This is a genomic window from Motilibacter rhizosphaerae (assembly GCF_004216915.1).
Lineage (GTDB): Bacteria > Actinomycetota > Actinomycetes > Motilibacterales > Motilibacteraceae > Motilibacter > Motilibacter rhizosphaerae.
This window is the reverse complement of the sequence record NZ_SGXD01000002.1, coordinates 965,158-1,148,054: the sequence shown is the minus strand read 5'-3', so window position 1 is coordinate 1,148,054 and position 182,897 is coordinate 965,158. Positions and strand designations below refer to the sequence as shown.

179 protein-coding genes (1 of these 179 running past the window's edge) are annotated in these 182,897 nt (G+C 74.5%); 128 read left to right on the top strand and 51 right to left on the bottom strand.

From position 1 onward, the window contains the following. Window positions 1-180: 180 nt before the first annotated feature. From EV189_RS10860 to mycP, 39 genes are all read left to right on the top strand, one after another. Window positions 181-4,044: a DNA-directed RNA polymerase subunit beta' gene (locus tag EV189_RS10860; RefSeq protein WP_130492876.1), complete on the top strand. Its 3,864-nt coding sequence runs from the start codon at window positions 181-183 to the stop codon at window positions 4,042-4,044. 92 nt (window positions 4,045-4,136) lie between these two features. Then, on the top strand, window positions 4,137-4,577 hold the full coding sequence (locus EV189_RS10855) for a hypothetical protein (protein WP_130492875.1): 441 nt from the start codon (window positions 4,137-4,139) through the stop codon (window positions 4,575-4,577). 295 nt (window positions 4,578-4,872) lie between these two features. Then, window positions 4,873-5,247: a 30S ribosomal protein S12 gene (rpsL, locus tag EV189_RS10850; protein ID WP_121194689.1), complete on the top strand. Its 375-nt coding sequence runs from the start codon at window positions 4,873-4,875 to the stop codon at window positions 5,245-5,247. After that, window positions 5,247-5,717: a 30S ribosomal protein S7 gene (gene rpsG, locus EV189_RS10845; protein WP_130492874.1), complete on the top strand. Its 471-nt coding sequence runs from the start codon at window positions 5,247-5,249 to the stop codon at window positions 5,715-5,717. The genes rpsL and rpsG overlap by 1 nt, the downstream gene beginning before the upstream one ends. Window positions 5,718-5,832: 115 nt before the next feature. Continuing rightward, window positions 5,833-7,935, top strand: coding sequence for an elongation factor G (gene fusA / locus EV189_RS10840; protein WP_130492873.1), 2,103 nt, complete (start codon window positions 5,833-5,835; stop codon window positions 7,933-7,935). A gap of 98 nt (window positions 7,936-8,033) precedes the next feature. Beyond that, window positions 8,034-9,227, top strand: coding sequence for an elongation factor Tu (gene tuf, locus EV189_RS10835; protein ID WP_130492872.1), 1,194 nt, complete (start codon window positions 8,034-8,036; stop codon window positions 9,225-9,227). Between the two features lie 408 nt (window positions 9,228-9,635). Continuing rightward, a complete protein-coding gene (rpsJ, locus tag EV189_RS10830; protein ID WP_066889903.1) occupies window positions 9,636-9,944 on the top strand; it encodes a 30S ribosomal protein S10 in 309 nt (102 codons plus the stop codon). Between the two features lie 16 nt (window positions 9,945-9,960). Beyond that, the gene (gene rplC, locus EV189_RS10825; protein WP_130492871.1) at window positions 9,961-10,632 is read left to right on the top strand and encodes a 50S ribosomal protein L3; all 672 of its coding nucleotides are present in this window, start codon (window positions 9,961-9,963) and stop codon (window positions 10,630-10,632) included. Further along, on the top strand, window positions 10,629-11,321 hold the full coding sequence (gene rplD / locus EV189_RS10820) for a 50S ribosomal protein L4 (RefSeq protein ID WP_130492870.1): 693 nt from the start codon (window positions 10,629-10,631) through the stop codon (window positions 11,319-11,321). Before rplC ends, rplD begins: the two co-directional genes overlap by 4 nt. Further along, the gene (rplW, locus tag EV189_RS10815) at window positions 11,318-11,653 is read left to right on the top strand and encodes a 50S ribosomal protein L23 (RefSeq protein WP_165400247.1); all 336 of its coding nucleotides are present in this window, start codon (window positions 11,318-11,320) and stop codon (window positions 11,651-11,653) included. The genes rplD and rplW overlap by 4 nt, the downstream gene beginning before the upstream one ends. A gap of 75 nt (window positions 11,654-11,728) precedes the next feature. After that, window positions 11,729-12,565 (top strand): 50S ribosomal protein L2, encoded by an 837-nt coding sequence (gene rplB / locus EV189_RS10810; protein ID WP_130492869.1) that lies wholly within the window; start codon window positions 11,729-11,731, stop codon window positions 12,563-12,565. A gap of 18 nt (window positions 12,566-12,583) precedes the next feature. Beyond that, complete coding sequence (gene rpsS, locus EV189_RS10805; RefSeq protein WP_130492868.1) at window positions 12,584-12,865, top strand: 30S ribosomal protein S19; 282 nt, start codon at window positions 12,584-12,586, stop codon at window positions 12,863-12,865. Beyond that, complete coding sequence (gene rplV, locus EV189_RS10800; RefSeq protein ID WP_130492867.1) at window positions 12,858-13,262, top strand: 50S ribosomal protein L22; 405 nt, start codon at window positions 12,858-12,860, stop codon at window positions 13,260-13,262. The genes rpsS and rplV overlap by 8 nt, the downstream gene beginning before the upstream one ends. Further along, a complete protein-coding gene (rpsC, locus tag EV189_RS10795; RefSeq protein ID WP_269204184.1) occupies window positions 13,262-14,185 on the top strand; it encodes a 30S ribosomal protein S3 in 924 nt (307 codons plus the stop codon). Before rplV ends, rpsC begins: the two co-directional genes overlap by 1 nt. A gap of 3 nt (window positions 14,186-14,188) precedes the next feature. Continuing rightward, window positions 14,189-14,608 (top strand): 50S ribosomal protein L16, encoded by a 420-nt coding sequence (rplP, locus tag EV189_RS10790; RefSeq protein ID WP_130492866.1) that lies wholly within the window; start codon window positions 14,189-14,191, stop codon window positions 14,606-14,608. Continuing rightward, a complete protein-coding gene (gene rpmC, locus EV189_RS10785) occupies window positions 14,608-14,844 on the top strand; it encodes a 50S ribosomal protein L29 (protein WP_130492865.1) in 237 nt (78 codons plus the stop codon). Before rplP ends, rpmC begins: the two co-directional genes overlap by 1 nt. Continuing rightward, window positions 14,841-15,128, top strand: a complete 288-nt coding sequence (rpsQ, locus tag EV189_RS10780; protein ID WP_130492864.1) for a 30S ribosomal protein S17 — start codon at window positions 14,841-14,843, stop codon at window positions 15,126-15,128. Before rpmC ends, rpsQ begins: the two co-directional genes overlap by 4 nt. Window positions 15,129-15,131: 3 nt before the next feature. After that, window positions 15,132-15,500 (top strand): 50S ribosomal protein L14, encoded by a 369-nt coding sequence (rplN, locus tag EV189_RS10775; RefSeq protein WP_130492863.1) that lies wholly within the window; start codon window positions 15,132-15,134, stop codon window positions 15,498-15,500. 3 nt (window positions 15,501-15,503) lie between these two features. Continuing rightward, the gene (rplX, locus tag EV189_RS10770) at window positions 15,504-15,857 is read left to right on the top strand and encodes a 50S ribosomal protein L24 (protein ID WP_130492862.1); all 354 of its coding nucleotides are present in this window, start codon (window positions 15,504-15,506) and stop codon (window positions 15,855-15,857) included. Beyond that, window positions 15,857-16,426: a 50S ribosomal protein L5 gene (gene rplE, locus EV189_RS10765; RefSeq protein WP_130492861.1), complete on the top strand. Its 570-nt coding sequence runs from the start codon at window positions 15,857-15,859 to the stop codon at window positions 16,424-16,426. Before rplX ends, rplE begins: the two co-directional genes overlap by 1 nt. 3 nt (window positions 16,427-16,429) lie before the next feature. Continuing rightward, window positions 16,430-16,615 (top strand): type Z 30S ribosomal protein S14, encoded by a 186-nt coding sequence (locus EV189_RS10760; protein ID WP_130492860.1) that lies wholly within the window; start codon window positions 16,430-16,432, stop codon window positions 16,613-16,615. Between the two features lie 133 nt (window positions 16,616-16,748). After that, complete coding sequence (gene rpsH / locus EV189_RS10755) at window positions 16,749-17,147, top strand: 30S ribosomal protein S8 (protein ID WP_130492859.1); 399 nt, start codon at window positions 16,749-16,751, stop codon at window positions 17,145-17,147. A gap of 12 nt (window positions 17,148-17,159) precedes the next feature. Further along, entirely contained in the window at window positions 17,160-17,699 is a 540-nt protein-coding gene (rplF, locus tag EV189_RS10750) for a 50S ribosomal protein L6 (RefSeq protein WP_130492858.1), read from the top strand. A gap of 3 nt (window positions 17,700-17,702) precedes the next feature. Then, window positions 17,703-18,083: a 50S ribosomal protein L18 gene (gene rplR, locus EV189_RS10745; protein ID WP_130492857.1), complete on the top strand. Its 381-nt coding sequence runs from the start codon at window positions 17,703-17,705 to the stop codon at window positions 18,081-18,083. A 44-nt stretch (window positions 18,084-18,127) separates the two neighbouring features. Then, window positions 18,128-18,754, top strand: coding sequence for a 30S ribosomal protein S5 (rpsE, locus tag EV189_RS10740; protein WP_130492856.1), 627 nt, complete (start codon window positions 18,128-18,130; stop codon window positions 18,752-18,754). Window positions 18,755-18,756: 2 nt separating this feature from the next. Further along, complete coding sequence (rpmD, locus tag EV189_RS10735) at window positions 18,757-18,939, top strand: 50S ribosomal protein L30 (protein ID WP_130492855.1); 183 nt, start codon at window positions 18,757-18,759, stop codon at window positions 18,937-18,939. 2 nt (window positions 18,940-18,941) lie between these two features. Further along, window positions 18,942-19,406, top strand: coding sequence for a 50S ribosomal protein L15 (rplO, locus tag EV189_RS10730; RefSeq protein WP_130492854.1), 465 nt, complete (start codon window positions 18,942-18,944; stop codon window positions 19,404-19,406). 255 nt (window positions 19,407-19,661) lie between these two features. Further along, window positions 19,662-20,969 (top strand): preprotein translocase subunit SecY, encoded by a 1,308-nt coding sequence (gene secY / locus EV189_RS10725; RefSeq protein ID WP_130492853.1) that lies wholly within the window; start codon window positions 19,662-19,664, stop codon window positions 20,967-20,969. Further along, window positions 20,969-21,619, top strand: a complete 651-nt coding sequence (locus tag EV189_RS10720; protein ID WP_130492852.1) for an adenylate kinase — start codon at window positions 20,969-20,971, stop codon at window positions 21,617-21,619. The genes secY and EV189_RS10720 overlap by 1 nt, the downstream gene beginning before the upstream one ends. 2 nt (window positions 21,620-21,621) lie before the next feature. Further along, window positions 21,622-22,422, top strand: a complete 801-nt coding sequence (gene map, locus EV189_RS10715) for a type I methionyl aminopeptidase (protein ID WP_130492851.1) — start codon at window positions 21,622-21,624, stop codon at window positions 22,420-22,422. Window positions 22,423-22,579: 157 nt separating this feature from the next. Beyond that, a complete protein-coding gene (gene infA, locus EV189_RS10710; RefSeq protein ID WP_121194827.1) occupies window positions 22,580-22,801 on the top strand; it encodes a translation initiation factor IF-1 in 222 nt (73 codons plus the stop codon). Between the two features lie 95 nt (window positions 22,802-22,896). Then, window positions 22,897-23,013, top strand: a complete 117-nt coding sequence (gene rpmJ / locus EV189_RS10705; protein ID WP_130492850.1) for a 50S ribosomal protein L36 — start codon at window positions 22,897-22,899, stop codon at window positions 23,011-23,013. A gap of 227 nt (window positions 23,014-23,240) precedes the next feature. Then, entirely contained in the window at window positions 23,241-23,621 is a 381-nt protein-coding gene (rpsM, locus tag EV189_RS10700; protein WP_130492849.1) for a 30S ribosomal protein S13, read from the top strand. A gap of 75 nt (window positions 23,622-23,696) precedes the next feature. After that, window positions 23,697-24,107, top strand: coding sequence for a 30S ribosomal protein S11 (gene rpsK, locus EV189_RS10695; RefSeq protein WP_130492848.1), 411 nt, complete (start codon window positions 23,697-23,699; stop codon window positions 24,105-24,107). A 34-nt stretch (window positions 24,108-24,141) separates the two neighbouring features. Then, window positions 24,142-24,768 carry a 30S ribosomal protein S4 gene (gene rpsD, locus EV189_RS10690; protein ID WP_130492847.1) on the top strand — a complete coding sequence of 209 codons (627 nt, stop codon included), beginning with the start codon at window positions 24,142-24,144 and terminating at the stop codon, window positions 24,766-24,768. Window positions 24,769-24,863: 95 nt separating this feature from the next. Next, a complete protein-coding gene (locus tag EV189_RS10685; RefSeq protein ID WP_130492846.1) occupies window positions 24,864-25,877 on the top strand; it encodes a DNA-directed RNA polymerase subunit alpha in 1,014 nt (337 codons plus the stop codon). Between the two features lie 92 nt (window positions 25,878-25,969). After that, window positions 25,970-26,632: a 50S ribosomal protein L17 gene (rplQ, locus tag EV189_RS21135; protein WP_130492845.1), complete on the top strand. Its 663-nt coding sequence runs from the start codon at window positions 25,970-25,972 to the stop codon at window positions 26,630-26,632. Between the two features lie 79 nt (window positions 26,633-26,711). After that, window positions 26,712-27,539 carry a tRNA pseudouridine(38-40) synthase TruA gene (truA, locus tag EV189_RS10675; RefSeq protein WP_231116260.1) on the top strand — a complete coding sequence of 276 codons (828 nt, stop codon included), beginning with the start codon at window positions 26,712-26,714 and terminating at the stop codon, window positions 27,537-27,539. Between the two features lie 29 nt (window positions 27,540-27,568). Next, complete coding sequence (gene mycP / locus EV189_RS10670) at window positions 27,569-28,933, top strand: type VII secretion-associated serine protease mycosin (RefSeq protein ID WP_165400246.1); 1,365 nt, start codon at window positions 27,569-27,571, stop codon at window positions 28,931-28,933. Here the strand turns inward: mycP and eccB are convergent. Continuing rightward, the gene (eccB, locus tag EV189_RS10665; RefSeq protein WP_130492843.1) at window positions 28,833-30,308 is read right to left on the bottom strand and encodes a type VII secretion protein EccB; all 1,476 of its coding nucleotides are present in this window, start codon (window positions 30,306-30,308) and stop codon (window positions 28,833-28,835) included. The two genes, mycP and eccB, sit on opposite strands and share 101 nt — an antisense overlap. A gap of 109 nt (window positions 30,309-30,417) precedes the next feature. Here eccB and eccE point away from each other — a divergent pair, with 109 nt between their 5' ends. Then, window positions 30,418-31,722: a type VII secretion protein EccE gene (eccE, locus tag EV189_RS10660; RefSeq protein WP_165400245.1), complete on the top strand. Its 1,305-nt coding sequence runs from the start codon at window positions 30,418-30,420 to the stop codon at window positions 31,720-31,722. Then, window positions 31,719-32,516, top strand: a complete 798-nt coding sequence (locus EV189_RS10655; RefSeq protein ID WP_130492841.1) for a hypothetical protein — start codon at window positions 31,719-31,721, stop codon at window positions 32,514-32,516. The genes eccE and EV189_RS10655 overlap by 4 nt, the downstream gene beginning before the upstream one ends. On the opposite strand, the gene eccD is transcribed toward EV189_RS10655, so the two are convergent. Beyond that, window positions 32,513-33,925, bottom strand: a complete 1,413-nt coding sequence (eccD, locus tag EV189_RS10650) for a type VII secretion integral membrane protein EccD (protein WP_165400244.1) — start codon at window positions 33,923-33,925, stop codon at window positions 32,513-32,515. The genes EV189_RS10655 and eccD overlap by 4 nt on opposite strands. Window positions 33,926-34,167: 242 nt before the next feature. Between eccD and eccCa the strand changes: the two genes are divergently transcribed. From eccCa to EV189_RS10580, 14 genes are all read left to right on the top strand, one after another. Further along, entirely contained in the window at window positions 34,168-38,238 is a 4,071-nt protein-coding gene (gene eccCa, locus EV189_RS10645; RefSeq protein ID WP_130492839.1) for a type VII secretion protein EccCa, read from the top strand. Window positions 38,239-38,476: 238 nt separating this feature from the next. Then, window positions 38,477-38,788, top strand: coding sequence for a WXG100 family type VII secretion target (locus tag EV189_RS10640; protein WP_130492838.1), 312 nt, complete (start codon window positions 38,477-38,479; stop codon window positions 38,786-38,788). An 11-nt stretch (window positions 38,789-38,799) separates the two neighbouring features. Continuing rightward, window positions 38,800-39,087 carry a WXG100 family type VII secretion target gene (locus tag EV189_RS10635; RefSeq protein ID WP_130492837.1) on the top strand — a complete coding sequence of 96 codons (288 nt, stop codon included), beginning with the start codon at window positions 38,800-38,802 and terminating at the stop codon, window positions 39,085-39,087. Window positions 39,088-39,220: 133 nt separating this feature from the next. Then, window positions 39,221-39,661, top strand: coding sequence for a hypothetical protein (locus EV189_RS10630; RefSeq protein ID WP_130492836.1), 441 nt, complete (start codon window positions 39,221-39,223; stop codon window positions 39,659-39,661). Further along, window positions 39,661-41,865, top strand: coding sequence for a hypothetical protein (locus EV189_RS10625; protein WP_130492835.1), 2,205 nt, complete (start codon window positions 39,661-39,663; stop codon window positions 41,863-41,865). The genes EV189_RS10630 and EV189_RS10625 overlap by 1 nt, the downstream gene beginning before the upstream one ends. A gap of 2 nt (window positions 41,866-41,867) precedes the next feature. Further along, window positions 41,868-43,112, top strand: coding sequence for a S8 family serine peptidase (locus tag EV189_RS10620; RefSeq protein ID WP_165400243.1), 1,245 nt, complete (start codon window positions 41,868-41,870; stop codon window positions 43,110-43,112). A 117-nt stretch (window positions 43,113-43,229) separates the two neighbouring features. Further along, a complete protein-coding gene (gene pulA, locus EV189_RS10615; protein WP_130492833.1) occupies window positions 43,230-48,983 on the top strand; it encodes a pullulanase-type alpha-1,6-glucosidase in 5,754 nt (1,917 codons plus the stop codon). Between the two features lie 212 nt (window positions 48,984-49,195). Further along, a complete protein-coding gene (gene rplM, locus EV189_RS10610; protein WP_130492832.1) occupies window positions 49,196-49,639 on the top strand; it encodes a 50S ribosomal protein L13 in 444 nt (147 codons plus the stop codon). A gap of 83 nt (window positions 49,640-49,722) precedes the next feature. After that, window positions 49,723-50,190, top strand: a complete 468-nt coding sequence (gene rpsI, locus EV189_RS10605) for a 30S ribosomal protein S9 (RefSeq protein ID WP_407938129.1) — start codon at window positions 49,723-49,725, stop codon at window positions 50,188-50,190. Between the two features lie 2 nt (window positions 50,191-50,192). Next, window positions 50,193-51,569 carry a phosphoglucosamine mutase gene (gene glmM, locus EV189_RS10600; protein WP_130492830.1) on the top strand — a complete coding sequence of 459 codons (1,377 nt, stop codon included), beginning with the start codon at window positions 50,193-50,195 and terminating at the stop codon, window positions 51,567-51,569. Between the two features lie 58 nt (window positions 51,570-51,627). Beyond that, on the top strand, window positions 51,628-53,940 hold the full coding sequence (locus EV189_RS10595) for a putative bifunctional diguanylate cyclase/phosphodiesterase (protein ID WP_165400242.1): 2,313 nt from the start codon (window positions 51,628-51,630) through the stop codon (window positions 53,938-53,940). A 56-nt stretch (window positions 53,941-53,996) separates the two neighbouring features. Continuing rightward, window positions 53,997-55,856, top strand: a complete 1,860-nt coding sequence (gene glmS, locus EV189_RS10590; protein ID WP_130492828.1) for a glutamine--fructose-6-phosphate transaminase (isomerizing) — start codon at window positions 53,997-53,999, stop codon at window positions 55,854-55,856. A 5-nt stretch (window positions 55,857-55,861) separates the two neighbouring features. Continuing rightward, complete coding sequence (locus EV189_RS10585) at window positions 55,862-56,212, top strand: holo-ACP synthase (protein WP_130492827.1); 351 nt, start codon at window positions 55,862-55,864, stop codon at window positions 56,210-56,212. A gap of 47 nt (window positions 56,213-56,259) precedes the next feature. Continuing rightward, window positions 56,260-57,687, top strand: a complete 1,428-nt coding sequence (locus tag EV189_RS10580) for an NAD(P)H-hydrate dehydratase (protein ID WP_130492826.1) — start codon at window positions 56,260-56,262, stop codon at window positions 57,685-57,687. Window positions 57,688-57,912: 225 nt separating this feature from the next. Here the strand turns inward: EV189_RS10580 and EV189_RS20180 are convergent, their stop codons facing one another. From EV189_RS20180 to EV189_RS10565, 3 genes are read right to left on the bottom strand one after another with little or no spacing between them, the layout of a single operon-like run. Then, a complete protein-coding gene (locus EV189_RS20180) occupies window positions 57,913-58,191 on the bottom strand; it encodes a hypothetical protein (RefSeq protein ID WP_165400241.1) in 279 nt (92 codons plus the stop codon). A gap of 17 nt (window positions 58,192-58,208) precedes the next feature. Beyond that, the gene (locus EV189_RS10570) at window positions 58,209-58,883 is read right to left on the bottom strand and encodes a response regulator (protein ID WP_231116259.1); all 675 of its coding nucleotides are present in this window, start codon (window positions 58,881-58,883) and stop codon (window positions 58,209-58,211) included. Further along, window positions 58,880-59,968 (bottom strand): sensor histidine kinase, encoded by a 1,089-nt coding sequence (locus EV189_RS10565; protein ID WP_130492825.1) that lies wholly within the window; start codon window positions 59,966-59,968, stop codon window positions 58,880-58,882. The genes EV189_RS10570 and EV189_RS10565 overlap by 4 nt, the downstream gene beginning before the upstream one ends. Before the next feature lie 130 nt (window positions 59,969-60,098). On the opposite strand from EV189_RS10565, the gene EV189_RS10560 reads away from it, so the two are divergent. The 6 genes from EV189_RS10560 (at window position 60,099) to tsaE (ending at window position 65,712) form a co-directional block, all read left to right on the top strand. Continuing rightward, window positions 60,099-61,232: a glycosyltransferase 87 family protein gene (locus EV189_RS10560; protein WP_130492824.1), complete on the top strand. Its 1,134-nt coding sequence runs from the start codon at window positions 60,099-60,101 to the stop codon at window positions 61,230-61,232. A 141-nt stretch (window positions 61,233-61,373) separates the two neighbouring features. Further along, window positions 61,374-62,993 carry an MFS transporter gene (locus tag EV189_RS10555; protein ID WP_130493008.1) on the top strand — a complete coding sequence of 540 codons (1,620 nt, stop codon included), beginning with the start codon at window positions 61,374-61,376 and terminating at the stop codon, window positions 62,991-62,993. Beyond that, complete coding sequence (locus EV189_RS10550) at window positions 62,990-63,421, top strand: MarR family winged helix-turn-helix transcriptional regulator (protein WP_130492823.1); 432 nt, start codon at window positions 62,990-62,992, stop codon at window positions 63,419-63,421. Before EV189_RS10555 ends, EV189_RS10550 begins: the two co-directional genes overlap by 4 nt. A gap of 97 nt (window positions 63,422-63,518) precedes the next feature. Beyond that, complete coding sequence (alr, locus tag EV189_RS10545; protein WP_231116257.1) at window positions 63,519-64,655, top strand: alanine racemase; 1,137 nt, start codon at window positions 63,519-63,521, stop codon at window positions 64,653-64,655. Continuing rightward, a complete protein-coding gene (locus EV189_RS10540; RefSeq protein WP_130492821.1) occupies window positions 64,652-65,251 on the top strand; it encodes a uracil-DNA glycosylase in 600 nt (199 codons plus the stop codon). The genes alr and EV189_RS10540 overlap by 4 nt, the downstream gene beginning before the upstream one ends. After that, complete coding sequence (gene tsaE, locus EV189_RS10535; protein WP_231116256.1) at window positions 65,248-65,712, top strand: tRNA (adenosine(37)-N6)-threonylcarbamoyltransferase complex ATPase subunit type 1 TsaE; 465 nt, start codon at window positions 65,248-65,250, stop codon at window positions 65,710-65,712. The genes EV189_RS10540 and tsaE overlap by 4 nt, the downstream gene beginning before the upstream one ends. A 24-nt stretch (window positions 65,713-65,736) precedes the next feature. Here tsaE and EV189_RS10530 read toward each other — a convergent pair whose 3' ends face one another. Next, on the bottom strand, window positions 65,737-66,840 hold the full coding sequence (locus EV189_RS10530) for a hypothetical protein (protein WP_130492820.1): 1,104 nt from the start codon (window positions 66,838-66,840) through the stop codon (window positions 65,737-65,739). A 93-nt stretch (window positions 66,841-66,933) separates the two neighbouring features. Between EV189_RS10530 and tsaB the strand changes: the two genes are divergently transcribed. From tsaB to EV189_RS10505, 5 genes are read left to right on the top strand one after another with little or no spacing between them, the layout of a single operon-like run. Beyond that, a complete protein-coding gene (tsaB, locus tag EV189_RS10525) occupies window positions 66,934-67,572 on the top strand; it encodes a tRNA (adenosine(37)-N6)-threonylcarbamoyltransferase complex dimerization subunit type 1 TsaB (protein WP_130492819.1) in 639 nt (212 codons plus the stop codon). 11 nt (window positions 67,573-67,583) lie between these two features. After that, window positions 67,584-68,015 (top strand): ribosomal protein S18-alanine N-acetyltransferase, encoded by a 432-nt coding sequence (gene rimI, locus EV189_RS10520; protein WP_130492818.1) that lies wholly within the window; start codon window positions 67,584-67,586, stop codon window positions 68,013-68,015. Beyond that, window positions 68,012-69,073 carry a tRNA (adenosine(37)-N6)-threonylcarbamoyltransferase complex transferase subunit TsaD gene (gene tsaD / locus EV189_RS10515; protein ID WP_130492817.1) on the top strand — a complete coding sequence of 354 codons (1,062 nt, stop codon included), beginning with the start codon at window positions 68,012-68,014 and terminating at the stop codon, window positions 69,071-69,073. Before rimI ends, tsaD begins: the two co-directional genes overlap by 4 nt. Next, a complete protein-coding gene (locus EV189_RS10510; protein ID WP_165400240.1) occupies window positions 69,070-70,317 on the top strand; it encodes an MFS transporter in 1,248 nt (415 codons plus the stop codon). Before tsaD ends, EV189_RS10510 begins: the two co-directional genes overlap by 4 nt. Next, complete coding sequence (locus EV189_RS10505; RefSeq protein WP_165400239.1) at window positions 70,314-70,772, top strand: protein-tyrosine phosphatase family protein; 459 nt, start codon at window positions 70,314-70,316, stop codon at window positions 70,770-70,772. Before EV189_RS10510 ends, EV189_RS10505 begins: the two co-directional genes overlap by 4 nt. A gap of 3 nt (window positions 70,773-70,775) precedes the next feature. Here EV189_RS10505 and EV189_RS10500 read toward each other — a convergent pair whose 3' ends face one another. The 5 genes from EV189_RS10500 to EV189_RS10480 form a co-directional block, all read right to left on the bottom strand. Then, window positions 70,776-72,017: an RNA polymerase sigma factor gene (locus EV189_RS10500; RefSeq protein WP_130492815.1), complete on the bottom strand. Its 1,242-nt coding sequence runs from the start codon at window positions 72,015-72,017 to the stop codon at window positions 70,776-70,778. Then, window positions 72,014-72,364, bottom strand: a complete 351-nt coding sequence (locus EV189_RS10495; RefSeq protein WP_130492814.1) for a YciI family protein — start codon at window positions 72,362-72,364, stop codon at window positions 72,014-72,016. Before EV189_RS10495 ends, EV189_RS10500 begins: the two co-directional genes overlap by 4 nt. A gap of 118 nt (window positions 72,365-72,482) precedes the next feature. Continuing rightward, the gene (locus tag EV189_RS10490; RefSeq protein WP_130492813.1) at window positions 72,483-72,923 is read right to left on the bottom strand and encodes a group II truncated hemoglobin; all 441 of its coding nucleotides are present in this window, start codon (window positions 72,921-72,923) and stop codon (window positions 72,483-72,485) included. A 62-nt stretch (window positions 72,924-72,985) separates the two neighbouring features. After that, window positions 72,986-73,924, bottom strand: a complete 939-nt coding sequence (locus EV189_RS10485; protein WP_130492812.1) for a phosphotransferase enzyme family protein — start codon at window positions 73,922-73,924, stop codon at window positions 72,986-72,988. Window positions 73,925-74,143: 219 nt separating this feature from the next. Then, window positions 74,144-75,337: a class I SAM-dependent methyltransferase gene (locus EV189_RS10480; protein WP_130492811.1), complete on the bottom strand. Its 1,194-nt coding sequence runs from the start codon at window positions 75,335-75,337 to the stop codon at window positions 74,144-74,146. Between the two features lie 106 nt (window positions 75,338-75,443). Between EV189_RS10480 and EV189_RS10475 the strand changes: the two genes are divergently transcribed. The 4 genes from EV189_RS10475 (at window position 75,444) to EV189_RS20460 (ending at window position 80,265) form a co-directional block, all read left to right on the top strand. Continuing rightward, complete coding sequence (locus EV189_RS10475; RefSeq protein ID WP_130492810.1) at window positions 75,444-76,211, top strand: SIMPL domain-containing protein; 768 nt, start codon at window positions 75,444-75,446, stop codon at window positions 76,209-76,211. A gap of 176 nt (window positions 76,212-76,387) precedes the next feature. Continuing rightward, entirely contained in the window at window positions 76,388-76,702 is a 315-nt protein-coding gene (gene groES / locus EV189_RS10470) for a co-chaperone GroES (protein WP_130492809.1), read from the top strand. Between the two features lie 156 nt (window positions 76,703-76,858). Then, window positions 76,859-78,481 carry a chaperonin GroEL gene (gene groL / locus EV189_RS10465; protein ID WP_130492808.1) on the top strand — a complete coding sequence of 541 codons (1,623 nt, stop codon included), beginning with the start codon at window positions 76,859-76,861 and terminating at the stop codon, window positions 78,479-78,481. Window positions 78,482-78,828: 347 nt separating this feature from the next. Beyond that, the gene (locus tag EV189_RS20460; protein ID WP_231116255.1) at window positions 78,829-80,265 is read left to right on the top strand and encodes a M15 family metallopeptidase; all 1,437 of its coding nucleotides are present in this window, start codon (window positions 78,829-78,831) and stop codon (window positions 80,263-80,265) included. Between the two features lie 86 nt (window positions 80,266-80,351). On the opposite strand, the gene EV189_RS10455 is transcribed toward EV189_RS20460, so the two are convergent. Further along, the gene (locus EV189_RS10455; protein WP_130492807.1) at window positions 80,352-80,726 is read right to left on the bottom strand and encodes a WhiB family transcriptional regulator; all 375 of its coding nucleotides are present in this window, start codon (window positions 80,724-80,726) and stop codon (window positions 80,352-80,354) included. A gap of 221 nt (window positions 80,727-80,947) precedes the next feature. Here EV189_RS10455 and EV189_RS10450 point away from each other — a divergent pair, with 221 nt between their 5' ends. Both EV189_RS10450 and EV189_RS10445 read left to right on the top strand, forming a co-directional pair. Beyond that, window positions 80,948-81,964, top strand: a complete 1,017-nt coding sequence (locus EV189_RS10450; RefSeq protein WP_407938128.1) for a MerR family transcriptional regulator — start codon at window positions 80,948-80,950, stop codon at window positions 81,962-81,964. 165 nt (window positions 81,965-82,129) lie between these two features. After that, window positions 82,130-82,735 carry a response regulator transcription factor gene (locus EV189_RS10445; RefSeq protein ID WP_130492805.1) on the top strand — a complete coding sequence of 202 codons (606 nt, stop codon included), beginning with the start codon at window positions 82,130-82,132 and terminating at the stop codon, window positions 82,733-82,735. Between the two features lie 238 nt (window positions 82,736-82,973). On the opposite strand, the gene EV189_RS10440 is transcribed toward EV189_RS10445, so the two are convergent. Beyond that, entirely contained in the window at window positions 82,974-84,665 is a 1,692-nt protein-coding gene (locus tag EV189_RS10440) for a glycoside hydrolase family 13 protein (RefSeq protein WP_130492804.1), read from the bottom strand. Window positions 84,666-84,911: 246 nt separating this feature from the next. On the opposite strand from EV189_RS10440, the gene guaB reads away from it, so the two are divergent. Together guaB and EV189_RS10430 are read left to right on the top strand one after the other, a co-directional pair. After that, window positions 84,912-86,423 carry an IMP dehydrogenase gene (guaB, locus tag EV189_RS10435; RefSeq protein ID WP_196788551.1) on the top strand — a complete coding sequence of 504 codons (1,512 nt, stop codon included), beginning with the start codon at window positions 84,912-84,914 and terminating at the stop codon, window positions 86,421-86,423. 32 nt (window positions 86,424-86,455) lie between these two features. Beyond that, window positions 86,456-87,577, top strand: coding sequence for a GuaB3 family IMP dehydrogenase-related protein (locus EV189_RS10430; protein ID WP_130492803.1), 1,122 nt, complete (start codon window positions 86,456-86,458; stop codon window positions 87,575-87,577). Window positions 87,578-87,757: 180 nt separating this feature from the next. Here the strand turns inward: EV189_RS10430 and EV189_RS10425 are convergent, their stop codons facing one another. Further along, window positions 87,758-89,377 carry a purple acid phosphatase family protein gene (locus EV189_RS10425; RefSeq protein WP_130492802.1) on the bottom strand — a complete coding sequence of 540 codons (1,620 nt, stop codon included), beginning with the start codon at window positions 89,375-89,377 and terminating at the stop codon, window positions 87,758-87,760. A 95-nt stretch (window positions 89,378-89,472) separates the two neighbouring features. On the opposite strand from EV189_RS10425, the gene guaA reads away from it, so the two are divergent. From guaA to EV189_RS10410, 3 genes are all read left to right on the top strand, one after another. Further along, entirely contained in the window at window positions 89,473-91,047 is a 1,575-nt protein-coding gene (gene guaA, locus EV189_RS10420; protein ID WP_130492801.1) for a glutamine-hydrolyzing GMP synthase, read from the top strand. Further along, window positions 91,044-91,571 (top strand): DUF1697 domain-containing protein, encoded by a 528-nt coding sequence (locus tag EV189_RS10415; RefSeq protein ID WP_165400238.1) that lies wholly within the window; start codon window positions 91,044-91,046, stop codon window positions 91,569-91,571. Before guaA ends, EV189_RS10415 begins: the two co-directional genes overlap by 4 nt. Window positions 91,572-91,638: 67 nt before the next feature. Then, complete coding sequence (locus EV189_RS10410; protein WP_130492799.1) at window positions 91,639-93,129, top strand: molybdopterin-dependent oxidoreductase; 1,491 nt, start codon at window positions 91,639-91,641, stop codon at window positions 93,127-93,129. Between the two features lie 105 nt (window positions 93,130-93,234). On the opposite strand, the gene EV189_RS20670 is transcribed toward EV189_RS10410, so the two are convergent. Beyond that, the gene (locus tag EV189_RS20670; protein WP_231116254.1) at window positions 93,235-93,480 is read right to left on the bottom strand and encodes a hypothetical protein; all 246 of its coding nucleotides are present in this window, start codon (window positions 93,478-93,480) and stop codon (window positions 93,235-93,237) included. Between EV189_RS20670 and EV189_RS10405 the strand changes: the two genes are divergently transcribed. Beyond that, window positions 93,377-94,000 carry a fasciclin domain-containing protein gene (locus EV189_RS10405; RefSeq protein ID WP_407938127.1) on the top strand — a complete coding sequence of 208 codons (624 nt, stop codon included), beginning with the start codon at window positions 93,377-93,379 and terminating at the stop codon, window positions 93,998-94,000. The genes EV189_RS20670 and EV189_RS10405 overlap by 104 nt on opposite strands. Window positions 94,001-94,117: 117 nt before the next feature. On the opposite strand, the gene EV189_RS10400 is transcribed toward EV189_RS10405, so the two are convergent. Then, a complete protein-coding gene (locus tag EV189_RS10400; RefSeq protein WP_130492797.1) occupies window positions 94,118-95,491 on the bottom strand; it encodes a hypothetical protein in 1,374 nt (457 codons plus the stop codon). 120 nt (window positions 95,492-95,611) lie between these two features. Next, window positions 95,612-95,977 carry a response regulator transcription factor gene (locus EV189_RS10395; RefSeq protein ID WP_130492796.1) on the bottom strand — a complete coding sequence of 122 codons (366 nt, stop codon included), beginning with the start codon at window positions 95,975-95,977 and terminating at the stop codon, window positions 95,612-95,614. A 130-nt stretch (window positions 95,978-96,107) separates the two neighbouring features. Here EV189_RS10395 and EV189_RS10390 point away from each other — a divergent pair, with 130 nt between their 5' ends. The 3 genes from EV189_RS10390 to EV189_RS10380 are packed head-to-tail and all read left to right on the top strand — an operon-like array spanning window position 96,108 to window position 98,794. After that, on the top strand, window positions 96,108-97,016 hold the full coding sequence (locus EV189_RS10390) for a sucrase ferredoxin (protein ID WP_130492795.1): 909 nt from the start codon (window positions 96,108-96,110) through the stop codon (window positions 97,014-97,016). A 39-nt stretch (window positions 97,017-97,055) separates the two neighbouring features. After that, complete coding sequence (locus EV189_RS10385; RefSeq protein ID WP_130492794.1) at window positions 97,056-98,306, top strand: AGE family epimerase/isomerase; 1,251 nt, start codon at window positions 97,056-97,058, stop codon at window positions 98,304-98,306. 17 nt (window positions 98,307-98,323) lie between these two features. After that, entirely contained in the window at window positions 98,324-98,794 is a 471-nt protein-coding gene (locus EV189_RS10380) for a hypothetical protein (protein ID WP_130492793.1), read from the top strand. Here the strand turns inward: EV189_RS10380 and EV189_RS10375 are convergent. Next, entirely contained in the window at window positions 98,766-99,488 is a 723-nt protein-coding gene (locus EV189_RS10375) for a TetR/AcrR family transcriptional regulator (RefSeq protein ID WP_130492792.1), read from the bottom strand. The genes EV189_RS10380 and EV189_RS10375 overlap by 29 nt on opposite strands. Window positions 99,489-99,690: 202 nt before the next feature. Between EV189_RS10375 and EV189_RS10370 the strand changes: the two genes are divergently transcribed. Continuing rightward, window positions 99,691-101,955: an MMPL family transporter gene (locus EV189_RS10370; protein ID WP_165400237.1), complete on the top strand. Its 2,265-nt coding sequence runs from the start codon at window positions 99,691-99,693 to the stop codon at window positions 101,953-101,955. Window positions 101,956-102,062: 107 nt separating this feature from the next. On the opposite strand, the gene EV189_RS10365 is transcribed toward EV189_RS10370, so the two are convergent. From EV189_RS10365 to EV189_RS10355, 3 genes are all read right to left on the bottom strand, one after another. After that, the gene (locus EV189_RS10365; RefSeq protein ID WP_130492790.1) at window positions 102,063-102,482 is read right to left on the bottom strand and encodes a COX15/CtaA family protein; all 420 of its coding nucleotides are present in this window, start codon (window positions 102,480-102,482) and stop codon (window positions 102,063-102,065) included. Between the two features lie 192 nt (window positions 102,483-102,674). Continuing rightward, window positions 102,675-102,935 (bottom strand): hypothetical protein, encoded by a 261-nt coding sequence (locus tag EV189_RS10360; RefSeq protein WP_130492789.1) that lies wholly within the window; start codon window positions 102,933-102,935, stop codon window positions 102,675-102,677. Further along, on the bottom strand, window positions 102,932-104,137 hold the full coding sequence (locus tag EV189_RS10355; RefSeq protein ID WP_165400236.1) for a PspC domain-containing protein: 1,206 nt from the start codon (window positions 104,135-104,137) through the stop codon (window positions 102,932-102,934). The genes EV189_RS10360 and EV189_RS10355 overlap by 4 nt, the downstream gene beginning before the upstream one ends. A gap of 133 nt (window positions 104,138-104,270) precedes the next feature. Between EV189_RS10355 and EV189_RS10350 the strand changes: the two genes are divergently transcribed. Beyond that, window positions 104,271-105,500, top strand: a complete 1,230-nt coding sequence (locus EV189_RS10350; RefSeq protein WP_231116253.1) for an ATP-binding protein — start codon at window positions 104,271-104,273, stop codon at window positions 105,498-105,500. Continuing rightward, window positions 105,497-106,150 (top strand): response regulator, encoded by a 654-nt coding sequence (locus EV189_RS10345; protein WP_130492786.1) that lies wholly within the window; start codon window positions 105,497-105,499, stop codon window positions 106,148-106,150. Before EV189_RS10350 ends, EV189_RS10345 begins: the two co-directional genes overlap by 4 nt. Here the strand turns inward: EV189_RS10345 and EV189_RS10340 are convergent. Then, on the bottom strand, window positions 106,147-106,974 hold the full coding sequence (locus EV189_RS10340; protein ID WP_130492785.1) for a helix-turn-helix domain-containing protein: 828 nt from the start codon (window positions 106,972-106,974) through the stop codon (window positions 106,147-106,149). The genes EV189_RS10345 and EV189_RS10340 overlap by 4 nt on opposite strands. A gap of 115 nt (window positions 106,975-107,089) precedes the next feature. Here EV189_RS10340 and EV189_RS10335 point away from each other — a divergent pair, with 115 nt between their 5' ends. Further along, complete coding sequence (locus tag EV189_RS10335; RefSeq protein WP_130493003.1) at window positions 107,090-107,440, top strand: VOC family protein; 351 nt, start codon at window positions 107,090-107,092, stop codon at window positions 107,438-107,440. A 49-nt stretch (window positions 107,441-107,489) separates the two neighbouring features. Beyond that, a complete protein-coding gene (locus tag EV189_RS10330; RefSeq protein WP_130492784.1) occupies window positions 107,490-108,374 on the top strand; it encodes an aldo/keto reductase in 885 nt (294 codons plus the stop codon). Between the two features lie 235 nt (window positions 108,375-108,609). Here the strand turns inward: EV189_RS10330 and EV189_RS10325 are convergent, their stop codons facing one another. The 7 genes from EV189_RS10325 to EV189_RS10300 form a co-directional block, all read right to left on the bottom strand. Next, window positions 108,610-109,206: a LysE family translocator gene (locus tag EV189_RS10325; protein WP_130493002.1), complete on the bottom strand. Its 597-nt coding sequence runs from the start codon at window positions 109,204-109,206 to the stop codon at window positions 108,610-108,612. 50 nt (window positions 109,207-109,256) lie between these two features. Continuing rightward, window positions 109,257-112,205, bottom strand: coding sequence for an ATP-binding protein (locus tag EV189_RS20975; RefSeq protein ID WP_165400234.1), 2,949 nt, complete (start codon window positions 112,203-112,205; stop codon window positions 109,257-109,259). Window positions 112,206-112,264: 59 nt separating this feature from the next. Beyond that, the gene (locus tag EV189_RS20175; RefSeq protein ID WP_165400233.1) at window positions 112,265-112,459 is read right to left on the bottom strand and encodes a hypothetical protein; all 195 of its coding nucleotides are present in this window, start codon (window positions 112,457-112,459) and stop codon (window positions 112,265-112,267) included. Window positions 112,460-112,642: 183 nt separating this feature from the next. Further along, window positions 112,643-113,422, bottom strand: a complete 780-nt coding sequence (locus tag EV189_RS10315; RefSeq protein WP_130492782.1) for an SDR family NAD(P)-dependent oxidoreductase — start codon at window positions 113,420-113,422, stop codon at window positions 112,643-112,645. 11 nt (window positions 113,423-113,433) lie between these two features. Further along, window positions 113,434-114,165 carry a PIG-L deacetylase family protein gene (locus EV189_RS10310; protein WP_130492781.1) on the bottom strand — a complete coding sequence of 244 codons (732 nt, stop codon included), beginning with the start codon at window positions 114,163-114,165 and terminating at the stop codon, window positions 113,434-113,436. 34 nt (window positions 114,166-114,199) lie between these two features. Then, a complete protein-coding gene (locus tag EV189_RS10305; protein WP_130492780.1) occupies window positions 114,200-115,054 on the bottom strand; it encodes an ABC transporter permease in 855 nt (284 codons plus the stop codon). Beyond that, the gene (locus EV189_RS10300) at window positions 115,051-116,028 is read right to left on the bottom strand and encodes an ATP-binding cassette domain-containing protein (RefSeq protein ID WP_130492779.1); all 978 of its coding nucleotides are present in this window, start codon (window positions 116,026-116,028) and stop codon (window positions 115,051-115,053) included. Before EV189_RS10300 ends, EV189_RS10305 begins: the two co-directional genes overlap by 4 nt. A 36-nt stretch (window positions 116,029-116,064) precedes the next feature. Between EV189_RS10300 and EV189_RS10295 the strand changes: the two genes are divergently transcribed. The 3 genes from EV189_RS10295 to EV189_RS10285 are packed head-to-tail and all read left to right on the top strand — an operon-like array spanning window position 116,065 to window position 119,549. Further along, window positions 116,065-116,712, top strand: a complete 648-nt coding sequence (locus EV189_RS10295) for a TetR/AcrR family transcriptional regulator C-terminal domain-containing protein (RefSeq protein ID WP_130492778.1) — start codon at window positions 116,065-116,067, stop codon at window positions 116,710-116,712. 12 nt (window positions 116,713-116,724) lie between these two features. Then, window positions 116,725-119,007, top strand: a complete 2,283-nt coding sequence (gene pcrA, locus EV189_RS10290; protein WP_130492777.1) for a DNA helicase PcrA — start codon at window positions 116,725-116,727, stop codon at window positions 119,005-119,007. Continuing rightward, window positions 119,004-119,549 (top strand): DinB family protein, encoded by a 546-nt coding sequence (locus tag EV189_RS10285; RefSeq protein WP_130492776.1) that lies wholly within the window; start codon window positions 119,004-119,006, stop codon window positions 119,547-119,549. Before pcrA ends, EV189_RS10285 begins: the two co-directional genes overlap by 4 nt. Before the next feature lie 9 nt (window positions 119,550-119,558). On the opposite strand, the gene EV189_RS10280 is transcribed toward EV189_RS10285, so the two are convergent. After that, window positions 119,559-120,326 carry a M23 family metallopeptidase gene (locus EV189_RS10280; RefSeq protein ID WP_231116250.1) on the bottom strand — a complete coding sequence of 256 codons (768 nt, stop codon included), beginning with the start codon at window positions 120,324-120,326 and terminating at the stop codon, window positions 119,559-119,561. Between the two features lie 271 nt (window positions 120,327-120,597). Between EV189_RS10280 and sucC the strand changes: the two genes are divergently transcribed. The 3 genes from sucC (at window position 120,598) to EV189_RS10265 (ending at window position 124,062) form a co-directional block, all read left to right on the top strand. After that, the gene (gene sucC, locus EV189_RS10275; protein WP_130492774.1) at window positions 120,598-121,797 is read left to right on the top strand and encodes an ADP-forming succinate--CoA ligase subunit beta; all 1,200 of its coding nucleotides are present in this window, start codon (window positions 120,598-120,600) and stop codon (window positions 121,795-121,797) included. 7 nt (window positions 121,798-121,804) lie between these two features. Then, window positions 121,805-122,686 carry a succinate--CoA ligase subunit alpha gene (gene sucD / locus EV189_RS10270; protein WP_130492773.1) on the top strand — a complete coding sequence of 294 codons (882 nt, stop codon included), beginning with the start codon at window positions 121,805-121,807 and terminating at the stop codon, window positions 122,684-122,686. Window positions 122,687-122,862: 176 nt separating this feature from the next. After that, on the top strand, window positions 122,863-124,062 hold the full coding sequence (locus tag EV189_RS10265) for a cell division protein PerM (RefSeq protein WP_130492772.1): 1,200 nt from the start codon (window positions 122,863-122,865) through the stop codon (window positions 124,060-124,062). On the opposite strand, the gene EV189_RS10260 is transcribed toward EV189_RS10265, so the two are convergent. Further along, complete coding sequence (locus tag EV189_RS10260) at window positions 124,063-124,650, bottom strand: hypothetical protein (protein WP_130492771.1); 588 nt, start codon at window positions 124,648-124,650, stop codon at window positions 124,063-124,065. 19 nt (window positions 124,651-124,669) lie between these two features. Here EV189_RS10260 and purN point away from each other — a divergent pair, with 19 nt between their 5' ends. The 11 genes from purN (at window position 124,670) to EV189_RS10205 (ending at window position 136,703) form a co-directional block, all read left to right on the top strand. Continuing rightward, complete coding sequence (gene purN / locus EV189_RS10255; RefSeq protein ID WP_130492770.1) at window positions 124,670-125,287, top strand: phosphoribosylglycinamide formyltransferase; 618 nt, start codon at window positions 124,670-124,672, stop codon at window positions 125,285-125,287. Beyond that, entirely contained in the window at window positions 125,284-126,843 is a 1,560-nt protein-coding gene (gene purH / locus EV189_RS10250; RefSeq protein ID WP_130492769.1) for a bifunctional phosphoribosylaminoimidazolecarboxamide formyltransferase/IMP cyclohydrolase, read from the top strand. Before purN ends, purH begins: the two co-directional genes overlap by 4 nt. Next, entirely contained in the window at window positions 126,840-127,832 is a 993-nt protein-coding gene (locus EV189_RS10245; protein ID WP_130493001.1) for a DMT family transporter, read from the top strand. Before purH ends, EV189_RS10245 begins: the two co-directional genes overlap by 4 nt. Beyond that, window positions 127,780-128,652, top strand: coding sequence for a bifunctional methylenetetrahydrofolate dehydrogenase/methenyltetrahydrofolate cyclohydrolase (locus EV189_RS10240; protein ID WP_130492768.1), 873 nt, complete (start codon window positions 127,780-127,782; stop codon window positions 128,650-128,652). Before EV189_RS10245 ends, EV189_RS10240 begins: the two co-directional genes overlap by 53 nt. After that, window positions 128,652-128,945: a DUF3017 domain-containing protein gene (locus EV189_RS10235; protein ID WP_165400232.1), complete on the top strand. Its 294-nt coding sequence runs from the start codon at window positions 128,652-128,654 to the stop codon at window positions 128,943-128,945. The genes EV189_RS10240 and EV189_RS10235 overlap by 1 nt, the downstream gene beginning before the upstream one ends. A 75-nt stretch (window positions 128,946-129,020) precedes the next feature. Then, window positions 129,021-129,977 (top strand): malate dehydrogenase, encoded by a 957-nt coding sequence (gene mdh, locus EV189_RS10230; protein ID WP_130492766.1) that lies wholly within the window; start codon window positions 129,021-129,023, stop codon window positions 129,975-129,977. 47 nt (window positions 129,978-130,024) lie between these two features. After that, window positions 130,025-131,245, top strand: coding sequence for an NADP-dependent isocitrate dehydrogenase (locus EV189_RS10225; protein ID WP_130492765.1), 1,221 nt, complete (start codon window positions 130,025-130,027; stop codon window positions 131,243-131,245). Between the two features lie 156 nt (window positions 131,246-131,401). After that, window positions 131,402-133,690 (top strand): putative bifunctional diguanylate cyclase/phosphodiesterase, encoded by a 2,289-nt coding sequence (locus EV189_RS10220; RefSeq protein WP_130492764.1) that lies wholly within the window; start codon window positions 131,402-131,404, stop codon window positions 133,688-133,690. A gap of 253 nt (window positions 133,691-133,943) precedes the next feature. Continuing rightward, window positions 133,944-134,960, top strand: a complete 1,017-nt coding sequence (gene trpS / locus EV189_RS10215; protein WP_130492763.1) for a tryptophan--tRNA ligase — start codon at window positions 133,944-133,946, stop codon at window positions 134,958-134,960. An 11-nt stretch (window positions 134,961-134,971) separates the two neighbouring features. After that, entirely contained in the window at window positions 134,972-135,511 is a 540-nt protein-coding gene (locus EV189_RS10210; RefSeq protein WP_130493000.1) for a 2'-5' RNA ligase family protein, read from the top strand. A 52-nt stretch (window positions 135,512-135,563) separates the two neighbouring features. Then, window positions 135,564-136,703 carry a YihY/virulence factor BrkB family protein gene (locus EV189_RS10205; protein ID WP_130492762.1) on the top strand — a complete coding sequence of 380 codons (1,140 nt, stop codon included), beginning with the start codon at window positions 135,564-135,566 and terminating at the stop codon, window positions 136,701-136,703. On the opposite strand, the gene EV189_RS10200 is transcribed toward EV189_RS10205, so the two are convergent. Then, window positions 136,628-137,827, bottom strand: a complete 1,200-nt coding sequence (locus tag EV189_RS10200) for a D-alanyl-D-alanine carboxypeptidase family protein (protein ID WP_130492761.1) — start codon at window positions 137,825-137,827, stop codon at window positions 136,628-136,630. The genes EV189_RS10205 and EV189_RS10200 overlap by 76 nt on opposite strands. Before the next feature lie 84 nt (window positions 137,828-137,911). On the opposite strand from EV189_RS10200, the gene EV189_RS10195 reads away from it, so the two are divergent. Beyond that, a complete protein-coding gene (locus EV189_RS10195; protein ID WP_231116247.1) occupies window positions 137,912-138,214 on the top strand; it encodes an SCO4848 family membrane protein in 303 nt (100 codons plus the stop codon). On the opposite strand, the gene EV189_RS10190 is transcribed toward EV189_RS10195, so the two are convergent. Continuing rightward, the gene (locus EV189_RS10190) at window positions 138,142-138,747 is read right to left on the bottom strand and encodes a GNAT family N-acetyltransferase (RefSeq protein ID WP_130492760.1); all 606 of its coding nucleotides are present in this window, start codon (window positions 138,745-138,747) and stop codon (window positions 138,142-138,144) included. The genes EV189_RS10195 and EV189_RS10190 overlap by 73 nt on opposite strands. 36 nt (window positions 138,748-138,783) lie before the next feature. Here EV189_RS10190 and EV189_RS10185 point away from each other — a divergent pair, with 36 nt between their 5' ends. Further along, complete coding sequence (locus EV189_RS10185; protein ID WP_130492759.1) at window positions 138,784-139,566, top strand: SDR family NAD(P)-dependent oxidoreductase; 783 nt, start codon at window positions 138,784-138,786, stop codon at window positions 139,564-139,566. A 316-nt stretch (window positions 139,567-139,882) separates the two neighbouring features. Here EV189_RS10185 and EV189_RS10180 read toward each other — a convergent pair whose 3' ends face one another. From EV189_RS10180 to sdhC, 4 genes are all read right to left on the bottom strand, one after another. Then, window positions 139,883-140,587, bottom strand: a complete 705-nt coding sequence (locus tag EV189_RS10180; protein WP_130492758.1) for a succinate dehydrogenase iron-sulfur subunit — start codon at window positions 140,585-140,587, stop codon at window positions 139,883-139,885. Further along, a complete protein-coding gene (sdhA, locus tag EV189_RS10175) occupies window positions 140,587-142,278 on the bottom strand; it encodes a succinate dehydrogenase flavoprotein subunit (protein WP_231116276.1) in 1,692 nt (563 codons plus the stop codon). The genes EV189_RS10180 and sdhA overlap by 1 nt, the downstream gene beginning before the upstream one ends. A 129-nt stretch (window positions 142,279-142,407) precedes the next feature. Continuing rightward, window positions 142,408-142,869 (bottom strand): succinate dehydrogenase hydrophobic membrane anchor subunit, encoded by a 462-nt coding sequence (locus EV189_RS10170; RefSeq protein WP_130492756.1) that lies wholly within the window; start codon window positions 142,867-142,869, stop codon window positions 142,408-142,410. Then, window positions 142,869-143,261, bottom strand: coding sequence for a succinate dehydrogenase, cytochrome b556 subunit (gene sdhC, locus EV189_RS10165; RefSeq protein ID WP_130492755.1), 393 nt, complete (start codon window positions 143,259-143,261; stop codon window positions 142,869-142,871). The genes EV189_RS10170 and sdhC overlap by 1 nt, the downstream gene beginning before the upstream one ends. 229 nt (window positions 143,262-143,490) lie before the next feature. Here sdhC and EV189_RS10160 point away from each other — a divergent pair, with 229 nt between their 5' ends. Continuing rightward, window positions 143,491-144,243 carry an SGNH/GDSL hydrolase family protein gene (locus EV189_RS10160; protein WP_165400231.1) on the top strand — a complete coding sequence of 251 codons (753 nt, stop codon included), beginning with the start codon at window positions 143,491-143,493 and terminating at the stop codon, window positions 144,241-144,243. On the opposite strand, the gene EV189_RS10155 is transcribed toward EV189_RS10160, so the two are convergent. Together EV189_RS10155 and EV189_RS10150 are read right to left on the bottom strand one after the other, a co-directional pair. After that, a complete protein-coding gene (locus EV189_RS10155; protein WP_130492753.1) occupies window positions 144,209-145,420 on the bottom strand; it encodes an alpha/beta hydrolase in 1,212 nt (403 codons plus the stop codon). The two genes, EV189_RS10160 and EV189_RS10155, sit on opposite strands and share 35 nt — an antisense overlap. Further along, window positions 145,420-147,105 carry a phosphatidylglycerol lysyltransferase domain-containing protein gene (locus EV189_RS10150; RefSeq protein ID WP_130492752.1) on the bottom strand — a complete coding sequence of 562 codons (1,686 nt, stop codon included), beginning with the start codon at window positions 147,103-147,105 and terminating at the stop codon, window positions 145,420-145,422. Before EV189_RS10150 ends, EV189_RS10155 begins: the two co-directional genes overlap by 1 nt. Window positions 147,106-147,326: 221 nt before the next feature. Between EV189_RS10150 and EV189_RS10145 the strand changes: the two genes are divergently transcribed. From EV189_RS10145 to EV189_RS10095, 11 genes are all read left to right on the top strand, one after another. Then, on the top strand, window positions 147,327-148,517 hold the full coding sequence (locus tag EV189_RS10145; protein ID WP_130492998.1) for an amidohydrolase: 1,191 nt from the start codon (window positions 147,327-147,329) through the stop codon (window positions 148,515-148,517). A 76-nt stretch (window positions 148,518-148,593) separates the two neighbouring features. Further along, window positions 148,594-149,760, top strand: a complete 1,167-nt coding sequence (locus tag EV189_RS10140; protein ID WP_231116245.1) for a BMP family lipoprotein — start codon at window positions 148,594-148,596, stop codon at window positions 149,758-149,760. Window positions 149,761-149,915: 155 nt separating this feature from the next. Continuing rightward, the gene (locus tag EV189_RS10135; RefSeq protein ID WP_231116244.1) at window positions 149,916-151,445 is read left to right on the top strand and encodes an ABC transporter ATP-binding protein; all 1,530 of its coding nucleotides are present in this window, start codon (window positions 149,916-149,918) and stop codon (window positions 151,443-151,445) included. Beyond that, window positions 151,442-152,557 carry an ABC transporter permease gene (locus EV189_RS10130; protein WP_130492750.1) on the top strand — a complete coding sequence of 372 codons (1,116 nt, stop codon included), beginning with the start codon at window positions 151,442-151,444 and terminating at the stop codon, window positions 152,555-152,557. Before EV189_RS10135 ends, EV189_RS10130 begins: the two co-directional genes overlap by 4 nt. Beyond that, window positions 152,554-153,864, top strand: a complete 1,311-nt coding sequence (locus EV189_RS10125) for an ABC transporter permease (RefSeq protein WP_130492749.1) — start codon at window positions 152,554-152,556, stop codon at window positions 153,862-153,864. The genes EV189_RS10130 and EV189_RS10125 overlap by 4 nt, the downstream gene beginning before the upstream one ends. Then, window positions 153,861-154,277 carry a cytidine deaminase gene (locus EV189_RS10120; RefSeq protein ID WP_130492748.1) on the top strand — a complete coding sequence of 139 codons (417 nt, stop codon included), beginning with the start codon at window positions 153,861-153,863 and terminating at the stop codon, window positions 154,275-154,277. The genes EV189_RS10125 and EV189_RS10120 overlap by 4 nt, the downstream gene beginning before the upstream one ends. 22 nt (window positions 154,278-154,299) lie before the next feature. Next, the gene (locus EV189_RS10115; protein WP_130492996.1) at window positions 154,300-155,583 is read left to right on the top strand and encodes a thymidine phosphorylase; all 1,284 of its coding nucleotides are present in this window, start codon (window positions 154,300-154,302) and stop codon (window positions 155,581-155,583) included. Window positions 155,584-155,608: 25 nt separating this feature from the next. After that, complete coding sequence (locus EV189_RS10110; RefSeq protein WP_130492747.1) at window positions 155,609-155,971, top strand: cupin domain-containing protein; 363 nt, start codon at window positions 155,609-155,611, stop codon at window positions 155,969-155,971. Beyond that, on the top strand, window positions 155,968-157,053 hold the full coding sequence (locus EV189_RS10105) for an adenosine deaminase (protein WP_130492746.1): 1,086 nt from the start codon (window positions 155,968-155,970) through the stop codon (window positions 157,051-157,053). The genes EV189_RS10110 and EV189_RS10105 overlap by 4 nt, the downstream gene beginning before the upstream one ends. Before the next feature lie 136 nt (window positions 157,054-157,189). After that, window positions 157,190-157,747 carry a DUF4142 domain-containing protein gene (locus EV189_RS10100; protein ID WP_165400230.1) on the top strand — a complete coding sequence of 186 codons (558 nt, stop codon included), beginning with the start codon at window positions 157,190-157,192 and terminating at the stop codon, window positions 157,745-157,747. A 5-nt stretch (window positions 157,748-157,752) separates the two neighbouring features. Further along, window positions 157,753-158,124, top strand: a complete 372-nt coding sequence (locus tag EV189_RS10095; protein WP_130492744.1) for a VOC family protein — start codon at window positions 157,753-157,755, stop codon at window positions 158,122-158,124. A 482-nt stretch (window positions 158,125-158,606) separates the two neighbouring features. Here the strand turns inward: EV189_RS10095 and EV189_RS10090 are convergent, their stop codons facing one another. Continuing rightward, the gene (locus tag EV189_RS10090) at window positions 158,607-159,164 is read right to left on the bottom strand and encodes a hypothetical protein (RefSeq protein ID WP_130492743.1); all 558 of its coding nucleotides are present in this window, start codon (window positions 159,162-159,164) and stop codon (window positions 158,607-158,609) included. A gap of 152 nt (window positions 159,165-159,316) precedes the next feature. Between EV189_RS10090 and EV189_RS10085 the strand changes: the two genes are divergently transcribed. Next, entirely contained in the window at window positions 159,317-160,789 is a 1,473-nt protein-coding gene (locus tag EV189_RS10085) for a cryptochrome/photolyase family protein (protein WP_130492742.1), read from the top strand. A 9-nt stretch (window positions 160,790-160,798) separates the two neighbouring features. Here EV189_RS10085 and EV189_RS10080 read toward each other — a convergent pair whose 3' ends face one another. The 4 genes from EV189_RS10080 to deoC form a co-directional block, all read right to left on the bottom strand. Beyond that, window positions 160,799-161,125 carry a winged helix-turn-helix domain-containing protein gene (locus EV189_RS10080; RefSeq protein WP_130492741.1) on the bottom strand — a complete coding sequence of 109 codons (327 nt, stop codon included), beginning with the start codon at window positions 161,123-161,125 and terminating at the stop codon, window positions 160,799-160,801. A 122-nt stretch (window positions 161,126-161,247) separates the two neighbouring features. Then, window positions 161,248-162,138 (bottom strand): aldehyde dehydrogenase family protein, encoded by an 891-nt coding sequence (locus EV189_RS10075; protein WP_130492740.1) that lies wholly within the window; start codon window positions 162,136-162,138, stop codon window positions 161,248-161,250. Then, window positions 162,135-163,565, bottom strand: coding sequence for an aldehyde dehydrogenase family protein (locus tag EV189_RS10070; RefSeq protein ID WP_130492995.1), 1,431 nt, complete (start codon window positions 163,563-163,565; stop codon window positions 162,135-162,137). The genes EV189_RS10075 and EV189_RS10070 overlap by 4 nt, the downstream gene beginning before the upstream one ends. A gap of 4 nt (window positions 163,566-163,569) precedes the next feature. Further along, window positions 163,570-164,523 carry a deoxyribose-phosphate aldolase gene (deoC, locus tag EV189_RS10065; RefSeq protein WP_231116241.1) on the bottom strand — a complete coding sequence of 318 codons (954 nt, stop codon included), beginning with the start codon at window positions 164,521-164,523 and terminating at the stop codon, window positions 163,570-163,572. Window positions 164,524-164,592: 69 nt separating this feature from the next. Between deoC and EV189_RS10060 the strand changes: the two genes are divergently transcribed. The 3 genes from EV189_RS10060 to EV189_RS10050 all read left to right on the top strand — a co-directional run bounded on the left by EV189_RS10060 (window position 164,593) and on the right by EV189_RS10050 (window position 167,256). Next, the gene (locus EV189_RS10060) at window positions 164,593-165,132 is read left to right on the top strand and encodes a PH domain-containing protein (RefSeq protein WP_165400229.1); all 540 of its coding nucleotides are present in this window, start codon (window positions 164,593-164,595) and stop codon (window positions 165,130-165,132) included. Next, window positions 165,129-165,635: a GNAT family N-acetyltransferase gene (locus tag EV189_RS10055; RefSeq protein ID WP_130492739.1), complete on the top strand. Its 507-nt coding sequence runs from the start codon at window positions 165,129-165,131 to the stop codon at window positions 165,633-165,635. Before EV189_RS10060 ends, EV189_RS10055 begins: the two co-directional genes overlap by 4 nt. A 307-nt stretch (window positions 165,636-165,942) precedes the next feature. After that, window positions 165,943-167,256, top strand: a complete 1,314-nt coding sequence (locus tag EV189_RS10050) for an HNH endonuclease signature motif containing protein (RefSeq protein WP_165400228.1) — start codon at window positions 165,943-165,945, stop codon at window positions 167,254-167,256. A gap of 35 nt (window positions 167,257-167,291) precedes the next feature. Here EV189_RS10050 and EV189_RS10045 read toward each other — a convergent pair whose 3' ends face one another. Both EV189_RS10045 and EV189_RS10040 read right to left on the bottom strand, forming a co-directional pair. Further along, window positions 167,292-169,082, bottom strand: a complete 1,791-nt coding sequence (locus EV189_RS10045; protein ID WP_231116240.1) for a phospho-sugar mutase — start codon at window positions 169,080-169,082, stop codon at window positions 167,292-167,294. After that, window positions 169,079-169,894, bottom strand: coding sequence for a purine-nucleoside phosphorylase (locus EV189_RS10040; protein ID WP_130492737.1), 816 nt, complete (start codon window positions 169,892-169,894; stop codon window positions 169,079-169,081). Before EV189_RS10040 ends, EV189_RS10045 begins: the two co-directional genes overlap by 4 nt. 24 nt (window positions 169,895-169,918) lie before the next feature. Between EV189_RS10040 and EV189_RS10035 the strand changes: the two genes are divergently transcribed. The 4 genes from EV189_RS10035 to EV189_RS10020 all read left to right on the top strand — a co-directional run bounded on the left by EV189_RS10035 (window position 169,919) and on the right by EV189_RS10020 (window position 173,078). After that, window positions 169,919-170,521 (top strand): pentapeptide repeat-containing protein, encoded by a 603-nt coding sequence (locus tag EV189_RS10035; RefSeq protein WP_130492736.1) that lies wholly within the window; start codon window positions 169,919-169,921, stop codon window positions 170,519-170,521. 31 nt (window positions 170,522-170,552) lie between these two features. Beyond that, entirely contained in the window at window positions 170,553-170,750 is a 198-nt protein-coding gene (locus EV189_RS10030) for a hypothetical protein (protein ID WP_130492735.1), read from the top strand. Window positions 170,751-170,801: 51 nt separating this feature from the next. Beyond that, window positions 170,802-171,386: an isochorismatase family protein gene (locus EV189_RS10025; protein WP_130492734.1), complete on the top strand. Its 585-nt coding sequence runs from the start codon at window positions 170,802-170,804 to the stop codon at window positions 171,384-171,386. An 81-nt stretch (window positions 171,387-171,467) separates the two neighbouring features. Next, complete coding sequence (locus EV189_RS10020) at window positions 171,468-173,078, top strand: methyl-accepting chemotaxis protein (protein WP_130492733.1); 1,611 nt, start codon at window positions 171,468-171,470, stop codon at window positions 173,076-173,078. Here the strand turns inward: EV189_RS10020 and EV189_RS10015 are convergent. Together EV189_RS10015 and EV189_RS10010 are read right to left on the bottom strand one after the other, a co-directional pair. After that, on the bottom strand, window positions 173,075-173,578 hold the full coding sequence (locus tag EV189_RS10015; RefSeq protein ID WP_130492732.1) for a GNAT family N-acetyltransferase: 504 nt from the start codon (window positions 173,576-173,578) through the stop codon (window positions 173,075-173,077). The genes EV189_RS10020 and EV189_RS10015 overlap by 4 nt on opposite strands. Further along, a complete protein-coding gene (locus EV189_RS10010; protein WP_130492731.1) occupies window positions 173,571-174,047 on the bottom strand; it encodes a gamma-glutamylcyclotransferase family protein in 477 nt (158 codons plus the stop codon). The genes EV189_RS10015 and EV189_RS10010 overlap by 8 nt, the downstream gene beginning before the upstream one ends. A gap of 60 nt (window positions 174,048-174,107) precedes the next feature. Here EV189_RS10010 and EV189_RS10005 point away from each other — a divergent pair, with 60 nt between their 5' ends. Beyond that, window positions 174,108-175,481 carry an NAD(P)H-quinone dehydrogenase gene (locus EV189_RS10005; protein WP_130492730.1) on the top strand — a complete coding sequence of 458 codons (1,374 nt, stop codon included), beginning with the start codon at window positions 174,108-174,110 and terminating at the stop codon, window positions 175,479-175,481. Window positions 175,482-175,502: 21 nt separating this feature from the next. Here EV189_RS10005 and EV189_RS20970 read toward each other — a convergent pair whose 3' ends face one another. The 3 genes from EV189_RS20970 to EV189_RS09990 all read right to left on the bottom strand — a co-directional run bounded on the left by EV189_RS20970 (window position 175,503) and on the right by EV189_RS09990 (window position 181,540). Continuing rightward, window positions 175,503-179,042, bottom strand: a complete 3,540-nt coding sequence (locus EV189_RS20970; protein ID WP_130492729.1) for an EAL domain-containing protein — start codon at window positions 179,040-179,042, stop codon at window positions 175,503-175,505. A 93-nt stretch (window positions 179,043-179,135) separates the two neighbouring features. Continuing rightward, window positions 179,136-180,902: an acetyl/propionyl/methylcrotonyl-CoA carboxylase subunit alpha gene (locus EV189_RS09995; protein ID WP_130492728.1), complete on the bottom strand. Its 1,767-nt coding sequence runs from the start codon at window positions 180,900-180,902 to the stop codon at window positions 179,136-179,138. Between the two features lie 41 nt (window positions 180,903-180,943). Next, window positions 180,944-181,540, bottom strand: a complete 597-nt coding sequence (locus EV189_RS09990) for a Maf family protein (RefSeq protein ID WP_130492727.1) — start codon at window positions 181,538-181,540, stop codon at window positions 180,944-180,946. Window positions 181,541-181,708: 168 nt separating this feature from the next. On the opposite strand from EV189_RS09990, the gene EV189_RS09985 reads away from it, so the two are divergent. Together EV189_RS09985 and EV189_RS09980 are read left to right on the top strand one after the other, a co-directional pair. Further along, complete coding sequence (locus EV189_RS09985) at window positions 181,709-182,650, top strand: ABC transporter ATP-binding protein (RefSeq protein WP_130492726.1); 942 nt, start codon at window positions 181,709-181,711, stop codon at window positions 182,648-182,650. Further along, a protein-coding gene (locus EV189_RS09980; protein ID WP_130492725.1) for an ABC transporter permease crosses the window boundary here: on the top strand, window positions 182,647-182,897 show its 5' end (the start). Its footprint extends 631 nt past the window's final position; only the first 251 of its 882 coding nucleotides appear in the window; its start codon is at window positions 182,647-182,649; its stop codon lies off the right edge, out of view. The genes EV189_RS09985 and EV189_RS09980 overlap by 4 nt, the downstream gene beginning before the upstream one ends.

The window sequence follows — 182,897 nt, the reverse complement described above, 5'->3', positions numbered from 1 at the left end:
CGCGTCCCGGTGGTGTTTTTGTCGGGGGGGGGGTGGGGGGGGCCCCCCCCCCCCCCCCCGCCCCCCCCCGGCCGGTTGGGGGGGGGGGGGGGGGGGGGGGCCCCGGGCCGCGCGGGCCCCGCCGCCCTGACCCCCGCCTCCCATCGACTTCGCACGACCTAGAGCGAGAGAAGGAACCAGGTGCTCGACGTCAACTTCTTCGACGAGCTGCGCATCGGCCTCGCCACCGCTGACGACATCCGTCAGTGGTCGCACGGTGAGGTGAAGAAGCCCGAGACCATCAACTACCGCACCCTCAAGCCGGAGAAGGACGGGCTCTTCTGCGAGAAGATCTTCGGTCCGACCCGGGACTGGGAGTGCTACTGCGGCAAGTACAAGCGGGTCCGCTTCAAGGGCATCATCTGCGAGCGCTGCGGCGTCGAGGTCACCCGCGCCAAGGTGCGGCGTGAGCGCATGGGCCACATCGAGCTCGCGGCCCCCGTCACGCACATCTGGTACTTCAAGGGCGTCCCCAGCCGGCTCGGCTACCTGCTCGACCTGGCCCCCAAGGACCTCGAGAAGATCATCTACTTCGCGGCGTACATGATCACGTACGTCGACGACGAGCGCCGCCACGAGGACCTCCCGTCCCTCGAGGCGCAGATCTCCGTCGAGCGCCAGCAGCTCGAGCAGCGCCGCGACTCCGACGTCGAGGCCCGCCAGCGCAAGCTGGAGGAGGACCTCGCCGCCCTGGAGGCCGAGGGTGCGAAGGCCGACGCGCGCCGCAAGGTGCGCGAGGGCGCGGAGCGCGAGATGAAGCAGCTGCGCGACCGCTCGCAGCGCGAGATCGACCGCCTCACCGAGGTCTGGGAGCGCTTCAAGAACCTCAAGGTCCAGGACCTCGAGGGCGACGAGATGCTCTACCGCGAGATGCGCGACCGCTTCGGCGAGTACTTCGACGGGGGCATGGGCGCGGCGGCCATCCAGAAGCGCCTGCAGTCGTTCGACCTCGACGCCGAGGCCGAGAAGCTGCGCGAGATCATCCGCACGGGCAAGGGCCAGAAGAAGACCCGCGCCCTCAAGCGGCTCAAGGTCGTGAGCGCGTTCCTCAACACGACGAACTCGCCCAACGGCATGGTGCTCGACTGCATCCCGGTCATCCCGCCGGACCTGCGCCCGATGGTGCAGCTCGACGGCGGCCGCTTCGCGACGAGCGACCTCAACGACCTGTACCGCCGCGTGATCAACCGCAACAACCGCCTCAAGCGGCTGCTCGACCTCGGGGCGCCCGAGATCATCGTCAACAACGAGAAGCGCATGCTCCAGGAGGCCGTCGACGCGCTGTTCGACAACGGCCGCCGCGGCCGGCCCGTCACGGGCCCGGGCAACCGCCCCCTGAAGTCGCTCTCCGACATGCTCAAGGGCAAGCAGGGCCGGTTCCGCCAGAACCTGCTCGGCAAGCGCGTCGACTACTCCGGCCGCTCGGTCATCGTCGTCGGCCCGCAGCTCAAGCTGCACCAGTGCGGCCTGCCCAAGCAGATGGCGCTGGAGCTCTTCAAGCCGTTCGTGATGAAGCGCCTGGTCGACCTCAACCACGCGCAGAACATCAAGTCGGCCAAGCGCATGGTCGAGCGCTCGCGCCCGGTCGTGTGGGACGTGCTGGAGGAGGTCATCACCGAGCACCCGGTGATGCTCAACCGCGCGCCCACGCTGCACCGCCTCGGCATCCAGGCCTTCGAGCCCCAGCTGGTCGAGGGCAAGGCGATCCAGATCCACCCGCTGGTCTGCACCGCCTTCAACGCGGACTTCGACGGCGACCAGATGGCGGTCCACCTGCCGCTGTCCGCCGAGGCGCAGGCCGAGGCCCGCATCCTCATGCTGTCGAGCAACAACATCCTGAGCCCGGCTCACGGTCGTCCGATCACCGCGCCGACCCAGGACATGGTGCTCGGCATCTACTTCCTCACCTCCCAGCGCGAGGGCGCCGAGGGCGAGGGCCGCGTGTTCTCCTCGATGAGCGAGGCGATCATGGCCCACGACCAGCGCTCGCTCTCGCTGCAGGCGCGGGTCCGCATCCGCTTCGACTCCCTGGTGCCCCCGGTGGGCACCGAGGCGCCGGCGGAGGGCCCGGTCCTGCTCGAGACGACGCTCGGGCGCGCGCTGTTCAACGAGGCCCTGCCGGCGGACTACCCGTTCGTCGACAGCATCGTGGACAAGAAGGTGCTCTCGGGGATCGTCAACGACCTCGCCGAGCGCTACCCGAAGGTCCAGGTCGCGGCGACCCTCGACGCGCTCAAGGCGGCGGGCTTCCACTGGTCGACCCGGTCCGGCGTCACGATCTCGATCGAGGACGTCGTCACCCCGGCCGAGAAGCAGAGCATCCTCGACACCCACGAGGCGCGCGCGGAGAAGGTGCAGGGCCAGTACGAGCGCGGCCTCATCACCGACGACGAGCGCCGCCAGGAGCTCATCAACATCTGGACCGAGGCGACCAACAAGGTCGCCGAGGCGATGCAGGCGTCCTTCCCGCTGCACAACACCGTGTTCATGATGGTCAACTCGGGCGCCCGCGGTAACTGGATGCAGGTCCGCCAGATCGCCGGCATGCGCGGCCTCGTGGCGAACCCCAAGGGCGAGATCATCCCGCGCCCGATCAAGGCGAACTTCCGCGAGGGCCTCTCGGTCCTCGAGTACTTCATCGCCACCCACGGCGCCCGCAAGGGCCTCGCGGACACGGCGCTGCGGACCGCGGACTCGGGCTACCTCACCCGTCGCCTCGTCGACGTCTCGCAGGACGTCATCATCCGCGAGGAGGACTGCGGCACGACGCGCGGCATCGTCATGCGCATCGGGGCGCAGTCCTCGGACGGCCGCCTCGTGCGCGCCGACAACGTCGAGACCAGCGCGTACGCCCGCACGCTGGCCGAGACCGCCACGGACGCGTCCGGCGCGGTCGTGCTCGAGGGCGGCGCCGACCTCGGCGACGTCGCCATCGGCACGCTCATCGAGGCGGGGGTCGACCGGATCAAGGTCCGCTCGGTCCTCACCTGCGAGAGCAAGGTCGGCACCTGCGCCAAGTGCTACGGCCGCTCCCTGGCGGCCGGCAAGCTCGTCGACGTCGGCGAGGCGGTCGGCATCATCGCCGCCCAGTCGATCGGCGAGCCCGGCACGCAGCTCACGATGCGCACCTTCCACACCGGTGGTGTGGCGGGTGACGACATCACCCACGGCCTCCCGCGCGTGGTCGAGCTGTTCGAGGCCCGCACCCCCAAGGGCGTGGCCCCGATCGCCAACGCCAGCGGGCGGATCCGCATCGAGGACACCGACAAGCAGCGCAAGCTCGTCGTCGTCCCCGACGACGGCTCGGAGGAGGAGGGCTACCCCGTCTCCAAGCGCGCCCGCCTGCTCGTCGCGGACGGCGACCACGTCGCGGTCGGGCAGCAGCTCGTCCAGGGCGCGGTCGACCCCAAGGAGGTCCTCCGCATCCTCGGCCCGCGCCAGGTGCAGATCCACCTGGTCGAGCAGGTCCAGGAGGTCTACCGCTCGCAGGGCGTGTCGATCCACGACAAGCACATCGAGGTCATCGTCCGCCAGATGCTCAAGCGGGTGACGATCATCGAGTCCGGCGACGCGGAGCTGCTGCCGGGCGAGCTGGTGGAGCGCTCGCGCTTCGAGGAGGAGAACCGCCGCGTCGTGGCCGAGGGCGGCACTCCCGCCTCCGGCCGCCCGGAGCTCATGGGCATCACGAAGGCCTCGCTCGCGACCGAGTCGTGGCTCTCGGCGGCGTCCTTCCAGGAGACGACGCGGGTCCTCACGACCGCGGCGATGGAGGCCAAGAGCGACCCGCTGCTCGGCCTCAAGGAGAACGTCATCATCGGCAAGCTCATCCCGGCCGGTACGGGCCTGCCCCGCTACCGCAACATCCGGGTCGAGCCCACCGAGGAGGCGCGCGCGGCGATGTACTCCCTCCCCGGCTACGAGGACCTGGACTACTCGCCGTTCGGCCAGGGCTCCGGCCAGGCCGTGCCGCTCGAGGACTACGACTACGGGCCGTTCCGCGGCTAGTCGCGTCCCGCACGTCCGGACCGCCCGTCCCCTGCCGGGGGCGGGCGGTTCGTGCGTGCAGCGACCCTGCCGCGGTCTGGCAGGATGCGCGCGTGAGCTCCCAGCCCCCGTGGCCTCCCGACCAGCCGCAGCCGCACGGACAGCAGCAGCCCTGGGGCCAGCAGCAGCCGTACGGCCAGCCGCAGCCGTGGGGGCAGCCGGGCTGGGGCCCCGGCCCGTACGCGCAGCCGCCGGCCAACGACGGGACGGCGGTGGCCGCGCTCGTCTGCGCCATCGCCTCGTGGGTGGCGTGCCCGGTCGTCCTGGCGGTCGTGGCGCTGTTCCTCGCCAGCAGCTCGGACCGCGCGATCCGGGAGTCGGGCGGCGCCAAGGGCGGGGAGGGGCTCAACAGGGCCGCGCGGATCATCGCGTGGGTGCACCTGGTGGTGTTCGGCCTGATCATCCTCGCCGTGGTCGCGGTCGTCGTGCTGGCAGTGGCGTTCGGCGGCGGGTCGTCCGGCTCCTCGACGGGGGTGCTCGGGACGGTGCGCTGACCCCGGCGTCCGCGGGCGGCACCGGCGCCTCGTGGAGGAGGTCGCTCCCCGGACCCGGCCGCTTTTGACCTCGGGCCACCCGCCTGGGTACTCTCGTACGTCGAGCCTGGGTGTCCCCAGGCCTACGCGTGTGCGCGACCACCCCGCACCGCCGCAGGACGTCCACGGAGCACGAGCCCCGAAGACGCGGGCGACACGCCCGACCGCGGGGGTACGGAGGCCGTGCAGACGACGCAGCTCCGCCCGCACCGTGCGGCGGGCGCGGGATGGGATCTGGAGAGGAAGTAAGGACGCGGTGCCCACGATTCAGCAGCTGGTCCGCAAGGGCCGGCAGGACAAGGCGACGAAGACCAAGACGCCCGCGCTCAAGGGCAGCCCCCAGCGCCGAGGCGTGTGCACGCGCGTCTACACGACGACCCCGAAGAAGCCGAACTCGGCGCTCCGCAAGGTCGCGCGCGTCCGCCTCACCAGCCAGATGGAGGTCACGGCCTACATCCCCGGCGTCGGCCACAACCTGCAGGAGCACTCCATCGTGCTCGTGCGCGGCGGTCGTGTGAAGGACCTCCCCGGTGTCCGCTACAAGATCATCCGGGGCTCGCTCGACACCCAGGGCGTGAAGAACCGCAAGCAGGCTCGCAGCCGCTACGGCGCGAAGAAGGAGAAGAGCTGATGCCGCGCAAGGGCCCGGCTCCCAAGCGTCCGCTCGTCGTCGACCCGGTCTACGGCTCGCCGCTCGTGACGCAGCTCGTCAACAAGGTGCTGCAGAGCGGCAAGAAGTCCATCGCCGAGCAGATCGTCTACGGCGCCCTCGAGGGCTGCCGCGAGAAGAACGGCGCCGACCCCGTCGTCACGCTGCGCCGCGCGCTGGACAACGTCAAGCCGACCCTCGAGGTCCGCAGCCGCCGCGTCGGTGGCGCGACCTACCAGGTGCCGGTCGAGGTCCGCCCGACCCGCTCGACCACGCTGGCCCTGCGCTGGCTCGTGTCGTACTCCCAGGGCCGCCGCGAGAAGACGATGACCGAGCGGCTCATGAACGAGCTGCTCGACGCGAGCAACGGCCTCGGCGCCAGCGTCAAGCGGCGCGAGGACACCCACAAGATGGCCGAGTCCAACAAGGCCTTCGCGCACTACCGCTGGTAGTCACCTACCGTTGTCGGTGACGGGGGCGGGCCCCACCAGGGCCCGCCGCCGCCGGGCCGGCACACCGGCTCTGCACCGAGACACCCCCGAGACTTCTGAGGACGCGTAGACCTTCATGGCGACCGACCTGCGTACCACCGACCTGGCCAGGGTCCGCAACATCGGGATCATGGCCCACATCGACGCGGGCAAGACCACCACCACCGAGCGGATCCTGTTCTACACCGGCATCAACTACAAGATCGGTGAAGTCCACGAGGGCGCCGCGACGATGGACTGGATGGAGCAGGAGCAGGAGCGGGGGATCACCATCACCTCCGCCGCCACGACCTGCCAGTGGGACAACCACACCATCAACATCATCGACACCCCGGGGCACGTCGACTTCACCGTCGAGGTGGAGCGCTCGCTGCGCGTCCTCGACGGCGCGGTCGCGGTCTTCGACGGCGTCGCCGGCGTGGAGCCGCAGTCGGAGACCGTCTGGCGCCAGGCGGACCGCTACGAGGTCCCCCGCATCTGCTTCGTCAACAAGCTCGACCGCACCGGCGCCGAGTTCCACCGCTGCGTCGACATGATCGTCGACCGCCTCGGCGCGACCCCGCTGGTCCTGCAGATCCCCGTCGGCGCCGAGGCCGGCTTCAAGGGCGTCGTCGACCTCATCGCGATGAAGGCGCTGCTCTGGAGCGACGAGGCCGCCAAGGGCGAGATGTACGAGACGGTCGACATCCCCGCGACGCACACCGAGGCGGCGCAGGAGTGGCACGACAAGCTCATCGAGACGCTCTCCGAGAACGACGACGAGCTGATGGAGCTCTACCTCGAGGGCCAGGAGCCCACCGAGGAGCAGGTCATCGCCGGCATCCGCCGCGCGACGATCGCGAGCAAGATCACGCCCGTCCTCTGCGGCTCCGCGTTCAAGAACAAGGGCGTCCAGCCCATGCTCGACGCGGTCGTGCGCTACCTGCCCTCCCCGCTCGACATCGGCGCGGTCGAGGGCCACAAGGTCGGCTCCGAGGAGGAGACGCTCACCCGCGAGCCGAGCGACGAGGCCCCGCTCTCGGCGCTCGCGTTCAAGATCATGAGCGACCCGCACCTCGGCAAGCTCACCTACGTGCGCGTCTACTCCGGCACCCTCACCGCCGGGACCCAGGTGCTCAACAGCACCAAGGGCCACAAGGAGCGCATCGGCAAGGTCTACCGGATGCACGCCAACAAGCGCGACGAGATCGACCGCGTGGGCGCCGGCCACATCGTCGCCGTCATGGGCCTGAAGAACACCACCACCGGTGACACGCTCTGCGGGCCCGAGGCGCCGATCATCCTCGAGTCGATGAACTTCCCGGCCCCGGTCATCCAGGTCGCCGTCGAGCCCAAGTCGAAGGGCGACCAGGAGAAGCTGGGCGTCGCGATCCAGCGCCTCGCCGAGGAGGACCCGACCTTCCAGGTCCGCACCGACGAGGAGACGGGCCAGACGATCCTCGCCGGCATGGGGGAGCTGCACCTCGAGGTGCTCGTCGACCGCATGCGCCGCGAGTTCAAGGTCGAGGCCAACATCGGCAAGCCGCAGGTGGCGTACCGCGAGACCATCCGCAAGACGGTCGACCGCTACGACTACACGCACAAGAAGCAGACCGGCGGCTCCGGCCAGTTCGCGAAGGTGCAGATCGCCCTCGCGCCCACCGGCGGCGGCGACGGCGGCTACGAGTTCGAGAACAAGGTCACCGGCGGCCGCATCCCCCGCGAGTACATCCCCTCGGTGGACGCGGGCGCGCAGGAGGCCATGCAGCTCGGCGTCCTGGCCGGCTACCCGATGGTCGACATCAAGATGACGCTGCTCGACGGCGCCTACCACGAGGTCGACTCCTCCGAGATGGCCTTCAAGATCGCCGGCTCGATGGCCTTCAAGGAGGCCGCGCGCAAGGCCGACCCGGTGCTCCTCGAGCCGATGATGGGCGTCGAGGTCACCACCCCCGAGGACTACATGGGGGAGGTCATCGGCGACCTCAACTCCCGCCGCGGCCAGATCCAGGCCATGGAGGAGCGGCACGGTGCCCGCATCGTGCGCGCGCTGGTCCCGCTCTCGGAGATGTTCGGCTACGTCGGGGACCTGCGCAGCAAGACGCAGGGCCGCGCGAGCTACACCATGCAGTTCGACTCCTACGCCGAGGTGCCTCGCAACGTGGCCGAGGAGATCGTGAAGAAGGCGCGCGGCGAGTAGCTCGCCCCGTACCACCCCCCGGGTGACCGGGATCCCCCCAAGCGTGCGACCACCCAGGTCGCGCAGCACGACGCAGTAGTCCTGAGGAGGACACCACCGTGGCGAAGGCGAAGTTCGAGCGGACCAAGCCGCACGTCAACATCGGGACGATCGGGCACATCGACCACGGGAAGACGACGCTCACCGCGGCGATCACCAAGGTCCTGCACGACCGTTACCCGGACGTCAACCCCTTCACGCCGTTCGACCAGATCGACAAGGCTCCCGAGGAGCGCCAGCGCGGCATCACGATCTCGATCGCGCACGTCGAGTACCAGACCGAGCAGCGTCACTACGCCCACGTCGACTGCCCCGGTCACGCGGACTACATCAAGAACATGATCACGGGTGCGGCGCAGATGGACGGCGCCATCCTCGTGGTCGCCGCGACCGACGGCCCGATGCCGCAGACCAAGGAGCACGTGCTCCTGGCCCGCCAGGTCGGCGTCCCCTACATCGTCGTGGCCCTGAACAAGTCCGACATGGTGGACGACGAGGAGATCCTCGAGCTCGTCGAGCTCGAGGTCCGCGAGCTCCTCTCGGAGTACGAGTTCCCGGGCGACGACGTCCCCGTGGTGCGCGTCTCGGCGCTGAAGGCGCTCGAGGGCGACGCCGAGTGGGCCGACAAGCTCATGGAGCTCATGAACGCGGTCGACGAGTCGATCCCGCAGCCCGAGCGCGAGGTCGACAAGCCGTTCCTCATGCCCGTCGAGGACGTCTTCACGATCACCGGCCGCGGCACCGTCGTGACCGGCCGCATCGAGCGCGGCGTCGTCAAGGTCAACGAGACGGTCGACATCGTCGGCATCCACCCGACGAAGCAGACGACGACCGTCACCGGCATCGAGATGTTCCGCAAGCTGCTCGACGAGGGCCAGGCGGGCGAGAACGTCGGTCTGCTCCTCCGCGGCATCAAGCGCGAGGACGTCGAGCGCGGCCAGGTCGTCATCAAGCCCGGGACGACCACGCCCCACACGAACTTCGACGCGCAGGTCTACATCCTGTCGAAGGACGAGGGCGGCCGGCACACGCCGTTCTTCAACAACTACCGCCCGCAGTTCTACTTCCGCACGACGGACGTGACCGGCGTGGTGACCCTCCCCGAGGGCACCGAGATGGTCATGCCCGGCGACAACACGGAGATGGCCGTGGAGCTCATCCACCCCATCGCCATGGAGGAGGGCCTGCGCTTCGCCATCCGCGAGGGCGGGCGCACGGTCGGCGCGGGTCGCGTCACCAAGATCACCAAGTAGCACCGACGGAGGGGGCCGGTCCCGCTGGGACCGGCCCCCTCCGGCGTGCCCGGCCCCACCCGTCCCGCGCCGCACCGGCAGAGGGGCGTCCGGGGGCCGGCAGCGGCACCGATTGGACGTACGGCCCCTCGCTGGGCCATACTGACGAGGTTGCCCAGTCACCGGGCGGCCCCGCAGCGCGAGAGCGAGCACGGGGACGAGCGGATGGCGGGGCCAGGTGCCTGCGCCGTTCCGGCGATAGTGGATTCCAGGTGCCACGCCGCTGACGAGGCGCACGACCCCCTGGGGAGCAGTGCGCGCGTCGCGGCGATCTGTGCGACAACGGCGCGACACGCCCGACCGCGGGGGTCGGCGCCGAGGAGCACGGGGCACAAGCAGCGGTTCGAGACGAAGGACGACCAACACGCCATGGCGGGACAGAAGATCCGCATCAGGCTCAAGGCCTACGACCACGAGGTCATCGACTCCTCGGCGCGCAAGATCGTCGAGACGGTGACCCGGACGGGCGCTCAGGTCGCCGGCCCGGTGCCGCTGCCGACGGAGAAGAACGTCTACTGCGTCATCCGCTCGCCGCACAAGTACAAGGACTCGCGCGAGCACTTCGAGATGCGCACGCACAAGCGCCTCATCGACATCCTCGACCCGACGCCCAAGACGGTGGACTCGCTCATGCGGCTCGACCTCCCCGCGGGCGTCGACATCGAGATCAAGCTCTGAGCCGGGGACTCTGATCATGGTTTCGCAGGTATCCAACGTCCGAGGCATCCTCGGCGAGAAGCTCGGGATGACGCAGGTCTGGGACCAGGCCGGCAAGCTCGTCCCCGTCACGGTCATCCAGGCCGGTCCGTGCGTGGTCACGCAGGTCCGCACGCCCGCCGCCGACGGCTACGCCGCGGTGCAGCTGGGCTGGGGCCAGGTCGACCCGCGCAAGGTGGTCAAGCCCCTGGCGGGCCACTTCGAGAAGGCCGGCGTCACGCCGCGCCGCCACCTGGTGGAGGTCCGCACCGAGGACGCCGCCGACTTCGCCCTGGGCCAGGAGCTCACGGCCGAGGTGTTCGAGGCCGGGCAGAAGGTCGACGTCATCGGCCGGAGCAAGGGCAAGGGCACCGCCGGCGTCATGAAGCGCCACGGCTTCAAGGGCCTGGGCGCGGGCCACGGCGTCCAGCGCAAGCACCGCAGCCCCGGCTCGATCGGCGCCTGCGCCACGCCGGGCCGCGTGTTCAAGGGCCTGCGCATGGCAGGCCGCCACGGCGCCGTCCGCACGACCACCCAGGGGCTGACGGTGCACGCCGTCGACGCGGAGAAGGGCCTGGTGCTCGTCAAGGGCGCCGTCCCCGGCCCACGCGGCAGCGTCGTGCTCGTCCGCACCGCCTCGAAGACTCCTGCGAAGGGGGCCGGCAAGTGAGCACGATCGACGTCCTGACCCCGGCGGGGGAGAGGGCCGGCACCCTCGAGCTCCCGGCCGAGGTGTTCGAGGTGCAGGTCAACGTCCCGCTGATCCACCAGGTCGTGGTGGCGCAGCTGGCGGCGGCCCGCCAGGGCACCCACGCCACCAAGACCCGTGGCGAGGTCCGCGGCGGTGGCAAGAAGCCGTTCCGCCAGAAGGGCACCGGCCGCGCCCGCCAGGGCTCGACCCGCGCGCCGCAGTTCGTCGGCGGCGGCACGGTGCACGGCCCCCAGCCGCGCGACTACTCGCAGCGGACGCCCAAGAAGATGAAGGCCGCCGCCCTGCGCGGGGCCCTCTCCGACCGGGCGCGCCACGGCCGCGTGCACGTGCTGACCGCGCTGGTCGAGGGCGACGCCCCGTCGACGAAGTCGGCGCTCGTGACGCTGGCCCGCATCAGCGAGCGGCGCCACCTGCTCGTCGTCCTGGAGCGCGGCGACAGCGTCGGGCTGCGCTCGGTGCGCAACCTCGAGCAGGTCCACTGGATCTACTCCGACCAGCTCAACACCTACGACGTCCTCGTCTCCGACGACGTCGTCTTCACCCGCGGCGCGCTCGACGCGTTCGTCGCCGGCCCGCCGCGCGGGCGCTCCGCCTCGGCGGTCGCGCACGAGGGCGAGCTGACCCTCAGCAAGGAGGAGGACCAGTGAGCAAGGCCAACGGTGCGAGCCCGAGCCGCGCGCTCCTGGCCCGCGGCCCCCGCGACGTGCTGCTGGCCCCGCTGGTGAGCGAGAAGAGCTACGGCCTGCTCGACCTCAACCAGTACACCTTCCTGGTGCGGCCGGACGCCAACAAGACCGAGATCAGGACCGCGGTCGAGAAGGTCTTCGGGGTGCGGGTGACGGGCGTCAACACGCTCAATCGAGAGGGCAAGCGCAAGCGGACCCGGTTCGGGACGGGGCAGCGCGTGTCCACGAAGCGGGCGGTTGTCACGCTCGCTGACGGTGACCGTATCGACATCTTCGGCGGGCCGGTCTCCTAGCGGGAGCGCCGCCCCGGCGGCACCCGCAGGACCAGACCGCAGAAGATCCGACTGCTGACGAGGACGCGACACCCCATGGGCATCCGCAAGTACAAGCCGACGACGCCGGGCCGGCGCGGCTCGAGCGTGGCCGACTTCGCCGAGGTCACGCGCAGCGAGCCGGAGAAGTCGCTGGTCGTCCCCCTTCCCAAGAAGGGCGGCCGCAACAACTCCGGTCGCGTGACCACCCGCCACCAGGGCGGTGGCCACAAGCGCGCCTACCGCCTCATCGACTGGCGCCGCGACGACAAGGACGGCGTGCCGGCCAAGGTCGCTCACATCGAGTACGACCCCAACCGCACCGCGCGCATCGCGCTGCTGCACTACGCCGACGGCGAGAAGCGCTACATCGTGGCGCCGAACCGCCTCGGCCAGGGCGACGCGATCGAGAACGGCCCGGCCGCCGACATCAAGCCGGGCAACAACCTGCCGCTGCGCAACATCCCGGTCGGCACCGTCGTCCACTGCATCGAGCTGCGGCCCGGCGGAGGGGCGAAGATCGCCCGCTCGGCCGGCGTCAGCGTGCAGCTGGTCGCCAAGGAGGGCGCCTACGCCCTCCTGCGCATGCCCTCGGGGGAGATCCGCAACGTCGACGCGCGCTGCCGCGCGACCGTCGGCGAGGTGGGCAACGCCGAGCAGTCGTCCATCAACTGGGGCAAGGCCGGCCGCAACCGCTGGCGCGGCAAGCGCCCCACCGTCCGCGGCGTGGCCATGAACCCCGTCGACCACCCGCACGGCGGTGGTGAGGGCAAGACCAGTGGCGGTCGCCACCCGGTCAACCCGAACGGCAAGCCCGAGGGCCGCACCCGCCGCTCCTCGAAGCCGAGCGACCGTCTGATCGTCCGCCGTCGCAAGACCGGCAAGAAGCGCTGAGGGAGCAGGTAGCCAGCGATGCCGCGCAGTCTGAAGAAGGGCCCGTTCGTCGACGACCACCTCGAGAAGAAGGTGGACGCCCAGAACGACAAGGGCACCAAGAACGTCATCCGGACCTGGTCCCGGCGATCGATGATCATCCCCTCGATGATCGGCCACACGATCGCCGTCCACGACGGCCGCAAGCACGTGCCGGTGTTCATCACCGACGCCATGGTGGGTCACAAGCTCGGCGAGTTCGCGCCGACGCGGACCTTCCGTGGGCACGTCAAGGACGACCGGAGGTCGCGCCGTGGCTGAGAACAAGACCCGGCACCTCGCCGACAACGAGGCGCTGGCGACGGCGCGCTACGTGCGCGTGTCGCCGACGAAGGTCCGCCGCGTCGTGGACCTGATCCGCGGCCTCGAGGCCTCCGCGGCCGTCGACCTGCTCAAGTTCACGCCCCAGGCGGCGAGCGAGCCGGTCGGCAAGGTCGTGGCGAGCGCCATCGCCAACGCCGAGCACAACAAGCAGCTGGACCCCTCGACCCTGCGCGTCAGCGCGGCGTACGTCGACGAGGGCCCGACGCTCAAGCGGTTCCGTCCGCGCGCCCAGGGGCGTGCGTACCGCATCCGCAAGCGCACCAGCCACATCACCGTCGTCGTCGAGTCGGTCCCGCAGCAGCAGGCCGGCCGTGCGAAGGGAGGGGCCCGCTAGTGGGTCAGAAGGTCAACCCGCACGGGTTCCGGCTCGGCATCACCACCGACTTCAAGAGCCGCTGGTACGCCGACAAGCTCTACAAGGACTACGTCAAGGAGGACGTGGCCATCCGCCGGCTGATGTCGCGCGGCATGGAGCGGGCCGGCATCTCCAAGGTGGAGATCGAGCGCACCCGCGACCGCGTCCGCGTCGACATCCACACCGCCCGGCCGGGCATCGTCATCGGCCGCCGCGGCGCCGAGGCCGACCGCATCCGCGGCGAGCTCGAGAAGCTCACCGGCAAGCAGGTGCAGCTCAACATCCTCGAGGTCAAGAACCCCGAGGTCGACGCCCAGCTCGTGGCGCAGGGCGTGGCGGAGCAGCTCTCCAGCCGCGTCTCCTTCCGCCGCGCGATGCGCAAGTCGATGCAGAGCGCCACCAAGGCGGGCGCCAAGGGCATCCGCGTGCAGTGCTCGGGCCGCCTCGGCGGTGCGGAGATGTCGCGCTCGGAGTTCTACCGCGAGGGTCGCGTCCCGCTGCACACGCTGCGCGCGAACATCGACTACGGCTTCTACGAGGCCCGGACGACGTTCGGCCGCATCGGCGTGAAGGTGTGGATCTACAAGGGCGACGTCACGAGCCTGTCGGCCGAGCGCCAGGCGGCTGCGGCCGCTGCCCGCGCCGGTTCCCGCGACCGCGCCGGTGCGCGCCCGCCGCGCGGCGGCGCCGCTGCCGGCCGCGGCCCGCGCCGCGACGCCGTCGACGCCCCGGTCGAGACCCCGGCGACCGACGGCGCGACCCCGGTCGCGTCCGCCGACGCCGCGGTGCACGAGGCCGGCAACCACCAGCCCCAGACCACCGCGTCGGCGGTCGAGGTCCTGGTCGACGACGTGCAGGGCGCTGCTCCCCAGCAGACCCCGACTGACGGACAGGAGGGCTGACCCGTGCTCATCCCACGTCGGGTCAAGCACCGCAAGCAGCACCACCCGGGTCGTTCGGGTGCCGCCACCGGCGGCACGCGCGTGACGTTCGGCGAGTACGGCATCCAGGCCCTGGAGCACGCGTACATCACCAACCGGCAGATCGAGTCGGCACGTATCGCGATCAACCGGCACATCCGCCGTGGCGGCAAGGTCTGGATCAACATCTACCCGGACCGTCCCATCACGAAGAAGCCGGCCGAGACCCGCATGGGCTCCGGCAAGGGCTCGCCCGAGTGGTGGGTCGCGAACGTCAAGCCCGGTCGCGTCATGTTCGAGCTCTCGTTCCCCAACGAGAAGACCGCGCGCGAGGCACTGCTGCGCGCGTCGCACAAGCTCCCCGTGAAGTGCCGCATCGTCAAGCGTGAAGAGGGTGTCGGCTGATGGCGCTCGGGACCAAGGCGACCGACCTGCGCGGCCTGCAGGACGAGGAGCTGCTCGCGAAGCTGCGCGAGGCCAAGGAGGAGCTGTTCAACCTCCGCTTCCAGGCAGCGACCGGGCAGCTCGAGGACCACGGGCGGCTCAAGTCGGTGCGGCGCGACATCGCCCGCATCTACACGATCCTGCGCGAGCGCGAGCTCGGCATCACCACCGTCGAGAGCACGGAGGGCGCGGCGTGAGCGACACGACCAGCACCAGCGCGGCCGAGCAGGCCCGCGGCTACCGCAAGACCCGCGAGGGCCTCGTCGTCAGCGACAAGATGGACAAGACCGTCGTCGTCGCCGTCGAGGACCGCTTCAAGCACGCGCTCTACGGCAAGGTCGTGCGCCGCACGAGCCGGCTGAAGGCGCACGACGAGCGCAACGAGGCCGGTGTCGGCGACCGCGTCCTCATCATGGAGACGCGGCCGCTGTCCGCGAGCAAGCGGTGGCGCATCGTCGAGATCCTCGAGAAGGCGAAGTAACCGATGATCCAGCAGGAGTCGCGGCTGCGCGTCGCCGACAACACCGGGGCGAAGGAGCTGCTCTGCATCCGCGTCCTCGGCGGGTCGGGGCGGCGCTACGCCGGCATCGGTGACGTCATCGTCGCCACGGTCAAGGACGCCATCCCGGGCGGCACCGTCAAGAAGGGCGACGTGGTCAAGGCCGTCGTCGTCCGGACGGTGAAGGAGCGCCGCCGCGCGGACGGCTCCTACATCCGCTTCGACGAGAACGCGGCAGTGATCATCAAGGACGGCGGGGACCCGCGCGGGACCCGCATCTTCGGCCCGGTGGGCCGCGAGCTGCGCGAGAAGCGCTTCATGCGCATCATCTCCCTCGCGCCGGAGGTGCTCTAGAGCATGGCGAAGATCCGCATCAAGAAGGGCGACCGCGTCCTCGTGATCGCCGGCAAGGACAAGGGCGCCACGGGCCGCGTGCTCGAGGTGCTCCGCGAGCGCGACCGCGTCGTCGTCGAGGGCGTGAACCGGATCAAGCGGCACACGCGCGTCGGCCAGACCGCGCGCGGCGCCAAGACCGGTGGCATCGTCACGACCGAGGCGGCCATCCACATCAGCAACGTGATGCTGTCGGTTGAGAAGGACGGCAAGCGCGTCGGCACCCGTGTCGGCGTCCGCGAGGAGAAGGTCGAGCGCGACGGGCGCGTCAAGACGACGCGCATCCGGGTCGCGAAGCGCACCGGTGAGGACATCTGATGACCGCGACCGTCGAGGGGCGCACGCTCCCCAGGCTCAAGCAGCGCTACCGCGAGGAGATCGCGGCGACCCTGCGCGAGGAGTTCTCGTACGGCAACCCCATGCAGGTGCCGACCGTGGTCAAGGTCGTCGTCAACATGGGCGTCGGCGAGGCCGCGCGCGACTCCAAGCTCATCGAGGGCGCGACCCGCGACCTCGCGGCCATCACCGGCCAGAAGCCCGCGGTGACCCGGGCCCGCAAGTCCATCGCGCAGTTCAAGCTGCGTGAGGGCCAGCCGATCGGCGCGCACGTCACGCTGCGCGGCGACCGCATGTGGGAGTTCCTGGACCGCCTGCTCTCGACCGCGCTGCCGCGCATCCGCGACTTCCGCGGGCTGTCGCCCAAGCAGTTCGACGGCTCGGGCAACTACACCTTCGGGCTCACCGAGCAGTCGATGTTCCACGAGATCGACCAGGACCGCATCGACCGGGTCCGCGGCATGGACATCACGGTGGTCACCACCGCCAAGACCGACGACGAGGGCCGCGCGCTGCTCCGCGCCCTCGGCTTCCCGTTCAAGGAGTCCTGACCCGTGGCGAAGAAGTCCCTGATCCACAAGGCGCTGAAGAAGCCGAAGTTCGAGGTGCGCGGCTACACCCGCTGCCAGCGCTGCGGGCGCCCGCACTCGGTCTACCGCAAGTTCGGCCTCTGCCGGGTCTGCCTGCGCGAGATGGCGCACCGCGGCGAGCTGCCCGGCGTGACCAAGAGCAGCTGGTAGTCCAGCCGCACCCCGCACCACTGCTCGTCCCACGACCCGAGGCTCCTGCCGGAGGTCGCCACCGCTGCTCCATCGCATCTGCTCAAGGCCCGGGCTCCGCCCGCGGAACCGGAGCGGGGAGGAAGTCCCGGCCATGACCATGACCGACCCGATCGCAGACATGCTCACGCGTCTGCGCAACGCCAACTCGGCGTACCACGACGAGGTGCGCATGCCGCACTCGAAGCTCAAGGCCGGCATCGCCGCGATCCTCCAGCAGGAGGGCTACATCGCCGGCTTCCAGGTCCAGGAGGCCCCGGTGGGCCAGGAGCTGGTGGTCGAGCTGAAGTACGGCCCCAACCGCGAGCGCTCCATCGCCGGCCTGCGCCGCGTGAGCAAGCCCGGCCTCCGCGTCTACGCGAAGTCGACCGGCCTGCCCCGCGTGCTCGGTGGTCTCGGCATCGCCATCATCTCGACGTCGTCTGGCCTGCTGACCGACCGGCAGGCCTCCAAGCGTGGCGTGGGCGGGGAAGTCCTCGCCTACGTCTGGTAAGGGGTCCTCACCATGTCGCGCATCGGCCGCCTGCCCGTGCAGGTCCCGAGCGGGGTCGACGTCACCGTCGACGACCGCACTGTCACGGTGAAGGGTCCCAAGGGATCGCTCACCCACGTGCTCGCCGAGCCCATCTCGATCGAGCGCACCGAGGAGGGCACGCTGCAGCTGGCGCGCCCCGACGACACCCGCGAGAGCAAGTCGCTCCACGGCCTGTCGCGCACCCTGGTGGCCAACATGGTCCAGGGCGTGACCGCGGGCTACTCGAAGACGCTGGAGATCGTCGGCGTCGGCTACCGCGTCCAGGCGCGCGGCTCGGCGCTCGAGTTCGCGCTCGGCTTCAGCCACCCGGTGGTCATCGAGCCCCCGGACGGCATCACCTTCACCGTCGAGGCCCCGACCCGCTTCGTGGTCAGCGGCATCGACAAGCAGAAGGTCGGCGAGGTCTCCGCCAACATCCGCAAGCTGCGCAAGCCCGACCCGTACAAGGGCAAGGGCGTGCGTTACCAGGGCGAGGTCATCCGCCGCAAGGTCGGAAAGGCTGGTAAGTAGGTCATGGCACTCGGGATCAAGCGCAAGCGCGTCGAGGCCAAGGGCATCAAGCGCGCCCGTCGGCACCTGCGCGTCCGCAAGCGCGTCACCGGCACGCCGGTCCGCCCCCGCCTCGTGGTCAGCCGCTCGTCGCGGCACATGGTCGCGCAGGTCGTGGACGACACCGCCGGCCGCACGCTGGCCTCCGCATCGACCCTCGAGGCGGACCTGCGCGCGCTGGACGGCGACAAGACGGCGAAGGCCAAGCGCGTCGGGGAGCTGCTCGCGCAGCGCGCCCAGGCGGCCGGCGTCACCGCGGTCGTGTTCGACCGCGGCGGCAACAAGTACCACGGCCGCGTCGCGGCCGTGGCGGACGCGGCCCGCGAGGCCGGGCTGTCGTTCTGACCGCCCAGACGACCTGACGACAGACGAACGAAGGAAGAGAGACCATGCCTGGACCCCAGCGCCGTGGCACGGGTGCCGGCGGCGGCACCGGCGCCGGTGGCGGCGACCGTCGTGAGCGCCGCGGGCGCGACGACCGTCGCCAGGACCCCGCCGGCGACAAGACCGCGTACGTCGAGCGCGTCGTGGCGATCAACCGCGTCGCCAAGGTCGTCAAGGGCGGCCGCCGCTTCAGCTTCACCGCCCTCGTGGTCGTGGGCGACGGCGACGGCACCGTCGGCGTCGGCTACGGCAAGGCCAAGGAGGTGCCCGCGGCGATCGCCAAGGGCGTCGAGGAGGCCAAGAAGCACTTCTTCAAGGTGCCCCGCATCCAGGGGACGATCCCGCACCCGATCCAGGGCGAGGCCGCTGCCGGCGTCGTGCTGTTGAAGCCGGCCAGCGCCGGTACCGGCGTCATCGCCGGTGGTCCGGTGCGCGCCGTCCTCGAGTGCGCCGGGATCCACGACGTGCTCTCGAAGTCGCTCGGCTCCTCGAACGCCATCAACATCGTCCACGCGACGGTGGCGGCGCTCAAGGGCCTCGAGCGGCCCGAGGCCGTCGCGGCCCGCCGCGGCCTGCCCCTCGAGGACGTCGCCCCGGCGGCGCTGCTGCGCGCCCGGGCGGGGGTGGCCTGACCGTGGCCCGCCTCAAGGTGACCCAGACGAAGTCGAAGATCGGCGGCAACCAGTCGCAGCGCGACACGCTGCGCACCCTCGGCCTCAAGCGCCTCGGGGACGTCGTCGTCAAGGAGGACCGCCCGGAGATCCGCGGCATGGTCCGCGCGGTGGCGCACCTCGTCACCGTCGAGGAGGTGGAGTAGTCATGGCGAAGGGCAACCTGGGGGACACCCCCCTGAAGGTCCACCACCTGCGCCCGGCTCCGGGGTCGAAGACGGCCAAGGACCGCGTGGGCCGTGGTGAGGGCTCCAAGGGCAAGACCGCCGGTCGCGGCACCAAGGGCACCAAGGCCCGCTACCAGGTGCCGGCCCGGTTCGAGGGCGGGCAGATGCCGCTGCACATGCGGCTGCCCAAGCTCAAGGGCTTCCGCAACCCGTTCCGCGTCGAGTTCGAGGTCGTCAACCTCGAGAAGCTGCAGGCGCTCTTCCCGGACGGCGGCACGGTGACGGTCGAGGCGCTCATCGAGCGCGGCGGCGTCAAGAAGGGCCGGCCGGTCAAGGTGCTCGGCGAGGGCGAGGTCACCGTCGCGCTCGACGTGACGGTCGACAGGTTCTCGGCCTCCGCCAAGGAGAAGATCGCCGCGGCCGGCGGGACCACGACCGAGCTCTGAGGCCGTGGACCGCGAGGTCCCGCAGCGTCACGGCGAGCGCCGTACCCCGCGAGAGCCCCGTCCGGCTGCTGCCGGTCGCGGGGACGTGGGGTGCGGCGCTCCCGTGCGTTATCGTCGGGAGGTCGCGCCCGGTCGGCGCTACCTCCCGGTCGCCCCGCTCCCGCGGGGCACCCGCCCCACCGGTGGCGGACCCTGGTCCGCTCCGCTCCGCATTTCCCAACCGCCCCGGTCCCGGGGCGTCGCGCAGGAGGACTCGTGCTCACCGCGTTTGCCCGGGCGTTCCGGACGCCCGACCTGCGCCGCAAGCTCCTGTTCAGCCTGGGGATCGTCGCGCTGTTCCGCTTCGGCTCGCTGCTCCCCACGCCGGGCGTGAGCTACGAGGCGGTCCGGCAGTGCACGGACCTCAGCAAGAGCAACGACAGCAGCGGCGTCTACGGGATGGTGAACCTCTTCAGCGGCGGCGCCCTGCTGCAGCTGTCGGTGTTCGCGCTCGGGATCATGCCCTACATCACGTCGAGCATCATCATCCAGCTGCTGACCGTGGTGATCCCGCGCTTCGAGGCCCTCAAGAAGGAGGGCCAGGCCGGCACGACGCGCCTCACGCAGTACACCCGCTACCTCACGGTCGCGCTCGCCGTGCTGCAGTCGACGGCGCTGCTCGCCCTCGCGCGCACCCCCGGCCGGATCTTCAACGGCTGCACCGCCGACCTCGTCCCCGACGAGTCGCTGCTGCGCATCGCCACGATGATCTGCGTGATGACCGCGGGCACCGCCGTCATCATGTGGCTCGGCGAGCTCATCACCGACCGCGGCATCGGCAACGGCATGAGCCTGCTCATCTTCACCTCGGTCTGCGCCGGCTTCCCCTCGGGGATCTGGAGCATCAAGCAGGCCAAGGGCTGGGGCGCGTTCATCGGCGTGATCCTCGTCGGGTGCGTCGTGGTCGCCGCCGTCGTGCTCTTCGAGCAGGCGCAGCGCCGCGTGCCCGTGCAGTACGCCAAGCGCATGGTCGGCCGCCGGATGTACGGCGGGACCTCGACCTACATCCCCATCAAGGTCAACCAGGCGGGCGTCATCCCCGTCATCTTCGCGAGCTCGCTGCTCTACCTCCCGCAGCTCGTCTCGCAGTTCGGCGGCAACCAGTCCACCGGCTGGCGCGGCTGGATCTCGACGTACATCTCCCGGGGCGACCACCCGCTCTACGTCCTGCTGTTCGTCGCCCTCATCATCTTCTTCACGTTCTTCTACGTCGCCATCACCTTCAACCCGAAGGAGATCGCCGACAACATGAAGCGCTACGGCGGGTTCATCCCGGGCATCCGGGCGGGCCGGCCGACGGAGGAGTACCTCGACTACGTCCTGTCCCGCATCACGCTGCCGGGCTCGCTCTACCTCTCGGTCGTCGCCGTGATCCCGATCATCGCGCTCGGGCTCTTCCACGCCACGAACAACTTCCCCTTCGGCGGCACCAGCGTGCTGATCATGGTGGGTGTGGGCCTGGAGACGCTCAAGCAGGTGGAGAGCCAGCTCCAGCAGCGCCACTACGAGGGGTTCCTCCGCTAGTGCGTCTCGTTCTCGTGGGCCCGCCCGGCGCGGGTAAAGGCACCCAGGCGCAGTTCGTCGCTGCGAACTACGACGTGCCCAAGGTCTCGACCGGCGACCTGTTCCGCGCCCACGTCGGCAGCGGCACGCCGCTCGGCGTCGAGGCCAAGCGCTACATGGACGCCGGTGAGCTCGTCCCGGACGCGGTGACCATCGGCATGGTCGAGGACCGCCTCGCCCAGGACGACGCGGCCAAGGGCTTCCTGCTCGACGGGTTCCCCCGCAACGTGGCGCAGGCCGAGGTCCTCGGCGGCCTGCTCGACCGGATCGGCGCGGCCCTCGACGTCGTCGTCGAGCTCGTCGTCGACGAGGAGGAGATCGTGCGGCGGCTCTCCGGCCGGCGCACCTGCCGGCAGTGCGGGCACGCCTGGCACGTCGACTTCGACCCGCCCGCGGTCGAGGGCGTGTGCGACCGCTGCGGTGGCGAGCTCTTCCAGCGCGACGACGACAAGGCCGAGACGATCCGTCGCCGGCTGGAGGTCTACGCCGAGCAGACCGCCCCGGTCGTCGACTGGTACGCCGCCCGCGACCTGCTCGTGCGCATCCCGGCCAGCGGCGCGGTCGACGCGGTGACCGCGCGCGTCATCACGGCGCTGCGCGAGTTCGACTAGCCGTGCCGTTCCGCCGCCGCGCCCGCTTCGAGCTGAAGACGGAGGAGCAGTTCGCCCTCATGCGGCGGGCGGGGCTCATCGTGGCCGAGGCCCTCGCGGCGATGGTGGGCGCCGCGCGCCCGGGCGTGACGACCCGCGAGCTCGACGCCGTCGCCGAGCGGCTCATCCGCAGCAGCGGCGCCGTGCCCTCGTTCCTCGGCTACCACGGCTTCCCCGCCACGACGTGCCTGTCGGTGGGGGCGGAGGTCGTGCACGGCATCCCGGGGGAGCGGGTCCTCGCCGAGGGCGAGGTGCTCTCCCTCGACTGCGGTGCGGTCTACGAGGGCTGGCACGGCGACTCCGCCCTGACCGTCGTCGTCGGCGGGGAGCCGGGCGACGAGGTCGCCGGACTGCTGCGGGCCTGCGAGGACGCCATGTGGGCGGGCATCGCGGCGGCGCGCGACGGCGCGGTGCTCGGCGACGTGTCCGCGGCGGTCGAGGGCGGCGTCCGGGCGGCCGGCGCGTACGGCATCGTCCAGGGCTACGGCGGCCACGGCATCGGCACGAGCATGCACATGGACCCGCTCGTGCCCAACACCGGTCCGGCGGGCCGCGGTCCGGAGCTCGTCGCCGGGATGGCGCTGGCGATCGAGCCCATGGTGACGCTGGGCTCGCCCGACGTCGTCGAGCTCGACGACGGGTGGACCGTCGTCACCGCGGACGGCTCGCTCGCCGCGCACTTCGAGCACACGGTGGCGATCACGCCCGACGGGCCGTGGGTGCTGACGGCGCCGGACGGCGGTCGCGGGCGCCTCGGGCGCTAGCGGCCGCGCGGCCCGGCCAGGGGGAGCGCAGCCGGTTTGGTCCGCGTGGGGTCCGTCACGTACACTCGCATGTCGGCCCTCGAACGGGTCACCCCTGCCATGCCTCCCCCCGGGGAGCACCAGGGAAGCACCACAGCAGCCACGGATTGCGGAGGACATGCCGAAGAAAGAGGGGGCCATCGAGATCGAGGGCACCGTCATCGAGTCGCTCCCGAACGCGTTCTTCCGGGTCGAGCTCGCCAACGGGCACAAGGTCCTCGCGCACATCTCGGGCAAGATGCGGCAGCACTACATCCGGATCCTCCCGGAGGACCGGGTGGTCGTGGAGCTCAGCCCCTACGACCTCAACCGCGGCCGCATCGTCTACCGCTACAAGTAGACCCCTGCGCATCGATCCCGAAGCCAGCAAGAACCTCCCGAACGAGTAGGAGCCCGGGCGTCCCGCGCGCACCGGCGAGACGTCGAAGGACCACCGTGAAGGTCAAGCCCAGCGTCAAGACGATCTGCGACAAGTGCAAGGTGATCCGCCGCCACGGCCGGGTCATGGTCATCTGCTCCGCCACCCCGCGCCACAAGCAGCGCCAGGGCTGAGCAGGGGCTCCTCCGGGAGCCCGCGCCGGCCCGCAGACCGGCAGCACCACCAGCGGTCCCCTGAGACCGCGCGGCCCCTCGGCCTCCACCGAGGAGCCGGTACGTCCCAGTGTCCCGACCCCTCGACCAGCTCGAGGACGACACCCCCGGCGCGGAGGCCGGGGACCCGGCGCAGCCGGGAACGGCACTGGGCAAGATCCCCCGCACGACCACCTGGAGCACATCGCATGGCACGCCTCGTCGGCGTCGACCTCCCGCGCGACAAGCGCGTCGAGGTCGCCCTGACCTACATCTACGGCATCGGTCGCACCCGCGCCGTCGAGACCCTGGCGGGCACGGGCGTCGACCCGTCCGTCCGCGTCCGCGAGCTCAGCGAGGACGACCTCGTCAAGCTGCGCGACTGGATCGAGGGCAACTACCGCACCGAGGGCGACCTGCGGCGCGAGGTCGCCGCGGACATCCGCCGCAAGGTCGAGATCGGCTCGTACCAGGGTCTGCGGCACCGCCGCGGCCTGCCGGTGCACGGCCAGCGCACGCACACCAACGCCCGCACCCGCAAGGGCCCGCGTCGCGCCATCGCCGGCAAGAAGAAGCCCGGCAAGAAGTAGTCCGTCCGTCCGGACACGACCCCCCGGTCCATCTGCGGACAGACGCGACCGACGACCTCAGATCCAGGAGATCCAGTGCCTCCCAAGTCCCGGCAGCAGGCCGGCGCCGCCAAGAAGGTGCGGCGCAAGGAGAAGAAGAACGTCGCCCACGGCCAGGCGCACATCAAGAGCACGTTCAACAACACCATCGTCTCGATCACCGACCCCTCGGGCAACGTGATCTCGTGGGCCAGCGCCGGCCACGTCGGCTTCAAGGGCTCGCGCAAGTCCACGCCGTTCGCCGCGCAGATGGCGGCCGAGTCGGCCGCCCGCCGCGCCCAGGAGCACGGCATGAAGAAGGTCGACGTCTTCGTCAAGGGCCCCGGCTCCGGCCGCGAGACCGCGATCCGCTCGCTGCAGGCCACCGGCCTCGAGGTGGGCTCGATCCAGGACGTCACCCCCACGCCGCACAACGGCTGCCGCCCGCCCAAGCGCCGCCGCGTCTGACGGCCGACGAAGACTGCTGTAGGAGAACGAGACGATGGCCCGCTACACCGGCGCTGACTGCAAGCGCTGCCGCCGCGAGAAGATGAAGCTCTTCCTCAAGGGCTCCAAGTGCGAGGGGCCCAAGTGCCCCATCGAGATCCGTCCCTACCCGCCGGGCCAGCACGGCCGCGGCCGGAGCAAGGACAGCGAGTACCTCCTGCAGAAGCGGGAGAAGCAGAAGTGCGCCCGCATCTACGGCGTGCTCGAGAAGCAGTTCCGCGGCTACTACGAGGAGGCGAACCGCCGGAAGGGCAAGACCGGCGAGGAGCTCCTCCGCATCCTCGAGAGCCGGCTCGACAACGTCGTCTACCGCGCCGGCTTCGCCGCCAGCCGCGACGCCGCCCGCCAGCTGGTGCGCCACGGCCACTTCGTGGTCAACGGCCGCAAGGTCGACATCCCGTCGTACCGCGTCGCCGAGAACGACATCATCGAGGTGCGCGCGAGCTCCGCTGAGCTCACGCCGTTCATCGTCGCCCGCGAGACGGCCGGCGAGCGGACCGCTCCCGCCTGGCTCGAGGTCGTCCCCTCGCGGCTGCGCGTCCTCGTGCACTCCCTCCCGGCCCGGCAGGTCATCGACACGCCGGTCCAGGAGCAGCTGATCGTCGAGCTCTACTCGAAGTAGTCCCCGCAGGCGGTCCGGACCCTCGCGGTCCGGGCCGCCCGCACCCGCCTTCGTCGCGGCGTCATATGGCGGACGCCGTCGAAAGGAACTGCCCCGTGCTCATCGCCCAGCGGCCCACCCTCACCGAGGAGCCCGTCTCCGAGTTCCGCTCGCGGTTCGTCATCGAGCCGCTCGAGCCCGGCTTCGGCTACACCCTCGGCAACAGCCTGCGGCGCACCCTCCTCTCCTCGATCCCCGGCGCGTCGGTCACGAGCCTGCGCATCGAGGGCGTCCTGCACGAGTTCACCACCGTGCCGGGCGTCAAGGAGGACGTCACCGAGCTCATCCTCAACATCAAGAACCTCGTCGTGAGCAGCGAGCACGACGAGCCGGTCGTCATGTACCTGCGCAAGCAGGGGCCGGGCGCCGTCACCGCCGCGGACATCGCGCCGCCGGCGGGCGTCGAGGTGCACAACCCCGAGCTGCACATCGCGACGCTCAACGAGAAGGGCAAGCTCGAGATCGAGCTGACGGTCGAGCGCGGCCGCGGCTACGTCTCGGCGGTCCAGAACAAGCAGCCGGGCCAGGAGATCGGGCGCATCCCGATCGACTCGATCTACTCGCCGGTCCTCAAGGTGACCTACAAGGTCGAGGCCACCCGCGTCGAGCAGCGCACCGACTTCGACCGCCTCGTGGTCGACGTCGAGAGCAAGCCCTCGATCCTGCCGCGCGACGCCATGGCGAGCGCCGGCAAGACCCTCGTCGAGCTGTTCGGGCTGGCCCGCGAGCTCAACGTCGAGGCCGAGGGCATCGACATGGGCCCGTCCCCGCAGGACCAGGCCTTCGCCGAGAACCTCTCGATGCCGATCGAGGAGCTCGACCTCACGGTCCGCTCCTACAACTGCCTCAAGCGCGAGGGCATCCACACCGTGGGTGAGCTCATGAGCCGCAGCGAGGCCGACCTGCTCGACATCCGCAACTTCGGCGCGAAGTCGATCGACGAGGTCAAGGTCAAGCTGCAGAGCCTCGGCCTCTCGCTCAAGGACAGCCCGCCCGGGTTCGACCCGAGCAGCGTGGTCGAGTTCGGCGGCGACGACGACGCGACCTACGCCGAGGACGAGCAGTACTGACGCCGCAGTGACGGGGGCCGGCGCGCCGGCCCCCGTCCTCGACGCCCCACCCGAGACCACCAGCGACACCACACGGACAGGAACGACCCACGATGCCCACGCCCACGAAGGGCCCGCGCCTCGGCGGCGGTCCCGCGCAGGAGAAGGCCCTCCTGGCCAACCTCGCCACCGCGCTCTTCGAGCACGGGCGGATCCGCACGACGGAGGCGAAGGCCAAGCGCCTGCGCCCGTACGCGGAGAAGCTCATCACGTTCGCGAAGAAGGGTGACCTCGCGGCCCGCCGCGAGGTCGCGACGGTCATCCGCGACAAGGGCGTGGTGCACGCGCTCTTCACCGAGATCGGCCCGCGCTTCGCGAACCGTCCGGGCGGCTACACCCGCATCGTGAAGCTCGGCCCGCGCTCCGGGGACAACGCCCCCATGGCCGTCATCGAGCTCGTCGAGTCGCTGACCGTCAGCCAGCAGGCCGTCGGCGAGGCCGAGGCCGCCACGCGCCGCTCGGTGAAGGAGCAGGCCGCGGCCGCCCCCGCGGCGTCCGAGGCCGCCGAGGAGACCGCCGCGACCGAGGGCGCCCAGGTGCCCGCGGAGGAGCAGGTCGCGCCGATCACGGCGTCCGAGGGTGCTGCCGAGGACGCCTCCGCGTCCGACGAGTCCGCCCCCGAGGGTGGCGACCAGGCCGCCGAGGAGGGCGCCTCGGCGCAGACCGAGGGCGCGTCCGAGGAGTCGCAGGCCGAGGGCGACGACGACAAGGCCTGAGCCAGCGCCTCCCGCAGTGCAGCAGAGCGACGACGGGCCCGGTCCCCCCAGCGGGGGGGCCGGGCCCGTCGGCGTGCCGGTGGCGGACGCTGACGGCGCCGTGCGGGTGCGGCTCGACCTCGGCTACGACGGCACCGCCTTCGCGGGCTGGGCGCGCCAGCCCGGGCTGCGGACCGTCCAGGGCACGCTCGAGGAGGCGCTCGCGCACCTGTGGCGCTGCGACGTCGCGGTGACCGTGGCCGGCCGGACCGATGCCGGCGTGCACGCCCGGGGGCAGGTCGCGCACGCCGACGTCCCGCGTACGGCGTGGGAGGCGAGCGCCGCCTCCGCCGTGCGCCGCCTGGCCGGGCTGCTCCCGCCCGACGTGCGCGTGCACGGGGCCGCACCGGCCCCGCCCGGCTTCGACGCCCGCTTCGCGGCGACGAGCCGGACCTACGCGTACCGCGTCCGCGACGACCTGGCGGGTGCTGACCCGCTCGAGCGCGCCTGGGTCCTCGCCCACCCCCGGCGGCTCGACCTCGGCCTGCTCGGCGAGGGCAGCCGACTGCTGCTCGGGGAGCACGACTTCGCGGCGTTCTGCCGGCGGCGGGAGGGCGCGACCACCATCCGCACGCTGCTGCGGCTCGACTGGGCGCGCGACGAGGCGGGGCGCGCGGTGGCGACGGTGCAGGCTGACGCCTTCTGCCACTCGATGGTCCGCTCGCTCGTCGGGGCCCTGCTCCCCGTGGGGGACGGGCGGCGCCCCCCCGCCTGGCTCGGGGACGTGCTGCGGGCCCGCGCCCGCGACTCCGCCGTCAACGTGGCGCCGCCGCACGGCCTCGTGCTCGAGCGGGTGGACTACCCGGCGGACGACGCCCTGGCCGCCCGCGTGGCGCAGGCCCGCCAGGTGCGTACGCTGCCCTCCTGACGCCGCCCACCCCGACAGACGGAGGTCCCGTGCGCTCCCGGCGTGCCGCCGCCGCCCTCGTGCCACTGCTCGTGCTGGCGCCGGTCCTGCTCCCGGGGCCCGGCGCCCGGGCGGCGACCCGCGAGTGCGTGCGGACGACCTCCGCGACGACGCCGCAGCCCTGGCAGCTGTCCCGGCTGCAGCCCCAGCGCGTCTGGGCGCTCACGCAGGGCGCCGGGATCACGGTCGCCGTCATCGACAGCGGTGTCGACGCGGCGTCGGTGCACCTGCGCGGCGCCGTCGTCGCCGGCCCCGACGTGCTGGGCCGCCCCGGGGGGCCGAGCACGACGGACTGCAGCGGGCACGGCACCGCCGTGGCGAGCCTCGTCGCCGGTCGCCCGGTCGCGGGCTCGCCGTTCGAGGGCATCGCGCCCGCGGCGCGCATCCTCGCGGTCCGGCAGACCGAGCAGGTGCAGGGCGCGCAGCCGCGCGGCGACGCCCACGGCCTGGCGCTCGCCCTCCGGGCCGCCGTCGACCAGGGCGCGCAGGTCGTCAACGTCTCGGTGACCGCGCCGGGCAGCACCCCGGAGCTCGCCGCCGCCGTGCAGTACGCGCTGTCCCGCGACGTCGTCGTGGTCGCCGCCGCCGGGAACGACACCGGCAGCGTGCCGGCGGCTCCTGACGGGACGCCGCCGACGTTCTACCCGGCGGCGTACCCAGGTGTGCTCGCCGTGGGGGCGAGCGACCAGTCCGACGCGGTCGCGGACGTGTCGCACCCGGCACCGTACGTCGCGGTCGCCGCACCTGGCAAGGACGTCATCGCCGCGGGAGCGAACGGCCCGGGCCGCTACGTCACCGCGAGCGGCACGAGCTTCGCGACGCCGCTCGTCGCGGGGACGGCGGCGCTGGTCCGGGCGTACCACCCCGAGCTCAGCGCGCGGCAGGTCGTCGCGCGGATCGTCGCGACGGCCGACGCCCCGCCGCAGGGGCGGACCCAGGGGCTCGGCGCCGGGATCGTCGACGTCGCGGCGGCGGTGACGGCGGTGCTCCCGGCGGAGGGGGCGGCCGGCCGGCCGGCGGGGCACCCGACGCCGCCGCCGGTCGTCCGGGCCGCACCCCGCTCGCCGGCGGTGCCGGTCGCGCTGGCCACGGCAGGAGCGGGGCTCGGGCTGGCGCTGCTCGCCGCCGTCGCCACGATGGTGCTGCCGCGGGGCCGGCGGCGGCGCTGGCAGCCCGGACGTCGGAGCGGTGCAACCCGCCCCAGCCCGTCCGGGCCAGGCGCGGGCCTCGACCTGCTCGCCGGCAGGCGCGGGCTCAGCCGCCCAGGGGAGCGGGAGCCGAGGGCGCGGGAGACGGCGCCTCCGACGGGGCCGCCGTCGCGACCGGCACCGGCGCGACCGCCGCAGCGCGGCTGAGCAGCGGCCCCTGCGGCAGCAGGTCGAGCACGAGCGGCGGGACCTCGAGCGGCGCGGCACCGGCGTAGCCGAGGCTCGCCAGGGCGTCGTCGTCCGCGACCGGGAAGCGCACCCCCGTGCCCGTGACGAGGTAGCGGGTCCCGGTGCGCACGCCCGGTGCCGGCTCGGCCCGGACGAGCACGGCGCTCCCGGCGGGCAGGGCGACGGCGTCCGCGAGCGGCGCGGCCGCGGAGGCGCTGCCGCCTGCGGGTCGCACGCCGGTCGGAGCGGCGGCGGCCACGCGCACCTCTGCCGCCCCCGCGCCGCTCGCCGACACGGCGCGGGTGACGCAGAGGGTGCGCGCGGCGGGGTCCGCGTCGGCCAGCCGCAGGGGAGCCGCGGGCAGCCGGTCGAGCGCCGCCGGCCGTGCGGCCTGCGGGGCGGAGGCGAGGGCCGCGACGGGGACCGCCCGCGACGTGGCCGAGGGCGTGCCGGCCAGCTCGAGCCCGGCGGCCAGGGCCGAGACGGGGACGACGCCGGTGGCAGCGACCACGGCGTACTCCTTGCCCTGGGGCAGCGTCGCGACGAGGACGTCCCCGACGCGCGTCGGGCGTCCACCGACGGTCGGGCCCGCCGAGCCGCTGCCGCTGGGTGCGGGGACGGCGAGGTCGGCTCCCTGCGGGAGGGCGTCGAGCCAGGCGGGCGACACCTGGCGGGCGGGCTCCCCCGACAGGCCGAGCGCGGCGGCCGCCGCGGGCCCGGCGATGCGGTGCCGGGCCCCGTCCCACACGACCTGCAGCGCGCCGCCGGCCGGCTGCCCCGCGGCGGTGACGAGCAGGCCGGTGTCCCGCCCGACCGGCGCGCCGGGGGGCGTGCCGACGGCGAGCGTGGTCGAGCGGCGGGTGCCGGCGTCCCCCGCCGCGTCCAGCACGGGGGAGGAGCAGACCGACCACGGGGCCGTGAGCAGGCTGCCCGCGCCGGGCAGCGAGTCGGGCGCCCCGTCGATGCCGGAGGTGCGCGGGTCGCGCGCGACGCCGGAGAGCGACCTGCGGCTCACGCGCGAGGTCGCCTTGTCGGGGCCGACCGCGAGCCGGGCGGAGGCGTAGTTGAGGGAGGGGTGGAGGGTCCCGGCGTACCACGCGTAGCGCGCGCCGGTCTCCTTCTCGATGACCACCCCGTCCTGGCGCTGCCAGTGCCGCGCGGAGCCCGGGCTCACGAGCCCGGCGACGCCGAAGCCGGCGAGGGCGACGAGCCCGGCCATCACGCCGGAGAACTGGGTGCGGGTGAGCCGCTGCAGGTGCGGCCCGATCGAGTCCGCGCTCCCGGCGACGAGGGCGTCGGTGGTCCGCCGGTTGAGGAACGCGTAGGCGTGCACCTGGTCGCGCCGCGACCGCATCGCCCACCTCCCGCCCGCTTCCTCGCGCCGCGCGCGAGCGGCTTAGCATAAGCGCTCGCTGCCGGGGTCCCGGAGGGCGCAGGGACGGGACCGAGCACGGGGAGGTGCGGTGGCGAGCAGGGGCGACGTCGTCGAGCGCCAGCCGCGCCGCCGCTCCGGAGCGGGCCGCCGCGGCCAGCAGCGCCCACCCCTGCGGCGCCCCTCCCCGGACCCCCTGCGCCGCGTCCACGTCGCCCAGCTCGTCGCGGTCGAGCTCGCCGTCGTCGCCGTCCTCGTCGCCACGGCCGCCGAGCGCTGGGTCGGCCTCGTCCTGCTCGTCCCGGCGCTCGCTGTCGTGGCGCTCGCCGTCGTCCGCGTACGACGCCGCTGGCTCTTCGAGGTCCTCGCCGCGAGCACCGCCCTCCGCCGGCGTACGCGCCGGTCCTCCCCGACGCCGCGCGACACCCGCCTGGCCCCGCTCGGCACCCTGCTCGCGCCGTTCGAGGCGCAGGAGCTCCTCGACCGCTCCGGTGCGCGCGTGGGGCTGGTCTTCGACGGCTCGGGCTGGACCAGCGTGCTGCGCCTCGATCCCCCCGGCGTGCTGGCCGAGCCCGGCCCCGAGCTGCCCTGGGAGCTGCTCGCCGGGGTGCTCGACGACGAGGAGCAGCGGGTGCGCACCGTGCAGGTGGTGAGTGCGACGGTCCCGGCGCCCGCGGCGCGCTTCGCGGTCGCGGAGGACCCTGCCGCCTTCTCGTACGCCGAGCTGCTCGCCGCCGCCGGCGGGGACCTGCCGGCCCACCGCTCCACCTGGGTCGCGCTGCGCCTGGACCCGAGCGCCTGCCCGGGCGCCGTGGCCCGGCGGGGCGGCGGGGCCGAGGGCGCGCAGCGGGCCCTGCTCGGGGCGACCGCGCAGCTCGTCGCCCGGCTGCAGGCCGCCGGGCTGGTGCCGGTCCTGCTCGACGCCCCGGCCGCCGTCGCCGCCGTGCTCGAGGCCGCGGGCGTCGAGACCGCGGTGCGTGACCCCGGGGCGCCAGCGGGCGAGGGCCCGGCCGACGCCGACCCCGGTCTGCTCCGCCCGGAGCCCCCGCGCGAGGGCTGGTCGGCGGTCGAGGCGGGCGGCCTGTCCTCCGTGAGCTGGGCGGTCGCCCGCTGGACCCGGCGCAGCGCCTCGCCGCTCGCCGGGCTCGCGCTGCCGCGGGCCGCGCTGGTCTGCTCCTCCGTGGCCGTCGAGCGCGACCGCGCCAGGACCCTGCGGGTCCAGGCGCACCTGCGGGTGACCTCGCCCGCCGCGCGCGTCGTCGGTGCGTGCGAGGAGCTGGAGGCGGCTGCCGCGGCGCTCGGGGTCCGCCTCGTCCGCCTCGACGGCGCGCACGGCCCGGGCCTGCTCGCCACGCTCCCGCTCGCCCGCGGCCCCCGCCCGGGACGTGCCGCGTGAGCCAGGTCGAGGGGGTCCTGCAGGAGGACTGGGACGACGCCGGCTGGGCCGGGGAGGCGCCCGCGTCGTCGGGCTCCCCGGCTGCTGCCCCACCTGGAGTGCCGGTCCTCGTGGCGGACCGCGCCTCGCTCGTCTCCGCGGCGCCGCCGACCGGGCCCGCCGGCCTGCTGCTCGGGCGCGGCGAGGACCCGTGGCCGGTGGCGCTCGCGCTGTTCCGCCCGCGGCCGACCCGGCTCGTCGTGGCGGACCTCGCGCTCGCCCGGGTCGTCGCGTTCCGCGCCATGGCGGTGGGCGCCCGCGTCGCCGTGGCCACCACCCGCCCCGAGGGCTGGGCGCCGCTGCTCACCACCGCCGGCGACGGGCGGCACCGGGTCCAGGTCGTGTCCGGCGCGACGCGCGCCGCCGAGGGGGCGTCCCCCCACTCGCCGCTGCTGCTCGTGCAGGACCGCCTCGTGCAGGAGCGCGCGAGGGTGGCGCGCCCCGGTGGCGGGGGCAGGGGTGCCGCGCGGCCGGACGCCGTGCGGCTCGACGCGGGCGGACCGTGGCGCTGCCTGCTCACCGTGCTGCGCGGCACCGGCCCGGAGGCCGCCGCGGTGCTCGACGCCGCCGACGCGGCGCTGCTCGCCGCCGACCAGGTCGAGCTGCTGCGCCAGGCGGGGGAGCGGCTGCGGGTCCTCCCGACGGGCACCCCCGACGCGCGGGCCGGCGGGCACCTCCTGCTCGTCCGCGGCGAGGGCGTGCGCCGCCTGCAGGTCGAGCCGACCGAGCTCGAGCGGCGGATGGACCTGCGCTAGCCGCCCAGGCCGTGGAGGTAGCCGTAGGTGCCCGGCACGGCGAGCGCGACCGGCACGACCGCCACGAGCGCGACGACCTCGAGCAGGTCGAGCAGCCGCCACCAGTACGGCGAGGGCTCGCGGCCGGTCCCGCCGAGCGTCGCCAGCAGCACGACGAGCCCGACCACGCCCAGGGCGGGGAGGGCGGCCGCGGCGCGTACGGGCCCGCTGGCCCCGGCGACGAGCACGCCGACCAGCGCCGCCGCGGGGACGAGCCCGGCGACGAGCAGGCCCGCGCGCTCCAGGCGCGCCGGGTGCGTCCGGGTGCGCAGCAGCAGCGCGGCGGCGAGCACGCCGGCGAGCCAGCGCGCGGCCGTGCCGCCGTCGAGCGCGAGCACGGCGCCGGCGGCAGCGGTCACGGCCGCGGAGCCCAGCAGCAGGGCGCTGAGCACCTCGGCGGCGAGCCGGCTGCGCACGAGCGCGTCGACCCCGGCGAGCGCCTCGTCGTCGCGGGCCTGGCCGGTGAGGTCGGCGGGCAGGCGGGGGAGCGGCAGCCGGGCGAGGCGCAGGGCGAGGGCGGGCAGCACGGCCTGCAGGGCGAGCGCGACCGGCGCCACGACGGCGGCCACGTCCTCGGGCCGGGACCCGCTCGCGACGGCTCCCGCGCCGGCGGCAGCGGCGCCGAGGGCGGCGAGCGCGGCACCGAGGTGCGCGGCCGCGAAGTCCCCGACGGCGAGCAGGCCGAGGACGACCGCGAGCAGGGCCAGACCGCCGCCGGCGGCGAGCGCCTCGCGGCCGGTCGCGGCACTGCCGGCGAGGACCACGGCGCAGACGCCAGTGGCCGCGGCGTAGGCGACGGCGCCGGAGCTGGCGACCGCCGCGCCCAGCGTGTCGGCGTACGCCCGGGCGACGAGCGCCGCGAGGACGAGCAGGACGAGCGCCGCGCCGCCGCAGGCGGCCGTCGTCGAGACGGCGGTCGCCGTGGACGGGGACCCGTGGCCGACGGCGAGCACGCCGACGAGGGCGCCGGCGAGCAGCGCGGCGAGCGCGCAGAGCAGGCCCGCCGTGCGCGTCGACAGCGAGCTCCACCGGCGGTGGGGGTCGCCGGAGGCCGTCGCCACGGCGTCGACCACGTCGTCGAAGACCGGCGGGGGCGCCGCCTGGGGCGCGGGCGCGAGGTAGAGGACCTCGCCGTCGCGCACGCCGTGCGACTCGATGCTGCGGCCGGGGTCGAGCGCGGGGGCGCCGAAGCGGCTGAGGGTCCAGGGGGCGTCGGGCAGCGCGGGCGAGCTGAGGTCCTCGCCGGTGACCCGCAGCAGCGGGACGAGCAGCTCGGCGACGGTCGCGGCGTGCGGCAGCGCCAGGTCGACGCGCGTGTGCGGCGCCACGACCGTGACCCGGGTGAGCCCGGCCGTGTCCGAGATCGCCACGCGCGCTCCCCCTCCGCAGCCCGGCGGTGCCCGGGCGAGACGCGGGAAGGGTAGCCGCTCGCGGGGCGACCTGCTGGCGGTGCCCGTGCCGCTGCCGGTGCACGGGGACGCGACGGCACGCGTGCCCGGGGGCGCGACGGCTTGCGTGCCCGGGGGCACGACGGCATGCGTGCCCGGGGGCACGACGGCATGCGTGCCCGGGGGCACGACGGCATGCGTGCCCGGGGGCACAATGACCCGCGATGACCACCACGACGTTCCGCCGCCCGCCCCGCCAGGAGCCGCCCGAGCTCCCCGGCGGCGAGGTGCCGCTCATCACGCCGCCCCAGGTGCCGGTCGTGCGCCAGGGGCTCGGGCAGCTGATGACGCTGCTGCCGATGGTCGCGGGCGCGGCGGCCATGGCGTTCATGTACGCCGGGCGCGGCGGCGGGGCGCTGACCTACGTCGTGGGCGGCATGTTCGGGGTCTCGATGCTCGGCATGGTCGCGACGAGCATCGGGCGGCCGGGCGCGGGCAAGCGCGCCGAGCTCGACGACGACCGGCGCGACTACCTGCGCTACCTCGCCCAGGTCCGCCGGCAGGCCCGTGCCACCGCGGAGCAGCAGCGCCGCGCGCTCGACTGGCGGCACCCCGAGCCCGGCGCCCTGTGGCGCACGGCGTCGGGTCCCCGCCTCTGGGAGCGGCGTCCCGCCGACGACGACTTCCTCGTCGTCCGGGTCGGCCGCGGCCCGCAGCGGCTCGCCCGCCCCCTGCTCGCCCCGGAGACGGCGCCGTTCGAGGACCTCGAGCCGCTGTCCGCGAGCGCGCTGCGCCGGCTCGTCCGCGCCCACTCCACCGTCCCCGACCTGCCGCTGTCGGTCGCGGTCCGCGCCTTCACCCGCATCGACCTCGTCGGCGAGGTCCCGCGCACGGCGGCCACGGCGCGCGCGCTCGTCGCCCAGCTCGTGGCCTTCCACCCGCCGGAGGAGGTCGCCGTCTGGCTCTGCCTCTCCCCGGAGCGCACCAGCGACTGGGAGTGGGCGAAGTGGCTGCCGCACGTGCAGCACCCGACGCAGGCGGACGGCGCCGGGCCGGTGCGCATGCTGGCCGGGAGCCTCGGCGACCTCGAGGCCAAGGTCCCGGGGATGCTCGCCGAGCGCCCCCGCTGGTCCCCGGGCGCGCAGCTCGCCCCGGACGAGCCGCACGTCGTCGTGGTCGTCGACGGCGGCCAGCTCGGGGGCGACCTGCTGGAGAGCCCGCTCGACGGCGTGCTCGGCGTGACGCTCGTGGTGCTGCGCTCCCGATCGGGGCTCGCGGGGGAGCTGCGCGGCCTCGAGACCGACCGCTCCCGGCTGCGCCTGGTCGTGGGGGAGCGCGAGCGCGCCGAGCGGAGCAGGTCCCGGGGGGCGGGGCCGGGGAGGCGCCGGCCCGTACCTCCTGCGCCGGTGCTGCCCGAGGACCGGGCGCTGGGCGTCGTCGGTGCCGGGGCCGCGGTGGAGCCGCTCGGCACCGCCGACGAGCTGTCGGTGCCGGAGGCCGAGGCGCTGGCCCGGCTGCTCGCCCCCGTGCGCCTCGCGTCCGGCGCCGACGAGGAGGAACCGCTGGCCTCGGACCTCGGGCTCACCGAGCTGCTCGGCCTGGGCGATCCCGAGCAGGTCGACGTGTCCCGCACCTGGCGGCCGCGGGCGGTGCGCGAGCGGCTGCGCGTCCCGCTGGGCGTCGACGAGCTGCGCGCGCCGGTCGACCTCGACCTCAAGGAGTCCGCGCTCGAGGGGATGGGCCCGCACGGGCTGCTCATCGGAGCGACCGGGTCGGGCAAGAGCGAGCTGCTGCGCACCCTCGTGCTCGGCCTCGCCATCACCCACTCGTCCGAGACGCTCAACTTCGTGCTCGTCGACTTCAAGGGCGGCGCGACCTTCGCCGGCATGGCCGACCTGCCGCACACGAGCGCGGTCATCACCAACCTCTCCGACGACCTCACGATGGTCGACCGCATGCGCGACGCGCTCCAGGGCGAGATGGTCCGCCGCCAGGAGCTGCTGCGCGCGGCCGGCCGGTTCGCGAGCGTCCGCGACTACGAGCGGGCGCGCGAGGCGGGCGCGCCGCTGGCCCCGCTGCCCTCGCTGCTCGTCGTCTGCGACGAGTTCTCCGAGCTGCTCTCCGCCAAGCCGGACTTCATCGACCTGTTCGTGGCGATCGGCCGGCTGGGGCGCAGCCTCGGCATCCACCTGCTGCTCGCCTCCCAGCGCCTGGAGGAGGGCCGGCTGCGCGGCCTGGACAGCCACCTGTCCTACCGCATCGCCCTGCGCACCTTCTCGGCCGCGGAGAGCCGGGTCGTCATCGGGGTGCCCGACGCGTACGAGCTCCCGCCGGTGCCGGGCTCGGGCTACCTCAAGATCGACACCACGACCATGGTCCGCTTCAAGGCGGCCTACGTCTCCGGTCCCGTCCGCGCGCGCACTGAGCAGCGGGCGGCGCCGACCGGGCGCGTGCGCTCGGTGCTGCCCTGGTCGCTGCACCCCGTGGAGGCCGCACTGGCCGCCCGCGAGGAGGTGCCGGAGGAGGCGCCCGCCGAGCGCGAGGCCACGCCCGAGACGCTGCTCGACGTGGTGGTGGAGCGGCTGCGCGACGCCGGTCCGCCGGCGCACCAGGTGTGGCTGCCGCCGCTGTCCGAGCCGGTGCCCCTCGACGACCTGCTGCCGCCGCTGTCCGTGGAGCCGGGCCGCGGGCTGACCGCGACCGGGTGGGAGGGCGCCGGCGCCCTGCGCGTCCCCGTCGGCGTCGTCGACCGGCCCCTGGAGCAGCGCCGCGACCTGCTGCTCGCCGACCTGTCGGGGGCTGCCGGCCACGTCGCGGTCGTCGGCGGCCCGCAGTCGGGCAAGAGCACGCTGATCCGCACCCTGGTGCTCAGCCTCGCGCTGACGCACACGCCCCGCGAGGTCCAGGTCTACGCCCTCGACCTCGGCGGCGGCGCCCTCGCCGGCCTCGCCGGGCTGCCGCACGTGGGCGGCATCGCCCCGCGCCTCGACGCCGAGCGGGTGCGGCGCACCCTGGCCGAGGTCGGCTCGCTGCTCGCCGCCCGCGAGGCCCTCTTCACCGAGCGCGGGATCGCCTCGGCTGCGGACTTCCGGTCCCGCCGCGCGGCGGGGGAGCTCCCCGAGGAGCAGCACGGCGACGTCTTCCTCGTCATCGACGGCTGGGGGACGCTGCGCCAGGACTACGAGGGCCTCGAGGCCCACGTGACGGCGATCGCCGCGCGCGGGCTCAACTTCGGCCTGCACGTCGTCCTGAGCGCCACGCGCTGGGCCGACGTGCGCCCGGCGATGCGCGACCTGGTCGGTACGCGCTACGAGCTCCGCCTCGGCGACCCGACCGAGTCCGAGACCGACCGGCGCGCCGCCGCCCAGGTCCCGGCCGACCGTCCGGGGCGCGGGCTGACGCGCGACGGGGCGCACGCCTTCCTCGCGGCCCTCCCGCGCACGGACGGCAGCCCGACGGTCGAGGACCTCAGCGACGCCGCCGCGCAGGCGGTGGCCGACGTGGCCGCGGCCTGGCAGGGTCCGGCCGCGCCGCCCGTGCGCCTGCTGCCGAGCCGCGTGCTCGTGCCCGAGCTCCCGCCGCTGCCCCCCACCGCGCCCCCGCGCGCGCTAGCGCTCGGCGTGCGCGAGGCCGACCTCGGCCCCGTCTGGCTGGACCCCGACGCCGACCCCCACTTCCTCTGCTTCGGTGACGTGGAGTCGGGCAAGACCGACGTCCTCCGCGTGCTGCTGCAGGGCATCCAGCAGCGCTACACACCCGACGAGGCGCGCATCCTGCTCGTCGACTACCGCCGCACCCTGCTCGACGTGGCGGGCGGCCCGCACGTGCTGTCGTACGCGACCTCGGGAGCCGCCCTCGGCCCGGTCGTCGCGGAGGTGCGCGGGTCGATGCAGCGCCGGCTGCCGGGGCCCGACGTGCGTCCGGAGCAGCTGCGCGACCGCTCGTGGTGGCACGGCCCCGAGCTGTTCGTCGTCGTGGACGACTACGACCTCGTGGTGACGCCCAGCGACAACCCGCTGGCACCGCTGGCCGAGTTCCTGCCGCAGGCGCGCGACATCGGCCTGCACCTGCTGCTCGCCCGCCGCAGCGGCGGCGCTGGGCGCTCGCTGTTCGAGCCGGTGCTCGCCCGCCTGCGCGAGGCCGGCAGCCCGGGGCTCGTGCTGTCGGGCAGCCGCGACGAGGGCGCCCTCGTGGGCGACGTCCGGCCCTCGCCGCAGCCCCCCGGCCGCGGCACGCTCGTCTCGCGGCGTACGGGCGCCCAGCTCGTCCAGGCCGCGCTCGCGCCCGGCCAGTAGCCCCGCGACCACTCCCTCGAGCAGTCGCAGACGGACACGGAGCGGAACCACGGAATCAGCGGTGCGTCAGCGTCGTGTGCAGTGCTGCACGCGAGTTCTGGCGTGGCCGCAGGCGTTCGCCGTGCCACCTGACCAGGTGGATTTGCATCTCCGTGGTTTGCCGTGCCTAGGGTGCGGATAACGCTCAACTGACGATCCGCACGCCGCGCCAGCGGCCGAGAGGGAAGCAGGTGAAGCCGTGGCCGACTCCTACGGCACCCAACTCGACACCATGCAGCAGGCGTCGCAGCACGTCGCTGACGTCAACCAGCAGGTGCAGGCGCAGCTCGCGTCGCTGATGAGCAAGCTCGAGCCGCTCGCGTCGACCTGGAAGGGCTCGGCGGCGACGAGCTTCACGGCGCTGCACCAGCGCTGGAACGAGAACGCGACGAAGCTCAACAGCGCGCTGCACGACATCAGCGACGCGATCGCCACGTCCCGCACGACGTACGACACCTCGGACACCACGCAGTCGTCGTCGTTCTCGAACATCACCAGCGTCCTGGGTTGAGAGGGTTCAGCATGTCGGAGATCCTTGTCACGTTCTCGGCCATCTCCCAGGCCCAGGGCGACATCGCGACCACGTCGCAGAACATCAACAGCGAGCTGGCCGACCTGAAGGCCTACCTCGCGCCGCTCGTCGCGACCTGGTCCGGCCAGGCCGCGGAGAACTACCAGGCCAAGCAGAAGCAGTGGGACGAGGCCGCCGCCGAGATCAACCAGATCCTCGACGCCATCGGCCGTGCCGTCGGCAACGCCCACGACGACTTCCAGGCCGCCGAGAGCTCCAACGCGAGCATCTGGGCCTGACGCCCGTGACCCCCGCGTCCGGCTCCCGGTGCTGACCCACCAGGAGCCGGGCGCGGCGGCGTCTCCCCGGGGCCGACTGCCCCGAGCACGACCAGCACGACCAGCAGGACCGAGGCAGGAGGAGAGGACCGCCGTGCTCCCGTCCGACGAAGCGGCCGCCGCCGCAGGCGTGGTGCTCGTCCAGATCGACGACCTGAGGGCCTACGCCGCCGAGCTCGAGAACGAGATCGCCGCGGTGAAGGACACCTCGGACTACCTGGACTCGACGCCGGAGTTCGGCGGGTTCCCCGAGGGCCAGTCGCTGAAGGCCCGCCACGACGCCGTCCTCGACGGGATGACGCAGCTGCTGGCCAAGGTCTACGGCGGCATCAGCGCGGCCCAGGACGCGCTCGAGTCCATCGCGACGACCTACACGACCACCGACGAGCAGAACCACGTGCGCCTGCGGACGCTCGACCACCTGCTGGGCGGCACCGAGATGCACATGCGGGCGACCGCTCCGGTCGACATCCACGAGCACACGCCGGCCGCAGCGCCCGGGACGGGCGGGGACACGACGGGGGGGATCGGCTGATGGGCTTCGAGGGCTACAGCCACCCCGAGCTGAAGGCGATGGCCGACGCGCTCGACCCCGACGGCATGCGCTCGGCCGCGGCGTCGTGGGGCGCCGTCAGCGGCTCGACCGCCGACCGCTCCTCGCGCCTCAGCTCGAGCACCGCGCAGCTCGCCGAGGTCTGGAAGGGCCCGGCGGCCGACGCGTACACCAAGCAGATGAACGACCTCGCGGACACGAGCATGCGCGCGTCGAGGGCCTCCTCCGCGAACGAGCAGGCGGTGTACGCCGCCGCCGACGCCGCGCAGCAGGCCAAGCAGGACATGCCGGAGCCGTACGAGCGCCCTGCCGGGTGGCAGTCCGCGGCCTCGTCCTCCGCCGGCAGCTCGGCCACGCCCGACCAGCAGTCGTCCGCCGTGCGCGCGGCCGACGCGCACTACGACTACCTCGCCGAGCAGCGCCGCCAGGAGGCGGTGCGCGTCATGCAGCGCCTCGGCTCGTCCTACGCCTCGTCGCAGGGCCAGCTGCAGGACGCCCCGGACTACTACGGCCCCCCGCCCGGCGACGTCCCCTCCCGCATGGCGACGACACCGGTGGGCGGCGGCGCCGGCGGCCCGGGCTACGGCGGCTCTCCCACGCCCCCCGGCGGCGGGTCCTCGCCGCAGGGCGGCGGCGGCACGCCGACCGGGGGCGGGCGCTACCACCCGGGGCCCACGACCACGGCACCCGTGCCCCCGCACCACGGCTCCGGCCCGGGGAGCAGCACGACGCACCCCGCGCCGGGCACCCCGGCGCCCGCGGGTCCGGGCCACGGGTCTGGCCCCGCATCGCCGGGCGGCACCGCGCCGGCGCCGTCGCACCCGTCGCCGGTCCCCACGACGTCACCCACGGGCACCCTGGGCGGCGGGACGGGCGGCAGCTCCGTGCCCCCCGGCCGGACCTCTCCCGCGACCGCCCTCCACCCGCAGCCGGGGAGCGGGTCGACCGGCACCGCGGCAGCCGCCGCTGCCGCCGCAGCAGCGGCCGGAGGCGCCCTGGGCCTCGGCCTGGCAGGGCGGTCTGCCGGCGGCGCCGCCCGCCCCGGCGCGCTGCGTCCGGGGACGGCCGGGGCCAGCCCGGGCCGGACCGCCGCGCGCGGCGGCCTCGTGGAGGAGGAGCCCGTCGGGCGTACGGGCACGATCGGGCGCGGCGCCGGAGCGGTCGAGGGTGAGCCGGGCGCGACGCGCTCCGGTCGTCCGGGGCGCCCGGGCGCGGTCGAGGCCGAGGAGCCGGGCGTCGCACGCTCCAGCCGTCCGGGTGCCGCCGGCGCCGAGGAGCCGGCTGCAGCGCGCCTGCGCGGCGGGTCCGTGCTCGAGGAGCCGGCGGGCGGCGCCTCCGCGGCACGCCCGGCGGCCGCCCGCGCTGCCGTCGGCCGCGACGGCTCCCTGCGGCGCGGTGCGCAGGGCGTGGTCGAGGAGCCCTCGGCCGAGCCGCGCCAGGCCGCGCGGGCCGGGACCGTCGTGGGCGAGGACGGCGCGCTGCGGGCGGGCACCCCTGGGCAGCGTGGCGTCCGCGGAGGCGCCGCGGACGAGGCCGTCGGCGGGCGGAGGTCGGTGCGCGCCGGCGTCCCGGTCGAGGGCGAGGAGCGGGTGGGCGCCCGGAGCGGTGCCCTGCTCGGCGAAGAGGCGGGAGCGGGCAGCTCCCGGCCCGTACGCGCCGGAGCGGGAGGCGCGCAGGACGCGGAGCAGACCGGCGCCCGCCGCGCGCTGCGGGCCGGCGCCGGTGGCGTCGAGGAGGAGGGCCGCGCAGGTCGGGCGGGTTCGTCCGCCGAGCGGGAGGCGTCCCCGGGCTCCCGGAGGGGCGCAGCGGGCGGCGTGGAGGAGGCGGTCGGCCGCACGGGCGTGCGCAGCGGCGGCACCGCTGCGGCCGAGGAGGGCGAGCGGACGTCCCCGCGGCGCGGTGTCCGCGGTTCCGCGGCGGAGGCCGAGACCGCCGAGTCCGAGGGGGGTCGCCGCAGCGGCTCCGCTGCCCGGTCGGGCGCGCTCGGGGCCGAGGAGGAGGCAGCCGGGCGGCCGCGCGCGGCCGGTGCGGCAGAGGGCGAGGCGGGGTCGTCCGCGGCCGGCGCGCCGCGCTCGCGCCAGCGCCAGCGGGAGGGTGCGGGCGGCCGCACCACGTGGCTCGTGGAGGACCGCGACGTCTTCGCCGCCCCGTCCACGGCAGCGGACGCGCTCGCCCCGGACGCCTGACGGTGGCTCGCCTCCCGCGACCCGCCGCTGTCGGGGGGGTCGCCCTGCTGGCGCTGGCCGGCCCGGTGGTCGGGGCGGCACCCGGCGCGTCGGCGGCGGGGAGCGCGGCATGGCAGCTGGGCTTCCTGCACGCGGCCGACGCCAACCGCATCTCCACCGGCAAGGGCGTCGTCATCGGGCTGGTCGACACCCCGGTCGACACCTCCGTGCCGGAGCTGCGCGGTCGCGTGCGCGAGGGGCTGCGGCTGGACGGCGCGAAGACCCCTTCCGCCGACCCTCACGGCACCGGCATGGCGGACCTCATGGTCGGGTCGGGCGCGCGGAGCGGTCTCCGGGGGCTGGCCCCGGGGGCCACGGTGCTCTCGGTCGGGACCGCGAGCACCGTCCAGGCGGGGGTCAACGAGCAGGAGGCCTACGGGATCGGCTGGGCCGCGAAGCACCACGTGGGAGTGCTGAACCTCTCGTTCGGCGAGGGCGTGTGCACGCTGGTGATCCGCGAGGCGGTCAAGGCGGCCGTCGCTGCGGACGTCGTGGTGGTCGCGGCGGCAGGCAACAGGACCCAGGGCGACCGCGGCGTCGACTGCCCCGCCCGGCTGCCCGGTGTCATCGCCGTGACGGCGGTGGACCAGCGTGGTCGGTTCTCGCAGGTGTCCGTGCACGGGCCGGAGGCGGTGCTGGCTGCGCCGGGCGTCGACATGACGGTGGTGGGTCCGGGCGGCCGGCTGTTCAAGGGGAGCGGGACCAGCGCGTCCACCGCGCTGGTGTCGGCGACGGCAGCCCTGGTGCGGGCGAAGTACCCGCGGCTGAAGGCGCCGGACGTCATCGCCCGGCTGGTGCAGACCGCCGACGACGCGGGGGCGAAGGGCAGGGACCCGGAGTACGGCTTCGGGATCGTCGACCCGGTGCGGGCGTTGACGGCGGACGTGCCCCACGTGGCGACGAACCCGCTGCTGTCGGGGCAGAGCGCGGTGCAGACGAGCAGTCCCGCCACGGCACCTGCCGCCTCGGCCGCGGCGTCGGGGGGGACCTCGAGCGCCGCGGCCGCCTCCGCGGCTCCGACGAGCAGCGGGACGGCGGCGGACGCCCCGGCGCCGGGCGCGACCGCCGCGGCAGCCGCGCCCACCAGCTCGGGCGCCGGCACCTCGACCGGTCTGCTCGTGGGGCTCGGCGCCCTGGTGGTCGTGCTGGCGGCAGGGCTCGGCAGTCTGCTCGCCGTCCGCAGACGCGGCTCCGCACCGCGGCGCTGAGGGCGCGCACTCCGTCTGGGCCACCGTTTGGTAACGAAATCTCTTGCAGCTCTTCCATCGGTCTTGCAGGCGCACTAGGTTCTGGCGCATCTCGACTTCACCGGTGAAGGAGCCTCTGTGCGCCGACGTCCGACCCGTACCACCTCGGTGCTCCTTGCAAGCATCATCGCCGTCCCGACGTCCGTTCTTGCAGCCACCGCCCCCGGGGCGGCAGCCGAGGCGACGACGACGACGAGCGTGACGCTGGCGGGGAGCCTGCAGTCCGAGCTGGGCTGCTCCTCGGACTGGCAGCCCGCCTGCGCCGCCACGCACCTCACGCACACGGGGAGCGCGGTGAGCGCCCCCTGGACGGGCACGTTCACGTTGCCTGCCGGCTCGTACGAGTTCAAGTTCGCGATCGACGACTCGTGGGACGAGAACTACGGCGCGGCAGGCGCACCGAACGGCGGCGACATCCCGCTCGTCCTGCGGTCCCAGCAGCAGGTGCGCATCAGCTACGACCCCACGACGCACATGCCGTCGGTGGAGTCCACGACGCCGGTCGAGGGCCAGCAGCCGAACGACACCTCGCTCGCCCTCGACGGCCTGCGCAAGAACCTGACCCGCGAGCAGTTCTACTTCGTCATGGCGGACCGCTTCGCCAACGGCGACACGGGCAACGACACCGGTGGTCTCACCGGGGACCGCAGCACGACCGGGTTCGACCCGACGGACAAGGCCTACTACCACGGCGGTGACCTCAAGGGCCTGACGAGCAAGCTCGACTACATCAAGGACCTCGGCACCACGGCGATCTGGCTGACACCGAGCTTCAAGAACCGCGCGGTGCAGGGCACTGGTACCAACCAGTCTGCGGGCTACCACGGCTACTGGATCACCGACTTCACCCAGGTCGACCCGCACCTGGGCACGAACGCCGACCTCAAGGGGTTCATCGCGAAGGCGCATGCCAAGGGCATGAAGGTCTTCTTCGACATCATCACGAACCACACCGCCGACGTCATCCAGTACGCCGAGGGCAAGAACGGCTACGTCCCCAAGGCTGACGCGCCGTACCAGGACGCGAGCGGCAAGGTCTTCGATGACGCGCAGTACGCAGAGAAGCCCGACTTCCCCGCGATGGACGCGAAGACGAGCTTCCCGTACACGCCGGTCGTCGCGCCGGCTGACGCCTCGGTCAAGGTGCCCTCGTGGCTCAACGACCCGACGCTGTACCACAACCGCGGGGACTCCACCTACGTCGGCGAGAGCGCCAACTACGGCGACTTCTCCGGCCTCGACGACCTCTTCACCGAGAACCCCGAGGTGGAGAAGGGCATGGAGGACATCTACACGTCCTGGGTCGACTTCGGCATCGACGGTTTCCGCATCGACACGATGAAGCACGTCAACATGGAGTTCTGGCAGGCCTGGTCGCCGGCGATCCTCAAGCACGCGGCCGAGGTGGGCAAGCCCGACTTCTTCATGTTCGGCGAGGTCTACGACGCCAAGCCGCAGGTCATGGCGCCGTACAGCAAGCAGGGCAAGGTCCCCGCCACCCTCGACTTCGGCTTCCAGGCCAGCGCGCGCGACTTCGCGGACGGCAAGAGCACCAACGGACTGAGCGACTTCTTCGCCCAGGACGACTACTACACCGACGCCGACTCCAACGCCTACGACCTGCCGACCTTCCTGGGCAACCACGACATGGGCCGCATCGGCTACTTCGTGAAGTCGGACAACACCAGCGACCTCGTGCAGCGCGACGAGCTCGCCCACGACCTCATGTTCCTCACCCGCGGCCAGCCCGTCGTCTACTACGGCGACGAGCAGGGCTTCACCGGCACGGGCGGTGGCAACGACCAGCAGGCGCGGCAGGACATGTTCGCCAGCAAGGTCGACTACTACAACGGCGACACGCTCATCGACGGCACGGTGGCGGGCAGCAAGGACCGCTACGACGAGAGTTCGGTGCTGTACCAGCACATCGCGCAGCTCTCGAAGCTCGTCAGGCAGTACCCCGCACTCCGCGACGGCACGCAGATCCAGCGCTACAGCAGCTCCTCCGCCGGCGTGTACGCGGTGAGCCGCATCGACCCGAAGGACAAGACGGAGTACCTCGTCGCGTTCAACAACGCGACGACCACGAAGACGGCGTCCTTCCCGACCCTGAGCCGCACAATGCCGTTCGTCTCGCTCTACCCGGCGGCGAAGCAGCGGCTGCGCTCAGACGACGAGAGCCGCGTGACCATGACGGTGCCGCCGCTGAGCGCGGTGGTCTACCAAGCCCGCGGCGCGGCCGACGCCCCTGCGGCGGCCCCGACGGCGACGTTCGCCTCACCGGTCGCGGGTTCCGTCGTGGGCCCGAACGCGGAGATCAGGGTCCGCATCCCCGGGAGCGGCTTCGCCCAGGTGACGTTCGCCTACCGCGTGCTGGGGGACCAGGACTGGACGGTGCTGGGCACCGACGACAACGCGCCGTACCGCGTCTTCCAGGACACGAGCGCGCTGCCCAAGGGCACGCTCCTGCAGTACCGCGCCGTGGTGAAGGACCTCGCCGGTCACATCTCCGTGGCCACGTCCAGCGGCATCGTCGGTGACCCCGCGCCGGTGGCCAGCGCTGCCGGCCCGGACACCGCGGTCGTCCAATCCAGCTCGGTGACCCTCGCCGGGGACCTCGACAGCGAGATGGGCTGCACGAAGGACTGGCAGGAGGACTGCGCGGCCGCCCACCTCACCAAGCGCAGCGACGACGTCTGGTCCGCGAGCTTCGACCTGCCGGCCGGGAGCTTCGCCTACAAGGTCGCGATCGACGACTCGTGGGACGAGAACTACGGCGCCGGGGCGAGCAAGGGCGGCGGGAACATCCCGCTCGTCGTCCCCGCCGGGGGCAAGCGGGTGACCTTCTTCTACGACACCCGGACCCACTGGGTCACCGACGACGTCTCCAGCCCGATCGTCACCGCCGCCGGCAGCTTCCAGAGCGAGCTCGGCTGCACGGCGGACTGGTCGCCCGACTGCCTGCGCTCCTGGCTGCAGGACCCCGACGGAGACGGGACCTACACGTACTCGACGACGTCGATCCCCGCGGGCAGCTACGAGACCAAGGCCACCGTGGGCCTGGGGTGGGACGAGGACTACGGCGCCGGAGGGACGGCCGGCGGGGCGAACATCCCCTTCACCGTCGCCGCTGACGGTCTCCGCACGACGTTCTCGTACGACGGCAAGAGCCACGTCCTGACCGTGACCACGGCCAGCGCGGCCGCCAAGCCGGACCTGACGAGGCAGAAGGCGTACTGGATCGACCGGGACACGATCGCCTGGAAGGCCGGCGACGACCCGCAGCTGAGCTCGTTCCGGCTCTACACCGCGCCGGACGGCGGGCTCGGCGTCGACGACACCGATCTGCCGGGCGGCACCTCGGTCGGCCTGACGTACGACCCGGCGGGGCTGAGCGCGGCGCAGAAGGCGGCGTTCCCGTTCCTGGCGGGCTACGACGTCCTCCGGCTGCCGCACGGCTGGCACGCCAGTGATGCGCAGGCGTACCTCACCGGTCAGCTGGCCGTGGCGAGGTTCGACGACCTCGGCCACGTGGTCGACGCCACGGGTCTGCAGACCTCCGGCGTGATCGACGACGTCTACCGGAGCGCCGCGGGCCGCACGCTCGGGCAGACCTGGAAGGGGAGCTCCGGCAGCATCGCGCTCTGGGCGCCCACGGCGAAGTCGGTCGAGCTGCAGGTCTTCTCGTCGGCAACGAGCAGCGCACCCAGCACGACCCTCGCGCTGGTGCGCGACGGTGACGGGGTGTGGACCGGCAAGGTGCCGAGCGCGTGGAAGGGGAGCTACTACCTCTTCGACGTGCACGTCCTCGTCCCCGAGACCGGGAAGGTCGAGAGCAACGTCGTCACCGACCCGTACTCCCTCGGGCTGTCGAAGGACAGCACCCGCAGCCTGTTCGTCGACCTCGCCGACGCGTCGCTCGAGCCGCGGGGCTGGGACTCGCTGGTGAAGCCGCCGCTGCTGAAGCCGGAGGACCAGTCGATCTACGAGCTGCACATCAGGGACTTCTCGATCAGCGACCCGACGGTGCCGGCGGCGCACCGCGGCACGTACGAGGCGTTCGCCGACACGAGTAGTGCGGGCATGGAGCACCTGCGGGAGCTGGCGACCAGCGGGCTCACCACGGTGCACCTGCTGCCAGCGCTCGACTTCTCGAGCGTCGAGGAGGACAAGGCCCAGCAGCAGCAGCCGGCCTGCGACCTGGCGTCGTACGCGCCGGACAGCGACCAGCAGCAGGCGTGCGTGACGGCGGTGGCCGGCAAGGACGGCTTCAACTGGGGCTACGACCCGGCGCACTACACGACGCCCGAGGGGTCGTACGCGACCGACCCGGACGGAGCGCGCCGCACCCGGGAGTTCCGTGACATGGTCGCGGCGCTCAACCGCGTGGGCCTGCGGACGGTCATGGACGTCGTCTACAACCACACGACGGACTCGGGGCAGGCGGGCACGAACGACCTCGACCGGATCGTGCCGGGCTACTACCACCGGCTCGACGCCAGTGGCGCGGTCGAGACCTCGACCTGCTGCGCCAACACGGCGACCGAGCACCTCATGACGGGCAAGCTGCTCGAGGACTCGGTGCTCACCTGGGCCACGGCGTACAAGGTCGACGGCTTCCGCTTCGACCTCATGGGCCACCAGCCCAAGGCGCTGATGGTGGACCTCCGCAGGAAGCTCGACGCGCTGACGCCGGCGAAGGACGGGGTGGACGGGAAGCGCGTCTACCTCTACGGCGAGGGCTGGAACTTCGGCGAGGTCGCGAACGACGCCCGGTTCGTGCAGGCGACGCAGGCGAACATGGCGGGCACCGGCATCGGGACGTTCGACGACCGCCTCCGCGACGGCGTACGCGGTGGTGGCCCCTTCGACGCCGACCCCCGGATCCAGGGCTTCGCCAGCGGGCTCTACACCGACCCGAACGGGGACGCCGTCAACGGGACGGCGGACCAGCAGCGGGCGGCGCTGCTCCACGACGAGGACCTCGTCAAGGTGGGGCTGTCGGGCAGCCTGAAGGACTACTCGTTCACCAGCTCGAGCGGGAAGACGGTCACGGGCGCGCAGGTCGACTACAACGGCTCGCCGGCCGGCTACACCAGCGACCCGCAGGAGGGGGTCCAGTACGTCGAGGCCCACGACAACGAGACGCTGTTCGACGCGCTGGCCTACAAGCTGCCGCAGAGCACGCCGATGGCCGCCCGCGTCCGGATGCAGACCCTGGCCCTGGCGACCACCGCGCTCAGCCAGGGCGTGTCGTTCTGGCACGCGGGAGGCGACACGCTCCGGAGCAAGTCGTTCGACAGCAACAGCTTCGACTCGGGCGACTGGTTCGACGTGCTGGACCCGACCTACGCCACCAACGGCTTCGGCCGCGGGCTGCCCCCGAAGGCGTCGAACGGCGCGAAGTGGTCGTACATGCAGCCGCTGCTCGCGGACCCCGCGCTCGAGCCGACGAAGGCCGACATCCTCTCGGCGAAGGCGCAGGCCGAGTCGCTGCTGAGGATCCGCTCCACCTCGCCGCTGCTCCACCTCGGCACGGCGGCGCTCGTCCAGCAGAAGCTGTCGTTCCCGGCGACGGGCACGCCCGGCGTGATCGTCATGCGCCTGGACGACACCGTCGGCCCGGACGTCGACCCCGCGCTCAGGGGCATGGTCGTCGTCTTCAACGCGACGCCGTCGGCCACCGTCCAGACGGTGCCCGGCGCGGGTGCCGGCTGGTCGCTCAGCCCGGTGCAGGCGGCGGGCAGCGACCCCGTGGTCAGGGCGGCGAGCGCGAGCGGGTCGGCGTTCAGCGTCCCGGCGCGCACCGTGGCGGTGTTCGTGCAGCGCTGAGCACGACCGGCGGAGGCCGGTGGGGAGGGGGCGCGCCCGGGGGGTGCGCCCCCTCCGCGCTCCCGGCCGCCGCGGGTTTTGACCCGCCCTCCCGGGCCCGGTACTCTGGCACGTCGTTGTGCGTGTCGGCCGAGCCCCCTCCTCCGAGGGTGCTCGTAGGCACCCGCACAGACCCTGATTCCGCGAGAGTCACCCGAGACGAAGGCAGCACCGTGCGTACGTTCACCCCGAAGCCCGGCGACGTCCAGCGCCAGTGGCACGTCATCGACGCCAACGACGTCGTGCTCGGCCGTCTTGCCAGCCAGGTCGCGCGCCTGCTCCGGGGCAAGCACAAGCCCGTCTTCGCGCCGCACATCGACACCGGCGACTACGTCGTGGTGATCAACGCCGGCAAGGTGGCCCTCACCGGCAACAAGCGCGACCAGAAGCTGGCCTACCGCCACTCGGGCTTCCCGGGCGGCCTGCGCGCCACGCCGTACAACGAGCTGCTCGACAAGGACCCCCGCAAGGCGGTCGAGAAGGCCGTGCGCGGGATGCTGCCGCACAACAGCCTGGGCCGCCAGCAGCTGAAGAAGCTCAAGGTCTACTCCGGCCCCGAGCACCCGCACGCGGGCCAGTCGCCCGTGCCGTTCGAGATCACCCAGGTCGCGCAGTAGTCCTCCCCGGACCGCTGGACCAGCACGAGAGAACCCCAGGAAGAGGCACCGTGGCGGAGACCACCGTCGAGCCCGCGCTCGACATCGACGACGAGGAGTTCGTCGGCGACTACACGACCGAGAGCGAGGGCGGCGCCGCCCAGGCTCCACGCCCGGCGGCCACCGGCCCCGGCGCTGCGACCGGTCGTCGCAAGGAGGCCGTCGCCCGCGTGCGCATCGTGCCGGGCACCGGGCAGTGGAAGGTCAACGGGCGCACGCTCGAGGACTACTTCCCCAACAAGGTGCACCAGCAGGCGGTCAACGAGCCGTTCCGGACGCTGGGCCTCGACGACGCGTACGACGTCATCGCGCTGCTCCACGGCGGCGGCGTCTCCGGCCAGGCCGGCGCCCTCCGCCTCGGGATCGCGCGCGCCCTCAACGAGGTCGACGCGGAGGCCAACCGCCCGGGCCTGAAGAAGGCCGGCTTCCTCACCCGCGACGCGCGGGCCAAGGAGCGGAAGAAGTACGGCCTGAAGAAGGCCCGCAAGGCCCCGCAGTACAGCAAGCGCTAGTCGTGGGCAGCGGCACCCGCCTGTTCGGCACCGACGGGGTCCGGGGGCTCGCCAACGGCGTGCTCACGGCCGAGCTCGCGCTCGGCCTCTCGGTGGCGGCGGCGCACGTGCTGCCTGCCCGTGCTCCCGGCCGGCGACCCACTGCGGTCGTCGGCCGGGACCCGCGCGCGTCGGGGGAGTTCCTCGCCGCCGCGGTCGTCGCCGGGCTCGCGAGCGCCGGCGTGGACGTCCTCGACGCCGGCGTGGTCCCCACGCCGGCGGTCGCGTTCCTCACGGCCGAGCTCTCCGCCGACTTCGGCGTCATGCTCTCGGCCAGCCACAACCCGATGCCCGACAACGGCATCAAGTTCTTCGCCGCCGGCGGCCGCAAGCTGGCCGACGAGCTCGAGGACGCCGTCGAGGCGGACTACCGGGCCCGGCTCGCCGGCGCGCAGGCGCCGCGCCCGACCGGCGCCGACGTCGGCCGCGTGCGCCTGCTCGAGGACGCCCTCGAGCGCTACGTCGCGCACCTCGTGGCCTCCGCGCCCGCCCGCCTCGACGGGCTCAAGGTCGTCGTCGACTGCGCCCACGGGGCCGCGTACGCCGCTGCCCCCGAGGCGCTGCGCCGGCTCGGCGCCGAGGTCGTCACGGTCGGGGCCGAGCCCGACGGGCTCAACATCAACGACGGCTGCGGGTCGACGCACCTCGAGCCGCTGCGCGCGGCCGTGCGCGAGCACGGTGCCGACGCCGGGATCGCCCACGACGGCGACGCCGACCGGTGCCTCGCGGTCGACGCCGACGGCGAGGTCGTCGACGGGGACCAGATCCTCGCGGTCCTGGCCCTGGCCCTGCGCGACGCCGGCGAGCTCGCCGCGGACGTCGTCGTCACCACCGTCATGGCCAACCTCGGCTTCAAGATCGCCATGGCCCGCGAGGGCCTGCGCGTCGTCGAGACCCGGGTGGGCGACCGCTACGTGCTCGAGGCGATGCGCGAGGGCGGCTTCGTCCTCGGCGGCGAGCAGTCCGGCCACGTCGTCCTCGCCTCGGCGGCGACGACGGGCGACGGCGTCCTCACCGCGGTCCACCTGCTCGGCCGCATGGCGCGCACGGGCGAGCCGCTCGCCAAGCTCGCCGCCGTCGTCGACCGGCTGCCGCAGGTGCTCGTCAACGTCGACGGCGTGGACAAGGCGCGGGCCGGCTCGGACGCCGAGCTGCAGGCGGCGGTCGCCGCCGCGGAGGCCGAGCTGGGCGAGCGCGGCCGCGTGCTGCTCCGGCCCAGCGGCACCGAGCCGCTCGTGCGCGTCATGGTCGAGGCCCCGACCACCGCGCAGGCGCAGGCCGTCGCCGACCGGCTGGCCGGCGTCGTCCGCGAGCGGCTCGCGCTCGCCGCGTCGTCCTGACGCGGTCGTCCTCCCTCCGCGTCCTCAGGTCGGGCGCCTGCCCTGCCGATGGGGACGCGTGAACCGCCGCCCCGCCTCCGCTCCCGCGGAGCGGCGAGGAGCGGCCCTGGTCTGGCTGGTCTGGCTCGTGCTCGGCGCGGCCTGCGTCGCCGCCCTGCCCCTGGAGCACGGGACCACCGCCAGCGACCTGCACTTCGACGCGGTCACGGTCCTGTCGGTCGCCGTCGGCGCAGCCGCGCTCGCGCGCCGGCGCGGGGCCGACCTGCTCCCCTGGGCGCTCGTCGTCGGGGGGCTCGCCCTGCAGAGCGCCGGGGAGTTCGTCTGGAGCTGGCACGACATCGTCATCGGGGACGAGCCGTTCCCCTCGGTCGGCGACGCGTTCTTCCTCGGCGGCACGGGCGCGCTGCTCGCGGCCGCCGTGTCGCTCGGGCGGCGCGCGGCGCGCGGCCGGGCCCACGAGCGGGGCCGCTCGCCCCTCGCCGAGGTCGGCGTCGTCGCGCTCGCCGGAGCCCTGCTGAGCTGGCAGTACGTCCTCGGACCCACCGCCGCCGAGGGGACCGAGCACCGGCTCGCCTGGTGCGTCAGCGTCGCGTACCCCGTCCTCGACCTCGTCATCCTGGCGGCCCTCGCCCGGCTCGGCTTCGAGGGCGGCGGGCAGGGGCGCCCCGTGCTGCTGCTGGGCGGCGCGCTGTGCTGCCAGCTCGCGGCCGACGTCGGCTTCGCGCTGCAGGACGCCGCCGGCACGTACGCGGAGGGCGGGTGGGTCGACTGCGCCTGGCTCGCGACGTACGTCCTCGGGGCGGCCGCCGTGCTCCACCCGCAGCGGGGGCAGCAGCGGGCCTCCGCGCCGCTGCGCGTGGTGACGGCCCGCCGGCTCGCGGTCGTGCTCGTCTGCGGCGCGGTCGGGCCGGCCCTGCTCTGCGTCGGCAGCCCCGACACCACCCGCGCCCGGCTCGTCGCGGGCAGCACGGTCGTGGTCCTCGCCCTGGTCCTGCTGCGCACGGTGACCGTGCTCCGGGCGTACGAGACCAGCTCGGCGCAGCTGGCCCACAGCACGCTGCACGACGCGCTGACCGGGCTCGCCAACCGCGGCGCGCTCGTCCGGCGCCTCGAGCACGCCCTGGACGACGAGGGCGCCACCGGCCGGCGGGTCGCCGTGCTGCGCCTCGACCTCGACGGCTTCTCCGGCGTCAACGACCTCGTCGGCCCCTCGGCCGGTGACGGGCTGCTCGTCCGCCTGGCCGCACGGCTGCGGGAGGTCGCGCCCGAGGGCAGCCTGCTCGCCCGCATCGCAGGGGACGAGTTCGCGCTGCTCGTGGGCGGCGCCGACGAGGCGGAGGTCGCGGCCCTGGCCGAGCGCCTGCTCGAGGCGGTGCGCCGCCCCTTCGCCGTCCCCGTGCCCGACGGCAGCACCCAGGAGCTGTGGATCCGGGCCAGCGTGGGCACCGCCGGTGCCCAGCCGGGGGAGTCGACCGTCGACGCCCTGCTCGGCGCCGCCGACGCCGCGCTGGCCCTGGCCAAGAACGACGGCGGCGGGCGGTGCGTCGCGCACTCCCCGGAGCTCGACGGCGCCCGGCTGCACCTGCGCCCGCTGCTCGCCGCACGGCTCGAGCACGCCCTCGAGGCCGACGAGCTCGAGGTGCACTACCAGCCCCTGGTCCTCGCGGCGGACGGGCACGTGGCGGGCTTCGAGGCGCTCGTCCGCTGGCGCCGCGACGGCGTCCTGGTCCCCCCGGGCGAGTTCCTCCCCGCGGCGCACGCGGCCGGGCTCATGCCGGCCCTGGACCGCCAGGTGCTGCGCCGCGCGGTCGCCCAGCTCGCCCGCTGGCGCGACCAGGCGGGCGGGGAGGACCTGCACGTCTCGGTCAACGTCTCGGTCCGCACCTGGCGCAGCCCCGGGATCGTCGAGGAGGTCCTCGCCGAGCTCGCGCACCACGACGTCCCCGCCCCGGCGCTGCTGCTGGAGGTGACCGAGGAGACCGCGGCGGCCGACCCCGGCGTCCGCGGGCGGCTCGCGGAGGTGCGGGAGGCCGGGGTGCGGGTCGCGCTCGACGACTTCGGCACCGGTTACTCCGCCCTCGCGTACCTCGAGACGCTGCCCGCCGACGTGCTCAAGATCGCCAAGGAGCTCGTCGACCCGATCGCCGATGGCCGCAGCTCCCGGGTCGTCGGCGCGCTGGTCGACCTCGCGCACGCCTGCGACCTGCAGGTCATCGCGGAGGGCGTCGAGACCGCGTCCCAGCGCGACCGGCTCGTGGCGAGCGGCGTCGACGTCCTGCAGGGCTACCTGTTCGCGCGCCCGCTGCCCGCCGACGAGGCCGAGCGGCTGTGGCGCGCGGCACGGCGGCCCGCCGCCCGCACCGCCGGATAGCGCCGTACGGCGCCTCCTGGCCGCCGCTGCCAGCAGGAGGCCCTAGCCTGGACGGCATGTGCGGCATCGTGGGCTACGTCGGGAAGCAGTCGGCACTGGACGTCGTGGTGGCGGGCCTGCGCCGCCTGGAGTACCGCGGCTACGACTCCGCCGGCGTCGCGCTGGTCGCGGACGGCAAGCTCGTCACCCGCAAGCGCGCGGGCAAGCTGGCCAACCTCGAGGCCGCCCTGGCCGAGTCGCCGCTCCCCGCCAGCACGACCGGCATGGGCCACACCCGCTGGGCGACGCACGGCGCGCCCAACGACCGCAACGCCCACCCGCACCTCGACGACACCGGCAGCGTCGCGGTCATCCACAACGGGATCATCGAGAACTTCGCCGCGCTGCGCTCCGAGCTCGAGTCGCGCGGCCACGAGCTGGTCTCCGAGACCGACACCGAGGTCGTCGCCCACCTGGTGGCCGAGGAGTGGTCCGCGCTCGAGGAGGCCGGCGCCCCCGACCTCGCCGAGGCGCTGCGGCGCACCTGCCGCCGGCTGCACGGCGCCTTCACCCTCGTGCTCACGCACGCTTCGGCGCCCGGCGTCGTCGTGGCGGCGCGGCGCAACAGCCCGCTCGTCGTCGGGCGCGGTGACGGGGAGAACTTCCTGGCCTCCGACGTCGCCGCCTTCATCGCCCACACCCGGCACGCGATCGAGGTCGCCGACAGCCAGGTCGTGGAGCTGCGCGCCGACCGCATCACCGTCACCGACTTCGACGGCGAGGAGGTCACGCCCAAGGAGTTCGAGGTCACCTGGGACGCCGCGGCCGCGGAGAAGGGCGGCTACCCGTACTTCATGCTCAAGGAGATCGCCGAGCAGCCCAAGGCCGTCGCCGACACGCTCATCGGCCGCCACGACGGGGGCTCGCTGCAGCTCGACGAGGTCCGCCTGTCCGACGAGGACCTGCGCTCCGTCGACAAGGTCATCGTCATCGCGTGCGGCACGAGCTACCACGCCGGGCTCATCGCGAAGTACGCCATCGAGCACTGGACCCGCGTGCCCGTCGAGGTCGAGGTCGCGAGCGAGTTCCGCTACCGCGACCCGATCGTCGACCGCGACACGCTCGTCGTCGCCATCTCGCAGTCCGGCGAGAGCATGGACACGCTCATGGCCGTGCGGCACGCGCGCAAGCAGAAGGCCCGCGTCGTCGCGATCACCAACAGCAACGGCTCGACCATCGCCCGCGAGTCCGACGCCGTCCTCTACACCCACGCGGGCCCCGAGGTGGGGGTCGCCGCGACCAAGACCTTCATCACCCAGGTCGTCGCCTGCTACCTGCTCGGGCTCTTCCTCGCCCGCGTGCGCGGCACGATGTACGCCGACGAGGTCTCCGCCGTCGTCCGCGAGCTCTCCGACATGCCCGAGCACATCGACACCGTGCTCGACACCGTGGAGCCCGTCCGCGAGCTCGCACGCTCGCTCGCCGGCTGCAAGGCCGTGCTCTTCCTCGGCCGTCACGTCGGCTACCCGGTCGCGCTCGAGGGCGCGCTCAAGCTCAAGGAGCTCGCCTACATGCACGCCGAGGCCTTCGCCGCCGGCGAGCTCAAGCACGGGCCGATCGCCCTCATCGAGCAGGGCCTCCCCGTCATCGTCGTCGTCCCGTCGCCGCGCGGGCGCTCGGTGCTGCACGACAAGATCGTCAGCAACATCCAGGAGGTCCGCGCCCGCGGCGCCCGCACGATCGTCATCGCGGAGGAGGGCGACACAGCGGTCGAGCCCTACGCCGACTCGATCATCCGGGTCCCGCAGACCGCCACGCTGCTCGCGCCGCTCGTCGCCACCGTCCCGCTGCAGGTCTTCGCCTGCGAGCTCGCGCTGGCCAAGGGCCTCGACGTCGACCAGCCGCGCAACCTGGCCAAGTCCGTCACGGTCGAGTAGGCCCGGTGATCGTCGGCGTCGGCATCGACGTGGTCGACGTGGCGCGCTTCTCCGCCGTGCTGGCGCGTACGCCGCGGCTGGCCGAGCGGGTCTTCACCCCGGCCGAGCGCGCCCTGCCGCCGGCCTCGCTCGCCGCGCGCTTCGCGGCCAAGGAGGCGCTCGCGAAGGCGCTCGGAGCCCCGGCCGGCATGCGCTGGCTCGACGCCGAGGTCGTGCGCGACGCCGCCGGCCGGCCCTCTCTCGAGGTGCGCGGCACGGTGGAGGCGGTGGCGCGCGAGCTCGGCGTGGCGCGCTGGCACGTGTCGCTCAGCCACGACGCGGGGATAGCGTCGGCCGTGGTGGTCGCCGAGGCCTGAGCCGGCCGGTGGGGGGCTGCCGCGACGCCCGCGACCCGAGGAGCCCGATGCGCCACGCCCACGCCGTCGCCGAGGTGCGTCGCGCCGAGGCCGAGCTCGCCGCGACGCTGCCCCCCGGCACCCTCATGGACCGTGCCGCTGCCGGCATCGCCGCCGCCTGCCTGCAGCTGCTGCGCGCGGAGCGGGGCGGGGCGTACGGCGCCCGCGCCGTGCTGCTCGTCGGCTCCGGCGACAACGGCGGCGACGCCCTGCACGCCGGTGCCCGGCTCGCCCGCCGCGGGGTCGAGGTGCGCGCCCTGCTGCTGGGCAGCCGGGTGCACGAGGCGGGTCGTGCGGCCCTCGAGGCCGCAGGTGGGCGCGTGGTCGAGGCGGTCGCCGCCGTCGACGACGCCGACCTCGTGCTCGACGGCATCCTCGGGATCGGCGGGAGCGGCGGCCTGCGCCCCGAGGCGGCCCGGGTCGTGCGTCGGGCGGAGGCGGGCGGCGCGCTGCTCGTGGCCGTCGACGTGCCGTCCGGCGTCGACGCCGACACCGGCGAGGTGGCGGGCGACGCGGTGAGCGCCGACGTGACGCTCGTGCCCGGGACGCTCAAGCCGGGGCTGCTCGTCGACCCCGGCGCCGGGCACGCGGGGCTGGTGCAGGTCATCGACATCGGGCTCGGCGCGTACCTGCGCGACCCGGTCCTCGAGGTGCTCGACGCCGCCGACGTCGCCGCGCTGCTCCCCGAGCCGGGCCGCGAGAGCGACAAGTACCGCCGCGGCGTCGTGGGCGTGGTGGCGGGCAGCGACGCGTTCCCGGGAGCGGCGGTGCTCTGCACTGGAGGCGCGATCCGGGCGGGCGCCGGCATGGTCCGCTACGTCGGGCCCTCGCGGGCGACCCAGCACGTGCTGAGCTCGTGGCCCGAGGTCGTGGCGGGGGAGGGGCGCGTCCAGGCGCGGGTGGTCGGCCCGGGCGTCGCCGACCCGCGAGCGGTGGCGGAGCACGTGGAGCACCCCGAGCCGGTGGTGCTCGACGCCGGGTGCACGGTCCTGCACGAGCGGGCCGGCGGGGACGCCCTGCTCACGCCGCACGCCGGCGAGCTCGTCGGCCTGCTGCACGAGCTCGGCGTCGAGGTGGAGCGGGCCGAGGTCGAGGCGCGGCGGCTGCACTGGGCGGGCGAGGCCGCGCGGCGCACCGGCGCGGTGGTGCTGCTCAAGGGCTCGACCACGGTGGTGGCGACGCCGGACGGCCGTGCCCGGGTGAACCCGACCGGGACGTCGTGGCTCGCCACCGCCGGCTCCGGCGACGTGCTCGCGGGGGTGGCGGGGGCACTGCTCGCGCGGGGGCTCGACCCGTACGACGCCGGGGCGGTCGCCGCCTGGCTGCACGGGCTGGCCGGTCGCGTCGCCAGCCAGGGCGCCCCGCTCAGCGCGGGCCAGCTGCTCGACGCGCTGCCGGAGGCGCAGCGCCGACTCGCGGATCCCCCCTCGTCGTGATCATGCACGTCCTAGGCGCCGCCCCCTCGTGATCATGCAGATCGTGAGCGTCCATTCCTCGTGATCATGCAGATCGTGGGCGTCCACCCCCTCGTGATCATGCAGATCGTGGGTCCGTGACCCCCACACGATGTGCATGATCACGGGGGAGGGCCCAGGACGTGCATGATCACGGGGAGTGCGGGGCGCCGATCCCAGGACGTGCATGATCACGGGGGGACGGGGTCAGGGCTCGCGGAACTCCGGGGTGTCGGGGTCCGTGCTGCCGTGGGCGTCGCCGCCTGTGCCGCCGGCTCCGCCTGTGCCGCCGGCTCCGGCTGTGCCGCCGGCTCCGACTCGGCCAGCTCCCGCGCCGGGCAGCGGAGCGTCGTCCGCCACCGCGGCGACGACCTCGTCGGGGGCGGCGAGCGCGGAGGGCTCGGAGGCGGTGAGGCCGCCCAGGTCGCCGGGCTCGCCCTCGTCGTTGCCGGTCAGCATCGCGGACTCGAGTGGCTGGTCGCTCATGCCGGCCCCCTACCCGCTCAGGCGCGGGCTACCAGGCCCGACTCGTACGCGACGATGACGAGCTGCACCCGGTCGCGCGCGTCGAGCTTGGTGAGCAGCCGGGCGACGTGCGCCTTCGCCGTCGCGACGCTGATGACGAGCTCGTCGGCGATCTCGGTGTTGGACAGCCCGCGCCCGACGAGGGCGAGCACCTCGCGCTCGCGGGGGGTCACCCGCTGGAGCAGCGGGGCGGCCGGCGGGCTCGCCTGCTGGCGGGCGAAGTCCGCGATGAGCCGCCGTGTGATGCCCGGGGCGAGGAGGGCGTCTCCCGCGGCGACGACGCGGATGCCCGCGAGGATGTCCTCGAGCGCCATGTCCTTGACGAGGAAGCCGCTGGCGCCGGCGCGGAGGGCGCCGTCGACGTACTCGTCGTCGTCGAACGTCGTGAGGACCGCGACCCGGCTGCGGCTGCCCGAGGCGGAGATCCGGCGGGTCGCGGCGATCCCGTCGAGCAGCGGCATCCGCACGTCCATGAGGACGACGTCCGGGGCCGTCGCCTCCACGACCCGCACCGCCTCCAGGCCCGTCCCCGCCTCGCCCACGACGTGGAGGTCGGGCTGCTCCTCGATGAGCACGCGGAGCCCGGCGCGTACGAGCGGCTGGTCGTCGGCGAGCACGACGCTCACCCGCTCCTCGACGGCCCGCACGCTCACGGGCGGCCCACCGGCAGCTCCGCGCGCACGCACCAGCCGGCGCCCTCGGGGCCGGCCACGAGCGTGCCGCCGAGCGCCGAGACCCGCTCCTGCATCCCGACCAGCCCGTACCCGCCCGCCTCGCGCCCGGCGAGCGCCGGACCGGGGTCGCGCACCTCGAGCAGGACCCGGCGGAGCGCGACCTCGACGCGGACGCGGCAGGTCCCGCCGCCCGAGTGCCGCGCGACGTTGGTGAGCGCCTCCTGCAGGATCCGGTACGCCGCCAGGTCCACCTCCGCCGGCAGCCCCTGCTCGAGCCCGTGCGCCTCGAGCTCCACCCCCAGCCCGGTGCTCCTCGCGGTGCCCACCAGGTCGGCGAGGTCGCGCAGGCCGGGCACCGGCGCGTACGCCGCGGTGCCGTCGCCCTCGCGCAGGGTGCCGAGCGTGCGCCGCAGCCCGCGCAGCGCCTCGCGGCTGGTGCCCTCGATGGCGTCGAGCGCCTTACGCGCCTCCTCCGGCCGGCTGTCCAGCACGCGGCTCCCGACCCCGGCCTGGATGGCGATGACCCCGATGCTGTGCGCCACGACGTCGTGGAGCTCGCGGGCGATGCGGAGCCGCTCCGCCGCCACGGCCGCGGCGGTCTCCTGCTGCTGCAGCGCCGTGCGGTACGCGTCACGCGCCCGCACCGAGCTCCCCGCGGTCCAGGCGAGCAGCACGGAGAACGCGACGACGACCTCGCCTAGCACGAGGACGTCGCCCTGCGGGCCGCCGCTCACCGGGCGCGCAGGGATGAGCAGGCCCGCGACGACGAGGACGAGGACAGCGGTCGAGGCGGACGCCGGGCGCGACCAGCGCGCGGCGACGAGGACGAGCGCGGCCTCGGCGCCCAGCAGGAGCACCACGGGGAGGGCCCAGCTGCGGACCGCGAAGCTGCTGGCGGCGAGGACGGCGAGCAGGACCACGACCGCGAGCAGCGGGGTGCGCGACGGGGGGCCGCTGGGGCGCGTGTCGTCCCGCGCCCGCTCGTCGGGCGCGGCCGCCAGGGCCACCGTGACCGCCGCAGCCGCGAGGGCGTCGGCGGCCCGACCGGTGCGGGGAGGAGCCACGGGCCCACCGTAGGACCGCGGGGGAGCGCCGGGAACCTCCCCGAGGCGTACGCCTCCGGGCCAGTGCCGCCCGGCGGGGACGGGCTCCGGGCCTGACGCGACGGCCGCCGGGCGCGGCGACGGTCGGGCCATGCCGCTCTCCCGCCTCCGGGTGCTCCTCGCCGGCGAGCTCGCCGGGGTCGTCGCGCTCGCCCTGCTCCACGTCCCGCTCGACCTCGAGATCTACCGGCGCGGGGGAGCGGCGGTCCGGCGCGACGGCGCGCTCTACGCGGACCAGCTGCTGGGGCACTGGTTCACCTACCCGCCCTTCGCGGCCGAGCTGTTCCGCCCGTTGGCGCTGCTGCCCGACGGGCTGGTGCGCGTCGGCTGGGCGCTCGCCTCGGTCGCGGCCCTCGCCAGTGCGGCCCGGGACTGCCTGCTGCTCGCCGGGAAGGATCCGGCCGGACGCGTGCCGTCCCTCGTCGCGGCCGCGCTGCCGCTCGAGCCCGTGTGGCACACGCTGGCGCTCGGCCAGGTCAACCTGCTGCTGCTCGCGGCGGTCCTCGCGGACCTGCGGCGGGCGTACGAGGGACGGTCCGCGGGCATCGGCGTGGGTCTCGCCGCTGCCGTCAAGCTGACGCCCGGGGTGTTCGTCGTGCTGCTCCTCGTCACGAGCCGGAGGCGCTGCGCGGCCCGGGCCGTGACCGTCGCGGCCGGCTGCACGGCGCTGGGCGCGGTCCTCGCACCGACCGCCTCGCTGCGCTACTGGTCCGGGCTGTTCCACGACACCTCGCGGGTGGGGGTCGCGTACATCGCCGACCAGTCGCCGTACGGCGTGGCGGCGCGCCTGCTCGGCGGCCCGGACCAGGTGCCGGGGGCGTTCGTGCTGCTCCCGCTCGCGCTGGGCGCCGTCGGCCTGGCCGTCGCGCGAGCCGCCGCCCTGCGAGGCGACTCGCTCCGCGCAACCGCCGCCGCCGGCGTCGCCGGACTCCTCCTGTCCCCGGTCTCGTGGACGCACCACTGGGTCTGGGCGCTGCCCGCGCTGCTCGTGCTCGCCGCGGAGCGGCCGCGGGCGGCGGCCACGGCGTACGCCGTGCTGCTGGTCTCCCCGCCGTGGTGGACGCCGCACGACGGCGGCCCGCGGGAGTACGGCTGGCACGGTCTCGTGACGGTGGCGGCCGACGCGTACCTCCTGCTGGGGGTGGGGCTCCTGGCCCTGCTCGCGCACCCGCCGGCCAGCACCCCGGCGAGGCCCCGGGAAGACGCCGGCGCCGCAGTCCGTTAGCATGCATCAAGCAAGTGACGGACGACGAGGGTGGTAGACGTGGCGTTGACGGTGGAGCGGGCGCAGGCCCCGCAGCAGCAGGCAGGCGGGGGCATCCCCTACAAGTGGGTGGCGCTGAGCAACACGACGCTCGGCATCCTCATGGCCACGGTCAACTCCTCGATCGTGCTCATCTCGCTGCCGGCGATCTTCCGCGGCATCGGACTCGACCCGCTCGCGGCCGGCAACGTGAGCTACCTGCTGTGGCTGCTCATCGGCTACATGCTCGTCACGGCCGTGCTCGTCGTGACGCTCGGGCGCCTCGGTGACATCTACGGCCGCGTGCGCATCTACAACGCCGGCTTCGCGGTCTTCGCGCTCGCCAGCGCGGCGCTCGCGCTCGTGCCGTTCAGCGGCGGGGGCGGGGCTCTCTGGCTCATCGGCTTCCGCGTGGTGCAGGGCATCGGCGGCTCGATGCTCATGGCGAACTCGACGGCGATCCTCACCGACGCGTTCCCCGTTCACCAGCGCGGCATGGCGCTCGGCATCAACCAGGTCGCCGGCATCGCCGGCTCGTTCCTCGGGCTCGTCGTCGGCGGCGTGCTCTCCGAGTGGGACTGGCGCGCGGTCTTCTGGGTCAGCGTGCCGCTCGGCGCGCTCGGCACGCTGTGGGCGTACCGCTCGCTGCGCGAGACCTCGCAGCGCGGCAGCGGCCGGATCGACTGGTGGGGCAACGTCACGTTCGGTACGGGCCTGACCGTCCTGCTGGCCGGCATCACCTACGGCATCCAGCCCTACGGCGGCCACTCCGAGGGCTGGACCAACCCCTGGGTCGACGCGGGCATCATCGGTGGCCTGGTCCTGCTCGCGGCGTTCCTCGCGATCGAGCGGCGGGTCAAGGACCCGATGTTCCACCTGGAGCTGTTCCGCATGCGGCCGTTCTGGACCGGGGCGACCGGTGTGCTCGCCGGCGCCGTCGCCCGCGGTGGTCTGCAGTTCATGCTCATCATCTGGCTGCAGGGGATCTGGCTGCCGCTGCGCGGCTACGACTACGAGCGCACGCCGCTGTGGGCCGGCATCTTCCTGCTGCCGCTCACCGTCGGCTTCCTCGTCGCCGGTCCGGTCTCGGGCTACCTCTCCGACAAGTACGGCGCGCGGCTGTTCACCGTCGGCGGCATGAGCATCATGGCGCTGTCGTTCCTCGGCCTGCTGCTCCTGCCGACCGACTTCCCCTACCTCGGCTTCGCCGCGCTCATCTTCCTCAACGGCGTCGGCGCCGGGCTCTACACCGCGCCCAACATGACGGCCATCATGAACTCCGTGCCCCCCACGCAGCGCGGCGCCTCCGCCGGCATGGTCTCGACCTTCCAGAACTCCGGCATGGTCCTCTCGATGGGCGTGTTCTTCTCGCTGCTCATCGCCGGCCTCGCGGGGTCGCTGCCCGGCTCGCTGCGCTCCGGGCTGCTCGCGCAGGGCGTGTCGCAGAAGGCGGCCGACACGGTCGCCGGGCTGCCGCCGGTCGGCACCGTCTTCGCGTCGTTCCTCGGCTACAACCCGGTCGGCAGCCTGCTCGCGCCGACCGGCGAGCTGCAGCGGCTCCCCGCCGCGGCCCGCGAGACCGTGACGGGCACGAGCTTCTTCCCCCACCTCGTCTCCGGCCCGTTCCACGACGGTCTCGTCGTCGTGTTCGTGCTCGCCGCCGTCATGGCGGCCACCGCCGGTGTCCTGGCCTGGGTGCGCGGCGACACCCGCGAGCACGTCCACCAGGACGCGCACCGGTGAGCACCGCCACCGCTGCAGGCACCTCGACGGCCTCCCGGCTCCGCCTGGTCGTCGGCCGGCTGCACCGCCGCCTGCGCACCGAGGGCGGGAGCGACCTCTCGCCGCTGCTGCTCTCCGCGCTCGTCACGATCGAGGGGCACGGCCCGCTGCGCCTCGGCGAGCTCGCCGCCCGCGAGGCGGTGTCCGCCCCCACGATGAGCCGGGCGCTCGCGGCGTTGGACGAGCGCGGGGTCGTGACCCGTACGCCGGACCCGGCCGACGCCCGCTCGGTCCTGCTGACGCTGAGCCCCGAGGGCGAGCGGGTGCTCGCCGAGGTCCGCGCGACGTACACCGCAACGCTGCAGCGCCGCCTCGACCGGCTCGACCCCGCGCAGCGCCATGCGCTCGAGGACGCCCTCCCCGCGCTCGAGGCCCTGCTCGCCGACTGACCCCCGCCGCTCTCCCCAACGTTGTGGGGCTGGTTCGCGCTATAGCGCCGAACCAGCCCCACAACGTTGGGGACCGGGGCTGGCAGGATGGGCGCCCGTGAGTGCCCCCCCGCTGCGCTCGGCGCGCATCGACCTCGCCGCGCTCCGCTCGAACGTGCGGGCGCTGGCCGCCCGGGCGCCGGGAGCGCAGGTGATGGCCGTCGTCAAGGCCGACGCCTACGGCCACGGCCTGGTTCCGTGCGGCCGCGCCGCGCGCGAGGGCGGCGCGTCGTGGCTCGGGGTCGCGCTGCTTCAGGAGGCGCTGCTGCTGCGGCAGTCCGGTGACACCGGCCGCCTGCTCGCCTGGCTGTACGGGCCGGGCGAGCCCCTGCTCGAGGCCGCTGTCGCAGCCGACGTCGACCTCAACGTCTCGGCGACCTGGGCCCTCGACGAGGTACGCGCCGCCGCCTCCCGCGCCGGACGCCCGGCGCGCCTCCACCTCAAGATCGACACCGGGCTCTCGCGGAATGGCGCCCCGCAGGCGGACTGGGCGGCGCTCGTGGCCGCCGCACTCGACGCCGAGCGCGCGGGCGACGTGCGGGTCGTCGGGGTGTGGACCCACCTCGCCTACGCCGACGTCCCCGACCACCCCACCGTCGACGCCCAGCTGGAGCGCTTCCGCGCCGCCGCCGCGGTCGCCGAGGAGGCCGGGGCGCAGCTCGAGGTGCGACACGCGGCCAACAGCGCCGCGACGCTGACCCGCCCCGACGCGGCGTTCGACCTCGTGCGGCCGGGGATCGCGGTCTACGGCATCTCGCCGGTGCCCGACCTCGGCGGTCCGGAGGCGTACGGCCTGCGCCCTGTCATGCGGCTCTCCGCCCGGCTGGCCCTCGTCAAGCGCATCCCCGCCGGCAGCGGGGTCTCCTACGGCCACGAGTACGTCACCAGCACCGAGACGACCGTCGGACTGGTCCCGCTCGGCTACGCCGACGGCATCCCGCGCCACGCGGGGGGCCGCGGTCCCGTGCTCGCTGCGGGGGAGGTGCGCCCGGTCGCCGGCCGCGTCTGCATGGACCAGTTCGTCCTCGACCTCGGCGACGCGGCGGCCAGCGCGGGCGACGAGGTCGTGCTGTTCGGCCCCGGCGACGACGGCGAGCCCAGCGCCGAGGACTGGGCGGTCGCGGCGGGGACCATCGCGTACGAGGTCGTGACGCGGCTCGGCCCGCGCGTCGAGCGCACCTGGGTCGGGGCATGACGGCCCTCCCGCTGGAGGTCGCGCCCCGCCAGCAGTCCTGGGACGAGCTCGCGGACGCGGCCCGCGGCTGCGTCGCCTGCAGCGAGCTCGCGGCGACGCGCACCCACGTGGTGCCCGGCGAGGCGCCCCGCGCCGCCCGGCTGCTGCTCGTCGGCGAGGCGCCGGGTGCGCAGGAGGACGAGACCGGGCGGCCGTTCGTCGGCAAGGCCGGGCAGCTGCTCGACGGGCTGCTCACCGAGGCCGGGCTGGACCGCGGCAGCGTGGCGGTCGCCAACGTGCTGAAGTGCCGGCCCCCGCGCAACCGCAAGCCGCGCCGGCCCGAGGTCGCGGCGTGCCGGCCCTGGCTCGCGCGGCAGATCGAGCTGGTCGACCCCCTGCTCGTCGTCACCCTCGGCGGGACCGCGGCCGAGTGGGTCGTCGGCCCCGGCGCGCGGATCGCCACCCTGCGCGAGACCGACGTGGTGCTCGACGGGCGCCGCGTGCTCTGCACGTACCACCCCTCGGCGGCGATCCGCTTCGGTCCCGCCGGTGCCCCCTTGGCCGCCCTGCGCGCCGACCTGCAGCGCGCCGCCGTCCTGCTCGAGGAGCTCGCGTGACCCGCACCGTCCCCACGCCCGAGGAGATGCACGCGCTCGGGGGCGAGCTCGCCGCGCTGCTGCGCGCGGGCGACCTGGTCGTCCTGCGCGGTGACCTCGGCGCCGGCAAGACCACCCTCACCCAGGGCATCGGCGCCGGGCTCGGCGTCCGCGGGGCGGTCACCTCGCCGACGTTCGTCATCGCCCGCGTCCACCCCTCGGTGACGGGCGGCCCGGCGCTCGTGCACGTCGACGCGTACCGGCTGGGGTCGCTGGCCGAGGTCGACGACCTCGACCTCGACGCCTCGCTCGCCGAGTCCGTCACGGTCGTGGAGTGGGGTGCCGGCCTCGTCGAGGGGCTGGCCGACGACCGGCTCGAGGTCACCGTGTCGCGTGCGCTCGGCGCCGGTGGCGACGAGACGCGCACGGTCGACGTCGTCGCCGTGGGCGAGCGCTGGGCGGGCGCCGCGCTCCCGGCGTAGTGCGGGCCCGCCCCGGCTCTCCGGCTAGTGGGCGAGCACCAGCCGCGCGCTCCCGATGGTCGTGCGGCCCTCGACGAACCGGACCTGCATCCCCGCCCGCAGGACCGCTGCGGTGCGCGCGCTCAGTGCGAGCGACGCCGTCCCGCTGCGGTGCGGCGTGACACTGCCGAGGGCGGTCCACCGTCCCCGCACCAGGACGCGCACGCTGGTCTGCCGCTTGCCGAAGCGAGGGTCGAGGGTGATGCGCAGCGTGCGGCTGGCCGCGCGGAGCACCACCTCGGGGGAGCGGGGCCTCGTGGCCGGGCGGCGGGGAGGCACGGGGCTCGACGGCTTTCCGGACGCTGCGCTGGACGGGACCGGGGCCGCGCTGGGCGTGGTCGCGGGCGGGACCGGGGAGCCCGCCGAGGGCGGGGGAGCCGACACGGCCGTCTGCGCCGGGCTCGGTCCGGCGCTCGGTCCGGTGCTGGGCCCGGTGCTCGGCCCGGTGCTGCTCGCCGGGCTCGGCGTCGGGGGCGGCAGCGGCGACCAGTAGTCGTTGCCGGTGCCGGGAGGCGCCGAGACGGGCTGGGTGAAGGGCGCGGGGTTGTCGCCGGTCCCGTCCGGGGCGACGTCCTTGCCGAAGTTCGTGCTGGTGAAGAACCGCGCCTGCACGGTCTGCGGGTCGCCCACGCAGGTGGACGGGATCGTCAGGGCCACGGTGTCGCCCTGCACGTCGACCGAGGTGCCGGAGCACGGGGTGGTCGTGTCGGCGTTCCACGCTGCGACGTGCACGCGGTTCTGGCTCATCTTGTACATCCGCCAGTCGTCCTCGGACAGGCCTCGTGCCCCGGTGACCAGCTCCACGCCGAAGGCGTTGGTCCACGGACCGGCCCAGACCGAGGGGTCGTAGTGCGCGAAGGTGAAGGTCGCGCGGATCGTGCTGCCGTCGAGGGCGAGGCCGTAGCCCAGGATGTCGATGCTCTGGTAGCCGTCCTGCGACATCTCGGGCGGGTCCGTCCACGTCTGCTCGTCGGCCGCCGCCGGGCCCGCGTGCACCACCGCGGCGACCGTCCCCGCCGAGCACACCGCGAGCAGTGCCGCCAGCGTGCTGCGCGCCCGCCCCCACCGCTGTGGTCCCGTCCCCGCCATGCCGTCTCCCCCGTGTCCTGGCCAGTCCTGACGAGCGGGGACCCTAGCGGGCCCAGGTGTCCGGGGAGTAGCGCCCGAGTAGCCTCTGCTCCCGTGCTGACCCTCGCCCTGGACACCGCCACCGCGGCCGTCAGCGTCGCGGTCGCCCGCGGCGACGAGGTGCTGGCCGAGCGCTCGGTGCCCGAGGCGCGCCGCCACGCCGAGCTGCTCGCCCCGCTCGTCGCCGAGGTGCTGGGTGCCGCGGGCGTCGACCGCACCGAGCTCGAGCAGATCGTCACGGGCGTCGGCCCGGGCCCCTTCACCGGGCTGCGCGTCGGCATCGTCACCGCCCGCACCCTCGCGGCCGTGCTCGGCGTCCCCGTGCTCGGCGTCTGCTCGCTCGACCTCGTGGCGCTCGGCTCGGGGCTGCGCGGGGAGTTCCGCGTCGTCACGGACGCCCGCCGCAAGGAGGTCTACTGGGCCGACTACCGCTGGACGGGCGACCACCCCGAGCGGCTGCGCGGACCGGACGTCGCGCGTCCGGCCGACCTGGACGGCGACCTCCCCTCCGTCGGCGAGGGCGTGCGGCTCTACCCGGACGCGTTCGCGCAGGCAGGAGAGCCGCTCCAGCCGGGCGCAGCCGACGCCTGCCGGTGGGTCGCGGCCGGGCTGCCGACGCTCGACGCCGCGCCGCTCTACCTGCGCCGTCCCGATGCCGTCGAGCCGGGAGCGCGCAAGCCGGTGCTCTCGTGAGGCTGCGCCGCATGCGCTGGTGGGACCTCGACGCGGTGCTGCCGCTCGAGCGCGCGCTCTTCCCCGACGACCCGTGGACACCCGGGCTGTTCTGGTCCGAGCTCGCCGGGTGGCCCGCCAGCCGGCACTACGTGGTCGCCGAGCGCGAGGGCCGCGTCGTGGGCTACGCCGGGCTCAGCGTGACCGGAGACGCCGACGTCCAGACCCTGGCCGTCGCGCCCGACCAGCAGGGGGCCGGGCTGGGCGGCGCCCTCCTCGACGACCTGCTGGAGGAGGCGGCCCGGCGCAGGGCCCCCGCGGTCCTGCTCGAGGTGCGCGAGGACAACGCCCCCGCCCAGCGGCTGTACGCACGGGCGGGCTTCGCGACGATCTCCCGGCGGCGGGGCTACTACGACGGCGGGCGCGTCGACGCGCTCGTGATGAGGAAGGTGCTGGCGGCGTGAGCGGCGACGAGACGACCGACGGACCCCTGGTCCTCGGCATCGAGACCTCCTGCGACGAGACCGGCGTCGGCATCGTGCGGGGGCGCACCCTGCTCGCCGACGCGATCGCCTCGAGCGTCGACCAGCACGCCCGCTTCGGCGGCGTCGTCCCGGAGGTCGCGAGCCGCGCGCACCTCGAGGCGATGGTGCCCACGCTGGAGCGCGCGTGCGCCGACGCGGGGGTGCGCCTCGACGAGGTCGACGCGCTCGCGGTCACCAGCGGCCCCGGGCTCGCGGGTGCGCTCATGGTCGGCGTCGCCGCCGCCAAGGCGCTCGCGCTCGCCCTCGGCAAGCCGCTCTACGGCGTCAACCACCTCGCCGCCCACGTGGCCGTGGACGTCCTGGAGCACGGCCCGCTGCCGACCCCGACGGCCGCGCTGCTCGTGTCCGGCGGGCACTCCTCGCTGCTCCTGGTCCCCGACGTCACGGCCGAGGTGACCCCGCTCGGCTCGACCATCGACGACGCCGCCGGCGAGGCGTTCGACAAGGTCGCGCGGCTGCTCGGCCTCGGCTTCCCCGGCGGCCCGTACGTCGACCGCGCGGCGAAGGAGGGCGACGGGGCCTACGTCACCTTCCCGCGCGGGCTGAGCGCGCCCCACGACATGCGCGAGCACCGCTTCGACTTCTCCTTCTCCGGGCTGAAGACCGCGGTCGCCCGCTGGGTGGAGCAGCGCGAGCGCGACGGCCAGCCGGTGCCGGTCGCCGACGTCGCCGCCTCCTTCCAGGAGGCCGTGGTCGACGTGCTGACGCGCAAGGCCGTGCTCGCCTGCCAGGAGAACGGCGTCGACTCGCTGCTCATCGGCGGCGGCGTCGCCGCGAACTCCCGGCTGCGCGCGCTGGCCGAGGAGCGCTGCACGGCCGCCGGGATCCGGCTGCGCGTCCCGCGGCCGAAGCTCTGCACCGACAACGGCGCGATGGTCGCGGCGCTCGGGGCCGAGATGGTGGCCGCTGGGCGCGCGCCCTCGGCGCTCGACCTGCCGGCCGACTCCTCGATGCCCGTCACCACCGTCCAGGCGTGAACCTCCGCGAGCTGCTCGCGGCCCGCGGCTACCGGGGCCTGCTCGCGGCCCGCACCGTCTCGCTGCTCGGCAACGCCGCGGCTCCGGTCGCGCTGAGCTTCGCCGTCCTGTCCCGCCCCGCCGGCAGCGCAGGGCAGCTCGGCGCCGTCCTCACGGCGTACGCGGTGGCGCAGGTCGCGCTCCTGCTCGTCGGCGGCGTCCTCGCCGACCGGCTGCCGCGCACCGCCGTCATGGCGGGCGCCGACGCCGTCGCCGCGCTCGCCCAGGCCGGGGCCGCCGCGGTCGTCCTGCTCGCCCACGCCGCGGTCGTGCCGCTGGCGGCGCTCGCCGCGCTGTCGGGGGCAGCCGCTGCGGTCTTCGGGCCGGCCGCGGTCGGCGTGGTGCCGACGCTCGTCCCCGGCCCGCTGCTGCACAGCGCCAACGCGCTGCTCGGCGTCGCCCGCAACGTCGCCTCGGTCGGCGGTGCCGCGCTCGGCGGCGTCCTCGTCGTCGCCGTCGGGCCCGGGTGGGCGCTCGCGGCTGACGCCGCGACGTTCGCCGTCTCGGGCGCGCTGCTGCTCGGCGTCCCGCGCTCCGCACGTCCCGCCAGCGCGGGCAGCACACCGCTGCAGGAGCTGCGCGAGGGCTGGCGGGAGTTCACCTCGCGCCGGTGGGTGTGGGTCATCGTCGCCCAGTTCTCCGTGCTGCTCGCCTGCGCCGAGGGCGGCACCCGCGTGCTCGGCCCGGTCGTCGCGAAGGCCGACCTCGGCGGCGCCGGCGCCTGGGCGACGGCGCTCACGGCCGAGAGCGCCGGGCTGGTGTGCGGCAGCGTTGTCGCGCTGCGCCTGCGCCCGCGCCGCCCGATGCTCGTCGCGACGCTGGCGACGTTCTCCGAGGTGCTCCCGCTCGTCGCCCTGGCGCTGCGGGCGCCGGTCGCCGTGCTCGCCGCGGCGCTGTTCCTCGTCGGCGTCTGCATGGACGTCTTCACCGTGCTCTGGGTGACAGCGCTGCACCACCACGTGCCCGAGGAGGCGCTCTCGCGGGTCAGCGCGTACGACGGGCTCGGGTCCTACCTGTTCACGCCCCTGGGCCTCGCGGCGGCGGGCCCGCTCGCGGGCGCGCTCGGCACGACGACCGCGCTGTGGTGCGCCGCGGGCGGCGCGGCCCTGGTCTGCGTCCTCGCGCTGCTCGACCCCGGTGTGCGCGGGCTCACGGACGAGGCAGGGGTGACCGCGGCAGCGACAGGGGAAGGACCACCCCCGTGAGCAGCACGCCGGAGGTCCAGCCCCCGACCGAGATCCTGCCGCGCCTCTGGCAGGCCGGCTGCCCGGTCGACTGGGACTGGGCCCGCGCCACGGGGTTCGAGCTCGTCGTCGACGTCAACGACGCCGACCAGGTGCACGAGCCCGACGACGTCGCCGGCCTGCGCTACGTCAAGCACCCGCTGGTCGACGCGGCCGAGCTCCCCGACATGCACCTGCTCGACGAGCTGGTCGACCTCGTCGTGGAGGCGGTCCGCAGCGACCGGCCCGTGCTCGTCCACTGCGGCTTCGGGAAGAACCGCTCCGGGCTCGTCGTCACCCTCGCCGTGCGCCAGCTGCTCGGCGTCGACGGGCGCACCGCGCTGGAGCACGTCCGCTCGATCCGCACGCGCGCGGTCAACAACGCGACCTTCGCCGCGTGGGTCGAGGGCCTGCCCGCGCCCGCCCTCGCGCGCTGACCCTCACAGCGCCGCGAGCCGCCGGGCGAGGGACTCGCGCTCCACGGCGTTCTCCGTGAGCAGCAGCGCCTCGCCGTACGCCGTCCGCGCCTCCGCTGTGCGCCCGAGCCGCTCGAGCAGCTCGCCGCGGGCGACCGCCCGGTAGGGGTACGCCGCCAGCTGCGGCTCGTCGGCGAGCACGTCGAGCTGGACGAGGCCCGCCGCCGGCCCGCGGGCGAAGCCCACGGCGACCGCCCGGTTGAGCGCGACGACCGGGGAGGGCCAGACCTGGACCAGCAGGTCGTAGAGCCCGACGACCTCCTCCCAGTCGGTCTGCTCGAAGCTCGGCGCCTCGTCGTGCACGGCGGCGACGGCGGCCAGCAGCGCGTACCTGCTGGGCCGGGCGCGCAGCGCCTCCCGCACGAGCCCGATGCCCTCGGTGATCGCCACGCGGTCCCAGCGGCTGCGGTCCTGCTCGGGCAGCAGCACGAGCTGGCCGCGGGCGCCGACCCGCGCCGCGCGCCGCGCGTCGGTGAGCAGCAGCAGCGCGAGCAGCCCGGCCACGTCCGGGTCGCGGGGCAGCAGCGCGCGCAGCATCCGTGCGAGGTCGAGCGCCCGCGTCACCAGGTCGACGCGCACCAGCTCCTCGCCCGCGGGGGCGGAGTGGCCCGTCGTGAAGAGCAGGTGGACGACCTCGCAGACCGCGCGCACCCGCTCCGGCAGCTCCTCGAGGCCGGGCTCGCGGTAGGGGATGCGAGCGCCGGCGATCTTCTTCTTGGCCCGGGTGATGCGGGCGGCCATCGTGGGCTCGGGCACGAGGAAGGCGCGGGCGACCTCCGCGGTGGACAGGCCGCAGAGCAGCCGCAGGGTCAGCGCCACCTGCGCCTCGACCGCGAGGGTGGGGTGGCAGCAGGTGAAGACCAGGCGCAGGCGGTCGTCGGGCACGTCGGGGGCCTCGACGTCGCCGGGGCCGGCGATGACCGCGTCCTCGACGAGCAGGGGGAGGGCGCGCTGCGCCGTCTGGTGCCGGCGCAGCAGGTCGAGTGCGCGACGGCGCGCTGCCGTGGTGAGCCACGCGCCGGGGCTCCGGGGGACGCCGTCGGCGGGCCAGGCGGTCAGCGCCGCGGCGTACGCCTCCTGCACGCACTCCTCGGCGAGGTCGAGGTCGCGGGTGACGCGCACCGTCGCGGCGAGCACGAAGGCCCACTCGCGGCGGTGCGCGTCGGCGACCGCGGCGGCCGTGGTGGCGGCCTCCGGCTGGGTCACCAGTCGATGACCTGCACCGGGCGGACCTCCACGCCCCCGCCGAGCGTGGGGACCTGGTGGGCGAGCGCGACGGCCTCGTCGAGGTCGGCGGCCTCGAGCAGGTAGTAGCCGCCGAGCACCTCCTTGGTCTCGACGAACGGGCCGTCGGTGACGCTCACGCCGCCGGAGCCGTCGCGCCGCAGCGAGGTCGCGGTCCCGGCCGGCTGCAGCGCGTTGCCGCCGAGGTTGCGCGCGCCGGCGGTGTCCTGGAACGCCTGGTGCTGCGTGCGGACCTCCTTGCGCGCCTGGTCGTCGGCCGCGGCCCACGCGGCCTCGCTGTCGTAGATGAGGACGAGGTACTGCGCCATGTCGGCATCCTCCTGCTCGGTGGAGCCCGCCGTCCGGGCCTCCTGACCCTTCGACGCGCGAGTGGTGCCGGGATCGACAGCCCGGCCCCACGATGTGCTTGATCACGGGGGAGGGGGGTCACCAGCCCCAGACCGGGACCTCCTGGCAGGGGTGCAGCCCGTCGTCGCCCTCGGCCGAGGAGTTCTGCACCGCGACCTCCGTGCCGAAGCCGAGGTAGCCGCGCAGCGCCGAGCGCGTCCGCTCGTCGTCGGGGAAGCCGCTCGCGTCCGCGGCGGCCAGGAACAGCTCGACGAAGCGGGCGCGCTGCTCCTCGCTGATCCGCTTGCCGCGGTGCGGGGCGAGCAGCGCGGGGAAGCCGCCCAGCTCCTCGGTGTAGCGCCGCGGCCCGCCGAAGACCTCGGTGAGGAACGCGGACAGGTGCTCGACGTGGTGCGAGTCGCCCGCGCCGAACAGCGGGTGCAGCAGCGGGTCGGCGAGCACCGTGGGGTACCACGTGGCGACGAGCCGGGGGATGGCCTCCGGTCCGACGTGCGCGTACAGCGTCTGGGCGTCGGTCATGCCAGCACCGTCGCACCGCGCGCTCCGGCCGGGAAGCCCCCTTCGCTGCGGGCGGAGCCCGCCTACTCGACGTAGCGCTGCAGCGCGCCGCCGAACCACCCGGTGTCCTCGTCGCGCTGCACCGCGCACCACAGCCGAAAGGTGACCGCGCCGAGCCCGCAGAGCTCCTCCACGAGCCCGAGCCCCTCCCAGCCGCGGACGTCGCAGCCGTAGGCGTCGCAGAACGCGAGGTACTCGCCCTCGTCGATCGCGCCGCGCTCGCGCCGCTGGGCGGCGGGGACCAGGTCGTACTCGCGCGGGCCGACGGCCACGAAGTCGCTGTCGATGAGCACCGGGCGGCCGTCGCGGCGCAGCACGTTGGCGGGCGACACGTCGCCGTGGATCGCGCCGACGCCCAGCTCGCTGCGCAGCCCGGCGACCCGCTCGAGCAGCCGCTCGCGCGCCCCGAGGCAGGCGGCGACGAGGCCGGGGTCGGCGCCGGGTACCGCGGCGTACGCCGCGACCTGCTCGGGCAGCCGGCGCAGCGGCGTCCAGCGCGGCAGGTCCGCCGTCGGCACGTCGGCCGCGTGGTACGCCGCGAGCAGCGCGCCGGTCTCCGACCAGCCGACGGGCGCGTCCGCGGGGAGCCACGGGTACGCCGTCACCACGCCGTACGCCGTCTCGACGGGGCCGGCGACCGGCAGCACCCAGTGCTCGCCGGCGCCCGCGAGCGCGGCGGCCTGGGCGCGCAGCCGGGCGGCGTCGGTGCCCACCGGGTAGACCTTCACGGCCAGGCCGGCGACGCGGAGGACGGCGGTGGAGACGACCTGCACGACCTCTGCGTCGACGACGGCGGAGGGGGCGAGGCCCAGCACCGGCGCGGCGGCGGCGGCCGCGGCCAGGGCCTCGGCGCGGGTGAAGTGGCGCTGCGGCGCCCGCGCCGCCGGCAGGGCGGCGACGACGGGCGGGGCGACGGGGGTGCGCGACGACAGCAGGGTCGTCGACGAAGCACGCGGGCGCATGCGGACTCCGGAGCGGGAGGGGAGCGGGGCTGGAGCAGGACGAGGGGGCACCACGGCGAAGCCGACCGGCGGGCCTGGGCGCTGCTGCGCTCTCGCTGGAGAGGGTCCTCGTGGCCGCTGGTTCAGCCGCTGTTCCGCTTCCGGTCGCTGGGAATATACGGCTCGTCCGACGCCGGAGTGTAGGTTTCGCCGCCGACTCGTCGGGGCGCGCTCGCCGGGCTACGCGCAGCGCTCGACGAGCAGCGCGGTGTGCGCGCCCAGCACCCGGGTGAGGACGATCGTCAGCGTCGGGCCGCGCCCCCGCTGGGGCAGCCCGGGGAGCAGCTGCCCGCGGAACGCCTCCGGCACCACGGCCGTCCCGCGCTTCTTCACGACGACGTCGCCGGCGCCGTGCGCGCGGAGCAGGTCGCGCACGCGGCGCAGCGAGAACGGCACCGCGTCGAGCACGCGGTAGGCCGTGAGGAACGGCGTGCGCACCAGCCGCTCCGCCGTGACGTACGCGATGGTGGGGTCGAGCAGCCACCCGTCCACCAGCTCGGCCGCCTCGGCGACCAGCCCGGCGCGGATGACCGCGCCGTCGGGCTCGTAGAGGAAGCCGAAGGGGGCGACGGCCCGCGGCGGCGGGGTGCCCCTCCCGGGCAGGACGTCGCCGCCGGGGAGCAGCACGGCAGAGCGCCCGCCCCCGCGGGAGAGCCCCCCGGTCCAGACCGCGCACTCGACGACGTCCCCGTCGACCGAGACCCACTCGGCGTCCGCCCCGGCCGGGACGAGCTCGTGGGCGAGGCCCGGCGCGACCTTCGCCACGACGGGGACGCGAGCGGCGAGCCGCAGCACCGCGGACCAGGGCGGCGACCACTGCTCGGGGTCGGTCGTGCGCCGCCCCTCGCCGCGGCGCGCCGGGTCGAGGTACGCCGCGGCCACCCCCGCCAGGTCCGCGTCGGCGAGGTCCGCGGTGCGCACCTCCACGCGGTCGTCGAGCCCGAGGGCGCGGACGTTCGCGGCTGCGGCTGCCGCCGTCGCCGGGTCGCGCTCGACGGCGAGCACCCGGAGCCCGGCCCGCGCGAGGGCGAGGCTGTCCGCGCCGATGCCGCAGCCGAGGTCCGCGACCAGCGCGTCGGGCCCGACCGTCGCGACGAGCCGCTCGGCCCGGCGGTCGGCGACCTCGCGCCGGCTCGCCTGCTCGAGCCCCTCCTGCGTGAGCAGCATCCGCGCGGCGTCCGGGCCGAGCTTGCCGACCGCCCGCTCGCGCAGCCGCGACTGGGTCAGCGCGGCGGAGACGAAGGCCGCGTCGAGCCCCTCGCGGCGCAGCCGCTCACCCAGCGCGAGGACCTCGCGGTCGTCGTACGCCGGCAGCCCCGCCAGCAGCAGCTGGCCCTCGGGCGAGGCCAGCGCCCGCACGTCCTCGATCCGCACGGCGCCATCGTCGCAGCCGCGCCGGGACACGAGGGAACCAGCGGCGGCGCGCCCGCGTCACAGGGCCGACGCGGGGCTCCCGGCCCCGCCCGGCGGAGGAGGCAGCATGAGCGGGAGCGGCGTACGGGCGGGCGGGGGGCGCGGCGTGCTCGTCGTGGGAATGGCCGCGCTGGCGGCCGCACTGGTGCTGGTGCTGGGGGCGCTCGTCGCCCCGGGCCGCAGCTCCACGGCGGCCGAGCCCGCGGTCAGCAGCGACGACGGGGTGACGATCACGGCAGAGGGCTCGGCGAGCGGGACGCCCGACGTCGTCGAGCTCGCGCTCGCCCTCGAGGCCACGCGGCCCCGCGCGGACGCCGCGCTGCGGGCGTCGGGCACGAGCACCGCCGCTGTCGTGCGCGCGCTGCGCGCGGCCGGGGTGGCCGACGCCGACCTGCGCACGAGCGGGCTGGGCGTCTCGCCGTCCTGGGGCAAGGACGGGCGCGTCACCGGCTTCACGGCGCGCACGCAGCTCACCGCGACGCTGCACCAGGTGGGCCGCGCCGGCGCCGTCCTCGACGCGGCGGCCGCAGCCGGGGGCGCCGCCCTGCGCGTCGACGGCCTGTCGTACGGCGTGGCCGACCCCGACGCGCTGCTCGCGAAGGCCCGACAGCAGGCGTTCGACCGGGCGCGCGCCCGCGCCGAGGCGTACGCGCAGGCCGCGGGCCGCTCGCTCGGCCCCGTCGTCTCGGTGCGGGAGGACGCGGGGTCGGGCGGCGACGGCGCCCTGCCGAGGGCCGCCGCCTCGGGCGCGGCGGCCGGGTTCGACAGCACGGCGCTGCAGCCGGGCAGCACGACCGTCACGCTGGACGCGACGGTGCGCTGGTCGTTCGGCTGAGCCGCTCGTGCACGTCCCTGGCACTCGCCTTGACCGAGTGCCAGGGAGGCTCCTATGGTGGCGTTGGCACTCGCACCCGTCGGGTGCCAACGCCACGGAGCGTCCGACCCCCGCGACGGCGGCCGCCTCCACCGGCACCTGTCCGTGAAGACTGACGCATCCCCGGAGGTCGCGAAGTGACGACGACCGCTTCCAAGGTCACCATCAAGCCGCTCGAGGACCGCATCCTCGTCCAGGCGCTCGAGGCCGAGCAGACCACCGCGTCTGGCCTCGTGATCCCCGACACCGCCAAGGAGAAGCCGCAGGAGGGCACCGTCCTCGCGGTCGGCCCCGGCCGCTTCGAGGAGGGTGGCAAGGACCGCATCCCGCTCGACGTCAAGGTCGGCGACGTCGTGGTCTACAGCAAGTACGGCGGCACCGAGGTCAAGTACAACGGCGAGGAGTACCTCATCCTCTCCGCCCGCGACGTGCTCGCGGTCGTCGAGAAGTAGGTCCCCCCAGCGAGACGGCGGCCGGCGGTGCGCGAGCACGGCCCGGCCGCCGTTCGCGGTTGAGGGCCCTGCCCCGACCGCTGCCGCCACCCGCGCCCGGCGACAGCCCGTGCGCACCGAAGATCCACGCGAACCCGAGAGGAAGGCCGCAGCCGCATGGCCGCGAAGACCCTGCAGTTCGACGACGACGCCCGCCGCGCCCTGGAGCGCGGTGTCGACGCGCTCGCCAACGCCGTCAAGGTGACCCTCGGCCCGAAGGGCCGCAACGTCGTCATCGACAAGTCCTACGGCGCCCCGACCATCACGAACGACGGCGTGACCATCGCCCGCGAGGTCGAGCTCGAGGACCCGTACGAGAACCTCGGCGCGCAGCTCGCCAAGGAGGTCGCGACCAAGACCAACGACGTCGCCGGTGACGGCACGACGACCGCGACCGTCCTCGCCCAGGCCCTGGTCAAGGAGGGCCTGCGCAACGTCGCGGCCGGCGCCGCCCCCTCCGGGCTCAAGCGCGGCATCGACAAGGCCGTCGCCGCGGTCAACGCGCGCCTGCTCGAGGTCGCCCGCGAGGTCAACGGCAAGGAGGAGGTGGCCAGCGTGGCCGCCGTCTCCGCGCAGAGCCCCGAGATCGGCGAGCTCATCGCCGAGGCGATCGACAAGGTCGGCAAGGACGGCGTCATCACCGTCGAGGAGTCGCAGACCCTCGGCACCGAGCTCGAGCTCACCGAGGGCATGCAGTTCGACAAGGGCTACATCTCCCCGCACTTCGTCACCGACGCGGAGCGCCAGGAGGCGGTCCTCGACGAGCCGTACATCCTCATCCACCAGGGCAAGATCGGCTCGATCTCCGAGCTGCTCCCGCTGCTGGAGAAGGTCGTCCAGGCCGCCAAGCCGCTGCTCGTCATCGCCGAGGACGTGGAGGGCGAGGCCCTCTCGACGCTCGTCGTCAACAAGATCCGCGGCACCTTCACCTCCGTCGCGGTCAAGGCCCCGGCGTTCGGCGACCGCCGCAAGGCGATCCTCGAGGACCTCGCCGTCCTCACCGGCGCGCAGGTCGTCGCCCCCGAGGTCGGGCTCAAGCTCGACCAGGTCGGCCTCGAGGTGCTCGGCCGCGCCCGCCGCGTCGTCATCACCAAGGACGAGACCACCGTCGTCGACGGCGCCGGCACCGCCGAGGCCGTCGCGGACCGCAGCCGCCAGCTGCGCGCCGAGATCGAGGCCAGCGACTCCGACTGGGACCGCGAGAAGCTCCAGGAGCGCCTCGCCAAGCTCGCCGGCGGCGTCTGCCTCATCAAGGTCGGCGCGGCCACGGAGGTCGAGCTCAAGGAGCGCAAGCACCGCATCGAGGACGCGGTCTCCGCGACCCGCGCCGCGGTCGACGAGGGCATCGTCGCCGGCGGCGGGTCGGCGCTCGTCCACGCGAGCGCCGCGCTCGACGACCTCGCGCTCGAGGGCGACGAGGCCGTGGGTGCGTCCATCGTGCGCAAGGCCGTCGTCGAGCCGCTGCGCTGGATCGCCGAGAACGCCGGCCTCGAGGGCTACGTCGCGGTCGAGAAGGTCCGTGCCCTGGAGGCGGGCTCCGGCCTCAACGCCGCTACCGGCGACTACGAGGACCTCATCGCCCGCGGCATCATCGACCCGGTCAAGGTGACGCGCTCCGCGCTGACCAACGCCGCGTCGATCGCGAGCATGGTCCTCACGACCGAGACGCTCGTGGTGGAGAAGAAGGAGGAGCAGCCGGCGGCTGCCCACTCCCACGGCGGCCACGGCCACAGCCACTAGCACCACCGCCCGCACGGGCACCAGCAGCACCGCCCGGTCGGGGAGGGGCGTCCTGCTCAGGTCGCCCCTCCCGCCGGTCGAACTGGAGGCCGGGTCCCCTGCACGGGATCCGGCCTCCACCGTCTCCTCCCCAGGGGGGCAGCACCCGTGCGCAGCGCGGGAGGTTGCCCGGCGGGGAAGGCCGGACGTCGGGGAGGTGGACTCCCAGGCCGCTCACAGGAGCACGGCCTAGCGTGGAGGGCGGTCCGCAGGACGCGGGCGCGTGCGGCGACGAAGGGATGCGGGGCGTGAGGGTGGGCGTGGGTCGCGGGACGGCAGGGTCGGCCGCGGGACGGGGAGCGGCACTCGTGCTCGCCCTCGCGGTCCTCGGGCTCCCCGCGGTGGCCTCGGCCTCGGACGCGCAGCCCGAGCCCGCGCCGTCCAGCAGCACGCCCAGCAGCAGCGCCCCGAGCAGCCCCGCGCCCGCCTCCTCGAGCAGCGCGTCGAGCAGCCGGTCGAGCACCGGCTCCAGCAGCCCGGCTGCGACCGGGACCCCGTCGAGCAGCCCGTCGAGCAGCCCATCGAGCAGCGCCTCGCCCTCCGCAGCGCCGGGCGCGACGCCCAGCGGCGGCCCCACCGTCTCCGCCGGTGCGACGGCCAGCGGCTCGGCGACCCCGTCGGCCACGCCGACCCCGGCGCCCACCGTCCCGGTCATGACCCCGGCGCAGGCCGAGCAGCTCGCGTCCGCCGTGCGCGCGGGCACCGCCTCGCTGCAGCAGGCCAACGACCAGCTCGACTCGCTGCGCGCCTCCGCCAAGGCCGCGCTCGAGCTGCACGCGACCGCCAAGCAGAAGGCCGACGACGCCGCGCTCGCCGCCGCCACCGCGCAGCAGCGCGCTGACGCGCTGCGCGACCAGGCCGCCGACGCGCAGACGACGCTCAACCGGATCGCCGCCGACGCGTACCGGGGTGGGCCGCTGGCCGGGCGCACCCCCGGGCTGACCGCGCTGCTCACCTCGCACGACCCGGGAGAGCTGCTCCGCGACGTCCACGACGTCCAGTCGCTCGCCGCGGAGCAGAGCAGCACCGTCGCCTCGACGCAGCAGACGCTGGACGCCGCGCGCCAGGCGGCGAGCGCGGCGACGGCCGCCTCGGCCGCCGCGGTCGCCGCTGAGGCCGACGAGAAGACCAAGGCCGCGCAGGCCTCGACCCTGCTCAAGGCCGCGCAGCAGCTCGTCGACGGGCTCGCCGCGAAGCTGGCCGGCACGGGCACCGGCGACCAGCTCGCCCAGGCGCTGAGCGTCGCCGAGCGCCGCGAGCGCGACCAGCAGCTCACCCGCGCCGGCGCCCTCGCCACCGGGATCCCCTCGAGCGGCGCCGCCGGGTGCGACGGGTCGGACGCCGCGGCGTACCCCAACGGCCAGATCCCGCTCTCCGCGCTCTGCCCGCTGTGGGGCGCACCGGGCCAAGTGCTCCGCTCGGACGCGGCTGCGGCCTTCGACGAGCTGAGCAAGGCCTACGCCGCGCACTTCGGGACGCCGATCTGCGTCACCGACTCCTACCGCAGCTTGGCGGTGCAGCAGGACCTCATCCTGCGCAAGCCGACGCTCGCCGCCATCCCCGGCACGTCCAACCACGGCTGGGGGCTGGCCGTCGACCTCTGCGACGGCGTCCAGGACTTCGGCACCCCGCAGCACGTGTGGCTCGACCAGAACGCGTTCCGCTTCGGCTGGTTCCACCCCGCGTGGGCCGAGCCGAGCGGCAGCCGGCCCGAGCCCTGGCACTGGGAGTACGGCGGCGCCTGAACGGCTCCTCGGAGCACCGGCGCTCAGCCCGCACGCAGCGAGCCCGCACCCCGAAGGGTGCGGGCTCGCTGCGTGCGGGAAGAGGGTCAGGCCGCGGGGACGACCCTGCTCGGCGCGGGTGCCGGGGCGGCCGGGACGGTGATCTTCCCGATCGGCGCCAGCTCCTCCGCGACGGCGACACCGGAGCGGGTGCGCAGGTAGACCGCCTCGCGCTCGTCCTCCGACATCCCGCCCCACACGCCGTACGGCTCGCGCACGGCGAGGGCGTGCTCGCGGCACTCGGCGAGCACCGGGCAGCTGGCGCAGACGGCCTTGGCGGCGGCCTCGCGGTTGCGGCGGCGCGGCCCCCGCTCGCCGTCGGGGTGGAAGAACGTCTCCGGGTCGGTGCCTCGGCACGCGCCGAGCAGCTGCCAGTCCCAGAGGTCGGCGTTGGGTCCAGGAAGGCGGGACAGCTCGGCCATGGGGTCCTCCTCAGTTCGCTATGAGGACGCTATAACCGCTTCATAGGTTGTTCAACCCCTCGGCAGGGAGATCTGCGTCTCCCCGGTGTTCGGCGCGTGCGGCGTGCCGGATGCCGCGCTGCGTGTCGGGACCGTCCTAGGTGGCGGGTCATACCCGCTACCGCCACCATGGACCCATGCCGGCCGGTGACGACGCGCGGGCTTCCCGGGGGGAGTCGACGATGGGCGATCCCGCCGTGCCCGCGCTCACCGTGGCCGCCGTCGCCCGTCGTCTCGGTGTCGCCCCCGCCACCCTGCGGACCTGGGACCGGCGCTACCAGCTCGGTCCCTCGGGCCACACCGCAGGTGCCCACCGGCGCTACACCCCGGAGGACCTCGACCGGCTCACGCTCATGCGTCGGCTGGTCCTCGAGGGCGTGGCTCCCGCCGACGCGGCGCGCCTGGCGCACGAGCAGGCCCGTACGGCCGCGGAGGCCGCGGACGCCGAGGTCGAGCCCCCGGACCCCGAGCCGCTGCTCGCGTCGGTCACCACCCTCACCACGGGCGCCCAGGAGGCGCCGGAGGCAGGGGCCCGGCCGGGACCGGCCGGGGGAGGGCGCGTGCTCGCCCTCCCGCACGGCAGCGCCGCCTCCCGCGGGCTGGCCCGCGCGGCCATGTCGCTCGACCCGCACGCCTGCTCCTCGATCGTCCAGCGCGCCCTATCCGAGCACGGCGTCATCGCGACCTGGGACGAGCTCGTCGTGCCGGTGCTGCGCGGCGTGGGGGAGCGGTGGGCGGAGACCGGGGAGGGGATCGAGGTCGAGCACCTGCTCAGCGAGGTGCTGCTCGGCGCGCTGCGCCTCCACGTCCCCGAGGTCGCCTCCCCGGTCAACGGCCGCCCCGTCCTGCTCGCCTGCACCGAGGAGGACCAGCACTCCCTCCCGCTGCACGCCCTCGCCGCCGCCCTCGCGGAGCGGCGCTGCTCCTCGCGCGTGCTGGGCGCCCGGGTGCCGGCTCGCGCCCTCGCCGACGCCGTGCGCCGTACGGGACCCGCCGTCGTCTTCGTCTGGGCGCAGACCGCGCAGACCGCCGACCCGGCCATGCTGCGCGCCCTGCCCCTCCAGCGGCCGGGCGCGCTGGTCGTCAGCGGCGGGCCGGGCTGGGCCGGCGTACGTCACGAGGCGCGCGTCGAGCACGCCTCCAGCCTCGGCGACGCCGTCCGCGTCGTCATCGGCGCGGTCACCGCCGCGCGCGGCTGATCCCCCTTCCGGGGAGCCGCCCCCGGCCCGTAGCGCCGGGCGGGTGAACAAGTGCCACCCGAACGCTTGAGCCCCACGGGGTCGCTGCCGAAAGCACTGGGGACAGCGGACAGCGGGTCCGCCCGGCACGTACCGCCGGTTCCGTTCCTGGGAAAGAGGTGGCGCATGCCCACGGTCCTCGTGTGCGACGACTCGCCGATGGCGCGAGAGGCGCTGCGGCGCGGCGTGGCGGCGGTGCCGGGCATCGAGCGCGTCGCGGTCGCCGGCTCCGGTGAGGAGGCGCTGGCCCGCTGGGCCCACGAGCGCCCCGACCTGGTGCTGCTCGACGTGCGCATGCCCGGGCTCGGCGGTATCGAGGCGGCGCGCCGCATCCTCGCGGCCGACCCCACGACGAGCATCATCATGCTGACGATGGCCGAGGACGTCGACGGCGTGGCCCGCGCGGTCGCGGCCGGCGTGCGCGGCTACCTCGTCAAGGACGCGAGCCGCGAGGAGATCGCTGCGACGGTGACCTCCGCGCTCTCGGACGCGACGATCCGGCGGGCGACGGTGCCGAGCGCGCGGACCGGCGACGTGCCCTCGCTCACCGAGCGCGAGATGCAGGTGCTCGACGGCATGAGCCGCGGGCGCAGCAACGCGGAGATCGGCCGCGAGCTGTACCTCTCCGAGGACACCGTGAAGACCCACGCGCGCCGGCTGTTCCGCAAGCTCGGTGCCGCCGACCGCGCCCACGCGGTCGCCCTCGGCTTCCGCCTGGGGCTCGTCCACTAGCAGGCCCGTGCGCACGAGAGGGGCACGTCACCGGCGCTCGGCCGGCGGCGTGCCCCTCTCGCGTGCGCAGCGGCGGCGGTGGCCCCCGCAGTGAACGGGGGCACCCAGTGGCGCTCGGACGCGCACTGGGTGCCCCCGTTCGCGGGAGCCCGCACCGAACGGGGGCACCCAGTGGCGCTCGGACGCGCACTGGGTGCCCCCGTTCACGAGGGGCTGCCCCGAACGGGGAGGGGGATCGCTAGCGCAGCCACACCGCCGCGTCGACCGGGAGCTCCCGGCCGCTCAGCCCGGCGCTCGCCAGGACGACGTCGCCGAGGCCCTCCGGCAGGACGTACGGGGCGCTGCCCGTGTTGACGACGCACCGCGCCGCGCCGCGCTCGAAGGCGAGGACGTCAGGGCTCCCGGTCTCCAGCCACACGAGCGGCTCGGCGGCGGCGAACAGTCCGCGCCGCTGCGCGAGGGCGTCGCGGTAGAGGTGCAGCACGGAGGAGCGGTCCTCCTCGAGCGCGCTGACGGCGTACTTGCCGAACCAGTCGGGCTGCGGGAGCCAGGGCTCTGCCGGACCGTCGGCCCCGCCGGCCAGGGAGAAGCCGAAGCCCGGGCGGTCCTCGGTCCACGGCAGCGGGACCCGGCAGCCGTCGCGGCCGACCTCCTCGCCTCCGGTGCGGAAGAACGCCGGGTCCTGCCGCGCCTCGTCGGGCAGGTCGGTGACCTCGGGCAGCCCGAGCTCCTCACCGGCGTACAGGTAGACCGCGCCGGGCAGCGCGAGCTGGAGCAGGACGGCCGCGCGGGCGCGGGCCGACCCCTTCTCCACGTCCACGGCACCGCGGGCGCGAGCCGCCTTGATGGGGTCCGCCTGGCTCGTCGTGGCCGCGGGGTCGCGGGTGATGCCGTAGCGCGTCACCGTCCGGGGCACGTCGTGGTTGGACAGCGTCCAGGTGACCGGCGCGCCCGTCGCCGCCGCCTGCTCGACGCCGCGCGTGATGGCGCCGCGGAACGCCTGCCCGTCCCACGGCTGGAGCAGCAGGTCGAAGAAGAACGCCTGGTGCAGCTCGTCCGGGCGCAGGTAGTCCGCGAGCGAGTCGACCTGCGGCACCCAGACCTCGCCGACGTACATGAGCTCGCGGTCAGGGGAGTAGGAGTCCGCCAGCGCGCGCCAGGAGCGGTAGACCTCGTGGACCTCCGCCTGGTTCCACATGTGGCCGTTGTAGTCGTGCGGGTCGCAGTCGTGGCCGTCCTCGGCGCACGGCCAGTCCGGGAGCTCCGGGTGCTTGTAGAGCCCGTGCCCGACGTCGATGCGGAAGCCGTCGATGCCGCGGTCGAACCAGAAGCGGAGCACCTCGTCGAACATCGCCGGCACCTCGGGCGCCCGCCAGTCGAAGTCGGGCTGCGAGGAGTCGAAGATGTGGAGGTACCACTGGCCGGGCGTCCCGTCGGGCCCGGGGACCCGGGTCCAGGCCGGCCCGCCGAAGATCGACTGCCAGTTGTTGGGGGGCAGCTCGCCGCCTGCGCCCCTCCCGTCGCGGAAGACGAAGCGCGCCCGCTCGGGCGAGCCCGGTGCCGCGGCGAGCGCCTCCTGGAACCAGGGGTGGTCGCTCGAGCAGTGGTTGGCCACGACGTCGAGCAGGACCTTGAGGCCGCGCTCGTGGGCGTCGGCGACGAGGGCGTCGAAGGAGTCGAGGTCGCCGTACGCCGGCTCGACCGCGAAGTAGTCCGCGATGTCGTAGCCGTGGTCGCGCTGCGGCGAGGAGTAGTGGGGGTTCAGCCAGATCCCGTCGACGCCCAGCCGGGCGACGTGGTCGAGCCGCGCCCGCAGGCCGGCGAGGTCGCCGATGCCGTCGCCGTCGGCGTCGGCGAAGGAGCGGACGTAGACCTGGTAGATGACGGCGTCGCGCCACCAGCTGGTGGGGGCCGTGGTCGGGTGGTTCATGGTCGGGTCCTCAGGACGAGGGAGTGGGAACGCGTCGTCGCGTGCCTGGCACTCTGCCGGACTCTTGCACCACCTGCAAGAACCTTCACACGTCTGCAACCCGCGCGTCGCACGAGCGACCTCTCCCGAGCAGAGGACGCACTGGGGTACCTCCGTGGTTCAGCCCGCGCGGGTGCCGGTGGCCGCCCCCGTAGACTGGGCACCCGCCCGGCAGCCCCTGCCGCGCGAACGCCTGGAGGTGCGAGGGTGCCGCAGCCCGCGTCCGAGACCTTCCCGGAGCGGTTCGCCGCCCTGGGCCTCACCTACGACGACGTCTTGCTGCTCCCCGCGGCCTCGGACGTCATGCCCGGCGCCGTGGACACGACGAGCCGCGTGACCCGCGGCATCAGCGTCGCGCTCCCGCTGCTGTCGAGCGCCATGGACACCGTCACCGAGGCCCGCATGGCCATCGCCATGGCGCGCCAGGGCGGGCTCGGGATCCTCCACCGCAACCTGCCCGCGGACGAGCAGGCCCAGCAGGTCGACCTGGTCAAGCGCAGCGAGGCCGGGATGGTCGCCCAGCCGGTGAGCATCGGCCCGGACGCCACGCTCGCCGACGCCGACGCGATGTGCGGGCACTACCGCATCTCGGGCCTCCCGGTGGTCGACGAGCACGACGTGCTCGTCGGCATCATCACCAACCGCGACATGCGCTTCGAGCGTGACATGACCCTGCTCGTCCGCGACGTCATGACGAAGGCCCCGCTCGTCACGGCGCCGGTCGGGGTCGGCCACGACGAGGCCCTGGACCTGCTGCGCCGGCACAAGGTCGAGAAGCTCCCGATCGTCGACGCCCAGGGCAAGCTGCGCGGCCTCATCACGGTCAAGGACTTCGTCAAGAGCGAGCAGTACCCCCTCGCGACGAAGGACGAGACCGGCCGGCTGCGCGTCGGCGCGGCCGTGGGGGTGGGGGACGACGCGTACCACCGTGCGGGGCTGCTCGTCGACGCGGGCGTCGACGTCCTCGTCGTCGACACCGCCCACGGGCACTCGCAGGCCGTGCTCGACATGGTCGCGAAGTGCAAGGAGAACTTCCGCGTGGAGGTCATCGGCGGCAACGTCGCGACCCGGGCGGGCGCGCAGGCGCTCGTGGACGCGGGCGCGGACGCCGTCAAGGTGGGCGTCGGCCCCGGCTCGATCTGCACCACGCGCGTGGTCGCGGGCGTCGGCGTGCCGCAGGTGACGGCCATCTACGAGGCCTCGCTCGCGGCCGGGCCGGCGGGGGTCCCGGTGATCGGGGACGGCGGCCTGCAGTACTCCGGCGACATCGCCAAGGCGCTCGTTGCCGGCGCGGACACCGTCATGCTCGGCTCGCTGCTGGCGGGCTGCGCCGAGTCGCCCGGTGAGATCGTCTTCATCAACGGCAAGCAGTTCAAGTCCTACCGCGGCATGGGCTCGCTCGGTGCGATGCAGTCGCGCGGCAAGAGCGGGGGACGGGCGTACTCCCGCGACCGCTACGCGCAGGACGACGTGCTCTCCGACGACAAGCTCGTGCCCGAGGGCATCGAGGGCCAGGTGCCGTACCGCGGCCCGCTCTCGGCCGTCGCGCACCAGCTCATCGGCGGCCTGCGCGCCTCGATGGGCTACGCGGGTGCCGCGTCGGTCGCCGAGCTCAAGGAGCACGGCCGGCTCATCCGGATCACGCCCGCGGGCCTGCGCGAGAGCCACCCCCACGACGTCCAGATGGTCGTCGAGGCCCCCAACTACTCGCGGCACTAGCCGCACCACCCCGTACGGAGAGGTCGCACACGTTGGCAGAGGTCGAGATCGGTCGCGGCAAGCGCGGTCGCCAGGGGTGGTCCTTCGACGACATCGCGGTCGTGCCGAGCCGGCGGACGCGCGACCCCGAGGAGGTCTCCGTCGCCTGGCAGATCGACGCCTACCGCTTCGAGATGCCGGTGCTCGCCGCGCCGATGGACTCGGCGATGTCGCCCGCGACGGCCATCGCCGTCGGCAAGCTCGGCGGCCTCGGCGTGCTCGACCTCGAGGGGCTCTGGACCCGCTACACGGACCCGGTCCCGCTGTTCGACGAGATCGCGGAGCTCGACGAGCGGGCAGCCACGGCACGGCTGCAGGAGATCTACTCCGCGCCCGTGCAGCCCGAGCTCATCACCGAGCGCATCGCGCAGGTCCGCGCGGCGGGCGTGACCGTCGCCGCATCCCTGACGCCCCAGCGCACCCAGCAGTTCTGGAAGACCGTCGTGGACGCCGGGGTGGACATCTTCGTCATCCGCGGCACCACGGTCTCGGCCGAGCACGTCTCCGGGCGCGCGGAGCCGCTCAACCTCAAGCAGTTCATCTACGAGCTCGACGTGCCCGTTGTCGTGGGCGGGTGCGCGACGTACCAGGCGGCGCTGCACCTCATGCGCACCGGCGCGGCCGGTGTGCTCGTCGGCTTCGGCGGCGGGGCGGCGCACACGACGCGCACCGTGCTCGGCGTCGCGGTCCCCATGGCCTCGGCGGTCGCCGACGTCGCGGCCGCGCGCCGCGACTACATGGACGAGTCGGGCGGGCGCTACGTCCACGTCATCGCCGACGGCGCCGTGGGGCGTTCGGGCGACGTGGCCAAGGCGGTCGCCTGCGGTGCCGACGCCGTCATGATCGGCTCGCCGCTCGCCCGCGCCGTCGAGGCGCCCGGGCAGGGGTGGCACTGGGGCGCCGAGGCGTCCCACGCCGAGGTCCCGCGCGGCCTCCGCGTGCACGTCGGCACGGTCGGGACCCTCGAGGAGGTCCTGCTCGGGCCCTCCACGACCGCGGACGGCTCGCTCAACTTCGTCGGCGCCCTGCGCCGGGCGATGGCGACGACCGGCTACTCCGACCTCAAGGCGTTCCAGAAGGTCGAGGTCGCGGTCTCGCCGCTGCCCGTGCGCTAGCGGCCCGACCGGGTGTGCGGGCCGCCCGCGTGGCGGGGCAGTTGATCAGGCTGCCGCACGAGGTGTGCGCCGCAAGGACCAGATCTCGTCCGTCCGGCGCACACCTCGTCGGGTCGGGGCACATCTCGATCGGGCAGCCTGATCAACTGCCGCCCCGTCGGGTGAGGTGCGGCGGAGCTGTCAGCGGCCCGCGTCGGAGCGCGGGCGCTGCAGGGTGAACGTCTCGAACGGCGCGAGCTGGCCGTACGGGCCGGTGACGTCGTAGTACGTCACCGTGATCCGCGTCAGCCCCTCGGCCTTCGTGCCCGGGTCGACCTCGAACGCCGCGAACCCGTACGCGTGGGCGGCGTTGCGGACGGCCGACCAGGGCGCGTCCTCCTGGACGTAGACCGGCGGGCGCTTGTGGGTCGTCGGGTTCGGGTCGCCGACCGCCACGATGACGCGGCAGGCGGGCGGGTCGAAGAACAGCTGGTTCGAGGGCGCCGAGGTGCCGCCGCCGCCGATGACCATGTGGACGGTGCCCTTGGTCGTGTCGATGACCTGGGTGTCGCGGTCCGCCGGGATCGGCGTACGGGTCTGGTTGGCCAGCTGGCCGCGGATGGGGTGCGAGCGCTCGTAGTGGTGCTCGTGGCCGCAGACGACGAGGTCGACGCCGTACTGGTCGAACAGCGGCAGCCACTCCTCGCGGATGCCGAGGTCGGCGCCGTTGAACTTGTCGGCCGAGCTGATCGCGACCTGGTGCATGCAGACGACGATCCAGTCGATGCCCTTGTCCGCGCGGGCGGCGGCGAGGGTCTGCTCCAGCCAGGCCTTCTGCGCGCCCTGGGAGTAGCCGCGGACGTAGTTGTCGCCGCCGTCCTGGTAGACCACGTCGTCGTTGGCGAGGAAGACCACGCGCACCGAGCCGACGGTGATGGCGTACCAGAGGCCCGCGGTCACGTCGGTCTGGCCGGGCTGGCGCGGCAGCGAGAAGTACGTCTGGTACGCCTCGTAGCCGATCGGCCCGTTGCCCTTCTCGTCCTCGTGGTTGCCCGGCGCCGGCATCCACGGGCGGTTGCGGGCGCTGCGGGTGTTGTTCTCCCAGAAGTCCGACCAGGTGCGGACGCGGTCCTGTGCCAGGTTGGCGTAGCAGAGGTCGCCGTTGAACAGGTGGAACAGCGGCTGCACGCGCTCGACCGCGGCGACGGTGTCACCGGCGGCGGGGGAGCCGAGGTTGTCGTTGACGAACGGCGGGTTCGGGATCGTCACGCCCGCGGGCGGCGTGTAGACCTTGCCGAGGGTGGGCGTGCCCTGGTCGCCGAAGCTCGTGAAGGTGAACGACGAGCGGCCGGTCGGCGCGGTGTGGAACGTGCCGAGCTGCGGCTCCGCGCCGTCGTGCACGGCGAGGAAGTCGTAGTCGGTGTCCGGGTGGAGGTCCCAGACCTTCGCGTGGTGCGCGTAGACCGTCTGGCCGGACTTCGCGTCGACGTAGCTGGTGGTGTCGGCCTTCCAGGCGTCGACGATGCGGCGACCCGTCTTCGCGACGAGCGCACGCGGGTTGGCCACCGGCTGCAGCGAGTGCCAGGAGACGGTCATCTCGTGGGCCGAGTCCTCGCCGAACTGCAGGTGCAGGCCGGCGACGCGCGGGGTGGTGACGGCGTCGCCGCCGCCGAAGGGGCCGTGGTCGGGGGTCGAGCCGTGGCCCGCCGCAGAGGCGGCGGGGGCGGCGAGAGTGGCACCGACCGCGACGGCGGCGGAGCCGGCAGCCGCGGCGGCGAGCAGCGCGCGGCGGGAGACGAGGGGGTCCGGGGTGTCGGTCACGGCGGCCACCCTGCTCGCCGCGTACGGGATCTTCGAGGCCCTGCGGGTGAACAGCAGGGGAACCCTCGCCGGAGGGCGCCCACTACCCTTGCCGGGTGACCGCCACGCACCAGGATCTCGTGCTCGTCGTCGACTTCGGGGCGCAGTACGCCCAGCTCATCGCCCGGCGGGTCCGCGAGGCGCGGGTCTACAGCGAGATCGTGCCGCACACGGCCACCGTGGAGGAGATCGTCGCCCGCAAGCCGAAGGCGATCATCCTCTCGGGCGGCCCCTCCAGCGTCTACGCCCAGGGCGCTCCGCGGGTCGATCCGGCGCTCTTCGGCGCGGGCGTGCCCGCCTTCGGGATCTGCTACGGCTTCCAGGCGATGGCGAGCGCCCTGGGGGGCACGGTCCAGCGCACCGGGCTGTCGGAGTTCGGGCGCACCGAGCTCGAGGTCACGGGCGCCGACTCGACGCTCTTCCACGGACTGCCGGCGCAGCAGCCGGTCTGGATGAGCCACGGTGACGCGGTGACCGAGGCGCCCGAGGGCTTCCGCGTGGTGGCGACCTCGGCCGGCGCCCCCGTCGCCGCCTTCGAGGACACCGCCCGCGGCCTCGCGGGCGTGCAGTTCCACCCCGAGGTCCTGCACAGCGCGCACGGACAGGCTGTCCTGGAGCACTTCCTCTACGAGATCGCCGGCTGCGAGCCGAGCTGGACCACGGACTCGATCGTCGAGGACCAGGTCGCTGCGATCCGCGAGCAGGTCGGCTCCAAGCGCGTGGTGTGCGGCCTGTCCGGCGGGGTCGACTCCGCCGTGGCCGCCGCCCTGGTCCAGCGCGCCGTCGGTGACCAGCTCACCTGCGTCTTCGTGGACCACGGGCTGCTGCGCAAGGACGAGGCGCGCCAGGTCGAGGAGGACTTCGTCGCCGCCACGGGCGTCTCGCTCAAGGTCGTCGACGCCAAGGAGCGCTTCCTGTCCGCGCTCGCCGGTGTCACCGACCCCGAGACCAAGCGCAAGACCATCGGCCGCGAGTTCATCCGCGTCTTCGAGCAGGCCGCCGCCGAGGTCGTGGCCGAGGGCGACGCTGCGGGGGAGCCGGTCGAGTTCCTCGTGCAGGGCACGCTCTACCCCGACATCGTCGAGTCCGGCGGCGGAGCGGGCACTGCGACGATCAAGTCGCACCACAACGTCGGCGGCCTGCCGGAGGACCTGCAGTTCGCCCTGGTCGAGCCGCTGCGCACGCTGTTCAAGGACGAGGTCCGCAAGGTCGGCCTGGAGCTCGGGCTGCCCGAGGAGATCGTCTGGCGCCAGCCGTTCCCCGGCCCCGGTCTCGGCATCCGCATCATCGGCGAGGTCACCGAGGACCGCCTCGCGATCCTCCGCGAGGCCGACGCGATCGCGCGCGAGGAGCTCACCCTCGCCGGGCTCGACCGCGACATCTGGCAGTGCCCCGTGGTCCTCCTCGCCGACGTCCGCTCGGTGGGCGTCCAGGGTGACGGGCGGACCTACGGCCACCCCGTCGTCCTGCGCCCTGTCACCAGCGAGGACGCGATGACGGCCGACTGGGCGCGGGTGCCGTACGACGTGCTGGCGCGCATCTCCACCCGCATCACCAACGAGGTGCGCGAGATCAACCGCGTCACGCTCGACGTCACGAGCAAGCCGCCGGGCACCATCGAGTGGGAGTGAGCGGCCGCTGGGTCGCCCTGCTCCGCGGCATCAACGTCGGCCGCGCGAAGCAGGTCGACATGGCCGTGCTGCGCCAGGTCTTCGCCGGGCTCGGGTGCGCGGACGTGCGGACGCACCTGCGCAGCGGCAACGTCGTCTTCACCGCCGACGGGCCGCCCGCGGAGGACGCGGTGGAGGCGGCGGTCGAGGCAGCGACGGGCGTGTCCTGCCGCGTGCTCGTGCGCTCGGCCGACGAGCTGCGCGAGGTCGCCGACGCCAACCCGTACGCCGCGGTGGCTGACGACCCCTCGCGGCTGCTCGTGGCCTTCCAGAGCGCCCCGATGCCCGACGACGAGTGGGCCGCGTTCCAGGCCGGGGTCCGCGCGCCGGCCGAGGCGCAGCGCGTCGGCCGCGCCGTCTACGTGTGGTGCCCCGACGGCGTGCAGGAGGCCACGGCCGGCCTGCAGCGCACCAGCAAGGGCGTCATCTCCACCGCGCGCAACTGGCGCACCGTGACGAAGCTGCTGGAGATCGCCTCGGGCTGAGCCCGATCCGGGGGCCGCCTGCCTCCGAACCCCTGGTGTGGACACGCCGAGCCGTAGGACCAGTCGGGTGCTCGGCGGCGTCGCCGGGCTCGTCGCAGCACTGCTCGCGCTCGGCGTCGCCCAGCTCGTCTCCGGGCTCCTCGAGCGTCCCTCGACCCCTGTGGTTTCCGTGGGCGGGGCGTTCGTCGACCGGACTCCGCGGTGGCTCAAGGAGTTCGCGATCCGGCAGTTCGGCCAGCACGACAAGCAGGTCCTGCTCGCCGGGGTGATCACGACCGTCCTGCTCGGGGCGGTGGTGATCGGCGTGCTCGCCGCCCGCCGCCGCTGGATCGGGTACGCCGGGGTGGCCGCCCTGGGCCTCGTCGCCGCCGGCGCGGCCGCGACCAGGCCGACCGCCACGGCGGTGGACGTGCTGCCCTCGCTCGTCGCGGGCGCGGTGGGGGTCGCCGCGCTGGCGCTGCTGCTGCGCTCGACGCCTGTGGTGCACAGTGCCGGGCGACGCAGCTTCCTCGTCTTCGCAGGGGGTTCTGCCGCTGCGGCCGGCGTCGCGGCCCTGGTGGGCCAGCGGCTCACCGATCGGCTCGACGTCGGGGCCTCCCGGCGTGCGGTCGCACTGCCGAAGCCGGTGAGCCCGGCACCGGCGCTCCCTGCGGGGGCGCAGCTGGCGGTCCCGGGGATCACCGGGTTCTACACCGAGCCGCGCGACTTCTACCGCGTGGACACGGCCCTCGTCGTCCCGCAGCTCTCGACGGACGACTGGAAGCTCCACATCCACGGTCAGGTCGCCGAGGAGCGCACGCTGCGCTGGGACGACCTGCTCGCGATGCCCATGATCGAGCGCGACATCACGATCTCGTGCGTCTCCAACGAGGTCGGCGGCAACCTGGCCGGCAACGCCCGCTGGCTGGGCGTCCCGGTCAAGTCCCTCCTCCAGCCGCTGCGCCCGAAGACAGGTGCCGACCAGGTGGTCTCGCGCTCGGTCGACGGCATGACGATCGGCACCCCCACCGCGGCCCTGCTCGACGGCCGCGACGCCATGCTCGTGGTCGCGATGAACGGCGAGCCGCTCCGCCCCGAGCACGGCTTCCCCGTCCGCATGGTCGTGCCCGGCCTCTACGGCTACGTGTCGGCGTGCAAGTGGATCACCTCGATGGAGGTGACGACCTTCGCGGCGTACGACCCGTACTGGGTGCAGCGCGGCTGGAAGGAGCAGGCGCCGATCAAGACCTTCTCGCGCATCGACACTCCCAAGCCGCTGTCCACCTCGACGCCCGGGACGGTCGCGGTGGGAGGTGTGGCGTGGGCGCAGGAGAGGGGGATCTCCGCCGTCGAGGTGCGCGTCGACGAAGGCCCGTGGCAGAAGGCAGAGCTCGCGGCCTCGAACACGAAGGACACGTGGCGCCAGTGGCTCTGGCGCTGGACGGGCGCGACGTCGGGGGTGCACACCCTGCAGGTCCGTGCCACCGACGGCACCGGCGCCGTGCAGCCCGAGAAGCGCGAGGCCCCCTTCCCCAGTGGCGCGACGGGCTGGCACTCGGTCGTCGTCCGCGTGGGCTGAAACACCCCGTCAGGGAGACGTACCTCACCCATCCGGCCCCGGATCTGGTCCGAATCCCAAGCAAGACAAGCAGAACTCGTCGCACGGGAAGCCGTGCACAACTCTTCAGGAGAAGAAGATGCTGCTCCGCAAGAACTCTTCCGTCGTCCTGGCCGGCACCGTGACGGCCCTCGCCCTCAGCCTCTCCGCCTGCGGCAGCAGCAGCAGCGGGGGCAGCTCGGCGGGCTCCGCTCCGGCCAGCAGCTCGATGTCCTCGAGCGGCAGCATGGCCTCGAGCGCGCCGATGACCTCCGACAGCTCGATGGCCTCGAGCGCGCCGATGGCGTCGGACAGCGCGATGGCGTCCGACACGCCGATGGCGTCCAGCGGTGCCGAGGCCGCGACCCTCGTCGGTTCGGGCTGTGCGGCGTACGCCAAGGCGGTGCCGAGCGGCGCCGGCTCGGTCGCGGGCATGGCGCAGGACCCGGTGGCCACTGCAGCCTCGAACAACCCGCTGCTCAAGACCCTGGTCGCCGCCGTCTCCGGCAAGCTCAACCCCAAGGTCAACCTCGTGGACACCCTCAACAGCGGCAAGTTCACGGTCTTCGCCCCGGTCGACGCGGCCTTCAAGAAGGTCCCGGCCGCCACGCTGAAGAAGCTCAGCACCGACCAGGCGCTGCTCACCAAGGTGCTGACCTACCACGTGCTCGACGGGCAGATCAGCCCCGACAAGATCGCCGGCACGCAGAAGACCCTCGAGGGCAGCACCGTCAAGGTCGCCGGCAGCGGGAACAACCTGACCGTCAACGGCAACCACGTCATCTGCGGTGGCGTGCAGACCGCCAACGCGACCGTCTACCTCATCGACGGCGTGCTGACGCCCACGAAGTAGTCGAGCTTCCAGCCGGTCCCCCGGCTGGAGAGACGCAGGCGCGGCAGGCCGTCCGGGGGGACCAGGCCTGCCGCGCCTGTCGGCGTACGCAGCGTCGGGCGGCCGGGGAGGGCGCCCTCAGCCGTTGTCGCCGCCCCAGACCGGCTGCGGATCTCCGGCGGCGGGGGTGCCGGAGGTGTCCGGAGCATCGGGGGTCCCCGGGTCGCCCCCGACGGCGGGCGGGGTCGTCGCCGCGGCGGAGAGGTCGCGGCCGAGCACCGTCAGCACCGGCAGTCCGGCGGTGACCACGCGCTCGTTGCCCGCGACGTCGCGGACGGTGGCGCTGGGCTTCCACGCCCCCGCCTCCGAGCAGACGGACAACGTCCCCGTCCCGGTCCAGCGCCCCACCTGAGCGCTGCCCGAGGCCCGCTGCAGGTCGGCCGTGACGCTCTGCCCCGAGGGGCTGGTCCAGGTGACCCGGGCCGACGCGACCCCCGACAGGGCGTCGCGAGCGGTGGCGGACACGCTGAAGGTCGCGGTCCCGCCCCGGGTGTCGACGGTCGCCGGAGTGGCGGTGACGCCCGAGAGGGTCGGGGCCACCGCATCGGTCCCGGAGACGACGGCGACGCGCGAGGTCCAGTGATTCGCGGCGAGGTCGCGGGTCGCGTACGTCCGGGTGTTGAGAGCCCCGTCGACGAGCAGCGCCTGCGCTCTCCACGCGCCCTTGCCGACCCAGCGCGGCACGACGACGTCACCGGAGAAGACGCCCTTCCGCGCCGTCCCCGACGTCCGGCGGAGCAGACCGGTGACCGTCGGCTCGCTGGACCCGGGCGGCGTGAGCTCGACGGAGGCGCTGAGGACTCCCGACAGCCCGTCTGCCACCTGCGCCGTGACGTGGACCCTGCCCACCGCGCGGGTCGTGTCGACGCGGACCGGAGCGATCGTCAGCGCGGTCGCCGCGGGCGGCACGAGGTCGGGCGTCGAGGTGACGTCGACCTGGTGCGGCCAGCCCTTGGCGGCGAGGTCGCTCTCCTGCAGGAAGGCGACGGCGCCGCCGGCGTCGGTCGCGATGACGCTCTCGACCGACCAGGCGCCCGGCACGACCCAGCGGGCCACCGTCGCCTTGCCCGAGAACGTGCCGCTCAGCGCCGTGCCCGCGGTGCGGCGCAGCGTCGCGTACGCGTAGGACTGCTTGCCACCGGGGCCCTTCGGCGACGCGAGCAGCACCTGCACGCTGGACACGCCGCGGTCGTCGTCGCTGGCCCCCACGGTGAGCGAGACGTCCTTCGGCCCGGAGCGGACGTCGAGCGCCGCCGGGCCCGTCCCCAGCGAGGTGATGGTGGGCGGGGTGTACGCCGTGAGGTCGCAGGCAGCAGCCGTCGTCGCGCTGGCCTCCCCGGCGTACGCGCTGGCGGCGGGCGCTGCCAGGCCGCCGGCGACCGCGCCGGCGGTGACGACCACGGCCGGCCAGGCCGTCCGCCGCCGGGTGGTCGGGATCGTGTGGTGTGCCACGTCGAGCATCTCCTCGGGTCCGCGGACGCCGTGTGCGCCCGTGGGACCAGAGTCCGTACGCGAGCTGCCGCTTCCTTGCGGTCCGCTTGTCGCGGCTGCCCGCGGAGCCCGTCGTCGCGGCTACGCCGCGGAGGTGCACTCCTCGACGGCCGCGGTCAGCTCGCTGGGGTAGAACGGCTTCGCGAGGTAGTGCGCGCCGCGGGCGGTCACGGCGGCGCGGGCGGAGCTGCCCTGCACGGCGGTGAGCACGACCGTGTTCGCGCCCGCGAGGCCGGTCGCCTGCAGTGCGGTGAGCACGTCGAAGCCGTCCATCCCGGGCATGTGCAGGTCGAGCACGGCGGCCTCGGGCAGGCCCTCCTCGAACACCAGGGAGAGCGCCTGGTAGCCGCTCTCCGCGGTGAGCACGGTGTGCCCCGCGCGACGCAGGCACGCGCTGATGAGCAGCCGCGCGTCCTGGTCGTCCTCGACCACCAGCACCCGTGCCATGCGTCCTCCTGGACCACTGCTCGCGCCGCCCTCCTGGCGTGCGCGTTCCTTCCCTGGGAGTCTCGGCAGGCGGGAGGGACGGACGAGCGGCCGAACGGGTGGCACTCGTGCAGGTCACCTAGGGTGAGGCGTGCCCTCGCCCGAGCCCACCGCCTCCCGCTGCGCGGTAGCGTCCCGGGCCTCCGGGGAGTCCGGCGTCGGGACGGCCCCGCCCGTACGCCGCTGGCTGCTCCTCGAGCAGCCCGGGCCGTGGTCGCGCACCGCGCTGCAGGAGGTGCTCGCCGCGCTCCCCGGTGACGTGCGCGCGACGGTCGCCCGGCTCACGCGGGAGGCAGGGCTGCGCACGCTGCTGGTCCGCCGGCCGGGCGGTGGCGCCCTGCACGAGGGCGCGCGCCGCGTCCACCTGGGCTCCTGCGCGGGTACGGCGTCCTGGCTCGAGGCGCTGGACGTGCCCGACCTCGCTGCGCTGGCGGACGTCCCCCTCGACGCGCTGGCCGCGGGGGAGCCGCTCGGGCTCGGCGCACCGGCGGGCCCGCTCGCGCTCGTCTGCACGCACGGGACCAAGGACCTCTGCTGCGCGGTCGACGGGCGTCCTGTGGCGGCGGCGCTCGCCCAGGCGTACGGCGAGGCGGCGTGGGAGTGCTCGCACGTCGGCGGCGACCGCTTCGCGGGCAACCTCGTCGTCGCTCCCCACGGCGAGTTCCACGGGCGGGTCGAGGCCGAGGGCGGCCTCGCGACCTTCGCCGCCGCGCTCGCGGGTGAGGTGCGGCCGACGACGATGCGCGGGCGCGCGTCGTACGACCCGTGGCAGCAGACCGCCGAGGTCGAGGTCCGCGCGCAGCTCGGCCTGCTCGCCCGCGGCGACGTGGAGTGCGGGCCCGCACGGCCCGACGGCAGCACGGCGCGGGTGCCGGTCACCCTCCCGAGCGGAGGGGTCGAGGTCCTGGTCGAGCGGCGGGTCGGGCACACGCTGGAGGCCAGCCGCTGCCGGCCGGGGATGGAGCTGTTCGCGTACGAGGCCGCGCTCCCCGGTCGCTAGGCTCCGCACCGCCCCACCCCGCCGACCCGAGGGAGCGCCATGACGCCGCTGCTCCGCACGCCCGACGCCTCCTCCGGCCCCGCCACCCCCGAGCACCGCGCGGAGCTGACGGCCGAGGCCGCCAGGCTGGTCGACTTCGCCCGCAGCAGCGTCCACCCCGACGGCGGGTTCGGCTGGCTCGACGACCAGGGCCGGCTGGTGCGCGAGCACCCGGTCGAGCTGTGGTTGACCTGCCGGATGACGCACGTCGCCGCCCTCGCCCTGCTCGCGGGGGACGAGAGCACGGCCGCGCTCGTCGACGAGGGCGTGCGCGCCCTTCGCTGCCGGCTGCACGACGACGTCCACGGCGGCTGGTACGCCGCGGTGGGCCCCGACGGCCCGGTGAAGGACGCCAAGGAGTCGTACGGCCACTCCTTCGTCCTGCTGGCGGCGTCCTCCGCGCTGCGGGCCGGCCGGGACGGGGCGCGCGAGCTGCTCGACGACGCGCTCGCCGTGCACGACGCGCGGTTCTGGCGGGAGGACGACGGTCTCGTCGTCGACGTCTGGGACCGCGGCTGGACCGAGCTCGAGGACTACCGCGGCGTCAACGCCAACATGCACACCGTCGAGGCGCTGCTCGCGGTCGCCGACGTCACGGGCGACGAGCGCTACCGGCAGCGCGCGCTCCGGATCACCACCCGCGTGCTCGGCTGGGCGGCGGGCAACGACTGGCGGATCCCCGAGCACTTCGACAGCTCCTGGACCCCGCTGCCCGACTACAACCGCGCCGACCCCGGCCACCAGTTCCGCCCGTACGGCGCGACGGTGGGCCACGCGCTCGAGTGGTCGCGCCTGGCGCTGGACCTCGCCGCGGCCCTCGGGGAGCAGGCGCCGCGCGAGCTGCGCGACGGCGCGGAGCAGCTCTTCCGCGGTGCGGTCGCGGACGGCTGGGCGGCCGACGGCGCGGACGGCTTCGTCTACACCACGGACTGGGACGGGTCGCCGGTCGTCCGCCAGCGGCTGCACTGGGTCGTCGCCGAAGGCCTCGCGGCGGCCTCGAGCCTGTTCGCCGCCACGGGGGAGCCGTCCTACGCCGAGCACTACGCCACCTGGTGGGCGTACGCGCGGGAGCACCTGCTCGACCTCGAGGGCGGGTCCTGGCGCCACGAGCTCGACCCGGAGAACCGTCCCGCCGCGACGGTGTGGAGCGGCAAGCCGGACGTCTACCACGCGTACCAGGCGGTGCTCGTGCCGCGGCTTCCGCTCGCGCCGAGCTTCGCCACCGCGATCGCGGACGGGCTGCTGGACTAGGCGGCTAGCCTCGTCGGGTGGACGAGCCCGACCTGTGGCCGGATGCGCGCGAGCGCGTCGCGGAGTCGCCGGGTGGGTTCGCGGCCGCCGTGGCTGAGGCGCTGCCCGAGGCGGTCCGCCACCCCCTCTTCGGGCTCCCGGTCGTGTGCCTCCTCGACGTGCGCGCGGCCGTGCAGGACGGGCAGCCCGTGCTCTACGTCGTCTACACCCACCCGTGGTGGGACTTCCGTACGGGTCTGCGCCGCCGCCTGGTCGACGACGGGAGCCTGCCACGCTTCGACGACGGGGACCCGGCCGTCGACCTCGCGCGATCGATCGCCGTGCTCGACCTCGCCGAACCGCTGGGCCGCACCCTCCTAGAGATGGTCCCGGACTCGGGAGGCACGTGGTGGTGGGGAGACGAGCCGCTCCCCGGCGACGCGACGCTGCGCGGGCGCCCCGTGCCGCTGAGCATGCTGACTAGGGCGCCGGCCGCACCGGCTCGATGAGCCCGATGTAGCCCGCCAGGCCGCTGACCAGCCCGTCGAACATCTGCACGGTGTGCTGGCCGCTGGCCCAGTGGAAGTGCCCGTTGGCCTCGAGCGTGACGAAGCCGTGCAGGCTCGCCCAGGTGTGCAGCAGCGCCTGGGTGAGCTCGGGGGAGAGCGCAGCCGGCGGGTGCTCGACGCCCTTGCCGCGGGTCAGCTCGGCGCAGAGCTCGGGGCTCATCGGCGGCGTGAGCGGGGTGACCGGGTGCCCCAGCGCCTCGGCGTGGAGCACCGTCCCGGCGATGGCGCTGAACGCGCGGGCCGCGCCGTCCATGTGCGGGCCCTCGGCGGGGGCGGCGTACCCCGGCACCGGGAGGCCGAAGGCGAGGTTGAGCCGGGCGGTGTCAGCGAGCGCCCATCGCCGGTACGCGGCGCAGACCGCCCGGAACTCCGCCACCGGGTCCGGCTCGTGCACGTCGGCGAGGCTCTTCTCGAGCTCGTCGGCGAGGTCGGTCCAGGCGTCCTCGATCATCCCGGTCAGCAGCTCGTCACGGCCGGAGAAGTACCGGTAGAGCGCAGGCGCCGTCATGCTCATGGCGCGGGCGATGTCGGCGAAGCGGATGTTCGTCGTGCCCTGCTCGCGCATCAGGCGCAGCGCGGTCTGCTTGATCTCCGCCACCGTCGCCGCCCGGGTGATCTCGCGTCGCGTGCTCACCGCTCTCCCGTCTGCCGTCCGTCGGGTCCTCCTCGCGGAGGAGTCCTGGAGGAGGAGGCGCGTCCCTCCGGCTCCTCCTCGTACCCGACGTTAGGGCGTGTCGACCCTGTTCTTGCCTGAAAGCACTTGACAGACACTACGACATCTCGAAACAGTGATGACTCGTAACGGTACTGACAGCCCTTCCCACCCGGAGGCCCCCTTGAGCGCGTCGTCCGCTCCGCCCCGCCCGCCCGCGCCGCTCCCCACGCCGGTGCCCGGCGTGCTCGGGCGGGTGGCGTCCTTCTCCTTCCGCCGCCGGTGGAGCGTGCTCGCGCTCTGGATCGTCGCGGTCGTCGCCGCGGCCACCGCCTCCTCGCTCTGGGGCGGGTCGTTCTCGGCCGACTACACCGTCCGCGGCTCGGACTCGCGCGCCGCCACCGACCTGCTCAAGGCGCACTTCCCGAGCCAGGCCGGCGACACCATCGACATCGCCGTGCGCACCGCGGGGCCCGTCACCGCGCAGAAGGCCGAGGTGCAGCAGCTGCTCGACGGCATCCGCGCGGTCCCGCACGTCGCGGCCGTGGACGACCCGTTCACCTCGCCCGGCGACGTGTCCCAGGACGGCCGTACGGTGCTGACCCACGCGCGGCTCGACGTCACCAACCCCGTCGACATGCCGAAGGCCGACGCGCAGCGGGTGATCGACCTCGCGGTCGCGGCCTCGAAGGGCGGCACGCAGGTCGCGGTCGGCGGCCAGAGCATCGACCAGGCGCAGCAGGGGGCGATCGGCTCCGAGGGCATCGGGCTCGTCGCGGCCGCGCTCGTGCTCCTGCTCGCCTTCGGCTCGGTCGTCGCGGCCGGCCTGCCGATCCTCACCGCCGTGCTCGGCCTCGGGGTCAGCGCCAGCCTCGTGGGCGTCGTCGCGGCCATCACCGCCACTCCCGACTGGTCGACCTCGCTCGCCTCGATGATGGGCATCGGCGTCGGCATCGACTACGTCCTGCTCCTCGTCAGCCGCTACCGCGAGAACCTCGCCTCGGGCCGGGAGCCGCAGGAGGCGGTCATCGCCACGGCCGAGACCGCCGGGCGCAGCGTGCTCATCGCCGGCACCACGGTCGTCATCAGCATGCTCGGGCTGTTCGGCATGGGGCTCAGCTACATGCGCGGCGCCGCGCTGGCGACGATCGTCGCCGTGCTCGTCGTCATGCTCGCGGCGGCCACGGCCGTCCCGGCCATGCTCGGCGTCGTCGGGCGCCGCGTGAACTCCCTGCGCATCCCCTTCACCGGGCGCTCCCGGCCCGGGTCCACCGGCCTGTGGGTCCGCTGGAGCCGCACGGTGCAGCGCCGGCCGGTCGTGTTCGCCGCCCTGGGCGTCGCGGTCCTCGCCGTGCTCGCCCTGCCGCTGAGCACGCTGCGCTTCGGGTTCCCCGACTCCGGCAACGTGCCGAAGGACCGCCAGGTGCGCCAGGAGTACGACATGGCGGCCGCGGCGTTCGGCAAGGGCGCCAACGGCCCGCTGCTGCTGGCCGCTGAGCTCGGCACCAAGGGCAGCACGGCCTCGCTCGACCGGCTGACGACCGCCCTGCGCAGCACCGAGGGGGTCGCCGCGGTGACGCCGGCGACCGCGAGCCCCGACGGCACCACCGCCGTGCTCACCGTCGTGCCGACCACGGGCCCGCAGGCCTCCGCCACCGAGGACCTCGTCAAGCGGCTGCGCCACTCGGTCGTGCCCACCGCGACCCGCGGCACCGGTGACACGGTCCACGTCGGTGGTGTCACCGCCTCGGCGATCGACTCCACCGACGACGTCTCGAAGCGGCTGCCGCTGCTCGTCGCCGGCGTCGTCGGGCTCTCGATGCTGCTGCTGCTCGTCGCCTTCCGCAGCGTGGTCGTCGCGGTCAAGGCCGCGGTCATGAACCTCATCTCCATCGCCGCGGCGTACGGCGTGGTGAGCCTGGTCCTGCAGGGCGGCTGGGCGGGCAAGCTCGTCGGCATCGAGACCGCGACGCCGCTGCCGGCCTTCATCCCGGTGCTGATGTTCGCGATCCTGTTCGGGCTCTCGATGGACTACGAGGTCTTCCTGCTGAGCCGCATGCGCGAGTGGTGGGTGCGTACCGGCGACAACAGCCGCGCGGTCTCCGAGGGCCTCGCGGGCACCGGCCGGATCATCACGGCCGCCGCCGCGATCATGGTGGCCGTCTTCGCGGCCTTCGTGCCCGCGCCCGACGTCATCCTCAAGGTCATCGGCGTGGGCCTCGCGAGCGCGATCCTCATCGACGCCACCGTCGTGCGCATGCTGCTCGTCCCCGCGGTGATGCAGCTGCTGGGCACGCGCAACTGGTGGATCCCGGCCTCCTGGGACCGCCGCCTGCCCGACCCGCACATCGAGGGACGGCCGGAGTTCCACCTGCCCGAGGAGGAGCTGGCGCTCACCGCTGCTGCACTCCCCGGCCAGCGCACGGAGCGGACCGGCGCCGCGGTCTGACCGCGCACGCAACGCGCACCGCGTGCCGCCGCACGCAGCGGGCCCCCGTCGGACCGACCGGCGGGGGCCCGCTGCTGTCCCGGGGTCCTGCTCGCGCAGGGACTCGGTCAGGCGCGGCGCGACAGCGTGCGCACCGGCAGCCAGACCGCCAGGCCCATGAGGGCGAGGGCGAGCGGGAAGTGGATGGCGGTCAGCCCGCTGTGGTCGCCGATGAGCCCGCCGATGTACGCCTCGACGATGAGCAGCACGGTCAGCGCCGCGGAGCCCGCGAGCAGCTCCGGGCGGCTGCGCCGCAGCTTGAGGAACGCGACGACCGTCGCGAGGAGCGCGAGGACGATGGTGACCTCGCCGTCGATCGAGTGCACGTGCACCCACGTGTCCTCGTACTCCTTGCCCTCGTGGACGAACAGGCCGGCCCACAGCCCCTGGAGCAGGATGCCGAGGGTCGCGAGCCCGACGAGGGCGCTGAACAGCGGGTGCCGGTCGGGGTCCACCCCGGTGCGGCGGGAGTCCTGGAGCGTGGTCACGGGGGTCCTCCTGGCGGGCTGGGGTGGCGTTGGCGGTGGGTCCTACTACCAGCGTCCGTCGTGCCCCTCGTCACCGCATCCTGAACCTGCTGGGCCCGGCGACCTGGGCGACGACGCAGTGCAGCGGACCCCCACGAGGTGCACCCGGGACGGTGCACCTCGTGGGGGTCCGCTGCACGCGGGAGGACCGGGCTACCTCCGGGCCGCCCGCACCACCGCGCGCACCGCGGCGGCGAAGGCCACGAGCGCGACCCCGGCGACGAGCACGGCGGTCGTCACCCACGCGTCGACGTGCTGGTCGCGGGCGTCCGCCCCGGCGTACGTCACCCCGAGGGCGACCAGCACTGCGCCCAGCACGAGCGGCAGCGGGTCGAAGCGGTGCTGGGAGCTGCGCGGCTGCAGGGGAGGCGTCGGCTCCTCCTTGTCCAGGTCCACGGTCGGGGAGTCGCTCATCGCCGTACCTCCAGGTGTCCGATGCTCAGGTCGAGGTCGAGGTCGAGGGTCCCGGCGGAGGTGCCGGGCAGGACCAGGTGCTCGCGCAGGTGGTCGGTGCCGCCGAGGACCTCGCCGGGGAGGTCGATCTGGCCGGCGAGGCGCACCTCCGCGGTCACGTCGACCTTGGCCGTACGCGGGAGGAGCACCAGCACGCGGCCCACGCCGGAGGCGACGGCGACGTGCTGGGTGCCGCCCGTGAGCGGCAGGTCGCGCAGGTCGACGGTGGTGCTGCCGACGGCGTGCTCGTAGCGCGCGGGCACGTCGGCGGCGGAGAGCGGGTGGAACCGCACGCTGCCGACCGAGCTGCCCGTGTCGCGCAGCACGTCGTCGCGCACCGCGGTGGTGAGGACCAGCGCGGCGGCCAGCACGACGCCCAGCCCGGGGAGCAGCCCCGGCCGTCCCCACACGCTGGCGACCGCGAGGCCGCCGCCCACGCCGACGAGGAGCAGGCCGAGCACCCAGCCGGAGCCGACGGGCTCCCCGGCCGCGAGGGCCAGCACGGTCGCGGCTGCCGCGAGCAGGACCGCTCCGGTGACCGTGAGGACGAGCAGCGGTGCGGAGCGCGGCCGCGGCTGACGCGCGGGGACGGGGGGCGGCGTCCAGCCGGGGCCGGCGGCCGGGGTCGTCGGGGGCGCCGGGGGAGCGGGGAAGCCCGTCGCACGGCCGGGCGTCGCGTACGCCGTGCCGGCGGTCCGTCCGAAGGCGTCCGGCTGCCGCGGCGCCGCCGGAGGGGGTACGCGGCGGCCCTCGCCGCCCACCGCGACCACCGCGGCGAGCGCGAGCAGCGTGAGGACGACGACGAACCCGGTCGGCCCGTTGCCCAGCGTGTGCCCGAAGGCGGCGATCCCCACGACCACTCCCACGATCGGCAGGACGACCGAGGAGTCCCCCCGGCCACGGACGAGCGCCTCGGCCGGCGCCTCAGCGGCTTCCGGCTCGGCGAGCAGGAGCCAGGCGAGCGCGTACGCCAGGATCCCGGCGCCGCCGAACACCGTGAGCAGCACGAAGACGACGCGCAGCACGAGCGGGTCGATCCCCAGCCCTGCGCCGAGGCCGCCGCAGACGCCGGCGACCTTGCGGTCGGACCGGCTGCGCCGGAAGCGCGAGAGCACCGGGATCTGCGATGTTGGCGGTGGGGGTGGCGGGGCGGACTGGCTCATGGCACTGACGATGGCGGGCGGGAGGGCCCGACGACCATCGGGTGTTCCCCTGAGCCGACCCTGGTGCTCGACGCGGGCGTACCCGGGGTGCTCCCCGATGCCCCGGAGGCCCGCCGCCTGCGACCATCGGGGAGTGGACGCGGCGCACACCCCCTGGCAGCCGGCGCCCCGCCTGGTCCGGCTCCCGGACGGCGTCGGCGGCGGGGTGGCCCGTGGGCTCGCCGCGCACCTCGGCATCGACGTGCGCATCGTGCGCGCGGCCTTCGTCGTGCTGGCCTTCTGCTCGGGTGCCGGCGTCCTCGCCTACGTGCTCTTCTGGTGGCTCGCTCCCGTCGACAGCTGCGCGGAGCGGCGCCCGCGACCGCGTACGCGCGTGGTCACCGCCGCCGTGCTCGTCGCCGTCGCGCTGGCCGTCGCCGCCGGCGACGCGCTGCTCCGCTGGCTCGGCCTCACGCTCGTCGGTCCCGCGCTCTGGCCGGTCGCCGTCGTCGTGGTGGGTGTCGCGATCGTGTGGTGGCAGGCCGACGAGTCCCAGCGGGCGCGGTGGTTCGCCGTCAGCCCCGCCGACCTGCGCATGGCCCGGCTGCGCAGTGCCGCCGGCGTCCTGCTCGTCGTCGTCGGCGGGGTCGCGCTGCTCGGCTCCCACGCGGGGCTCACCGTCACCGTGCGCACGCTGGTGTCCGCGCTCGTGCTCGTCGCCGGGCTCGCGCTGGTCACCCTGCCGTACTGGGTGCGGATGGCCCGCGACCTGCAGTCCGAGCGGGCCGCGCGCGTGCGCGAGCAGGAGCGCGCCGAGGTCGCGGCGCACCTGCACGACTCGGTGCTGCAGACGCTGACGCTGATCCAGCGTCGGGTCGACGACCCGCGCGAGGTCGCGCGGCTCGCGCGGGCGCAGGAGCGCGAGCTGCGCGCGTGGCTCTACCGCCCGGAGACGGAGACGGCCGCGAGCTTCGCGGCGGCCCTCGCACGGACGCTCGCCGAGGTCGAGGACGCCCACGGGACGGCGATCGAGGTCGTGACGGTCGGCGACGCCCCGCTCGACGGGCTCGTCCCCGAGCCGGTGACCGCGGTGCTGGGCGCCGTGCGCGAGGCCGCGGTCAACGCGGCGAAGCACGGGGCGGGCGCCGCGGTCTCGGTCTACGCGGAGGTCGGGGCCGAGGCCGTCGAGGTGTGGGTGCGCGACCGCGGGCCCGGCTTCGTCCTCGCCGACGTGCCCGACGACCGGCTGGGCGTGCGCCGCTCGATCCTCGGGCGGATGGAGCGGCACGGCGGGCGCGCCACCGTACGCTCGGCGCCCGGCGAGGGCACCGAGGTCTCGCTGGTGATGCCGCTGCGGCGGAAGCAGGAGGAGGCGGCGTCATGAGCGTGCGTGTCGTGCTGGTGGACGACCACCGGATGTTCCGTACGGGCGTGCGCGCGGAGCTGCGCGAGCCCCTCGAGGTGGTCGGCGAGGCCGAGGACGCCCCCGGGGCGATCGAGGTCGTGCGCACGGCCCGGCCCGACGTCGTGCTGCTCGACGTCCACATGCCCGGTGGGGGCGGAGTCGCCGTGCTGCAGGCGCTCGCGAAGGAGCTCCCCGACGTGCGCTTCCTCGCGCTGTCGGTCTCCGACGCGCCCGAGGACGTCATCAGCGTCATCCGTGCCGGCGCCCGCGGCTACGTCACCAAGTCCATCACGGGCCCGGAGCTCACCGACGCCGTCGTCCGCGTCGCCGAGGGCGACGCCGTGTTCTCCCCGCGGCTCGCGGGCTTCGTGCTCGACGCCTTCGCGGCCGGCGGCACGGTCGAGGCGGAGCCCGTCGAGGGCGCCGACGAGGACCTCGACCGGCTCACCGCCCGCGAGCGCGAGGTGCTGCGGCTCATCGCGCGGGGCTACGCGTACAAGGAGATCGCGAAGCAGCTCTTCATCAGCATCAAGACGGTCGAGACCCACGTCTCCGCCGTGCTGCGCAAGCTCCAGCTGTCCAACCGGCACGAGCTCTCGCGCTGGGCGGCGGACCGCCGGCTGGTCTAGGGCCCGGACGCCCGGGCGCGGGCGGCGTACGTCGCGGGCGGGCAGCCGACGAGCGCGGTGAAGTGCCGGATGAGGTGGGACTGGTCGGCGTAGCCGAGCTCGGCGGCCAGCGCGCTCCAGTCCACGTCACCGCCGGAGTTGGCGGCCTCGGCGACGTCGAGCAGCCGGGCCCGCTGCAGCACCCACTTCGGTCCGACGCCCACGCAGTCGGCGAACTGCCGCTCGAGGGTCCGCAGCGTGACGCCGGCGAGCTCCGCGAGCTGCTCGGCGCGGACGAGCGAGCGGTCCACGGCCACGCGCTCGACGAGCGCCGCGAGGCGGGGTACGCGGGGGTCCCGCTCCCGGGGCAGGTCGGCCAGCCACTCGGCGAGCACGGCCGCGCCGTCCTCGGGCGGGGCGGCGAGGGCGCGCGCGGCGACCGCCCGGTCGTCCACCCCGAGCACCTCGGCCGCCGGCACCTCGCGCCCGCGCAGCGCGGAGGCCGGGCCGCGGAGGAACGGGCGGAACCCGCCCGGCCGGAAGGCGAGCGCGACCGTGCTCCCGGTCCCGGAGAGCCGCCGCTCGAACATGCGCAGGTGGATGCCGTGGACCAGCGCGCGCGGCTCACCGTCGACGACCTCGACCGCGAGGTGGACGACCGGGCGCGGGATGACCTGCTGCCGGTGCGTCCCCTGCAGGGACCAGGCGACCCACCACGCGTAGTCGACCAGCTCCGCGAGCTCGTCGGGGACGGCGCCGCGGCCGATCGCGACCCGGTCGCGCGCGCGCTCGGGGTAGAGGACTGCCGCCCGCTCGTTGCGCGACGCCACCGGCTCTGCCGCCATGGGTCCACCCTGTCGCATTCCTCCAAGCCGCGCGGGCGGCGCCGCGCGATGCTGGGGGTCCGCCGCGTACCCGGTCCGGAGGAGGACACCCGCCGTGAGCACCCCGACCCTCGCCATGGTCACCCTCGACTGCCGGGAGGTCGGCCCCGTGGCCGCGTTCTGGTCGGAGTTCCTCGGCCTCGAGACGGTGGCCAGCGGCGAGGGGTACGCGATGCTGAAGGGCCCGGACGGGCCGGCCGTCGGCTTCGGGGAGGTGGCGGACTACGCCCCACCGGCGTGGCCGAACCCGCACGGCAGCAAGCAGTTCCACTTCGACGTCGCGGTCGACGACATCGCTGAGGCGGAGGGCCGGGCGACGGCGCTGGGGGCGACGCTCGCCGACCCGCAGCCGGGCGAGACGTGGCGGGTGCTGCTGGACCCGGCCGGGCACCCGTTCTGCCTGTCGTTGCGGCAGAACTGGGGCTGAGCGCCGGTCGGGCGGTGCGCCGACGGGGTGCCGGTGGTAGGACTGGCGCATGGAGACGCGGCGACTCGGCAGGATCGGCCACCAGAGCTCGGTGCTCATCTACGGCGCGGCAGCGCTCGGCGGGGTGACGCAGGAGGTCGCCGACCGCTCGGTCCAGGAGGCGCTGGACGGGGGCATCAACCACTTCGACGTCGCGGCGAGCTACGGCGAGGCCGAGCTGCGCCTCGGCCCGTGGATGTCGCGCATCCGGGACCGCATCTTCCTCGCGACGAAGACCGGTGACCGTGACGCCGAGGCCGCGTGGGCGTCGATCAACCGCTCGCTCGAGCGGCTGCAGACCGACCGCGTCGACCTCATCCAGCTGCACGCCGTCGGCGACCTCGACGAGCTCGACGCCTGCACGCGCCCCGGTGGCGCGCTCGAGGCCGCGCTCCGCGCCAAGGACGAGGGCCTCGTGGGTGAGGTCGGCATCACCGGCCACGGGCCGCACGCCGCCGAGACGCACCTCGAGGCGCTGCGTCGGCACCCCTTCGCCACGGTCCTGACGCCGCTGAACCCGGTGCTGTGGCGCGACTCCTCGTGGCGCGCGGCGTACGAGGCGCTGGTCGCGGAGGTGCAGGCGCAGGACGTCGGCCTGATGACGATCAAGACGGTCGCGCGGCGCAACTGGCCCGGCTCGGTCGCGGGGCAGGAGCTGCCGCCGCAGGAGTACGCGACGTGGTACGAGCCGCTGGTCGAGGAGGAGCGCATCCGCGCGGCCGCCTCGTGGGTGCTCGCCCACGAGGAGATCACCGGGCTCGCCACCGCCGGCGACGTGCGGCTGCTCGGCCCGCTGCTGCGCGCCGAGGCCTCGCGCGCGCCCGTCGCCGAGGCCGAGGCCCTGCTGCGCGACGTCCCGGAGTACGCGTCGCCGTTCGTCGCGATGCCCTGGTAGGTGCCGGCGCTGCCGGTGCCGGTGCCGGTGCGGCGGGCGCCGTGCTCCGCTGGCCCGTGCTCCGCTGGCAGTTGATCAGGCTGCCGCACCAGGTGGTCGCCGTACGGACCGGATCTCGTGCTGCCGACGCCCACCTCGTACGGCCGGGCTGCCTCTTGATCGGGCAGCCTGATCAACTTCCAGCGCGCGCCGGCGTGCCGGGGCGGGTGACGGCGCGGACGGGGTCGCGGGTTGGCTACGTGGCGAGCGGCTGGGCGCGCTCGGTGGCGACGCGGACGGCGATGAACCCGAGCAGGGTGCCGGTGACCCAGCGCTGGGCCCGCAACCATGCCGGGCGCCGGGCGAGGAAGGCCGCGATCGCACCGGCGCTGAGCACGAGCACGGTGTTGACCGACATGCTCACCGCGATCTGCGTACCGCCGAGCAGGAAGCCCTGCAGCACGACGTGGCCCGCGCGGACGTCGAGGAACTGCGGGATCAGCGAGCCGTAGAGGATCGCCGCCTTGGGGTTGAGCAGGTTCGTCGTCAGCCCCATGAGGAACAGCCGTCGCGGCGAGTCGCGCGGCAGCTCGACCGGCGCGAACACCGAGGTGCCCCCGGGGCGCAGCGCCTTCCACGCCAGCCAGGCGAGGTACGCCGCGCCCGCCAGCTTCACCGTGACGTAGAGCGCCGGGACGGCGGCGAAGAGCACGGCGAGCCCGCAGGCGGCTGCCGTGAGGTACGCGAGGAACCCGACCGCGACCCCGCCGAGCGAGATGAGGCCGGCCCGCGCCCCCTGGCTGATGCTCCTCGAGACGAGGTAGAGCATGTTGGGGCCGGGCGTGAGCACCATGCCGAGCGAGACGAGCGCGACGCCGAGCACGCCGTGCAGGGGCACGCCGCTCACGACGCGGCCACCGGGAACAGCTGCAGCCGGTGCGCCAGCGCCGCCGCCTCGCCGCGCGAGGACACGCCGAGCTTCGCGAGCAGGTTGGAGACGTGCACGCTCACCGTCTTCGCGCTGATGAACAGCGCCTCGCCGATCTCGCGGTTGCTGCGGCCCGCCGCGACGAGGGCGAGCACCTCGCGCTCGCGCTCGGTGAGGCCGAGCCGGATGAGCGGGTCGGCCGCGTCGACGGCGCCGGCAGCACCGGCTGCCGGGGCGAGCCGGAACGCGGCGGCCACCTCCTCGGCCCGGCGCAGCAGCGGCGCGTAGCCGAGCGCGGTGGCCCGCTCCCGGCAGCGCGCCAGCGCGGCCGTGGCCGTCGCACGGTCGCCGGCGGCGAGGGCTGCCTGGGCGAGGCGCAGGGAGGCGTACGCGACGGTCTCGCGGTCCTCGCCCTCGTCCCAGAGGGCCACGGCCCCGCGCCACTCGTCCACGGCGGCGGCGCCCGCGAGCTCGGCGAGCGCCGTCGCCCGCCACGCCCGCTGCGGGGCCATCGCGGCGGGCTCCTCGGCGATGCGCGCGCGGAGCCGCCGGGTCGCCTCGGCCGCCCGCGCCGTCGCCACGTCGTCGTGCGTCACCGCCGCCCGCGCCGCGAGCGCTGCCGCCGCCCGTGCGCCGACGCCGAGCACCAGCCAGGCCGCGCGCGGGATCTGCCCGGGCCGGGCGAGGGCGAGCGCCTCCTCCGCGGCCGTCAGCGCGGCGGACTCCTCGCCCCTCGCGAGCGCCACCTCCGCGTCGAGCGCCCCGAGCGGCAGGTCGTACTGCAGGCCGGCGTAGCTGCGGGTGAGCATCCCCCGCGCGCGGTCGGCGTCGTGGCCGGCGCCCTCCACGTCACCGCGCCGCACGCGGATGAGCCCGCGCAGGGTGAACAGGCAGATCGCCTGGATGCCGTGGGGGTCCTGCGCGAGCGCGGACGCCACCAGCTCGGCGGCCTCGTCGGCCCGGCCGGCCTCGAGCAGCGCGACGCTGCCGTTGCTGGCGAGGAACGTCCCGTGGGTGCGGGCGAGGCCGAGTCCGCGGGCGAGCTCGACGCCGGCCAGCGCCACGTCGACCGACTCCTGCAGCCGGCCGCAGATCTCCAGGGAGTCCGAGAGGTTGACGCGGACGCGCACCGCGACGTCGGGGTAGACCGCGGGGTCCACCTGGCCGGCGACCTGGCGCAGGACGGCGAGGCCCTCGTCGTCGCGGCCGAGCATGGTGAGGTCGACGCCGAAGGTCACCCGGGCCATGAGCTCGGCGTGCTCGTGGCCGACCTCGCGGGCGACCCGCACGGCCTCTTCCGCCGCCTCGAGCGACAGGGCCCCCTCCGCGCGCATCATGTGGCTGGTCGCGAGGGCCGCGAGCACCTTGGCGCGGGCGGGGGTGTCCTCCTCGGGCAGCAGGGCCCGCGCGCGCAGCAGGTCGTCGAGGTCCGCCGGTCGGGCCATGCTGCGCAGGAGCTGCGCCCGCCGCTCGAGCAGCAGCGCGGTGCGCACGGGCTCGGTCCGCTCGTCCGCCTCGGCGACGGCGGCGTTGGCGAGCTGCAGCCCGCGCGGCAGGTCGCACTGCTTCGCTGCGTCGACGGCCTGCTCGAGCAGCCCCAGGTGGTCGGTCCCGGTCAGCGCCTCGGGGTCCGCGGCGAGCTCCCACTGCTCGAGGGCGAGCTCGAGCAGGCGCAGCTGCTCCGCCGGGGCGTACTGGGCGGCGGCGCGCGCGGCGGCGTCGAGCAGGGCGGGCAGCGCGCGCTCGGGCACGTGGGCACCGCGCCAGTGGTGCGCGAGGACGGCGGCGGCGCGCTCGGCGGGCACGAGGCCGGGGTCGCGCTCCAGCGCCTCGGCGTAGCGCCGGTGCAGCCGGCGGTGCTCGCCGGGCAGGTCGGCGTCGTGCACGGCCTCGCGGACGAGCGAGTGGCGGAACGCGTAGGCCTCGGTCGGCGGGTCCACGACGAGCACGCTCGCCGCGACCGCCTCGCGCAGGGCGGCCAGCAGCGCGTCCTCCGGCAGGTCGGCGACCGCCGCCAGCAGCGGGTGGTCGAGCAGCCGGCCGGCGCCCGCCGCGAGGCGGACGACCGCCTGCGCGGGCGACGAGAGGGCGTGCACGCGGGCGAGCAGCAGGTCGCGCAGCGAGTCGGGGACGGGGCAGTCCTCGACCGTCATCGCCAGCTCCTCGACGAAGAACGGGTTGCCCTCCGAGCGCGAGTAGACGAGGTCGACGCGCTCGGGCGCGACGTCGCCGCCGGACAGCGAGGCCAGCTGCTCGGCGACCTCCCCCCGGGCCAGGCGCGGCAGGTCCACGCGCTCGACCCCGCGCAGCCGCTCGAGCTCCGCGAGCCATCCGCGGACCGGGTGCCCGGGCCGCAGCTCGTCGGTGCGGTAGGTCACCACGAGCAGCAGCCGGGCCCACGTGCCGCGCACGAGGTAGCCGAGCAGCTCGCGCGTCGAGCGGTCGGCCCAGTGGACGTCCTCGATGACGAGCACGAGCGGCGTGCGCGTGGCCGCCCGCTCGACGACCCCGCGCAGCAGCTCGAACAGCTGCCCCCTCCCCAGCTCCCCGGCCGCCGGCGCGGGGGCCGGCCCGAGCTCGGGGACCAGGCGCGCCAGCCCGGCGCGGGCGGGACCGAGCACCCGCTCGACCTCGTCCTCCGGCAGCGCCCGGGCCATCGAGCGCAGGGCCGCGACGACGGGCGCGAAGGCCACGCCGTCCTCACCGAGCTCCACGCAGGCACCCACGAGCACGCGGGCGCCGGCGCGCTCGGCCCGCGGCACGAGCTCCTCGACCAGGCGCGTCTTGCCGATCCCGGCCTCGCCGGCGAGCAGGACCACGCGCGGCTCCCCGCTCACGGCGGCCGCGAGCGCGCCGCCCAGCCGCTCGAGGGCGGGCTCGCGCCCCACCAGGGCCGGGACGCTGCCGCGCTGCTGGGGGACCACGTCGGCAAGGATGCCACCGGCCACCGACAGCACGCCCCTGGCTTTCCGCCCGCCCCGGCTCAGGCGACGATCGCCCGGCCGGCGGCGAGCACCGAGGCGCGACCGAGCGCCACGGCCTCCCGGACCGCGGTCGCGCGGCGCTCGCGGCGCCGGTCCCGCGCCACCCGGCGGACCTGGCCCACCAGGCGCTCCCGCTCGGCGCGTGCGACGAGCTCCTCGTGGCGGCTGCGTGCCAGCTGCTCCTCGACGTACATGTCGTCCGCCTCCTCCGTCGGCGCGCTCGCGCCGGTCTGCGTCGTCCTTCGCAGACCACGGTCGTCCTGAGGGGGGTGGAGGTGCATCGGGCGAACTCCCGAACCCGGGCCTCAGATGCGGGCGCGGGCGCCTCAGCGGGGGAGCTGGCGTCCTCAGGGACCCAGAAGGGAGCGAGGACGGACTCAGAAGCGGCGCGCGGAGGGGCGTCCCTGGCCCCCGTCGACCACGACGTCCGCGCCCGTCACCCACGAGGCGCGCTCGCTGAGGAGGAACACCGCGACGTCGGCGACCTCCTCGACGGTGCCCAGCCGGCCGTACGGCAGCTCCTCGTCGAGGAAGCGCGCGAACTGCTCGGGGTGCTGCTCGCGGAACGAGTCCCAGCCCCCGCCCGGGAACAGGATGCTGCCGGGGCTGAGCGCGTTGACGCGCACGCGGTCCGGGGCCAGCTCCTGCGCGAGCGCCTTCGCCAGCTGGATCTGCGCGGCCTTGGCGACGGAGTACGTCGTCCGCGGCGCGACCCGTCCGCCCGAGCCGTTGATGCTCGTCACGAGCAGGCACGCGCCGCCGCCGCTGCGCCGCAGGTGGGGGAGCGCGGCCTGGACGAGCGCGGCGCTGTGCCCCGCGTTGAGCTGGTACGCGGCGGCGAAGTCCCCGGGCGTGCTGTCGGCGAGGTTGCCGCCCACGGCGCCGCCGGCGTTGGCCACGACGAGGTCGAGCCCGCCGAGCTCGTCGGCGCCGGAGTCGACCGCGGTGCGCAGGGCCTCCGCGTCGGTCACGTCGACGGCGCGGGTCACGACGCGCACTCCCTCCACCCGCTCCGCTGCGGCCGCCAGCGCCTCCGCGCCGCGCGCGAGGAGCAGCAGGTCGACGCCCTCGGCGGCGAGGGCGGTGGCGATGCCGAGGCCGATGCCGCGGCTGCCGCCGGTGACGACGGCGCGCTTCCCGCGCAGTCCCAGATCCATCTAGCGCTCCGTCACGGTGGGCAGACGATCGTGCGGTAGGTCTCGGCGAGCCTGCCGTCGGGCATCCCGAAGGCCTTCGCCGAGGCCGACATCCACTGGCGCAGGAAGCCCTCGAGGTCGGGCATGTGCGCGGTCTGGCTCTCGTGCGCGCGCAGCGCCGCGATCTTGCGGTCGAACTGGTCGGTGACGTCGACCGCGTGGTCGGCGTGCTCGTGGCCCATGAGCCAGAGCTCGCGGACCGTCCAGGCCTCGAGGCCCTCGTCGCGCAGGAGCTCGACGTGGGTGAAGGGGTTGCGGGCGTCGGGGTAGACGCAGTCGACCGTCGCCTCGCCCGCCGCCCGGTGGTCGGGGTGCATGGCCGGCAGGCGGTCCCAGTGGTACTCCGGGCTCGAGGTGATGACCCGCTGCGGGCGCACCTGCCGGATGACCCGGGTGATGTCGCGGCGCAGCTCGAAGCTCGGCTCGAGCCGGCCGTCGGACCAGCCGAGGAAGCGGACGTCGCTGACCCCGACCGCCTTGGCCGCGGCGGTCTGCTCCTCGCGGCGGATCCGGGGGATCTCGCTGCGCGGCACGGCGGGGTCGAAGCCGCCCGCGTCGCCGTCGGTGCAGATGCAGTAAGAGACCTCGACGCCCGCCTGCACGAGCGCGGCGACGGTGCCGGAGACCCCGAAGTCGACGTCGTCCGGGTGGGCGGTCACGACGAGGACGCGCTCGAGCTCCTCGGGGGTCAGCACGGTGGGCACCGGGCCACCCTACGAGCCGGGGGCGCAGCATCCGCTAGTCGGTGCGGGAGAACATCACGCAGGCCACGGCCAGCAGCGCGGCGCCGGTCCCGGCGACGAGCAGGACCTCCAGGGGCACCGGCACCGTCCACCCGCCCCAGCTCACCGGCCGCGCGAGCGGGCTGCCAGCGCCGTGGTGCGGGAGGTCGTGCAGGACGATGCGTCGCATCGCGTCCACGGCGTACGTCATGGGGTTGATGCGGGTCAGCACGACGAGCCACGTCGGCAGCCGTCCGCTCACCGGGAACAGCGAGCCGGACAGGAACATCAGCGGCATCAGCAGCAGCTGCACGCGCGGCATCACCGTCTGCACCTGCTGGACGTCGACGGCGAGCACGAGGCCGAAGGCCGTGATGGCGAAGGCCGTGAGGAACAGCATCGCGAGGCAGCCGAGCAGCAGCCCGGGACGGTACGGCACCCCCACCGTCCCCGCGAGCGCGAGCAGGACGATCCCCTGCAGCGTCGCGACGGACGCCCCGCCCAGGCACTTGCCGACCACGATGCTGCTGCGGCTGATCGGCGCGACCATCATCTCGCGCAGGAAGCCGAACTCCCGGTCCCAGACGATCGAGATCGCGGAGAACACCGCCGTGAACATCACCCCGGTCGTGATCGTGCCGGGGAACAGGAACGTCGAGTACTGCAGCCCGCCCGTCGTGCCCAGCGAAGCGCCGAGCCCCTTGCCGAGGACGAACAGGAAGAGCAGCGGCTGCACCATCGAGGAGACGAGCCGGCTGCGGTCGGTGCGGAAGCGCAGGAGGTCGCGCCGCCACACCACGAGCGCGGCGCGCGCCTCGTGGCGCGGCCCTGAGGCGACAGGGAGGACGGGGGCGACGGCGAGCTGGGTCATCGGGGCCTCCTCGGGCCACGGGGGGCGGCGGCCGCCTGCTTCTCGCTCAGCCGACCGCCGGTGCAGGCGAGGAACACGTCGTCGAGGCTCGGGCGCGAGACGCTGACCGAGCGGATCCGCAGGCCGAGCTCGAACAGCGAGGGCACCACCCGCTCGCCGTCCGGGGCGAGCACGACCAGCGCGTCGCGCTCCTGCACGACCTCGAGGCCGAGCCGCTCCCGGACCACCGCGGCGCTCGCCGCGTCGTCGGAGGTCTGCAGCCGCACCCGGTCGTGCCCGACGCCCGCCTTGAGCTCACCCGGGGTGCCCAGCGCCGCGACCAGTCCCGCGTCGACGATGGCGATGCGGTCGCAGCGCTCGGCCTCGTCCATGTAGTGGGTGGTGAGGAAGACCGTGATCTGCTCCTGGCGGCGGAGCACGTCGATGTAGCGCCACAGCGTCGCCCGGCTCTCGGGGTCGAGGCCGATCGTCGGCTCGTCGAGGAAGAGCACGCGGGGGGAGTGGAGCAGCCCGCGCGCGATCTCGAGCCGGCGCTTCATGCCGCCGGAGAACGTGCGGACGAGGTCGCCCCTCCGGTCGTCCAGCCCGACCATGTCGAGCACGACGTCGCTCCGGCTGCGGACGGTCTGCTTGTCGAGGCCGTAGATCTCCCCGTGGAAGCGGAGGTTCTGCTCCGCCGTGAGGTGCTCGTCGAGCGTCGGCTCCTGGAAGACGAGGCCGATGCTGCGGCGGACGGCACCCCGCTCGCGGACGACGTCGTGCCCGGCGACCCGGGCACTGCCCGTCGTCGGCCGCAGCAGCGTGCAGAGGATCTTGATCGTCGTGGACTTCCCCGCGCCGTTGGGACCCAGGAAGCCGAACAGCTCACCCGACGCGACGGTGAGGTCGATGCCGCGCACCGCCTCGACCTTCTCGTACGCCTTCGTGAGCCCGCGCACCTCGACGGCCGGGCTCTCTAACGCCGTTAGAGTCATGGGGACATGCTGCTCTAACGGCGTTAGGGTGTCAACGTGCCCGTGACCCAGCGCGACGTCGTGAGCGCCGCCCTGGAGCTCATCGACGAGCAGGGGCTCGACGCGCTCACCCTGCGCTCGCTCGCCGGTCGGCTCGGCGTCTCGGCCCCCACGCTCTACTGGCACGTCAAGGACAAGGGCCACCTGCTCGACCTCGTCGCGGAGCAGGCGGGCGAGGAGGTCTTCGGCCAGGAGGGCTCGCGGCGGCAGGAGGGCGAGGCCGTCGACGCCTGGCTCGGCCGCGTCATGCGGCTGCACCGGCGGGCACTGCTGGCGCACCGCGACGGCGCCCGCGTGCTCGCGGGCAACCGCCCGACCGTGGCCTCCCTCCCGCGCATCGAGCAGACGCTCGCGTCGCTCGTCGAGGCCGGGCTCGAGCCGGGGGAGGCGGTGCGGACCATCACGGCGCTCGGGGCCTACGTCATCGGCGACGCGCTCGAGACCCAGCTCGGCGAGGGCCGCAGCCCCGCCGAGGACATGCTGCTCGCGGTGCGCAGCGGCGCGTACCCGCACGTCCTGGCCTCGGCGCAGGAGATGGGCGACGACGAGGAGCGCTTCGAGCACGGCCTGCAGCTCCTCCTGGCCGGACTGCGCGAGCGGCTGCGCGAGCTCGAGGGCAGTCGCACCGTCGGCGGGGCGACCTAGACTCGGGAGGCGATGACGAGCCTGCCCGACGACCTCCTCCTGCCCCTCGACGTGCCCGCCCCGGACGCGCGCCCGGCGGCCCGCCGGCGCGACCCCGAGGAGCTGCTGGAGGGGCTCAACCCGCAGCAGCGCGCGGCGGTCGTGGCCGAGGGGACGCCGGTGCTCATCGTGGCCGGTGCGGGGTCGGGGAAGACCCGCGTGCTCACCCACCGCATCGCGCACCTGCTCGCGGCGCGGGGCGTCCACCCGGGTGCGGTGCTCGCGATCACCTTCACCAACAAGGCCGCCGGGGAGATGAAGGAGCGCGTCGCCGCGCTCGTCGGCCCGCGCGCCAAGGCGATGTGGGTCTCGACGTTCCACTCGGCCTGCGTGCGCATCCTTCGCCGCGAGATCAGCCGCTTCGGGTTCACCTCGAGCTTCTCGATCTACGACGCCGCCGACTCGCAGCGGCTGATGGCGATGGTCTGCCGTGACCTCGACCTCGACCCGAAGCGCTACGCGCCGCGGGGGTTCTCGGCGCAGGTCTCCAACCTCAAGAACGAGCTCGTCGACCACGAGACCTACCGCTCGCGCGCCACGTCGCACCTCGAGGAGGTGCTCGCCGAGGCGTACTCGCTCTACCAGCAGCGGCTGCGCGAGGCCAACGCCCTCGACTTCGACGACCTCATCATGACGACCGTGCACCTGCTCCAGGCGTTCCCCGACGCTGCGGAGCACTACCGGCGCCGCTTCCGCCACGTCCTCGTCGACGAGTACCAGGACACCAACCACGCGCAGTACGCGCTGGTGCGCGAGCTCGTCGGTCCGTCCGGGGGGTCCGTGCCGCCCGCCGAGCTCTGCGTCGTGGGCGACGCGGACCAGTCGATCTACGCCTTCCGCGGGGCGACGATCCGCAACATCCTCCAGTTCGAGGAGGACTACCCCGACGCGCGCACGATCCTGCTGGAGCAGAACTACCGCTCCACGCAGACGATCCTGTCGGCCGCCAACGCCGTCATCGCGCAGAACGTCGGCCGCAAGCCGAAGAACCTCTGGTCGGAGGCGGGGGCGGGCGAGCAGATCGTCGGCTACGTCGCGGACAACGAGCACGACGAGGCGGCCTTCGTCGCCAACGAGGTCGACCGGCTCACCGACGAGGGACTCGCCAGGCCTGCGGACGTCGCGGTCTTCTACCGCACCAACGCCCAGTCCCGGGTGTTCGAGGAGGTGTTCATCCGGGTCGGGCTGCCCTACAAGGTCGTCGGCGGCGTGCGCTTCTACGAGCGCAAGGAGGTCCGCGACGCCCTCGCCTACCTGCGCTACCTCGCCAACCCGGAGGACTCGGTCTCGCTGCGCCGCATCCTCAACACCCCCAAGCGCGGCATCGGTGACCGCGCGGAGGCGTGCGTCCAGGCGCTGGCCGAGCGCGACCGGACGACGTTCAACGCGGCGCTGCTCCGCGCGGAGGAGGCACCCGGCCTCGCCACCCGCTCGCTGTCGAACATCCAGGAGTTCAACCGGACCATCGAGTCCCTCCGCACCCTCGTGGAGGCCGGCACCGAGCCCGCCGAGGTGCTCGAGGCGGCGCTCGAGCAGACCGGCTACCTGCGCGAGCTGCAGGCCTCGCTCGACCCGCAGGACCAGACGCGCCTCGAGAACCTCCAGGAGTTCGTCGCCGTCGCACGGGAGTACGCCACCGCCAGCCCCGAGGGCGGCCTCGTCGGCTTCCTCGAGCAGGTCTCGCTCGTGGCCGACGCCGACCAGATCCCCGACGCGGACGACGGCACCGGGGTCGTCACGCTGATGACGCTGCACACGGCGAAGGGGCTGGAGTTCCCCGTGGTGTTCCTCACTGGCATGGAGGACGGCGTCTTCCCGCACATGCGCTCGCTGGCCAACGACAAGGAGCTCGAGGAGGAGCGGCGCCTCGCGTACGTCGGCATCACCCGCGCCCGCGAGCGGCTCTACCTCTCCCGCGCGCTCGTGCGCAGCGCGTTCGGCGCCCCGTCGTACAACCCCGCGTCGCGCTTCCTCGACGAGGTGCCGGCCGCGCTGCTCGACTGGCAGCGGGTGGAGTCGAGCCGCTCGGCCCCGCCCGCGATCGCGGTGGCCGCCGCCCGGCCGACGGCGAAATCCCCTGGCAACAGGTCGGTCGTGTCCCTCATGATCGGCGACAAGGTCACCCACGACGCCTTCGGGCTCGGGACCGTCGTCGCCACCGCCGGCGTCGCCGAGAAGGCCGAGGCCACCATCGACTTCGGAGCCGCGGGCACCAAGCGCCTGCTGCTCCGCTACGCCCCCGTGGAGAAGCTGTGAGCGCGAGCGCCGCCGACACCATCGTCCCGGACGACAAGGACTGGACCTGGGTCCTCGACGGCCCCTGCCCCGAGTGCGGGTTCGACGCCCGGACCCTGCACGGCCGTGACGTCGCCGCGCAGCTGCCCGGGCTCGCCGACCGCTACGCCGCCGCTCTCGAGCGGCCCGGCGCCGCGGTGCGCACGCTGCCCGGCACCTGGTCGGTCCTCGAGTACGCCTGCCACGTGCGCGACGTCTTCCGCATCTTCTCCGAGCGGGCCGCGCTGGTGCTCGCGGAGGACGGCGCGCGCTTCGCCAACTGGGACCAGGACGCGACGGCCCTGGAGCAGGACTACGCGGGCCAGGTGCCCGCTCGGGTGCGGGAGGAGCTGCTGGAGGCGGCGCGGGCGGCCGAGCAGCGCTGGGCCTCCGTGCCCGAGGACGCCTGGGAGCGCCGCGGGCTGCGCAGCAACGGGTCGGTCTTCACCCTCGACTCGCTGGGCCGCTACTTCCTCCACGACGTCGTGCACCACGTGCACGACGTCGAACGCCAGGCGCTGTAGCGGGAGGGCTCAGACCTCGACGCCGTGGGCGCGCAGCCACGGCATGGGGTCGACCGGCTGGTCCGGCGTGGGTCGCACCTCGAGGTGGAGGTGCGGCCCGGTCGTGTTGCCGGTGGCACCGACGCGGCCGATCTCCTCGCCCGTCGTGACCTTGTCGCCGGGGGAGACGAGGAACGCCGAGAGGTGGCAGTACCACGTCTGCGTGCCGTCGGCGTGCTGCAGGACGATCTTGTTGCCGTAGGCCCCGTCGCGCTGCGCGGAGACGACCACCCCCGCGCCGACGGCGTGGACGGGCGTCCCGGTGGGCGCGGCGAAGTCCTGGCCGGTGTGGCCGTGGGACCACAGCCCGCCGCCCTCGCCGAAGTGCGCGGTGAGCGTGTAGCGGTCGACCGGCTTGACCCACTGGGGGGTCGCGACCGCGTCCTGCAGGGCGATGCGCGCGGCGCTGCGGGAGGCCCGCTGCCGCGCGGTCGACCTCGCCTTCGCCGCAGGGGCGGTGAAGCGGGAGCCCGCGGTCGCGGCGCCGGCGGCCTGCGCCTGGACGGCGCTCGCCGCGGCGGCGAGCTCGGTCGGCGTGGGGCCCGGCTCCGGGGAGGTCCGGTGCACGGCGGCGTCGCGGGTGCTGCCGAGCGCGGTCGTCGGGGAGAACCACGCCGCTGCGGCGGTGGCGAGCACCGCGGTGCCCACGAGGACCGGCGGGGAGGGGTGCGTGGAGGACGCGGCGCGGTGCTTGCCGGGACGCCGGTGCTTGCCGGCGGAGCGACGACGCGCAGCCACGGACCGTCCTCCCGGGGAGCAGGTGGGCGCTGGGTCCCCGAGCGGGGCAGCGGAGCCCCACCCTATCGGCCGCAGCGGGGTGGGCGACACCCGTTCCCGGGAACGGGTCAGGCCGCCCGCGGCCGGACCGCGCAGCACGGCGACGGGCGACGGCGGGCCCCGCGAGCCGGGGCCACGGGAGCCCGTCGGCCGCCGTGCCGCGCCACGAACTACCCTTCCCTCGGACGAGCGGTGCGCCCGGCGCACCCACGACGACGACGGACGGAGGCCTGTGGACCTCTTCGAGTTCCAGGCGAGAGACCTCTTCGAGGCGCACGGGGTCCCCGTGCTCGACGGTGCCGTGGCGCAGACGCCGGAGGAGGCCCGCGCGGCCGCCGAGCGGCTGGGCGCCGGGGTCGACGGCGGCAGGGTGGTCGTCAAGGCGCAGGTCAAGACCGGTGGCCGCGGCAAGGCGGGGGGCGTGAAGCTCGCCGACTCGGTGGACGACGCGCACGACAAGGCCGGGCAGATCCTCGGCATGGACATCAAGGGCCACACCGTGCACCGCGTCATGCTGGCGCCGGCGGCCGCGATCGCGGAGGAGTACTACTTCTCCGTCCTGCTCGACCGCTCCAACCGCACCTTCCTGGCGATGGCCTCCGTCGAGGGCGGCATGGAGATCGAGGAGGTCGCCGCCACCAAGCCCGAGGCGCTGGCCAAGGTCGCCATCGACCCGCTGACGGGGATCACCCCCGAGGTCGCGCAGGGCATCGTCGCGCAGGCCGCCTTCCCGGCCGAGGTCGCCGACCAGGTCGCCTCGGTCATCGAGCGGCTCTGGGACGTCTTCGTCTCCGAGGACGCCACGCTGGTCGAGGTCAACCCGCTGGTGAAGACCGGTGACGGCCGCGTCGTCGCGCTCGACGGCAAGGTGACCCTCGACGAGAACGCCGGCTTCCGGCACCCGGGACACGGCGAGCTGGCGGACACTGCCGCCGCCGACCCGCTGGAGCAGCGGGCCAAGGAGAAGCACCTCAACTACGTCAAGCTCGACGGCGAGGTCGGCATCATCGGCAATGGCGCGGGCCTCGTCATGAGCACCCTCGACGTGGTCGCGTACGCCGGCGAGGCGTTCGGCGGGGTGAAGCCGGCCAACTTCCTCGACATCGGCGGCGGCGCCTCGGCCGAGGTCATGGCCAACGGGCTGGAGATCATCCTGTCCGACCCGGCCGTGCGCAGCGTGTTCGTCAACGTCTTCGGCGGCATCACCGCCTGCGACGCCGTCGCCAACGGCATCGTCAGCGCGCTCGCGCTGCTGGAGTCCCGCGGCGAGGAGGTCACCAAGCCCCTCGTCGTGCGCCTCGACGGCAACAACGCGGAGGAGGGCCGGCGCATCCTCACGGAGGCGGCGCACCCGCTGGTCACCCTCGTCGACACCATGGACGACGCCGCGCGCCGCGCGGCCGAGCTGGCCGCAACGGCCCAGGGAGCCTGACACCCCGATGGCGATCTTCCTCACCGAGAACAGCAGGATCCTGGTCCAGGGCATCACCGGCTCCGAGGGCCTGAAGCACACCCGGCGCATGCTCGCGTCTGGCGCGACGGTCGTCGGCGGCACCAACCCGCGCAAGGCCGGCACCACGGTCGACGTGGACGGGACCGCCCTGCCCGTCTTCGCGACCGTCGCCGAGGGCATGGGCGCCACAGGCGCCGACGTCACCGTGATCTTCGTGCCGCCGGCCGGCACGAAGGCCGCCGTCCACGACGCCGTCGACGCGGGCATCCCGCTCGCCGTCGTCATCACCGAGGGCGTCCCGGTCCACGACACTGCCGAGTTCTTCGCCTACGCGCAGAGCAAGGGCACCACGCGGATCATCGGCCCGAACTGCCCCGGCATCATCAGCCCCGGCAAGTCCAACGCCGGCATCATCCCGGCCGACATCACGCCGCCCGGCCGCATCGGCCTGGTCAGCAAGAGCGGCACGCTGACCTACCAGATGATGTACGAGCTGCGGGACTTCGGCTTCTCCACCGCCATCGGCATCGGCGGCGACCCGGTCATCGGCACCACGCACATCGACGCGCTCCAGGCCTTCCAGGACGACCCGGAGACCGAGGCGATCGTCATGATCGGCGAGATCGGCGGCGACGCCGAGGAGCGGGCCGCGGCCTTCATCGCCGCCAACGTCACCAAGCCGGTCGTCGGCTACGTCGCGGGCTTCACCGCCCCCGAGGGCAAGACGATGGGCCACGCCGGCGCGATCGTCTCCGGCTCCGCCGGCACCGCGCAGGCGAAGAAGGAGGCCCTCGAGGCCGCCGGCGTCCGCGTCGGCAAGACCCCGAGCGAGACCGCGCGGCTCATGCGCGAGCTGCTCAAGGGCTGACCTCCTGCTCCCTCGACGGGCCGGGACGCTGCGGCGTCCCGGCCCGTCGGCGCGCCTGCCCTGACGCGCAGCCCCGGAGCCCCTGCCCTCACGTCCCGCCGGGCCTGCCGCCCCGACACGCCGAGGGCGGCGCGGGAGCCCCGGCTGGGCCGTCCCGGCGGGAGACCATCGTCGCGATGTCCACGCTGCTCGACCCCCGCACCCGCCGGCCCGTCCCCGCGCCGCCGGGCCCGCGCCGCCACCCGGGCCGGGCCGCCGTGCTCTGCACCGTCGCCGTGCTCCGCAGCGCACTGCTGACCTGGCTGCCGCTGGCCGTCCTCGTGCTCGTCGGCTGGGCGACGACCGCCGGCGGCTCGTCGGCGGGGCAGGCCGTCCGCACCACGGCGTACGCGTGGCTGCTGTCCCAGGGTGCGCCGCTCCACCTCGCCTCCGGGCGACTGGCCCTGTGGCCGCTCGGCCTCGCGCTGCTGCCGGCGGCCGCGACGGCGTCCAGCACGACCCGGCTCGTCCGCGCGCTCGGCGCGCGCAGCCTGCGGGCGGCGGCCGTCCCGCTCGCCGCGGTCGTCCTCGGGACGGCGGCCCTGGCGGTGCTGGTCGCCGCGGCCACCGCCGTCCACGACGTCTCCGCCCCTCCCGCGCTCGCCGCGCTGAGGGCGGCCCTGCTCGCGGTCCCGGCGGTCCTCGTCGGAGCGGCCCGCGCGCTGCGCCGCCGGCCCGGCGCCCTGCCCGTCATGCCGCTGCGCGCGGGCCTCGTGCTCCTCGGGGCGGTGTCCTGCGCGGTGGCGCTGCTCGGGGCGTCGGCCGGCCTGCTCGCGCTCGACCTGCTGGTCCGGCTCGGCGAGGGCGCGGCCGCGGCGCAGAGCCTGCACGCCGGGCCGGTCGGGGGCTTGCTGCTGCTCGCCGGGCAGGTCGCGCTGCTCCCCGACGCGGTCGTCTGGACGGCGGCGTTCTGCCTCGGGCCGGGCTTCGCCGTCGGCACCGGGACCAGCGTCTCGCCGTCCGGCGTGCACCTCGGGGCCCTGCCCGACCTGCCGCTGCTCACCGCGCTGCCCTCGGCAGGGGGCGTCCCCGCGCTGGTGCGGCTGCTCGTCGTGCTGCTGCCGGTCGGTGCGGGCGTGCTCGGCGGTGCCGTCGTCGCGCGCCGTGCCCCCCGCTCGTACGCCGTCGACGCGACCGCCGTCGTCGCGGGCGCCGGTGGCGCCGTGGCGGGGCTGCTGCTCGGCCTGCTCGCGGCCCTGTCCAGCGGAGCGGCCGGGGACGAGCGGCTCCAGGTCCTCGGCCCCTCGCCGGTCGCCGTCGCGCTCGCCGCGGCGACCGAGCTCGCGCTCGTCGCGGCGTGCACCGCCTGGGTGCTGCGGGCGCGCCAGCGGAGCTAGCTAGCGCCGCGGCCCGAGCCCGCCGAGCACGGGGGAGCGGCTGAAGTCGCGCTCGCAGACCTGCTGCGCGGTGTGGGTCTGCGCGCGGTCGAGGCAGGCGCGGTAGTCGCGGTACTCCGGCAGCCGCGCCACGAGCAGCAGGGTGAGCGACACCAGCGTCAGCCCGGCCCCCATCGCGGCCGCGGTGATCGCCACTCCCATGCCGTGCGAGCTGCGCCGTGCGGCACGCACGGCGAGCGCGCCGAGGACCGCGGAGCCGAGGCCGAACGCGAGGCCGACGGCGGGGTCGAAGACCGTGAGCAGCCCGAGGGCCCCCAGCAGGATGCCGGTCCGCGCCTCGGGGCCGACGTCCGCACTGCCGTCGCTGCCGCTCGCCGGCCGGCGCGGCGCGCCGCTCGTCCGGTGCTGCCCCGTGCGGTGCTGCCCGGATTGGTGCTGGCCGGTCCGCTGCGGGCCGCCCGCCGGCGGAGCTGCCCAGGGCGACGGCGCTGCCGGTGGCCGCGCGGGCGCGCCCGGCTGCCCCGCCTGGGAGCCCTCGGGAGGCGGGGCCCAGGGATCGGCAGGCGGGTTCTCGTGCTGGTCGGCCACGCCGCTATGGTGACGGCTGATGGCACCGACAGCGATACCGGCACGAGTCGTGGTCCTCGTGTCGGGGTCGGGCACGCTGCTCCAGGCGCTGCTCGACGCCGGCGAGGACGAGCTCGGCGCGCAGCTCGTCGCCGTGGGCGCCGACCGCGAGGGCATCGAGGGGCTGCGCCGCGCCGACCGCGCGGGAGTGCCGACCTTCGTCGTCCCGCCGGCCGACTTCCCCGACCGCCGGGCCTGGGACGTCGCGCTCGCGGAGGCCACCGCGGCGTACGCGCCGGCCCTGGTCGTCTCCGCAGGCTTCATGCGCATCCTCGGCCGCGACTTCCTGGCCCGCTTCCCCGACCGCGTCGTCAACACCCACCCCGCGCTGCTGCCGAGCTTCCCCGGGGCGCACGCGGTCCGCGACGCGCTCGCCTACGGCGTCCGCGTCACCGGCAGCACCGTCCACCTCGTCGACGAGGGCGTCGACACCGGCCCCGTGCTGGCCCAGGAGGCCGTGCCGGTCGAGGACGGCGACGACGAGGCGAGGCTGCACGAGCGCATCAAGACCGTGGAGCGTCGGCTGCTCGTCGACGTCGTGGGCCGCCTCGCGCGGTCCGAGTGGTCCGTCGAGGGCCGGAAGGTGAGGTTCGCATGACCGAGCAGCGCAGGCCCGTACGCCGTGCCCTGGTCAGCGTCTACGACAAGACCGGGCTCGACGAGCTGGCGCGCGGGCTGCACGAGGCCGGCGTCGAGATCGTCTCCACCGGCTCGACCGCCGCCCGCATCGCCGCCGACGGCATCCCCGTGACCCGCGTGGAGGAGCTGACCGGCTTCCCCGAGACCCTCGACGGGCGGGTCAAGACGCTGCACCCGCGCGTCCACGCGGGGATCCTCGCCGACCTGCGCAAGGCCGAGCACGAGGCGGAGCTCGCCGAGCTCGGGATCGCGCCGTTCGAGCTCGTCGTCGTCAACCTCTACCCGTTCCGCCAGACGGTCCTGTCGGGCGCGAGCCCCGACGAGTGCGTGGAGCAGATCGACATCGGCGGCCCGGCCATGGTCCGCGCCGCGGCGAAGAACCACCCCTCGGTGGCCGTGGTCGTCAACCCCGAGCGCTACCCGGAGGTGCTCGACATCGTCCGCGACGGCGGCTCGACCCTCCACCAGCGCCAGCGGCTGGCCGTCGAGGCGTTCGCCCACACCGCGGGCTACGACATCGCCGTGGCGTCGTGGATGGGCAACGTGCTCGTGCCGACGGACGACGGCAGCGGGTTCCCGGCGTGGACCGCGGGCAGCTGGGAGCGCGGGGAGGTGCTGCGCTACGGCGAGAACCCCCACCAGCGCGCGGCGGTCTACCGCCACTGGCGCCCGGGCCTCGCCCACGCCGAGCAGCTCGGCGGCAAGGCGATGTCGTACAACAACTACGTCGACACCGACGCCGCCTGGCGCGCGGCGCACGACCACGAGCAGCCCGCCGTCGCGATCATCAAGCACGCGAACCCCTGCGGCATCGCGGTGGGCGCCGACATCGCCGAGGCGCACCGCAAGGCGCACGCGTGCGACCCGGTCTCGGCCTACGGCGGCGTCATCGCGACCAACCGGCCCGTCACCGCGGCGCTCGTCCGCCAGCTCGAGGGCGTCTTCACCGAGGTGCTCGCGGCGCCGGCGTTCGACGACGAAGCGCTGGACCTGCTGGCCGGCAAGAAGAACCTCCGCGTGCTGCGGGTGCCGGCGAGCACCGCTCCCGATCCCGTCGAGGTCCGTCCCATCAGCGGCGGACTGGTCATGCAGACCGTCGACCGGCTCCAGGCCGAAGGCGACAACCCGGTCAGCTGGCGCCTGGTGGCCGGCGACCCCGTCGACGAGGCGACGCTGGCGGACCTCGCGTTCGCGTGGCGCGCCTGCCGCACGGTGAAGTCCAACGCGATCCTGCTCGCGTCCGGCGGCGCCTCGGTCGGCGTCGGCATGGGCCAGGTCAACCGCGTCGACTCGTGCCGGCTCGCGGTCGCCCGCGCGGGCGAGCGGGCGCGGGGCGCGGTGGCGGCGTCCGACGCGTTCTTCCCGTTCGCCGACGGGCTCGAGGTGCTCATCAGCGGCGGCGTGCGCGCTGTCGTCCAGCCGGGCGGCTCGATCCGCGACGAGGAGGTCTTCGCGGCCGCCGCGGAGGCCGGCGTGGCGATGTACGTCACCGGCTCGCGGCACTTCTTCCACTGAGCGGGGGGCCGCCCCGGCCACTGGCCCTCGGGCTCGCGGTCGCCTCAGGCGCGGTGCTCGCGGTGCAGTCCCGGATCAACGGCACGCTGGGCCAGCGCCTCCACGACGGCGTCTCCGCGGCGGGGATCAGCTTCGGCAGCGGGCTGCTGGTCCTCGCGGTGGTGGTCCTCGGCACGCCGCGCGGGCGGTCGGGGCTCCGGCGGCTGCGGACCGCGCTGCTCGAGGGCGGCATCCGCTGGTGGCAGTGCGTGGGCGGCGCGCTGGGCGCGGCGTTCGTCGTCGTGCAGTCGGTCGCGGTCCCGCTCGTGGGGGTCGCGCTCTACTCGGTCGCGGTGGTCGCTGGCCAGACCGCGAGCAGCGCCGCCGTCGACCGGGCGGGCCTCAGCCCCAGCGGCCGCGCCCCCGTCACGCTCCCGCGGCTGGTCGCCGCCGCGCTCGCGGTGGTCGCCGTGCTCGTCGCCGGCTCCGGCGGGCTGGGCAGGGGCGGGCACAGCGCGGTCCTCGTGGCGTCCGTCGCCGCCGGCGCCACCCTCGCCGTGCAGCTCGCCGTCAACGGCCACGTCGGGCGCGCGTCGGGCCAGCCGCTGGTCGCCGCGCTCGTGAACTTCGCCGTGGGCGGTGTCGCGCTCGCCCTGGTCCTGGCCGTACGGGCGCTCGTCGGAGCCGCGGCGAGCGGGGCGCTGCCGGGGGAGCCGCAGCTCTACCTCGGCGGCGTGCTCGGGATCGTCACCATCGCGGTGGGCGCCCTCGTCGTCCGGCCCCTGGGCGTGCTCGTGCTGGGGCTGTGCTCGGTCCTCGGGCAGCTGACCGGCAGCCTCGTCGTCGACGCCGTGGTCCCGACCCCTGGGCACGAGCTCGGCTGGCGCAGCGTCGCGGGCTGCGCGATCACCGCGGTGGCGGTCGTGGTGGGGTCGCGGCGTGGAAGGATGGGCGCTCGTGACGGCGACGATCCTCGACGGCAAGGCGACCGCAGCGGCGATCCGGGCTGAGCTCCGGGAGCGGGTGGACGCGCTCCGTGCGCGGGGCGTCGTCCCCGGCCTCGGGACCGTGCTCGTCGGCGAGGACCCGGGCAGCGCGGCGTACGTCGCCGGCAAGCACCGCGACTGCGCCGAGGTCGGCATCACGAGCATCGAGCGCCAGCTCCCGGCGACCGCCACCCAGACCGAGGTCGAGGCGACCGTCGCCGAGCTCAACGCCGACCCGGCGTGCTCGGGCTACATCGTCCAGCTGCCGTTGCCGCGCGGGCTGGACGAGCAGCGCGTGCTGGGGCTGATGGACCCCGAGAAGGACGCCGACGGCCTCCACCCGGTCAACCTGGGCAAGCTCGTCCTCATGCAGGAGGCGCCGCTGCCCTGCACCCCCCGCGGCTGCCTCGAGCTGCTCCACCGCTACGGCGTCCCGACCGCCGGCGCGGAGGTCGTGGTCGTGGGCCGCGGGGTGACCGCCGGGCGCCCGATGGGGCTGCTGCTCACCCGCCGCACGGAGAACGCCACCGTGACGACGTGCCACACCGGCACCAAAGATCTCGCCGCGCACGTGCGGCGCGCCGACGTCGTCATCGCGGCGGCGGGCGTCCCCGGCCTGCTCACGGCCGACATGGTCAAGCCGGGCGCGGCCGTGCTCGACGTCGGCATCACGCGGGTGGTCGGCCCTGACGGGAAGGGCCGCTACACCGGTGACGTCGCCCCTGAGGTGCGCGAGGTCGCCGGGTGGCTGGCGCCGATGCCGGGCGGGGTCGGGCCGATGACCCGGGCGATGCTGCTGAGCAACGTCGTCGAGGCCGCCGAGCGCGCGCTCGCCGACCGGTAGTGCGCCACGCGTCGCGCACCCCCCGCTGGCTCGGGGAGTGGCCGACGGTCCTCGTGCTCGGCGTCGCCGCTGCGGGGGTGCTGCTGGTCGCGCTGCCGGGGGTGGCGCTGCGGCTGGCGCTCGAGGTCCTGGCTGCCGCCCCGGCGCTCGGGGCCGTGCTGCGGGCGGTGCTGCCGTCCGCGCGCGCGGGGCTGCTGCGCGTACGCGCTCGTGCGGTCGACGTCGTCCTGCTCGCGGCGGCGGCGGTCGGCGTCCTGGCCCTCGTGCTCGCGACCCCCACCAGCGGGCGCTGAGCCTGCGGGGATAGCCTGCCGGACGGATCCGGACCAGTCCCCGCGGGGGACGGACGAGAGCAAGGGAGTGCCAAGGTGGCGCGCAGTGGCAAGGTGACGGTGGTCGGTGCGGGCTTCTACGGCTCGACGACCGCCCTGCGTCTCGCGGAGTACGACGTCCTCGACGAGGTCGTCCTCACCGACGTGGTGGAGGGCAAGGCCGAGGGCCTCGCCCTCGACATGAACCAGTCCCGCCCGGTCGAGGGCTTCGAGACGAAGGTCACCGGCGCCACCACGGGCACCGACGGCTCGGGCTACGAGGTCATCGCGGGCTCGGACGTCGTCGTCATCACCGCCGGCCTGCCGCGCAAGCCGGGCATGAGCCGCATGGACCTCATCGAGACCAACGCCAAGATCGTGCGCTCGGTCGCGGAGAACGTCGCCCGCCACGCCCCGGAGGCCGTGGTCATCGTCGTGTCCAACCCGCTCGACGAGATGACCGCGCTGGCGCAGCTCGCCACGGGCTTCCCGAAGTCCCGCGTGCTCGGCCAGGCCGGCATGCTCGACACCGCGCGCTTCACCAACAACGTGGCGGAGGAGCTCGGGGTCCCGGTCGGCTCGGTCCGCACGCTGACGCTCGGCTCGCACGGCGACACGATGGTGCCGGTGCCCAGCCGCTCGAGCGTCGACGGCAAGCCGCTCGCCGAGGTGCTCCCGCAGGACCGCATCGACGCGCTCGTCGACCGCACCCGCAACGGCGGTGCCGAGGTCGTCGCGCTGCTGAAGACCGGCTCGGCCTATTACGCGCCGTCCGCCGCGGCCGCGCGCATGGCGCGCGCGGTCATCGAGGACTCCGGCGCGGTCATGCCCGTCTGCGCCTGGGTCGAGGGCGAGCACGGCATCTCCGGGGTCTACCTCGGGGTGGAGGCCGAGATCGGCGCCGGCGGCGTGAAGCGCGTCGTCGAGACCGAGCTCACCGAGTCCGAGCTCGCCGCGCTCAAGGAGGCCGCCGAGGCGGTCAGGGCCAAGCAGGCCGACGTCAAGGACCTCTGAGCCACGCGGCTCGCTGACCACAGAAGCACCCGAAGGAGAGCGCCCGCATGGCGAAGATCAAGGTCCAGAACCCGGTCGTCGAGCTCGACGGCGACGAGATGACGCGGATCATCTGGCAGTCCATCAAGGACTCGCTGATCCTGCCGTACCTCGACGTCGACCTGCAGTACTTCGACCTCGGCATCGAGCACCGGGACGCCACCGACGACCAGGTGACGATCGACGCCGCGAACGCCATCAAGCAGCACGGCGTGGGCGTGAAGTGCGCGACCATCACGCCGGACGAGGCACGGGTCGAGGAGTTCGGCCTGAAGAAGATGTGGAAGTCGCCCAACGGCACCATCCGCAACATCCTCGGCGGCGTCATCTTCCGCGAGCCGATCATCATGCAGAACGTCCCGCGCCTGGTGCCGGGCTGGACCAAGCCGATCGTCATCGGCCGTCACGCCTTCGGCGACCAGTACCGCGCGACCGACCTCAAGGTGCCCGGCGAGGGGACCCTGACGCTGAGCTTCACGCCGAAGGACGGCGGCGAGCCGATCCAGCTCGACGTCTACGACTTCCCGAGCGGCGGCGTCGCGCTCGCGATGTACAACCTCGACGACTCGATCCGCGACTTCGCCCGCGCCTCGATGCGCTACGGGCTCGACCGCGGCTACCCCGTCTACCTCTCGACGAAGAACACGATCCTCAAGACCTACGACGGCCGCTTCAAGGACATCTTCGCCGAGGTCTACGAGGCGGAGTTCAAGGCGGACTTCGAGGCCGCGGGCATCACCTACGAGCACCGGCTCATCGACGACATGGTCGCCGCGGCGCTCAAGTGGGAGGGCGGCTACGTCTGGGCGTGCAAGAACTACGACGGCGACGTCCAGTCGGACACCGTCGCGCAGGGCTTCGGCTCGCTCGGCCTCATGACGAGCGTGCTGCTCACCCCGGACGGCCGCACCGTCGAGGCGGAGGCCGCGCACGGCACCGTCACCCGGCACTACCGCCAGCACCAGCAGGGCAAGCCGACGTCCACCAACCCGATCGCCTCGATCTTCGCGTGGACCCGCGGCCTGCAGCACCGCGGCAAGCTCGACAGCACCCCCGAGGTCACGGCCTTCGCCGACGACCTCGAGAAGGTCTGCATCGAGACCGTCGAGGGTGGCCAGATGACCAAGGACCTCGCGCTGCTCATCGGCAAGGACCAGCCCTGGCTCACCACGCAGGACTTCCTCGCCGCGCTCGACGAGAACCTCCAGCGCAAGCGCGCCAGCGCCTGACGCTGCCCACGCCCTGACGACGGCCCCCGCGACCTCCCGCGGGGGCCGTCGGCGTCCCTGCCCCCGCGTACGCCCGTCAGGCTCCCGCTGTGCCCCTGCTGTGGTCTCATGGGGAGGGAGCGCGGGAGCACCCGCCCTGACCTACGGTGGTAGCGCATGGGCGGAGGGGACTGGCAGGCGGCGGTCGCCGTCCAGTACGCCCTGGCCGGGGCCACCCTGCTCGTCGCGCTGCTGCACCTGCTGTGGTGGCGCCGGCGGCCCGAGGAGCGCTCGGCGCTGTGGTCGGGGCTGCTCAGCCTGAGCGCCGCGGTGCTGCTCGCGAGCGGGGCCGCGCTGTTCGACACCGGCGCCCTCGTGCACGTGCAGACCCTGCTGCTCGTCCGCACCGCCGCCATCGCTGCCGTGACCGTGCTCGCGGTCGTCGCGACGCGCGTCGGGGCCGGGCTGCCGCCCGCGCGCTTGGCCGTCACGCTCATGCTCGCGCTGTACGCCGTGCGCTTCGTGCTGTGGGGGACGACCCACCTCGTCTACGCCCACCGGGTCGACCGGGACGGGTTCCCGGTCTACGGGCCGCTGGTCGTCCTCTCCTTCGTCCCGGTGGTGCTGGTCGTCGTCTGGCTGACGCTCGACGCGGCGCGCCGCTCGAGCTCGGCGCTGGCGCGGCGCGCGCTCGTCGGCTCCGTGCTGGCCGCGGTGCTCATCGCGGCCGTCGCCGACACCACCGGATCCCGCCGGCTCGGCGAGCTGCTGAGCGCGCTGTGGGTCACCCCCTTCGTCGCCGCCCAGGGGATGCTCGTGGTGCTGCGACTGGTGAGCGTCGAGGCCTCCGAGCGCCGGCTGCTGTCGCGGCAGTCCGCCCTGGCCGCCTTCGGTGGCCGTGCTGTGGGCGAGGACGACCTGGCGCTGCTGGAGGCCGACGCTGTGCGCGTGGTCGGCGAGCTGGTCGACGCCCCCGTCAGCCTGCAGCGCCGGCCGCTGGGCACGCACCCGGCCGCCGTCCCGCAGCGGCGACTGCCCCCGGGGCAGCGCCAGGCCCGCGGTGTCCGCGTCGGCGGCTCCCGGGAGGAGCTGGAGGCGAGCTGGGAGGGCGAGCTCGCTCCGGAGGACGTCGAGGTCGTCGAGTCGGTGCTGCACGTCCTGTCCGCGGGTGCAGAGCGGGCCGCCGCCGAGGAGGAGCTGCGCCGCCTCGCGGTCCGCGACGCGCTGACGGGGCTGCCGAACCGCGCGCTGCTGCAGGACCGGCTCGCGAGCGCGCTCGGCCGTGCCGGCCGCACCCAGGACGTCGTGGCCGTGCTGTTCTTCGGCCTCGACGGGCTCAAGCGGCTCAACGACACCGCCGGGCACGCGGCGGGCGACGCCGCGCTCGTCCAGGTCGGCAGCGCGGTCGCCCGGGCCGCGCGCAGCACGGACACGGCAGCGCGGTTCGGCAGCGACGAGTTCGTCCTGCTCTGCGAGGGCGACTGCCCGCCCGCCCGGCTGCTCGAGATCGCCCAGCACGTGCGCGCGGAGGTCGCCCGGCTCGACCTCCCCGGGCCCGCGCTCACCGCCTCGGCCGGCATCGCGGCGTCGCCGGCGGGAGAGGGCAGCCCCGAGGACCTCCTGCGCGACGCGCACGCCGCGCTGCAGCGGGCCAAGGAGCGCGGCACGGGCGTCGAGACGTTCGGCGAGGGCCTGCGCCGCGAGCTGCTCGAGCGCGTGCAGCTGGAGAGCGACCTCGACCGCGACGTGCCCGACCGGCTGGAAGTGCACTACCAGCCGGTCGTGCGGACGGCCGACGGGCGGCCGGTGTCGGTGGAGGCGCTCGTGCGCTGGCGCCGCGACGGTGAGCTGCTCCTCCCCGGCGCGTGGCTCGAGGTCGCCGAGCAGACCGGTCGCATCGTCGCCGTCGGCGAAGCGGTGCTGCGCCGCGCCTGCGCCGACGCGAGCCGGCTGCGGCTGCCCGTGGCGGTCAACGTCAGCGCCCGCCAGCTCGCCAGTCCCGGCTTCGCCGAGCTGGTGGAGTCCCTCGCGGTGCCCGGCGGCGTGCCGCTCGTCCTCGAGGTCACCGAGACCGCGGTCATCGCCGACGTGGAGGGAGCGCGGCGGCTGCTCGAGCGCGTACGGGCCGCGGGGGTGCGCGTCGCGATGGACGACTTCGGCACCGGGTGGAGCTCGCTCGGCATGCTCAGCCGGCTCCCGGTGGACGTGCTGAAGATCGACCGGTCGTTCGTCGCCCGTGTCGACGAGCCCGACGGGCGGGCGCTGGTCGAGACGGTGCTGCTGCTCGGCACGAGCCTCGGGCTCGACGTGGTCGCCGAGGGCGTGGAGACCGAGGAGCAGCTCGAGGTCCTCCGGTCGCTCGGCTGCTCCCTGGTCCAGGGCTTCCTCACCGGGCGCCCGCAGCCCGTGGAACGGCTGCTCGCCGCGGTCGCCGACGGCGGAGCGACTGCTGCCCGCGGGGACTGAACCAGACCGGTGGTCCACCGTCTCCTGCTCGACGTAGGGGCTCCCGCGCCGCAGGGGAGCCCGTTGAGCGGACAGCCAGGGGGAGCCATGCCGGAGTCGTCGCGCCGAGCGGTCATGATGATGCTCGAGGTCGTCACCGTCGCCGTCTTCGCGGTCCTCGTCGCCACCGGCAAGATCGCCGGCTGAGCCTGCGCCGCCCGCGTCGCGGCGGGCAGCGCCTCCGCCGCCGTCCACCGGGTGCGAGAATGACGGCATGGCGACGAGCACCACGAGACCCCGGATCTTCTCCGGGATGCAGCCCACGGCGGACTCGCTCCACCTCGGCAACTACCTCGGCGCCCTGACCAGCTGGGTGGCGCTGCAGGACACCCACGACGCGTTCTACTGCGTCGTCGACATGCACTCGATCACCGTGGAGTTCGAGCCCGAGGTGCTGCGCCGGCGCAGCCGGGCCACCGCCGCCCAGTTCCTCGCCGGCGGCGTCGACCCCGAGCGCAGCACGCTGCTGCTGCAGAGCCACGTGGCCGCCCACGCCGAGCTCTCCTGGGTGATGACCTGCCTGACCGGCTTCGGCGAGGCCAGCCGGATGACGCAGTTCAAGGACAAGTCACAGCGCATCGGCGCCGACCGGACCGGGGCCGGGATCTTCGCCTACCCCATGCTCATGGCGGCCGACATCCTGCTCTACCAGACCGACCTGGTCCCCGTGGGCGAGGACCAGCGCCAGCACCTCGAGCTCACCCGCAACCTCGCGCAGCGGTTCAACAGCCGCTTCGGCCAGACCTTCGTCGTGCCGGAGCCGTACATCGTCAAGCAGACGGCCAAGATCTACGACCTGCAGCAGCCCGACAAGCAGATGAGCAAGAGCCTGCCGGGCCCCGGCTGCCTCTACCTGCTCGACGACCCCAAGGCCAACGCGAAGAAGATCCGCAGCGCGGTGACCGACACCGGGCGCGAGGTCCGCTTCGACCCGGCGGAGAAGCCCGGCGTCAGCAACCTGCTGACGATGCTGTCCGCGCTCAGCGGTCGCGAGGTGGCCGCGCTCGAGGAGGACTACACCGGCAAGGGCTACGGCGACCTCAAGAAGGACCTCGCCGACGTCTTCGTCGAGTTCGTCACGCCGTTCCGCGAGCGCGTGCAGGCGCTCGTCGGGGACACCGAGGGGCTCGACGCCATCCTCGCGCGGGGTGCGGAGCGCGCGCGGGCGGTCGCCGGCGAGACGCTGGCCGCGACGTACGACCGGGTCGGCTTCCTGCCGGCGAAGCGGTGACCACCGCCCCGCTGCGCACGATCGGCGTCGCCGTCGCGATCCCGGAGCCGTGGGGCGCGGAGCTGCAGGCGCACCGGCGCTCGTTCGGCGACCCGCTGGCCGACGCGATCCCCACGCACATCACCCTGCTCCCGCCCACGGCCGTCGACGACGAGCTGCTGGGCCAGGTGGAGGAGCACCTGCTCACCATCGCCCAGCGCGACGAGCCGTTCGACCTGCACCTGCGGGGCACGGGGACCTTCCGGCCGGTCTCGCCCGTGGTGTTCGTCCAGGTCGCCCGTGGCATCAGCGAGCTCGAGCGGCTCGAGGACGGCGTGCGCTCCGGCCCGCTGACCCGCGACCTCGCGTTCCCCTTCCACCCGCACGTGACCGTGGCGCACGACGTGCCGGAGGAGGCGCTGGACCGGGCGTTCGAGGGGCTGGCGCGCTACGAGGCGAAGTTCCGGGTCTGGGGCTTCAGCCTCTACGAGCACGGCGCCGACGGGGTGTGGCGCCCGCAGCGCGACTACGTCCTCGGGCGCTCGCTGCCGGGACCCGACGTCTGCTGCTGACGCTCCCGATCTTGAGGCGGGTGGACCGCCCAGCGCGGGGTACGCCATCGCCATGCCTGCTGTCGTGAGCTCGGCCAAGGACGCCGTCACCGAGGTGCGCACCCGCGCCCCCGTCGTCGACCACGTCCTCCGGATGAACAAGCACTACGGCACCGTGCGTGGCGGGCAGCTGGCCGGGGCGGTGACGTACTTCGGCTTCCTGTCGTTCTTCCCGCTGGTCGCCGTCGCCTTCTCCGTCATCGGGTACGTGTCGGACGCCTACCCGGACGCGAAGGCGAACCTCACCTCGTCGATCAACTCGACGTTCCCCGGGCTGATCGGCACGGACCCCGGCAAGATCAACCTGGACACGATCAGCAGCGCCAAGGCCGGGGTCGGGATCATCGGCCTCGTGACCCTGCTGCTCTCGGGCCTCGCCTGGCTCGACGCCCTCCGCGAGGCGCTTCGGCAGATGTGGGGACTGGCGCCCGAGAAGGCCAACGTCGTCGTCAAGAAGGTCACCGACGTCTTCGTGCTGGTCGTGCTCGGCGGCCTCGTGCTCGTCTCGACCGCGCTGTCCAGCTTCGCGACGTCGTTCTCCGAGACGGCGCTGGGCTGGGTCGGCCTGCAGGGCAACACCTGGGCCCTGCTCGCGCTGAAGGTCCTCGGCACGGTCATCGCGCTCGCCGGTGACGCGGTGGTGCTGGTCTTCGTCTTCAGCCGGCTGCCCGGTCACAAGCTGCCCTGGCGCAACGTGCTGCACGGGGCCGTCCTCGGCGCGGTGGTCATCGAGATCCTCAAGCTGCTCGGGACCTACCTCGTCGGCAAGACGACGAGCAACGCGCTCTACGGCGCCTTCGCGATCATCATCGGGCTGCTCGTGTGGATCAACTTCATCTGCCGGGCGGTCATGTACTCCGCCGCCTGGGCTGTCACCGGCCCCAAGCCGACGCTCGAGGCACTGACGGTGGCCGAGGACGACGTGCTGGACCCCGAGGAGGCGAAGGCCGTCTCCGGGAAGGCGCTGCCCACGGCGCACGTGTCGCTGCTGCGGGTGCGGGCCGAGCGGCGGTCGGCGGAGCAGAAGGCCCTGCGCAAGCGGCAGGCCGCCGTGCAGGCCGAGGCCAAGCGCCGGTTCTACGCCTTCTTCGGGGTGCTCGCGCTCGTGGCCGTCCGGCTCGGACGGCGCGGGGACGGCACGTCGCGGCGCTGAGCCGCCCGCAGCGCACGACGGCGGCGGGTGCGGCGCACGGCGCGCAGCCGGAGCAGGACGACGGCGAGGACGAGCGCGCCCCCGGCTCCTGCCGCCGTCTCCGGGACGACCGACGAGCGTGACGGCGTCGTCGCGCGGCGGAGGGCGGCCGGGGTGCCGGCCGCCGCGCGGGAGACGGCAGGGGCGGCGGCGGGCGCGGGCTGGACCGGGTCGACGAGCTGCCCCACGGGCGCGGCGTGCCAGCCGCCGGCGTAGTACCAGTCGGCGAGCTTCGCGGCGTCGCGCCAGGCTCCCGCGCCGTCGTCCATCAGCGTGACGACGACCGTGTGGCCGCCCCGGCGGGCAGCGGCCACGAGGGTGTTGCGCGCCAGGCTGGTGTAGCCGTTCTTCAGCCCGAGCGCGCCCGGGTAGTGCTGGACGAAGCGCTGCTCGCTCCACAGCTGGAACGCCGGGTGCGCGTGGCCGTAGGAGCGCGGGCCGCCGGGGAAGCGGGCGTGCGTGGTCGTCGCGTACGACACGATCGCGGGGTTGCGCAGCGCGGCGCGGCCGAACAGCGCGAGGTCGTACGCCGAGCTGACCTGCCCGTCCTCGTCGAGGCCGTCCGGGGTGACGGCGTGGGTGTCGAGCGCCTGCAGCCGCGCGGCCTCGGCGTTCATGTCGGCCACGGTCTTCGTGACGCCGCCGTGCAGCACCGCCAGGCCGTGGACCGTGTCGTTGCCGCTGCGCAGGAACATCCCCTGGAACAGGTTGGTGACGGTGTAGGTGCCTCCCGGCACCATCCCCGCCCGGCTGCCCTCGACGTTCGCGTCCGCGTCCGTGCCCCGGTAGGTCGCCCTCGGGTCCAGCACGGGCTGGAGCGTCAGGGCGGTGAGCAGCTTGAGCGTGCTGGCCGGACGGAGCGCGCGGTGCGGGGCCTTGGCGGCGAGCACGGCGCCGGTGTCCGCGTCGGCCACGACGTAGGACAGCGCCGGGACGACCGGAGGCGCGGCGACCCCGCTGCCGGCCACGAGGCCCCCGCGGGTCATCTGGTCGCCGCCGACGGAGGCCCGGGCCGGCGCCGGGAGCGCGGTCGCGACGGCGACGAGCGCGCCGGTCATGCCGAGGAGGCCGCTGCGCCGTTGCACCGGCCCAGCCTAGGGTCGCGCGCCCTTCCTGGGCCGCCGCTGCGCCCGCGTGTCCCCCGGAGGTGCGGCTGGGAGGATGGAGGGGTGACCCTCTCGCGCCGCGCGTCCTGGTTCCTGCTCGCCGTCGGGGTCTGGTCGTGGCTCATCTGGCCGCGGTTCCTCAAGGCCATCTGGGCCGACGACCGCAGCTGGCACCACGGGCCGACGGCGTTCTTCCTCGTCCACCTCGTGCTCGTCGTCGCGTCGCTCGCGATCGGGACCGCGGTGGGGTGGCTCGGGCTCCGCGGCGTACGCGCCTGGCGGGGTGCGGGACCTCAGAGCGGCGAGCGGACCATGACGACGCCGTCGGTGGCGAACGCCGAGCGGACGAGCCCGCACCGCTCGTAGAACCGGATGGCGCCGGTGTTGCGCGGGTGCACGCCGAGGTGCAGGCCGCTCGAGCCCCCGGCGCGCAGGGCGTCGAACAGCGTCGTGAGCAGGGCGCGGCCGTAGCCCTGTCCCTGGGCGCGGGGCAGCAGGTCGATGTGGAGGTGGCTCGGCGCGAGCGCGACGAGGGCCTCCGGCGCCAGCCGCGGGTGGTGGATCCGGTCGGCGAGCGCCTCGTCGAGCGACCAGCGCGCCGGATCTCCGGAGGGAGCGGCGTACCTCGCGCGCAGCGGCGGCCACCAGCGCTCCTCGCAGAGCGCCTCGAAGCGGCGGGTGTCGAGGGCGCCGAGGACGTAGCCCGCGACGCCCTCGTCGTCCTCGAGGACGAAGGCGTGCTCCGGCTCCAGCAGGCACCACGGGCCGGCCCAGACGTGCCCCATGAGGTCGTGGTCGCGCAGCAGCGGGGCGGCGTCCTGCCCGGCATCGCCCGTGCGCAGGCAGATCTCGTAGACCGCGGGGAGGTCGGCCGGCTCGTACGCTCGGATGCGCGCCATGCCTGCATCCTCGCGCAAGCGGGTAGGGGAGGGGTCATGGTAGCCAGCACCCCCCTCGCCCTCGTGACCGGCGCTTCGAGCGGCATCGGGCTGGAGATCGCCCGCCAGCTCGCCGAGCGCGGCCACGACCTCGTCATCAACGCCGAGGACGACCTCACCCCCGTCACCGCGGACCTGCGCTCGCTGGGCATCGAGGTCTACCCCGTGCAAGCCGACCTGCGGACCTTCACCGGCGTGGAGGAGGTCTTCGCGGCGACCGTCGGTACGGGTCGCCCGCTCGACGTCGCCGCGCTCAACGCCGGCGTCGGGCTCGGAGGGGCGTTCCTCGACACCGACCTCGCCGACGAGATCCGGATGATCGAGCTCAACGTCATCTCGACCGTGCACCTCGGCAAGCGCGTGCTGCGGGCCTTCGCCGAGCGCGACGAGGGCCGTCTGCTCGTCACGTCGTCGATCGCGTCGACGATGCCCGGGTCCTTCCAGTCGGTCTACAACGCGACCAAGTCGTTCCTCCAGTCGTGGACGCAGGCGCTCCAGGAGGAGATGAAGGACACCGGCGTCACCATCACCTCGCTCATGCCCGGCCCGACGGACACGAACTTCTTCCACCGCGCGGAGATGGACGACACCCGCGTGGGCCGGGGCGGGAAGGACGACCCGGCGCAGGTCGCCAAGCAGGGCGTCGACGCGCTGTTCGAGGGCAAGGGCAAGCTCGTCGCCGGCTCGCTGAAGACGAAGGCCACGGGCGCCGCGAACATCGTGCTCCCGGACAAGCTCAAGGCCGTCGCGCACCGCGGCATGGCGGAGCCGCAGGACTGACCTCGCCGTGATCATGCACGTCCTGGGCCGGCGTCCGCGCGGCGGCCCAGGATCTGCATGATCACGAGGAGATGGCGGGCTGCGGACCCTGACCCCTTGGCGGTGATCATGCAGATCTTGAGGCAGCGCTCCTGACGAGCACCGCCCAGGATGTGCATGATCACCGGGGAGTTCGTAGCCCAGGACGTGCATGATCACGAGCGAGACGCGAGGAGCCCGCCGCGGCCGAGGCCGGGCGGGCTCCTGTGCAGGCGGGCTCTTGGGATCTCGCCGTGATCATGCACTCCTGGAGCCCAGGCAGTGCACGACCGCGCTGTCAGACGGCGCGCGTGAGCAGCGCGCGCTTGACCTCCTGGATCGCCTTCGTCACCTGGATGCCGCGGGGGCAGGCCTCCGAGCAGTTGAAGGTCGTGCGGCAGCGCCACACGCCCTCCTTCTCGTTGAGGATCTCCAGGCGCTGGTTGGCGCCGTCGTCACGGCTGTCGAAGATGAACCGGTGCGCGTTGACGATCGCGGCGGGCCCGAAGTACTGCCCGTCGGTCCAGAACACCGGGCACGAGGTGGTGCAGGCGGCGCAGAGGATGCACTTGGTGGTGTCGTCGAACTTCGCGCGGTCCTCGGAGGACTGCAGCCGCTCGCGGGTGGGCTCGTTGCCCTGCGTGATGAGGAAGGGCATGACGTCGCGGTAGGCCGCGAAGAACGGGTCCATGTCGACGACGAGGTCCTTCAGCAGCGGGAGGCCCTTGATGGCCTCCACCGTGATGGGCTTGTCGGGACTGATGTCCTTGACGAGCGTCTTGCAGGCGAGCCGGTTGCGGCCGTTGATGCGCATGGCGTCGGAGCCGCAGACGCCGTGCGCGCAGGAGCGCCGGAAGGTGAGCGAGCCGTCGATCTCCCACTTGATCTTGTGAAGGGCGTCCAGCACGCGGTCCGTGGGCAGGCAGGAGACGGCGTACGACTCCCAGTGCGGCTCGAGGTCGTTCTCCGGGTCGTAGCGCCGGATCTTGAGCGTGATGTCCACTAGTACTTGCGCTCCATCGGCTTGTACCGCGTCTGCACGACCGGCTTGTAGTGCAGCTCGATCGCCTCGTCACCCTGCTCGTCCACCTGGCGGTAGGCCATCGTGTGCCGCATGAAGTTGACGTCGTCGCGGGTGGGGTAGTCCTCGCGGAAGTGGCCGCCGCGCGACTCGTTGCGCGCGCGGGCGGAGACCACGAGCACCTCGGCGAGGTCGAGCAGGAAGCCCAGCTCGACGGCCTCGAGCAGGTCGGTGTTGAAGCGCAGGCCCTTGTCCTGCACGCCGACGTTGCGGTAGCGCTCCTTGAGCACCTGGATGTCGTTCTCGGCCTGCTTGAGCGTCGTCTCGGTGCGGTAGACCTGCGCGTTGAGGTCCATCGTCGCCTGCAGCTCGGTGCGGATCGCCGCGACCCGCTCCGTGCCGGTGCTCGAGTAGAGGTCGGCGAGCAGCTGCGTGACGTAGGCCGCCGGCGCCTCGGGCAGCGGGACGAAGTCCGCCTCGGCGGCGTACGCGGCGGCGTGGATGCCCGCGCGGCGGCCGAAGACGTTGATGTCGAGCAGCGAGTTGGTGCCGAGGCGGTTGGCCCCGTGCACCGACACGCAGGCGCACTCGCCGGCGGCGTAGAGGCCGGGGACGACGTGGATGTCGTCCTGCAGCACCCGGGCGTCGATGTCGGTCGGGATGCCGCCCATGGCGTAGTGCGCCGTAGGGACGATCGGAACCGGCTCGGTGTAGGGCTCGACGCCGAGGTAGGTGCGGGCGAACTCCGTGATGTCGGGCAGCTTCGCGTCGATCTGCTCGCGCGGCAGGTGCGTGAGGTCGAGGTGGACGTAGTCCTTGTTGGGCCCGCAGCCGCGGCCCTCGCGGATCTCCGTGTGGATCGCGCGGGCGACCATGTCGCGCGGCGCGAGGTCCTTGATCGTCGGGGCGTAGCGCTCCATGAAGCGCTCGCCCTCGGAGTTGCGCAGGATGCCGCCCTCGCCGCGCGCGGCCTCGGAGAGCAGGATGCCCAGACCGGCGAGGCCCGTCGGGTGGAACTGGAAGAACTCCATGTCCTCCAGGGGCAGGCCCTTGCGCCAGACGATGCCCATGCCGTCACCGGTGAGGGTGTGCGCGTTGGACGTCGTCTTGAAGACCTTGCCGAAGCCGCCCGAGGCGAAGACGATCGACTTGGCCTGGAAGACGTGCAGCTTGCCCGTCGACAGCTCGTAGGCCACGACGCCCGCCGCACGGCCCTCGGTCATCAGCAGGTCGAGGACGTAGAACTCGTTGTAGAACTCCACCTCGTGCTTCACGCACTGCTGGTAGAGCGTCTGCAGGATCATGTGCCCGGTGCGGTCGGCGGCGTAGCAGGAGCGGCGCACGGCGGCCTCGCCGTGGTTGCGCGTGTGGCCCCCGAAGCGGCGCTGGTCGATGCGCCCCTCGGGCGTGCGGTTGAACGGCAGGCCCATCTTCTCGAGGTCGAGGACCGCGTCGATGGCCTCCTTGCACATGACCTCGGCCGCGTCCTGGTCGACGAGGTAGTCGCCGCCCTTGACGGTGTCGAAGGTGTGCCACTCCCAGTTGTCCTCCTCGACGTTGGCGAGGGCGGCGCACATGCCGCCCTGCGCCGCGCCGGTGTGGGAGCGCGTGGGGTAGAGCTTGGTGAGCACGGCGGTGCGCGCGCGCTTGCCCGACTCCAGGGCCGCGCGCATGCCGGCGCCGCCGGCACCGACGATCACCACGTCGTAGCGGTGGACCTCGACCGCGGTCGTGGACACGTCGCCTCCTGAAGGTTCGGGCTGGCCCTCAGTGCCCGGGAGCGGGCGGCCGAGGAGGGGGGATCAGACGTTCGGGTCGAAGGTGAAGATGACGAGCGTGCCGAGGAAGAGCACCAGCACGGCCGAGGTGTAGAGCACGGCCTTGAGCCAGGAGCGGGTCACGGTGCGCTCGGCGTAGTCGTTGATGATCGTGCGTAGGCCGTTGACGCCGTGGAGCTCGGCGAGCCAGAGCATCGAGAGGTCCCACGTCTGCCAGAACGGGCTGGACCAGCGGCCGGCGACGAAGGCGAAGTCGATCTTCTGCACGCCGCCGTCGGTGACCATCTGGATGAACAGGTGGCCGAGCGTCAGCACGACGAGCAGGAGGCCCGAGACGCGCATGAACACCCAGGCGTACATCTCGTAGTTGCCGCGGCGAGAGGGCAGGCGCCGGTCGCGCACCTTGGGCGCCGCGCTGCGCGGGGCCTCGAGGTGGGCCGAGAGGTCGAGCGGCGTGAGGTCCTCGACCGGGGTGTCGGTGGCCATCAGTCGCTCCCGAAGAGGTACGCCCACGTGTGCTGGGTCATGGGGTAGAGGAAGCCCAGCATGAGCACGATCCACACCGACACCACGGTCCAGAGCATCTGGCGCTGGAAGCGCGGGCCCTTGGACCAGAAGTCGATCAGCACGACCCGGATGCCGTTGAACGCGTGGAACAGCACCGCGCCGACGAGGCCGACCTCCATGAGGTTGACCACGGGGTTCTTGTAGGTGTCGATGACCTTGTCGTACGCGTCGGGGCTGACGCGCACCAGCGCGGTGTCGAGCACGTGCGCGAACAGGAAGAAGAAGACGAGGACCCCGGTCACGCGGTGCGCGACCCAGGACCACATGCCCTCACGGCCGCGATAGAGCGTGCCGGCCGGTGCCTTGGCCACAGCAGGCCTTCCCGTGGTGGTCGCGGAGGGCCCGGGCGGACCCGGACCCGGCCGGGCAGTTCGTCCGGCCGAGTCGATGCTAGTCAGGTTCGTCGCTCCCCACCGCCCGGGAGTCGGTGAGTTCGCGCACAGAGCGGGCACAGGAGCGCCCGCTACGGTGCCCGGGGCGCTTGCCGCGGGTAGCACACCCGACGGTGGCACAGGGCGCCGAGCAGCAGGAGGAGCACGGGTGCGGACCAGACGAGGCGCGCTGGCGGTGGCGCTCGCGGCGCTGCTCGCCACGACCTGCGGGTCGGCCGAGGCCAGCACGCGGACGCGGTACGTCGTCGGGCTCGGCGACTCGGTCGTCTCGGCCTCGGCCTGCGGGTGCACCGGCTTCGTCGAGCGCTACGCCTCCGGGCTGCAGGGCGACGGGCGCACCACGGTCGCGCTCAACCTGGGGGTGCCGGGCTCCACCTCGGCCGACCTGCTGCACGCGCTGCTCCACCGCGGGAGGACCCGCGACGCCGTCCGCTCGAGCTCGGTGGTCGTGCTCATGTCGGGCGCCAACGACGTCAGCGCCGCGCTGGCGGACTACCGCAGCGGCCGCTGCTCCAGCGGCAGCGACTGCTTCGACGACGTCCTCGAGCAGGTCCAGACGAACCTCGCGCGCTCGGTGCGGGCGGTCCGGGCCCTGCGCGGCGGGGCGTGGACGCGGATCCTGCTCCTCGACTACTGGAACGTCACCGTCGACGGAGCCGTCGCCCGGCAGCGGTGGGGGGCCGACTACCGCGCCGAGACCGACCGGGTGACCCGGGCGACCAACGACGCGATCTGCACGGCGGCGCGCGTGACGCACGTGCAGTGCGTGGACACGTACGCGCCGTTCAAGGGCCGCGACGGCCGCAAGGACCCGACGCCCCTGCTCGCGGCGGACGGCGACCACCCCAGCGCCGCGGGCCACCAGGTCATCGCCCGGGCGCTGCTCGAGGCGAGCTCCTGACGACGGCGGTGCGGGGACGCCCTCCGGGCCGCGAGTGCCGCGGCGCGCCGGTCGTCGAGCGCACCGCGACCGGCTCGTCGGTCTCGGGCTGCAGTCGCGCCGACAGCCAGTCCAGGACGGCGGGGACCTCGGCCCGGAAGACGGTGTAGTTGTGACCGCCCGACTGCACGAAGCGGGCGTCCACCGTCATCGGCGCCCGCGCCGCTCGCAGCAGGGCGAGCGACTGGGCGTAGACCTCCTTCTCCTGCCGCGAGGCGGTGATGAGCAGGGCGACGGGCGGCGCGGGCCGGTGCGCGAGCAGCCAGAGCGGGTCGTTGTCGTCGCGCAGGGCCTGGCTGCCGGCGTACAGCGCACCGGTCGTGCCGTCGAGCAGCGCGGAGTAGTAGCCGCTGACCGAGACCCCGGTGGCGTAGCGCTGCGGGTCGTGCAGGAGCAGCGTGGCGGCGCAGAAGCCCCCGGTCGAGATGCCGTCGACCGCCCACCCCGTGCGGGCGCGCGCCACGCGGTAGCGCGACTCGAGCAGCTGCGGCAGGTCGCGCTCGAAGTAGGTCCTCACCTGCGGCCCGTGCGGCACGTCCGCGCACTCGGTGTCCCGGGGCGGGGCGAGCGTGGGGCTCATCATGACGAGCACCATCGGCTGCGCGTGGTGGAGGTCCACCTCGGTCTGCATCGCCTGGACGAGGTCGAGGTGCTGGACGATCGTGTCGCCGCTGCCGGGGTAGCCCGCGAGCCAGACGGCCACGGGGAAGCGCACGCCGGCCCAGCGGGGCGAGAAGTACTCCGGGGGCAGGTAGACGTAGGCCGCGCCCGTCAGGTGCGTCGTCGCGCCGGGCAGCGCCTCGTCGAGCAGCTCGCCGTGCACCTGCGCCTGCGCGAGCGGCAGCACGCCGACGCGGTAGTGCTCGGGGACCGGCAGGTGCCCCGCGACGGCCTCCGCGGGCGGGCGCCCGAGCAGGTCGTCCCAGGAGGTGAAGAAGGCGTACTGGCGGTTGACGAGGTCGGCGAGCAGGGCGACGGCGGTCACCTGGCAGAGCACGAGCACCCCGACGCGCGCGAGCACGGTGAGGGGGCCGGTGCGGGCGAGCCGCGGCCAGAGCAGCGCACCTCCGAGGGCGGCCGCGAGCGCGAGCACGACGAGCAGCACGACCAGGGGGAGGCCGATCAGCTCGGGCAGCATCAGGCGCGCCGCTTCTGGAAGAAGCGCAGCTCCGGCCGGACGACGAAGGCCTCGGCCTCGAGCGCCGCGAGCAGGACGTGCGGCAGGTCGCCCGCCGAGGGGTAGACCACGAAGCGGGGCTCCCAGCGCGGCCCGAACTTCGCGTTGAAGCGGAACAGCGACTCGATCTGGAACCACTTCGACGCGATCAGCAGCACGCGGCACCACAGCCGCAGGACAGGACCCGCGCCGATCCGGCGCCCGCGGTCGAGGGCGCTGCGGAACACCGCGAAGTTGAGGGAGACGCGGGAGACCTCGAGCTCGGCCGCCGCCTGCAGCACCGCGACGATGAGGAGCTCGTTGAGCCCCGGGTCGGCGCCCGGGTCACGGCGCATGAGGTCGAGGGAGAGCCCGTGGCGCCCCCACGGCACGAGCTGCAGGACCGCGGCGAGCTGGCCCTCCCGCTCGGCCAGCGCGACGACGGCCCCGGGGTCACGGGGGTCGGCGCAGCGGCCGAGGGCCATCGAGAAGCCGCGCTCCGTGGCCGAGCCGCGCCAGCGGTCCGCGGCAGCGGCGACCAGCGCGGCCTCCGCGGGCTCGAGGTCGGCCACGCGGACCACGCGGGTGCAGTAGCCCGCCCGCTGCACCCGGCGGACCATCTGGCGCACGTTGCGCATCGCCCGGCCCTCGAGCGAGAAGGTCGCCACGTCGATGACGGCCTCGTCGCCGAGCTCCAGGGCCGCGGCGCCGGCGTGGCGCGCCCACGCCTCGGCCCCCGCCTCTCCGCAGCCGAGGACGGCGGGGAGCCAGGCGTGGCGCCGGGCCTCCGCCTGGAACGCCTCGATGGCGCCCGGCCAGGCCTCCGGGTCGCCGAGCGGGTCGCCGCTGGCGAGCATGACCCCCGACACCACGCGGTACGCGACCGCCGCCTTCCCGCTCGCCGAGAACAGCAGCTGCTTGTCGTCGCGCAGCGCGAAGTAGCCGAGCGAGTCGCGCTCGCCCTGCCGGTCGAGCAGCGCACGGGCCTGCTCGGTGGCGGCGACGTCCTGGCCGGGGGCCGGCGCGTACGGGCGCAGCAGGAGCCACGCGGTCGTCAACAGGGTCACGCCGCCGAGCGTGGGCAGCACCGCGGCCACGACGGCGCTCGCCCGGTCGCTCGTGAAGTCGAGCGGGCCGGTGATGCCGACGAGCCCTTCGACGACGTGGCGCAGCTCGGTCCCCACGCTGTTGCCGTCGTCCTCGCGCAGGCGCACCAGCACCCATCCGAGCGCGACGTCCAGGACCCCCAGCCCCACGAGGACGCCCAGCGCGCGGACGCGGGTGCGGGGGTCGCCGCTGGCGGGGAAGTCGCGCCAGCGCAGGGCGAGCAGCAGCCCCGCCAGCAGCTCGACGGCCGCCCCCACGACGTGCAGCCCCACCGCGAGGTGGAAGGCGCCGTTGCCCAGCAGGAGGGCGCAGACCCCGACGTGGGCTGCGCGCTTGCGCCGGCGCAGGCCGGAGGCGAGCAGCGCCAGGAGGACGCCGACGCCGACCTCGGCCGCGCGGGAGACGCCGAGCAGGGTCGCCGGCACCAGGTGGTTGAGGTCGTCGAAGGCGCGGTGCGGCAGCAGCGCGCGCACCACGCCGGCCGTGCCGATGACGTAGCCGCCCGCCGCGGCGAGGGTCGGGACCCGGGCGACGACGGCGGCGCGGAGGGGCTGCTGCACGACGTCTGCGAACGTCGCAGGGGGCCTCGGCGTTCCACCCGCCGCTCCTGGGGAGGACTCCGGTACGCCGTGCCCGGGCCCGTCTGCGAGGCTTGCCCGAGGACGGGTGCGGTCGAGGAGGGGGTGCGGCAGGCGTGACGAGCGAGCTCGCGACGGGGACGCAGGCCCACGAGCAGCCCTCCGAGGGGCTCGACGGCCCGGGCCCGGACCGCGGCCTCGCCCTGCTCGGGGAGCAGGTCGCCGGCCTGGAGGCCGAGCTCGTCGCGCTGCGCCGCGACCTGCACGCGCACCCCGAGCTCGGCCGGGCCGAGGTGCGCACCACGCGGCTGCTGGCCGAGCGGCTCGCCGCCGAGGGGATCGAGCCGCACGTCTTCCCGAAGGGCACCGGGCTGTGGTGCGACCTCGGCGAGGGCGACCGTGCCGTCGCCCTGCGGGCGGACATCGACGCGCTGCCCGTGCGCGACCTCAAGGAGGTGCCCTACCGCTCGACCGTCGAGGGCATGGCCCACGCCTGCGGGCACGACGTGCACACCGCGTGCGTGCTCGGCGCGGGGCTGGCGCTGCGCGAGCTCGAGCGCGCGGGCGGGCTCCCCGGGCGCGTCCGGCTGCTCTTCCAGCCGGCGGAGGAGCAGATGCCGGGTGGTGCGCTCGACGTCATCGCCGCCCGCGGGATCGTCGACGTCGACGAGATCTTCGCGCTGCACTGCGACCCGCGCCTCGAGGTCGGCCGGGTCGGCGTGCGCGAGGGCCCGATCACCGCCGCCTGCGACCGGGTCAAGGTCGTGCTGCGCGGCCCGGGCGGGCACACCGCCCGCCCGCACCTCACCGCCGACCTCGTGCACGCGCTCGGCGTGCTCGTCTCCGAGCTGCCCGCGGCGCTGGGGCGGCGCACCGACCCGCGCGCGGGGCTCAGCCTCGTCTGGGGCCGCATCGCGTCGGGGTCCGCGCCCAACGCGATCCCCGAGCGCGGCGAGGCCGAGGGCACCGTGCGCTGCCTGGACTCGGCGACCTGGACCAGCGCGCCCGCGCTCGTCCGCTCCCTGGCGGAGGCGGTCGTCTCGCCGTACGGCGTGGCGGTCGAGGTGCAGTACGTCCGCGGGGTCCCGCCGGTCGACAACGAGCAGGCCTGCGCGGACCTGCTCGCCGAGGCGGTGCGCCGCACCGAGGGCCGCCAGGCCGTCGTCCCCACGCCGCAGAGCCTCGGGGGCGAGGACTTCGCGTGGTACCTCGAGCACGTGCCCGGCGCCCTGGCCCGGCTCGGCACCGCGAAGCCCGGCGACCCCGTGCTGCGCGACCTGCACCAGGGCGGCTTCGACGTCGACGAGCGCTGCATCCCGGTCGGCGCGAGGGCGCTCGCGGCCACCGCGCTGCTGGCGTGCTACCGCTCGGTAACAGTCTCGTCACGTACGTAGTCCCCCTAAGGTCTGGTGCCATAGCCTTCCGGCAACGGCCCTCGACCAGGGCATGTCGATCATGTGGGGAGCAGACGTGCGCTTCTTCGTACGCACGGCGGCAGGGGCGGCCGTCGCCGCGCTGGCGCTGGCCGGGTGCGGCAGCAGCTCGAGCGGGGGGAGCTCGAGCGGCTCCGCGGCCGGCGGGACCAGCGCGGGGGCGTCCAGCGCGCCCGCGGCGTCCGCGGCCGGCGGGTCCGACGCAGCGGGCTCCGGCGCGGCGAGCGCGGCCCCGAGCGGCGGCGCCAGCAGCGGCGGCACGACGACCGGGAAGACCGTCAAGGTGGGCCTGGCCTACGACGTGGGCGGCCGCGGGGACAAGTCGTTCAACGACCTGGCGGCGGCCGGCCTCGACAAGGCCAAGCAGTCGCTGACGATCCAGACCAAGGAGCTCTCCGCGGTCCAGGGCGAGACGGACGCGCAGAAGGGCGAGCGGCTCACGCTGCTCGCGCAGTCGGGCTACAACCCGATCGTGGCCGTCGGCTTCGCCTACGCGACCGCGCTCGGCAAGGTCGCGCCGAAGTTCCCGAAGACGCAGTTCGCGATCGTCGACGACAACTCCATCAAGGCGCCCAACGTCGAGGGCCTGGTCTTCACGGAGAACCAGAGCTCGTTCCTCGTCGGCGTCGCGGCCGCGCTGGCCAGCAAGACCAAGCACGTGGGCTTCATCGGCGGCGTGCAGACCCCGCTGATCCAGAAGTTCCAGGCCGGGTTCGCGGCGGGCGTCAAGGCCGTCGACCCGAGCGACAAGGTCGACGTGGCCTACCTCTCGCAGCCGCCGGACTTCAGCGGCTTCAACGACCCGGCCAAGGCCAAGGTCACCGCGCAGGGCATGTACGACAAGGGCGCCGACGTGGTCTACCACGCGGCCGGCGGCTCGGGCTCCGGGCTGTTCCAGGCGGCGGCGGCCAGCAAGAAGTGGGCGATCGGCGTCGACAGCGACCAGTACCAGAGCGCTCCGGCGGACCAGAAGCAGTGGATCCTGACCTCGGCGCTCAAGGGCGTCGACGTCGCGGTGGACTCCTTCATCGAGGGCGTCGCCAAGGGCTCGTTCACCGCTGGCTTCAAGCGGTTCGACCTCAAGAGCGGCGGCGTGGGCTACGCCAAGTCCAACCCGGCGCTGCAGCCGTACGAGTCCAAGATCGATGACTTCGCCTCGAAGATCACCAGCGGCGCGCTCACCGTCCCGGAGACGGTCGGCTAGCACCCGGCTCGTCGCGACGGGCCCGTGGGGGGACAGGAGTACCGTCCCCCCACGGGCCCGTCGTGCTGCTGTCCGGCACGTCCGCCCGCGCCCACCAGCGCACGCACCGGGGGAGGACTCCCATTCCCGCGACACCCGCACCCGCGGCACCCGCCGTGCCCGCTGCCGACGTCCCTGCGGTGGCGCTGCGCGGCATCACCAAGCGCTTCCCGGGCGTCGTCGCCAACCGGGACATCGACATCACGGTCCGGCGCGGCACCGTCCACGCCGTCGTGGGGGAGAACGGCGCCGGCAAGTCGACGTTGATGAAGACCCTGTACGGCATGCACAAGCCCGACGAGGGCACCGTCGAGGTCGACGGGCGGCCGGTCGTCTTCTCCTCGCCGGCCGACGCGATCGCCGCGGGGATCGGCATGGTGCACCAGCACTTCATGCTCGCGGACAACCTCACCGTGCTCGAGAACGTCGTGCTCGGCGCGGAGCCGACGCGGCGCGGCACCCTCGACCTCAAGGAGGCGCGCCGGCGCATCCGCGGGATCAGCGACGCGTACGGCCTGGGCATCCGCCCCGACGTGCTCGTCGAGGACCTCGGCGTCGGTGACCGCCAGCGCGTGGAGATCCTCAAGGTGCTCTACCGCGGCGCCCGCACGCTGATCCTCGACGAGCCGACCGCCGTGCTCGTCCCGCAGGAGGTCGACGAGCTCTTCGGCAACCTGCGCGGGCTCAAGGCCGAGGGGCTCACCGTCATCTTCATCTCCCACAAGCTCGACGAGGTGCTCGCCGTCGCCGACGACATCACCGTCATCCGGCGGGGCACCACGGTCGGCTCGGCCGTGCCCGGCGAGGTGACCGCGCGCCAGCTCGCCCAGATGATGGTGGGCAGCGAGCTGCCAGTCCCGGAGCTGCGCGAGTCGACCGTCACCGACGTCGAGGAGCTCGTCGTCCGCGGGCTCACCGTCACCGGGGCGGACGGGCGGCCCGTCGTCGACGACGTCTCCCTGCGCATCCGGCGCGGCGAGATCCTCGGCATCGCCGGGGTCGAGGGCAACGGCCAGGCCGAGCTCGTCGAGGCGCTCATGGGCATGCGCCCGGCGCAGGGCACCGTGCTGCTCGCCGGCGAGGACGTCTCGACCTGGACGACCCGGCGCCGGCGCGAGGCCGGCATCGGCTACATCCCGGAGGACCGGCACCGCCACGGCCTGCTGCTCGAGGCGCCGCTGTGGGAGAACCGCATCCTCGGCCACCAGACCCGCAGCCCCAACGTGAAGGGCCCCTGGATCGACCGCGGCGGCGCGCAGGAGGACACCCGGCGCATCGTCCGGGACTTCGACGTGCGCACGCCCGGGATCGACGTGCTCGCCTCGTCGCTGTCCGGCGGCAACCAGCAGAAGCTCATCGTGGGCCGCGAGATGAGCGGGTCGCCCTCGGTGCTCATCGCCTCGCACCCGACCCGCGGCGTCGACGTCGGCGCGCAGGCGCAGATCTGGGACGCGCTGCGCGCGGCGCGCGCGGCCGGGCTCGCCGTGCTGCTCATCTCCGCCGACCTCGACGAGCTGCTCGGCATGTCGGACACCCTCGTGGTCGTCCTGCGCGGCAGGCTCGTCGCCGAGGTCGACCCGCGTACGACCACCCCCGAGGAGCTGGGCTCGGCCATGACCGGAGCGTCCGCCGGAGCGTCGGCATGAGGCGCGAGCGGGTGGACCGCCTGCTCCTCGGACTGGCGGCGGCGGTGCTGGCCTTCGTCTTCGCGGCGGTCATCACCTCCGTGGTGCTCGTCGTCAGCGGCCACAACCCGCTGCACGTCCTCGAGCAGATGGCGTCCTACGGCACCAGCGCCAACTCCGAGGCGACGATCGTCAACAACGCCACGACGTACTACCTGTCGGCGATCGCGGTGGCCATCGGGTTCCGGATGAACCTGTTCAACATCGGCGTCGACGGCCAGTACCGCCTCGCGGCGATCCTGTCCGCGGCGGTGGGCGGGTCGTGGGCGCTGCCGACCGGGCTGCGCCAGGCGGCGGTCATCCTCACCGCCGCGCTCGTGGGCGCGCTGTGGGCCGGCATCGCCGGCCTGCTCAAGGTGACCCGCGGGGTCAGCGAGGTCATCTCGACGATCATGCTGAACTACATCGCGACGGGGGTCGTGGCGTACCTCCTGACGCCGAAGCTGCTGGCGGTGACCAGCGCCGGCAGCAACAACATCGGCACCAAGCCGATCCCGCCCTCGGGCCAGGTCGGCGGCTTCTCGCTCATCCCCGGTGCGGACACGCAGGTCTACGGCCTCGTGCTCCTCGCGGTCGCGGTCGGCGTGGGCTTCCACGTGCTGGTCAACCGCACCCGCTTCGGCTTCGACCTGCGCGCGACCGGGCGCTCGTCCTCGGCGGCGCTCGCGAGCGGCGTCGATGTCCGGCGGATGGTGCTGACGAGCATGGTGCTGAGCGGTGCGGTGGCGGGCCTCGTCGGCATGCCGAACCTGCTGGGGGAGAGCCACACCTACTCCCTCGACTTCCCGTCGGGGCTGGGCTTCACGGGCATCGCGATCGCCCTGCTGGGGCGCAACAACCCGGTGGGCATCGCGTTCGGCGCGCTGCTGTGGGCGTTCCTCGACCAGTCCGCGCTGATCCTCGACATCAACGGCGTCCCGAAGGAGATCGTGCAGATCACCCAGGGCACGGTCGTGCTCTCGGTCGTCGTCGCGTACGAGCTGGTGCGCCGCCTCGACCTCGTGCGCCAGCAGCGGCGGGTCGCCGCGCAGCTCTCCTCCCGTCCCGGCGTGCCCGCGGAGGTGGCGGCATGAGCATCGACGCAGGCAGCGGTCCGGTCGGCGGCGGGGAGCTCTCCCGCACGGTCGTCGGGGGCGAGACCGGGCTGGGGCGCGCCCGCCTCGCCAGCCGGCGTACGGGCCCCCGCGAGCTCCTGCTCGGGCTGCTCGGCCTCCTCGTGCTGCTGTCCCTGGTCCGGCTCATCTCCGGGGTGGACGACCTCACCAGCGCCGGCGTCATGGGCGCGACGCTCTCGCTCTCGGTGCCCGTCGGCCTCGCCGGCCTCGGTGGCCTGTGGTCAGAGCGCGCGGGCGTCGTCAACATCGGGCTCGAGGGGATGATGATCCTCGGGACCTGGGGCGGCGCGTTCACCGCCTGGAAGTCCGGTAGCCCGTGGGTCGGCCTGCTCGGCGGGCTCGCGTTCGGGGCCCTCGGAGGGCTGCTCCACGCGGTCGCGACGGTGAGCTTCGGCGTCGACCAGATCGTCTCCGGCGTGGCGATCACCATCCTCGCGGGGGGCGCGGCGCGCTACCTGTCCGGGCAGCTGTTCACCGGCGAGAGCGGGGGTGGTCCCACGCAGTCCCCGCCGGTCCCGGGCTTCTCCTCGATCTCCGTGCCAGGAGCGGACTACCTGCTGCGCGGGCTGGAGAGCCGGCACTGGTTCCTGCTCTCCGACGTCGCCGGCATCCTGCGCGGCGTCACCACGCAGCTCACCTGGCTCACCGTCATCGCCGTGCTGCTCGTGCCGGCGAGCTACCTCGTGCTGTGGCGCACGGCGTTCGGCCTGCGGCTGCGCTCCTGCGGGGAGAACCCCGTCGCCGCCGAGTCGCTGGGCATCGACGTCTACCGCCTCAAGTACGCCGGCGTCGTCATCTCCGGCGCGCTCGCCGGGATGGCCGGGGTCTTCCTCGTCACCGTGTCGTCCTCGATCTACCGCGAGGGCCAGACCGGTGGCCGCGGCTACATCGGCCTCGCCGCCATGATCTTCGGCAACTGGCGACCGGGCGGCCTGGCCGCCGGTGCCGGGCTCTTCGGCTACACCGACGCGGTGCAGCTGCGCGGCGGGCCCGTCGCGGTCCACGGCCTGCTGCTGTTCGTCACGATCCTGCTGCTGCTCGCGGTGCTGCTCAACGCGTACCGCCGGCGGCAGGTCGGGGCGGTCGTGGCGCTGGTCGCCGCGGCGGCGTTCTTCGCGTGGTACCAGCTCTCGGACGAGGTCCCGCAGCAGCTGGTGTTCTTCACCCCGCACCTCACGACGCTGCTCGTGCTCTCGCTCGCCTCGCAGCGGCTGCGCATGCCGGCGGCGGACGGCGTCACGTACCGGAAGGGGCAGGGCGGATGAGCACGGTCGACTGGGAGGCGCTGCGCGCCGCAGCCGTGGAGGCCGCGGGTCGGGCCTATGCGCCGTACTCGAAGTTCCCGGTGGGGGCGGCAGGATTCGTGGACGACGGTCGCGTCGTCGTCGGCTGCAACGTCGAGAATGCCTGCTACGGCGTGGGTCTGTGCGCCGAGTGCGGCATGGTCTCGACGCTGCTGGCCACCGGCGGCGGGCGGCTGCGCGCGGTCGTCGCGGTCGGCGGCCACGGCCAGCTGCTCTCGCCGTGCGGTCGCTGCCGGCAGCTGCTGCTCGAGCACGGTGGGCGCGACTGCGCGGTGCTGCTCGAGTCGGGGGAGACGACCGTGGACGGCCTGCTGCCGCACGGTTTCGACGACGCGGACCTGCGGGCCGAGTGGGAGGCGAGCCGACGTGGCTGACCAGCAGGAGTTCGACCCGCAGCTGTTCGACGCGGTCGACGTCATCCGTGCCAAGCGCGACGGCGGTGAGCTGTCCGACGAGGCGATCGACTGGGTCATCGCGGCGTACACCCGAGGTGTGGTGGCCCACGAGCAGATGAGCGCGCTGCTCATGGCGGTGCTGCTGCGCGGCATGAGCCGGCCCGAGGTCGCCCGCTGGACGGGGGCGATGATCGCCTCGGGCGACCGGCTGAGCTTCGCCGACCTCGGCCGCCCGACCGCCGACAAGCACTCGACCGGCGGCGTGGGCGACAAGATCACGCTGCCGCTCGCCCCGCTCGTCGCGGCCTGCGGCGTCGCCGTCCCGCAGCTGTCGGGGCGCGGGCTCGGCCACACGGGCGGGACCCTGGACAAGCTCGAGGCGGTGCCCGGGTGGCGCGCGTCGCTCTCGCTCGACGAGGTGCGCGCCCAGCTGCGCGACGTGGGCGCCGTCATCTGCGCCGCCACGGAGACGCTGGCGCCGGCCGACAAGCTGCTCTACGCGCTGCGCGACGTCACCGCCACGGTCGAGTCCGTCCCGCTCATCGCGAGCTCGATCATGAGCAAGAAGATCGCCGAGGGCACGGGCGCGCTCGTCCTCGACGTCAAGGTCGGCAGCGGGGCCTTCATGAAGGAGCTCGCCGACGCGCTGGAGCTGGCCCGCACGATGGTCGACCTCGGCACGGACGCCGGCGTGCGGACCGTCGCGCTGGTGACCGACATGTCCACGCCGCTCGGCCTCACCGCCGGCAACGCCCTCGAGGTCCGCGAGTCGGTCGAGGTGCTCGCCGGCGGCGGCCCTGCCGACGTCGTCGAGCTCACGGTGGAGCTGGCGCGCGAGATGGTCGGCGCCGCGGGCGTCCAGGGACCGGACCCGCGCGACGTGCTCGCGAGCGGGCGGGCCATGGACGTCTGGCGCCGGATGATCGCCGCGCAGGGCGGCGACCCCGACGTCCCGCTGCCGACCGCGAAGGAGACCGAGGTCGTGCGGGCCCCGAGCAGCGGGGTGCTCACCCGGCTCGACGCGTACGCCGTCGGCGTCGCCGCGTGGCGGCTCGGGGCTGGCCGCGCCCGCCGCGAGGACCCCGTGCAGGCGGGCGCGGGCGTCGAGCTGCACGCCAAGCCCGGCGACGAGGTGGTCGAGGGCCAGCCGCTGCTGACGCTGCACACCGACACCCCGGAGCGCTTCCCGCGGGCGCTCGCCGCGCTCGAGGGCGGGTTCGAGGTGGGGGCGGCGGCGGCAGGCGCAGCGGCGCGCGCGGTGGTGCTGGAGCGCATCACGCCCTGAGGTGCGTGCGGCCTACGCTGGCGCCATGCCGACCCTCGTGCCCGCTCCCGCCCGCATCCCCGTCCCCGGCGGCAAGCAGATCGACGAGTACGTCGGCCGCGCCTCCACCGGCACGGCCGAGGTCTCCGTCGCCCACATGAAGGCGCCCGCGGGCTGGTCCGAGCCCGCGCAGACGCCGGAGTTCGACGAGGTGACGGTCGTGCTCGCGGGAGAGGTGCGGGTGGAGCACGCGGACGGCGTGCTGCACGTGCCGGCGGGCCAGGCGGTGCTGACCCGCGCCGGCGAGCGCATCCGCTACCTCGTGGGCGACGAGGGCGCCGAGTACGTCGCGGTCTGCCTGCCGGCCTTCGGGCCCGACCTCGTCAACCGCGAGGACGAGGACGCATGACCGCGCCGACCCCCGAGCAGCTGCGGGCGGTCCCCAAGGTCCTGCTCCACGACCACCTCGACGGTGGGCTGCGGCCGGCAACGGTCCTCGAGCTCGCCCGGGAGACCGGCTACGAGGGCCTCCCCGAGAGCGAGGTGGGCGCGCTCGCCGCGTGGTTCGAGCGAGCGTCGACCTCCGGTTCGCTGGAGCGCTACCTCGAGACCTTCGTCCACACCGTCGGGGTCATGCAGACGGTGCCGGCGATCCGCCGCGTCGCGCGCGAGTGCGCCGAGGACCTCGCCGACGACGGCGTGGTCTACGCCGAGGTGCGCTTCGCGCCCGAGCTGCACGTCGAGCGCGGCCTGGCGCTGCCCGCGGTCGTCGAGGCGGTGCTCGAGGGCTTCGCGGAGGGCAGCGCCGCGGCGGCGGCCCGGGGGCGGGAGATCCGGATGGCCGCCCTGCTCACCGCCATGCGGCACGCGGCGCGCAGCAGCGAGATCGCCGAGCTCGCCGTGCGCTACCGCGACGCCGGCGTCGTCGGCTTCGACATCGCCGGCGCCGAGGCGGGGTTCCCGCCCACGCGCCACCTCGACGCCTTCGAGTACCTCCGGCGGGAGAACGCGCACTTCACCATCCACGCCGGCGAGGCCTTCGGGCTGCCGAGCATCTGGGAGGCGCTGCAGTGGTGCGGCGCGGACCGGCTGGGCCACGGCGTGCGCATCGTCGACGACATCACGGTCGCGGCGGACGGGACGCCGCGGCTGGGACGGCTCGCGGCGTACGTCCGGGACATGCGGGTGCCGCTGGAGATGTGCCCGTCGTCCAACCTGCAGACCGGCGCGGTCACCTCCATCGAGGAGCACCCGCTGGGGCTGCTGCGCGAGCTCGGCTTCCGCGTCACGGTCAACACGGACAACCGGCTGATGAGCCGCACCAGCCTGTCGCGGGAGATGGGGCTGCTCGTCGACGCGTTCGGCTACGGGTGGGCGGACCTGCGCTGGCTCACGGTCAACGCGATGAAGAGCGCCTTCATCCCCTTCGACGAGCGGCTGGCGGTCATCGAGCAGCGGATCAAGCCGGCGTACGCCGCGCTGGGAGCCTGAGCGGCGAGGATCTGCTCGTGGTGGTTTGTCCGGTTCAGTGACCGGGGACCTCAAGCGCGTCGAACCTTGTTCGTCCGGCAAGCGACAGGAGTCGCCCGCCCATCGTCGAGGGGCTCAGCGCCCCGAGGAGGCCCTTGTGAAGGCTCGTACGCTCGTCCCCGCTCTCGCCACCGCCGCCGTGCTCGCCGCCGCACCCGCCGCCGCCTCCGCTGCCGAGGTCTCCACCCAGGCCACAGCCGCCCAGGCGAAGGCCACGGACGCGGCCTGGCTCAAGGCCGCCGCGGCGTACGACCTCGCGGAGATCTCCGCGGGCAAGCTCGCCGAGAGCAAGGCCACGACAGCTGCGGTCGCGGGTCTCGGCAAGATGTTCGTCATGGACCACACCAAGCACATCGCCATGGTCCGCTCGCTCGCCAAGGCGCGCGGCGTCACGCTCCCCACGACGCCCCCCGCCGACGCGGCGAAGCGCACGGCTGAGCTGGCCGACGCGCCGTCCGGCATCACGTGGGACCGCAACTGGGTCCGCTTCCAGCTCTCCGGCCACCGGGCGGTCTACATCGCGACGGGCAAGGCGCGCCTGGTCTCGCGCGACTCCGGTGTGCTCAACCTCGAGCGCATGACGCTCCCGGTCGTGAAGAAGCACTACCTCGGCCTGGCTGCCACCTACGTCGTCATCGCGCCGCCGGCGTCCTGACGGCCGTGGGCGTCCGGCTGGCCGAGGTCGTCGTCGACTGCGCCGACCCCTTGCGGGTGGCGGAGTTCTGGTCGGCGGTGCTCGGCTGGCCGGTCCGCCGCTACGACGAGGACGGCGAGATCTACTACGACCTCGAGCCGCCTGCTCCGGGGATGCCCGAGCTGGCCTTCGTGCCGGTGAGCGAGCCGAAGCAGGGCAAGGTGCGGATCCACCTCGACGTCGCGCCCGAGCCGGGCTCGACCCGGGACGGGGAGGTCGAGCGCCTGCTCGGGCTCGGCGCGACCCGGGCCGACGTCGGGCAACGCGGCGACGAGACCTGGGTCGTGCTCGCTGACGTCGAGGGCAACGAGTTCTGCGTGCTGGGGCCCCGGAGCTGACGCTCCGGGGCCTCCGGCGTGGACGGGCCCCCCTCCCCCGTGATCATGCAGATCCTGGGCGGGGATCCGTACGGGGCGGCCCGCCCGTCTGCGCCGTCCCCCCGTGATCATGCACAACCTGGGCGGGGGAGCCGTACGCGGCCGGGCTCGTCATCTGCCGTGATCATGCACAACTTGGGCGGGTGTGGCGTACGGGGCGGCACGCCCGTCTGTGCCGTGATCATGCACCTGTTGGGCGGGACGAACCGCAGCGAGCTCCGCCGGGTGAAGTCCCCGTGATCATGCGCAACCTGGGCGCAGAGAGTTCTCCGTCCGCTCCCGCCGTCCCCGTGATCATGCACGACCTGGCCCCAGGATCTGCATGATCACGGCGGGGGAGGGGGCCCAAGGTGTGCATGATCACCGCAGGGGCGGGGCCCCAAGATGTGCATGATCACGGCAAGGGGCGGGGCCCCGGGATCTGCATGACCACCCCAAGGGCGCTAGGCCGGATGGGTGACGGGCACGCCGCCGGTGGCCCGGCCGGCGGTCCCGACCGTCGGCGCGGTCGCCGTACGACCCGCAGCGGCCAGCAGCCCGAGGACCTCGGTGTGCAGGTGGCGCAGCTGCGGGCCGGGCGCCTCGACGCCCTCGGCGGCCGGCACCTCCAGCCCCTGGAGCTGGCGACGCTCGCGGTCGGCCCCCTCGTCCCCTGCCGCGGCCCGGACGAGGCGGACTGCCCGGTCGACCGCGGCCTGGTGCATGTGCACGAGGTAGCAGCCGTCCTCCTTGAGCTCCGCGTCGACCTCGGCGACCTGCAGGTCGCCGATGCGCGTGGCCACGGCGAGCAGCTCGGTCACGACCGGTCCACCCTCCTCGGCCCAGTGCGGCTCGACCGGGCCGGGTGCGGCGCACCCCTGGACGACGCGCTCCGCCGCCTCCTGCAGGGCCACGGCCTGCCCGAGCTCGAGCGCCAGCGCGGCGAGCGGCGACCACCGCTCGACCGGGGCGGGGGAGGGCAGGGAGGAGGAGGGCCCGCGGGACCTGCGCCAGAACGCCATGCACGACTCCTTCGTCGTCCAGTCCGTCGTCCGGGCAGCGCGTCATCGCCTACCCGGCAGTACCCTCCAGCCTCGCGGGCGCCGGCCACCTCGTCAAGAGCCGTCGGCCGCTCCGACCTGCGGGAGCGCCCGATCCGGGCGAGGATGCCCGGATGGAGCGCCGGTGGCTGTTCGCCGACCAGCTCGGCCCGCACTTCCTCGACGCGGACGATCAGCCCGTGCTGCTCGTGGAGTCGCGGGCCGTCTTCGCGCGGCGCCGCTTCCACCGGCAGAAGGCCCACCTCGTGCTGAGCGCGCTGCGCCACCGCGCGGCGGAGCTCGGCGAGCAGGCGAGGTTCGTGAGGACCGAGGGCGGCTACCGGCGCGTGCTCGAGGCGCTCGGGGAGCCGGTGTCCGTCTGCGCCCCCACGACCCGCGGCGCGCTGCGGCTGGTGGAGTCGCTGCCGGGGGTCGACGTCCTGCCGGAGCGCGGCTTCGCGACCACGCGCGCGGAGTTCGAGCGGTGGGCGCAGGGCCGGACCACCCTGCGGATGGAGCAGTTCTACCGCGACGCCCGTACGCGGCTCGGGCTCCTCATGGAGCCCGACGGCCCGGTCGGCGGGCGGTGGAACTACGACGCCGAGAACCGCGAGGCACCACCGCGTACGGACCGGCTCGACCTCGCGCCGCCGTGGCTCGCCGAGGAGGACGAGATCGACGCCGAGGTGCGCGCCGACCTCGACCGCTGGGAGCGCGACGGCGTCGTCTCGTTCGTCGGCCGGGACGGACCACGCGTCTTCCCCGTCACCCGCGCCGAGGCGGTCGAGGCGCTGCGGGTCTTCGTCACGCAGCGGCTGGCGTCCTTCGGTCCCGTCGAGGACGCGATGCTGCGCGCCGACGAGTGGATGGCGCACTCGCTGCTCTCGCCGGCGATGAACCTCGGGCTGCTGCACCCGGTCGAGTGCGCGCGCTCGGCGGAGCGGGCGTACCGGCGGGGGGAGGCGCCGCTCCCGAGCGTCGAGGGCTACGTCCGCCAGCTCGTCGGCTGGCGCGACTACGTCTTCCACACCTACTGGCACTTCGACGAGGACTACCCCGACCGCAACGCCCTCGAGGCGTACGAACCGCTGCCGCAGTGGTTCCGCGACCTCGACGCCGACGCGGTGGAGGCGGCCTGCCTGCGCGACGTCCTCGCCGGCGTGCGCGACCGAGGGTGGGTGCACCACATCCCGCGGCTCATGGTGCTCGGCGGCTACGCGCTGCAGCGCGGCTGGAGCCCGCAGGAGCTGACCGCGTGGTTCCACGAGTGCTTCGTCGACGGGTACGCGTGGGTGATGGTCGCCAACGTCATCGGCATGTCGCAGCACGCGGACGGCGGGCTCATGGCCACCAAGCCGTACGCCGCGGGCGGGGCGTACATCGACCGGATGAGCGACTACTGCGGCGGTTGCGCGTACTCGCCGAAGGTGCGGCTCGGCCACGGCGCCTGCCCGTACACCGCGGGCTACTGGGCCTTCCTCGACCGCAACGCCGAGCGCCTCGCGGGGAACGTGCGGATGCGCCAGCCGCTCGCCGGCCTGGCGCGGCTGGCGGACCGCGAGGCCGTCGTCGAGCAGGAGCGGGAGCGCGGCTCGCGGGCGCCGTGAGCAGCGGCGCTAGCCGCGGTAGACGTACCCCACGCGGCGGATCGTCACCAGCGAGCTGCGCACCGGCTCGCCCAGCTTGCGGCGCAGGCGGCTCACGTGGACGTCCACCGTGCGCCCGCCACCGGGAACGTCGTAGCCCCACACCGCCCACATCAGCTGGGTACGGGTGAGGACGAGCCCGGTGTGCTCGAGCAGGTGGGCGAGGAGCTCGAACTCGAGGTAGGTGAGGTCGGGGACCGCGCGCCCCGCGACCGTGACGACGCGGGTGGCCCGGTCGGCGACCACCTCGGGGTGCTCGTGGGTGAGGACTGGTCGGGCCACGGTCTCGGTTGCCACGCAAGGACTCTGCCCCGCTGACCGGTCCTCCCGCCCGGGCGAGGACCGGCTGTCTCAGATGCCGGACCGCGTGCCGCGGGCGACGTGGTCGGCGGAGCGGCTCGCCCAGGAGACCGGAGCGACTAGGTCCCGACGGGGTGCCAGACCGTCTTCGTCTCGAGCCAGGCGCTCATCCGCCCGAGCCCCGGCTCCGCCGCGAGGTCCTCGGCGGGGTCGGGACGGCGTACGCGCTTGAGGTTGTCCGCGGCCGCGCGCTCGAGGTCGGCGACGGCACCCGGGGCCGCGCCGGTGAGGTCGATCCCCGCGACGTCCATGTGGGAGGCGAGCCAGGGCGCGACCTCGGAGGTGCGCCCGGTGAGGAGGTTCACGACACCGCCCGGCACGTCGGAGGTCGCGAGCACCTCGGCCAGGTCGACCGCGGGCAGCGGGCGCCGCTCGCTCGCCAGGGCGACGACGGTCCCGCCACCGACGAGGACGGGGGCGATGACGCTGACGAGCCCCAGCAGCGAGGACTCCTGCGGTGCGACGACGGCCACGACCCCGGAGGGCTGCGGCAGCGAGAAGTCGAAGTACGGGCCGGCCACGGGGTTCACGGTGCCGAGGACCTGGGCGAGCTTGTCGGTCCAACCGGCGTACCAGACCCAGCGGTCGATGGCGGCGTCGACGACGGACTCCGCGCGGTCGAGCGGGATGCCCTCGGAGGCGGAGACCGTGTGCACGAACTGGCCGCGCCGGCCCTCGAGGACCTCGGCGACGCGGTAGAGCACCTGCCCGCGATTGTAGGCCGTGGCGGCGGACCACTTCGGCAGCGCCGCGTGGGCGGCGGTCACCGCGTCGCGGGCGTCCTTGCGGGAAGCGAGCCCGGCGTTCGCGAGGAAGTGCCCGTCGGGCGTGGTGACCTCGTAGCTGCGGCCGGACTCGCTGCGGGGGAACGCGCCGCCGACGTAGAGCTTGTAGGTCTTGCGCACGCCGAGCCGCTGGTGCTGCTGGGATCCGTGGACGGGGTCGCTCATCGCAGGTAGCCCTCCAGCCCGTGGCGGCCGCCCTCGCGGCCCCAGCCGGACTCCTTGAAGCCGCCGAAGGGCGACGTCGGGTCGAAGCGGTTGAAGGTGTTGGCCCAGACGACGCCGGCGCGGAGCCGGTCGGCGGCCCAGAGGATGCGCGAGCCCTTCTCGGTCCACACCCCGGCCGAGAGGCCGTAGGGCGTGTTGTTGGCCTTCTCGATGGCCTCGTCCGGCGTGCGGAACGTGAGCACCGCGAGCACGGGGCCGAAGACCTCCTCGCGCGCGATGCGGTGCGCCGGCGCGACCTCGGTGAAGACAGTCGGGGGGAACCAGAACCCCTTGTCCGGCTGGGAGAACGGTGGCGACCAGCGGACCGCGCCCTCGGCGTCGCCGCTGTCGCTGATCTCGCAGATGCGGCTGAGCTGAGCGGCGGAGTTGATGGCGCCCACGTCGGTGTTCTTGTCGAGGGGGTCGCCCACCCGCAGGGTCAGCAGCCTGCGGCGCAGTGCGACGAGCACCTCCTCGGCGACCGACTCCTGCACGAGCAGGCGGCTGCCCGCGCAGCAGACGTGGCCCTGGTTGAAGAAGATGCCGTTGACGATGCCCTCGACCGCCTGGTCGATGGGCGCGTCGTCGAAGACGATGTTGGCCGCCTTGCCGCCCAGCTCGAGGGTGACGCGCTTGGGCGTGCCGGCGACCGCGCGGGCGATGGCCTTGCCGACCTCGGTCGAGCCGGTGAACGCGACCTTGTCGATGCCCGGGTGCTCGACGAGGGCGCGCCCGGTGTCGCCGTCACCGGTGATGATGTTGACCACGCCCGCCGGGAGGTCGGCCTGGCGGCAGACGTCGGCGAAGAGCAGTGCTGTCAGGGGAGTCGTCTCCGCGGGCTTCAGCACGACGGTGTTGCCGCACGCGAGGGCCGGGGCGATCTTCCAGGCCAGCATGAGCAGCGGGAAGTTCCACGGGATGACCTGCCCGACGACGCCGAGCGGCTTCGGTGCCGGGCCGTGGCCGGCGTAGGACAGCTTGTCCGCCCAGCCCGCGTGGTAGAAGAAGTGCGCTGCTGCCAAGGGGATGTCGACGTCGCGCGACTCCTTGATGGGCTTGCCGTTGTCGATCGACTCGAGGACGGCGAATTCCCGCGCGCGCTCCTGCAGGATCCGGGCGATGCGGAAGAGGTACTTCCCGCGCTCGCGTCCGGGGAGGTGCGACCACACGCCCTCGTACGCCGCGCGCGCGGCGCGCACGGCGCGGTCGACGTCAGCCGTCCCCGCCTGGGTGACCTTGGAGAGCACCTCCTCCGTAGCGGGGTTCACCGTGTCGAAGACGCTGCCGTCCAAGGACTCCACGAAGTCCCCGCCGATGAATAGGCCGTAGGACGGTGCGATGTCGACGACCGCCGTCGACTCGGGCGCGGGGGCGTAGTCGAAGGTCACCACGTCAGGCTCCGGTCACGTAGTCGCGGCCGGCGTAGCGGCCGGACGCCATCTTCTGCCGCTGCAGCAGGATGTCGTTGAGCAGGGTCGAGGCGCCGATGCGGTAGAGCGAGGGGTCGAGCCAGTCGTCGCCGACCGTCTCGTGCACGAGCACGAGGTGCTTGATGGCGTCCTTGCTCGTCCTGATCCCGCCGGCGGGCTTGAAGCCGATGCGGTGGCCGGTGGCGGCGTACCAGTCGCGGACCGCCTCGAGCATGACGAGCGCGACCGGGAGCGTCGCTGCCGGGGAGATCTTGCCGGTGCTGGTCTTGATGAAGTCGGCGCCGCCCATCATCGCGAGCCAGGAGGCGCGGCGGACGTTGTCGAGGGTGGCGAGCTCGCCGGTCTCGAGGATGACCTTGAGGTGCGCACGCCCGCAGGCCTCCTTGACCGCGCGGACCTCGTCGAGCACCTGGGCGTACTGGCCGGCGAGGAAGGCGCCGCGGTCGATCACCATGTCGATCTCGTCGGCGCCCGCCGCGACGGCGTCGCGCACGTCGGCGAGCTTGACCTCGAGCGAGGCGCGGCCGCTGGGGAACGCCGTCGCCACCGCGGCCACCGCGATGCCCGTGCCCTTGAGGGCCTCGACGGCCACCGGCACGAGGTCGCCGTAGATGCAGACCGCCGCCGGGCGCGGGCAGGTCGGGTCGCTCGCGTCGGGCACGCGGGCCTTCGCGCAGAGCGAGCGGACCTTGCCGGGGGAGTCGGCGCCCTCGAGCGTCGTCAAGTCGATGCAGGAGACGGCGAGGTCGAGGGCCTGGCGCTTCGCGTCGGCCTTGACCGACCGGGCCGCGAGCGCGCTCGCCCGGGCCTCGGCGCCGACCTGGTCGACCCCGGGGAGGCCCAGGAGGAAGCGGCGGAGCCCGGAGGCGCTGCCGGTCGCAGCGTCCAGGGCGTCGGCGTCCGGGAGCAGGGGCACGCCCACACCGTACGCCCGCGGGCTGCCCGCTGCGTACGCCGGAGCGGGGGCGTGGGGCAGGATGGCGGGGTGACGCAGAGCGGGGTCCCCGAGGTCTTCCGGCCCGTCACCTCGCGTCCCGTCGCCATCGGCTGCTGGGTCGTCTGCCTGCTGCTGCTGGCAGATGTGCTGCGCCGCGGCACCTGGCCGTCGGCGGCGATCGCCACCCTCAGTCTGGGGCTGCTGGCCGACGCCGCTCTCGCCCTGTGGTGGCGCCCGGAGATCCGCGCCGACGACGCGGGCGTGACGCTCGTGAACCCGCTGCGCGAGGTGCGGGTCCCCTGGACCGCGGTGACCGCAGTCGGGGGCCGCTGGAGCCTCGACGTGCGCACGACCACCCGCCGCTACACCGCCTTCGCGGCCGCCCCCCGGGGCCGCCCGCGCCGCTCCCGCCGGGGCGAGCTGCCGCAGGTGCCCGAGAGCTCCATCGCCGCGTCGCTCGCGACGCGGTGGGAGCGCGGGCTCGGCGGCCGCGACCCCGAGGGCGGTGCGCACGTGCGGTGGGCGTGGGAGGTGCTGGTGCCGGGCGTGCTGCTCGTCGCCGGCATCGTCGCGGTGTCGCTGGCGTGAGCCGCGTACGGCTGCGGGCGCTGGTCGACGAGGACATCCCCGTCCTCGACGGGTGGGCGCGGGACACCGCTCGCCGCAGCGAGTTCGCCGACTTCGGCCTCCCGCCGCTGTCGCACGCGGACCTGCTCGCCCGGGTCGCGGGTGACCCGCGCACCGGCTTCCTCGTGGTCGAGGAGGCGGGGCGCGTCGCGGGCTCGGTCTCCTGGCAGGCCGTCGCGTACGGGCCGAACCCGCAGTCCCGCGCGTGGAACATCGGCATCGAGCTCGACCGCGACTTCCACGGCCGCGGCGTCGGCACGACCGCCCAGCGCCTGCTGGCCGACATGCTGTTCGCCACGACGGACGCGGGCCGCGTCGAGGCCTCGACCGACGTCGAGAACCTCGCCGAGCAGCGCGCGCTGGAGAAGGCGGGCTTCCGCCGCGAGGGCGTGCTGCGCGGGGCGCAGTGGCGCGGCGGGCGCTGGCACGACCTGGTCGGCTACGCGCGGGTGCGGGCGGACTGACGCCGGGCCGCTCGGGCGTGAAGTTGATCAGGCTGCCCGATCGAGTTGGGGGTCGAGCAGCACGGAGTGGTGGCGGACCGCACCAGGTGGTGGTCGGAGGGCTGGAATTGCGTGCTGCCGGCAGTCAGTTCGTGTGGGCCGCCCACTCCCACCTCCCCGTGATCATGCAGTTCTTGGGGCCGCGGGGCACCCCCATTTGATCGAGGTCCCCGATCAAATGGGATCACTGCGGGTGGCCGAGAAGTGGCTGTACGGCAGCCGGTTCTGCTGCCCCGACTCTGTCAGTGGTGGCTTGTACGTTGTCGGCATGAGCTCGAGCAGCAGCCCGTCGCGCGACCCCAGGTCCGGGTCGGCGCGCGGGGTCGCGCTGCTCGAGAAGCACGCGGCGATCGCCCGGCTGCAGGCCGAGTTCCTCACCGACCTCGCGGAGTTCGACGCCGCCGGTGAGTTCGTCATCGACAACCAGGTCACCGCGCAGGCGTGGCTCCGGCACCACACCCGCATGGACGCGCTCGACGCCCGCCGAGCGGTCACGGCGGCGCGAGCCTTGCGCGACCTCCCGCAGACAGCGCACGCGCTCGTCGCGGGTGAGATCAGCGTGCGGCACGTCGACGAGCTGGCGGCCGGGCACAAGCGGCTCGGCGCAGCCGTGATGCTCGAAGCGGAGGAGATGCTCGTGCCGCTGGCGAAGGCCGCTGCGCCGGCGGACGTCCGGGCCGGGGTCGCTCGGGTGGAGGAGGCGGTCGGCGCCGACGAGTCACGCGAGGAGAAGGCGCAGCGCATCCACGACAGCCGCTACCTGCTGCTCTCCACCGGCATGGACGGCACCGTCATCATCACCGGACGGCTCGACCGCGCGCACGGCATGCTGGTCCAGAAGGCGATCCGCGCCGGATCCCAGCCCAACCCCGAACCCGGCCAGCAGGTCGACCCGCGCACCGCCGCCCAACGCCAGGCCGACGCCCTCATCGAGATCGTCCAGACCCACCTCGGCTCCCAGCCCGGGGTCACCAGCCTGCGCCTCGACACCACCCTCGTCGTCGACCTCCCGACGCTGCGCGACGAGCTGCAGCCCGGCGACGGGCACACCGGCATCGCCGCGATCCTCGGGACGGCGTTCACCGCCGAGGAGCTCCGCTACCTCACCTGCACCGCGGACGTGAGCGTCCTGCTGACCGCGACGCTCAGTCCGCACGCCCGCGCTGCTGCTGCGAACGACGAGCGCGCGGGGACGGATGGTGCCGTCAACCTCGGTGGCCTGTCCGTCACGGTCGCTCCCGGCGTCCCGCTCGGCCTCGGCCGGGAGGCCCGCCTCGCCACCAGAGCCCAACTGAGAGCACTGTGGGTACGCGACGGAGGCTGCATCGCCCCCGGCTGCCGCAACCGCAGAGTCCAAGCCCACCACGTCATCCACTGGTCCGACGGCGGCCCGACCGACATCACCAACATGTGCCTGCTCTGCAGCCGCCACCACCACCTCCTCCACCAAGGAGGCTGGCAGCTCGAACCCGACCCCGACAGACCCGGCCGATTCCGCTGGCGACCACCCGACGGAAGCGAACCCGTACCAGCGACCCACGCGAGCGACCGCAACCCCGGCACCACCAGGACCTTCTGGTGACCGGGGGCCGAGCCGGCGCGGCGTCCGCGCGTGCCCTACCCCAGCAGCGCGCGCACCCCGTCCGCCAGCTCGACGACCGCGCCCGGCTCGCCGCCCACGACCTCGAGGTACGCCTTGACCTTCGGCTCGGTGCCCGACGGCCGGACGATGACTCGTGCCCCGCCCTCGAGGTCGAGGCGGAGGCCGTCGGTGGGCGGCAGCCCGTCGAGGCCCTCGGCGAGGTCGTCGACGCGCAGCACCGCGCGACCGGCGACCTCCTCCGGTGGCGAGGTCCGCAGCCGCGACACGAGCGCAGGGATCGCTGCCACGTCGGAGAACCGCAGCGACACCTGACTGGTCTCGTGCCGGCCGTAGTCGCGGGCCAGCTCGTCCAGGACCTCCTGCACCCCGCGCCCCTCGGCCCGCAGCGAGGCGACCAGCTCGAGCGCCACGAGCATCGCGGTGAGCCCGTCCTTGTCCCGCACGCCGTCCGGGTCGACGCAGTAGCCGAGCGCCTCCTCGTAGCCGTAGCGCAGCCCCGGGACCCGGGAGATCCACTTGAACCCCGTGAGCGTCTGGGCGAACCCCACCCCGGACGCAGCCGCGATCCGCGACAGCAGCGACGACGAGACCAGCGACGCGGCGACGGTGCCGCCGTCGAGCCTGCCCCGCCTCAGCAGGTGCCAGGCGAGCAGCCCGCCGAGCTCGTCACCGGTGAGCGCCCTCCATCCGGAGGCGGACGGGAAGGCGACGGCGAGCCGGTCCGCGTCGGGGTCGTTCGCGATGACCACGTCCGCCTGCTCCCGCTGCGCCAGCGCGAGGGCGAGGTCGAGCGCGCCCGGCTCCTCCGGGTTCGGGAACGGCACCGTCGGGAACGCCGCGTCCGGCTCGGCCTGCTCGGGCACGACGACGGGAGCAGGGAAACCCGCTGCTGCCAGCACGTCCTGCGCCACGGCTCCGCCCACGCCGTGCAGCGGGGTGTAGACCGCGCGCACCTCCCGCGGGGAGGCCGGGTCGAGCACCGACACCGCCCGCGCGACGTACGCCGCGAGCACCTCGTCGCCCAGCACCTCGGCCCGGTCGCTGCGCGGCAGCGTCGCGTACGGGCCGGTGCGCTCGATCTCCTCGCTGATCTCGCGGTCGGCGGGCGGGACGATCTGCGAGCCGTCGCCGAGGTAGACCTTGTAGCCGTTGTCGGCGGCGGGGTTGTGCGACGCCGTCACCATGACGCCGGCCGCGGCGCCGAGGTGGCGCACCGCGAAGGCCAGCACCGGCGTCGGCAGCGGGCGCGGCAGCACCTGCACCGACAGCCCCGCGCCGGCGGCGACCTCCGCCGCCTCGCGCGCGAACTCCGCCGAGCCGCGGCGCGCGTCGTAGCCGATGACGAGCAGGCCGCCGCCCCGCGCCTTCAGGTACGCCGCGAGCCCCGCCGTCGTCCTCGCCACCACCAGGCGGTTCATCCGGTTCGGACCTGCGCCGACCGCGCCGCGCAACCCCGCCGTGCCGAACTCCAGCCGGCCGGTGAAGCGGTCGCCGAGGGCGACGACCGGGTCCTCAGCCGCGAGCAGCTGCTGCAGCTCGTCCCGCGTGGCGGGGTCGGGGTCCTCGGCGAGCCAGGCCCGCGCCACGTCCAGCACCTCCACGGTGTCGGCGGACTGCCGGTGCTCGTGCGCCTGCCGCGTGGTGGCCTGCGCGCCGCGCGGCGTCGGGTTGGGGGTCAGCGCGACCGACTCGTCCGGCCCCACGCCGCCCGTGGTGCCCTCGTCGCGGAGGCCGTACGGCACCGGCTGCTGCGTCCCCGCCATCGCCTCGTCGGAGGTCGGCGGCGGGACCTCGCGCTCGCTCACAGCGCCGCCACCAGGTCGCCCAGCAGCCCGCCCATCCGTCCGGCAGCAGCGTTGCCGGCGGCCAGGACCTCCTGGTGGTCGAGGGGTTCGCCCGTCATGCCGGCCGCGAGGTTGGTGACGAGGGAGATGCCGAGCACCTCGGCTCCGGCCTCGCGCGCGGCGATGGCCTCCAGGGTCGTGGACATGCCGACCAGGTCCCCGCCGATCGCGCGGACCATGCCGATCTCCGCGGGCGTCTCGTAGTGCGGCCCGGGGAACTGCACGTAGACGCCCTCCTCCAGCGACGGGTCCAGCTCCTGGGCGAGCCGTCGCAGCCGGCTGCTGTAGAGGTCGGTGAGGTCGACGAACCGCGCCCCCCGCAGCGGCGAGGTCGCGGTGAGGTTGATGTGGTCGCGGATGAGCACCGGCTGCCCCGGCCTGTACGTCGGCCGCAGTCCGCCGCAGCCGTTCGTCAGCACGACGGTGCGCGCGCCGGCCGCGGTCGCGGTGCGCACGCCGTGCACGACCGCCTCGACGCCGCGCCCCTCGTAGAGGTGGGTGCGCCCCAGGAACGCCATCACGTGCTTGTCCCCGACGCGCAGCACGCGGATCCGCCCGGCGTGGCCGGCCACCGCGGGCGGCGCGAACCCGGGCAGGTCGGTGACGGCGAGGTCGGCCACCTGCTCGCCGTGGCGCTCCGCGATGCCGTCGACGGCGGGCACCCAGCCGGAGCCGAGCACGAGGGCGACGTCGACCGACCCGACGCCCGCGAGCTCGCGCAGGCGGTCGGCGGCGGTCAGGGCAGCAGCGTACGGGTCGGTGTCGGGAGTCACGTCCCGCACTCTAGGCTCGCCGGCATGGCGCGGGAGACCGGCACGGCGCGCGAGGTGCGGCAGGCCGACTGGGACGGCCGGGACCTGCGCGGGGAGTCGTTCGAGGCCACGACGTTCTACGACGTGGACCTCTCCGAGCTGGTGGACGAGGGCTCGACCTTCGAGGACTGCACGTTCCGCGGCGTGGCCTTCAACTGCTCGGTCCACACGGACGCGGCGTTCCTGCGCTGCACGTTCTCGCGGTGCACGTTCTTCGACTCGCGCTGGGAGCGGTGCAAGCTCACCGGCAGCACGTTCAGCGGCTGCAGCTTCGAGCTGCTGGCCGCGCTCGGCGGGGACTGGTCCTTCGTCACCCTGCGCGCGGCGGACCTGCGCGGGGCGCGGTTCGAGGACCTGCGGCTGCGGGAGGCCGACCTCGTCGACGTCCGCGCCGCGGGGGCGACCCTCACCCGCTGCGACCTCTCGGGGGCGTCGCTGGAGGGCGCCGACCTCTCGGGCGCCGACCTGCGCGGCTCGGACCTCAGCGCGCTCGACCCGACGCGCGCCCGCGTCGCCGGGGCGACGGTCGACGAGGCGCAGGCCGTGACGCTCGCCGAGGCCATGGGGTTCGTGGTGCTCCCCGGTTGAGCCCGTGCCGATCCCGGGTAGGCCGCTCGCCATGACCGAGAGCACGCCCGACCAGACCGACCCCCGCGCCGACAGCCTGCGCGCGGGGGAGACGCCCCCGCAGGACGACGCCGAGCAGCTGGAGTCCGCGCTGCGCGAGGGCGGGCCGCTCGTGCACGACGACCCGGCGCGCGAGCAGGCGCTCAAGGAGCAGCCGACCGAGGACGGGCCGGGCACCTCGCTGACCTGAGCGCGCTGCCGCCCCCGCGCTGACCCGCCGGGCCTGTGCGACGCTCGGGCCATGACCCGCGCGCTGATCGTCGTCGACGTCCAGAACGACTTCACCGAGGGCGGCTCGCTCCCGGTCACCGGCGGCGCGGCCGTCGCCACCGCGGTCGGGGACTACGCGCGGGCCGCCCGCGCCGCGTACGCCGCCGTCGTCACCACCCAGGACTGGCACGTCGACCCGGGGAGCCACTTCGCCGCGGAGCCGGACTACGTGACGACGTGGCCGGTCCACTGCGTCGCCGGGACGCCGGGCGCCGAGCTGCACCCGGGGCTCGGCGAGGGGTTCCCCGCCGACGTCGCGGTGCGCAAGGGGGAGCGGGCCGCGGCGTACTCCGGCTTCGAGGCGGTCACCCCGGAGGGCGAACCGCTCGCCCGCTGGCTCGGCCGGCACGGCGTCGACGAGGTGGACGTCGTCGGGATCGCGACCGACCACTGCGTGCGCGCGACCGCGCTCGACGCCGTCGCCGCCGGGCTGCGCACGCGCGTGCTGCTGCCGCTGACCGCGGGCGTGTCCGCCGCGACGACGGACGCCGCGCTGGTCGTGCTGCGCGACGCGGGCGTGGAGGTCGCCGAGGAGCTCGCCCTGCTCCACCCGTGACCACCTCCACCCGGACGGCCGCTACGGTCCGTCGTCACCCGGCCGAAGGAGAGGCAGGACCTCTCTGACCTGGAGTGACACGTGCCTGTCAGCGCCACCCTCGCCCGGCTCGTCGACGACCGGCCGCTGCGCGTCAAGCTGCTCGCGCCGGCCACCGTCGCCACCGTCGCCGCCGGCCTCGTGCTCGCCGGGGGCCTGCAGGGGCTGACCTCCTCGGCCCGCACGACGCACGACCTCTACGCGCGCTCCACGGTCGCGATGGCCGACCTGACGCGGGTCCGCGACGCGCTCGGCGACAGCCGCGTCGCCGTCTACGCCTTCCTCGACGCGGCGCCGTCCGACCGGGCCGCGGCGCTGGCCGACATGAAGGACTCGGACGCCTCGCTCGACGGCTCCCTCACGGCGTACGCCCACGACGCGGAGCTCGACGCCCACCGCCGCGACCTGCTCGCCTCGTCGATCGCGACGATGAGGGCCTGGCGGCAGGTCCGCGACCAGCAGGTCGTCGGCCAGGCGCAGCAGAACCACTGGATCCAGGCCTCCGACGCCGTGCGCGGCCCGCTCGCCAAGGCCAACGACGCGTTCGCCGTCCCGCTCGACGACCTGGTCGAGGCCGAGATCGCGTACGCCCGGGTGCGCGCCGACGCAGCCCAGCAGAGCACCGACCGGGCCCGCCTGCTGCTCGTGCTCATCGCGCTGCTCGGCCTGCTGGCGAGCAGCGCCTGCGCGCTGCTCGTCTCGTCGCGCGTGCTCGGCGCGCTGCGCCGGATCAAGGCGACGGTCGCCGCCACCGAGGCCGGTGACCTCAGCGTCCGCTGCGGGGTCGACAGCGACGACGAGCTGGGCGCGATGGCGGCGTCCGTCGACCGCTCGACCGAGGCGACCGCCCGCGCGATCTCCGCGCTGCGCCGCACGACCGAGGCCGTCGCGGCCGCGTCCCACCGCCTGGACGACGCGTCGTCCACCATCGCCTCCTCCGCCGACCACACCAGCGAGCAGAGCCGTACGGCGGGCGCCGCGGTCGAGGGCATCGCCGCGGAGCTCGAGGTCCTGGCCTCCGGCGCCGCGCAGCTCAGCGGCGGCATAGCCGGCATCGCCGAGGACGCCTCGAGCGCCCGGGTCGTGGCCGCCGGCGGCGTCACCGACTCCGCGGCCGCCACCGAGTCGATGGACCGGCTCGAGCAGAGCTCCGCCCAGATCTCGCAGGTCCTGCAGCTCATCACCGCGATCGCCGAGCAGACCAACCTGCTCGCGCTCAACGCGACGATCGAGGCCGCCCGGGCCGGTGACGCGGGCAAGGGCTTCGCCGTCGTCGCCAACGAGGTCAAGGAGCTCGCCCAGCAGACCGGCCGGGCCACCGAGGACATCGCCGCACGCGTGACCGCGATCCAGCAGGACACCCGCGGCGCCAGCACGGCGATCGAGCGGATCAGCGGCGTGATCGGGCAGATCAGCGGGCTGCAGGAGAGCATCTCCTCCGCCGTCGGCGCCCAGGCGGTCACCGCCGACGAGATGGGCCGCTCGGCCGCCGGCGTGCGCACCGGTGCGGAGGCCGTCCGTGGCACCGCCGAGTCGGTCTCCCGGGCCGCGGAGGTCACCCGCAGCGGCGTCGGCGGGACCCGCGAGGCGGCCGAGGAGCTCCGCTCGCTCAGCGACGAGCTCTCCGCCCTCGTCGCCGGGTTCGTGCTCTAGGGATCGAGCCTGCGCTCGTACTGGACGTAGGCCGTGCGCGACCCGACCCGGTCGTACAGCGTGCGGGCGCGGTAGTTCGTCTCGTCGGTGATCCAGTGCAGCCGGCGCCAGCCGCGCTCGCGCCCGACCCCGTCGAGCGCCTCGATGAGCGCGCGGCCCACGCCCCTGCCGCGGACGTCCGGGGCGACGGCGAGGTCCTCGAGGTAGCAGTCCAGCCGGGCGTCCCACGTGCTCGGGGAGACGATCCAGTGGGCGATCCCGACCAGCCGGTCCGCAGCGCCGGCGGGGGCGGGGAGGAACGCCCCGAGCCCGCCCATCTGCGGGTGCCGCTCCTCGGGGCCGCCCGTCAGCCGCGCCCACAGCAGGTCCGACAGCGCGGGGGCGAGGTCCTGGAGGTAGTGCTCGAGGTACGCGCCCCAGACGACGTCCCAGCCGGCACGGTCGCCGGCCTCGAGCGCGCGGACCTCGACCGGCAGCCGGTCCGGGGACTGCTCAGGCATCGGGCACCCCCGGGCCGGTCGACAGGCACGGGCGGGCGCGCAGCTCGTCGACGTAGTCGCCCGGCGCCCCCGCGGCCTCGGCGGCGTCGGCCAGCATCCCGATGTAGCGCGCGCTCGGCAGGCCGCCCTCGTACGCGTCGAGCACGTAGAGCCAGGCGGTGACGTCGCCGTCGAGGGTGTGCACGCGCACCCGCACCTTGCGGAACAGCCCCGTGCCGCCGTCCTCCCACTCGTCGAGCCCGGGCTCGTCCTCGGCGGGGACGTCGTAGAGCAGGACGAAGACGTGCGCGTCGGGGTCCTCCGGCGCCTCGACCACCGTGGCGAACGCGCCCTCCCAGGAGAGGTTCTCGCCGCCGAAGGTCAGCCTCCAGCCGACGAGCCAGCCGGTGCCGCGGATCGGGGAGTGGGGGGCCCGCCGCACCATGCGGCGCGGGTCCAGGTTGCTGCCGTACGCGGCGTAGAGGGGCACGGGCGCTGATCGTATCCGCGCCTCCTCGGCCCTGGGCCGCTACCGCGCGCAACGGGCAGAATGGGGTACGTGGCGAACCCCCAGCGCATGGTCATCCTCGGTGGCGGCCCCGGCGGCTACGAGGCCGCCCTCGTCGCGGCGCGCCTCGGCGCCGACGTGACGCTCGTCAGTGACGGGCTCGGCGGCTCCGCGGTGCTCACCGACTGCGTGCCGTCGAAGACCCTCATCGCCGTCGCGGAGGTGGTGACGCTCGCGAACGAGTCCAACGACCTCGGCGTGCGGACCAGCGGCCCGGCGAGCGTGGACCTCGGCGCCGTCAACAAGCGGATCAGGCACCTCGCGGGTGCGCAGTCCGACGACATCGCCCGGCGCCTGGAGACCGAGGGCGTCCGGCTCGTCGACGGCCGCGGCACCCTCGACGGCCCTGCGACGGTGCTCGCCGACGGCGCGCGCTTCGACGCCGACGCGGTGCTCGTCTCCACCGGCGCCCACCCCCGCGTGCTCCCCGAGGCCCAGCCCGACGGGGAGCGCATCCTCACCTGGGAGCAGCTCTACGACCTCGAGGAGCTGCCCGAGCGCCTCGTCGTCGTCGGCTCCGGCGTGACGGGCGCGGAGTTCGCCTCGGCGTACAACGCCCTCGGCTCGCAGGTGACGCTCGTCTCCAGCCGCGACCGGGTGCTGCCCGGCGAGGACAGCGACGCCGCCGAGGTGCTCGAGCACGTGTTCCAGCGCCGTGGCATGACCGTGCTGGGGCGCTCGCGCGCGACGGGCGTGCAGCGCACGGCGGACGGCGTGGTCGTCAGCCTCGAGGACGGCCGCACCGTCGAGGGCACCCACTGCCTGCTCGCCGTCGGCTCGATCCCCAACACCGCCGGCATCGGCCTCGAGGAGGCCGGCGTCACCCTCGGGCGCGGCGGGTTCGTCGAGGTCGACAAGGTCTCGCGCACCTCCGCGCGCGGCGTCTACGCCGCCGGCGACTGCACCGGCGTGCTCATGCTCGCCTCGGTCGCGGCCATGCAGGGGCGCATCGCCGTGTGGCACGCGCTCGGCGAGGCGGTCTCGCCGCTGGCGCTGCGCGAGGTGTCGGCCAACGTCTTCACGGACCCCGAGATCGCGACCGTCGGGTGGTCCCAGGCGGCGGCCGACGAGGCGGGGATCCTCGCCACGACGTACACCCTCCCGCTCAAGGGCAACCCGCGCGCCAAGATGCAGGGCCTCGCCGACGGCTTCGTCAAGATCACCTGCCGCACCGAGAGCCGGCTCGTGCTGGGCGGCACCATCGTGGCGCCGCGCGCCTCCGAGCTCGTCCACGTGCTCGCCCTCGCGGTGGCGCAGCGGCTCACGGTGGACCAGGTCTCGCACGCGTTCACGGTCTACCCGTCGCTGTCGGGCTCGATCGCGGAGGCGGCGCACCGGCTGCACCTCCGCGCCTGAGCCCGGCCCCAGCAGCGCTGCTCACGGCACGCCCGGCAGCGGCTCGCCGGCCAGCAGCGCGGCGAACTCCGCGGCCGGCAGCGGCTGGGCCCACAGGTAGCCCTGGCCGTACTCGCACCCCATCTCGACCAGCCGCTCGGCCTGGCGCGCGGTCTCGATGCCCTCGGCGATGACCTCGACGCCGAGGTTGCGGCCCATGGTGACGATGGTCCGCACGAGCTCGGTGCTGCGCTCGTCGAGGTCGAGCCGGGCGACGAACGAGCGGTCGATCTTCAGCGCGTCGACGGGGAAGCGGTGCAGCGTCTCCAGGGAGGAGTAGCCCGTCCCGAAGTCGTCGACGTGCAGCCGCAGGCCGGCCTGCTTGAGCCGGGAGAGCACCGGCAGCGCCTGCTCCGCCGAGTGCATGATCACCGTCTCGGTGATCTCGATCGCCACCCAGCCCGGGTCGACCTGCGCGGCCTCGAGCGCCTCCAGCAGCCGGGCGGGGTACGCCCCCTGCCAGAACTCCCGGTTCGAGACGTTGATGCTGACCCGGAAGCCGGGCCGCACCCGCCCCTCGCGGTGCCAGGCCGCGACCTGCGCGGCCGCCTCCTGCACGAGCATCCGCCCCAGCGGGATGATGAGCCCCGTCTCCTCGGCCACCGCGAGGAAGCCCGACGGCGGCACGAGCCCGCGCTCCGGGTGCCCCCACCGCGCCAGCGCCTCGCTGCCGACGACCCCGCCGTCGCGCAGGTCGACGATCGGCTGGTACGCGAGGCGCAGCTGCCCGCGCTCGATGCCCGTGCGCAGCTCGGTCTCCGTGCGCAGGCGGTCGACGGCGGTGGCGTGCATCGAGGGCGCGAACACCGCCCAGGAGCCGCGCTCGCGGGCCTTGGCCGAGTACATCGCGATGTCCGCGTCGCGCAGCAGGTCCTCCGGCCGCTCGTAGCGCCCGGGACCGAGCGTGACGCCGAGGCTCGCGGTCACGCTCACCAGGTGCCCGTCGACCTCGTACGGCGCCTCGAGCGCCTCCTGCAGGCGGCTCACGACGGTGGCGACGCCGTCGGCGTCCTCGACCCCGGACAGCAGGACCGCGAACTCGTCACCGCCGAAGCGCGCGGCGGTGTCGGTCTCGCGCAGCGGCCCGCGCAGCCGCTCGGCGACGCGGACGAGCAGCGCGTCGCCCACCATGTGCCCGAGGCTGTCGTTGATGACCTTGAAGCCGTCGAGGTCGAGGAAGAGCACGGCGAACCCGCCGTCCTGCCGGCGGCGGCGCGCGCTGCTCATCGCCAGCGACAGCCGGTCGAGGAACAGCGCCTTGTTCGGCAGGCCGGTCACCGTGTCGTACAGCGCGGCCTGGCGCAGCTCGTCCTCGAGCTGCCGGCGCTCGGTCACGTCGCTCATGGCCCCGACCAGCCGGGTCGCCGGGAGCCCGCCCCCGGGCACGGCGAGGGCGCGGCAGAGCATCCAGCGCTGCTCCCCGTCGCCGGTGCGCACCCGCTGCTCGACCTCGAAGGTGTCCACCAGACCGAGCCGGCACTGGTCGAGCACCGCCTCCAGCGCGGGGGCGTCGTCCTCGTGCACCAGCTCGAGCCAGTCCGCAGGTGTGCAGGTGAGCTCCTCGGGCCGCCGACCGAGCATGGCCGCCCACCGCTCGGAGTAGAAGACGCGCCCGCTCGCGAGGTCCCAGTCCCACAGCCCGTCGTTGGCCGCGCGCATCGCCAGCGCGTAGCGCTCCTCGCTCTCGCGCAGCCCGGCGACCAGAGCGGCCCGGTCGTGCGCGAGCCCGAGCAGCGACGCCCAGGCGTGGTAGCCCTCGCGGCCGGTGACGGTCGTGCTCTCGACCGGGCCGACGACGGCGAGCACGCCCCAGTCGCGCTCCCGCCCGTGCAGGGGGAGCGCGGCGACCATCTGCCCGGGCTGGCCGGCGACGAGCAGGTGCAGCTCGGCGGGCGGGAACTCCTCCGTCCGCACCACCCCCACCCGGGTACGCGGCGGCGCGCCGTGCGGCGCGTGCTGGCCCCCGCGGCCGGCGCGCCCGCTGCGCTCGTAGCCGCCGACGACGTCGAGCTCCCCCGGGACCTGGGTCCACCGGGCGAGCAGGGCGCTGCGCGCAGGGGTCCGCGCCAGCCAGCCGAGCGAGACCCCCTCCTGGTCCCCGCGCAGGAGCTCGAGGGTGATGTCGTACTCGCTGCGCAGGGCGGACGTGACGGTCGCGGTCCGCTGGACCTCGCCGTCGAGCTGGGCCCGCGTCAGCGCGCCGGCGAGCTCCAGGACCACCGCGTCGGTCGCCGCCCCGGCCGCGGCGCGGCGCTCCTCCGGCAGCTCCTCGACCATCGCGCGCGCGAAGGCCTGCGCCGCCGCGAGCAGGACGGCCGAGGTCTCCCAGCGGGGCTGGTCGGGCTGCAGCCGGGCGGCGGACGCGAGCAGCCCCGCGTGATCGGGCCGGCCCTCCACGGCGGCGCGCAGCCGCGCGAGCAGCTGGGCGACGACGAGCTGGGCGGTGCGCGGCTCGCTCCCGTGCGCGACGAGCTCGGCGACGAGCTCGTCGGCGCCGAGGTCCTCGGCAGCGCGGGCGCTGCCCGACCCGCTGGCAGCGCGGGTGCTGCCCGGCCCGCTGGCAGCGCGGGCGCTGCCCGACCGGCTGGCAGCGCGGGCGCTGCCCGGGCCCTCCGCCGTGCCCTGGACGACCGGGGTGGCGGGGGCCGTCAGCACGGCCCGGCCGCAGCCGCAGGACTCGCGGGTGCGCAGCACGGTGGGCAGGACGTGGCGGACGGGCGCGCCGGCCTCCACCACCCCCGCGGCCTGCGCGACCAGCAGGTCGGCGGCCACCTCGCCCAGCGCGACGAAGTCCTGCCGCGCCGAGCTGAGCGGCGGCTGCAGCGAGGCCCCGACCGTGGTGTCGTCGAACCCCACGACCGCGACGTCCTCCGGCACCCGCACGCCGGCGCCGAGCAGGGTCTCGACCAGGCCGATCGCGCCGTAGTCGTTGCCGGTGACGACCGCCGTGGCCGGCAGCCCGGCGGCGAGCAGGGCGCGGGCGCCGACGGCGCCGCCGCTCTCCATCATGTTGGGGACGTCGACCGCGAGCGCGGGGTCGTGCGGGACCCCGGCGGCGTCCAGCGCGGCGCGGAAGGCCGCGTAGCGCTCGGCCACGTCCGCCTGGTCGAGCTCGCCGACGAAGGCGAGCTGCCGGTGCCCGTGGGCGAGCAGGTGCTCGACGGCGAGCCGGGCGCCGCCCGCGTTGTCCGCGGAGACCCAGGGGGCGGGGGTGGCGCCGGGCGCGCGTCCCACCAGGACGTACGGGCGTCCGGCGGCGCTGAGCGCCTCGAGGTAGTCGTCGTCGACCGCAGTGGTGACCACGAGGAAGCCGCTGACCGTGTCCCAGCCCATCCTGGCGGTGAAGCGCGTGTCGCTGGTGCTCACGTCGCCGGGGTGGGCGTCGAGCGTCTGCACCCCGAGCACGCTGCCCCCGGCGCGCGCGGCCGCGCGGCTGGCGCCGGCGATGATCCCGCCGAAGAAGCCGCCGGACAGCAGCGGGGTCAGCACCCCCAGCACGAGGGGATCGGGTCGTGCAGCCACGGCTCCCCCCGGTCGTCGTCCTCGACGTCCCAGCAGGCTAGACCACGATGTCCAGCCCGGCAGCCCCGTGGGCGGGCGGGTGCGACGGGTGCGTCAGGCGGACGGGTCCTTGATCTCGCAGATGCGGGCGCCGCTCGCGAGCGTGTCGCCGACCGCGGCGGTGAGCCCGGTGACGACGCCGGCCTTGGGCGCGGTCAGCGGCTGCTCCATCTTCATGGCCTCCAGGACCACGACGAGGTCGCCCTCGGCGACCTGCTGGCCCTCCTCGACCGCGACCTTGACGATGGTGCCCTGCATCGGCGCCGTCAGCGCGTCCCCGCCGATCGCCGGGGCGCTCGCCCCTCCGCCGCGCCGGGTGGGGCGCCGTACCTTCCCGGCGGCGGACCCGACCTGCGCCGCGCCGGCGGTCAGCCACTCGGGGATGACGACCTCGAGCCGCTTGCCGCCGACCTCGACGACGACGTGCTCGCGGTCGCCGACGCCCTCGGGCGACACGTGCGGGCCGGCGTAGTGGTCGAGGTCGAGGTGCGCCTCGGTCTCGATCCAGCGCGTGTGCACGCGGAACGGCTCGTCGGTGAAGTCCGCCGCCTCGAGCACCGCGCGGTGGAACGGCAGCGCTGTGGGGAGGCCCTCGATCTGGAACTCCGCGAGCGCGCGCCGGGCGCGGGCGATGGCCTGCGGGCGGGTGGCACCGGTGACGATGAGCTTGCACAGCAGCGAGTCGAACGCGCCGCCGACCTCGGAGTCCTTGGCGACGCCGGAGTCGAGCCGCACGCCGGGCCCGCTCGGCGGGCGCCAGCGGGTGATGCGGCCAGGAGCCGGCAGCCAGCCCTTCGAGGGGTCCTCGCCGTTGACGCGGAACTCGATGGAGTGCCCGCGGACCGGCGGGTCGTCGTAGCCGAGCGGCTCGCCCTGCGCGAGGCGGAACTGCTCGAGCACGAGGTCGATGCCCGCGACCTCCTCGGAGACCGGGTGCTCGACCTGCAGGCGGGTGTTGACCTCGAGGAACGAGATGGTGCCGTCGGTCCCGACGAGGAACTCGCAGGTGCCGGCGCCGACGTAGCCCGCCTTGCGCAGGATCGCCTTCGAGGCGGAGTAGAGCGTGGCGTTCTGCTCGGCGGTGAGGAACGGCGCCGGCGCCTCCTCCACGACCTTCTGGTGGCGGCGCTGCAGCGAGCAGTCGCGGGTGCTCACCACCACGACGTCGCCGTACGCGTCGGCGAGGCACTGCGTCTCCACGTGGCGCGGGCGGTCGAGGTAGCGCTCGACGAAGCACTCGCCGCGCCCGAACGCCGTCACGGCCTCGCGGACCGCGGAGTCGTAGAGGTCGGGGATCTCCTCCATCGTGCGGGCGACCTTCATGCCGCGCCCGCCACCGCCGTACGCCGCCTTGATGGCGATCGGCAGGCCGTTGGCGCGCGCGAAGTCGACGACCGCCGCGGCGTTGGGCACCGGGTCCGGGGTGCCGGGCACGAGCGGCGCGCCGACCTCCTCGGCGATGTGGCGCGCGGTGACCTTGTCGCCGAGGGCGCGGATGGCCTCGGGCGGCGGGCCGATCCACGTCAGGCCGGCGGCGATGACCGCCTCGGCGAACTCCGCGTTCTCCGACAGGAAGCCGTAGCCCGGGTGGACCGCGTCGGCGCCGCTCTTCTGGGCGACGTCGAGCAGCTTGGCCATGTCGAGGTAGCTGTCGCCCGGGGTGCTGCCCTGCAGGCTGTACGCCTCGTCCGCGATCCGCGCGTGCGTGGCGTTCTGGTCCGGGACCGCGTAGACCGCCACGCTCTGCAGGCCCGCGTCGCGGCAGGCGCGGGCGACGCGCACGGCGATCTCCCCGCGGTTGGCGATGAGGACCTTGCGCACGCAGGGGCTCCTGTCAGGTCGGGGACTGGCAGACGGACACCCTAGCCGTGGGCGCGGCGCCACAGCGACGGCCACGCCACCCCGAGCTCGCCGAGCAGCACGCGCAGCAGCGGCAGGCTGATGCCGACGACGTTGTGCGGGTCGCCCTCGACGCCGGTGACGAACGCCCCGCCGAGCCCGTCGACGGTGAACGCGCCGGCGACGGCGAGCGGCTCGCCGGTGGCGACGTACGCCTCGACCTCCTCGTCGCTCACCTGCGCGAAGTGCACGGTCGTGGCGGCCCCGCGGGCGAGCTCCCGGCCGCCGAGGACGGCGCAGTGCCCCGTGTGCAGCACGCCCGAGCGCCCGCGCATCTCCCGCCAGCGCGCCCGCGCGTCGTCGGCGTCGCGCGGCTTGCCGAGCGCCCGGCCGTCGAGCTCGAGCACGGAGTCGCAGCCGACGACGAGGGCGTCGGGCCGCAGGGCGGCGACGGCGCGCGCCTTGCGCCGGGCGAGCTCCAGGGCGAGCTCGGGCGGCGGGCCGGTCACCTGCGTCTCGTCGACGCCGCTCACGAGGACCTCCGGGTCGAGCCCGGCGCTGCGCAGCGTCTGCAGCCGGGCGGGGGAGGCGGAGGCGAGCACGAGCGGGGGGACGGCCACGGGAGCACGGTAGGCGACGGCTCCCTGAGGACCAGCCGGCAGTTCCTGAGAGGGAGCCAAGAGCGGCGGGCCTCGTCCTCCCGGAGCGGGGTGCCGCGCCCCTAGGGTGGCCGACGTGCACAGGACAGCCACAGCGTCACGGGGGACGACCACACCGGGAGCGCACCCGTGAGCCCGGGGGCGGCGCTCGTCTGCGAGGGCGTCACCAAGACCTTCGAGTCGGTCCAGGCCCTCTCCGACGTCACCGTGACGATCAGCGCGCCGGCGACCGGCCTGCTCGGGGCCAACGGCGCCGGGAAGTCGACGCTGATGAAGGTCGCGCTCGGCCTGCTGGCGCCCGACGCGGGCACGGTGCGCGTCCTCGGCATCGACGCGGCGACCGACCGCGCGGCCGTGCGCCGGCGGGTCGGCTACATGCCGGAGCACGACTGCCTGCCGACCGACATGTCCGCGCAGGACCTCTGCGTGCACATCGCGCAGCTGCGCGGGCTCAGCCGCCGCGACGCCCGGCGCCGCGCCTCCGAGGTGCTCTTCGCGGTCGGGCTCGAGGAGGAGCGGCGGCGCTCCATCGACACGTACAGCCTGGGCATGCGGCAGCGCACCAAGCTCGCGCAGGCGCTCGTGCACGGCCCCGACCTCGTCGTGCTCGACGAGCCGACGAGCGGGCTGGACCCGGCCGGGCGCCGGGAGATGCTCGCGATCGTGCGCCGGCTCTCCCGCGAGCTCGGCATGGCGGTGCTGGTGAGCTCGCACCTGCTGGACGACGTCGAGTCGACCTGCGACGAGGTGGTCGTGCTGAGCTCCGGGCGGCTCGCGGCCCAGCAGCCGGTGGAGAGCGGACCGCGCACCGGCCCCGTCGCGCTGCGCGTCACGGGCGACGTCGGGGCCTTCGCCGGCGCGCTCAACGCCCGCGGCGTCCCCACCTGGCCGACCCGGGAGGGCGACATCGGGATCACGTACGCCGACGACCGCGTCCTCGCGCTCGTCCGCGACACCGCGGCCGAGCTCGGCGTGGGCCTCCTGCGCCTCGTCGACGAGGGCGACCAGCTCGAGGACGCGGTGGTGGCCGCCATGGGCGAGCACGCCCCGGCACCGGAGGTGAGGGCATGACGAGCACCAGCCCCGAAGCGGTCATCCACGACGTCCGCTACAGCCGCTGGGAGGGCGAGCCGCGGCCGCGGTGGACCGCGGTCGTCGCGCTCGCGCGCTCCTCGGCCCTGCGCTCGCTGGGGATCCGGCGCAGCGCGGGGGCGAAGGTGTGGCCGTTCATCCTCGTGGCGGCGGCGTACGCGCCGGCCGTCGTCGTCGTCGGCGTCCCGCTGATCCTGCGGACGACGTCGACGAGCCCGACGGGCCT

Excerpts from the sequence above, each read along its gene's own strand:
- rpsG (WP_130492874.1), top strand. The coding sequence starts at position 5,247 with ATGCCGCGCAAGGGCCCGGCTCCCAAGCGTCCGCTCGTCGTCGACCCG.
- fusA (WP_130492873.1), top strand. The coding sequence starts at position 5,833 with ATGGCGACCGACCTGCGTACCACCGACCTGGCCAGGGTCCGCAACATC.
- rpsJ (WP_066889903.1), top strand. The coding sequence starts at position 9,636 with ATGGCGGGACAGAAGATCCGCATCAGGCTCAAGGCCTACGACCACGAG.
- rplC (WP_130492871.1), top strand. The coding sequence starts at position 9,961 with ATGGTTTCGCAGGTATCCAACGTCCGAGGCATCCTCGGCGAGAAGCTC.
- rplB (WP_130492869.1), top strand. The coding sequence starts at position 11,729 with ATGGGCATCCGCAAGTACAAGCCGACGACGCCGGGCCGGCGCGGCTCG.
- rpsS (WP_130492868.1), top strand. The coding sequence starts at position 12,584 with ATGCCGCGCAGTCTGAAGAAGGGCCCGTTCGTCGACGACCACCTCGAG.
- rpmC (WP_130492865.1), top strand. The coding sequence starts at position 14,608 with ATGGCGCTCGGGACCAAGGCGACCGACCTGCGCGGCCTGCAGGACGAG.
- rplN (WP_130492863.1), top strand. The coding sequence starts at position 15,132 with ATGATCCAGCAGGAGTCGCGGCTGCGCGTCGCCGACAACACCGGGGCG.
- rplX (WP_130492862.1), top strand. The coding sequence starts at position 15,504 with ATGGCGAAGATCCGCATCAAGAAGGGCGACCGCGTCCTCGTGATCGCC.
- rplE (WP_130492861.1), top strand. The coding sequence starts at position 15,857 with ATGACCGCGACCGTCGAGGGGCGCACGCTCCCCAGGCTCAAGCAGCGC.
- rpsH (WP_130492859.1), top strand. The coding sequence starts at position 16,749 with ATGACCATGACCGACCCGATCGCAGACATGCTCACGCGTCTGCGCAAC.
- rplF (WP_130492858.1), top strand. The coding sequence starts at position 17,160 with ATGTCGCGCATCGGCCGCCTGCCCGTGCAGGTCCCGAGCGGGGTCGAC.
- rplR (WP_130492857.1), top strand. The coding sequence starts at position 17,703 with ATGGCACTCGGGATCAAGCGCAAGCGCGTCGAGGCCAAGGGCATCAAG.
- rpsE (WP_130492856.1), top strand. The coding sequence starts at position 18,128 with ATGCCTGGACCCCAGCGCCGTGGCACGGGTGCCGGCGGCGGCACCGGC.
- rplO (WP_130492854.1), top strand. The coding sequence starts at position 18,942 with ATGGCGAAGGGCAACCTGGGGGACACCCCCCTGAAGGTCCACCACCTG.
- infA (WP_121194827.1), top strand. The coding sequence starts at position 22,580 with ATGCCGAAGAAAGAGGGGGCCATCGAGATCGAGGGCACCGTCATCGAG.
- rpsM (WP_130492849.1), top strand. The coding sequence starts at position 23,241 with ATGGCACGCCTCGTCGGCGTCGACCTCCCGCGCGACAAGCGCGTCGAG.
- rpsD (WP_130492847.1), top strand. The coding sequence starts at position 24,142 with ATGGCCCGCTACACCGGCGCTGACTGCAAGCGCTGCCGCCGCGAGAAG.
- rplQ (WP_130492845.1), top strand. The coding sequence starts at position 25,970 with ATGCCCACGCCCACGAAGGGCCCGCGCCTCGGCGGCGGTCCCGCGCAG.
- eccB (WP_130492843.1), bottom strand. The coding sequence starts at position 30,308 with ATGCGGTCGCGGCGCGACCAGGTGCACGCCTACGCGTTCCTCAACCGG.
- eccCa (WP_130492839.1), top strand. The coding sequence starts at position 34,168 with ATGACCACCACGACGTTCCGCCGCCCGCCCCGCCAGGAGCCGCCCGAG.
- EV189_RS10635 (WP_130492837.1), top strand. The coding sequence starts at position 38,800 with ATGTCGGAGATCCTTGTCACGTTCTCGGCCATCTCCCAGGCCCAGGGC.
- EV189_RS10625 (WP_130492835.1), top strand. The coding sequence starts at position 39,661 with ATGGGCTTCGAGGGCTACAGCCACCCCGAGCTGAAGGCGATGGCCGAC.
- glmS (WP_130492828.1), top strand. The coding sequence starts at position 53,997 with ATGTGCGGCATCGTGGGCTACGTCGGGAAGCAGTCGGCACTGGACGTC.
- EV189_RS10580 (WP_130492826.1), top strand. The coding sequence starts at position 56,260 with ATGCGCCACGCCCACGCCGTCGCCGAGGTGCGTCGCGCCGAGGCCGAG.
- EV189_RS20180 (WP_165400241.1), bottom strand. The coding sequence starts at position 58,191 with ATGAGCGACCAGCCACTCGAGTCCGCGATGCTGACCGGCAACGACGAG.
- EV189_RS10560 (WP_130492824.1), top strand. The coding sequence starts at position 60,099 with ATGCCGCTCTCCCGCCTCCGGGTGCTCCTCGCCGGCGAGCTCGCCGGG.
- EV189_RS10555 (WP_130493008.1), top strand. The coding sequence starts at position 61,374 with ATGGCCACGGTCAACTCCTCGATCGTGCTCATCTCGCTGCCGGCGATC.
- EV189_RS10540 (WP_130492821.1), top strand. The coding sequence starts at position 64,652 with ATGACGGCCCTCCCGCTGGAGGTCGCGCCCCGCCAGCAGTCCTGGGAC.
- EV189_RS10530 (WP_130492820.1), bottom strand. The coding sequence starts at position 66,840 with ATGGCGGGGACGGGACCACAGCGGTGGGGGCGGGCGCGCAGCACGCTG.
- rimI (WP_130492818.1), top strand. The coding sequence starts at position 67,584 with ATGCGCTGGTGGGACCTCGACGCGGTGCTGCCGCTCGAGCGCGCGCTC.
- EV189_RS10495 (WP_130492814.1), bottom strand. The coding sequence starts at position 72,364 with ATGGCGCAGTACCTCGTCCTCATCTACGACAGCGAGGCCGCGTGGGCC.
- EV189_RS10490 (WP_130492813.1), bottom strand. The coding sequence starts at position 72,923 with ATGACCGACGCCCAGACGCTGTACGCGCACGTCGGACCGGAGGCCATC.
- EV189_RS10485 (WP_130492812.1), bottom strand. The coding sequence starts at position 73,924 with ATGCGCCCGCGTGCTTCGTCGACGACCCTGCTGTCGTCGCGCACCCCC.
- EV189_RS10475 (WP_130492810.1), top strand. The coding sequence starts at position 75,444 with ATGAGCGGGAGCGGCGTACGGGCGGGCGGGGGGCGCGGCGTGCTCGTC.
- groL (WP_130492808.1), top strand. The coding sequence starts at position 76,859 with ATGGCCGCGAAGACCCTGCAGTTCGACGACGACGCCCGCCGCGCCCTG.
- EV189_RS10455 (WP_130492807.1), bottom strand. The coding sequence starts at position 80,726 with ATGGCCGAGCTGTCCCGCCTTCCTGGACCCAACGCCGACCTCTGGGAC.
- EV189_RS10450 (WP_407938128.1), top strand. The coding sequence starts at position 80,948 with ATGGGCGATCCCGCCGTGCCCGCGCTCACCGTGGCCGCCGTCGCCCGT.
- EV189_RS10445 (WP_130492805.1), top strand. The coding sequence starts at position 82,130 with ATGCCCACGGTCCTCGTGTGCGACGACTCGCCGATGGCGCGAGAGGCG.
- EV189_RS10440 (WP_130492804.1), bottom strand. The coding sequence starts at position 84,665 with ATGAACCACCCGACCACGGCCCCCACCAGCTGGTGGCGCGACGCCGTC.
- EV189_RS10405 (WP_407938127.1), top strand. The coding sequence starts at position 93,377 with ATGTCCTCGAGCGGCAGCATGGCCTCGAGCGCGCCGATGACCTCCGAC.
- EV189_RS10395 (WP_130492796.1), bottom strand. The coding sequence starts at position 95,977 with ATGGCACGGGTGCTGGTGGTCGAGGACGACCAGGACGCGCGGCTGCTC.
- EV189_RS10385 (WP_130492794.1), top strand. The coding sequence starts at position 97,056 with ATGACGCCGCTGCTCCGCACGCCCGACGCCTCCTCCGGCCCCGCCACC.
- EV189_RS10360 (WP_130492789.1), bottom strand. The coding sequence starts at position 102,935 with ATGAGCGACTCCCCGACCGTGGACCTGGACAAGGAGGAGCCGACGCCT.
- EV189_RS10355 (WP_165400236.1), bottom strand. The coding sequence starts at position 104,137 with ATGAGCCAGTCCGCCCCGCCACCCCCACCGCCAACATCGCAGATCCCG.
- EV189_RS10345 (WP_130492786.1), top strand. The coding sequence starts at position 105,497 with ATGAGCGTGCGTGTCGTGCTGGTGGACGACCACCGGATGTTCCGTACG.
- EV189_RS10340 (WP_130492785.1), bottom strand. The coding sequence starts at position 106,974 with ATGGCGGCAGAGCCGGTGGCGTCGCGCAACGAGCGGGCGGCAGTCCTC.
- EV189_RS10335 (WP_130493003.1), top strand. The coding sequence starts at position 107,090 with ATGGTCACCCTCGACTGCCGGGAGGTCGGCCCCGTGGCCGCGTTCTGG.
- EV189_RS10330 (WP_130492784.1), top strand. The coding sequence starts at position 107,490 with ATGGAGACGCGGCGACTCGGCAGGATCGGCCACCAGAGCTCGGTGCTC.
- EV189_RS10325 (WP_130493002.1), bottom strand. The coding sequence starts at position 109,206 with ATGGTGCTCACGCCCGGCCCCAACATGCTCTACCTCGTCTCGAGGAGC.
- EV189_RS20175 (WP_165400233.1), bottom strand. The coding sequence starts at position 112,459 with ATGTACGTCGAGGAGCAGCTGGCACGCAGCCGCCACGAGGAGCTCGTC.
- EV189_RS10315 (WP_130492782.1), bottom strand. The coding sequence starts at position 113,422 with ATGGATCTGGGACTGCGCGGGAAGCGCGCCGTCGTCACCGGCGGCAGC.
- EV189_RS10305 (WP_130492780.1), bottom strand. The coding sequence starts at position 115,054 with ATGACCCAGCTCGCCGTCGCCCCCGTCCTCCCTGTCGCCTCAGGGCCG.
- EV189_RS10300 (WP_130492779.1), bottom strand. The coding sequence starts at position 116,028 with ATGACTCTAACGGCGTTAGAGAGCCCGGCCGTCGAGGTGCGCGGGCTC.
- pcrA (WP_130492777.1), top strand. The coding sequence starts at position 116,725 with ATGACGAGCCTGCCCGACGACCTCCTCCTGCCCCTCGACGTGCCCGCC.
- sucD (WP_130492773.1), top strand. The coding sequence starts at position 121,805 with ATGGCGATCTTCCTCACCGAGAACAGCAGGATCCTGGTCCAGGGCATC.
- EV189_RS10265 (WP_130492772.1), top strand. The coding sequence starts at position 122,863 with ATGTCCACGCTGCTCGACCCCCGCACCCGCCGGCCCGTCCCCGCGCCG.
- purN (WP_130492770.1), top strand. The coding sequence starts at position 124,670 with ATGGCACCGACAGCGATACCGGCACGAGTCGTGGTCCTCGTGTCGGGG.
- purH (WP_130492769.1), top strand. The coding sequence starts at position 125,284 with ATGACCGAGCAGCGCAGGCCCGTACGCCGTGCCCTGGTCAGCGTCTAC.
- EV189_RS10225 (WP_130492765.1), top strand. The coding sequence starts at position 130,025 with ATGGCGAAGATCAAGGTCCAGAACCCGGTCGTCGAGCTCGACGGCGAC.
- EV189_RS10220 (WP_130492764.1), top strand. The coding sequence starts at position 131,402 with ATGGGCGGAGGGGACTGGCAGGCGGCGGTCGCCGTCCAGTACGCCCTG.
- trpS (WP_130492763.1), top strand. The coding sequence starts at position 133,944 with ATGGCGACGAGCACCACGAGACCCCGGATCTTCTCCGGGATGCAGCCC.
- EV189_RS10205 (WP_130492762.1), top strand. The coding sequence starts at position 135,564 with ATGCCTGCTGTCGTGAGCTCGGCCAAGGACGCCGTCACCGAGGTGCGC.
- EV189_RS10190 (WP_130492760.1), bottom strand. The coding sequence starts at position 138,747 with ATGGCGCGCATCCGAGCGTACGAGCCGGCCGACCTCCCCGCGGTCTAC.
- EV189_RS10185 (WP_130492759.1), top strand. The coding sequence starts at position 138,784 with ATGGTAGCCAGCACCCCCCTCGCCCTCGTGACCGGCGCTTCGAGCGGC.
- sdhA (WP_231116276.1), bottom strand. The coding sequence starts at position 142,278 with ATGCGCGCGGCCCTGGAGTCGGGCAAGCGCGCGCGCACCGCCGTGCTC.
- EV189_RS10170 (WP_130492756.1), bottom strand. The coding sequence starts at position 142,869 with ATGGCCACCGACACCCCGGTCGAGGACCTCACGCCGCTCGACCTCTCG.
- EV189_RS10155 (WP_130492753.1), bottom strand. The coding sequence starts at position 145,420 with ATGCTGCCCGAGCTGATCGGCCTCCCCCTGGTCGTGCTGCTCGTCGTG.
- EV189_RS10130 (WP_130492750.1), top strand. The coding sequence starts at position 151,442 with ATGAGGCGCGAGCGGGTGGACCGCCTGCTCCTCGGACTGGCGGCGGCG.
- EV189_RS10125 (WP_130492749.1), top strand. The coding sequence starts at position 152,554 with ATGAGCATCGACGCAGGCAGCGGTCCGGTCGGCGGCGGGGAGCTCTCC.
- EV189_RS10120 (WP_130492748.1), top strand. The coding sequence starts at position 153,861 with ATGAGCACGGTCGACTGGGAGGCGCTGCGCGCCGCAGCCGTGGAGGCC.
- EV189_RS10110 (WP_130492747.1), top strand. The coding sequence starts at position 155,609 with ATGCCGACCCTCGTGCCCGCTCCCGCCCGCATCCCCGTCCCCGGCGGC.
- EV189_RS10105 (WP_130492746.1), top strand. The coding sequence starts at position 155,968 with ATGACCGCGCCGACCCCCGAGCAGCTGCGGGCGGTCCCCAAGGTCCTG.
- EV189_RS10090 (WP_130492743.1), bottom strand. The coding sequence starts at position 159,164 with ATGGCGTTCTGGCGCAGGTCCCGCGGGCCCTCCTCCTCCCTGCCCTCC.
- EV189_RS10085 (WP_130492742.1), top strand. The coding sequence starts at position 159,317 with ATGGAGCGCCGGTGGCTGTTCGCCGACCAGCTCGGCCCGCACTTCCTC.
- EV189_RS10075 (WP_130492740.1), bottom strand. The coding sequence starts at position 162,138 with ATGAGCGACCCCGTCCACGGATCCCAGCAGCACCAGCGGCTCGGCGTG.
- EV189_RS10050 (WP_165400228.1), top strand. The coding sequence starts at position 165,943 with ATGAGCTCGAGCAGCAGCCCGTCGCGCGACCCCAGGTCCGGGTCGGCG.
- EV189_RS10035 (WP_130492736.1), top strand. The coding sequence starts at position 169,919 with ATGGCGCGGGAGACCGGCACGGCGCGCGAGGTGCGGCAGGCCGACTGG.
- EV189_RS10030 (WP_130492735.1), top strand. The coding sequence starts at position 170,553 with ATGACCGAGAGCACGCCCGACCAGACCGACCCCCGCGCCGACAGCCTG.
- EV189_RS10025 (WP_130492734.1), top strand. The coding sequence starts at position 170,802 with ATGACCCGCGCGCTGATCGTCGTCGACGTCCAGAACGACTTCACCGAG.
- EV189_RS10015 (WP_130492732.1), bottom strand. The coding sequence starts at position 173,578 with ATGCCTGAGCAGTCCCCGGACCGGCTGCCGGTCGAGGTCCGCGCGCTC.
- EV189_RS10005 (WP_130492730.1), top strand. The coding sequence starts at position 174,108 with ATGGGGTACGTGGCGAACCCCCAGCGCATGGTCATCCTCGGTGGCGGC.